This window comes from Pseudomonas sp. JV241A (assembly GCF_900275665.1).
Lineage (GTDB): Bacteria > Pseudomonadota > Gammaproteobacteria > Pseudomonadales > Pseudomonadaceae > Aquipseudomonas > Aquipseudomonas wadenswilerensis.
Window position 1 is genome coordinate 1 of record NZ_OPYO01000010.1, and the last position, 166,163, is coordinate 166,163.

Annotated in this window: 143 protein-coding genes, 1 tRNA gene and 2 pseudogenes; 66 read left to right on the forward strand and 80 right to left on the reverse strand. The window is 62.5% G+C overall.

Annotated features, from left to right (window positions below; all coding sequences use genetic code 11):
• From JV241A_RS05120 to JV241A_RS05145, 6 genes are all read right to left on the reverse strand, one after another.
• On the reverse strand, positions 1–728 hold a 728-nt coding region (locus JV241A_RS05120), incomplete at its 3' end, for a transposase (protein ID WP_134061502.1).
• Between the two features lie 229 nt (positions 729–957).
• Entirely contained in the window at positions 958–1,851 is an 894-nt protein-coding gene (locus JV241A_RS05125) for a DMT family transporter (protein ID WP_134061503.1), read from the reverse strand.
• 95 nt (positions 1,852–1,946) lie between these two features.
• Positions 1,947–4,496, reverse strand: coding sequence for a TonB-dependent receptor (locus JV241A_RS05130; RefSeq protein WP_134061504.1), 2,550 nt, complete (start codon positions 4,494–4,496; stop codon positions 1,947–1,949).
• 117 nt (positions 4,497–4,613) lie between these two features.
• Positions 4,614–5,567, reverse strand: a complete 954-nt coding sequence (locus JV241A_RS05135; protein ID WP_115085537.1) for a FecR domain-containing protein — start codon at positions 5,565–5,567, stop codon at positions 4,614–4,616.
• Positions 5,564–6,103 carry a sigma-70 family RNA polymerase sigma factor gene (locus JV241A_RS05140; RefSeq protein ID WP_115085538.1) on the reverse strand — a complete coding sequence of 180 codons (540 nt, stop codon included), beginning with the start codon at positions 6,101–6,103 and terminating at the stop codon, positions 5,564–5,566. Before JV241A_RS05140 ends, JV241A_RS05135 begins: the two co-directional genes overlap by 4 nt.
• 86 nt (positions 6,104–6,189) lie before the next feature.
• Positions 6,190–7,212: a DUF4917 family protein gene (locus JV241A_RS05145; RefSeq protein WP_134061505.1), complete on the reverse strand. Its 1,023-nt coding sequence runs from the start codon at positions 7,210–7,212 to the stop codon at positions 6,190–6,192.
• A gap of 157 nt (positions 7,213–7,369) precedes the next feature.
• Here JV241A_RS05145 and JV241A_RS05150 point away from each other — a divergent pair, with 157 nt between their 5' ends.
• The 6 genes from JV241A_RS05150 to fes all read left to right on the forward strand — a co-directional run bounded on the left by JV241A_RS05150 (position 7,370) and on the right by fes (position 14,768).
• Positions 7,370–8,395: a glycerophosphodiester phosphodiesterase gene (locus JV241A_RS05150; RefSeq protein WP_233673948.1), complete on the forward strand. Its 1,026-nt coding sequence runs from the start codon at positions 7,370–7,372 to the stop codon at positions 8,393–8,395.
• A 69-nt stretch (positions 8,396–8,464) separates the two neighbouring features.
• Positions 8,465–9,103 carry a LysE family translocator gene (locus JV241A_RS05155; protein ID WP_134061507.1) on the forward strand — a complete coding sequence of 213 codons (639 nt, stop codon included), beginning with the start codon at positions 8,465–8,467 and terminating at the stop codon, positions 9,101–9,103.
• A gap of 77 nt (positions 9,104–9,180) precedes the next feature.
• On the forward strand, positions 9,181–9,720 hold the full coding sequence (locus JV241A_RS05160; RefSeq protein WP_134061508.1) for an RNA polymerase sigma factor: 540 nt from the start codon (positions 9,181–9,183) through the stop codon (positions 9,718–9,720).
• A complete protein-coding gene (locus JV241A_RS05165) occupies positions 9,713–10,681 on the forward strand; it encodes a FecR domain-containing protein (RefSeq protein WP_115085543.1) in 969 nt (322 codons plus the stop codon). Before JV241A_RS05160 ends, JV241A_RS05165 begins: the two co-directional genes overlap by 8 nt.
• Positions 10,682–10,750: 69 nt before the next feature.
• The gene (locus tag JV241A_RS05170) at positions 10,751–13,165 is read left to right on the forward strand and encodes a TonB-dependent receptor (RefSeq protein ID WP_134061509.1); all 2,415 of its coding nucleotides are present in this window, start codon (positions 10,751–10,753) and stop codon (positions 13,163–13,165) included.
• Between the two features lie 7 nt (positions 13,166–13,172).
• Positions 13,173–14,768, forward strand: a complete 1,596-nt coding sequence (gene fes / locus JV241A_RS05175) for an enterochelin esterase (RefSeq protein WP_240047838.1) — start codon at positions 13,173–13,175, stop codon at positions 14,766–14,768.
• Positions 14,769–14,795: 27 nt separating this feature from the next.
• Here the strand turns inward: fes and JV241A_RS05180 are convergent, their stop codons facing one another.
• Complete coding sequence (locus tag JV241A_RS05180; protein ID WP_115085545.1) at positions 14,796–16,538, reverse strand: SulP family inorganic anion transporter; 1,743 nt, start codon at positions 16,536–16,538, stop codon at positions 14,796–14,798.
• Between the two features lie 148 nt (positions 16,539–16,686).
• Here JV241A_RS05180 and JV241A_RS05185 point away from each other — a divergent pair, with 148 nt between their 5' ends.
• The gene (locus JV241A_RS05185) at positions 16,687–17,094 is read left to right on the forward strand and encodes a DUF2388 domain-containing protein (protein WP_233673913.1); all 408 of its coding nucleotides are present in this window, start codon (positions 16,687–16,689) and stop codon (positions 17,092–17,094) included.
• Positions 17,095–17,152: 58 nt separating this feature from the next.
• Here JV241A_RS05185 and JV241A_RS05190 read toward each other — a convergent pair.
• The 5 genes from JV241A_RS05190 to JV241A_RS05210 form a co-directional block, all read right to left on the reverse strand.
• Positions 17,153–17,226 (reverse strand) — tRNA-Gly (locus JV241A_RS05190).
• A 157-nt stretch (positions 17,227–17,383) separates the two neighbouring features.
• Positions 17,384–18,268 carry an alpha/beta hydrolase gene (locus tag JV241A_RS05195; RefSeq protein ID WP_115085546.1) on the reverse strand — a complete coding sequence of 295 codons (885 nt, stop codon included), beginning with the start codon at positions 18,266–18,268 and terminating at the stop codon, positions 17,384–17,386.
• Between the two features lie 319 nt (positions 18,269–18,587).
• Positions 18,588–19,280 carry a 16S rRNA pseudouridine(516) synthase gene (locus tag JV241A_RS05200; RefSeq protein WP_115085547.1) on the reverse strand — a complete coding sequence of 231 codons (693 nt, stop codon included), beginning with the start codon at positions 19,278–19,280 and terminating at the stop codon, positions 18,588–18,590.
• A gap of 27 nt (positions 19,281–19,307) precedes the next feature.
• On the reverse strand, positions 19,308–19,529 hold the full coding sequence (locus tag JV241A_RS05205; RefSeq protein ID WP_115085548.1) for a cysteine-rich CWC family protein: 222 nt from the start codon (positions 19,527–19,529) through the stop codon (positions 19,308–19,310).
• The gene (locus tag JV241A_RS05210; protein WP_115085702.1) at positions 19,526–21,016 is read right to left on the reverse strand and encodes a sensor domain-containing diguanylate cyclase; all 1,491 of its coding nucleotides are present in this window, start codon (positions 21,014–21,016) and stop codon (positions 19,526–19,528) included. Before JV241A_RS05210 ends, JV241A_RS05205 begins: the two co-directional genes overlap by 4 nt.
• Before the next feature lie 213 nt (positions 21,017–21,229).
• Between JV241A_RS05210 and JV241A_RS05215 the strand changes: the two genes are divergently transcribed.
• Positions 21,230–21,607: a hypothetical protein gene (locus JV241A_RS05215; protein WP_115085549.1), complete on the forward strand. Its 378-nt coding sequence runs from the start codon at positions 21,230–21,232 to the stop codon at positions 21,605–21,607.
• Between the two features lie 8 nt (positions 21,608–21,615).
• Here JV241A_RS05215 and JV241A_RS05220 read toward each other — a convergent pair whose 3' ends face one another.
• On the reverse strand, positions 21,616–22,725 hold the full coding sequence (locus JV241A_RS05220) for an enoyl-CoA hydratase/isomerase family protein (protein ID WP_134061510.1): 1,110 nt from the start codon (positions 22,723–22,725) through the stop codon (positions 21,616–21,618).
• A 126-nt stretch (positions 22,726–22,851) separates the two neighbouring features.
• Here JV241A_RS05220 and ung point away from each other — a divergent pair, with 126 nt between their 5' ends.
• The 4 genes from ung to JV241A_RS05240 all read left to right on the forward strand — a co-directional run bounded on the left by ung (position 22,852) and on the right by JV241A_RS05240 (position 30,176).
• A complete protein-coding gene (ung, locus tag JV241A_RS05225; protein ID WP_115085551.1) occupies positions 22,852–23,544 on the forward strand; it encodes a uracil-DNA glycosylase in 693 nt (230 codons plus the stop codon).
• Positions 23,545–23,672: 128 nt separating this feature from the next.
• Positions 23,673–25,607 (forward strand): hypothetical protein, encoded by a 1,935-nt coding sequence (locus JV241A_RS05230; protein WP_134061511.1) that lies wholly within the window; start codon positions 23,673–23,675, stop codon positions 25,605–25,607.
• A gap of 187 nt (positions 25,608–25,794) precedes the next feature.
• The gene (locus JV241A_RS05235; protein ID WP_134061512.1) at positions 25,795–27,690 is read left to right on the forward strand and encodes a hypothetical protein; all 1,896 of its coding nucleotides are present in this window, start codon (positions 25,795–25,797) and stop codon (positions 27,688–27,690) included.
• A gap of 221 nt (positions 27,691–27,911) precedes the next feature.
• Positions 27,912–30,176, forward strand: coding sequence for an autotransporter outer membrane beta-barrel domain-containing protein (locus JV241A_RS05240; RefSeq protein ID WP_134061513.1), 2,265 nt, complete (start codon positions 27,912–27,914; stop codon positions 30,174–30,176).
• A gap of 45 nt (positions 30,177–30,221) precedes the next feature.
• Here JV241A_RS05240 and JV241A_RS05245 read toward each other — a convergent pair whose 3' ends face one another.
• The 5 genes from JV241A_RS05245 to JV241A_RS05265 all read right to left on the reverse strand — a co-directional run bounded on the left by JV241A_RS05245 (position 30,222) and on the right by JV241A_RS05265 (position 35,595).
• Positions 30,222–31,253: an AbrB family transcriptional regulator gene (locus tag JV241A_RS05245; RefSeq protein ID WP_134061514.1), complete on the reverse strand. Its 1,032-nt coding sequence runs from the start codon at positions 31,251–31,253 to the stop codon at positions 30,222–30,224.
• Positions 31,246–32,760: a tripartite tricarboxylate transporter permease gene (locus tag JV241A_RS05250; RefSeq protein WP_115085556.1), complete on the reverse strand. Its 1,515-nt coding sequence runs from the start codon at positions 32,758–32,760 to the stop codon at positions 31,246–31,248. Before JV241A_RS05250 ends, JV241A_RS05245 begins: the two co-directional genes overlap by 8 nt.
• Position 32,761: 1 nt before the next feature.
• A complete protein-coding gene (locus JV241A_RS05255) occupies positions 32,762–33,220 on the reverse strand; it encodes a tripartite tricarboxylate transporter TctB family protein (RefSeq protein WP_115085557.1) in 459 nt (152 codons plus the stop codon).
• 70 nt (positions 33,221–33,290) lie between these two features.
• Positions 33,291–34,271 carry a tripartite tricarboxylate transporter substrate binding protein gene (locus JV241A_RS05260; protein WP_115085558.1) on the reverse strand — a complete coding sequence of 327 codons (981 nt, stop codon included), beginning with the start codon at positions 34,269–34,271 and terminating at the stop codon, positions 33,291–33,293.
• A 34-nt stretch (positions 34,272–34,305) separates the two neighbouring features.
• A complete protein-coding gene (locus JV241A_RS05265) occupies positions 34,306–35,595 on the reverse strand; it encodes an OprD family porin (protein ID WP_115085559.1) in 1,290 nt (429 codons plus the stop codon).
• Positions 35,596–35,796: 201 nt separating this feature from the next.
• Between JV241A_RS05265 and JV241A_RS05270 the strand changes: the two genes are divergently transcribed.
• Positions 35,797–36,468 carry a response regulator gene (locus JV241A_RS05270; RefSeq protein WP_115085560.1) on the forward strand — a complete coding sequence of 224 codons (672 nt, stop codon included), beginning with the start codon at positions 35,797–35,799 and terminating at the stop codon, positions 36,466–36,468.
• Positions 36,461–37,840 carry a sensor histidine kinase gene (locus JV241A_RS05275; RefSeq protein ID WP_134061515.1) on the forward strand — a complete coding sequence of 460 codons (1,380 nt, stop codon included), beginning with the start codon at positions 36,461–36,463 and terminating at the stop codon, positions 37,838–37,840. Before JV241A_RS05270 ends, JV241A_RS05275 begins: the two co-directional genes overlap by 8 nt.
• Here JV241A_RS05275 and JV241A_RS05280 read toward each other — a convergent pair.
• On the reverse strand, positions 37,837–38,643 hold the full coding sequence (locus tag JV241A_RS05280) for an HDOD domain-containing protein (RefSeq protein ID WP_115085562.1): 807 nt from the start codon (positions 38,641–38,643) through the stop codon (positions 37,837–37,839). The genes JV241A_RS05275 and JV241A_RS05280 overlap by 4 nt on opposite strands.
• A gap of 54 nt (positions 38,644–38,697) precedes the next feature.
• Positions 38,698–39,639 carry a folate-binding protein YgfZ gene (locus JV241A_RS05285; protein WP_134061516.1) on the reverse strand — a complete coding sequence of 314 codons (942 nt, stop codon included), beginning with the start codon at positions 39,637–39,639 and terminating at the stop codon, positions 38,698–38,700.
• A 165-nt stretch (positions 39,640–39,804) separates the two neighbouring features.
• Between JV241A_RS05285 and JV241A_RS05290 the strand changes: the two genes are divergently transcribed.
• Together JV241A_RS05290 and JV241A_RS05295 are read left to right on the forward strand one after the other, a co-directional pair.
• A complete protein-coding gene (locus tag JV241A_RS05290; RefSeq protein WP_115085564.1) occupies positions 39,805–40,059 on the forward strand; it encodes a succinate dehydrogenase assembly factor 2 in 255 nt (84 codons plus the stop codon).
• Positions 40,043–40,495 carry a protein YgfX gene (locus JV241A_RS05295; RefSeq protein WP_115085565.1) on the forward strand — a complete coding sequence of 151 codons (453 nt, stop codon included), beginning with the start codon at positions 40,043–40,045 and terminating at the stop codon, positions 40,493–40,495. Before JV241A_RS05290 ends, JV241A_RS05295 begins: the two co-directional genes overlap by 17 nt.
• Here JV241A_RS05295 and nadB read toward each other — a convergent pair.
• Positions 40,464–42,080: an L-aspartate oxidase gene (nadB, locus tag JV241A_RS05300; protein WP_115085566.1), complete on the reverse strand. Its 1,617-nt coding sequence runs from the start codon at positions 42,078–42,080 to the stop codon at positions 40,464–40,466. The genes JV241A_RS05295 and nadB overlap by 32 nt on opposite strands.
• Before the next feature lie 432 nt (positions 42,081–42,512).
• Between nadB and rpoE the strand changes: the two genes are divergently transcribed.
• From rpoE to pdxJ, 10 genes are all read left to right on the forward strand, one after another.
• A complete protein-coding gene (gene rpoE / locus JV241A_RS05305; RefSeq protein ID WP_010220971.1) occupies positions 42,513–43,094 on the forward strand; it encodes an RNA polymerase sigma factor RpoE in 582 nt (193 codons plus the stop codon).
• 31 nt (positions 43,095–43,125) lie between these two features.
• Positions 43,126–43,716 carry an RseA family anti-sigma factor gene (locus tag JV241A_RS05310; protein WP_115085567.1) on the forward strand — a complete coding sequence of 197 codons (591 nt, stop codon included), beginning with the start codon at positions 43,126–43,128 and terminating at the stop codon, positions 43,714–43,716.
• A gap of 12 nt (positions 43,717–43,728) precedes the next feature.
• Positions 43,729–44,694 carry a MucB/RseB C-terminal domain-containing protein gene (locus JV241A_RS05315; protein WP_134061517.1) on the forward strand — a complete coding sequence of 322 codons (966 nt, stop codon included), beginning with the start codon at positions 43,729–43,731 and terminating at the stop codon, positions 44,692–44,694.
• 204 nt (positions 44,695–44,898) lie between these two features.
• Entirely contained in the window at positions 44,899–46,296 is a 1,398-nt protein-coding gene (locus tag JV241A_RS05320) for a DegQ family serine endoprotease (RefSeq protein WP_166675652.1), read from the forward strand.
• Positions 46,297–46,521: 225 nt separating this feature from the next.
• A complete protein-coding gene (lepA, locus tag JV241A_RS05325; protein ID WP_115085570.1) occupies positions 46,522–48,321 on the forward strand; it encodes a translation elongation factor 4 in 1,800 nt (599 codons plus the stop codon).
• A 5-nt stretch (positions 48,322–48,326) separates the two neighbouring features.
• Positions 48,327–49,181, forward strand: a complete 855-nt coding sequence (gene lepB / locus JV241A_RS05330) for a signal peptidase I (RefSeq protein ID WP_115085571.1) — start codon at positions 48,327–48,329, stop codon at positions 49,179–49,181.
• A gap of 248 nt (positions 49,182–49,429) precedes the next feature.
• The gene (rnc, locus tag JV241A_RS05335) at positions 49,430–50,119 is read left to right on the forward strand and encodes a ribonuclease III (RefSeq protein WP_115085572.1); all 690 of its coding nucleotides are present in this window, start codon (positions 49,430–49,432) and stop codon (positions 50,117–50,119) included.
• On the forward strand, positions 50,112–51,014 hold the full coding sequence (gene era / locus JV241A_RS05340) for a GTPase Era (RefSeq protein WP_115085573.1): 903 nt from the start codon (positions 50,112–50,114) through the stop codon (positions 51,012–51,014). Before rnc ends, era begins: the two co-directional genes overlap by 8 nt.
• A gap of 57 nt (positions 51,015–51,071) precedes the next feature.
• Entirely contained in the window at positions 51,072–51,755 is a 684-nt protein-coding gene (recO, locus tag JV241A_RS05345) for a DNA repair protein RecO (protein WP_115085574.1), read from the forward strand.
• Between the two features lie 45 nt (positions 51,756–51,800).
• Complete coding sequence (gene pdxJ / locus JV241A_RS05350) at positions 51,801–52,544, forward strand: pyridoxine 5'-phosphate synthase (RefSeq protein WP_045197640.1); 744 nt, start codon at positions 51,801–51,803, stop codon at positions 52,542–52,544.
• Between the two features lie 139 nt (positions 52,545–52,683).
• On the opposite strand, the gene JV241A_RS05355 is transcribed toward pdxJ, so the two are convergent.
• Entirely contained in the window at positions 52,684–54,075 is a 1,392-nt protein-coding gene (locus tag JV241A_RS05355; RefSeq protein ID WP_134061518.1) for a heavy metal sensor histidine kinase, read from the reverse strand.
• Positions 54,072–54,746, reverse strand: coding sequence for a heavy metal response regulator transcription factor (locus tag JV241A_RS05360; RefSeq protein WP_045197646.1), 675 nt, complete (start codon positions 54,744–54,746; stop codon positions 54,072–54,074). The genes JV241A_RS05355 and JV241A_RS05360 overlap by 4 nt, the downstream gene beginning before the upstream one ends.
• A gap of 204 nt (positions 54,747–54,950) precedes the next feature.
• On the opposite strand from JV241A_RS05360, the gene JV241A_RS05365 reads away from it, so the two are divergent.
• The 5 genes from JV241A_RS05365 (at position 54,951) to JV241A_RS05385 (ending at position 62,365) form a co-directional block, all read left to right on the forward strand.
• Positions 54,951–56,204 carry a TolC family protein gene (locus JV241A_RS05365; RefSeq protein WP_134061519.1) on the forward strand — a complete coding sequence of 418 codons (1,254 nt, stop codon included), beginning with the start codon at positions 54,951–54,953 and terminating at the stop codon, positions 56,202–56,204.
• 37 nt (positions 56,205–56,241) lie between these two features.
• Positions 56,242–57,456 (forward strand): efflux RND transporter periplasmic adaptor subunit, encoded by a 1,215-nt coding sequence (locus tag JV241A_RS05370; protein WP_134061520.1) that lies wholly within the window; start codon positions 56,242–56,244, stop codon positions 57,454–57,456.
• 13 nt (positions 57,457–57,469) lie between these two features.
• The gene (locus tag JV241A_RS05375; RefSeq protein ID WP_134061521.1) at positions 57,470–60,631 is read left to right on the forward strand and encodes a CusA/CzcA family heavy metal efflux RND transporter; all 3,162 of its coding nucleotides are present in this window, start codon (positions 57,470–57,472) and stop codon (positions 60,629–60,631) included.
• A 100-nt stretch (positions 60,632–60,731) separates the two neighbouring features.
• Positions 60,732–62,060 (forward strand): OprD family porin, encoded by a 1,329-nt coding sequence (locus JV241A_RS05380; RefSeq protein WP_115085579.1) that lies wholly within the window; start codon positions 60,732–60,734, stop codon positions 62,058–62,060.
• Positions 62,061–62,158: 98 nt separating this feature from the next.
• On the forward strand, positions 62,159–62,365 hold the full coding sequence (locus tag JV241A_RS05385) for a hypothetical protein (protein ID WP_115085580.1): 207 nt from the start codon (positions 62,159–62,161) through the stop codon (positions 62,363–62,365).
• Between the two features lie 70 nt (positions 62,366–62,435).
• Here the strand turns inward: JV241A_RS05385 and cmoB are convergent, their stop codons facing one another.
• The 7 genes from cmoB to JV241A_RS05420 all read right to left on the reverse strand — a co-directional run bounded on the left by cmoB (position 62,436) and on the right by JV241A_RS05420 (position 73,535).
• Complete coding sequence (gene cmoB, locus JV241A_RS05390) at positions 62,436–63,392, reverse strand: tRNA 5-methoxyuridine(34)/uridine 5-oxyacetic acid(34) synthase CmoB (protein WP_115085581.1); 957 nt, start codon at positions 63,390–63,392, stop codon at positions 62,436–62,438.
• Positions 63,389–64,132 (reverse strand): carboxy-S-adenosyl-L-methionine synthase CmoA, encoded by a 744-nt coding sequence (cmoA, locus tag JV241A_RS05395; RefSeq protein WP_115085582.1) that lies wholly within the window; start codon positions 64,130–64,132, stop codon positions 63,389–63,391. The genes cmoB and cmoA overlap by 4 nt, the downstream gene beginning before the upstream one ends.
• Positions 64,133–64,217: 85 nt before the next feature.
• Complete coding sequence (locus tag JV241A_RS05400; RefSeq protein WP_115085583.1) at positions 64,218–64,610, reverse strand: protease inhibitor I42 family protein; 393 nt, start codon at positions 64,608–64,610, stop codon at positions 64,218–64,220.
• Positions 64,611–64,801: 191 nt separating this feature from the next.
• Complete coding sequence (lon, locus tag JV241A_RS05405; RefSeq protein ID WP_134061522.1) at positions 64,802–67,222, reverse strand: endopeptidase La; 2,421 nt, start codon at positions 67,220–67,222, stop codon at positions 64,802–64,804.
• A 135-nt stretch (positions 67,223–67,357) separates the two neighbouring features.
• Positions 67,358–69,766 carry a glucose/quinate/shikimate family membrane-bound PQQ-dependent dehydrogenase gene (locus JV241A_RS05410; protein ID WP_115085585.1) on the reverse strand — a complete coding sequence of 803 codons (2,409 nt, stop codon included), beginning with the start codon at positions 69,764–69,766 and terminating at the stop codon, positions 67,358–67,360.
• A gap of 30 nt (positions 69,767–69,796) precedes the next feature.
• The gene (locus JV241A_RS05415; protein ID WP_134061523.1) at positions 69,797–71,155 is read right to left on the reverse strand and encodes a carbohydrate porin; all 1,359 of its coding nucleotides are present in this window, start codon (positions 71,153–71,155) and stop codon (positions 69,797–69,799) included.
• Positions 71,156–71,474: 319 nt separating this feature from the next.
• A complete protein-coding gene (locus JV241A_RS05420; RefSeq protein WP_134061524.1) occupies positions 71,475–73,535 on the reverse strand; it encodes a TonB-dependent receptor in 2,061 nt (686 codons plus the stop codon).
• Between the two features lie 197 nt (positions 73,536–73,732).
• Between JV241A_RS05420 and JV241A_RS05425 the strand changes: the two genes are divergently transcribed.
• Entirely contained in the window at positions 73,733–73,954 is a 222-nt protein-coding gene (locus JV241A_RS05425) for a VF530 family protein (protein WP_045197670.1), read from the forward strand.
• 4 nt (positions 73,955–73,958) lie between these two features.
• Positions 73,959–74,612, forward strand: a complete 654-nt coding sequence (locus JV241A_RS05430; protein WP_115085588.1) for a Pr6Pr family membrane protein — start codon at positions 73,959–73,961, stop codon at positions 74,610–74,612.
• A 9-nt stretch (positions 74,613–74,621) separates the two neighbouring features.
• Here JV241A_RS05430 and JV241A_RS05435 read toward each other — a convergent pair whose 3' ends face one another.
• Together JV241A_RS05435 and JV241A_RS05440 are read right to left on the reverse strand one after the other, a co-directional pair.
• On the reverse strand, positions 74,622–75,389 hold the full coding sequence (locus tag JV241A_RS05435) for a siderophore-interacting protein (protein ID WP_134061525.1): 768 nt from the start codon (positions 75,387–75,389) through the stop codon (positions 74,622–74,624).
• Entirely contained in the window at positions 75,386–75,955 is a 570-nt protein-coding gene (locus tag JV241A_RS05440) for a PadR family transcriptional regulator (protein WP_134061526.1), read from the reverse strand. The genes JV241A_RS05435 and JV241A_RS05440 overlap by 4 nt, the downstream gene beginning before the upstream one ends.
• A 225-nt stretch (positions 75,956–76,180) precedes the next feature.
• Between JV241A_RS05440 and JV241A_RS05445 the strand changes: the two genes are divergently transcribed.
• A complete protein-coding gene (locus JV241A_RS05445; protein ID WP_115085591.1) occupies positions 76,181–76,675 on the forward strand; it encodes a C40 family peptidase in 495 nt (164 codons plus the stop codon).
• Here the strand turns inward: JV241A_RS05445 and JV241A_RS05450 are convergent.
• Entirely contained in the window at positions 76,672–79,797 is a 3,126-nt protein-coding gene (locus JV241A_RS05450) for a transglycosylase domain-containing protein (protein ID WP_134061527.1), read from the reverse strand. The two genes, JV241A_RS05445 and JV241A_RS05450, sit on opposite strands and share 4 nt — an antisense overlap.
• 437 nt (positions 79,798–80,234) lie before the next feature.
• Here JV241A_RS05450 and JV241A_RS05455 point away from each other — a divergent pair, with 437 nt between their 5' ends.
• Entirely contained in the window at positions 80,235–81,656 is a 1,422-nt protein-coding gene (locus tag JV241A_RS05455; protein WP_115085593.1) for an amino acid permease, read from the forward strand.
• 243 nt (positions 81,657–81,899) lie between these two features.
• Positions 81,900–82,490 (forward strand): hypothetical protein, encoded by a 591-nt coding sequence (locus JV241A_RS05460; RefSeq protein ID WP_134061528.1) that lies wholly within the window; start codon positions 81,900–81,902, stop codon positions 82,488–82,490.
• A 143-nt stretch (positions 82,491–82,633) separates the two neighbouring features.
• On the opposite strand, the gene JV241A_RS05465 is transcribed toward JV241A_RS05460, so the two are convergent.
• The gene (locus JV241A_RS05465; RefSeq protein WP_134061529.1) at positions 82,634–83,758 is read right to left on the reverse strand and encodes an OpgC domain-containing protein; all 1,125 of its coding nucleotides are present in this window, start codon (positions 83,756–83,758) and stop codon (positions 82,634–82,636) included.
• 263 nt (positions 83,759–84,021) lie between these two features.
• On the opposite strand from JV241A_RS05465, the gene JV241A_RS05470 reads away from it, so the two are divergent.
• Genes JV241A_RS05470 through JV241A_RS05480 form a run of 3 tightly spaced genes read left to right on the forward strand, consistent with a single transcriptional unit; the run spans position 84,022 to position 86,905 of the window.
• Positions 84,022–84,396, forward strand: a complete 375-nt coding sequence (locus tag JV241A_RS05470; protein WP_115085596.1) for a GtrA family protein — start codon at positions 84,022–84,024, stop codon at positions 84,394–84,396.
• Positions 84,393–85,358, forward strand: a complete 966-nt coding sequence (locus tag JV241A_RS05475; protein ID WP_134061530.1) for a glycosyltransferase family 2 protein — start codon at positions 84,393–84,395, stop codon at positions 85,356–85,358. Before JV241A_RS05470 ends, JV241A_RS05475 begins: the two co-directional genes overlap by 4 nt.
• Positions 85,355–86,905, forward strand: coding sequence for a glycosyltransferase family 39 protein (locus JV241A_RS05480; RefSeq protein WP_115085598.1), 1,551 nt, complete (start codon positions 85,355–85,357; stop codon positions 86,903–86,905). The genes JV241A_RS05475 and JV241A_RS05480 overlap by 4 nt, the downstream gene beginning before the upstream one ends.
• A gap of 5 nt (positions 86,906–86,910) precedes the next feature.
• Here the strand turns inward: JV241A_RS05480 and JV241A_RS05485 are convergent, their stop codons facing one another.
• Positions 86,911–88,521 carry an FMN-binding glutamate synthase family protein gene (locus JV241A_RS05485; RefSeq protein ID WP_115085599.1) on the reverse strand — a complete coding sequence of 537 codons (1,611 nt, stop codon included), beginning with the start codon at positions 88,519–88,521 and terminating at the stop codon, positions 86,911–86,913.
• A gap of 201 nt (positions 88,522–88,722) precedes the next feature.
• Here JV241A_RS05485 and JV241A_RS05490 point away from each other — a divergent pair, with 201 nt between their 5' ends.
• On the forward strand, positions 88,723–88,986 hold the full coding sequence (locus JV241A_RS05490) for a type B 50S ribosomal protein L31 (protein WP_115085600.1): 264 nt from the start codon (positions 88,723–88,725) through the stop codon (positions 88,984–88,986).
• Here the strand turns inward: JV241A_RS05490 and JV241A_RS05495 are convergent.
• A complete protein-coding gene (locus tag JV241A_RS05495; RefSeq protein WP_134061531.1) occupies positions 88,979–93,280 on the reverse strand; it encodes a DEAD/DEAH box helicase in 4,302 nt (1,433 codons plus the stop codon). The genes JV241A_RS05490 and JV241A_RS05495 overlap by 8 nt on opposite strands.
• A 184-nt stretch (positions 93,281–93,464) precedes the next feature.
• Between JV241A_RS05495 and JV241A_RS05500 the strand changes: the two genes are divergently transcribed.
• Both JV241A_RS05500 and JV241A_RS05505 read left to right on the forward strand, forming a co-directional pair.
• On the forward strand, positions 93,465–93,878 hold the full coding sequence (locus JV241A_RS05500; protein WP_115085602.1) for an NUDIX domain-containing protein: 414 nt from the start codon (positions 93,465–93,467) through the stop codon (positions 93,876–93,878).
• A gap of 22 nt (positions 93,879–93,900) precedes the next feature.
• Positions 93,901–94,539 (forward strand): LysE family translocator, encoded by a 639-nt coding sequence (locus JV241A_RS05505; protein ID WP_115085603.1) that lies wholly within the window; start codon positions 93,901–93,903, stop codon positions 94,537–94,539.
• Between the two features lie 3 nt (positions 94,540–94,542).
• On the opposite strand, the gene metR is transcribed toward JV241A_RS05505, so the two are convergent.
• Positions 94,543–95,460: a transcriptional regulator MetR gene (metR, locus tag JV241A_RS05510; protein WP_045197692.1), complete on the reverse strand. Its 918-nt coding sequence runs from the start codon at positions 95,458–95,460 to the stop codon at positions 94,543–94,545.
• Between the two features lie 110 nt (positions 95,461–95,570).
• Here metR and metE point away from each other — a divergent pair, with 110 nt between their 5' ends.
• On the forward strand, positions 95,571–97,880 hold the full coding sequence (gene metE / locus JV241A_RS05515; protein WP_115085604.1) for a 5-methyltetrahydropteroyltriglutamate--homocysteine S-methyltransferase: 2,310 nt from the start codon (positions 95,571–95,573) through the stop codon (positions 97,878–97,880).
• Positions 97,881–97,924: 44 nt separating this feature from the next.
• On the opposite strand, the gene JV241A_RS05520 is transcribed toward metE, so the two are convergent.
• Complete coding sequence (locus tag JV241A_RS05520; protein ID WP_134061532.1) at positions 97,925–103,528, reverse strand: DUF6543 domain-containing protein; 5,604 nt, start codon at positions 103,526–103,528, stop codon at positions 97,925–97,927.
• Positions 103,529–103,728: 200 nt separating this feature from the next.
• On the opposite strand from JV241A_RS05520, the gene JV241A_RS05525 reads away from it, so the two are divergent.
• Positions 103,729–104,721, forward strand: a complete 993-nt coding sequence (locus JV241A_RS05525; RefSeq protein WP_115085606.1) for an alpha/beta hydrolase — start codon at positions 103,729–103,731, stop codon at positions 104,719–104,721.
• A gap of 96 nt (positions 104,722–104,817) precedes the next feature.
• Here JV241A_RS05525 and JV241A_RS05530 read toward each other — a convergent pair whose 3' ends face one another.
• The 11 genes from JV241A_RS05530 to JV241A_RS05580 all read right to left on the reverse strand — a co-directional run bounded on the left by JV241A_RS05530 (position 104,818) and on the right by JV241A_RS05580 (position 116,983).
• Entirely contained in the window at positions 104,818–105,144 is a 327-nt protein-coding gene (locus JV241A_RS05530; protein WP_162195932.1) for a GlpM family protein, read from the reverse strand.
• Between the two features lie 33 nt (positions 105,145–105,177).
• A complete protein-coding gene (locus JV241A_RS05535; protein WP_115085607.1) occupies positions 105,178–106,503 on the reverse strand; it encodes a sigma-54 dependent transcriptional regulator in 1,326 nt (441 codons plus the stop codon).
• The gene (locus JV241A_RS05540) at positions 106,500–108,407 is read right to left on the reverse strand and encodes an ATP-binding protein (protein WP_115085608.1); all 1,908 of its coding nucleotides are present in this window, start codon (positions 108,405–108,407) and stop codon (positions 106,500–106,502) included. The genes JV241A_RS05535 and JV241A_RS05540 overlap by 4 nt, the downstream gene beginning before the upstream one ends.
• 65 nt (positions 108,408–108,472) lie before the next feature.
• Positions 108,473–109,207 (reverse strand): amino acid ABC transporter ATP-binding protein, encoded by a 735-nt coding sequence (locus tag JV241A_RS05545; protein ID WP_115085609.1) that lies wholly within the window; start codon positions 109,205–109,207, stop codon positions 108,473–108,475.
• Positions 109,204–109,872: an ABC transporter permease subunit gene (locus tag JV241A_RS05550; protein ID WP_166675653.1), complete on the reverse strand. Its 669-nt coding sequence runs from the start codon at positions 109,870–109,872 to the stop codon at positions 109,204–109,206. Before JV241A_RS05550 ends, JV241A_RS05545 begins: the two co-directional genes overlap by 4 nt.
• On the reverse strand, positions 109,869–110,615 hold the full coding sequence (locus tag JV241A_RS05555) for an amino acid ABC transporter permease (RefSeq protein ID WP_115085611.1): 747 nt from the start codon (positions 110,613–110,615) through the stop codon (positions 109,869–109,871). Before JV241A_RS05555 ends, JV241A_RS05550 begins: the two co-directional genes overlap by 4 nt.
• Positions 110,616–110,714: 99 nt before the next feature.
• Positions 110,715–111,647: a glutamate/aspartate ABC transporter substrate-binding protein gene (locus tag JV241A_RS05560; RefSeq protein WP_115085612.1), complete on the reverse strand. Its 933-nt coding sequence runs from the start codon at positions 111,645–111,647 to the stop codon at positions 110,715–110,717.
• A 313-nt stretch (positions 111,648–111,960) separates the two neighbouring features.
• On the reverse strand, positions 111,961–113,499 hold the full coding sequence (glpD, locus tag JV241A_RS05565; RefSeq protein ID WP_134061534.1) for a glycerol-3-phosphate dehydrogenase: 1,539 nt from the start codon (positions 113,497–113,499) through the stop codon (positions 111,961–111,963).
• Positions 113,500–113,682: 183 nt separating this feature from the next.
• On the reverse strand, positions 113,683–114,438 hold the full coding sequence (locus JV241A_RS05570) for a DeoR/GlpR family transcriptional regulator (RefSeq protein WP_045197716.1): 756 nt from the start codon (positions 114,436–114,438) through the stop codon (positions 113,683–113,685).
• Positions 114,439–114,564: 126 nt separating this feature from the next.
• Positions 114,565–116,064, reverse strand: a complete 1,500-nt coding sequence (glpK, locus tag JV241A_RS05575) for a glycerol kinase GlpK (protein ID WP_115085614.1) — start codon at positions 116,062–116,064, stop codon at positions 114,565–114,567.
• Positions 116,065–116,131: 67 nt separating this feature from the next.
• Positions 116,132–116,983 carry an MIP/aquaporin family protein gene (locus JV241A_RS05580; protein WP_115085615.1) on the reverse strand — a complete coding sequence of 284 codons (852 nt, stop codon included), beginning with the start codon at positions 116,981–116,983 and terminating at the stop codon, positions 116,132–116,134.
• Positions 116,984–117,266: 283 nt separating this feature from the next.
• Between JV241A_RS05580 and ybaK the strand changes: the two genes are divergently transcribed.
• Together ybaK and JV241A_RS05590 are read left to right on the forward strand one after the other, a co-directional pair.
• On the forward strand, positions 117,267–117,737 hold the full coding sequence (gene ybaK / locus JV241A_RS05585; protein WP_115085616.1) for a Cys-tRNA(Pro) deacylase: 471 nt from the start codon (positions 117,267–117,269) through the stop codon (positions 117,735–117,737).
• 94 nt (positions 117,738–117,831) lie between these two features.
• The gene (locus tag JV241A_RS05590) at positions 117,832–118,611 is read left to right on the forward strand and encodes a PhzF family phenazine biosynthesis protein (RefSeq protein WP_134061535.1); all 780 of its coding nucleotides are present in this window, start codon (positions 117,832–117,834) and stop codon (positions 118,609–118,611) included.
• A gap of 50 nt (positions 118,612–118,661) precedes the next feature.
• Here the strand turns inward: JV241A_RS05590 and JV241A_RS05595 are convergent, their stop codons facing one another.
• Positions 118,662–119,771 (reverse strand): ABC transporter ATP-binding protein, encoded by a 1,110-nt coding sequence (locus tag JV241A_RS05595; RefSeq protein WP_134061536.1) that lies wholly within the window; start codon positions 119,769–119,771, stop codon positions 118,662–118,664.
• Positions 119,768–120,688, reverse strand: a complete 921-nt coding sequence (gene argF / locus JV241A_RS05600; RefSeq protein WP_115085619.1) for an ornithine carbamoyltransferase — start codon at positions 120,686–120,688, stop codon at positions 119,768–119,770. Before argF ends, JV241A_RS05595 begins: the two co-directional genes overlap by 4 nt.
• Before the next feature lie 377 nt (positions 120,689–121,065).
• On the opposite strand from argF, the gene JV241A_RS05605 reads away from it, so the two are divergent.
• Positions 121,066–123,174 (forward strand): molybdopterin oxidoreductase family protein, encoded by a 2,109-nt coding sequence (locus tag JV241A_RS05605; RefSeq protein WP_134061537.1) that lies wholly within the window; start codon positions 121,066–121,068, stop codon positions 123,172–123,174.
• Between the two features lie 92 nt (positions 123,175–123,266).
• A complete protein-coding gene (gene grxD, locus JV241A_RS05610; RefSeq protein ID WP_028943477.1) occupies positions 123,267–123,602 on the forward strand; it encodes a Grx4 family monothiol glutaredoxin in 336 nt (111 codons plus the stop codon).
• A 70-nt stretch (positions 123,603–123,672) separates the two neighbouring features.
• Here the strand turns inward: grxD and bfr are convergent, their stop codons facing one another.
• The 3 genes from bfr to JV241A_RS27405 form a co-directional block, all read right to left on the reverse strand.
• Positions 123,673–124,143 carry a bacterioferritin gene (bfr, locus tag JV241A_RS05615; protein WP_115085621.1) on the reverse strand — a complete coding sequence of 157 codons (471 nt, stop codon included), beginning with the start codon at positions 124,141–124,143 and terminating at the stop codon, positions 123,673–123,675.
• 198 nt (positions 124,144–124,341) lie between these two features.
• Complete coding sequence (locus tag JV241A_RS05620) at positions 124,342–124,560, reverse strand: bacterioferritin-associated ferredoxin (protein WP_115085622.1); 219 nt, start codon at positions 124,558–124,560, stop codon at positions 124,342–124,344.
• Positions 124,561–124,622: 62 nt separating this feature from the next.
• Positions 124,623–124,796, reverse strand: a complete 174-nt coding sequence (locus tag JV241A_RS27405) for a hypothetical protein (RefSeq protein WP_166675650.1) — start codon at positions 124,794–124,796, stop codon at positions 124,623–124,625.
• Here JV241A_RS27405 and JV241A_RS05625 point away from each other — a divergent pair.
• Complete coding sequence (locus tag JV241A_RS05625) at positions 124,795–125,397, forward strand: peroxiredoxin (RefSeq protein WP_010221038.1); 603 nt, start codon at positions 124,795–124,797, stop codon at positions 125,395–125,397. The two genes, JV241A_RS27405 and JV241A_RS05625, sit on opposite strands and share 2 nt — an antisense overlap.
• 119 nt (positions 125,398–125,516) lie before the next feature.
• On the opposite strand, the gene rnt is transcribed toward JV241A_RS05625, so the two are convergent.
• Both rnt and pyrC read right to left on the reverse strand, forming a co-directional pair.
• A complete protein-coding gene (gene rnt, locus JV241A_RS05630) occupies positions 125,517–126,188 on the reverse strand; it encodes a ribonuclease T (protein ID WP_115085623.1) in 672 nt (223 codons plus the stop codon).
• On the reverse strand, positions 126,185–127,231 hold the full coding sequence (gene pyrC / locus JV241A_RS05635) for a dihydroorotase (protein WP_115085624.1): 1,047 nt from the start codon (positions 127,229–127,231) through the stop codon (positions 126,185–126,187). Before pyrC ends, rnt begins: the two co-directional genes overlap by 4 nt.
• Positions 127,232–127,361: 130 nt before the next feature.
• On the opposite strand from pyrC, the gene JV241A_RS05640 reads away from it, so the two are divergent.
• Positions 127,362–128,315 carry an OmpA family protein gene (locus JV241A_RS05640; RefSeq protein WP_115085625.1) on the forward strand — a complete coding sequence of 318 codons (954 nt, stop codon included), beginning with the start codon at positions 127,362–127,364 and terminating at the stop codon, positions 128,313–128,315.
• 129 nt (positions 128,316–128,444) lie between these two features.
• The gene (locus tag JV241A_RS05645; RefSeq protein WP_115085626.1) at positions 128,445–129,662 is read left to right on the forward strand and encodes an argininosuccinate synthase; all 1,218 of its coding nucleotides are present in this window, start codon (positions 128,445–128,447) and stop codon (positions 129,660–129,662) included.
• A gap of 408 nt (positions 129,663–130,070) precedes the next feature.
• Here the strand turns inward: JV241A_RS05645 and JV241A_RS05650 are convergent.
• Positions 130,071–130,274, reverse strand: a pseudogene (locus JV241A_RS05650) (hypothetical protein); the annotation flags it as partial.
• A gap of 439 nt (positions 130,275–130,713) precedes the next feature.
• Between JV241A_RS05650 and JV241A_RS05655 the strand changes: the two are divergent.
• On the forward strand, positions 130,714–131,340 hold the full coding sequence (locus JV241A_RS05655; protein ID WP_115085627.1) for a response regulator transcription factor: 627 nt from the start codon (positions 130,714–130,716) through the stop codon (positions 131,338–131,340).
• Between the two features lie 61 nt (positions 131,341–131,401).
• Here JV241A_RS05655 and JV241A_RS05660 read toward each other — a convergent pair whose 3' ends face one another.
• The 8 genes and pseudogenes from JV241A_RS05660 to metG form a co-directional block, all read right to left on the reverse strand.
• A complete protein-coding gene (locus JV241A_RS05660; protein ID WP_115085628.1) occupies positions 131,402–131,584 on the reverse strand; it encodes a hypothetical protein in 183 nt (60 codons plus the stop codon).
• A 105-nt stretch (positions 131,585–131,689) separates the two neighbouring features.
• Positions 131,690–132,328: an endonuclease III gene (nth, locus tag JV241A_RS05665; protein WP_115085629.1), complete on the reverse strand. Its 639-nt coding sequence runs from the start codon at positions 132,326–132,328 to the stop codon at positions 131,690–131,692.
• A 4-nt stretch (positions 132,329–132,332) separates the two neighbouring features.
• Positions 132,333–132,857 (reverse strand): Rnf-Nqr domain containing protein, encoded by a 525-nt coding sequence (locus JV241A_RS05670; RefSeq protein ID WP_115085630.1) that lies wholly within the window; start codon positions 132,855–132,857, stop codon positions 132,333–132,335.
• Positions 132,850–133,467 carry an RnfABCDGE type electron transport complex subunit G gene (locus JV241A_RS05675; protein WP_134061538.1) on the reverse strand — a complete coding sequence of 206 codons (618 nt, stop codon included), beginning with the start codon at positions 133,465–133,467 and terminating at the stop codon, positions 132,850–132,852. Before JV241A_RS05675 ends, JV241A_RS05670 begins: the two co-directional genes overlap by 8 nt.
• Positions 133,464–134,444 (reverse strand): RnfABCDGE type electron transport complex subunit D, encoded by a 981-nt coding sequence (locus JV241A_RS05680; RefSeq protein ID WP_134061539.1) that lies wholly within the window; start codon positions 134,442–134,444, stop codon positions 133,464–133,466. Before JV241A_RS05680 ends, JV241A_RS05675 begins: the two co-directional genes overlap by 4 nt.
• A 4-nt stretch (positions 134,445–134,448) precedes the next feature.
• Positions 134,449–135,285: pseudogene (gene rsxB / locus JV241A_RS05685) on the reverse strand (electron transport complex subunit RsxB); the annotation flags it as partial.
• Positions 135,282–135,863: an Rnf-Nqr domain containing protein gene (locus tag JV241A_RS05690; RefSeq protein ID WP_134061541.1), complete on the reverse strand. Its 582-nt coding sequence runs from the start codon at positions 135,861–135,863 to the stop codon at positions 135,282–135,284. The pseudogene rsxB and the gene JV241A_RS05690, both read right to left, overlap by 4 nt.
• A gap of 90 nt (positions 135,864–135,953) precedes the next feature.
• Positions 135,954–137,993, reverse strand: coding sequence for a methionine--tRNA ligase (gene metG / locus JV241A_RS05695; RefSeq protein WP_115085635.1), 2,040 nt, complete (start codon positions 137,991–137,993; stop codon positions 135,954–135,956).
• Positions 137,994–138,149: 156 nt separating this feature from the next.
• Between metG and apbC the strand changes: the two genes are divergently transcribed.
• A complete protein-coding gene (gene apbC / locus JV241A_RS05700) occupies positions 138,150–139,244 on the forward strand; it encodes an iron-sulfur cluster carrier protein ApbC (protein ID WP_134061542.1) in 1,095 nt (364 codons plus the stop codon).
• A 162-nt stretch (positions 139,245–139,406) separates the two neighbouring features.
• On the opposite strand, the gene JV241A_RS05705 is transcribed toward apbC, so the two are convergent.
• The gene (locus tag JV241A_RS05705) at positions 139,407–139,616 is read right to left on the reverse strand and encodes a cold-shock protein (RefSeq protein WP_010221054.1); all 210 of its coding nucleotides are present in this window, start codon (positions 139,614–139,616) and stop codon (positions 139,407–139,409) included.
• Positions 139,617–139,968: 352 nt separating this feature from the next.
• On the opposite strand from JV241A_RS05705, the gene dcd reads away from it, so the two are divergent.
• Entirely contained in the window at positions 139,969–140,535 is a 567-nt protein-coding gene (dcd, locus tag JV241A_RS05710) for a dCTP deaminase (RefSeq protein ID WP_115085637.1), read from the forward strand.
• 99 nt (positions 140,536–140,634) lie between these two features.
• Complete coding sequence (locus tag JV241A_RS05715) at positions 140,635–140,868, forward strand: hypothetical protein (RefSeq protein ID WP_134061543.1); 234 nt, start codon at positions 140,635–140,637, stop codon at positions 140,866–140,868.
• A gap of 3 nt (positions 140,869–140,871) precedes the next feature.
• Here JV241A_RS05715 and JV241A_RS05720 read toward each other — a convergent pair whose 3' ends face one another.
• The 11 genes from JV241A_RS05720 to JV241A_RS05770 all read right to left on the reverse strand — a co-directional run bounded on the left by JV241A_RS05720 (position 140,872) and on the right by JV241A_RS05770 (position 151,742).
• Entirely contained in the window at positions 140,872–141,636 is a 765-nt protein-coding gene (locus tag JV241A_RS05720) for an ATP-binding cassette domain-containing protein (protein WP_134061544.1), read from the reverse strand.
• A 22-nt stretch (positions 141,637–141,658) separates the two neighbouring features.
• Positions 141,659–142,774: a succinylglutamate desuccinylase/aspartoacylase family protein gene (locus JV241A_RS05725; protein WP_115085640.1), complete on the reverse strand. Its 1,116-nt coding sequence runs from the start codon at positions 142,772–142,774 to the stop codon at positions 141,659–141,661.
• A 7-nt stretch (positions 142,775–142,781) separates the two neighbouring features.
• A complete protein-coding gene (locus JV241A_RS05730; RefSeq protein WP_115085641.1) occupies positions 142,782–143,492 on the reverse strand; it encodes an ABC transporter permease in 711 nt (236 codons plus the stop codon).
• Positions 143,489–144,217 carry an ABC transporter permease gene (locus JV241A_RS05735; protein WP_115085642.1) on the reverse strand — a complete coding sequence of 243 codons (729 nt, stop codon included), beginning with the start codon at positions 144,215–144,217 and terminating at the stop codon, positions 143,489–143,491. Before JV241A_RS05735 ends, JV241A_RS05730 begins: the two co-directional genes overlap by 4 nt.
• Before the next feature lie 63 nt (positions 144,218–144,280).
• Positions 144,281–145,063, reverse strand: a complete 783-nt coding sequence (locus tag JV241A_RS05740) for a transporter substrate-binding domain-containing protein (RefSeq protein ID WP_115085643.1) — start codon at positions 145,061–145,063, stop codon at positions 144,281–144,283.
• A gap of 165 nt (positions 145,064–145,228) precedes the next feature.
• Complete coding sequence (locus JV241A_RS05745) at positions 145,229–147,268, reverse strand: c-type cytochrome (RefSeq protein WP_115085644.1); 2,040 nt, start codon at positions 147,266–147,268, stop codon at positions 145,229–145,231.
• A 194-nt stretch (positions 147,269–147,462) separates the two neighbouring features.
• Entirely contained in the window at positions 147,463–149,904 is a 2,442-nt protein-coding gene (locus JV241A_RS05750) for a penicillin acylase family protein (protein WP_134061545.1), read from the reverse strand.
• Between the two features lie 179 nt (positions 149,905–150,083).
• Positions 150,084–150,284 (reverse strand): SEC-C metal-binding domain-containing protein, encoded by a 201-nt coding sequence (locus JV241A_RS05755; protein WP_010221064.1) that lies wholly within the window; start codon positions 150,282–150,284, stop codon positions 150,084–150,086.
• Between the two features lie 6 nt (positions 150,285–150,290).
• Entirely contained in the window at positions 150,291–150,761 is a 471-nt protein-coding gene (locus JV241A_RS05760; RefSeq protein WP_134061546.1) for an LEA type 2 family protein, read from the reverse strand.
• Between the two features lie 5 nt (positions 150,762–150,766).
• A complete protein-coding gene (locus JV241A_RS05765; protein WP_115085647.1) occupies positions 150,767–151,243 on the reverse strand; it encodes a YchJ family protein in 477 nt (158 codons plus the stop codon).
• 4 nt (positions 151,244–151,247) lie between these two features.
• Positions 151,248–151,742, reverse strand: coding sequence for a DUF6231 family protein (locus tag JV241A_RS05770; RefSeq protein ID WP_134061547.1), 495 nt, complete (start codon positions 151,740–151,742; stop codon positions 151,248–151,250).
• Between the two features lie 160 nt (positions 151,743–151,902).
• Here JV241A_RS05770 and JV241A_RS05775 point away from each other — a divergent pair, with 160 nt between their 5' ends.
• From JV241A_RS05775 to JV241A_RS05790, 4 genes are all read left to right on the forward strand, one after another.
• Complete coding sequence (locus JV241A_RS05775) at positions 151,903–152,595, forward strand: OmpA family protein (protein WP_134061548.1); 693 nt, start codon at positions 151,903–151,905, stop codon at positions 152,593–152,595.
• A 90-nt stretch (positions 152,596–152,685) separates the two neighbouring features.
• Positions 152,686–153,405 (forward strand): OmpA family protein, encoded by a 720-nt coding sequence (locus JV241A_RS05780; protein WP_115085650.1) that lies wholly within the window; start codon positions 152,686–152,688, stop codon positions 153,403–153,405.
• A 97-nt stretch (positions 153,406–153,502) separates the two neighbouring features.
• Positions 153,503–153,778 carry a DUF1145 domain-containing protein gene (locus tag JV241A_RS05785; protein ID WP_038999146.1) on the forward strand — a complete coding sequence of 92 codons (276 nt, stop codon included), beginning with the start codon at positions 153,503–153,505 and terminating at the stop codon, positions 153,776–153,778.
• A complete protein-coding gene (locus tag JV241A_RS05790) occupies positions 153,771–154,529 on the forward strand; it encodes a collagen-like protein (protein ID WP_134061549.1) in 759 nt (252 codons plus the stop codon). The genes JV241A_RS05785 and JV241A_RS05790 overlap by 8 nt, the downstream gene beginning before the upstream one ends.
• Positions 154,530–154,599: 70 nt before the next feature.
• On the opposite strand, the gene JV241A_RS05795 is transcribed toward JV241A_RS05790, so the two are convergent.
• Complete coding sequence (locus JV241A_RS05795; protein ID WP_115085652.1) at positions 154,600–155,058, reverse strand: CopD family protein; 459 nt, start codon at positions 155,056–155,058, stop codon at positions 154,600–154,602.
• A 97-nt stretch (positions 155,059–155,155) separates the two neighbouring features.
• Between JV241A_RS05795 and dinG the strand changes: the two genes are divergently transcribed.
• The 5 genes from dinG (at position 155,156) to pdxH (ending at position 162,638) form a co-directional block, all read left to right on the forward strand.
• Entirely contained in the window at positions 155,156–157,300 is a 2,145-nt protein-coding gene (gene dinG / locus JV241A_RS05800; RefSeq protein ID WP_115085653.1) for an ATP-dependent DNA helicase DinG, read from the forward strand.
• Positions 157,301–157,379: 79 nt separating this feature from the next.
• Positions 157,380–159,638 (forward strand): beta-galactosidase, encoded by a 2,259-nt coding sequence (locus JV241A_RS05805; RefSeq protein WP_134061550.1) that lies wholly within the window; start codon positions 157,380–157,382, stop codon positions 159,636–159,638.
• Between the two features lie 108 nt (positions 159,639–159,746).
• Positions 159,747–160,892, forward strand: a complete 1,146-nt coding sequence (locus JV241A_RS05810) for a serine hydrolase domain-containing protein (protein WP_134061551.1) — start codon at positions 159,747–159,749, stop codon at positions 160,890–160,892.
• A gap of 99 nt (positions 160,893–160,991) precedes the next feature.
• Positions 160,992–161,972, forward strand: a complete 981-nt coding sequence (locus tag JV241A_RS05815; RefSeq protein WP_115085656.1) for an OmpA family protein — start codon at positions 160,992–160,994, stop codon at positions 161,970–161,972.
• 18 nt (positions 161,973–161,990) lie between these two features.
• Complete coding sequence (gene pdxH / locus JV241A_RS05820; protein WP_115085657.1) at positions 161,991–162,638, forward strand: pyridoxamine 5'-phosphate oxidase; 648 nt, start codon at positions 161,991–161,993, stop codon at positions 162,636–162,638.
• Here the strand turns inward: pdxH and JV241A_RS05825 are convergent.
• Entirely contained in the window at positions 162,635–162,871 is a 237-nt protein-coding gene (locus tag JV241A_RS05825; protein ID WP_038999159.1) for a hypothetical protein, read from the reverse strand. The genes pdxH and JV241A_RS05825 overlap by 4 nt on opposite strands.
• Before the next feature lie 147 nt (positions 162,872–163,018).
• On the opposite strand from JV241A_RS05825, the gene JV241A_RS05830 reads away from it, so the two are divergent.
• Positions 163,019–163,483, forward strand: a complete 465-nt coding sequence (locus JV241A_RS05830; protein WP_010221079.1) for a glycine zipper 2TM domain-containing protein — start codon at positions 163,019–163,021, stop codon at positions 163,481–163,483.
• A 66-nt stretch (positions 163,484–163,549) separates the two neighbouring features.
• Here JV241A_RS05830 and nhaA read toward each other — a convergent pair whose 3' ends face one another.
• On the reverse strand, positions 163,550–164,731 hold the full coding sequence (gene nhaA, locus JV241A_RS05835; protein WP_115085658.1) for a Na+/H+ antiporter NhaA: 1,182 nt from the start codon (positions 164,729–164,731) through the stop codon (positions 163,550–163,552).
• A 223-nt stretch (positions 164,732–164,954) separates the two neighbouring features.
• Between nhaA and JV241A_RS05840 the strand changes: the two genes are divergently transcribed.
• Positions 164,955–166,049, forward strand: a complete 1,095-nt coding sequence (locus JV241A_RS05840; RefSeq protein WP_115085659.1) for a PLP-dependent cysteine synthase family protein — start codon at positions 164,955–164,957, stop codon at positions 166,047–166,049.
• Positions 166,050–166,163: the final 114 nt, after the last annotated feature.

Consider the following 166,163-nt stretch of genomic DNA (forward strand, 5'->3'; position numbering starts at 1 on the left):
CCACCCCATATCTGGCGGTGCCCTCGATGGCTACCACTATCGTTGTTGTAAGGCGCTACGCCCACCAGAGCGGCGATCTGACGGCGGTCCAACTGCCCCAGTTCAGGCAGTGAGGCGAGCAGATTTGCGGCGGTTACTCGACCGATTCCGGTCACTGCCAATAACTGACGCGCCCTGGTATCGTCCAGTTGCACCATCGCCTGGTCAATTTCTTCGTCGAGGCGTTTGATCAGCACTTTCAGCTGCTCTATATGCTCATCGAAGTGGGCCATCACTGTTGCCGAGCGACATTGCTGGCGACGCCGCTTGTCGTCATCACGGCTCTGCACAAATTGGGCGCGCTGCTTCACCAGCTCTCGCAGCTCTTCGCGTTCAGGGCTGACCGGTTGGCCTTGAGGGGCGCTGAGGTGTGCAGCGAAGTCCGCAAGGACTTCGGCGTCGATCTTGTCGGTTTTGGCTTTTTTACCCATGGCATCGGCGAATTTTCGGGCACGGGCTGGGTTGATGCAGATGGTTTCCAGTCCTGCTGAGGCCAGGGCGATCAACACATCTTTCTCGTAGCCGCCTGTCGCTTCGATCAGCACTCGACTGATATTGAAGTCCTTCAGACGCTCAAGCAACACCTCGAAGCCTGCGGAGTTGTTGGCCACTTCGAAGCGGATTTTCTGAGGCTTGATGCAGATTTCCAAAGTGGCTTTGGCAGTGTCGATTCCAACAGAAGACAACATGGCTGAACCCTCTTACACTCAGTTGTGAGAGCGCTCTGGCTTGGCCCACGCTTGTGATTCGAGAGGCGCTCAATCAACTGTTCGGGCTCGGGCCAGAGTGGAGAGGTGAATGGCAGCTTTGCTCCCACACGTGCTTTAAGCACTACCGGCGTACAGCTTGCCATTCACCGCTCTCACTTCTGATTCTATTCCTACCTCAAGACACAAGCCGGCGTTGCCGGCGATAGTGTCAGCCCAGGCCCCGCACCGGCGCAGGATGCACCCGCGTCTTGCGCCCCAGCACCACTGTCGCAATCACCCCGGCGGCAAACACCCAGGTAATCGGCTCGACCTGTTCGCCAAAGAACAGCGCCGAAAAGGCGATGGTGAAGAAAATCTGCAGCAACTGAATCTGGCTTACCCGGGCAATGCCACCCAGGGCCAGCCCGGCGTACCAGGCAAAGAAGCCGATGAACTGCGAGAACAACGACACATAGCCAAAGGCCCACCAGGCTTTTGCACTCACCGGTCCCTGATGCTGCAAAGCCAGGTACACCACCGGCCCGAGCAACAGCGGCGCCGACAGCACCAGCGCCCAGCAGATCACCTGCCAGCCGCCCATTTCCCGCGCCAGCCGGCCACCTTCGGCATAGCCCAGGCCGCCCACGGCAATCGCCGCCAGCATCAGCAGGTCGCCGGCCTGGATCTGCCCGGCGCCCATGATCATCGCGTAGGCCAGCACCAGCGCGCTGCCCAGGGCGGCGCAGGCCCAGAAGGCTTTCGACGGTCGCTCGTGGGACAGCCAGGCGGCGTACACCGCCACGCATAACGGCTGCAGGCCATTGACCAACGCACCGTGGGACGCCGGCACGCTTTGCATGGCCCAGGCCGAGAACACCGGAAACCCCAGGATCACCCCCAGCGCCACCAGGCTCAGGCCTTTGATCTGCGTCCAGGTCGGCCATTTTTCCCGGCGCCAGAGCAGCAGCGCCGCCGCCGGAATCGCCGCCAGCAACGCACGGCCCAGGCCGTTGAGCAAAGGGTGCAGTTCCTGCACGACGATGCGGGTCATGGGCAGGGTCAGGCTGAAAATAATCACACCGAGAAGGCCAAGGGCCATCCCGGTGTTTTCGCGGCTGGACATACAGAGCGCCTGTGGCAGAGAAGTGCCTTCATTGAGCCACAGGCGGGACGGATGATCTTGTTACAGTTGCTAACAAGTTCATCCGTACAGTTGCCTCAGAAGAAGCGGGTGATGCTGACCTTGGCGTTCCGGCCCTGGCTGTAGGCGTATTCGCCGCTGAGCTCGGAGCGGTAGTCCTTGTTGAACAGGTTATCCACCGTCAGGTTCACCTCGGTGCCTTTGAGGTAAGGCTGCTGCGGCTTCCAGTTGGCGAACAGGCCGTGCAGCTGATAGTCGTCGTTGGCATAGTGGTCGTAGTAGCGGTCACCCAGGGCACTGGCCGGGCCTTCGCGGTACTTGTCGCTCGGCAGGCGGTCGGTCTTGCGCACGAACTGCGCCTGCCAGCCGACCTTGGCGTCCCAGCTGGGGATCTTAACTCCCAGGGTGGTGATCCACTTCGGTGCCGGAATGTCCTTGGCCCAGACGTCCGGCCCCCAGGGGTTGGTGTAGGCACCTTCATGGCGGCCGGTCATCCACGAGTAGGACACCGAACCGAACAGGTAGGTCGAGTCGTAGAAGCTTTCGACCTCGAAGCCCTTGATGGTCACGCCCTTGAGGTTACGGTAATTGGACATCAAGCCTTTACCGCAGGCATCGGAGATGCTTTCGCCCTTGGCCAGCTGAGCTTCGCAGCCGATGCCGGTGGCCTTGAAGATCTCGTCCTTGATTTCATTGCGAAACAGCGTGGTGCGGATCTGCATGCTGTCGTCGGCAGTGAAGACGTTGGCAAAGTCGGTAACGTTACCGGCGCGCAGGGCGGTGATGCGTTCCGGGTCGAGGTTGCGGCTGCTGGCGGTGCGGCTGCCGATCCCCTGGACTTCGTACTGTTCATCCAGCACCGGCGCGCGCCAGGTCTTGCTGTAGTCGGCAAAGAAGGCGGTGTTGGCGGTGGCTTTCCAGAACAGCGACAGGCGCGGCGACCAGCCGGTGTAGGTCTTCTCGCTGTAGTCGTGGCCGTTTTCGGCAACGGTGTAGTACGGCGCCTGGTTCGGCTTGCCCTTGTTGGCGACGTGGTCGTAGCGCAGCGACGGGGTGATGGTCACGTCGCCGAGGGTGATGGCGTCCTGGATGAAATAGCCCTGGCTGTCGACGGTGCCGCTGGGCATGAAGTACGGCTGGTAATGGCCGTTGTTGTATTTGGGAATCTCGTAGCTTTTGCCGGGCATCCACATCTGTGTGTCACGGTCGTGGTGACGGATCTGCAAGCCGCTGGTGAAGGCGTGCTCCAGCGGGCCGGTGGCGAACAGGCTGGTGTTGCGCACGTCGAGCATCTGGTCCTGGTACTCGGTGTCCATCTTGCGCCCGCCGGTGGACGGCTGGAAGAACGCCGTGGCATCACGCTCGTCGGTCTGCTTGGTGTCGGACTCGGAGTACTTGACCTGCAGGTCGATCAGCGGATTGTTCACCGGCTGGTACTTGTAAGTGGTCGACCAGGTGGTGTCGGTGGTCGTGCGGTTGGCCAGGAAGCGTTTGAGGGCATCCTTGTAGCCGAACCGGTTGATGTCCGACTGGGTCGGCGGCGTCGGGTAGGCGGTGGAGGAGAACGGTGCCCAGCGTTCACTTTCCGAGCGCGACCAGGAGAACCCGAGGCTGTGTTCGTCGTTGAAGTGCAGGTTGGCCTTGAGCAGCGCGCCCTCCAGGTCCAGGGCACTGTTGGGCAGGCGCTGGGGGTTGACCGGGTAACGGCCTTCCGGGTCGGGCAGGGTGCCGGCCAGCTTCATGTCGTCGCCGTCGCGCTTGGTCAGGTACACCAGGGCGTCCATGCGGCCATCGTCGGTGCGGCCGAACAGCGCCGAGCTGTAGACCTGCTGGTGGTCGTTGCTGGCGTAACCATACTTGAGCATGGCGCCGCTGTTGCGCCCCTCCTGGAGCAGGTCGGGGGCGTCCTTGGTGGTCATGTTGACGCTGCCGCCGAAGCCGCCGTTGCCGGTGTAGATCGAGTGCGGGCCCTTTTCCACCTCGATGTTCTTGATCAGTTCCGGCTCGATGAAGATGGTGCCTTGCTGGTAGCGCTCGAAGCCGCTCTTGGTCGCGCCATCGACGGTCATCGGCACGTCTTCGGCGTCGCCCAGGCCCCAGATGTTGATGGTCTGGCCGCCAGGCTTGGCCGAGCCGCCCATGTTCACCCCGGGCAGGGTCGCCAGCACGCTGGGGATGTTGCTCGGCTGGTAGCGGTCGATGTCTTCCTGGGTCAGGGTCGAGCGGCCGACGGTGCTCGGGTCGACCTGCTGACCGTCACCTACCACGCTCACCGCGCCGAGCTGGATGCTGTTGTCAGCGGTGGCGTCGTCTTCGCGCAGGCGCACCACATAGGTATTGCCGACCTTGACCAGGGCAAAGCGGCTGTTGTGCAGCAACTGGCTGATCGCCTCGAGCGGTTCGTAAGCACCTTGCAAGGCTGGGGCCTGGACGCTGTTGAGCAAGGATTCGTCAAACAGCAACTGCAGCTTGGCCTGCTGCGCCAGCTGGCTCAGCGACGCCGCCAGCGGCTGCGCCGGCAGGTTCAGTTGCAGCGGCGCGGCCTGGGCCTGCAGGCTCAGGGCCAGGCACGCGGCCAGCAGTGAAGGACGAACAGACAACGGCTTGAAAGGAGCAAACGCACGCAAGATGAAACCCCCCAATACGGCAACAAAGGCCAGAAAAGGCCTGCAGTGATTACGCAGACGGGAGGAAGACGCAGGGCTGCGGAAAACCCTCACATGCGAATGAAAAATATTCTCAATTTACGGTTTGCGTTCAATCCGCACTCGGCCGTCGGCGAGGTTCACAGCCTTGATCGGCAGCAGCGCCGGCAGGGCATTGAGCAAGGCATCGGGGTCGTTGACGTCGAGGTTGCCGGAGACCTTGTAGCGGCCCAAAGCTGGATCAGCGAGCAGCACCGGTGCCGAGCGGTACAGTGCCAGTTCGTCGATCAGGCTGGCCAGTTCGCGGTTGCGAAAACTCACATGACCACTGCGCCAGTCGGCCACCTCCCGAGCGCTCAGGTTCTGCACGTTGAGGCTGCCGCGGGCCAGGTCATAGACGGCGCGCTGGCCGGCGCTCAACAGCACCGGCGGGCGATTCTCGCCCGGGGTTTCCAGGGCCACCTGACCGTGGGCGACGCTGACCACCAGCTCCTGCTGGCCGCGGCGCAGGTCAAAGCCGGTGCCGACCACCCGTACCCGGGCATTGCCGGCATCGACGAACAGCGGGCGTTCCTTGTCGGCAGCCACTTCGATGTACAGCTGGCCCTGGTCGAGGCGAATCAGCCGGCGCTCGTTGTCGAAGTTCAGGCTCAGGCGGGTGCGGGCGTTGACATCCAGCTGGCTGCCATCGGGCAGGGCCAGGTGCTGTGGGTGTTCGCTCTGTACGGCCAGCTGTTGCTGATGATGGCGGCTCGGCAGGCCGAGGTTGGCGGCCAGTACGGCGCAGACCAGCCCGGCGGCCACGGCCAGTGCCGGGCGCCAGCGCAGCGGTTTGCGGCTGGGCAGGACGACCGGTTTGTTCAGGCTCTTGAGCGCGGCCAGGTCGTCCCAGAGTTGTTCGAACTGGGCATAGGCGCGGGCGTGCTCGGGGTGCTGCAGCCACTGGGCGAAGGCTTTGCGCGATTCACGCGAGCTGTCGTTGCGGTTACGGGTAAACCAGCTGGCCGCCTGGGCATCGATGCTGCGCTTATCGATTTCAGGAGTGGGGGTCATTCTGGCTGCTCCATGCCGTTGTCACTGTCCAGGCGTTGCTTGCAATGCAGCAGGGCCGCGGCGATGTGCTTTTCCACCATGCTCACGGAAATGCCCATGCGCGCGCTGATCTGCGCCTGCGTCAAACCTTCGAAGCGGTGCAGCATAAGGGCTTCGCGGCGGCGCGGCGAGAGTTCAGCGAGGACAAGTTTCAATTGTTCCAGGCGTTGTTGCTGCTGGGCATGCTTCAGCGGGTCGCTGGCGGTGCCGGCCGGTGTCTGTTCGCTGGCCTGGGCGTCTTCGTCGAGCACGCTGTGGCGCACCTTCTGCCGGCGCCAGTGGTCACTGAGCAGGTTGCGCGCCATCTGGAACAGGAACGCCCGCGGTTGCTCGACCCGCGCCCGGTCGCGATAGCCCAGCCACTGGGTGAACACGTCCTGGGTCATGTCTGCCGCATCGTTGGCATTGTCCATGCGCTTACGCAGAAAATGCAGGATATCGGCATAGAACCCGCGACAGGTTTCGTGGGCAAAAGGGTCGGGTTTGGGGCGCGGCATGCAAGCTTTCCAGGACGGACCGGAGAGAAAGGTTGCGAATGGTATCGAGAATTATTGTTATTTACCATGCCTGTTTTTGTCGCCCATTAACGCCGCTTGCGGATCGGTACCGGCACCGGGATCTCCAGCCCAGGCGTTCCCAGCGGGTGGCTGTAAGCGTCGAAAAAGTACAGTGGCAGGTCAGGCATATCGGCAAAGCGCTGCACATAGTGCTGCTTCTGGCTGATGATCGAGGCGTCGCTCAAGGGCCGGATGGCGATGGCCAGGTGCGCCGGGCGCGCCAGCTTGATTGCCTCCAGCAAATGCCGGTCGGTGCCATCCAGGTGTTGGCCGAAAATGCACAAGCCATCCCGATGGCCGGCCAGTTCGCCGAGGGCCCAGCTGAGGTAGTCGGAACTGCGGATGGCCTTGAGCTTGTCGGCGCTGCTGCTTTCGTTGACGAACAGCGGCACGTCGCCCGGTGTGTTGACGGCAAAGCCATCGAGCAGCTGGCTGTCGGTGGCACTGCGCTGGCGGGTGCTGCCGTCCTGCTGCTTGAGCAGGTGCAGGCCGCCGTGCAGGTACAGCAAGCGCGTGCCCGGGCTGCGGGTGCGGCGGATATCGAAGTCGCCGTCTTCATCGAACAACTGCTGGAAGCCTTCCGGAGCCTGGCTGGCGGCCCAGTGGCAGATCAGGTCGTAGTTGCTGGAATAGACGCTCTGGTAGGTGCCCAGCTCGCGGTTGAGTAGCTGCAAGGTCTGGCTCGGCAGCATGCGCCAGGGGACGTGCACGCTGCGGATGGCGTGGATCAGCGCTTCCTTGATCGCGTAGTAGCGGTTCAGCGGTGCCGACGCGCTGATCGCCAGCGCGGCGTTGATCCGCACCGTGGTGTTCAGGGCACTGAGCACCGGCTCGAACAGCTCGCTGCCCAGCGACTTGAACAGCGCCTGGTCGGTCAGGTTCAGGGGTTTGTGCCGCACCCGCTGGGCCTCTTCGAACAGCGAGAAATAGCTGAACGGCCGCCACAGCGCCCGGCTGGCGCCATTGCCCAGCAGCAGGCCGCTGCACGGGTGACTGGCGTTCAGGTCTGGCCAGTGGTTGAGGCTGGCGTCGAGGTTGGCGTGAGGCATCGGGCATCTCTGTGGCAGGGCAGGCAATCGCCGGCGACTTTAGCATGCAACCGGTCTGTCATCAGCGTTGGCGACTATGCTGGATTCGCTGTGAACCAAAGGAAGGCTGAAAATGTTCAACGCTATTGGACGTGTGTGTTGCCTGGCGCTGTTGCCGATGGCGGGGCTTGCCGAGGCCGGGCAGGGCGCTGAGCTGGCCAGGGCCCAGGGGATTGCTTACCCGGCGGTGATCGCCCACCGCGGTGCTTCTTATGATGCGCCGGAGTCCACGGCACCGGCCTACCTGTTGGCGCGTGAGTTGGGCGCAGATTACCTGGAGCTGGACTTGCAGCGCTCCAGCGACGGCATACTGGTTGCCGTGCATGACGACAACCTGTTGCGTACCAGCGATGTTGCCGAGCGTTTTCCCGAACGCCAGAGCAGCCCGGTCAGCGCCTTCACCCTGGCCGAACTGAAATCGCTGGATGTCGGCAGCTGGTTCAACAAGGCCTATCCCGAGCGCGCCCGGGCAAGCTTCAAGGGCCTGAAGATCCAGACCCTCGATGAAGTCATGGACATCGCCGCGGCGAACCCGCAGCGCCAGCCTGGCTTGTACATCGAAACCAAGGTGCCAGGCCTGTTTCCCGGCATCGAAGCTGATCTGGGGAAAGGCCTGCAGGCCCGTGGCTGGCTCGACCAGCCGGGCCGGGTGGTGCTGCAGAGTTTCGACCGCAACAGCCTGGCGCTGCTGCACCAGCAAATGCCCCAGGTGCCCAAGATTCTGTTGTTGTGGATCGGCAAAGGCAGTATCGAACCGGCCGCGCAGCAAACCTTCGCCGAGTCGGGCGAGAGCGACAAGGCAGCCTTCTATGCCCGCCAGCAACCCAAGGACAAGGCCGAATTCGAGCGCTGGCTGGATTACGCCAAGGCTGCAGGCGCCATTGGCACCGGGCCGTCGGCGGCACTTGCCGAGGGGGGCGCGCAGAGTTACGCCGACCTGGTGCAGCCCTGGATGAATCAGCTCAGCCACGACAAAGGCCTGCTGGTGCATGTGTACACGGTTGATGAGGCGGTAGATTTTCGCAAGGTGATGGCCGCTGGCGTCGACGGTATCTTCACCAATCGCAGCGGCCAGCTGCTGCGCTATTTCGCCCGGCCAAGCGCCCACAGCGAGGCACAGATCCTGCGCGCTCACGGCTACTGAGAGACTGGCTGAGGCCAGGCGGCTGCCGTAGACTTCGCGCCTTGCACTGACTTTCAGGACACTGCCCCGATGACCTTTTCGCTGCTGCTCGCCGTACTCGCTTCCGGTTTTATCTACGGTATTACCCCGGGGCCCGGCGTGCTGGCGGTGCTCGGCATTGGTGCCACCCGCGGGCGCCGTGCCGGTGCGGGGTTTCTTTGCGGGCACTTGCTCGGCGATGTGCTGTGGTGCAGTACCGCGCTGGTGGCGATCGTCGGTGCCCGGCAAATCGGCAGTTCGGTGTTCGACATCCTCGGTGTGATCAGCGGCCTGTACCTGTTCTGGCTGGGCATGCGGGCCTTGCGCAGCCGCCCGGGCAACGGTGACGGCGAGCAGGGGCCGGTGCGCAAGCCGTTCTGGCACGGCGTGGTGTTTGGCCTGACCAACCCCAAGGCCTACCCGGTGGCGGTGGCGACGTTCACTGCCTTGCTTTCGAGTCGCGCCGAAGCGCTCGACTGGTCGATGCTGCCGGCGCTGATCGCCCTGAGTTTTGTCGGCGGCTTGCTGGCCTACGTCATCCTGATCGGCGTGGTCGGCGCCCGCCACGTGCGCACTGTCTACACCCGCTACGAGCTGTGGATCACCCGCGCTTGCGGGCTGATGTTCATCGGCTTTGCCGTCAATGCCCTGGCGCACGCCTTGCCAGGCCTGTTGCCGCGCAACAGCTGAGGGCTGGCAGAAGGCTACACAGGTATGTGAGAATGATATGAATTCCTATTCATGTCCTTCTCGCACGCCGGACCTTCATGACTTCGCTCTCTACGCCCTGGACCGCGGCTGCCCCGGCCTTGCAGTCGGTCGCCGACGATCTGCTGGCCAACTACAGCGACTTGCGCCGCTACCTCTGTGGACGCCTGCGCAATCCGGATGATGCGGCCGACATTGCCCAGTCGAGCTTTGCCCAGGCCTATGCCCACGCCTTGAATGCCCCAGTGGTCAACGCCCGGGCCTTGCTGTTCCAGGCCGCGCGCAACCTGTGCATCGATCAATACCGACGGCGCAGCAACGAATTGGCGGCGCTGGAAGACTGGCTGACCCGGGCTGATGTGCTGAGCCCGAGCGTTGAAGAGATCATCATCGCCCGCGAGCAGTTGCAGCAGTTGATCGAGCGTATCGAGCGCATGCCGCGCCTGCGCCGCGAGGTGTTCGTTCGTGTGCGCCTGCACGGCCAGCCCCATCGCCAGGTGTGTGCCGAGCTTGAACTGTCGGCCAAGGCTGTGGAGCTGCACATCGCCCGTGCGGTGTTCGATTTGTCCGAGCTGAGCCTGGCGGCGCGGCATGCCTGAGTCTTCGCCGGTCTCCACGCGCAAGGTGCAGCAGGCCCTGACCTACCTCGCCGCGCTGAACAGCGACGACCCCGAACGGGTGCAGCAGGCGCGCGGTCAGCTGGAACGCTGGCGCGGCAAAAGCAGCGAGCACGAACGGGCCTGGCAAGAGGCTGAACAACGCTGGCAACTGGTGCATCGACTGACCCCGCAACTGCGTACGGCAGTGGCCCCGGAACCGCTCAATATCAGCCGTCGGCGTCTGCTGCGCCAGGGCGGTGGCTTGCTGGTGGCGGTGGCGGGGGCCAGTTGGCTGGGCTGGCTGTGGCGGCGTACGCCGCAGTTCGATCGCCTGCTGCAAACCGTGCATGCCGAACCGCCACGCCGCGAGATCTTGCCCGATGGCAGCCAGTTGCTGCTGGCCGCCGAATCCAGCCTGCGCATCGAGTACAGCAACGGCGTGCGCCAGGTGCGCTTGCTGCATGGCAATGTCTATTTCGATGTGGCGCGCGAGCGCTTGCGGCCGTTTCTGATCAGCACCCGGCTGGGCGAGGTTCAGGTGCTGGGCACGGCGTTCAGTGTCAGCGACCGCGGCGGTGAGATTCAGATTGCCGTGGCCCGTGGACGGGTCGAGGTGCGAGGCCTGCGTGAAGGTTCGCAGGTACTGCAGGCCGGTGAGCGCATCAGCCTCGATGCGCAAGGCCGTTTGCTGCCGCTCAGGGCTGATCCGCATGCCACGGCGAGTCTGCAGCATTGGCAGCGTGGCTGGTGGTCGTTCACCGATGCGCCGCTGGTCGAGGTGATCGCCGAGCTCAACGCCTATGCCCTGCAACCGGTGACGCTGGCCGCTGATGCCGCCCAACTGCACCTGACCGGCAGCTTCCCTAGCGACCAACCGGAAATGCTCCTGCAGACGCTACCGAAAATCCTCCCGGTGAGCCTGGTTCAGCATGGACAGCAACGCACCCTGCAACGGCGCTGAAAAAGTTTTGAGGGGTAATGGCGAGGTGGCCCGTCTTCATCGCTGAACCCACCTCTGCAAGGACAGATCATGTCGCTTCCCCATGCCCGCCCGGCACACCCTGTGGCTTTCCCCGGTACCCTGCGTCGGCTGGCGCTGGCCTGTGCCCTGGGTAGCGCCAGCCTGTTGCCGTTGAGCGCGGTCAACGCCGCCGCCCTGGCCGCCGATGCTCAGGCCTTGAGCCTGAACCTGCCGGGCCAGTCCCTGGAAGCCGCGGTGCATGCCCTGGCCCGCGAAGCCGGGGTCGCCATCGCCGCCGACAGCCAGTTGCTGGCCGGCCGCAGCGCCCCGGCATTGCAGGGCCGGTTCACCTTGCAGCAGGCCTTGCAGCGCTTGCTGGCCAACAGCGGCCTGGTGGCCAGCGAAGAGAACGGGGTGATCATCCTGCGCAGCCTGAACAGCGACGGCGCCCTGACCCTGGGCGAGCTGAACATCAACGCCAACAGCAACCCCAGCGGCGTACCCGAGGCCTACAGCGGTGGCCAGGTTGCTCGCGGCGCACGGCTGGGCATGCTGGGTAATCGCGATGTGATGGAGACGCCCTTCAACGTTACGTCCTACACCGCCCAGCACATGGAAAACCAGCAAAGCGGCACGGTTGGCGCGGTGCTGCGCAACGATCCGTCGATCCGCTTCAGCACGGGCGAAGGCCACGCCTACGAAAACTTCATGATCCGTGGCTACTCCCTCGACTCCACCGAGCTTGCGCTAAATGGCCTGTACGGCCTGGCCCCGGATGGCCACGTGCCGACCGAGTTCCTTGAGCGGGTTGAAGTGCTCAAGGGGCCCGGTGCCTTGCTCAACGGCATGGCGCCCAACGGCGGTGTCGGCGGGGTGATCAACCTGGTGCCCAAGCGCGCCGGCGAAGCGCCGCTGACCCGTTTGACCAGCAGCTACGTGTCTGACGGTTATGTTGCTGAACACATCGATCTGAGCCGTCGCCTGGGTGACGAGCAGCGCTTCGGCATTCGCTTCAACGGTGTCTATGGCAGCGGCGAAACCGGTGTCGACCAGCAGTCCAAGGACCGCACCCTGGCATCGCTGGGCATGGACTACCGTGGCGATGGCTGGAAGCTCGAACTGGATGCCTACGAGAGCCACGAAAAACTTGAGGACGGCAGCCCGATGATGGCCGGCTTCAGCAAACTGGGCTACGTCACCAAGGCGCCGAAACCGGATACCAACATCCTCGACGGCATCTCGGCCAAGCAGATCAGCAAGGCCGTGGTGCTGCGCGGCGAATACGACCTCAACGATGACTGGAGCGCCTACGCCAGCGTCGGCAGCGCCCGCACCCGCTACAAAGGCTTTCTCAATGGCACCCGGGTGATCGTCACCGGCGCCAACGGCGATGCCAGCGGCGAGACCTACAACCAGGCCGGCTACACCCATAGCCTGTCCACCGAGGCCGGGGTGCGCGGCAACTTCGTCACCGGCCCGGTCAACCACCAGGTGGTATTGAGCACCACCTTGCTGCACCAGGACATCGGCCGCGCCGCCACCGTGACCAGCAAGAAGTACCTGACCAACATCTACCATCCGGGCAAGCCGATCATTGCCGGCGACATCGGTTCCAGCGACAAGACTGGCGACAACACCCTGTCCAGCTTCGCCGTCGCCGATACCCTGGGCTTTATCGACGACAGAGTGCTGCTGACCCTCGGCGTGCGCTCGCAACGGGTGCGGCAGAAGATGAGCAAGCCGGCCTACGACGAGCGCGCCCTGACCCCGGCCCTGGGCCTGGTGCTCAAGCCCTGGGACGCGCCGGTGTCGCTGTACGCCAACTACATCGAAGGCTTGACCCAGGGCGGCATGGTCACAGACTTGGCCGCCGCCAACTACGGCGAGCAGTTCGCCCCGTACAAGGCCAAGCAGATGGAAGCCGGGGTCAAGTGGGACCTGGGCGACTTCACCCACACCCTCAGCGTGTTCCAGATCGAGAAGCCGAGCATGCTCCTCGACCGCGCCAGCAATCGCTATACCGACGATGGCGAGCAGCGTAACCGTGGCGTCGAATGGAACCTGTTCGGCTCGCTGACCCCGAGCGTGCGCCTGCTCGGCGGTGTCACTTACACCCGTGCCGAACTGACCCGCACCGCTGGCGGCACTTTCGATGGCAACACCGCCCGTGGTGTGCCGGCCTGGTCGGCCAACCTCGGCGCCGAGTGGGACACCCCCTGGGTCGAGGGCCTGACCCTGACCGCGCTGGGCATCCACAGCAGCTCGCAGTACCTCGATAGCGCCAACGACCTGAAAATCCCGCAGTGGACCCGCTACGACCTCGGCGGCCGCTACAGCACGCGCATCCTCAGCAAGGACGTGGTACTGCGCGCCAGCCTGGAGAACGTCGAGAACCGCGCCTACTGGGCCGGGGTGTTCAACGACGGCTATGCCACGGTCAGCGAGCCACGCACGCTGAAACTCTCCGCCAGCATCGACTTCTGAGGTGAACATGCAGACGTTCAATCAATGGAGCTGCGCCCTGGCGCTGGCCCTGTGCGTGAGTGGCAACGCGATGGCGGAAACCGACAATATCCTGCACCCGGGGCAAACTGTCAGCGCCAGCTTTGCCCAGGCGCAACAACCAATCTGGACCGTGCAGCTCAAGACCGGCGATCTGGTCCAGGGGCGGCTGCAGGGCGATGTCAGCCTGCGTTTGCTCGATGCCCAGGGCCAACCTGTGCGGCTGCTGATCGATGGCCGGGACCAGCCGCGCGAGTTCATCTTCATCGCCGATCGCGATGGCGCCTACGGCCTGCGTGCCGAGGCGCTGGCCACCCGGCCGCAAGCCACCTACGCGTTAAGCCTCAAGCCGGTGATTTCAGCCAGCGCGCAGAAGCGCACGGCTGCCCCGTTGCAGAGCCCGACCCTGCGGGCGTTGCAGCAACAGCTGGCCCAGGGGGCGAGCACCGAAACCTTCTGGAAGGATCGTCAGCAACAGGGCGCGCCGATGGTCGAAGCGGTGGAGGACAAGCCTGGCTTGTCCCTGGTGACCTTCCTCTGGCGCGGTGCGCGGAACAACGTGCGGGTGTTCGGCGCGCCCTCGGGTAATCACGATGAGCTGCAACGTCTTGGCGACAGTGACGTGTGGTTTCGCAGCTATCTGCTGCCTGCGTCTGCACGCCTGAGCTACCAGATGGCCCCGGACGTCCCGGCGTCCGATGATCGTCGAATGATCCTCGCCAGCACCCAGCGTGATCCGCTCAACCCGAACCGCTTTGCTGATGGCAGCGGTGATCCGTTCCTGTCGCGCTCGCGCCTGGAACTGCCTGCAGCGCCCGCGCAGCCCTGGGTCGCCGAACGCCCGGGCATTGCCCGTGGCACCCTGGAGCGCAAGGTGCTGAGCAGCAAACTGCTGGGCAACGAGCGTGACGTGTACCTGTACCGGCCGGCGCAGTGGCAGGCTGGCGCGAAGGGGCAGGGCTTGCTGGTGTTGTTCGATGCCCATGCCTATACCCGCCAGGTGCCGACGCCGACGATTCTCGACAACCTGATCGCCGAGGGTCTGATCCCACCCACCGCGGCGTTGATCATCGCCAACCCCAGCGACCTCAGCCGCCAGCAGGAGTTGCCGCCCAACCCGCAGTTCGCCCGCTTCATGGCGGAAGAGCTGATGCCCTGGGCGCGCCAGCAAGGCCTGGCGGCGTCGGCAGCGCGCACCGTGGTCGCCGGTTCCAGCTACGGCGGCCTGGCTTCGGCCTATATGGGACTGAAGCACCCGGAACTGTTCGGCAATGTGTTGAGCATGTCCGGTTCCTACTGGTGGGGGCATGAGGGCGAGGAGCCGGGCTGGCTCACCCGCGAATACGTCAAGTCGCCTAAGCAACCGCTGCGCTTCTACCTGCAGTCGGGCCTGTTCGAAGGACCGAAAATCCTCGACACCAACCGCCATCTGCGTGATGTGCTGTTGGCCAAAGGCTATGCAGTGGAGCAGGTCGAGTACCCGGCCGGGCATGATTATTTGCAGTGGCGGGGCAGCCTGCCGTGTGGCTTGATCAGCTTGATCGGCAAGGCTGCGCAAGCGCCCGAGGCCTGTCAGCTCCGGTAATGGCTCGATCGCGGGGCAAGCCCGCTCCTACCCATCTGTAGGAGCGGGCTTGCCCCGCGATGCCGTTTCCATCCCCGGCACCGTTGCCCTGCGACTGCGGTTACGCCATAACCGATACGCCCTGATCCCCGAGCGCACCGAGCCAAACAGCAAGCCGTTCTCCATCTCCCGCGCGATCCCCGAGCGCACCAGCATGCGCAAGAAGCGCCCGCGCGCCCGGGCGATGCCGAAGTAGATGCCGCGGGCTTTCAAGGTATCGCGCACCTCGCGCAGGGCAGCGATGCCGCTGACATCGATCGAGCTGACCGCCTCGGCATCGAACAGCACCGCGCGCGGCTGCTCTTCGCGCTGCACCGCCTCAAGCAAACGCATCTTGAAGTAGTCGGCATTGAAGAACAGGATCGCATCGTCAAAGCGATACACCACCAGCCCCTGCACCGTGCGCGCATCCTGGTGGCGGCGGATGTCGACCTGGCCTTCGATGCCCGGTACCCAGCCGAGCACTGCATCGGTGGGCTGATAGATGCTGTAGAGCAGGCGCAGGATCGCCAGGGTCACGGCGATGATGATGCCCGGCAGTACGCCGACCCCGAGCACGCCGACGGTGGTCAGCACGCACAACCAGAATTCGAAGCGGCTGAGGCTGTAGATTTTCTTCAGCGACTGCACATCGATCAGGCCCCAGCCGGCCATCAGCAGCACCGCGCCGAGGGCGGCCTGGGGAATCCAGGCCATGGGCGTGGTGAAGGCGAGCAGGATCAGGGCGATGACCAGGGCGGCGATAATCCCCACCAGCTGGCTTTTACCACCGACCATGTCGTTGACCGCGGTGCGTGAGTCGGCACCGCTGATGGCAAAGCCCTGGGAAACCCCGGCGGCAATGTTGGTTACCCCGAGCGCCAGGAATTCATGGTTGGCGTTGATCGCATATCCATGGCGGGCAGCAAAGCTGCGGGCAGTGAGCATGGCGCTGCAAAAGCTCACGGTGGCGATACCCAGGGCATCGCGCAGCAGGCTTTTCATCTCTTCCAGATTGGTTTGCGGCCAGGCCAGTTCCGGCATGCCGGCCGGCACCGGGCCGAGAATCGCCACGCCGAAGCGGTCGAGGCCAAACAGCCCGACCACCAGGGTTGCCACTGCCACGGTCACCAGCGCCGCCGGCAGGCGCGGGTAGCGGCGCGGCAGCCAGATCAGCAAACCCAGCCCGGCGACGCCGATCACCAGGGTCAGCCAGTGGATTTCTTCCAGGCGCTGCAGCAGGTTGATCAGGCTGAGGATGAAGCCGTTGCCTTCGATCTGGAATCCCACCACCTTGCCCAGTTGCCCGGCCAGCAGGCTCAGGCCAATACCGTTGAGGTAGCCGATGAGAATGGGCCGCGAGAAAAAACTGGCAATAAACCCGGCCCGCGCCAGCCCGGCACCGATCAGCATCAAACCGACCAGGATGGTGACAATCACCGACAACTGCGCCAGCCGCGCCGGGTCGCCCATGGCCAACGGTGCAATGGCCCCGGCGACCATGGCGCAGGTGGCGGCATCCGGGCCGACCATCAACTGCCGCGAACTGCCGATCAGGGCATAGACCATCATCGGCAGGATGCACGCATACAAGCCGTACTGCGGCGGCAGCCCGACGATCTGCGCATAGGCAATGGCGATAGGAATCTGGATCGCCGCCACCGACAAACCGGCCTGCAGGTCATGGCGAAACCATTCGCGGCGGTATTGCAACAGATTGGCCAGGCCTGGCAGCCAGCGGGAGAGAAACATGCACGGATCCTTTCGAGTGTTTCGCGGTGGGCTATTAAAGCGCAGTGCGTAGTGCCTGGGCAGGGCGTCAAATCAAAAACACCGCTGTTAAGTCTGGTTCAAGCCGTGGAGAATGCCGGCCGATTACAGGGACATTGAATGGAAGCCGATGGAACGCACGATCAATAGCTGGAAAAAGCCCGCAATCCTGCTGAGCCTGGCCTGGTGCTGCACCGCCCAGGGCATGGGCGACATCTTTGGCGATGGCACTGGCAATGTCGATGGCATGCTGACCCTGGGGGCCACGGTGTACGTGCCCTTCATGCTCACCGGGGCAACCACCTTCGGGCCCACCATGGCCTCCGAGGGGACTTCCGGCAGCGATGGCAAGCGGGTGCTTGCACAAGCCCGTGACGATGCTGCGGCGTTCATTGCCAGTGACGGGGCTTACCGGGGTGTCTATCTGCAATCGGCGCTGAATTGGTTGCGCAGCGAGGGGCGTGGAGCAGGCGCAACGGACCGCGAGCTGGCCCAGGGAATACTGGTGCTGGCAGCAGTTGAGGCGAAGGGGATTTAGCGAAACAGCCACCAGGGCGGTGGCCAAGGCCTCAGCTGCGCTGAAACTTGAAAGAAACTGGAGCGGGTGAAGGGAATCGAACCCTCGTTATCAGCTTGGGAAGCTGGAGTAATGCCATTATACGACACCCGCTTTCAGGGCTGACTTTGTACCAGAACTTCGCCGCGATTTGAAGCTCTTTGTTGCTGCAGAGCCATCGGCCGGTGGCCGCTAGTGCAAGGTCGTGCATCTTCTTTCTGGCCTTTGGGGCCGTTGATGCAGGAGGCTGCGCTAGCGGTCACCGTGTCGCTCAGATAGCCAGTGCATGGTGCTCCTGGGTGTAGCTGTAACGGGGACGCGATTCTTTCAGCGCAGGCTTGAGGAAACCCAGCAGCACTTCACGGGTGTCGCGGCAGGCGGCCTTGTGTTCCATGTCGAGGAAATGGCCGGTGGCGCGGATCTCGCGAAAGTGGCTGTTGCGCACATGCTGACCGAACTGGCGGGCATCCTCGGTGGTGGTGTATTCGTCCCACTCGCCATTCATGAACAGCACCGGAATGTCGATCACCCGCGCCGCCCGCAGAGCGTTGCCCAGGTCGTGGTCGAGCACCTGGTTGATGTGAAAGTGCATCTGCGCGTATTCGTGGTTGTCCAGGCTGCTGACGTGCCGGTAGTTGAAGCGCTTGAACAGCGACGGCAGGTGCTTGCCGATAGTGTCATTGACCAGGTTGCCGACCCGGTAGCGATCGCAGGCGCTCAGGTACTGGCAACCGCGTTCGAGGTAGTCGCGCATCGGTTCGTTGATCACCGGCGAGAACGAACTGACCACGGCCTTTTCGATGCGCCGTGGCTTGTGCGCCAAGGCCAGCAGGGTGCAGGCGCCGCCCCAGGAGAAGGACATGACGTGATCGGCGCCAAAATGGTCGATCAGCTCCAGGAGGATCTGCCCTTCGGTTTCCTTGGTCAGCAGATGTTCGTTGCGGTTGTGTGGCTTGGACTTGCCGGCGTAGGGCTGGTCATAGAGCACCACGTTGAATTGCGGGTGCAGGTTGCGCACCGTCTGGGCAAAGGAGGCCGTAGTGGCCAGCGAGCCATTGATCAGGATGATCGTCTTCTCAGCGGCGTCTGCGCGATAGAACTCCGTGTAAACCCGATACTGACCTTGTATATCAAGCACAGCGATTTCTGGCCTCATGTCGTCGACTCCTGGCGCAAAAAGGGTGTTCGCACATGCAAGGATGCGCGTTCTTTATGACAGGTAGGCATACGCCTTGAAGTAGCTGAGGGCCCTGGTCGATCCGTTGGCACGCTGGTCGACCGGTATTGTTCTAGGAGGGCAATCTGCCGGACGCCGATGCTTCGAGGCACGGGTCGCCAGCAAAAAGGCGTCTTGGACTACGACTGTGACCGGTGAGTCACATGCAGACTGACGATTGGATTCAAGCAGGCACCTGGGCAACCCGCAAGTGCCTTTCGGGCAATTGGTGAAATTTTTCCGCCAGGCGGTCGCAGGCTCAGATCGCCTGGATTTCTTCCGGATAGAGCGCCCGGTACTGGCCCGGTTGCAGGTTCGGGTCCAGCTGCAATGGGCCCATGCGTTCGCGGTGCAGGCGCAGGACCTTGTTGTCGAAGTAGCCGAACATGCGCTTGACCTGGTGATAGCGCCCTTCAACGATGCTCAGGCGGGCGCTGCGCGGGCCCAGCAGGGTCAGTTCGGCGGGCTGGGTGGTGAGGTCTTCGAAGGCGAAGTAGAAGCCCTGCCGGAACTTGTCGATGTAGTGTTCGCCAATCTCCTGCTCGGTCTCGACGTAGTAGACCTTGGGCAGTTTGGTCTGCGGCTGGGTCAGGCGCCGCGACCACAGGCCGTCGTTGGTCAGCAACATCAGCCCGGTGGTGTTGAAGTCCAGGCGCCCGGCGATATGCAGGTCCTGGGTATCGGGCTGGTCGATCAGCTCGATCACTGTGGGGTGCTGCGGGTCCTGGGTGGCACTGACGCAACCCTGGGGCTTGTGCAGCATCAGGTAGCGCAGCGGGCGCCCGGCCTGCAGCAGTTGCTCGTCGACTTCGATGCGGCTGAACTCGCGCACCTCGACGCGCGGATCGCTGACGCACTGGCCATCCACGCGCACGCGCCGCTCGACCAGCAGCAGGCGGACTTGCTGACGGCTGAAGCAGGGCAGGTTGCTGAGGAATCGATCGAGACGCATACAAAGCCAGGCGCAGGGCGCGACAGTTTAACCTTCGGGCGAGGCCTTGGCTGCCTGCAATTGCGCCTCGACCTCGGCGCAGCGCGGGCACAGGCAGGCCTTGTCGCGCAGTTCGGGCGGCAGGGCCTCCAGGACCTTGGGGTCGATGCTCACGCCATAGCACCAGCAGGCCTGGGCGGCCGTGCGCGGGTCGGCCAGGCTGCAACGGTTGCTGGCGCCACAGGCGGGGCAAAGGCGGCTGTCATTCATGATCGAGGCTGTTCATGGTCGGATCGGGGCATCTCGGCGCAAACGCGGTTGCGTCCACTCTGTTTGGCCCGGTAAAGGGCGTGATCGGCACGGGCAATCAGGCTGTGCAGGGTGTCGTCGGCCTGCAGGTTGCTCAAGCCGATGCTGGCGGTCAGGTGGATCGGTTGCTCAGCATAGGTAAAAGCCAGTGCTTCGGTCTTGCTGCGAATCTTCTCGGCCACCGCCAGTGCACTGTGGCTGTCGGTGTCCTTGAGCAGCACGATGAATTCCTCACCACCCCAGCGGCAGATGATATCAGCATGACGCAGGCACTCTTCCAGCACCTGGGCGAACTGGCGCAGCACTTCGTCGCCGGCCAGGTGGCCGTGAGTGTCGTTGAGCGCCTTGAAGTGGTCGAGGTCGATCAGCAGGGCGATCAGCGGTTTGGGTTCGCGCTGGGCTTCTTGCAGGGCTTGCGCGGCCAGCAGGTCGAAACCGCGGCGGTTGGGCAGGCCGGTGAGGCTGTCGAGGGTGGCCAGGGCCTCGATGTTGTCCTGATGGCGCTTGACCATGGCATTGAGCAGCGACAGCACCACCAGGGTGATCATCGCGCAGATTGCCAGGTTCAGGTACAGCGACTGGCGAATGGCGTCCATGGCGCCGTCTTCGCGCTTGTCGACGAACAGGTACCAGTTCAGCTCCGGCACCAGGCGCACGTTGAGGAAATGGCTGTGGCCGTCGCTGCTGCGGTACTCGTGGCTGCCGCTGACCGGTTGGGGCATTTGCCCGAACCCGTCCAGTTCGACCAGCGACTGCCCGGTCCTGGCACCGTGGGGCCCGCCGTTCGAGCCGGTCAGCACGATGAGCCCCTGCTGGTCGACGAAGAACACCTGGCGCTGGTAGCGCTGCTGATAGTCATCGATCAGGCGGATCACCGCTTCGACGGTCAGGCCGATACCGGCAACGCCGATGAACTTGCCGTCGTAATCGAACACCCGGTAGTTGATGAATACCGTGAGGCGGTCCTGATTGGCCATGTCGAGGTCGACGTTGATCTCGTAGGGCGTGTTCATTTTCAGCACCCGCTGGTACCAGGCATCCCGCGGTTCTTGTGGGTCGATCTTCTTCAGTACGCCTTTGGCCTGGTAGTAGACACCCGTGTTGCTGGAGACGAAGAACGCCGTGTAGGCCTGGTACTGGCGCATGATTTCGCCCAGGTAGCGGGTGACCTGAGCGGTGTCGCGCTCGCCGCCCAGGGCCCAGTCGCGCAGGAAGGTGTCGTGGGCCATCATCGACGAGATCAGGATCGGCCGCACGAGGTCCTTCTGGATTTCCGAATAGACCGTATCGGAGGTCAGCGGCAGCTCGGTGTTGATGATGCTGTCGCGGATCGAGCTGCGTGAGGCGAAGTAGCTGAGCAAGGAGGTCGACAGGAAGCCGCAGGCGAGCAACAGCAGTAATGTCAGGATCAGCGAGCGCTGCGAAAACAGGGCGGAACGAGGCGGCATGACATTCCCGGTCTGTGGGCCATTGGCCTTCATTCTAGTGGTCTGGCGGAAAAATAACTTTACGATTTTTAAGGGTATCGGCCTTGTTTCAATTTATTGCAGCAATGGCACCGGACCTGGTTTTGGCAGTCTTATTCAATGTCGATGAACGCTTGCCGATCGACGCCGACCAGCGCCGCTGGGATGGGCAGTTTCGCGGTCCAGGAGGCCGCCATGTATCGCCGACTTTTGCTGATTGTAGTGCTGGGTTTGCTGACAACCGCTTGTGTCCCCTACGGAGGTAACGGTTACTACCGCACTGAAATCTACACCGCCGACCGCTACGGTTATCCGGGTTACTATCGACCGTCCTACCCCTACAGCCGCGGCTATTACGTAGCGCCGCAACCGCGCTACTACGTGGCGCCACCCCCGCGTTATTACGCGCCGCCACCGCACTACTATCGTCCGGCGCCCCACGGCTACTACCGTGAAACGCCGCATAACTACTACAAGCCTTACCCGGGCCGCGGCCATGACCGCTATCGTCAGGGCTCGTCACGTCACGATCGCAACCGTGACGGCTGGCCGGATCGCAACTGGCGCCGCTGAGGCGCCATTTAGGCGAGGTCCGCCAAGGGGTGACGACCTTCCCAAGCCTTGCTGAAATGCGCCTGGACCACCGCCGTTGGCACCTGGGCAATGTCCGCCCAGTGCCAACGCGGTTTCTGGTCCTTGTCGATCAGCCGTGCGCGTACCCCTTCGCTGAACTCCGGATGCTGGCAACAATTGAGGCTCATGGTGTATTCCATCTGGAACACCTGCGCCAGTGACAGATGGCGGGCGCGCTGGATCTGCTGCCAGACCAGATGAGCGGTCAGCGGGCTGCCTTCGAGCATGGTTTGTGCGGCCTTGGCCAGCAGTGGATCGGTGTGGTTGCGCAACTGGGCGATGGCGCGCCAGGCGCACACCGGGTCGGCGACATCGAGCAGGGCGTCGATCTGTTGGCGCCTGGGCAGCCACTGGGCTTCGGGGCGTTCAGCCTGGGCGCCATGCTGCTGGGCCTTGAGCAGGCTGTTGAGCTGCAGGGCGGTTTGCTCCTGCCAGTTCAACTGCAGCAGGTCATCGAGCAGTTCTTCCTGCTGGCTTTCGCCGAGCAGACGGTCCGCCAGGCCCAGGTCGAGGGCATCGGTGGCATTGATCGGCGCGCCGGTCAGGCCGAGGAACAAGCCCAGCTTGCCGGGCAGGCGCGACAAAAACCAGCTGCCGCCGACATCCGGGTACAGGCCGATACTGATTTCCGGCATGGCCAGGCGGCTGCTTGGGGTTACCACGCGCACATTGGCGCCCTGCAACAGGCCCATGCCGCCGCCCAGCACATGGCCATGGCCCCAGCAGATCAGCGGTTTTGGGTAGGTATGCAAGCGGTAGTCGAAGCGGTACTCGGCGGCAAAGAACTGCGCCGCCAGGGGCGGCACCCGGCCGGGATGGTCACGGCAGGCCTGGGCCAGGCTGCGCACCTCGCCACCGGCGCAAAAAGCCTTGGCGCCTTCGCCGCGCAGCAGCACGCAGACGATGTCCGGGTCATCGGCCCAGGCCTTGAGCTGTTCGTCGAGCACCTCGATCATCGGCAGCGACAAGGCATTGAGGGTTTGTGGCGCATTGAGTGTGGCGACGCCGATGCGCGCGCCGTCGACGCCGGTGAGTTCTTCGCACTGTACTGCAGCCATGGGCGACCTCTCGAGTGATCCGCACAAGTATGGCCGCTGCTGGCGATTTCGGCGGTCGCCGGTCGGATCGATTGACAAGCGCGGGCAGCTTTCCTAGTGTCGCGCCATTGTTTTACGGACCCGACCATGACTGACGACGACCGCATCAAACTTGAACCGAGCTGGAAAGAGGCCCTGCGCGCCGAATTCGACCAGCCCTACATGCACCAGCTGCGCGAATTCCTGCGTGAGGAACACGCCGCCGGCAAAGAGATCTACCCGCCGGGCCCGCTGATTTTCAACGCCCTCAACTCCACCCCGCTGGACCAGGTCAAGGTGGTGATCCTCGGCCAGGACCCGTACCACGGCCCGGGCCAGGCCCATGGCCTGTGCTTCTCGGTGCAACCGGGGGTGGCGCCGCCGCCGTCGCTGGTGAACATCTACAAAGAGTTGCAGCGTGACCTGAACATCGAGATCCCCAAGCACGGCTGCCTGCAGTCCTGGGCCGAGCAGGGCGTATTGCTGCTCAACACCACCATGACCGTCGAGCGTGCCAATGCCGCGTCCCACGCCAACCGGGGCTGGCAGTTCTTCACCGACCGCATCATTGAAGTGGTCAGCGAACACCAGCCCAACAGCGTGTTCCTGCTCTGGGGCGCCCATGCCCAGAGCAAGCAGAAGCTGATCGATGCCACCAAGCACCTGGTGCTCAAGTCGGTGCATCCGTCGCCGCTGTCGGCTTACCGGGGCTTTCTCGGTTGCGGGCATTTCAGCCAGGCCAACCGCTTCCTCGAGCAGCGCGGGTTGAGCCCGATCGACTGGCGTTTGCCGCCGGTTTGAGGCTGGGTACCTAGCATTTTTGTCAGTTTCGGCCGATTTGAAATAGGCATCTAATACTTCCAAGTTTTCCACGGCAGTCATCTACAGGCTGGCTGCCACGGTCCTCTTCGCTGGAAGGAACTGTCGCCATGGGCTCGGATGATTCTGGTACTGCTGATGATCCGGTAAAACCCCGGGAGCGTTACGCCGCACCGGTCGTTCCGGCCGCCATGGAACTGACGGACGATGACGTACTGGGGCATTTGGTGCGCAAGGAAGACCAGTTACGTCCACTGGAGATCAGGATCGAGGAGATCTGGGCGGACTACGATACTGCGCCTCCGGACTTTGACACCAAGGTCGAGTTTCTCTGGCGAGGGGATGTGGTTGAAACATTCACCTTCCCGCAACCGGTCATCCCGGCTGATGTTATTCCAGTGGTCTGCACGATGCCGTCGGACTACATGGCGGCACCGGGCCATGCGCGGGTCGAATACCGCGTTACGGTAACGGTGAACCCGTCCACTTCGCACGCAACGCACTTGTTTATCGACAAGCAGGCGCCAAATGGCGACGAGGAAGGTAAGCCCCTGCAATTTGATCAGGAAGTCCTGATCAGCGGCGTCACCGAGGATTACCTCAGCCGGCACGACTCGGTCGATGCCCGGGTCGAGCCTTGGCCAGATATCAGGGTGGGCGACCTGCTGATGTATTACTGGGAAAAGTTGCCCGCCATTGAAACGGATGAGCAATCCCTCGAACTGCCCTACGCTGGTGAGTTGCGCATTACCGATGTCAACGCTCCGATCATTGTGCAATACGATGCGATGCTGGTCCGTGAGAGCGGTTCAGGCCCACATGAAGCCTACTATCGCCTGGAAGATCGAACCGGTAACCGCGGGCCAAAGTCCGAGGTCCAGCGGCTTGAGGTGGTGCTGGATGAGTTGCCGGGAGCCTTGCCTGATCCTCGGGTGCCCAGGTTCGATGCTGATGGGCTGATCGACCTGGAAGACGCCCAGACAGGCGTCGAAGTTCATATTGACGCCATCACCGACGCACAGGCTGGCGATCAGGTTCAGGCCTACTGGCGTGGGCTGCCGCTTCGCTTGATAACCCTGTCAGACAATCAGCAATGGCCTTTGAGGGCCCCGGTCAGTTGGGCAATCCTCGCGGCAGGAGGCTTTGCTGCACCTTTTGTCGATCGGGTGCACTACACCTGGCGACGCGGTGGGGCTTTGCTCACTTCCGCGACCTTATGGGTAGACGTCGACCTGACGGTGGCCGGTCCGCCTCCCGGTCCGGATCCGGTCAACCCCTTGTTGCTACCGGCTGTAGTCAAGGGCATGACCGCCGACGATGTACTGACAGGCGCCGATGCCGGGCAGGACGCGCGCGTCGAGATCCGTCTGTACGACAACCCGCAAGCCGGTCAGGTGCTGGAGTTGTTCTGGGGGAACCACCCGCAGGCGGTGGATAGCTACAGGGTGAGGGCTGAGGATGTCGGCGGGCAATTGATTGTGCTGAACGTTCCTTGGGCGATTATCCATGGGGTCGGCAATTCACCAGCACTCCCCATGCAGTACACCACCTTCAACGGGGTTAACCGGCAACGGTCGCCCGTAACACCCGTGCGTGTCGAGGTGCGAGTCATCGAAGGCCTGGCGCCCGCCACTTTCCCAGACGCCGATCGAAACCAGTGGATCAACTGCAGCAACCAGCCGTGGCTGGGCGTGCGGGTTGAAATTCCCAAAGACCCACAGTTCCAGGTAGATGACAAAATTACCCTGCACTGGGAAGGCGACTACGGCCAGATAGGCAATAACCCTATTCCCGGGACCCAGGCGAGTTTCGAACATGTGCTGACCCGGGAGGATCTTGAATCCGAGCAGGGTTACATCTTTACCGTGCTGCCCTACGACCCGTTGATCAAGTTGGCAGCACGGGAGGACGGGCGTGGCGGCGGGAATGTCCGTTACCGACTTGATAAGGCTGACGGAAGCGGTGCGGGCAACTCTGGATTAGCGCGCGCGCGACTCTCGGTTCTCGATCTGAGCACGGGTTTGTACTGTGATCCGGAAACTTGAACAGTGTCGTGCATGAGGTTTTGCTCTGCACGGTGAAGTGCTGAGCACCCGTACTTAGGGTGACGTTCTGCGTTGAACAATGTTTGGCTTTGTTACCACTTGGCTGTTGGACGGCAGGGTGGCGGCTGGGCCGACGGTGTGGTGCTGATGGTGTTCCAAATCTATTTATATTTCAGGAGATACCAAGATGACCAAGTTTGAAAAGACAACCGGCGTGCTGGTCGCAACAGCCAAGACGCGAGCGCCGCAGCCTAGACGTTTTCGGAATTTATTCAATCCGCCTGTTCCCACTAACACAGAGCAAAATATTGAAGGGGGACAGATTAATTTGCTGCGTACACCGAAAATCCCCGAAGGGCTCAAGGTGGAAATTCCGGCTTTCACTACAGTCGGTCCGCCCAGTACGATCGATACGGTGACCGTTTACATTAACGAGAGGCCCGTTCACAGTTTTGAGTTGCCGGTGCCCCATGTGGTCTCGTTTCCCATTCCCGTGACGCTACAGGACCCGGTGCTTGAGTCTCACGGTGAGAAAATCGTCTACTTTGATGTAGTCAACTCCATAAATCCCAATGATGGGGTTTCGCAAAATCTTACGGTAACAGTAGACAGGCTAGATCCGAATCTTGGCGCTTTTCCAGCGGCAATCATTCTTCCGGCGGATCTGCCGGAGGCCACGGTGACGCCTGAGTATCTGGAAGCGCACGACAATCAGTTAGTGTTGCAGATTCCAGACTACCTTGATCCGCAAGTGGGTGACTATTGGGCAATCCTCTTTGGCGATGAGCAGTCCCAACCCAATAAGGGCGGGCTGGTCAGTGAAAGGCCCATCAATGTAGTGCTGACAACAGAAGAGTTGCTCCTTGCTGGGCCGGGTACCAAGCAGGTGACCTATATACTGGAAGACCGGGCCGGCAATCCGAGCAAGCTGGCACACCGTCAGCAAGTATTCGTAATCCTCGAGCCAACGCCAATCGACCTGCTACCACCCAGGGTGGATGCAGCGCCCATTGATATTGTCGAGGCACGTGAAGGCGTGCTGATCGAGGTGGATGAATATACCAATGCCCTGGCGGGCGATGAAGTACGTGTGTACTGGAATGATATTTATGTGAATCGAGCCATCCTGCCACCAACGCCTAACTGGCCTTTGCCGTTTACTGCATCGTGGGCGACTATTTCCAACGGGGTCGAGGGGACCGCGCATACGGCCAAAGTGCGCTATGAAGTCATCCGCAGCAAAACCTACCTTTCTCCTGTCCTGGACGTGGAAGTTGACCTGGAGTTAATTGGGCCGCCTAACCCGGGCGAGCCCGACCCGGTCAATCCGGAGCTGGATGTTCCGCTCCTGACCTCGTCGACGGGTGAACTGAATCTTCTGCGCCCAGAGGATGCAGGCCAGCCTGCCGACGTCAGTTTTGCCCTTTATGATCCTGCGCAAACGGGGGAGGTTATTCGGCTTTATTACGGCCCGGAAAACCTGTTGGTGGCCACATACACAGTGCTGAGTACAGACAATCCCGGTGACTCGATCCCGTTGCAAATCAGCTGGGACGATATTGTCAGGGTCGGCAATGGAACGGACACCCCGCTGTTCTATAAGATTTTTGCCAATGCGACCACTACCAACTTCCAGTCGTCGGGCAGTCAATTGGTGGATGTCAGTGCCATTCCATTGGCAGAGGTCAACGAGCCCGAGTTGAATTTGCTTGGTAACCAAGTGGGTATCAGTTGTTCCGATTCTCCATGGCGAGGTGTTAATGCCAGGATTCTTGATGCTCAAAATCTTCAAGTGGGCGACACCGTTACTTTGCACTGGCTGGGCCTGGAAGGTTTTACCGGTTCGGTGCCTGTCGAAGAAACGCGTTCATCTTTTCCACGGGATGTGCTCACTCAAAACGAAGTTGACACTGGGGTAAATCTCATGATTCCGTGGGCTCCCTGCATGGAGCCGCTGCGCAGCGGTTTTGTCGAGCTGTATTGGATTCAGGAACGTGGTGGCCAGGCAATTGGCCGTTCTCCAGTGGAGTCTTACTACTACTTTGGCGAACAGGGGACCGGGCTTTGCCCTGGAAGGCCATAAGCTGAGTGTTTGATAATGAATGAAGCCGAGCAATGCTCGGCTTCATTTTTTCTATATGGGCGCGACACTGCCTGTTGATTGCGCCTACTTCTTATGAGGAATATTCCTACATAAGATTCTGTCAGAAGTTTCTATTCTGCGCTCCGAACAAACGGGGCTTGAACTAGTTGGCTCTGTTTAATCCGGAACTGAATAGTATCAATGCTGCGGAGTAGATTTTCATGACCAAGCCAAGCATCTTCAAACCCTCGGCGCTTTCTTGCGCCTTGCAGGCAGCCTTTGTCGCCCCCTTGGTGATGGTATCGGCTCAGGCCCTGGCTATCACCAAGGTTGTCGAAAGCAACCAGACTTTTACGGCTACCTCGGGGACGCCGTCCTACAACTATCGCGTAATGGAAAATGCCACCCTGAATGTCCAGGGTTCCCGTACCGAGCACATTCAAGTGCGCAAGGGGCTGTTGAACATCGACGGTGGCACGGTCACTGCCGGGGGCTCGAACAACGCTGTTGCCTTGGTCAGTGGTACCGCCCGCATCGCCAACGCTCGTATCGACAGCGCTCAAGGCAGCGGCCTGACGATTGGCCGATTACTGGATGGTTCGGCAACCGGTTCTGAGGTTCAGGTCCAGAGCAGCGAAATCACCGGTGGCCGATTCGGTGCAACGCTCAGCGCCTATAGCAGCCTGTCGCTCAAAGACTCGAGCCTGAGCGGCGCTACGGCTGATGGTCTGCTGATGATCGGCGGCCAGGCGCAGGCGTACAACAGCGTGATAGAAGGCGCCGAGAGCGGCGTGCGCTTGTCCCATGAATACTACGGCTCTGAAGCCAACGACCAGGCCCCGACGTTGCTCCTGGACAATAGCAAAGTGATCGGGGGGACTGGAGCGGCCCTGGTGGTGGACTCTGCAACCACCGCCCGTATCGACGTACTCAATGGTTCGAGCCTGGAAGGCGCCAACGGCAACTTGCTTGAGCTCAAGAACGCCGGCTCGGCGGATATGCAGGTCAGCCGCAGCACCCTGGCCGGTAACATCCTGGTCGGTGAAGGCAGCACTGCAAATCTGGACTTGAGCAACGCCAGCCTGGAAGGTGATGTGATCGTCGCCGCGGGCGGCGCGGCGCAACTGAGCCTGAACGATCAATCGCTGTTCAAGGGGCGCCTGGAAAACGTCGACGCATTGGCACTCAATGGCGACAGCACCTGGGCGCTGATTGGCGACAGCCAGGTTGAGCAGTTGAGCCTGCAGGGCGGTCATGTGCAATTCGGCGAGCCAGGCCAGTTTTATCGCCTGGACCTGGGCGAGTTGTCTGGCAACGGCACCTTTCATATGTCGGCTGACTTCGCCACTGGCGAAGCTGACCTGCTCAATGTCAGCGGTCAGGCCGATGGTCAGCATACCCTCGCCATCAGTGCCAGTGGTCATGACCCGGCCGCCGTTGAGCGGATCACCGTGGTCACTACCGGTGGCGGCGATGCCGAGTTCAGCCTGTTGAACGGTCCTGTAGACCTGGGTGCGTTTTCCTACGGTCTGACCAAGGAAGGCAACGACTGGCACCTGGACACCGAGAAAAAGGTCATCAGCCCCGGTACCCGTTCGGTGCTGGCGCTGTTCAACACCGCCCCGACCATCTGGTACGGCGAGCTGTCGTCGCTGCGCACCCGCATGGGCGAGCTGCGCTACAACGAAGGTAAAAGCGGCGCCTGGGGCCGTGCCTATGGCAGCAAGTACAACGTTGCCGAGTCGTCTGGCACCGCCTACAAGCAGACCCAGCAAGGCTTCACCCTGGGTGCCGACGCGCAGTTGGGCGACAGCCAGTGGCTGGTCGGCGTACTGGCCGGTCATAGCAAGTCGGATCTGGACCTGAGCCGCGGTACCAGCGGTACGGTCGACAGCTACTACGCCGGTGCCTACACCACCTGGCTGGATCAGGACAGCGGTTACTACTTCGACGCTGTGGCCAAGGTCAACCGCTTCGACAACAAGTCCAAGGTAGCCATGAGCGACGGTAGCCAGGCCAAGGGCAACTACAAGACCAACGGTGTGGGTGCATCGGCTGAGTTTGGCCGTCACATCAAGCTCGATGACGGCTACTTCGTTGAACCCTTCGCCCAGGTGTCGGCGGTGAGCATCCAGGGCGCGTCCTATGACCTGGACAGCGGCCTGAAGGCAGAAGGCGACCGGACCACCTCGGTGCTTGGTAAGGCCGGTGCCACGGTGGGTCGCAACTTTGATCTGGGTGAGGGCCGCTTTGCCCAGCCATACCTGCGCGCTGCGGCGGTGCATGAGTTCGCCAAGAACAACCAGGTCAAGGTCAACGACAACGTGTTCAACAATGACCTGTCAGGCTCGCGTGCCGAGGTCGGTGCCGGTATCGCCGTGTCGCTGTCCGAGCGCCTGCAGCTGCATGCCGATATCGACTACAGCAACGGCGACAAGATCGAGAAGCCGTTCGGTGCCAACGTCGGCGTGCGCTTCACCTGGTAAGCGCGCAATGAAACAGAGGAAGCCCTGGCTTCCTCTTTTTTTGCTTCAGTCGCAGCGTTTGTCCCAATGCCTGAACAATGGCTCGGCCAGAAACAGCACGAACAGCAAGCGCATCACCTGCAGCGCCGTTACCAGTGGCACCGACAGTTGCAGGGTTTCGGCGGTCAGGCTCATTTCGGCGATGCCACCGGGCATCATGCCCAGGGTCAGCGAGCGCAGGTCGAGGTTGGTCATGACGCTGAGCACGCACGCGGCGAGGCCGGCGATCAGCATGGTCAAGGCCGTGGCAATCAAGGTGCGCCCGAGAAACGACGGCGCCCGGCGAAAGAACGCGCGGTTGAAGTGACAGCCCAGGCCACTGCCGATCAGCCACTGGCCGATCTGGCTGGCGCCATCGGGCAGGGCAACCTGCAGGTTGGCACTGACACTGGCCACCGCCGCCACCAGCAACGGCCCGAACAGCCAGGGATTGGGTTGCTTGAGGCGTTGCCAGCCCAGGGCCAGCAACACGCCCAGTGGGCAGATCAACAACAGCCAGCCCCAGTTGACGCTGCCGGTATGGGTCAGCGGCACGCCATTGCCGAGCAGGAACTTGAACAGCGCCGGCACGCACAGCACCACCGCCAGCACCCGCAGGCTTTGCGCCGCCGCCACCTGGCTGAGTACCGCGCCATTACGGGCACCGAGGTTGACCATCTCCCCGGAGCCACCGGGCATGCTGGAAAAGAACGCCGTGGCGCGGTCTTCCCCGGTGCGCCTGAGCAACCACACCCCGACCACACTGGAGACACTGGTGATCAGTGCCCCGCAGAAAATCAAACCGAAGTTGCTCGCCACCTGCTCGACCACCGCCGGGGTGAAGTGCAGGCCGATACCGATGCCGATGATCCACTGCCCGCACTTGCGCCCGCCGGGGATCTCAGTCAGTTGCCAGGGCGTCAGGCAACGCACCAGGATGATCGCCAACAACGAACCGACCATCCACGGCAGCGGCCAGCCGACCCTGCTTGCGAGGTAACCGCCGGCTAGGCCGACCAGGCCGGTGGCCCAGTACAGTTTCAGTCGCCCATCAGACATCGGCCAGGGCACGGCGCTGGAGGCTGCGCTTGCGCCAGATGCGCAGCAGCGGCAGGAGCATCATGGCGATGGTCAGGGCCCAGACGCTGATGCTGATCGGGCTCGACCAGAGGATATCCAGAGCGCCGTTGGAGATCGACAGCGCGCGGCGCAGGTTCTGCTCCATCAGCCCGCCGAGGATGAACCCGAGGAGGATCGGCGACAGTGGGAAGTCCAGCTTGCGCAGGATGTAGCCGAAGATGCCGATGCCGATCATCAGGAACAGGTCGAAGGTGGTGGCATGCACCGCGTACACACCGATCGCGGTGATGATCGCGATCACCGGCACCAGCGCCCAGTTCGGCACGGCAAGGATGCGGGTGAAGATGCGGATCATCGGGATGTTGAGGATCACCAGCATGATGTTGGCGATGAACAACGAGGCGATCAGGCCCCAGACGATGTCCGGTTGCTGGGCGAACAGCATCGGGCCCGGCGTGATGTTGTACAGGGTCAGGGCGCCGATCATCACCGCCGTGGTGCCCGAGCCGGGTACGCCAAGGGTCAGCATCGGCACCAGGGCGCCGCAGCAGGAAGCACCGATGGCGGTTTCCGGCGCCGCCAGGCCGCGCTTGTCACCTTTGCCGAAAGTGCCGCTGGCACCGGCGATGCGTTTCTCGGTCATGTAGGCCACGGCACTGGCCAGGGTCGCGCCGGCGCCGGGTAGCACGCCCATGATGAAACCGAGCAGGCCGCAGCGAATGTTCACCACGAACACTGACGCCGCTTCCTTGAAGTTGAACAGCATGCGCCCGGTGGCCTTGACTGCTTCGTGGCCATGATGGGTTTTTTCCAGCAGCAGGAGGATCTCGCTGATGGAGAACAGGCCGAGCACCAGCACCACGAACTGAATGCCGTCGGCCAGGTGCACGCTGTCGCCGGTAAAACGGTAGACGCCGCTGTTGGCATCGATGCCGACACTGGAGAGGAACAGGCCGATCAGTGCAGCAATGAACGTCTTCAGTGGCCGGTCACCGGCCATGCCGCCGAGACAGACAATGGCAAACACCATCAGTACGAAGTATTCCGCCGGTCCGAAGGCGATCGCCCATTTCGCCAGCAGCGGCGCGAACAGCACCATGCCGCAGGTCGCGATAAAGGCGCCGATGAACGAGCTCCAGGCCGACAGCGACAGCGCCACCCCGGCCAAGCCCTGGCGGGCCATGGGGTAGCCGTCGAGGGTGGTCATGACCGTCGAGGCTTCACCGGGGATGTTGAGCAGGATCGAGCTGATCCGCCCGCCGTATTCGCAGCCCAGGTACACCGCCGCCAACAGGATCAGCGCCGACTCCGGCGGCAGGCCCAGGGCAAAGGCAATCGGGATCAACAGCGCTACGCCGTTGATCGGGCCCAGGCCCGGCAGCAGGCCGACTACGGTGCCGATCAGCGTGCCGGCAAGGGCGGTAACCAGGTTGTAAGGGCTCAGGGCGACGCCGAAGCCCTGGCCGAGATAGCCAAGCGTATCCATGTCAGTTCTCCAGAACGTCGAGCAGGCCGAGGGGCAGGGGCACATCCATCACGCGGTCGAACAGCCAGTACAGGGCGATGCTCATCAGGCCGATGATCACCACGCTGGGCAGCCAGCGCCCGCCATACAGGCGCGCCATCGGCACGCCGATGAGGATGCTGCTGACAATGAAGCCCAGCGGCTCGAAGGTGGCGGCGAAGACCAGTAGCAAGGCGACGCAGAGGCCGATCTTGTTCAGGGTTTCGCGGTCCAGTTGCGGTTCGTCGTCCTTGTGCACGATGGGCGTGGGGCGAAAGGCCAGGTACAGCAAGCCTGCGGCCATCAGGCCCAGCATCAGCAAGGGGTAGGCGCGAGGGCCGACCGGTTCGTAGGAAAAGGCTGCCTGGTAGGGCCAGGCCATTACGGCCAGGGCGGTGCACACCGCCAGCAAAAACAGGGCGAACAGGCGTTGCAGGATCATTGCGGAATCCTCTATTCGCGGGGCAAGTGGGAGCGGGCTTGCCCCGCGATGCGTTCGAAAAGGGAGAGGCTTACTGAATCAAGCCGAATTCCTTGGCCAGGGCCTTGTAGTCAGCCACCTGCTTCTTCACGTAGGTGTCCAGCTCGGCACCGGTCATGGCGAAGGGGAACAGCTCGCGCTGGTCGCGCAGCTTGGCGAACTCTTCCGAGGCCAACAGCTTGTCGAACGAGGCCTTCCACCAGTCGTACTCTTCATCGGTCACTTTCGGCCCGAGGTAGAAACCGCGCACCACCGGCCAGACGATGTCATAGCCTTGTTCCTTGGCCGTGGGGATGTTCTTCATTTCCGGCTCGTCCAGGCGGGTTTCGGCAAACACCGCGAGCAGGCGCATATCACCGCTCTGGATGTGCGGCATGGAGTCGGAGATGTCGGTACTGCCGACCTGGATATGCCCGCCGAGCAGTGCCGTGGCGATTTCGCCGCCGCCTTCCAGGGCGACGTAGCGCAGGTCGCGCGGGTTGATCCCGGCGGCCTTGGCGATCAGCGCGGTTTGCATCCAGTCCTGGCTGCCAACGGTACCGCCGGAGCCGATCACCACCTTGCTCGGATCTTTCTTCAATGCCGCGACCAGATCGTCGAGGGTCTTGTAGGGCGAATCGTTTTTCACCGCAATGGCACCGTAGCTGGTACCCACCGCCGCCAGCCAGCGCACGGCATTCTCGTCGAAACGGCCGAACTTGCCCTGGGCCAGGTTCAGCAGCGAGCCGCTGGACCAGGCTACCAGGGTGCCAGCATCGGCCGGGCGCTGGGCGACCACGGCGTTGTAGGCCACCGCGCCGACACCGCCAGGCATGTAGGTGACGCGCATCGGCTTGCTGAGGATCTTCTCGTTGACCAGGGCGCTTTGCACCAGCTTGCAGGTCAGGTCGAAGCCACCGCCGGGCGAGGCCGGGGCGATGCATTCGGGGCGTTTCGGTTCCGCGGCCAGGACGTTACCGGCAAGCAGCAGGCAACCGGTGGCGAGGGCAATACGGCGCAGTGAAAAAGTCATCGTCTATCTCCGTGAGCATTATTGTTGTCAGGGATTACCACAGCGCAAGGCTGTAACTCACCAGCAGTCGCACTTCGTCGGCATCGCGGGCGAAGTTGGAACGGAAGGTGGCATTGCGCAGGCGCACGGCGACGTTTTTCAGGGCGCCACTTTGCACCACATACTTGAACTCGGTGTTGCGTTCCCACTCTTTGCCCTCACCGCCATCGGCCAGGCTGACATTATCGCCGCTGATGTAGCGGGTCATGAAAGTCAGGCCGGGGATGCCAAGCTTGGCGAAGTCATAGTCGTAACGGGCTTGCCAGGAACGCTCGTCGGCGCCGGCGAAGTCGTTGATCTGCACGAAGTTGACCAGGTACGGGTCGGCGCCATCGACATAGGGGAAGGCGGTGTCGCCGGACAGGTGCTGGTAGCCGGCACTGAGCTTGTGGCCATTGAGGCCGTAGCTGAGCATGCCGTTGAGCGCGGTGTTGTCGATGTTGCCGCCGCGGGCCTGGCCCTGGTCGTCGCTGAAGGCCATGCGCAGGTCGGCGCCGAAGGTGCCCGGGCCCCAGGGCTGGGAGGCGATCATGCCGACGAAGTGCTGACGGTAGACGTCATCGAGCTGGGCCCAGTGGTAGCTGCCGGTGATCTTGTCAGTGAACTTGTAGTCCAGGCCGGCCATGTCGAAATGGTTGCCGGCGACGGTGCCGAGAAAGCGGCTGTTCTTGTTGTTGAGGGCGATATCCTCGTTGTTGGTACTGTCGCGGTCACGGGCTTTTTCCAGGCGCCCGCCGGTGAAGGTCAGGTTCTTGATTTCGCCCGAGGTCAGCAGGCCGCCCTCGAAGGTCTGCGGCAGGATGCGCCCGTCGTTGGGCTGCAAGGTCGGCAGTTCCGGGATCAGGGTACCGATCTTCAATTCGGTCTCGGAGAGTTTCACCTTGCCGGTCAGGCCGAGCTTGGAATACTCGTCGGCGGCGCGGCCATCGTCGTGGGTCGGCAGCAGGCCGGTGCCGGTGCGGTCGGGGCTGGAGTCGAGCTTGATACCGAGCATCCCCAGGGCATCGAGGCCAAAGCCTACGGTACCGTCGGTGTAGCCCGACTCGAAGTTGAGCATGAAGCCCTGGGCCCATTCGTCACGCTTGGATTGCTGGGCGCTGGTGCCGTCGCGAAAGTCGCGATTGAAGTACATGTTACGGGTTTCGAAGCTCGCCTTGCTGTCATCGAAGAAGGCGGCCTGGCTCAACGGGGCGACGCCGGCAAGGGCGAGGGCGCTGGCAACTGCGGTCTGGCGGGAGGGTAGACGTCGGGTAGGCGCGTACGCCTGCGGCTGCATGGACAGCATCGTGGAGTGACTCCGTTATTGTTCTTATTAGTTCGGACCTTGGGTCCGGTTTTACGGCAAGCAGAGTGAGCCGTGAGAGGATGCTAGGACGTGAACCTTTCGCTAACCTTTCAGCAGCTTTTGATTGCTGCGAAGGCTTCACAGGCTGGCTGTCGGCTGTACACTCCGCGCCATTGAACGCGACGCAAAGGGGAGAGATCGATGCGTGTGCTGCTCGTCGAAGACCATCTGCAACTGGCCGAAAGCGTGGCCCAGGCCCTGAAAAGCACCGGCCTGACCGTGGATGTGCTGCATGATGGCGTGGCCGCCGACCTGGCCCTGGCCAGCGAGGAATATGCCGTGGCGGTGCTCGATGTCGGCCTGCCGCGCATGGACGGCTTCGAGGTGCTGGCGCGCCTGCGTGCCCGCGGCAAGACCGTGCCGGTGCTGATGCTGACCGCGCGCAGCGACGTCAAGGACCGGGTCCATGGCCTGAATCTGGGCGCCGACGATTACCTGGCCAAACCCTTTGAGCTGACCGAGCTGGAAGCGCGGGTCAAGGCCCTGCTGCGCCGCAGCGTCCTCGGTGGCGAACGCCAACAGCGCTGCGGGCCGCTGGTCTATGACCTCGATACCCGGCGCTTCAGCCTCGGCGAAGAACTGCTGACCCTGACCTCCCGCGAACAGGCCGTGCTCGAAGCCCTGATCGCCCGGCCCGGGCGGGTGATGAGCAAGGAGCAACTGGCCGCCCAGGTGTTCGGCCTGGACGAGGAAGCCAGCGCCGACGCCATCGAAATCTACGTGCACCGCCTGCGCAAGAAGCTCGACGGCCATGCCGTGGCCATCGTCACCTTCAGGGGGCTCGGCTACCTGCTCGAGCATAAAGATGCGTGACAGCGGCAGCCTGCGTGGGCGACTGCTGTGGAACCTGGCGATCCTGCTGGTAGTGCTGATGCTGGCCAGCGGCCTGAGCGCCTACTGGAACGGCCGTGAAGCCGCCGACACCGCCTACGACCGTACCTTGCTGGCCTCGGCGCGGACCATTGCCGCCGGCCTGTCGCAGCGTGACGGTACCCTCAGCGCCGATGTGCCTTATGTGGCTCTGGACACCTTTGCCTACGACAGCGCCGGACGTATCTACTACCAGGTCAACGACATTCACCAGCGCTTGATCTCCGGCTACGAAAACCTGCCAGCACCGCCACCCAATACCCCGCGCACTGACGATTACCCGGCCCTCGCACGCTTCTACAACGCCCGCTACCTTGGCCAGGACGTGCGCGTGGTCAGCCTGCTCAAGGCGGTCAGCGAGCCGAACATGAACGGCATGGCCGAAATTCGCGTGGCCGAGACCGAAGAAGCCCGGGTGCGCATGGCCCGCAGCCTGATGGCCGATACCTTGCTGCGTTTGGGCATGCTCGCCCTCGGCGCCCTGATGCTGGTGTGGTTTGCCGTCAGTGCCGCCCTGCGTCCGCTGGAGCGTTTGCGCAGTGCCGTCGAAGAGCGTCAGCCGGATGACCTGCGGGCCTTGCCGGTGGTGCAGGTGCAGCGTGAGCTGAGCCCATTGGTACGCGCCCTGAATCACTTTACCGAACGCCTGCGCGGCCAGTTCGAGCGGCAGGCGCAGTTCATTGCCGAGGCCGCCCATGAACTGCGCACGCCCCTGGCGGCGCTCAAGGCGCGGGTCGAACTGGGGCTGCGCTCGAACGAGCCGCAGGTCTGGCGTGAAACCCTGGAGTCCGCCGCGCAAGGCACCGATCGCCTGACCCACCTGGCCAACCAGCTACTCTCGCTGGCGCGGGTCGAGAACGGCGCGCGGGCGATTGCCGAAGGTGGCGCGCAATTGCTCGACTTGAGCCAGTTGGCCCGTGAACTGGGCATGGCCATGGCGCCGCTGGCCCATGCTCGTGGCGTGGCCCTGGCGCTGGAGGCCGAGGTGCCGGTGTGGGTGCGCGGTGAGCCAACCCTGCTCAACGAACTGCTCAGCAACCTGGTGGACAACGCCCTGGCCCATACGCCCAAGGGCGGCAACGTGATCCTGCGGGTCAGCGAGCCGGGCGTTCTCGAAGTCGAGGACGATGGCCCCGGCATTCCTGAAAACGAGCGGGAAAAGGTCTTCGAGCGCTTCTACCGGCGCAGTGCGCAAGGCACGGGCCTGGGCCTGGCGATTGTCGGCGAGATCTGCCGGGCGCACCTGGCGCAGATCAGCCTGCATGATGGCGAGCGCGGCGGTTTGAAAGTGCGGGTCAGCTTCAGCACCGACTAGCGGAACATTGCCTTGGCATTGAGCAGGTCGCTGGCCTGCAGCTCGGTGCCGGTGGGCAGGCCGAGGTGGCGGTAGGCGGGCAGGGCGGCCAGCGGCCGTTCCTTGCTGTTGCTGCTGAGCACCTGGGCGATCTGCACGATATCGACGTAGTCGACCTTGTCGGTGCCGCGGTCCAGGTCCTGGATCAGTCCGGGCAGGTGCACCAGTTGCTCGGGAAACTCCCAGACACTGAGGATCTTGTCGCCCAGTGCCGGGTGAATCTGCTCGATCACATAGTTCAGGCTGACCGGGTCGGAAAGCAGCTCGTTGTGCTCTTCGGCATACAGCAGGATCGGCAGCACGCCAATCTGGTGGACCAGCCCGGCCAATGCTGCCTGGTCCGGCTTGAGCTGAGTGAAGCGCAAGCACAGTTCATAACTGATGCCGGCCACATCCAGGCTTTTCGCCCAGATTTCGCGCATTTTCTGTTCAACGACATCGGAGCGGGCGTGGAAGATCTGCTCGATCACCAGGCCGATCGCCAGGTTGCAGCTGTAGTTGATACCCAGGCGGGTGATGGCCGTGTGCAGGTCAGTGACCTCGGTGGCGGCGCGCAGCAGCGGGCTGTTGACCACCTTGATCAGGCGCGCTGACAGCGCCGCATCGCGGCCGATCACCTTGCTCAGGGTGCTGACGCTGATCTCGCTGTCTTCGGCGGCTTCGCGAATGCTCAAGGCCACTTCCGGCAGGGTCGGCAGCACCAGGTCATCGTTGTCGATGGCGCTCAGCAGGTGGGCCTGGATCATCTCGGCCATCTTGTTCATGGTGATTCTCTACCGCAATTCAGGAGTGCCCCGCCCCGGAGGGCGGGAGCAGGCTCAGCGCTGGATTTCGCGATCGCGATCCAGTTCGTAAGGAAGCGTCAGCAGCGCCAGGCGCGGGCCTTCGGGGCTTCCCAGGTGCAGGTTGTTGTCTTCCACGGCATCGGCGGTCAGTACGGCCAGCAGTTCGCAGCCCTGTTCGCTGCGGGCGGCCAGCACCACTTCACCGACGGAGGAGTTATGGGTTGGCGAGAACACTTCGGTACCGGGCTCCGGCAGGCTGCCTTCGGCCAGCGCCACGCGGTACTGGCGGCGCTTGAGCTTGCCCAGGTACTGCATGCGCGCGACGATTTCCTGGCCGGTGTAGCAGCCTTTCTTGAAGCTCACGCCACCCACGGCCTGCAGGTTGATCATCTGCGGGATGAACAGCTCGCGGGTTTGCAGCATGACCTGGCCGATACCGGCGCGGATCTGGCCGAGCAGCCAGTCGTTGAGATCAGCACTGGCCAGGTGTGCAGCCAGTTGGGCTTGCACCGCTTCGGCCTGTTCGACAGGTACCCACAACTCGACACGAGCGGTCGAGACCTCGATGGCAATCAGGCCGTTGTGACGGGTTACGGCGTCGGTCTGCGCCGGCACTTCCAGGCCCAGGGCCTGCAGGGCGGCTGCACCGTTGTGCAGGCCGAAACGCACCCAGGCGGCGCTGTCGTCGCTCAGCTTGGCCTTGGAGAACACCGCATATTTCTTCAGGTCCGCCAGTTGCGGTTCGAGCAGTTCGCGGGTCATCGCCAGCAAGTAGCCATCGCCCTCGGGGAGGATGCGAAAGCTCGACTGCATGCGGCCCTTGACCATGCAGCGGGCGCCGAGGCTGGCGGTATGGTCGTTGAGGTAACTGATGTTGCAGGTCAACTGGCCTTGCAGGAACTTGCCGGCGTCCGAACCGCGGACGGCGAGAACGCCTTCATGGGAAAGGGTGCAGAAAAAAGCGGAATCGGCCATGGTTTATCGCAAGGTGATAGGTCTGGGGGCCATGATAGAGCGCTGTTGGCAAAATAGGTAGTTGAGCGCGGCCCTCCGTCATTATTTGCTCACATGTCCGGACCAACGTCGCGTGTCCCTCGGCTGCTGGCTCTGTATACTGGCGGCCTATTTTTGGAGGGCTTCATGGTCGAACAAATTGAACTCAACAAGCTCTTTTGGCACAGCCGCCGCGGCATGCTCGAGCTGGACGTGTTGCTGGTTCCTTTCAGCCAGGACGTTTTTCCAACCCTGAGCCCGGAAGATCGACAGCTGTACTGGCGTTTGCTCGGCTGCGAAGACCAGGACATGTTCGGCTGGTTCATGGAACGCAACGAGTCCGAAGACCCGGAACTGCAACGCATGGTTCGCATCATCCTGGACCGTGTCCAGCCCAAGTGACCGCTTCGAATGTCGCTGGCAGGGCTCAAGGGCCCTGCTGGCGGCGTACCTCGTCAGCCTGCTGCTGGCCTTGTTGGCACTGAGCCTGCTACAGGTTCCCTTGTGGTTACGCCTGGCGGCCATCGCCTTGTGCCTGCTGCACGGCGCCTGGATCATCCCCCGGCGCATTTTGCTGACCGATCCCAACGCCATTACCGCACTGCGCCGCGATGCCCACGGCTGGCAGTTGTTCAGCCGCGCCCAGGGCTGGCAGGCGGTGCAGCTCAAGCCCGACAGCCTGGCCTTGCCCGGATGGGTGGTACTGCGCTTTCGCAGGGCCGGGCGGCGTTTCAGTGAGGGTCAGTGCATAGCGTTCGACGCGCTGGAGCCGGTGCAGCACCGGCGCCTGCGCTTGCGTCTGAAGTTCAGTCGGCGTAGGTGGGCGGCTGCAGGATAGTGTCGCGGGCCTCGCTGAGCATGCCCGGGTAATCCAGGGTGTAGTGCAGGCCGCGGCTTTCCTTGCGCTGCATGGCCGAGCGGATCATCAATTCGGCAACCTGGGCCAGATTGCGCAATTCGATCAGGTCGCGGCTGACCTTGTAGTTGCTGTAGAACTCGTCGATTTCGTCGAGCAGCAGGCGTACCCGATGCTCGGCACGCTGCAGGCGCTTGTTGGTGCGCACGATCCCCACGTAGTCCCACATGAAGCGCCGCAGTTCGTCCCAGTTGTGCGCGATGATCACGTCTTCGTCCGAATCGGTGACCTGGCTGGCATCCCAGCATGGCAGCGCCTGAGGCATTTCGACCTGATCCAGGCGGGCGACGATGTCGTTGGCGGCCGAACGCCCGTAAACGAAGCATTCGAGCAGCGAATTGCTGGCCATGCGATTGGCGCCGTGCAGGCCGGTGAAGCTGGTTTCGCCGATGGCGTACAGGCTCGGTACGTCGGTCAGGCCCTGTTCGTCGACCATCACCCCGCCGCAGGTGTAATGGGCGGCCGGCACGACCGGGATCGGCTGGCGGGTGATATCGATGCCAAAGGTCAGGCAGCGTTCATAAACGGTCGGGAAGTGACTTTTGACGAATTCGGCCGGCTTGTGGCTGATGTCCAGGTAGACGCAGTCCACCCCCAGGCGTTTCATTTCATGGTCGATGGCGCGGGCAACGATGTCGCGCGGGGCCAGTTCTTCACGCGGGTCGAAGCGCGGCATGAAACGCTCGCCATTGGGCAGCTTGAGCAAGCCACCCTCGCCACGCAGGGCTTCGGTAATCAAGAAGCTCTTGGCCTGCGGGTGGTACAGGCAGGTCGGGTGGAACTGGTTGAACTCAAGGTTGGCCACCCGGCAACCGGCACGCCAGGCCATGGCGATGCCATCGCCGCAGGCGCCGTCGGGGTTGCTGGTGTACAGGTAGACCTTGGCCGCGCCGCCGGTAGCCAGCACGGTGAAGCGGGCGCCGAAGGTGTCGACCTCTCCGGTATTGCGGTCCAGGACATAGGCCCCCAGGCAGCGATCGCCGTCCTGGCCCAGGCGCCGCTCGGTGATCAGGTCGACTGCCACCCGCTGCTCCAGCAGCTCGATGTTCGGGCGCAGGCGCGCTTGTGCCAGCAGGGTGGTGAAGATCGCCGCCCCCGTGGCATCGGCGGCGTGGATGATGCGCCGATGGCTGTGGCCGCCTTCACGGGTCAGGTGGAATTCAAAGCCGCTGTCTTCGTCGCCGGCGTGTTCGTCACGGGTAAACGGCACGCCCTGGTCGATCAGCCACTGAATCGCTTCGCGGCTATGCTCAACGGTGAAGCGCACGGCGTCTTCATGGCACAGGCCGCCGCCGGCATTGAGGGTGTCTTCGACGTGGGATTGCACCGTGTCGGTGTCGTCCAGCACTGCGGCCACGCCACCCTGGGCCCAGAAGGTCGAGCCATTGGCGAGGTCGCCCTTGCTGAGCACGGCGATGCGCAGGTGACCGGGGAGGGTCAGGGCCAGGCTGAGGCCGGCGGCGCCGCTGCCGATCACGAGAACATCATGTTGGAATTGTTGGCTCATGTCAGGACACTAGTATCTGAAGGGGGGGATCGGCACAATAGTCAGGCGCTTATGGCATTGTGAAACTATCGTGAATCTGGACCGGCTGCCTTTATAGCAGCCCCAAGGCCCTGATTTCCAATGGCGCTTGCGCAGTCCAGGCAGCCTTTTGTGGGAACTTTCCGTGGTGCACGGATATCCATAGAAGGATGCCCGCACGCCACAATGCCGCGGCGACGCACGGCAGGCGCCCCTTGAAGGCACTGTCTGCGTATTCGAGACCCGATTATCGACGCAGCCGGCCGTGACCGCGCTGCGTTTTTCGTGCGAGCCGACCAAGGGCCGCAGGAAACTTGCTTGGAGGGGAGAACTTTTGCGAAAAGCCCGAGTCTATGGTTGCAAGCCTGAACGATGGCTGTTGCAACGCTCCTTCGAGTTCACTGAGGAGTGTTCATGCTAACCCAGGAAGAGGATCAGCAGCTTGTCGAGCGCGTGCAGCGTGGCGACAGGCGAGCGTTCGATCTGTTGGTGCTGAAGTATCAGCACAAGATTCTCGGGTTGATCGTGCGTTTTGTACACGACACCCATGAAGCCCAGGATGTAGCGCAGGAAGCTTTCATCAAAGCTTACCGGGCGCTTGGTAATTTTCGTGGTGACAGCGCCTTTTATACCTGGCTGTACCGCATTGCCATCAACACGGCAAAAAACTATCTGGTGTCCCGCGGTCGGCGGCCACCGGACAGCGATGTAAGTTCCGAGGATGCGGAATTTTACGACGGCGATCATGGCCTCAAGGATCTGGAGTCCCCCGAGCGCGCGTTGTTGCGAGATGAGATCGAAGGCACCGTCCATCGGACCATTCAGCAACTGCCAGAAGATTTACGTACGGCGTTAACTTTACGTGAATTCGATGGTCTGAGTTACGAGGACATTGCAAGCGTCATGCAGTGTCCAGTGGGTACCGTGCGCTCTCGAATCTTCCGCGCTCGGGAGGCCATAGACAAAGCCCTGCAGCCGTTGTTGCAGGAAACCTGAGACAGCGGCGACAGCCAAGAGAGGAACCGCCATGAGTCGTGAAGCTTTGCAGGAATCGCTGTCCGCGGTGATGGATAACGAAGCGGACGAACTGGAATTGCGTCGGGTATTGAATGCCGTCGATGATCCCGAAACCCGTGCCACCTGGTCGCGTTACCAGGTTGCCCGTGCAGCCATGCACAAGGAGCTGGTACTGCCACGGCTGGATATCGCTTCGGCCGTATCCGCCGCGCTGGCCGATGAAGCCGCTCCCGCCAAGGCCTCTCGTGGCCCATGGCGCAGCCTGGGCCGCCTGGCCGTCGCCGCTTCGGTGACTGTCGCGGTACTGGCCGGTGTACGCCTGTACAACCAGGATGAAATCAGCGGTGCCCAGCTGGCGGCCCAGCAGCCGGCCCAGCAAGGCCTGAGCCTGCCACAAGCGCAAGGCCCGGCCGTACTGGCAGGCTATAGTGAAAGTGCAGATCAGCCAGGCCCGATGGCCAATGGCGTGCTGCAAGGGCAAACCGGCTGGCATGACCAGCGTCTGCCTGGCTACCTGCGTCAGCATGCTCAGGAAGCAGCCCTCAAGGGTACCGAGAGCGCTCTGCCGTACGCACGTGCAGCCAGCCTGGAAAATCGCTAAGTAAGGAGGATCATGCGCGCGCTACCTCTCATACCGCTGCTGCTTGGTGGCTGGTTGACGCTGCCGGCCCTTGCCGCCAACTCCTCTCCGGAGGCAGGTGACTGGCTCAAACGTCTGGCCCAGGCCGAGCAACAGCAGAGTTATCAGGGTACTTTCGTTTACGAGCGTAACGGTAGCTTCTCCACCCACGATATCTGGCATCGTGTCCAGGACGGCAAGGTCAGCGAGCGGCTGTTGCAGCTCGATGGCTCGGCCCAGGAAGTCGTGCGTGTCGATGGTCATACCCAGTGCGTAAGCGGGTCCCTGGTGGCAGGTGTGGCCAATACCCCGGAAGCGGCGGCGCGAGTGCTTGACCCCTTGAAGCTGATGAGCTGGTACGACCTCGGGGTCGCCGGCAAGTCCAGGGTGGCAGACCGTGAAGCGGTCATCGTCACCCTTACCCCGCGTGATCAACACCGTTATGCCTTCGAGCTGCACCTGGATCGCCAGACCGGGCTGCCGCTCAAGTCGTTGATGCTCGACGACGGAGGGCGGTTGCTGGAGCGCTTCCAGTTCACCCGCCTGGATACCCGTGACGCGCCAACAGACGATGAACTCAAGGCCAGCGGTATCTGCAAGCCGCTCGCTCAACTGAGTGCGCAAGCTGCCCAGCCTGTCACCGGCTGGCGTTCGGACTGGTTGCCTCCGGGCTTTGAACTGATCAACAGTTCGGTGCGCAAGGATCCGCAAAGCAAGAACGCGGTCAGCAGCCTGATGTACGACGACGGCCTGGCACGCTTCTCGGTATTCGTCGAAGCCCTGGATAAAGGCACTGCTGCCGATATCCGCACGCAACTGGGCCCGACCGTAGCGGTCTCCCGCCGGTTGACCACGCCCAAGGGTGAAATGATGGTCACCGTGGTTGGCGAGATCCCTATCGGTACTGCCGAACGCATCGCGCTGTCCATGCGCGTCCAGGATGCCCAGGTGAAAAAATGAGGCGCAGGCAATGAGGCTGACAGGTCGAGGATTGCTTGGCTGACATGATTGGCAAGCTTTGCAGTTTGCAAAAACTCCAGAATTTTTCTATAGGTCAGTCCTTTCGGGGGCTGGCCTTTCCTGCTTCTGCAGGTCCCTACTGCTAACCACGCTCGTTGTGACGGGAGCCGTATGTCAATACCACGCTTGAAAACCTACTTATCGATGGTCGCCGCCGTGTTCATGCTCGGCCAGGTGCTCACCGCCCAGGCCGAAGCCCTGCCGGACTTCACCACCCTGGTCGAGCAGGCATCGCCTGCGGTGGTCAACATCAGTACCAAGCAGAAACTGCCCGACCGCAAGTATGCGGCGGGGCAGGTGCCAGACCTCGAAGGCCTGCCGCCGATGTTCCGCGAGTTCTTCGAACGCAACATGCCACAGGCCCCGCGTTCGCCGCGCGGTGACCGTCAGCGTGAAGCGCAGTCGCTGGGTTCGGGCTTCATCATCTCCAGCGACGGTTATGTGCTGACCAACAACCACGTGGTCGCCGATGCCGACGAGATCATCGTCCGCCTGTCGGACCGCAGCGAGCTGCAGGCCAAGCTGGTCGGCACCGATCCGCGCACCGACGTGGCCCTGCTCAAGGTCGAAGGCAAGGACCTGCCGACCGTCAAGCTGGGTGACTCCGAGAAGCTCAAGGTCGGTGAGTGGGTGCTGGCCATCGGTTCGCCGTTCGGTTTCGACCATTCGGTGACCAAAGGCATCGTCAGTGCCAAGGGTCGCACCCTGCCCAACGACACCTACGTGCCGTTCATCCAGACCGACGTGGCGATCAACCCGGGTAACTCCGGTGGCCCGTTGTTCAACATGAACGGTGAAGTAGTGGGGATCAACTCGCAGATCTTCACCCGTTCCGGCGGCTTCATGGGCCTGTCGTTCGCCATCCCGATCGACGTGGCGCTGGATGTCTCCAACCAGCTGAAGAAAGACGGCAAGGTCAGCCGTGGCTGGCTGGGCGTGGTGATCCAGGAGGTCAACAAGGACCTGGCTGAATCCTTCGGTCTCGACAAGCCGGCCGGTGCCCTGGTCGCCCAGGTGCTGGAAGACGGCCCGGCGGCCAAGGGTGGCCTGCAGGTCGGTGACGTGATCCTGAGCATGAACGGTCAGCCGATCGTCATGTCTGCAGACCTGCCGCACCTGGTCGGTGGCCTCAAGGACGGCGCCAAGGCCAAGCTGGACATCATCCGCAATGGCAAGCGTCAATCGCTGGACATCACCATCGGCGCACTGCCGGATGACGACGCCGAGATCACCACCAACGCCAACGGCGGTGTCGAGCGCAGCAGCAACCGCCTGGGCGTTTCGGTGTCCGACCTGACCGCCGAGCAGAAAAAGGCCCTTGAGCTCAAGGGCGGCGTAGTCATCAAGGAAGTCCAGGAAGGTCCGGCCGCGCTGATCGGGCTGCGTCCGGGTGATGTCATCAGCCACCTGAACAACCAGGCGATCCTCTCGGCCAAGCAGTTCACCGAAATCGCCAAGGAGCTGCCGAAGAACCGTTCGGTGTCCATGCGCGTCCTGCGTCAGGGGCGCGCCAGCTTCATCACCTTCAAACTGGCGGAATAAGCCGGGTTGAGCAGAAAAGGGCAGCCTCGGCTGCCCTTTTTTCTGGGTGCTGCCCCAGGCCCTTGCAGGCAGGCTGTGGGAGCGGCGGGGCGGCGTCCCGACCTGGAAACATTTCCTGCGGTTCCCTTGCCCACAGTTCACGTGACGCCAACGTCAAGCTTCAGGTACAATTCCCGGCTATTTTTCGGTGGGCGTTCGGCCCGCAGCCTTTTTGAGTGTTGACCCGTGAGTGATTTGAGTCATATCCGCAATTTCTCCATCATCGCCCACATTGACCATGGCAAGTCGACCTTGGCCGACCGCTTCATTCAGATGTGCGGTGGCCTGACTGCGCGTGAAATGGAAGCCCAGGTACTCGATTCCATGGACCTGGAGCGTGAACGCGGTATCACCATCAAAGCCCACAGCGTCACCCTGTACTACACCGCGCAGGACGGCAAAACCTACCAGCTGAACTTCATCGACACCCCCGGCCACGTCGACTTCACCTACGAAGTCAGCCGCTCGCTGGCGGCCTGTGAAGGTGCCTTGCTGGTGGTCGATGCCGGCCAGGGCGTAGAAGCCCAGTCGGTTGCCAACTGCTACACCGCCATCGAGCAGGGCCTTGAGGTCATGCCGGTGCTGAACAAGATGGACCTGCCCCAGGCCGACCCGGACAAGGTCAAGGACGAGATCGAGAAGATCATCGGCATCGACGCCACCGACGCCGTGGCCTGCAGCGCCAAGAGCGGCATGGGCGTGGACGAGGTGCTCGAGCGCCTGGTGCAAACCATTCCTGCGCCTACCGGTGACATCGAGGCGCCCCTGCAGGCGCTGATCATCGACTCCTGGTTCGACAACTACCTGGGCGTCGTCTCCCTGGTGCGTGTACGTCACGGCCGGGTGAAGAAGGGCGACAAGATCCTGGTCAAGTCCACCGGCAAGATCCACCTGGTCGACAGCGTCGGTGTGTTCAACCCCAAGCACACCCAGACCGCTGACCTCAAAGCCGGTGAAGTAGGCTTCATCATCGCCAGCATCAAGGACATTCACGGTGCGCCAGTGGGCGATACCCTGACCCTGAGCACGACCCCCGAGGTCGAGGTGCTGCCAGGTTTCAAACGCATTCAGCCGCAGGTTTATGCCGGCCTGTTCCCTGTCAGTTCCGAAGATTTCGAAGATTTTCGTGACGCTCTGCAAAAACTGACCCTGAACGATTCGTCGCTGCAGTACCTGCCGGAAAGCTCCGACGCCCTGGGCTTCGGCTTCCGTTGCGGCTTCCTCGGCATGCTGCACATGGAGATCATCCAGGAGCGCCTCGAGCGCGAATACGACCTGGACCTGATCACCACCGCGCCAAGCGTAATCTTCGAGGTCAAGCTCAAGACCGGCGAAACCATCTACGTCGACAACCCGTCGAAGCTGCCGGATGTGTCCGCGGTCGAAGACTTCCGTGAGCCGATCGTTTCGGCCACCATCCTGGTGCCTCAGGAGCACCTGGGTAACGTCATTACCCTGTGCATCGAGAAGCGTGGCGTGCAGCGCGACATGCAGTTCCTCGGTTCGCAGGTGCAAGTACGCTACGATCTGCCGATGAACGAAGTGGTACTGGACTTCTTCGACCGCCTGAAGTCCACCAGCCGTGGCTACGCCTCGCTGGACTACCATTTCGACCGCTACCAGTCGGCTAACCTGGTCAAGCTTGACGTACTGATCAACGGTGACAAGGTCGATGCCCTGGCGCTGATCGTGCACCGCGACAATGCGCACTACAAGGGCCGCGCATTGACCGAGAAGATGAAGGAACTGATTCCTCGGCAGATGTTCGATGTGGCAATCCAGGCCGCCATTGGCGGGCAGATTGTTGCGCGTACCACTGTCAAGGCGCTCAGAAAGAACGTACTGGCCAAATGCTACGGTGGTGACGTTAGCCGTAAGCGCAAGCTGTTGGAGAAGCAGAAGGCCGGTAAGAAACGCATGAAACAGGTCGGCAACGTGGAAATCCCACAAGAAGCCTTCCTCGCCGTGCTCAGGTTGGATAGTTAGGTCCTATGTCGCTAAATTTCCCGCTGTTGCTTGTCATCGCCGTCGCCGTCTGCGGTCTGTTGGCCCTGGTCGATCTGCTGTTCCTGGCCCCGCGCCGGCGTTCGGCAATCGTCAACTATCAGGGCAGCGTCAGCCAGCCAGAGATGGCAGTGGTCGAGCGCCTGAACAAGGAACCGTTGCTGGTCGAGTACGGTAAATCGTTCTTCCCGGTGCTGTTCATTGTCCTGGTGCTGCGGTCGTTCCTGGTCGAGCCGTTCCAGATCCCTTCGGGGTCGATGAAGCCGACCCTGGAAGTGGGCGATTTCATCCTGGTGAACAAATTCTCCTACGGGATTCGTCTGCCGGTGATCGACAAGAAGGTCATCGAGGTCGGTGACCCGCAGCGTGGCGATGTCATGGTGTTCCGCTACCCGAGCGACCCGAACGTCAACTACATCAAGCGTGTGGTTGGCCTGCCGGGCGATCAGATTCGTTACACCAGCGACAAGAAGCTGACCGTCAACGGTCAGGCGATTGCCGAGCAATTGGTCGGTACCGAGCCGGGCACCCTGGGCAGCGCCGAGCTGTACAAGGAAAAACTGGGCGAAGCCGAGCACCTGATCCGCAAGGAAATGAGCCGTTACCGCATGCCGCCTGACCAGCAATGGACAGTCCCTGCCGGCCATTACTTCATGATGGGCGACAACCGCGACAACTCGAACGACAGCCGTTACTGGGATGATCCCAACATTCCCAAGGAACTGCACGGCATGGTTCCGGACAAGAACATCGTCGGCAAGGCCTTCGCGGTCTGGATGAGCTGGCCAGAGCCTAAACTGAGCCACTTCCCGAACCTGTCGCGGGTCGGGTTGATCAAGTAACACCACAACGGCGCTGTCCTGGGACAGCGCCGAATGCGTTTCTGGCATAGGCTGTGTTCAGGGATCCCTGGATTCAACCGATCACCCCGGCCAGCGAGCATGAGCCAAACAGTCTTTCAGGATGTTGATTTGAACAACGCGTTAAATCCGACGGTAGCCCCGATGGCGGCGTACCGAGTTGCAAAGTGTGAGCCTCGCGCCCAGGCGTGCGGGCTGAATTTCGACCACGAACTGCGCGTGGGTACACTGTGAGCGTTTCCTTGAGCCGCCTCGAGCGCCAGCTCGGTTATACCTTCAAGAACCAGGAGCTGATGCTGCTGGCCCTGACGCACCGCAGTTTTGCCGGGCGCAACAACGAACGCCTCGAGTTCCTCGGCGATGCGATCCTCAACTTCGTCGCCGGTGAAGCGCTGTTCGAGCGCTTCCCCCAGGCCCGCGAAGGCCAGCTGTCGCGCTTGCGCGCGCGGCTGGTCAAGGGCGAGACCCTGGCGGTACTGGCCCGAGGCTTTGACCTGGGCGAATACCTGCGCCTGGGCTCGGGCGAGCTGAAGAGCGGCGGTTTCCGCCGCGAGTCGATCCTTGCCGATGCCCTGGAGGCGCTGATTGGTGCCATCTACCTGGATTCGGACATGCAGACCGCCCGCGAGCGGGTGCTGGCATGGCTGGCGGGCGAATTCGAAAGCCTGACCCTGGTCGATACCAACAAGGACCCGAAAACCCGTCTGCAGGAATTTCTGCAGTCACGGGGCTGCGAACTGCCGCGCTACGAAGTGGTGGATATTCAAGGTGAACCCCATTGCCGGACGTTTTTCGTCGAATGCGAAGTGACCCTTTTGACTGAAAAAAGCCGAGGGCAAGGCGTCAGCCGGCGTATCGCCGAGCAAGTCGCGGCCGCCGCAGCACTGATCGCCCTGGGCGTGGAGAATGGCAATGACTGATACCAACACTACCCGCTGCGGCTATGTCGCCATTGTCGGCCGCCCGAACGTGGGCAAGTCGACCCTGCTCAACCATATCCTCGGGCAAAAGCTCGCGATCACCTCGCGCAAGCCGCAGACTACCCGCCACAACATGCTCGGGATCAAGACCGAGGGTGATGTCCAGGCGATCTACGTCGATACCCCGGGCATGCACAAGAGCAACGAAAAGGCGCTCAACCGCTACATGAACAAAACCGCCTCGGCCGCCCTCAAGGACGTCGATGTGGTGATCTTCGTCGTTGACCGCACCAAGTGGACCGACGAAGACCAGCTGGTGCTCGAGCGCGTGCAGTACGTGCAGGGCCCGGTGATCCTGGCGATCAACAAGACCGACCGGATCGAAGAGAAAGCCGACCTGATCCCGCACCTGCAGTGGCTGCAGGAGCAACTGCCTAACGCCGAAATCGTGCCGATCTCGGCCCAGCAGGGGCATAACCTGGAAGCGCTGGAAGGCCTGATCGCCAAGCACCTGCCGGAAAACGATCACTTCTTCCCGGAAGACCAGATCACCGACCGCAGCAGCCGCTTCCTGGCGGCAGAGCTGGTACGCGAGAAGATCATGCGTCAGCTCGGCGCGGAGCTGCCGTACCAGATCACCGTCGAGATCGAAGAGTTCAAGCAGCAGGGCAAGATCCTGCACATCCATGCGCTGATCCTGGTCGAACGTGACGGCCAGAAGAAGATCATCATTGGCGACAAGGGCGAGCGGATCAAACGCATCGGCTCCGAGGCGCGCAAGGACATGGAAGTACTGTTCGACGCCAAGGTCATGCTCAACCTCTGGGTCAAGGTCAAGGGTGGCTGGTCCGACGACGAACGCGCCCTGCGTTCGCTGGGCTACGGCGACCTCTGATTGCTCCAGGCCCGGTAGCGTCCGCTGCCGGGTCGAACCTCTTCTGAAGCGCCGCTCATGGAACTGCCAGTTGGCCAACCGGCCTACGTGCTGCACAGCCGGGCCTACCGTGAAACCAGCGCGCTGGTGGATTTCCTCACCCCGCAAGGGCGCCTGCGCGCGGTCATGCGCCGTGCCCGTGGCAAGGCCGGCAGCCAGGTGCGTCCCTTCGTACCCCTTGAAGTCGAATTTCGCGGCCGCGGCGAGCTGAAAAATGTCGGCCGTCTGGACAGCGTCGGCGTGGCGGCCTGGCTGCATGGCGATGCGCTGTTCAGCGGGCTGTACCTCAACGAGCTGCTGATTCGCCTGCTGCCCGCCGAGGATCCGCATCCGGTGGTGTTCGAGCACTATGCTGCGACCTTGCAGGCGCTGGCCGCCGGTCGTCCGCTGGAGCCGCTGCTAAGGGCGTTCGAGTGGCGCTTGCTGGACGAGCTGGGTTACGCCTTTGCCCTCGACCATGACGTCAACGGCGAACCACTGGCCGTCGATGGCCTGTACCGCTTGCAGGTCGATGCCGGGCTTGAGCGGGTCTACCTGTTGCAGCCGGGGCTGTTCAACGGTGCCGAGCTGTTGGCCATGGCCGATGCCGACTGGGAAATTCCCGGCGCCCTGAGCGCGGCCAAGCGCCTGATGCGCCAGGCCCTGGCCGTGCATCTGGGCGGTCGGCCGCTGGTCAGTCGCGAACTGTTTCGCAAGCGCTGAACAACGTCGTATGCTGTGGGGCTCAATCTTCAGGAGAGCCTCTTCGTGACTCAAAGCAACCGCATGCTGCTCGGCGTGAACATCGACCACGTGGCGACCCTGCGCCAGGCGCGTGGCACCCGCTACCCGGACCCGGTCAAAGCCGCGCTGGACGCCGAAGAGGCCGGTGCCGATGGCATTACTGTGCACCTGCGCGAAGACCGCCGGCACATTCAGGAGCGTGATGTGCTGCTGCTCAAGGACGTGCTGCAGACGCGCATGAACTTTGAAATGGGCGTCACCGAAGAAATGATGGTTTTCGCCGAACGAATTCGCCCGGCGCATATCTGCCTGGTCCCGGAAACCCGTCAGGAGCTGACCACCGAAGGCGGCCTGGATGTTGCCGGTCAGGAAGCGCGAATCAAGGCTGCGGTCGAGCGTCTGTCGCGCCTGGGCGCGGAAGTGTCGCTGTTCATCGATGCCGACGAGCGCCAGATCGAAGCGTCGCGCCGTGTCGGTGCACCGGCCATCGAGCTGCACACCGGCCGTTATGCCGATGCGCAGACCCCGAGTGAAGTGGCCGAAGAGCTCAAGCGTGTGGCCGATGGCGTGGCCTTCGGCCTGGGCCAGGGGTTGATCGTCAATGCCGGTCATGGCCTGCATTACCACAACGTTGAGGCAGTGGCGGCGATCAAGGGTATCAACGAGCTGAACATTGGCCATGCGCTGGTGGCCCATGCGCTGTTCGTCGGCTTCAAGTCGGCGGTGGCAGAGATGAAGGCGTTGATCCTGGCGGCCAGCCGGCACTAACAGATTCGACGCCAATCCTGTGGGAGCTGGCTTGCCAGCGATCGAGCGCGTAGCGGTCGCCTAATAGGCAGTGGATGTGCTGCCTGTACTGGCCTCATCGCTGGCAAGCCAGCTCCCACACGATTGGGTGTAGGTCCATTTATTCGGTAGTATCGGCAAACACCAGGCTGAACCGCGTCACCCCCTGCAGTTCGCTGTGCACCTCAACCCGCCCGCCATGCACCTGCATGATCGAGCGCACGATCGCCAGCCCCAGGCCCGTCCCGCCTTCCAGCCGCGAGCGCCCCGAACCCACGCGGTAAAAGCGTTCGAACAGGTGCGGCAAATGCGCCTGGGCAATACCCGGCCCGCGATTCTCCACCGACACCCACACCGAACCGTCCCTACGTTCAATCGCGATATCGATCGGCTGCCCCTCATACCCATGGCGGATCGCATTGCTGAGCAGGTTGGACAGCGCCCGCTGCACCATCAACCGCTCGCCCAGCACCGTGCCCCAGCCCTGTACGCGCAAGGCAATGCCTTTTTGCTCGGCATTGCATTCGAACAGTTCGCACACCCGCTGTACCTCGTCGGCCAGCACCACTGGCTTGAGCGGCACCTGCGTCTGTGGCTGGCTGACCTGGGCCAGAAACAGCATGTCGTTGATGATGCGGTTGAGTCGGGTCAGTTCTTCGATGCTGTTTTCCAGCGCTTCGCGGTACTCGTCGCTGGAGCGCTCGCGGGTGAGGGTGACCTGGGCCTTGCCCATCAGGTTGCCGATGGGCGTACGCAACTCATGGGCAAGGTCATCGGAAAATTGCGAAAGCCGCTGCACACCGTCGTCCAGGCGGTCGAGCATGATGTTGATACCACCTGCCAGGTCACCCAGCTCTTGCGGCAGGCCGGTTTCCGGCAGGCGGTGGCTGAGGGTTTGCGCCGAGACCTGTTCGGCAACCCGGCGGAAGCGGCGCAATGGCAGCAGCCCGCGCTGGACCAGCTTCCAGGCGCCCAGGCCGATCAGCACCAGCAGCAACGGCAAGGCCCACAGGGTCGAGCCCAGGTAGGCCTGGAGCAGGGCATGGTCGTCGGCACGGTTGACTGTCAGCAGCACGCGCACCAGGGTGCCGTCCTGCAGGCGCATCAGCCGCGAGGCGGTGAGCAGGTGCTCGCCTTCCTGATCGCGCCACGGGCTGAAGCTTAGCTGCGGGCCGCTCTCAATCTGCAGCAAGGCGCTGGCTTCCAGGGCCGGGCCCAGGGTCAGCAAGGCCGAATGGCGACCGGTCAGGGCGATGACACTCAGGCTCAGGTTGTCGTGGCCCATGACCACATCCAGCAGTGGATGTACCGGCGTGCGCAGGTCGGCGGCCTTGAGGTCGATGGTCAGGCTGTGCTCGATCTGCGCCATCTTGTTGGCCAGGTGCTTGCGTGCACGGCTGTCCAGCTCATGGTCGAGGGCAAACACCGCCAGACAGGCGAGCAGCAGCACCAGTGCCGCGCCCATCAGGCTGACGCTCAGGCCCAGGCGCAGTGACAGGCGCGCAGGTTTCATTCGCGGGCCTCGAGTACGTAGCCGACGCCGCGCAGGGTATGGATCAGCTTGTTGTCGAAGGGGTCGTCGATTTTCGCCCGCAGGCGGCGGATCGACACTTCCACGACGTTGGTGTCGCAGTCGAAGTTCATGTCCCAGACCAGCGAGATGATCTGCGTGCGCGACAGCACTTCACCGCTCTGGCGCATCAGCAGGTGCAGCAGGGCGAACTCCTTGGCGGTCAGGTCGATGCGCTGGCCGCTGCGGTAGGCGCGGTGACGGCTGGGGTCCAGCTCCAGGTCGGCGACCTTGAGGGTGTTCGGTTGCAGCGCCTGGTCGTTGCGTCGCAGCAGGCTGCGGATGCGCGCCAGCAGTTCAGGGAACTCGAAGGGTTTGAGCAGGTAGTCGTCGGCACCCAGGTCCAGGCCCTTGACCCGGTCGGCCAGCCGGCCGTGGGCCGTGAGCATCATGATCCGCGTGCTGGACTCGGCGCGCAGGCGCTGCAGCACGGTCCAGCCATCGAGCTCGGGCAGGTTGACGTCGAGAATGACCAGGTCATAGGCCTGCTGCCGAGCCAGGTGCAGGCCGTCGGCGCCGGTGTGGGCGCAATCGACGATGTAACCGTTTTCGCGCAGGCCCTGTTGCAGGTATTCGGCGGTGCGCAGTTCGTCCTCGACAATCAGTAGACGCATGAGATGACTCGTTGGCAGTGAAAGGCGCTGATTCTCAACCCTGTAGTTACTGCAAGGTCAAGCGGTGAAATGCATCGAGCGGCGGATACTAAGCCATCCGGGCGCGCGGTTTGCCTGGATTACAGATTTGTAATACTTGAGTCATCCTGGCGATAAACCTCGATTACTAGAGTGCGGGCTCCGATCAAGGCGCAGGAGTCTGCCATGTTTTGCACCCTGGACCGGCCAGGCACAGGCCCTGGCCGAATATTGCTGGCACTGCTGTTGCTAGTCTTGCCGGCGCTGGCCCTGGCGCAAGAGCGCGTATTGACCCTGGAGTCGGCGCTGCAGGCGGCCCGCGACAACAACCCCGAGCTTGCCGCAGCGCGTTGGGGCATCGACATTGCCGAAGGCGAACGGCGCCAGGCCGGTGTGCTGCCCAACCCGGAACTGAGCTGGGAAGTGGAAGACACCCGCAAGGGCTCGCAGACCACCACCGTCGGCGTCAGCCAGCTGTTCGAGCTGGGTGGCAAGCGCGGTGCACGTCTGGACGTCGCCGGACGCGATGCCGAGCTTGCGGCGCTGGAGCTGGAGCGTCAGCGCAATGTATTGCGTGCCGAAGTCATCGGTGCGTTCCAGGCCGCAGCCCAGGCTCAGGAAGGTTTGCAGCTGGCCGAACAGTCGTTGCGCCTGAGCGAGCGAGCCTTGCAGGTGGTGCAAGGCCGGGTCCGGGCCGGCAGCGCATCGCCGGTCGAGGCAACCCGCGCCCAGGTGCAGCTGTCCGAGGTGCGCCTGGAGCAGGGCCGTGCCGAGCAGGCACTGACCATCGCCTACCAGCAGCTGGCGGCCGTGACCGGCGCGCCGATGGTGCAATTCAGCCGGGTCGACGGCGGCCTGGTCACAGACAACAGCATTCCCAGCCGCACGCTGTTGCTCGATCGCCTGGAGCAGACCGCCGATCTGCGTCTGGCCCGCCTGCAGATCGACCAGCGTGAAGCGGCCCTGGGCCTGGCCCGCAGTCAGCGCATCCCCGACCTGACCGTCAGCGTCGGCAGCCAGTACAGCGAAACCGACCGTGAGCGCATCAATGTGGTCGGGCTGTCCGTGCCGATTCCCTTGTTCGACCGCAACCAGGGCAACGTCCTCGCCGCCGCCCGGCGCGCCGACCAGGCCCGCGATCAGCGCAATGGCGCCGAACTGCGCCTGCGCAGCGAAGTGATCCAGGCCTTGACCCAGTGGAGCACGGCGGTCCAGGAGGTGCAGACCTTCGACCGCGCGATCCTGCCCTCGGCGCAGCAGGCGCTGGATGCCGCCACCCGCGGCTTCGAGCGCGGCAAGTTCGCCTTCCTCGATGTGCTCGATGCCCAGCGCACGCTGGTGGCGGCACGCCTGCAATACCTGCAGGCGCAGGCCCAGGGCAGCGAGGCGCGGGTTCGCCTGGAACGGATCTTTGGCGACCTGAGCCTCGCCAGTCGCTGAACGCGACCTTCACCCGACTATTTGCTGAGGAACCTGCATGAACAAGAAGTCCACCACGCTGCTGGTCGCGGCCTTGCTGCTCGGCCTGGGCCTGGGCGTGCTGCTGGCGCGCCAGGGCGGCCCGGTTGCCGCCGCCCCTGCATCCGCTCACGCCCATGCCGAAGGCGATCACGAGGAAGAAGAACATGGCGAATCGGAAAAAGCCGAAGAAGGTCACGAAGAAGAGGGCGCACTGACCCTCAGCCAGGAGCAGATCGACCTGGCCGGTATCGAACTGGCCACCGTTGGCCCGCGCCAACTGCAGCGCAGCCTGTCCCTGCCCGGCGAGATCCGTTTCGACGAAGACCGCACCGCGCACCTGGTACCGCGTGCTGGCGGGGTGGTCGAGTCAGTCGCCGTGGTGCTTGGCCAGCAGGTCAAGGCCGGCGACTTGCTGGCGGTCATCGCCAGCCCGCAGATCTCCGAGCAGCGCAGTGAACTGGCCGCCAGCCAGCGCCGCCTGGAACTCGCCCGCAGCAGCTACCAGCGCGAGAAGGACCTGTGGCAGGAGGGTATCTCCGCCGAGCAGGATTACCAGCAGGCCCGTCAGGTCCTGCAGGAGGCGGAAATCGCCCAGGCCAACGCCCGGCAGAAGATCAGCGCCCTGAGCGGCAGCGTGGTCCTGGCCGGCGGCAACCGTTACGAGCTGCGCGCACCCTTTGCCGGGCAGATCGTCGAGAAGCACCTGGTTCCGGGCGAGGTGGTCAACGAAACCAGCGCCGCCTTCACCCTCTCGGACCTGTCGCGGGTCTGGGCGACCTTCGGTGTGGCGCCCCGTGACCTGCCTAAAGTACGCGCCGGCATGCCGGTGACCATCGTCGCCAGTGAGCTGGGCGAGCAGGTCAGCGGAACGGTCACCCATGTGGGCAGCCTGCTCGGCGAGCAGACCCGTACCGCCGCTGTGCGGGTCACCCTCGACAACCCACGAGGCGCCTGGCGCCCCGGCCTGTTCGTCGCCGTGCAGGTGCCCACCGAGCAGTATTCCGCCGCCCTGAGCGTACCGGACCAGGCCCTGCAGACCCTGGAAGAGCAACCCACGGTGTTCGTGCGCACCACCGAAGGCTTCATCGCCCAGGCGGTTGAACCAGGCGCCAGTGCCAACGGCTTCGTCGAGATCCGCAAGGGCCTGCAGGCCGGCCAGCAAGTGGCGGCGCAGGGCAGCTTCATCCTCAAATCGGAGCTGGGCAAGGCCAGCGCCGAACACGCCCACTGACCGGGAACCTCACATGTTCGAACGCCTCATACAATTTGCCATCGAGCAGCGCCTGATGGTGCTGCTGGCGGTGCTGCTGATGGCCGGTCTGGGGGTTGCCAGCTATCAGAAGCTGCCGATCGATGCCGTGCCGGACATCACCAACGTCCAGGTGCAGATCAACACCCAGGCCGCGGGCTTTTCGCCGCTGGAAACCGAGCAACGCATCACCTTCGCCATCGAAACCGCGATGGCCGGCCTGCCGGGGCTGGAACAGACCCGTTCGTTGTCGCGTTCGGGGCTGTCGCAGGTGACGGTGATCTTCGAGGAGGGCACCGACCTGTTCTTCGCCCGGCAACTGGTCAACGAGCGCCTGCAGCAGGCGCGTGAACAATTGCCGGAAGGCGTTGAAGCGGCCATGGGCCCGATCTCGACCGGCCTTGGCGAGATCTTCCTGTGGACCGTCGAAGCTGCCGACGATGCGCGCAAGGCCGATGGCAGCCCCTACACGCCGACCGACCTGCGCGAGATCCAGGACTGGATCATCAAGCCGCAACTGCGCAATGTGCGTGGGGTGGCGGAGATCAACACCATCGGTGGTTTCGCCAAGGAGTATCAGATTGCGCCAGACCCCAAACGGCTGGCGTCCTATAAGCTGACCCTGGGCGACCTGCTCACCGCTCTTGAGCGCAACAACGCCAACGTTGGTGCCGGCTACATCGAGCGTCGCGGCGAGCAGTTGTTAATTCGCGCACCGGGGCAACTGGCCGGCATCGATGACATCGCCAATATCGTCCTGGCCAACGTCGACGGCACGCCGATCCGTGTGCGCAACGTCGCCGAAGTCGGTATCGGGCGTGAACTGCGCAGCGGCGCGGCAACCGAGAACGGCCGCGAAGTGGTGCTGGGCACGGTGTTCATGCTGATCGGCGAAAACAGCCGCACGGTGTCCCAGGCGGTGGCGCAAAAGCTGGTGGAGATCAACCGCTCGCTGCCTGAAGGGGTGAGTGCGGTGACCGTCTACGACCGTACCAACCTGGTTGACAAGGCCATTGCCACGGTGAAGAAGAACCTGATCGAAGGCGCGATCCTGGTCATCGTCATTCTGTTCCTGTTCCTTGGCAACATTCGCGCAGCGCTGATCACCGCCATGGTCATTCCGCTGTCGATGCTGTTTACCTTCACCGGCATGTTCGGCAACAAGGTCAGTGCCAACCTGATGAGCCTGGGCGCGCTGGACTTCGGCATCATCGTCGATGGCGCGGTGGTGATTGTCGAAAATGCAATCAGGCGCCTAGCCCATGCCCAGCAGCATCACGGCCGCCTGTTGACTCGTTCCGAACGCCTGCACGAAGTGTTCAATGCCGCCCGCGAAGCACGCCGGCCGCTGATTTTCGGCCAGTTGATCATCATGGTGGTGTACCTGCCGATCTTTGCCCTGAGCGGGGTCGAGGGCAAGATGTTCCACCCGATGGCGTTTACCGTGGTGATCGCCTTGCTCGGTGCCATGCTGCTGTCGGTGACCTTCGTGCCAGCGGCCATTGCCCTGTTCGTGACCGGCAAGGTCAAGGAAGACGAGAACCTGTTGATGCGCAGCGCCAAGCGCGGCTATGCGCCGTTGCTCAAGTGGGTCATGGGCCATCGCCCGCTGGCGTTTTCCCTCGCCGCGCTCACCGTGTTGCTCTCGGGCGTGCTGGCCAGCCGCATGGGTAGCGAGTTCGTGCCGAGCCTCAGCGAAGGCGACTTTGCCCTGCAGGCCCTGCGCGTGCCCGGCACCAGCCTGAGCCAGTCGGTACAGTTGCAGCAGCGCCTGGAGCAGAGCGTGCTCAGTCAGGTGCCGGAAGTAGAGCGCGTATTCGCCCGCACCGGTACCGCGGAGATCGCCTCGGACCCGATGCCGCCGAACATTTCCGACAGCTATGTAATGCTCAAACCACAAGACCAGTGGCCCGACCCGAGCAAGAGTCGCGAACAGCTGATTGCCGACATCCAGCGCGCCAGCGCGCGGGTGCCGGGTAGTAACTATGAACTGTCGCAGCCGATCCAGTTGCGCTTCAACGAGCTGATCTCCGGGGTGCGCAGTGATGTCGCGGTGAAGGTTTTCGGTGATGACATGGCCGTGCTCAACAGCACCGCGGCGAAGATCGCCAGTACCTTGCAGGCGGTGCCGGGGGCGTCGGAGGTGAAGGTCGAGCAGACCTCGGGGTTGCCGGTGCTGACCATTGACGTCGACCGCGACAAAGCGGCGCGCTATGGCCTCAATGTCGGTGACGTGCAGGACACCATTGCCGTGGCCGTGGGTGGTCGTCAGGCCGGTACCCTGTATGAGGGGGATCGGCGCTTCGACATGGTGGTGCGCCTGTCCGACACCCTGCGCACCGATATCGACGGCCTGTCGCAGTTGCTGATACCGGTGCCGGCCAGCAGCGGCAGCGGTGGCCAGATCGGCTTTATCACCCTTGCGGATGTGGCCAGCCTGGACTTGGTGCAGGGCCCCAACCAGGTCAGCCGCGAGGACGGCAAGCGCCTGGTGGTGGTCAGCGCCAACGTGCGCGGCCGGGATATCGGCTCGTTCGTTGACGAGGCGGCGGCGCGCATCGATAGCCAGGTGAACATCCCGGCCGGTTACTGGACCCGCTGGGGCGGCCAGTTCGAGCAGTTGCAGTCGGCGGCGCAGCGTCTGCAGGTGGTGGTGCCGGTGGCCTTGCTGCTGGTCTTTGGCCTGTTGTTCATGATGTTCAACAACCTCAAGGACGGACTGCTGGTGTTCACCGGTATTCCCTTCGCCCTGACCGGCGGGGTGGTGGCGCTGTGGCTACGGGATATCCCTCTGTCGATCTCGGCAGGCGTGGGTTTTATTGCCTTGTCCGGGGTCGCGGTGCTCAACGGTCTGGTGATGATTGCCTTTATCCGCGGCCTGCGCGAGCAGGGTCGTTCGCTGAATCAGGCCATCGACGAAGGCGCACTGACGCGCTTGCGGCCCGTGCTGATGACCGCGCTGGTCGCCTCCCTGGGCTTTATCCCCATGGCCCTGGCCACCGGCACCGGCGCCGAAGTGCAGCGGCCGCTGGCCACCGTGGTGATTGGCGGCATTCTCTCGTCCACGGCGCTGACCCTGCTGGTATTGCCCGCGTTGTATTACTGGGCTCACCGCAAAGACGAGGAAGAGGTCGTATCCGAGGTGACGAAACTGTAATTCGCCGCTCATCTTCGGGTTATTCAGCCCTTGTCAGGATACCCATGGCGCCCGCATCGCGGGCGCCTTGCGTATCTCTGCCAATAATCAGGAGTTGAAGATGGGGAATAAAACCACAGCCTGTTTTACCGGGGCCCTGGCCCTGGCCAGTTGCGCTACCGCCAATGCCGTCAGCCAGCCCGAGGGTGGCGGCTTTGTCGAAGACAGCAGCCTGACGGTGCTCAGCCGTAACTTCTATTTCAACCGCGACTACCGTAAAGGCGAACAGTCGCCCACCGGCAAGGCCGGCTACGCCGAAGCCTGGGCCCAGGCCTTTATCGCCCGTTTCGAGTCGGGTTATACCGAGGGCACCGTGGGTTTTGGCCTGGATGCCCACGCCATGCTCGCCCTCAAGCTCGACAGCGGCGATGGCCGCAGCGGCGGGCGCAGTTCGTTCGACATGCTGCCGGTGGACCGCAATGGCAATACCGCCAGCAACTTCAGCAAGCTGGGCGGCGCGATCAAGGCGCGCCTGTTCGATACCGAGCTGAAGTTTGGTGACGTGTTCCCGACCACCCCGGTGGTGCACTTCGGCGACTCGCGCCTGTTGCCGGAAAGTTTCACTGGCTGGACCCTGGAGAACACCAGCCTGGCAGGCCTGAAAGTCCAGGGCGGGCGCTTGCACGCCATGAGCCAGCCGCTGTCGAGCAACAACCGCGACGGCTTCGTGACCTTTTACGGCGGCCCCGTCGATTCGCCCTGGCTGGGCTATTTTGGCGGCGATTACCAGGCCAGCGACAACCTCAGCCTGAGCCTCTACAGCAGCCGTCTGAAGGACGCCTGGGATCAGTACTACGCCGGTGTCAGCTACAAGTACCCGATCACCGACGAGCTGACCGGCTTCACCAGCTTCAACTACTACAAGGCCAAGGATGAGGGCCAGCAATTGCTGGGCAAATTCGACAATGACATCTGGAGCGCCCGCGTCGGCGTGAGTTATGGCGCCCATACCCTGGCCCTGTCGCACCAGCGCAACCAGGGCGACAACGACTTTGACTACGTGCGCCAGTCCGACTCGATCTACCTCGACAACTCGATCCAGTACAGCGACTTCAACTCGCCGAAAGAACGCTCGTGGATGCTGCGCTACGACCTCGACATGACCGCTTATGGTGTGCCGGGCCTGTCGTTCATGAGCCGCTACGGGCGTGGTAGCGGCATCGATTATTCCGATGCCAATGGCGTGTACATGCGCCGCGATGCCGACGGCAACCCGCTGACCGGGCAGAAGCGCTGGGAGCGCGATATCGAGGCGAAGTACGTGGTGCAGTCCGGCAGCCTCAAGGATTTGTCGCTGCGCGTGCGTCAGGCCACGACCCGGGCCACGGCTTTCGAATCGGACCTGGATGAGGTGCGCCTGATTGTCGAGTACCCGCTGACCCTGCTGTAGGGCGAATCTTGCAGCACTGTAATGTCCGCCTCACCTTGGCGTTAGCTTGCCCTCCGTAAGATTGAACTGTCCTGAAATTCAATCACGAGGTGAGCAACATGAGCCTGAACAAGTATGTGCTGATGGCTGTATTGGCCCTGGGCAGTAGCGCGGCACTGGCCGAAGGCGGGGCGGAGCGTTCGAAGCAGTTCTGGGAAAACTTCCGCCTCAGCCAGGAACAGATTCACGGCAAGAAGGACCAGGCAGTGGCCAAGTCCGACGCGCAAAAACCTGACACGGCGAGCAGGCAGGTCGCCAAGGAGTAGCTCCATTCACCTTCGAAGCTCCCGCTCCAACGGAAAAGGTGAACTTTGGCGCCCTACGCGGGCGCCTGTTTTACTTGCGCGCCACCAGCACGGCGCGCCGTGGTGCCGGCAGGCCTTCGATGGTGCGGCTGTGGTCGTCGGGGTCGAGGAAGTCGCTGAGCGACTGGTAGCGCATCCATTCGGTGCTGCGCTGTTCTTCGACGCTGGTGGTGCTGACGTCGACGCAACGCACATCGCTGAAACCGGCACGGCGCAACCAGCGCTCAAGGGCCGGCACCGACGGCAGGAACCAGACGTTACGCATTTGTGCGTAGCGATCTTCCGGCACCAGTACCTGATTTTCGTCGCCTTCGATCACCAGGGTTTCCAGCACCAGTTCACCGCCCTTGACCAGGCAGTCCTTGAGCGCCAGCAGGTGCTCGATGGGCGAGCGGCGATGGTAGAACACGCCCATGGAAAATACCGTGTCGAAGCCTTCGAGGTTGGCCGGCAGGTCTTCCAGGGCGAAGGGCAGGTGCCAGGCCGGTAGCTCCGGCAGGTAGCGCTGCACGGCCTGGAACTGGCAGAAGAACAGCCAGTTGGGGTCGACACCGATGACACTGTCGGCACCGGCACCAAGCATGCGCCACTGGTAGTAGCCGTTGCCGCAACCGACATCCAGTACCCGCTTGCCCTTGAGGTCCAGGTGCGGGGCAACCCGCGACCACTTCCAGTCCGAGCGCCACTCGGTATCGACATGCACGCCGAACAGATCGAACGGGCCCTTGCGCCACGGCGACAGGCCCATCAACGCCTGCTGCATGCGCGCACGGGAGTCGTCATCGCAGTCGCAATCCAGATTGAGGCCGTTTTGCAGGTCAATGCGCGTGGGCGTCAGCGCTGGCAGGGCATCCAGCGCAGCCTGCCAGCGTTCCAGGTCGCCATGACCCTTTTCCATCTTGGCGTCGAGTTGCGCTTGCAGGCCTTGTGCCCATTGCGCCAGGGGAGTGCCCGCCAAGCGGCGGACCAGGGGGGACAGATCAATCATGGCAGGGCAATCAACGAGGCAAAGTTAAGGCATTGGAACCAGGGCACGACTTTCGAGAATCCGGCCGCCAGCAGGCGTTCGCGGTGTTCTTCGAGGCTGTCGGGCTTCATCACGTTCTCGATGGCGCTGCGCTTCTGGGCGATTTCCAGTTCGCTGTAGCCATTGGCCCGCTTGAAGGCCACATGCAGGTCGGTGAGCAGCGCGTGTTCCTCATCGTCAACGAAACGCAGCTTCTCCGAGAGGATCAGCGCGCCGCCCGGCAGCAGCGACTGGCGGATGCGCGTGAGCAGTTCGAGGCGCTGTTCGGGGGCGATGAACTGCAGGGTGAAGTTCATCGCCACCACCGAGGCCGGCTGGAATTGCAGGGCGAGGATATCGCCTTCGATCACCTCGACCGGCAGCAGCTCCTGGCACATCGAGTCCTGGGCGTTGAGGTACTGCCGGCAGCGCTCGACCATGGCCGCCGAGTTGTCGATGGCAATCACCCGGCAACCCTCGCTGCGCACATGCCGGCGCAGGGCCTGGGTCACGGCACCGAGCGAGCTGCCCAGGTCGTACAGGGCCGTGTCGGGCTGGGCGAACTGGGCGGCAAGCACGCCGAGGTTCTCGACGATGGTCGGGTAACCGGGGACCGAACGCTTGATCATGTCCGGGAACACCCGCACCACGTCTTCGTTGAAGACGAAGTCGGGCACCTGGCCAAGGGGCTGGGCGAATAGGCGGTCGGGTTCTTTGCTCACGGGGGCAATCCAGGCGTTGGGCGGTAAAGGGCCGGCATTTTAGCCAAACTGGCGGCAGGATGCATGGCCCGCTGACCAGCGCGGCCTACTTCACCGTGATTGCGCAGTCGAAGGTCTGCACCGGACGCACTTCCGGGGCCCAGGGCTGCTGGTAGACCAGCAGCAGATGGCCTTCGCCAGCGGCCTGGGCCTGGAAGCGCCACACCGATTGCCCGGCGCTGCCGACCACGCCGGCGTCTTCCGGGTGGCTGTAGACCTCGGGGCCGAGACTGCGCAGGATGCCGGTGGCTGGGTTTTGTACTAGCCAGCGATAACCGGTGCTGGGGTTGCTGGGCAGTGTCAGCGTGAGGTTCTGGCCCGTTTGCAGTTGCAGCGGGCAGTCGGCCTGTTTGTCCAGTTCGACGTTATGCACCGGTTTTTGTGCGCAGGCGGCAAGCAGGGCGAGGCTCAGGGGAACGAGCAGGCGGGCAGCAGTCATGAAAGCTCCGGATAGGCGACGATAGCGCAGCATAACCGAAGATGATCGCAGGGCAAGGGCCTGCATTGTCTGTGGGAGCGGGCTTGACCCGCGATGAGGCCGGTACAGCCAGCACTCCAGGTGAAGCCTGAATTGCGCCCGCTGCGCGCCCGATCGCGGGGCAAACCCGCTCCCACATCTATGGTCCGGGGTTAGAACAGCACCTTCGCCACATCACTGAAGCGCTTGGCAAAGTGCACGCTCAAACCCTCCTTGAGGTAATCCGGCAACTCTTCGAAATCACCCCGGTTGGCTTCCGGCAGGATCAGCTCGAAGATCTTCTGCCGCCGCGCCGCAATGACCTTCTCGCGCACCCCGCCGATCGGCAGGACCTTGCCGGTCAGGGTCAGTTCGCCGGTCATGGCCACGCCTTTCTTCGGTGCCTGGTCACGGGCCAGCGACAGCAATGCACTGGCCATGGTCACCCCGGCGCTGGGGCCGTCCTTGGGCGTGGCACCTTCCGGTACGTGCAGGTGAATGAAGGCCTCATTGAAGAAGCTCGGATCACCGCCGTATTGCTTGAGGTTGGCACTGACATAGCTGTAGGCGATTTCGGCGGACTCTTTCATCACCTCACCCAGCTGACCGGTCAGTTTGAAGCCGCGATTGAGGGTGTGGATGCGTGTCGCCTCGATCGGCAGGGTGGCGCCGCCCATGCTGGTCCAGGCAAGGCCGGTGATCACGCCCTTGCCGGAGAGCACCTGTTCGCTGCGAAACACTGGCATGCCCAGCGATGCTTCAAGGTCCTTGGGGCCGATCTTGATCTTTTTCTCGGGATCTTCGAGCAGTTGCACGACCGCCTTGCGTACCAGCTTGCCCAGCTGCTTTTCCAGCTGGCGCACACCGGCTTCGCGGGCATAACCTTCGATCACCGTGCGCAGGGCGCTGTCGCTGATGCTCAGGCTGGTCTTGGCCACACCGGCTTTGTGCAATTGCTTGGGCCACAGGTGGCGCTTGGCGATGGCCAGTTTTTCTTCAGTGATGTAGCCGGACAGGCGAATCACTTCCATACGGTCGAGCAACGGCCCGGGGATCGAGTCGAGGGTGTTGGCGGTGCACACGAACAGCACCTTGGACAGGTCCAGGCGCAGGTCCAGGTAGTGGTCGAGGAAGTCGACGTTCTGCTCGGGGTCGAGGGTTTCCAGCAGCGCCGAGGCCGGGTCGCCCTGGTAGCTCTGGCCCATCTTGTCGATCTCGTCGAGCATGATCACCGGGTTCATCACCTCGACATCCTTGAGTGCCTGCACCAGCTTGCCCGGCTGGGCGCCGATGTAGGTGCGGCGGTGGCCCTTGATCTCGGCCTCGTCGCGCATGCCGCCGACGCTGAAGCGGTAGAACGGCCGGCCCAGGGATTCGGCGATGGACTTGCCGATGCTGGTCTTGCCGACGCCCGGCGGGCCTACCAGCAGCACGATGGAGCCGCTGATCTCGCCTTTGTAGGCACCCACGGCGAGGAATTCGAGGATGCGTTCCTTGATGTCATCGAGGCCGGCGTGATGCTGGTCGAGCACTTTGCGCGCGTGCTTGAGGTCGAGCTTGTCCTTGCCGTAGACACCCCAGGGCAGGGCGGTGGCCCAGTCCAGGTAGTTGCGTGTGACGGCGTATTCCGGCGAACCGGTTTCGAGGATCGACAGCTTGCCCAGCTCCTCGTCGATGCGCTTTTTCGCGGCGGCGGGCAGGGTCTTGCCTTGCAGGCGCTGCTCGAACTGTTCGATGTCCGCGCTGCGGTCGTCCTTGGTCAGGCCCAGCTCCTGCTGGATGACCTTGAGCTGCTCCTTGAGGAAGAACTCGCGCTGGTGCTCGCCGATCTGCCGGTTCACCTCGGCAGAGATCTCGTTCTGCAGGTGCGCGACTTCGACCTCCTTGCGCAGCATCGGCAGGACCTTTTCCATGCGCTTGAGCATGGGCACGCAGTCGAGCACTTCCTGCAACTGGTTGCCGGTGGCCGAGGTCAGCGCGGCGGCAAAGTCGGTCAGGGGCGACGGATCGTTGGGGCTGAAGCGGTTGAGGTAGTTCTTCAGCTCTTCGCTGTACAGCGGGTTGAGCGGCAGCAGCTCCTTGATCGCATTGATCAGGGCCATTCCGTAGGCCTTGACCTCGTCGGTCGGCTCGCTCGGTTGATGCGGGTATTCGACCTCGACCAGGTACGGCGGGCGATGGTGCTTGAGCCAGGTACGGATGCGCACCCGGGTCAGGCCCTGGGCGACGAACTGCAGTTTGCCGTTCTCGCGGCTGGCGTGGTGCACCTTGACCAGGGTGCCGTACAGCGGCAGGGCCGAGGTGTCGAAATGACGGTGGTCTTCTGGCGGCGTGTCCATGAAGAACAGGGCCAGGGAGTGATGTGGGGTCTTGGCTACCAGATCCAGGGTTTCGGCCCAGGGTTCTTCATTGACGATCACCGGCAATACTTGCGCGGGGAAGAACGGGCGGTTGTGGATCGGGATGATATAGACCTTGTCGGGTAACTGCTGGCCCGGCAAGGCGAGGTTATGGCCGCTGTGTTCGGAGGCTTCGAGATGTTCGACTTCGGCGTCTTCCTCGGGATGTTCCGGTAGATCCTGCTGATCGCTCATGGCGCACCTGCTCAATGACTATGGTGCTTAGATGGGGCGGGTGGAGGAAAGATTCAAGCTTCAAGCTTCAAGCTACAAGCCGCAAGTGGGGGGCGCGGTGCTTGCAGCTTGAAGCTTGCAGCTAGCAGCTAAGGTCTACTCAGCCAATTTGTAAGCGATTACGTAATCACCCATCTTGGTGCCCAGCGAGCCGTGACCACCGGCGGTGACCAGCACGTACTGCTTGCCGTCCTTGCCGGTGTAGGTCATCGGCGTGGCCTGGCCACCGGCCGGCAGGCGCGATTTCCACAGCTCCTTGCCGGTGTTGGTGTCATAGGCACGCAGGTACTGGTCCAGGGTGCCGCTGAGGAAGCCCAGGCCGCCAGCGGTGACGATCGAGCCGCCCATGCTTGGCACGCCAATCGGCAGGCCGATCGGGATTGGCGAGCTGTCGCGGCTGGTGCCGTTCTTGTGCTTCCACACCACCTGGTTGGTGGTCAGGTCGATACCGGCCACGTAGCCCCAGGCTGGCGCCTGGCACGGTACGCCCAGTGGCGACATGAACGGGTGCATGATCACCGCGTACGGTGCGCCGGTGTTGGGTTGCACACCGCTGGTTTCGCTCTCGCGCTTGCTACCGGCGGCGACTTCGGCGCGCGGCACCATCTTCGAGACGAAAGCCATGTAGTTCGGGGTGGTGAACAGCAGTTGGCGAACCGGGTCGACCGAGACGCTGCCCCAGTTGAACACGCCGACGTTACCCGGATAGACCAGGCTGCCCTGCACCGACGGCGGGGTGTACTGGCCTTCGTAGCGCAGTTCGCGGAACTGGATGCGGCAGAGCATCTGGTCGAACGGGCTGGCGCCCCACATGGCCTGTTCGGTCAGGTCCGGGCCGAGCAGGTTGAGGTCCGAGCGGGCCTGGGTCGGCGCAGTACGGTCGCCTTCGACTGCACCTTGCGGTACCGGGATCTCGCGGATCGGCACGATCGGCGTACCGTCGCGACGGTCGAGCACGTACAGGCTGCCCTGTTTGGTCGGGGCGATCAGCGCAGGTTTCACGCCGTCGGCGGTTTTCAGGTCCAGCAGGGTTGGCTGGCTGCCGACGTCCATGTCCCACAGGTCGTGGTGGGTGAACTGGTAGTTCCAGCGTACCTTGCCGTTGGCCAGGTCCAGGGCGACGATGCCGGCGCTGTACTTCTCGGCGCCCGGGGTGCGGTCAGCGCCCCACTGGTCCGGGGTCTGGTTGCCCAGCGGCAGGAAGACCATGCCCAGTTTCTCGTCGACACTGGCCAGCGACCACATGTTCGCCGAGTTGCGGCTGTAGGTCTTGCCGGGTGCCAGCGGTGCGGTGTCGTCCGGGTTGTTGCTGTCCCAGTTCCACACCAGACGGCCGTCGTGCACGTCGTAGGCGCGGATCACGCCGGACGGCTCGTTGGTCGACTCGTTGTCGGTGACATGGCCGCCGATGATTACCAGTTCGCGGGTGATCGCTGCAGGCGAGGTGGAGTAGTAACCGCCAGCCGTGAACGGGCCGATGCCGGTGGTGAGGTCGATCACACCCTGGTTGCCGAAACCTTCACAGACCTTGCCGGTGTCGGCGTTCAGGGCGATCAGGCGGGCGTCGGCGGTCGGCAGGTAAAGGCGACGCGGGCAAGCGATGGCAACGGCCTGGCCGGCGTCGCTGATTTTCGGCGCCGGGCTGCCGTCGGCATTGACGTAGTTGTTCTCGTCGTAATACGACACGCCACGGCAGGTCATGTGGGCGAAGCCCTTGAAGCCCACCGGGCTCTTGATCTGCGGGTCGAAACGCCAGATTTCGGCACCGGTGTCCGGGTCCAGGGCCAGCACTTTGCTGTGGGCGGTACAGGCATACAGCTTGCCGTTGGCCTTCAGCGGGGTGTTCTGGTTGGTCAGCTCGACCGGGTCGTTGTCGGTTGGCAGGTCACCCGTGCGGATGCGCCAGGCTTCCTGCAGCTTGTGCACGTTCTGCGGGGTGATCTGGCGCAGCGGCGAATAGCGGTCGCCGAATTCGGTGCGACCATAGGCCTGCCACTCGCCATCCGGCATCTGTGGTGCAGTGCTGCTCATCTCGGCGCTTTCGCGGCCCAGCTCGCCCTTGATTTCACCTGGGTGGGTGAACTGGCTGGCCACTGCAGTGGCGCCGGACAGCACCACGGCCAGGCTCAGCAGGCCGGTGTTGACCTTGGACGGGTTGCCCAGCAGCGGGCGGCGCGCCCACGGCAGCAGCAACACCGCACCCAGGGCGAACCACAGGGCCAGGCGCGGTACCAGTTGCCACCAGTCCAGGCCCACTTCCCACAATGCCCACAGGGTGCTGCCCAGCAGCACCAGGCCGTACAGGCCCAGGGCGTTGCGGCGCAGGGCCAGCAGCAGGATGCCGGACAGGGCGAAGCCGATGCCGGCGATCAGGTAATACAGCGAACCGCCCAGCTGGCTCAGTTTGATACCGCCAGCCAGCAGGGCCAGGCCCATCAGCAACAACAGCACACCGATCAGTCGCGGCAGCCAGCGGGTTCTACTCAAGGCACCATCAGTGCTCATCGTGTGTTCTCCGTTAGGTGAAAAGGGTGGTTAGAAACTGCTCTGGATCTTGATCCCGCCGATCAGTGCGTCATCGACCTGGCTCACGCCACCGGGATGGCGGATGTACTGCAGGTTCGGGCGCACGGTCAGCCAGTCGGCCAAGTGGATGCCGTAATACAGCTCGGCGCTGTACTCGGTGTCCTGGATCGGACGGAACAGGGGATCGTTGTAGTCGCTGACGCCGCGAGCCTGATTGATGGCCTGGGCGTTCTTGCGGTAGGCAGGGTTGACGTGCACGCGTGCCAGGGCGAAACCGATGTCGTCCTTGGCGCGGGCATCGAAGGGCCCCTTGTACACCACACCTGCCTGAACATAGTTGTCGATGGCATTGGTCTTCTTGTCGTGCAGCGTGGCGTTGGCGAATACGCTCAACCCTCGCGAGTGGTCTGATGCCAGCGACGTCACCTGTTGCTGGGCACCGAGCCAGAAGCCGTGCTTGCTCGAACTGCTGCGGTAAGCCTGGCCGCTCAATGCTGCCGGTTGTTCGTTGCTGTCCTTGTAGACATCGCTTGCCTTGGCATTACTGTAGTAGTAACCGGCGCGATATTCCCCTTTCAGGCCATTCACAGCCGGGCTCCAGACCAGTTCGACCGGAATCACCGCGCCCTGGGTACCGCTGCCGCTGAGCTTGAATCCGTTGCCGCGATCGAGGTTGGAGGGGTTCTGCTCATAGGCGCCGATTTGCGCGTACAGCTCTGGGGTCAGGTTGTACTTGACCCGCAGGGCCCACTGGCTGACCGGCCAGTTGTACCAGATGTCACCTACCCAGTTGCCCACCTGCGAGCCGCAGAACGCCAGGTTCTGGAAGTCGCAGGGGAAGCTGTTGAAGTCCTCGCCCTGACCGAAGCGGCCGAATTTCACATCCAGCGCGCCGTCGAAGTATTTCTGCTTGATCCACATCTGGGTCAGCCGCCAGGTCTGGCCGCGGCCCCAGACTTCCTGGGCCGAGGTAAAGCCACCGACGCGTGGGTCATTGATGCGGTCGTTACTGATGTTGTTGCCGTGCCGTTCGGTGACGGTCAGCTGGAACTCGGCATCGTGCCAGCCAAGGATCTTCTGCAGGTCCAGGTGGGTGCCGAGGGCGAACTGGTCGCTGTAGCGCGCGGTCTTGTCGTCGTCATAACCGCCATGCAGGTTGGCGCCCATCTCGCCGGTGTAACCGAGGGTGAAGTCGTAGCCGCGTTCAGCCAGCTCCGTGCGGGTACCGCCCCAATCGCCAAGCATCCATGGCGAGTCGCTGGCGAACATCGCCGCGGCCTGGGCGCAGGGCGCGAGGCTGGCGATGGCCAGACCCGAAAGCAGTGTCCGGGTGGCGGGGGAAAAGCGGAAACGATCAATCTGAGGCATGAGATAGCGCTATCTTTTGATTATTGAAAAAACGGCAAGGCCACCGAGTTCCGAGGATCATCGGCGATAAAGCTGCAGGGAAATAAACTGAAGCGGTTCAGCTTGCGGCGGGGAGGATATAGCTGAACTTGTAAGAAAAAAAGTCAATTCAACGAGAGGCACCGTTGCCGGATCGGTAACAGTCCGGCTGAGGCAGGTGACACTGATCCCTTGTGGGAGCCGGCTTTGCCGGCGATGAGGCCGGCACAATCAGCACATCAGGCGCAGACCAATGCGACCAATCGCCGGCAAGGCCGGCTCCCTCGGGATGGGTGTTGGCTTAGAAGGTGGTACGCAGGCCAACCTCGACACTGCGCCCCGGCGCCGGGGCGATGTCACGCAGGATCGAGCTTGAGTAACGTACCGTCTGGTCGGTCAGGTTCTCACCACGGACGAAGGCCAGCCACTGGCTCTGGCCAATGTCGAAGCGGTAACCAACGCTGGCGCCGAGGGTGGTGTAGCCGTCGGTGCTGGTCTCGTTGGCCGGCTTTTTGTGCTGGGCACTGGCGTGTTGCACATCCACCCGTGCCTGCCAGCGGTCCAGTTCCCACAGCAGACCACTGTTCAGACGCAGCGGGGCGATGCGCGGCAGGTCTTCGCCAGTGTCGAGGTTCTTGGCCCGGGTGTAGTCGCCGGACAGTTCCAGAGCAAAGCTGCCGTAGCGGTTTTGCGCCAATTGCCAGCGATCCTGGGCCTCGATGCCGTAGAAGCGCGCGCGAACCCCGTGGTAGAGGTATTCGGGCACATCGCCGCCGTGGTCATGATCATGGTCGTGATCGTGCTCTTCATCGCCGTGACCATGGTCGTGGTCATGGCCTTCGCGCAGGTTGCCGCTGGCCAGCAGGCCGATGTAGTTGCGGAAATGACTGTAGAACACGCCGACGCTACCCTTGTGCGTGCCATTGTCGAAGCGCAAGGCCAGGTCGCTGGAGATGGCTTTCTCCTTGCTCAGGTTCGGATCGCCGACCTCGTAGGTGCCGGTGGCGACGTGGGCGCCGTTGGCGTACAACTCATAGAAGGTCGGTGCGCGCTCGGTGTAGCCCAGGGTCGCGGCCAGGGACCAGACCGGGGTCAGCTCGTAGACCGCGCCGGACGACAGGCTGGCCGCGGTGAAGCTGCTCGAACGATCGGCCTCGGCAAAGCGCTCGCTGCCCTTGCTGTCGGGTTCGACCCGGGTGTGCTCCAGGCGCCCGCCCAGGCTCAGGTTCAGGCGTTCGGTGGCTTGCCACTGCTCGAGCATGAACAGCGCCAGGCTGTTGGTGTCGGTCTGCGGCACAAAGGCTTCTTCGCCGAGGGCGGAGAACTCGTTGCGGCTGACCTGGGCGCCAATCACCCCTTCGACCGGCCCCAGCGGCTGGTGCCGGGCTTCGACCCGCGCCTCGTAACCCTTGTTCTTGAAGGTGGTATGCACTTCGCCGCTTTCAACCTCGCGGTGCTGGTAGTCGGTGTAGCCAAGGTCGACCTTCACCGAGCTGAACGGGCCGTCGAGGTCGCGCAGTTCCGAGGCGAAGCCGTAATGATCCTGTTGCATGTCCAGGCGCACGCCCGGTTCGGCCACCGAGCCGTAGTTGGAGTCATAGCGGCTGTAGGAAAGGCCGGCATAGCCATGATCCCAATGGTAGGAACCACCCAGCGCGCCGCCATCCTGGCGACCGTCGCTGTTCTCCAGGCGGTGTTTGCTGCCCGGTTCGTCGGCGTCGCGCACTTTCGAGCTGCGGGCGTAGCCGGGAATGCGCAGGTCATTGAACTGGCGGCTGTTGGCGTCCAGGTGCAAGGCGAAGCGGCCGTCACCGGCCTCCAGCTTGCCGGCGCTGCTGCGGGTGGTGTCGGCACCGCCATAGCGCAGTTCGCCCGCCCCGTGAATGCCGTCGATGGGCGAGGTCGGGATGCGGTTGTCGAAGCTGTTGACCACCCCGCCGATGGCGTTGCCGCCGTAGAGCAAGGCGGCCGGGCCGCGGACGATTTCGATGCGCTCGACGGTGGCCGGGTCCAGTGGCACGGCGTGGTCATAAGACAGCGAAGAGGCATCCAGGGCGCCGACACCGTTGCGCAGGATACGGATACGGTCGCCGTCCAGACCGCGGATCACCGGGCGGCTGGCACCGGGGCCGAACCAGGTCGAGGCGACGCCGGGCTGGTTGTTCAGGGTCTGGCCGAGGCTGCCTTTTTGTTGCAGGGCCAGGTTGTCGCCGTCGAGTACGGTGCTGGGCGCGGCCAGTTCGCTGTTGCCCAGCGGGTTGGCGGTGATCACCTGGGGTTGCAGCTCGACAGCCTGACTCAAGGGCGAGGCGAGCCAGAGCGCAGCGGCGAGGGGGGAGAGGCGCAGGGGTAAGTGACGCATGGAGGGAAGGGGTCCTTGGCAGTGTTATAGTATTGATACAATATAACATTACCATGAAAGATAAAACGCCCATGCGCTGGCTAGAGCCTTTGCCCACACTAGAATGTCTGTAAGCAGCACCTTGGATGCGAAAAGTCTGAAGACTTGCAGCCGTGCCTCGGCTAAGGTGCGCACCTTTCGTTGGCTGGAGCACAGGCATGACCGCCGCAAATCAAAACCCGCTGCATGGCGTGACCCTGGAGCAGATCCTTACCGCGCTGGTCGCGAAATACCAATGGGATGGCCTGGCTGAGCGCATCGATATCCGCTGCTTCAAGAGCGACCCGAGCATCAAGTCGAGCCTGACCTTCTTGCGCAAGACGCCCTGGGCCCGGGAAAAGGTCGAGCGCCTGTACCTGAAAATGCAACGCGGCCGCTGAGCCGGTGAGCCGGCGCAGGCTGTTCATCGCCCTGGCCGCGTGCCTGGGCTGGAGCGCGCTGGCAATCCAGATGTACCTGCTGTTGTTGGCGCGCTGGCAGGAACAGGCCAGCCTGCTGGGTGGCCTGGTGAGCTTGTTCAGTTTCTTCACCGTGCTCAGCAACACTTTGGTCGCCGTAGTGCTCAGTCACGCGGCATTCGGCCGGGACTCGCCGCTGCGGCGCTTCTTTCTCGCGCCCTGGGTCAGTTCCGGGATTGCCGCGAGCATCATCCTCGTGGGCCTTGCCTACAGCTTGTTACTGCGTCACCTGTGGCACCCGCAAGGCTGGCAATGGCTGGCGGACGAGCTGCTGCACGATGTCATGCCGCTGCTGTTCGTGGCCTATTGGTGGTGCTGTGTAGAGAAGGGCAGCCTGCGCTTCAGGCATCTGCTGGCCTGGCTGCTGTATCCGGCGGGGTATTTTGCCTACGCGCTGTTGCGCGGGCATGTGCTGGGCGCCTATCCCTATCCGTTCATCGACGTGGCCGAACTGGGCTACGGCCAGGTGCTGCTCAATGCGCTGGCGATTCTCGGTGGATTCGTCGCTATCGGCCTGCTGTTGCTTGGCCTCGATCATTGGCAGGGCGGGCGCCTGGCCAAGGCCAGGACGCAACCCTGAGGTAGCCGTTTATTCGTCGTGTGAATCGAGGTGCCAGTAGGCGGCGGCCTTGATCAGGTCTTCCTTGACGCCCTTGTCATCAATCAGCAGGCGCTTGGTCTTACGCATCAGCGACTTTTCCAGGGCTACCCAGGTATACAGCTGACCGCTTGGCAGGGGCAGGTCCTTCACCACTTCCAGCAGATCCTGCTGCTGACGCTGTACCCAGATCACCTCGACCTGCGCAGCACTGGCCAGTGGCTGTTGTTCCTGGGCATCCTCGATCTCGATCACTGCCACCACCTTGCGGCCCGTCGGCAGTTCTTCCAGGCGCCGGGCGATGGCCGGGATCGCGGTTTCGTCACCGATCAGCAGGTAGCTGTCGAAGATGTCCGGCACCACCAGCGAGGCTCGCGGGCCGGCAATGTTGAGCACCTGGCCGACCTGCGCCTGGGCCGCCCATGTGGAGGCAGGGCCGTCGCCGTGCAGGACAAAGTCGATATCCATCTCGCCGCCCGCCAGGTCGATGCGCCGCGGGGTGTATTCGCGCATGGTCGGGCGCAGGCCGTCGCGGCTGAAATCGAGGTTGTCGAGCACCGCCTGTTCTTCTGCCGAGCAGGCGAACATCAGCTTGACGTGGTCGTCGCTGCCAACGCTGGCAAAGCCTTGCAGCTCTGGCCCGCCGAGGGTGATGCGGCGCATGCGTGGGGTCAGGTCGGTAACCCGCAGCACGTTCAGGCGGCGGTGTTTGATCTCGTGGTTGACGCGGTGAATGGTGGCGTTTTCGCTAACAGTCATTCGGGTTGCTCCGGTGAGGTCGCAGTGGGCCCTGCGACGATGGCTTTGGCGGTGTCATTGAGCAGGGTACGAACCCGCTCGATTTCCGCCGGGTTCCAGCGCCCGCTGTGCATCTGCAGGGCGTGGCGCAAGTTGTGTACGGCCTCGTGGATCTCTGCCGGGCGGTCGTGGCCGCGCAGCGAGCGCTTGCTGACTTCGATGCGCATGCGTACCCCGTCCAGGGCAATGGCCTGGTCGGCCAGGGACTTCTGCCCGGCCGGGGTAATGCCGTAGAGGCGCTTGCTGCCTTGGGTCTGGCCGCTGATCAGCTCGGCTTCTTCAAGGAAATTAAGGGTCGGGTAGATCACCCCGGGGCTGGGGCTGTAGCTGCCATCGAAGAGGCTTTCGATCTGGCGGATCAGGTCGTAGCCGTGGCAGGGCTGTTCGGCCAGCATCGACAACAGCAGCAGCTTCAGGTCGCCGGGGGCAAACACGCGGGGGCCGCGGTCGCCACGTTCACGGCCGTGACGGCGTTCGAAGCCGTCATGCCGGTCGCCATGTTCGCGGTGGGGATGATGGTCACGCATGGGGGAATCTCCGTTTGCGTTAGATGTATCTTCAGATATTACTCAAGATATATCTTAAATCAAGCGTGAGAATAGGAATATTTCTCATGATGATCGTAGGAAGCGCTGAATTTGTGTAGGAATGCTTCAGGGTTTTCCTACAGATGCCTCGGATTGCCTTGATCTACACACACGGAAATCGCTCCTAAGATTCGCCACGTTTTCTTCACCTGTGAGTATTTCTCCGTGGCGCGTTCAATTTTTTTCATCGGCCTGCTCTGGGGGCTGTCATTTTTTGCCCAGGCCAGTTTCTCCGTGACCCATATCGCTCGTGAGCACACTGTGCGGCACGAACTGGAAGCCAACCTCGATCGTCTGGTCGAGCGCGCACACGAGCTGATCGGCGTGCCCTATCGCTGGGGCGGCATGTCGGTAAAGGGCGGGTTTGATTGCAGTGGGCTGCTGGTCTACCTGTTTCGCCACGAGGCCGATATCAGGATTCCGCGCACCACCGCGGGCATGCTCAAGTCCGGCGCCCGGACCATCAAGCAGAGCCAGCTAAAACGCGGAGACGCAGTATTTTTCAATCGCAATGGCCAGGGCCGGATCGGTCACGTCGGCCTGTACATCGGCGAAGGGCGCTTCATCCACGCCCCCCGCACCGGCAAGAACATCCGTATCGATTCCCTGAGCAACAGCTACTGGGCCAAAAGCTATACGACTGCCAAGCGCTTCCACTAGCGCTGCACCATCCGCGGTGGCTTGCACAGGGTGTGACTGCCCGGCTCCAGGTACGGCATCAGGATTGGCGCCATGCCCTTGAGCACCTGCACCGGCAGCGCCGAGGTAAAGCGGAAGGACTCCGCGGCACGGCCGGGGACGAAGGCGGTGAGGGTGCCGAAGTGGTTTTCTCCGAGGTAGAACACAAAGGTGGCGGTACGGTTCAGCGAGCGTGAGCCGATCAGCCGCCCGCCGGCGCCGAAGCTTTCGATGCGGTTGTCGCCGGTACCGGTCTTGCCGCCCATCACCAGCGGGCTGCCGTCGGCCAGTTTGAAGCTGCCCGACACTCGCCGCGCGGTACCGGCATCCACCACTTGCGAGAGGGCGCCGCGCAGGGCCCGGGCGACTTCCACCGAGAGCACTCGCTGGCCCAGGTCGGGGTCGCTGGTCAGACGGGTTTCGTAGGGTGTGTCGGCAGCAAAGTGCAGGGTGTCGATGCGCAGCACCGGCAGGCGTACGCCGTCGTTCTGGATAATCCCGATCAGTTCAGCCAGGGCTGCCGGACGGTCGCCGGAGCTGCCGATGGCGGTGGCCAGCGACGGTACCAGGTGGTCGAAGGGGTAGCCGACGCGTTTCCAGCGTTGATGAATATCGAGGAAGGCTTCGATTTCCACCAGGGTGCGGATGCGGCTGTCGCGCGCGCCCTTGTGGCGGCTCTTGAACAGCCAGCCGTAGACTTCCTGGCGTTCAAAATGGCCGGCCTGCGCCGCCTCCTGGAAGGTGGCGCTGGGGTGTTGCAGCAGATAGCCAAGCAGCCACAAATCCAGCGGATGCACCTTGGCGATAAAGCCCTGGTCGGGCAGGTCATAGGCGCCTGGCCGGTAAGCTTCGTACAGCTCTTGCAGGCGTTTCTCGGTGACGGTGTTCTGCTTGGTGGCCGGGCGTTTGTTCTCGACCCGGTCCTTTTTCAGGTGAGCCTGGACGAACGCATTGAAGGTGGCCTGGTCGGCTTCCGGAAACAGGTAACGGTGCACCGCGGCCAGGCGGATCGGTGTGACCCGCAGGCTGTCGAGGAAGGTGTCCAGGCGCTGTTGCGAGGTCTTGCGCTGGTATTTTTTCCAGAACCTGCGCATGTAATCGGTGCCTTCCTTGTCGGCAAAACGTGCCAGGTATTCCTGGCGGCGCGGTTCGGCATCGTCCTTGAGCAGGCTGGCGCTATTGCCCGGCTGCTGGTAGGTGCTGTAGCGCACCAGATCGCGCATCAGGCGAATGAACGGCAGGTTGATCGACTCGCGCAGGGCGTCCTTGAGGGTGGGGATGCGGCCGTTGTCTTCCTTGCGAAAGTTGTTGAATACATGCAGGCCGCCGCCGGTGAAGAAGGCTTCGCCGGGGCTGGCGGAGTACTTGCGCTCCAGCGCGGCGTTGAGCATGGCGCTGAGGTCGCGGTCCTTGTTCTGGACCAGGTAGTCGATGGCCCAGCGGGTGATGAAGTCCAGCTCGGCCACCTGGACTTTTTTCAGCTCGGCGGCCGGGGTAGCGGCGTACTTGTCGTGCAGTTCGGCGATTATTTCCAGGTAGCTGGTCAGTACCCGCAGCTTGGCGGTGGAGCCCAGTTCCAGTTTGCTGCCTTCGTTGATGTCGAAGGGCTGGTCGGTGCTGTCGGTTTGTACCCGCACCCTCGAGCCATCGGCGGTACGCTCCAGCAGGGTGAAGCTGTAACGCACCTGGGTGGTGCTGGTCGGGGTCAGCAAGCGTTCGCCAAACAGGCCCATTTTTTCTGCAAAGGCCGGGTCGGCGAGATTCTTCAGGTATTGGCTGACCTGGCCCTGCAAATCCGACTGCAGGGTGCTGGTGGCCGACAGGTCGAGACGGTCGAGGTCATACAACGGCCGGCCCAGCGCCGAAGACAGGCGGCTGCGGGCGACGCTGATGCCTTTGTTGGTAACGATCGGCTGAATGGTCGGCTGGGCCACCCAGTCGCGGTAGATGGCCGTGCTGGAGAGGGCCGCATCCGCCAGCGGCTTGTCGATGATGTTGCTGGCCGAGAGGATGCGGATGTGGCTGTCGGTCAGCAGCGCCAGTTCCGCACGCCCCTTGGACAAAAAGTGCGAGGGGCGGCGCTGGGCGATCATCAGCGACAGCACCTGGCGCAAGGCCAGGCCACGGGTGGCGAGGCTCGCGGGGTCGTTGTCGGTGGACGACAGGGCCTGGTTGACCTGGGCAAAATCAGCGCCATACCAGACGCGCAAACCCTCGGCCATGCCATGCACTTCGCCATGCCCGGGCACCGCCGACAGCGGTACGCTGTTGAGGTAGTCGCGCACGATACGCTGGCGTGTTTCCAGGGTCTGCGGGCCACCTTTATACGCGCGCACGCTGGCGGAAATCATCTGGCGGATCTTCTCGCTGCCCGAGGCGGTCAGGCCGTCGGGGGAATGCCGGTATTTTTCCAGTTGGGTCGCCAGGGTACTGCCGCCCGCCGACTGGCCGGGCAGGGCCAGGTACTTCGCCACCTGGGTATAGGCGGCCTTGGCAAAGCGCGGCCAGTCCACGGCGGGGTTGTTCAGCGGGTCGTTGGGGTCGAGCAGGTCGCGGTTTTCGATGAACAGCAGGCTGTGGACAATGACCGGCGGGATCGAGGCGAAGTCGGGGTACAGGTGCTGCGGGTAATGAAACTGGTACAGCGCATCGCCCTTGCAGTCGGTGATCGACAAGCCGGCCTGAATCTTTTCGGCGTAAGGAACGAAAAAGCCGTGATCGACGTAGTCCATCAGCGCAGGCGAAAAGTGCGTCTGCTCGTTGATCACGTAGTCGCGCTTCAGTAGGCGCGGCAGGAATTCACCCAGAGAGCTGTAGCCCAGACGCTTGTCGAACGGACCTTCACCCGGGTAGCGAATGGCATCGCTGGGGCCGGGCTGCATGGAGTAGCTGAGGGTCGCGGCGAACCGGCTGAACTCCCGGGATTGCAGGCGCGAGGTGTGTATTTCGGTAGTGACGGCGTAACCCAGGGCGATCAGGGCGATCAGCAGCACCAACCAGAACAGCCGCCACCAGAGATGGCGCTGGCGTGGGCTTTTCGGCAATGGGAGTTGTTCAGGGGGAGCTTCCGTACTGTTCGGTTCCGATTGCCACAATGCGCCCATAGTCTTCAGCCCGGCTACGTATTTTCGTCTTGCTTGCCTGAAGCTTAGACGGTGGCCGGGTTTGGTGAAAATTTTGTAGTCAGTTGCCGGGCATTTCCTAAAAACGTGTCAGAAATGCTCCTTTGGTGGAGCTTGAATTGCCCCGTTTTGGTGCTATGTTAGCCGCCCTGTTTCCTGCAGAGGCTAAAGCACGGGGAATGCCCCTCCGTAGAAGCGGATTTTGCCGAGAGTTCTCGCCAAATATCGCGCTTTATACAGTGAAATGTCCTGCAGGGGCCTTTCTATACTGCTCGCCCCTTTCGCTCTGCCGGTTTTGCACTGACGGCAGACGGGCCCGCTCACAAGGCGGTGCCCGGCGAGGCAACGCATCAAGCCCACCGGCGATGCCAGGCCTGCACGAATGGTCATATCCAATAACAAAATGAGGTTGTATTTCTATGCCAGTCGGCAACCACCCTTCTCATGGTGAGACCGCCCAGGGCGGCCCACTCAAGCGAGAACTCGGCGAACGCCACATTCGCCTGATGGCGCTGGGCGCCTGTATCGGTGTCGGCCTGTTCCTGGGTTCGGCCAAGGCCATCGAAATGGCCGGACCAGCCATCATGCTGTCCTACATCATTGGTGGCCTGGCGATCCTGGTGATCATGCGCGCCCTCGGCGAAATGGCCGTGCACAACCCGGTAGCCGGCTCCTTCAGCCGCTACGCTCAAGACTACCTCGGCCCGTTGGCGGGCTTTCTCACCGGCTGGAACTACTGGTTCCTGTGGCTGGTGACCTGCGTGGCGGAAATCACCGCGGTGGCCATTTACATGGGCATCTGGTTCCCCGAAGTGCCGCGCTGGATCTGGGCCCTGGCGGCCCTGGGCAGCATGGGCGCGATCAACCTGATCGCCGTCAAGGCCTTTGGTGAGTTCGAGTTCTGGTTCGCCCTGATCAAGATCGTCACCATCATTGCCATGGTCCTGGGTGGTATTGGCGTCATCGCTTTCGGCTTCGGTAACGATGGCGTGGCCATGGGCATCTCCAACCTCTGGAGCAACGGCGGCTTCATGCCCAATGGCGTGACCGGCGTGCTGATGTCGCTGCAGATGGTGATGTTCGCCTATCTGGGCGTCGAGATGATCGGCCTGACTGCCGGTGAAGCACGCAACCCGCAAAAGACCATTCCCCAGGCCATCGGCTCGGTGTTCTGGCGCATCCTGCTGTTCTACGTCGGCGCACTGTTCGTGATCCTGTCGATCTACCCGTGGAACGAAATCGGCAGCCAGGGCAGCCCGTTCGTGATGACCTTCGAGCGTCTGGGCATCAAGACCGCTGCCGGTATCATCAACTTCGTGGTGATCACTGCTGCGCTGTCGTCGTGCAACGGCGGTATCTTCAGCACCGGACGCATGCTCTACAGCCTGGCGCAGAACGGTCAGGCCCCGGCCACCTTCGCCCGCACCTCGAGCAACGGCGTGCCGCGTAATGCCCTGTTGCTGTCGATCGCAGCCTTGCTGCTGGGCGTGCTGGCCAACTACCTGGTACCGGAAAAAGTCTTCGTCTGGGTAACCGCCATCGCCACCTTCGGCGCGATCTGGACCTGGGTGATGATCCTCCTGGCCCAGCTGAAATTCCGCGCGGGCTTGAGCAACGCCGAGCGTGCCGCACTGAAATACCGCATGTGGCTGTGGCCGCTGAGCTCCTATCTGGCGCTGGCGTTCCTTATCCTGGTGGTCGGCCTGATGGCCTACTTCGAGGAAACCCGCGTGGCCCTGTACATCGGCCCGGCGTTCCTGGTGATGCTGACCGTGCTCTACTACGTGCTCAAGCTGTCGCCAAGCACCGTGGAGCAGCGCGCTGCAAGTTCAGTGTCCTGACCCTCTGGTTGTCATGAAAAAGCCCGTATCGATGGATACGGGCTTTTTTTTGGGGGTTCTTCACGGATTGCCGGGAAAGTCGTTGGCAGCCAACAGATCTTGCAGATGTATCTGCTGCACTGCGCGCTTGAGATTCTCTGGGGGATCTGGTGAAGAACAATTAAGTACCGCACCGGCGCAGTTGCAATCCCGAGAATCGCTGCGAAGGCAGTTACGCCTTCATGGACTCAGGAGAGCCGCAGCATGACCACCCATCGACAACGTTCGTTCATCGCCACACTCTCAACCCCCTCGGGCCGCTTTGGCTTTCTCGACCAGTTGCATTCGGTCTTCTACGCCGATCCGCAACGTACCTTCACCTGGACTGGCATCAGCATCCCCAGCGCCGGGCACATGCTCGGTCACGTGAACGAGAAGCTGACGTCGGAGCCCTTGAAGCTCTACGTGCGCTTCACTGAGGGCGGCTACATCTTGTACGTCAGGAGCAAGGCCCATTTCGGTAAATGCATTGGCTACAAAAATGGTTACTTCGGTGCATTCGACCCGAAAGAGCAATCGCCAGCCAAATTCGGCCTGGAAGCCGTGGGTGTTGCTGACGGCGCCAGCGGCCAAGAGATTCAACTGGACGGTGGCGCGATTCTCAGCCGTCTGATTTCCCTGGACACAGGCAAGCCCCTCGCTCTGCGCGAGCAAATGCTCAGCTATTACCGCAATAAAGCCTGGAGGAGCAGGCCGGTCACCTGTATTGCCGCCCATGGCGCCCAGGCAATGGACTTTCACGTCAACGTCCTGGAAACCAATAGCGCCTACCTGAGTCATCCGGACGAGATCTGAACAGGTGCGATTGATCTGCAATCCCGTCGAATACGCCTATCCTGCAAACTCGATCTCTTGACCCGGCCGCGCTGGTGGCGCAACAGTCGCTTGGAACTCAGGAACGGCCTGAGCAAGGCCGGTCCCTATGTCGATTGCGTTTTTCAGGTGGCAACCGCACGCATCGGCTGGTTCAGGCGTTTGTTGAAATCCAGCCAGGCGCCGAGCAGGGCCATGACGGCGACACCCACCAGCGCGGTGAAGATCTGCATGGCAAAGGCATCGCCGGCCATGGCATTGATCATGTCCGCCAAGGGCGCAAGCAGTACCCCCAGGCAGAACACCTCAAGCGAGTAGCGGCCCATGCGGCAGGTTTGCTGCGCCAGCCAGTTCTGCGTCCAGCCGCTGCCCGGCAGCAGCTTGGCCGTGACGTAGGTCAGGGCCAGGAAGTGCAACAGGCGCACCGGCGACAGGTCGGTCTTGCTGATCGGGTACAGCAGATTGTTGATACTGGCCGGCATTAGTGCATCGTGAAGCTCTGGCCAGCGCCAGGACAAGGTAATGATGCCTGCCGCCAGCGAGTAGGCGGCTGCCGCCAGAAACAGCGGTTGGCGCCGCAACGGCCGGGTTTGTGGCGGCCGTGCCTGTTGCCCGTAAAGCGCCGCTGCGCCACCGAGGATGAACAGGAACTGCCAGGTGACCGGGTTGAAATACCACACGCCATCAGAGAAGTTCGCCAGGTTCCAGCCGAACCCCGGGGCCATCAGATACACCGCCATCGATACCCCCACTATCGCCCAGGGCATGCGCATCAGCAACGGCAGCACCAGGGGCAAACCGGCCAGCAGCACAATGTACAGCGGCAGCGGGTCCATCAGGTTGGGCTTGAAGCGCAGCAACAACTCGTCCGTCAGGGCTTGCTGAGGGTTGGTGATGAAGTGGGTAAGGCCCATCTCCTGCACCAGGTCGCGGGTCTGCACATGGCTGTTGGCGTAGAACACGATGCCCATCAACATCGCCAGCAGGAAGATATGCACGACATACAGCACCCAGGTACGGCGCAGGATCTTCACGCAGGCGATCAGGTAGCCGTCGCGTTGCAGGACTTTGCCGTAAGCCAGTACCGCGGCGTAGCCAGCGAGGAAGACGAAAATCTCCGCAGCATCGCTGAAACCGATGTTACGCAGGGTGATCTGGCCTAAAGGGTTGTGGGGGACGTGATCCCAGAAAATGAAGATCAACGCCAGGCCTCGAAAAAAATCTATGCGCGGGTCGCGTCCGTTAAGCATGGCAGCGGGCTCTTGAACAGTTGGTTAAGTAGTGACAGGCGCACGGCGGCATTCTCTCGCGCCGCACGTCGGGCGGGGGGCAGGGTGGCGGTATTCGAGGGTAATTGCAAAGGGGGCTTATTACTGAATGTCTCTATTCGCCCCTTGCGCCGTAGACCGTTGATCGCAAATCACCCGTACCTGTCAGATTTGCTAGTAGACGAACCACGGGTTACGTGGCCTGCTTGAGTTCAGCCGCAACAGCCATCGAGGCGTGACGCGCAATGGCCAACGTATGGAAAGGGTTTTCCACCTATGCCGTGATCGGTATTGCCAATACCCTGGTCCATTGGCAGCTCTTTTTCGTGCTCAGGGAAGTGTTCGCTTTAACTCAGGCCCTCAGTAATCTGCTGGCGTTTTGCGTTGCAGCAAGTCTTTCCTTTTATGTAAATGCCCTCTACACCTTCGCCGTGTCGCCTTCGTTCGGCCGCTACCTGCTGTTCATGCTGTGCCTGGGCGGGGTCAGCCTGGCAGTGGGCTGGATGGGCGACCACTGGCGGCTGCACGGGATGATCACGGTGGTGACGTTTTCCCTGATCAGTCTGACGTGTGGCTTCCTGTTGTCCAGGTGGTTGGTGTTTCGCAGGGCCGAGCCATGAAAGTCTCGCTGATCGTGCCGGTGTTCAACGAAGAGCAGGCCGTCAGGGGGTTTTACCAGGCGGTGAGGCAGGAACCCGCGCTGCAGGCCCACCTCATCGAAATCGTGTTCATCAACGATGGCAGCAGTGATCGCACGGCCGAGATCGCCCGTTCCATCGCCCTGACCGACAGCGACGTGGTGTTGATCAACTTCTCGCGTAACTTTGGCAAGGAGCCGGCCTTGTTCGCCGGCCTGGAGTACGCCAGCGGTGACGCCGTGGTGCCCATGGACGTTGACCTGCAGGACCCGGTGGCGGTGGTTGCGCAGTTGATTGATGAATGGCAGAACGGCGCCGACGTGGTTCTGGCCAAACGCCGGGACCGCTCCAGTGATGGCTACCTCAAGCGCCGCAGCGCCTCGCTGTTCTATCGCCTGCTCAATCGCATCGCCTATACCCATATTGAAGAAAACGTCGGCGATTTCCGCTTGATGGACCGCAAGGTGGTGGACGTGATCAAGACCCTGCCCGAACAGCAGTTGTTCATGAAAGGCGTGCTGTCGTGGGCGGGGTTCAATGTTGCCATTGTTGAATACGACCGCGCGGCGCGGGCGGTGGGCCGCAGCAAGTTCAACGCCTGGCGCCTGTGGAACCTGGCGCTGGACGGCATCACCTCGTTCAGCACCTTGCCCTTGCGCCTGTGGAGTTACCTCGGCGCGTGCATTTCTTTATTGGCATTGCTGTACGCCGGTTACCTGGTAGTAGACAAGATCCTGTTCGGCAACGATGTGCCCGGATATCCGTCGTTGATGACAGCGATTTTGTTCCTCGGAGGGGTACAGTTGATCGGCATCGGCATATTGGGGGAATACATCGGCCGTATTTACATGGAGGCCAAGCATCGTCCTCGCTACGTTATAAAAAGTATTGTCGGAAAACCCGAGCAGCACACCCATAGGCCTTTGCTCAAGGAGAGCAGATGAGCCTGACGCTGCGCCTGCGGACTCAGGTTGCATGGCCGCTGGCTTGCTTGGCCATATTGCTGCTGAGCAGCGCTGTGCGTCTTTACCAGGTAACACAACCGGTGCTCTGGTACGACGAAGCTTTTTCCGTGGCTCTGAGTGCCTTGTCACCGTCGCAGATCCTGTTCCACACCGCTCGCGACGTTCATCCGCCGTTGTACTACCTGCTATTGCATTATTGGATGCACTGGCTGGGCAGCGACGTGTTGGCCCTTCGTGGCCTTAGTGTGTTCACGGGCGTGCTGACGGTGGCTCTGGGCATGTGGCTAACGCGCAGACTGGCCTCCCTGCGAGCAGCCTTGATCGCCGGGTCATTGCTGGCGCTGCTGCCCATCGCGGTGCGTTACAGCCAGGAAGTACGGATGTATTCGTTGCTGGGCATGTTGTTACTGGCAGCAACCTTTGTGCTTTTGCTCTGGGTGAGCAGACCGGCACAAAAGCCTCTCCTGATGCTTTATGCAATGCTGATGGTGGCCGGGCTGTATACCCACTATTTCACCGTACTCTGCGCCGCGGCGCATTGGTTGTATCTGTTATGTGTGAAGGATACACGGCGTCTTGTTCGAGCCTGGCCGTGGTGGCTGTGCAATGTGGCAATCGCGCTCGCCTATCTGCCTTGGCTGCCCTCGCTGGTGGGGCAGTTGGGACATACTTCGGCAGTCTCCTGGATTCCTCGGGTGACACTTGAAACGCTTCCTGCTGCCGTGTGGCAGTTTTTCACCCTCGATAACGGTAGTGCTTATCCTCGGCCGATATTCCTGGTGATGCCAATGGTGTTGCTCGTTGCCTCGGTTTTTATTCTGCGCAGGGATAGGCAGGCCTTGCGCCCGAACGCTCTGATCGTAGCGTCCAGTTATGTTCCACTTGTGCTGGTGTGGTGCATTTCATTCGCGATGCCGCTGTTCGTCGAACGCTATCTGTTGTTCGCGGCTGTCGGTTTGCCGATTGTGCTGGCATTGGCGCTGGATCGCCTTGCAGCCAGTCATCGTGGCTTGGCCTGGCTGTTGGCCGCCGCTTGCCTGACGCTGGAAGTGACCGGCATTGCGCGTATCTACAGCCAGCAGCACAGCTTGAATGATGCCGTAGGCTGGTATGTCAATCGCCTGGATGTTGTGGTCGATGGGGTCAACGCACAGTGGCAGCAGGGAGACTTGATAGTTGTCGATGGCCTGTATTGGTACTTCAGTGTGGCGTACTACAACAGGACCGGTAGCATACCGTTGATCTATGAAAATGGTGCGAAGGGCGATAGTACCGGCACCTCGAGCTCCAGCTATGGTGGTGCGACATTGCTCTTTTCCCGGGCGGAGCACTTGTACGTACAGATGCCTCAAGCGTTAGCGCCGAAATCCGGCAGGGTATGGTGGGTAGGTGGCGTTCCGGGCCCTGGTAAGGAGCGTCACTTGCCCGGTAACTGGACCAAGCTGGCGGAAATCAGGGCGGGAGAGACCCGGGCAATGCTGTTCGCAGTGCCCGAGCGATCAGAGTCGCAGACGACTGGCCATTGAACCTGTCAGGCGGCCAGCGGTTCGAAACTGTCGGCCCGCGCCATCTGCCACATCCGCGAGTAGAACTCGCCATTGACCTCGTCATTGAGCAATTCACCCGGCTTGAGGAATACATGCATCTGCGAGAACAGCTTGATCTCGGTGGCCGAGATGCGCCGCACCAGGTGCCTGGCTTCCAGCTGCGAGGGGTGATCGAGGCCGGCGGCGGCAAGCATCTCGGCCAGGGCCTTGAGGGTGTTGTGGTGGAAGTTGAATACTCGCTCGGCCTTGTCGGGCACCACCAGGGCGCGCTGGCGCAGCGGGTCCTGAGTGGCGACGCCGGTCGGGCATTTGTTGGTGTGGCAGCTTTGCGACTGGATGCAGCCGATGGCAAACATGAAGCCGCGCGCCGAGTTGGCCCAGTCGGCGCCGATGGCCAGCACGCTGGCAATGTCGAAGGCGCTGACGATCTTGCCGCTGGCGCCGAGCTTGATCTTGTCGCGCAGGTTCAGGCCCACCAGGGTGTTGTGCACGAACAGCAGGCCTTCGCGCAGCGGCACGCCGATATGGTCGGTGAATTCCACGGGCGCAGCGCCGGTGCCACCTTCCTTGCCGTCGACGACAATGAAGTCGGGCAGGATGCCGGTTTCCAGCATGGCCTTGGCAATGCCCATGAACTCCCACGGGTGACCGAGGCAGAACTTGAATCCTACCGGCTTGCCGCCAGACAGCTCACGCAACTGGGCGATGAACTGCATCATCTCGATCGGGGTGGAGAAGGCGCTGTGACGTGACGGCGAGATGCAGTCTTCACCCATCAGGATACCGCGGGTCTCGGCAATCTCGCGGGTGACCTTGTGCTTGGGCAGGATGCCGCCGTGGCCGGGTTTGGCACCCTGGCTCATCTTGATCTCGATCATCCGCACCTGCGGGTTGCGCGCCTGTTCGGCGAAACGCTCGGGGTCGAAGCGCCCGTCCGAGGTGCGGCAGCCGAAGTAGCCGCTGCCCAGCTCCCAGGTCAGGTCGCCACCGTGCTCGCGGTGATAAGGGCTGATGCTGCCTTCACCGGTGTCGTGAGCGAAGTTGCCGAGCTTGGCGCCCTGGTTCAGGGCGCGGATGGCGTTGGCGCTGAGCGAACCGAAACTCATGGCCGAGATGTTGAATACCGAAGCCGAGTACGGCTGTTTGCACTGCGGGCCACCGACGATTACCCGAAAGTTCGACGGGTCGCTCAGCGGCGCCGGGCGCATGGAGTGGCCGATGAACTCGAAACCGGACTGGTACACGTCGATCAGGGTGCCGAAGGGTTTGTCCGATGCTTCGTTCTTGGCCCGCGCATACACCAGCGAGCGCTGCGCCCGGGAAAACGGCAGGGCATCGCTGTCAGCCTCCAGCAGGTACTGGCGGATTTCCGGGCGAATGCCTTCGACCAGATAGCGGATGTTGCCGAGGATCGGGTAGTTGCGGCGCACCGCGTGACGGCTTTGCAGCAGGTCGCCGAGGCCGATCAGGCTGAGCACGGCGGTCACCAGGGTGAACGGCCACAGCCATTCGTGGTGGAGAAAGGGCAGGCTGGCCAGGGTGAACAACACACAGGCAGCGAAGAAGGCGTAGCGGCTGAGAAGTGACAGGCTCATACGGTTTCCTTGCGATGGCGCGGTCAGGCTCAGGGCCTGGTCAAACCCCGACCTTATCCCGGTTGGGGATTAAAGCGCCAGCCCGCAGCGCGCAAGGGCTGCAAGCTTCATCTTGGAATCGAAAATCATTTGTATTTGCGATTTATTGATATGTTATATAGTATCAATTCGTCTTCGTTCATTTTCCCGAGAGGCTTGGCCATGAAACCCGGCATTCACCCCGACTACCGTCCTGTGTTGTTCCACGACACCGCTGCAGATGTGTATTTCCTGATCGGCTCGACCGTCGACACTGACCGCAGCCATACCCATAGTGACGGCAAGATCTACCCCTATGTGGCTCTGGATGTGTCCAGTGCTTCGCATCCGATCTATACCGGCCAGCAGCGCAAGGCTACGGTCGAAGGCCGGGTGGCTGGCTTCAACAAGCGTTTCGCCGGGTTCGCTGCGCCGCAGGTCAAGTGACCAGGGCAGGATCGCGGATCAAACGACCGCGCCACTCGCCCTGCGCCGCCAATTCATCGTCACCACTGAACTGGACCTTGCCGGCAATCAGCGTCGCCACCGGCGCACCATCCAGATAGAGCAGGCGGTTGCCGCTGACCGCCGGGACCTTGTTGCCTGGCAGCAGGGTGCCGACCAGGTTCAGCGGGTCGCTGGCGCTGATTGCTACCAGGATGCCATCGAGCGGGCGCCGGCGCACTTCACGTAGCAGCGCCACGGCCTCGGGCAGGGCAAACTGCTCGCCGGCCAGGCCGCTGATAAAGCGTCCGCCACGGATTTCGCCACGGGCTTCCAGGCGGTGGTAGCAGCGCAGCAGTTCGCGCCAGTTGGGCAGCCAGTCGGCTTCGCGTTCAAGCAAGCGCCAGCAGATCACGCCATAGCGGCGCAGCAAGGTGCGGGCGATGTGTTCGAGGTCTTCGTCGCGCTTGGCACTGGGCTTGCGCAGCAGGGCCCAGCGCCCGGCGTCTTGCATGCCGCCGAACAACGGCCCGCGATCGCGGCGCTGGCTACGGCCCTGGCGTTTGCTGGCCGGGGTGATCAGGGCGCGCAGGCCGGCAAAGCTGTCGGCGCTGATCAAGCCGGCGGCCACCAGCTCCTGCAGGGCGTTCTCCAGTTCGCTGGGCAGCAGGTGGGCGTCTTGCACCAGCTCTTCGAAGAACAAGGCGCCGTGCTCGCTCAAGACGGTGTGCACGCGCTGGGCACGCAGGCTCAGTTCACTGCTGTCCAGCGCCGGGCTCAGGGCCCGCCACAAACCCAGGCGAGCCCGTGGCAGCAGCACCAGTGGCGTGCTGCGCAGGGTACTGGCTGCGGCACTCGGGGCCAGACGCGCCCAGGCGTATTTGCCGGCGCGGCAGGCTTCGTCGAGCCAGCGCGGGCTGTAGTCCTTGAGCCGGGTGGGCAGCAGGTCGCTTTCCCAGGCTGCTGCAGCTGCCGGGTAACCTTCGAACTGATCGAGCACGGCACTCAGCGCTGCCTGCCCTTGCAGGCGCGAGGCGGGCGACAGGTGCTGCCAGTCGAACAGAAAACGCATGAAGTCCTGCAGGCTGACCGGTTCGATTTCCCGGCGCAGGCGCTTGATGGTGTAACGATGAATGCGCGCCAGCAGGTGGCGTTCGCACCATTGCAGTGCCTGCTGGCCCGGCTGCTGGCTCGGCTGGAAGTACCCGCGCAGCACGTAACCTTCGCCTTCCAGGCGGGCCAGGGCCTGCTCGATGGCGCTGATCGACAGTTGCAGCGGTGCGGCAATCTGCTCGCTGGTCAGCGGGCCGAAACCGCTCAGGCGCGCGCGCAGCAGCTCGACCAGCGCCGCATCGGCGTCCATGGCTTGAGCAAAGCCGGGCAGGGCGGCGACCTCAGGCGTGACGACAGCCTGCGGATAAAGGGTGCGCAGCAGCACCAGGCGTTCGCGGGCCAGCCACAACGCTTGCCCCCCAGCCAGTTGCAGACGGCAGGCGCGGCCTTCCTTGCCCAGCGCCGCCAGCCAGTCCTGCCAGCCGTCATTGGCCTCGGCTTCGGCCTGGCTGATACCGGCCAGGCTCATCAAGGCTTCATGCATTTCGTCGCTACGGGTTGGCATTGGCCAGGCTTCGGCTTGTACGGCGGCGATTGCCTCCGGATCCAGCGCGCCCAGGTCATCGCTGCTCTGCGCTTGATTCCAGCGGCGGTTGAGTACGGCCTGGGTACGCCGTTCTTCCAGCGGTGCGTCATCCAGGAAGGTATAGGGCCGTGCGTTGAGAATGGCCGAGGCCAGCGGCGAAGGTGCCGGCAGGTCACGGGCAACCAGCTTGATCCGGCCTTGCTCGATACGCCGCAGCAGCGCCAGCCAGCCTTCGCTGTCCATGGCCTCGTGCAGGCAGTCGTCGAGGGTTTGCTCGACCAGCGGGTGGTCGGGTATCTGCCGCTCGCCGGCAAGGTTTTCCAGGCAGGCGATCTGGTCGGGGAACACCGCGGCAATCAGGTCTTCGCTTTTCATCCGCTGGATCTGCGGCGCCACCTTGCGCCCGCCGACAAAACGCGGCAGCGCCAGTGCGGTACCGGCATTCCAGCGCCAGCGCACACCGAACAGCGGCGCATCGAGCAGGGCCTGAACCAGGATCGACTCGGCGCTGTTGCTGTGCAGGTAACGCCAGACCTCTTCCAGGGCAAAACTGTGGCTGGCCGACAGCGACAGGACAATCGCGTCTTCGCTGGCCGCAGCCTGCAGTTCGAAGTTGAAGATGCGGCAAAAACGCTTGCGCAGGGCCAGGCCCCAGGCGCGGTTGATGCGGCTGCCGAACGGCGAATGGATGATCAGTTGGGTGCCGCCGGACTCGTCGAAAAAACGCTCCATCACCAGGGTTTGCTGCGAGGGCAGGGCGCCGAGCACCTGGCGGGTGTGGGCCAGGTACTCAAGCAATGGTTCGGCGCAGCCCAGGCTCAGGCCCAGTTCGGCCGTGAGCCAGTCGAGCAGCGGTTGCAGCTGGCCATCGCTATCGCTCAGGCGCTGGTCGATCTCGCCTTGCAGGCGCGCGACGCCTGCTGACAGCTCATCACTGCGCCCCGGCGCTTCGCCGAGCCAGAACGGGATGCTCGGCGGCAGGCCCTTGGCGTCCTCGACCCGCACCCGGCCGCTTTCCACGCGCAAGATGCGGTAGGAGGCGTTGCCCAGCTGGAAGATATCGCCGGCGATGCTTTCGACCGCGAAGTCTTCATTGACGGTGCCGATGTTCAGGCTCTGGGGTTCGAGCACCACGGTGTAGTCGGCGTTATCAGGGATGGTGCCGCCGCTGGTCAAGGCCGTCAGCTGGCTGCCACGCCGCCCGCGCAGGGTGGCGTTGACTGCATCACGGTGCAGGTAGGCGCTGCGGATGCCCAGGCGGCCATTGAAGCCTTCGCCAAGCATGCGCAACAGCGCCTGGTAATGGTCTTGATCCAGCTCGGCGTAGGGCATGGCCCGGCGCAGGCAGTCGAACAGCGCCTGCTCGTGCCACTCCTGGTTGCTGACCTCGGCGACGATCTGTTGCGCCAATACGTCCAGCGGAGCTTGCGGTACCTGCAAGCGGTCCAGCTCGCCGCGGCGTACGCAATCGAGCAGTGCCGCGCATTCGATCAGGTCGTCGCGCGACAGCGGGAACAGCCGGCCTTTGGGCGTGCCCTCGACCTGGTGCCCGGAGCGCCCGACCCTTTGCAAAAACGCGGCAATCGAACCGGGCGAGCCGATCTGGCACACCAGCTCGACTTCACCGATATCGATGCCCAGCTCCAGCGAGGCGGTGGCCACCAGCACCTGCAGCTCACCGCGCTTGAGCCGTTGCTCGGCGTCCAGGCGGTATTCCTTGGCCATGCTGCCGTGGTGCGCAGCCACGGCATCGCGGCCCAGGCGCTCGCTCAAATGGCGGGTCAGGCGTTCGGCCAGGCGCCGGGTGTTGACGAACACCAGGGTGGTGCGATGCTCGCGGGCCAGGGCCGCCAGACGGTCGTAAACCAGGCCCCAGACATCAGTAGCCATCACCGCCCCGAGTGGCACCGGCGGTACTTCCAGGCCCAGGTCACGGGGACGGGCATGGCCGATATCGACGATGGCGCACTCGCGCGCCTTGCCTGCCAGAAATTGCGCCACCCGCTCGACCGGTCGTTGCGTGGCCGACAGGCCGATGCGCCGCAATGTCCGGCCACACAGCGCTTCAAGGCGCTCCAGGCTCAGGGCCAGATGACTGCCGCGCTTGTTGCCGGCCAGGGCGTGGATCTCATCGACAATCACCGTGTGTACGCTGGTCAGGCCCTGGCGCCCGGAGGCCGAGCCGAGCAACACATACAGCGATTCGGGGGTGGTGACCAGGATATGCGGCGCCTGGCGGCGCATGGCCGTGCGTTCCTTTTGCGGGGTGTCGCCACTGCGTACCGCCGTACGGATTTCCAGCGGCTCCAGGCCTTGTTCGGCCAGCACCGCGTTGATCCCGGCCAGCGGCGCCTGCAGGTTGATCTGGATATCGTTGGACAGTGCCTTGAGTGGCGAGACGTAGAGCACCTGGGTCTGGTCCGGCAGGTTTGCGCTGGCCAGGCCCTGTTCGAACAGCTCGTCGAGGATCGCCAGGAAGGCGGTCAGGGTTTTGCCTGAACCGGTGGGTGCGGCGACCAGCAAGGATTGCCCGCTGCGAATCAACGGCCAGGCCCGGGCCTGGGCGGCGGTTACCGTTGGGAACTGGCGCTGGAACCAGGTGCGGACCGCGGGGTGGAAAGCGTCCAGTTCCGGGTGCTTGAGGGCGGGGAGGTTCATGGGCTGTTTATGCGGCCAATGGTGCGGGGTTGCAAGGGGCGTTCGTCAGACCGGCGTGTGGGAGCGGGCTTGCCCCGCGATGCAATCGCACAGGCCAGCCTGATCGCGGGGCAAGCCCGCTCCACCATTGAAAGGCCCCCGCCAACATGTGATCCTTGCGCGCTTTCCCGTTCACGAGCGTCCCATGAGCAAAACCATCCGCATCGCCGCTGCCCTCCTGCTTGACCCGCAAGGCCGTACCCTGCTGGTGCGCAAGCGCGGTACCCAGGCGTTCATGCAGCCTGGCGGCAAGATCGAGGCCGACGAGCAGCCGGTCAATGCCCTGGCCCGCGAGCTGTTCGAAGAACTGGGCCTGGCGATCGAGCCGCACGACGCCGAGTATCTGGGCCAGTTCAGTGCCCCGGCCGCCAACGAGCCGGGTTTTGTAGTCCAGGCCGAGATTTTCAAGGTGCACACCGCCATGCCGGTCGAGCCCGCCGCAGAAATCGAAGAAGTGGTGTGGATCTCGGCACGCAAGCAACTGACCCTTGAGCTGGCTCCGCTCACACGGGACTTGATTCTGCCCCTGTACCGGCAGTTAACTACAACCCCTGCCTGATCTCACTTGCAAAGGAATGCCGATGATCCCCACCCATGAATGGCTGCTGTTTATCGGCGCCGCGCTGCTGATGGTCCTGACCCCGGGGCCGAACATGATTTATTTGATTTCCCGTTCGATCTGCCAGGGCCGCACGGCCGGGGTAACCTCGTTGCTCGGCGTGGTGGGCGGCTTTCTGGTGCACATGAGCGCCGCAGCCATTGGCCTGACCGCCTTGTTCATGGCCGTGCCGCTGGCCTACGACCTGCTCAAGTGGGCCGGTGCCGGCTACTTGATGTGGCTGGCCTGGCAGGCAGTCAAGCCCGGTGCCCGCTCGCCGTTCGAGCCCCGTGAACTGGCCCCGGATTCCCCGCGCAAGCTGGTGCTGATGGGCTTTCTGACCAGCGTGCTGAACCCCAAGGTGGCGGTGTTCTACCTTTCGGTGCTGCCACAGTTCATCTCGCCGGAAAACGGTTCGGTGCTGGCGCAGAGCCTGGCCCTGGGCCTGACCCAGATCGCCGTGAGCTTCTCGGTCAACCTGCTGATTGCCCTGTTCGCCGCCGGCATTGCCGGTTGGTTCGTGCGTTACCCGCTGTGGCTGATGCTGCAGCGCTACGTGATGGGCTTCGTCCTGGCCGGCCTGGCGCTGCGCCTGGTGCAGGAGCAGCGCCGGACCGTATAAGGCTCAACGTACCGCGCTGACGCCGTCGAGGGTGGAGAAGGACGTATCCTTGGCGGTCAGCAGGAAGTCGCGCATGTATGGCGCATCGAGCATGTCGCTGCGCACCGCCGCGTACAGCGTGGCAAACAGGCCTTTCTCACCCAGGCGCTTGGCCTTCACGTAACCGCGCGAGCTGTACTCGTGCAGGGCCCAGTGCGGCATGCCGCAGACCCCGCGGCCGCTGGCCACCAGTTGCATCATCATCACTGTCAGCTCGGCTGTGCGCACCTGCGCCGGCTCGACGTCGGCCGGCTCCAGGAAGCGGGTGAAGATGTCCAGGCGGTCGCGCTCCACCGGGTAGGTGATCAGGGTTTCCGTGGCCAGGTCTTCCGGCACCATGTACGGCTTGTGCGCCAGCGGGTGCTGGTTGGCCACGGCGAGCATGGCTTCGTAGGTGAACAGCGGCACGTAGGTAATGCCGCTGAGCTCCAGCGGGTCGGAGGTCACCACCAGGTCCAGATCGCCACGGGCCAGGGCTGGCAGCGGGGCGAAGGCAAAACCCGAGGCCAGGTCCAGCTCGACCTCCGGCCAGGCATCGCGGAACTGGTCGATGGTCGGCATCAGCCACTGGAAGCAGCTGTGGCATTCAATGGCCATGTGCAGGCGCCCGGCGGTGCCACCGGCCAGGCGGGCGATGTCGCGCTCGGCGCCGCGCAGCAGCGGCAGGGTGGCATCGGCCAGCTGCAGCAGGCGCAGGCCGGCGCTGGTGAAGCGCAGCGGCTTGGTCTTGCGCATGAACAGCGGCATGCCCAGGCGCTCTTCCAGCTCCTTGAACTGATGGGACAGCGCCGACTGGGTCAGGTGCAGGCGTTCGGCGGCCTCGACCAGGCTGTCGGCTTCGCGCAGGGCGTGCAGGGTTTTCAGGTGACGAATTTCCAGCACCGAGGGGCTCCATGAGTAAACTTTGAGATGAACACGAATTTATTGAGTTTGTCTCATGTTGGTCTGGCTGTCGACAATAGCGTCATCTTTTACAGGGAGGACGTTTTCTCATGGCATTGGCCCACAACCTTGGTTTCCCGCGCATCGGCGCTGACCGCGAACTGAAAAAAGCGCAAGAAGCCTACTGGAAAGGCGATCTCGATCAGGCAGGTCTCGAGGCTGTTGGCCGCGAACTGCGCGCCCGCCACTGGCAGCTGCAGAAAGACGCCGGTATCGAACTGCTGCCGGTCGGCGATTTTGCCTGGTACGACCAGGTCCTGACCCACTCGCTGACCTTCGGGGCGATCCCCGAGCGCTTCGCCCAGGTCAGGGGCGACAATGGCCTGCCGACCCTCGACACCCTGTTCGCCATGGCTCGTGGCGCCAGCACCTGCTGCGGCGGTAGCCACGGCCAGACGCAATATGCGCAAGAGCTGACCAAGTGGTTCGACACCAACTATCACTACCTGGTCCCGGAATTCAGCGCCGACCAGCGCTTTTTGCTCAGTTGGGAACAGCTGTTCGATGAAGTGGCCGAAGCCCAGGCCCTCGGCCACGCGGTCAAGCCGGTGCTGATCGGCCCGCTGACCTACCTGTGGCTGGGCAAGGCCAAGGGCGGCGAGTTCGACAAGCTCGACCTGCTTGAGCGGCTGCTGCCGGTGTACGGCGAAATCCTCAGCCGCCTGTCGCGCCAGGGCGTGGAGTGGGTGCAGATCGACGAGCCGATCCTCGGCCTTGACCTGCCGCAGGAATGGAAGAACGCCTTCGAACGTGCTTACCACATCCTGCAGTACTCGCCCCTGAAGAAGCTGGTCGCCACCTACTTCAGCGGCCTGGAGGACAACCTCGGCCTGGCCGTCGGCCTGCCGGTGGATGGCCTGCATATTGACCTGGTGCGCGCACCGGAACAACTGCCGGCGGTACTCGATCGCCTGCCTACCTATAAAGTGCTGTCCTTGGGTGTGGTCAACGGCCGCAACGTCTGGCGCTGTGACCTGGACAAGGCGCTGGAGCAGCTGCAACAAGCCCAGCAACGCTTTGGTGCCAACCTCTGGGTGGCCGGCTCCTGTTCGCTGCTGCACAGCCCGGTGGACCTCGGCCGGGAAGACAAGCTCGATGCCGAACTGAAAAGCTGGCTGGCCTTTGCCGTGCAGAAGTGCGAGGAAATCGCCGTGCTGGCCAAGGCCCTGGACAATCCGCACTTGCCTGCCGTGCAGAACGCCCTGAGCAACAGCCGCGCCGTACAGAAGCGCCGTGCCGAATCACCACGCATTCACAAGCCGCAGGTTCAGGCCCGCCTGGCCGCCGTGACCGCTGCCGACAGCCAGCGCCAGTCGGCCTTCGCCCAGCGTATCGAAGCCCAGCGTCAGCGCCTGCAACTGCCGGCGTTCCCGACCACCACCATCGGTTCTTTCCCACAGACCTCGGCGATCCGCCTGGCGCGTCAAGCCTACAAGCAGGGCAAACTCTCGGCCAACGACTACACCGACGCCATGCACAGCGAGATCCGCCATGCCGTGCAGGTGCAGGAGCGCCTGGGCCTGGATGTGCTGGTGCACGGTGAAGCCGAGCGCAACGACATGGTCGAGTACTTTGCCGAGCAACTGGACGGTTATGCCTTCACCCGTTACGGCTGGGTCCAGAGCTACGGTTCGCGTTGCGTGAAACCGGCGATCATCTATGGCGACCTCAACCGCCCGCAGGCCATGACCGTGGCCTGGATCGAATACGCCCAGCGCCTGACCAGCAAGGTCATGAAAGGCATGCTGACCGGCCCGGTCACCATGCTGATGTGGTCGTTCCCGCGTGAAGACGTGTCGCGCAAGGTTCAGGCCGAGCAACTGGCCCTGGCCATCCGTGACGAAGTGCAGGACCTGGAAGCCGCTGGCATCAAGATCGTGCAGATCGACGAAGCCGCATTCCGTGAAGGCCTGCCGCTGCGCCGTGCGCAGTGGCAGGCGTACCTGGACTGGGCGGTGGAAGCGTTCCGCCTGTGCTCCAGCGGTGTGCGCGATGAAACCCAGATCCACACCCACATGTGCTACAGCGAGTTCAACGATGTGATCGAAGCGATCGCCGCCATGGACGCCGACGTCATCACCATCGAGACCTCGCGCTCGGACATGGAACTGCTGGAAGCCTTTGAAGCCTTCGACTACCCCAACGACATTGGCCCGGGCGTCTATGACATCCACTCGCCACGGGTGCCGGACACTGCCGAGATGGTCCAGCTGATGAGCAAGGCGGTCAAGCGTATCCCGGCCGAACGCTTGTGGGTCAACCCGGACTGCGGCCTGAAGACCCGCGCCTGGCCGGAGACGGAAGCGGCGCTGGTGAACATGGTAGCGGCGGCGCGGCAATTGCGCAGCGAGCTGGCGTGAGACAGGCACCGGCGAGCCTTGTGGCTCGCCGGTGCATTCAGGGGTTAAAGGGCGGCGAAATAGCGGGTTGCTGTTTCTTGACGAATCGCGCCGCGCCAGATCTCTTCCAGCGTGCTCCCGGCGCTAGCCTGGGACTGTTGCCACTCGGGCCCCTTCTTGCGGTCCACGGCCCGTTTGAGATGGGCGGCACTGAAGTTCTCGAACGGAGTATCCAGGCCACGGTAGTGGAAGTGGGCATACCACAGGACTGGCTCGCCGGCTGACTGCAGGTCCCGAATCTCGTACTCCAGCAGGTAGTCGCGGGCTTTGAGCATCTGGCGTTCACCCAGTCTGCGAATGCTGATCTGTTGCTGATCATCGAGGTAAGCAAGATGGCCTTCATTGGGGCGGGGGCTGACCTTTATCTGCTCGATGCGCAACTGGATGCCATCCTGGCGCAATCGTGCCGCCTGGGTGCGCAGCCCGGTCGTATCCGCCGCGTTGCCGCCTATTGCTTCGATTCGGGTTGCGCAGCTTTCCAGCTCGACGGCCTTGGTGATCATCATGTCTTCAAGGTCCGCCGGCAGGGTGTCGGGTCTGATGTATCCGCGCACCCGCCGACGGAAGCTGTCCAGCTCCTGAATCAACTGGGCGGCTGTCTGCCTGAGGTCACGCAGTTCATGCGGTCGTGACTGCGTTGCCAGCGGCTGTGGCCGCCAGCGCTCACCCACAGGTTCAAAACGCCTGATGATACTGCCTTCAGCGTTATGGACGGTGATCAGCTCTGGAGCATTGCCTCTGGCAGGGGTGTAATCGCCGATGTAAAAACGATCGTCCTCTACCTGGAACAGGCGCGGACCACTGTCTTGTCCACGATCAGGGCGTAGGCCGGGCAAGCGCTGGATCGCCTTGTCGGTCTGCAGGATCAACTTGTCGAGATTTTCGTACAGCATCTCCAAGTAGTGTTCGTCAAACAGCTCGGGGAAGCTGGCGCGGGTGCTTTGCAGTTCAAGCTTGTACTGGCGGTAGATGCGTTGGGCTTCGGTCTGGATCGCTCGACGTTGAACCGCGCTGTTGGGTACTTCATTCAGTTCCGACAAGGTCCCCTGTATCAAGTGCACTTCGCCTTCGATGGTTAGTAATCGCCCTGAGTAGAAATCTGCGATGACAGAGGTATTGGCGTACTTTTGTGCCAGGATCATCAAGTGTGGGGTGTTGTAGAAGGTGAAGAACGAGTCATTGAAGTGTTTCTCCAGCCGCCGGTATGAGTTTCTGAGGAACTCGTGACTTGCGACCTCTCCCAGGTACTGTGCAGTGCCTTCAAAGCGTGCCGCCAGACTTGAGAGCTTTTCCGCGAATTGGCTATTGGCTTCATTCAATTGTGTGTTGAACTCGTTGGGGTCGCGCTCTTGACGTTCAATGGTCATGATGCGGTCGGAAAACTCGGCCTTGATGGCGGCCAGTTGCCTCTTGAACTCTGCCGCGCGGTTTCTTACTTGAGGTTGAGCTGGAGCCGTTGCCAACGGGAACCAGGTGTCCAGCTCCTGCTTATGCTCAAGCATCCGTTGTTTGGCCTCCACAAGCTTCAGCGATTTGCTGCGCAGTTGTCGCAACCAGGGCGCCTGATCGACCAGATCGTCCAGCTCCGCCAGCCGGGCGCGAATCGCCAGCGCTTCATAGAAGCTGTGCAGCGTCTGTTGTTTGGACAGGGCGATCAAGTTCAGCAATCGATCACACACAACTCTGGCTGAGCGCGCCTTTTGTGTCATGCACGTTTGTTTTACCGCCCTGAGACTGATTTTTTGCAACTCATCCCAGGTGTCATAGGCTTTGTTCGCCGCAGCTATATCGGCCTGGCAGTTTGCTTTCATTGTTTCGAGCGAAGCCTGCTGAGCTTGTGGCGTGGCATTCTCGAACGCCTCGAAACTGGTGTTGGTGCGTTGTAAAGCAGCTTGAAGCCGAGCTTCATTCTCCAGGCTTTCAGTATTCAGCTGCAGTTGGCGCCGGTAGTGTCGGTCTACCCAGACACGCGGCAGCCGCTCGCGGATGGCTACCGGCCAATGGGGCTCCAGCTGATCGGCCAGTCGGCCAAGAATCTGCCCGCCGCCAGCACCACCGCCGCGCAGGTGAACGCCGTACAAGGCGAAATGGGTATCCCATCGGCCGTTTTCATTCAGCGCGATGTTCTTCCGCCAGGTCTTGAACTGCGTGCCGCGAAGACGCCAGGTGTGTTCCGTCTCCAGCCATTCCACTTGGCAGGGACGGTCGCCGACCAGGATGAAATCGCCTTCGGCGTGCTGGTAGATGCCTTTGTACTTGCCGCTGCGGCCCGGCTCGATTCCGCTCAATGACAGAGGCGCCTGATACTCATAACCTTCAAAGCGCGACAGGCGTCGGCTGGTGCTGACGGTAGCGGGCGCAAAGCCCGCCGCCGGGCCTGCCTGCAGCACCTGCAACTGGCGCTGGCGGGTCAGCTGGCGGGCGCTCAAGGCTTTGAGGGGCAGGCCTGGCAGCAGGTCGATGGCGGCATCGACGAAGGCCAGCAGCACCTGTTCCAGGGCCTCCAGTGCCTTGTACACCTCATTCTGCTGCAACGCCCGGACCAGACGGGCACTGGCTTCGAAGAAGTCGTAGACGCTGACGACGGTCCCGATTACCGGAATGAAACCCAGCGCCATCTTGATGTAGTTGAAGATCATGCCGCTCTGGTAGGCAAAGTTCTCCAGCCACAGGTCGCTGTTCGAGCGTGAGGTTGCGCGATGGGCTTCCAGTATCCGGCCGCCTTGAGCGTCGAGCAGGTGCTGGGCCAGGGAGGTGGTCGAGGGCCATGCCGAGCCCAGGCCGATAATGCCTTCGAAATGATGCTCGATGGCCTGGCGCATCCGCAAGCGGTGTGCCAGCGGATTGCCGAGCAAGGCGCGACCGGCAAGGTAGTCGATTTCGCCGCTTTGTTTGCTCAGGTCATACAGGCCGGCGCGGGCTTCTTCCAGGCTGCGGTACTGGCGCACCAGGCGGCTCGGATGCTCGGGGCGGTAAAGAATGGTGATGCCGCTTGTCTGGTCGTTGACGAAGGTCACCCCGGACAGCGTGGTGCCGTAGCTGTCGGTATCCTCGCCCCCTGCGGTCAGCCGGGCGGGGATCAGGCGAATGTCGTGACCGTCGGCCAGGTAGGCCGCGGCGCTGTCGGCATCGATGGCGATGTCGAAGATCGTTTGGCCCTGGTCATCCAGCTCGCCCTTGGCCCTGGCCTGGATACTGTGCATCTTGAGCATCTGACGGAAAGGCTCGCCCAGGCATTGGCGGCGATAGGCCCGGGGGAAAGCGCTTTCGTGAGTCCCCCGATAAACCTCGGTGATCCTGTCCTCGTATTTCCGGGCCAGGTCGAGGTCGCGGGCCAGGTCGATCAGGTAGGTTTTGTCGATGCCGTCCTTGAGCTGTTGTGCAAGGTGCTGGTCGGCTGTCTGCAGTTGCAGCCTGAGAAAACTCAGCCGATCTTTCACCGCGTCATCGACGTTCTCCAGCAACAGCTCCTCCAGGGTCAGGGTTACCCGTTGGCTGCTGGGCCTGAGTTCAGGCTTTACCCCGATGCCCTGGGGGCTTGTACTGTTGACGGGCACGCGGACCCGGGAGGCGCTTTGCGGTAAGTCCAGGGTGATCGGGCTGTCATCGTAGGCAGGGAAGTCGCGCTTCAGGCGCTGGCTGACGTGCTGGCGGCAGAACAGCGCGCGATTGGGCAGGTCGCGGGCGACCAGGGCCTGGGCGCGGTGCATGGCGGCAACGAAATCGAGGGTGCTTGTCTTCAGTGCCTGGCGATCGTTGATGGACAGGTCTGCCAGCCAGTCGAAGGACAGGCCGCTCAAGGTAGCGCTGGTTTCCTGTTCGAGAATCAGGTTGAAGGCAAGTTCGCGCGCGCTGTGACGAGGGACCTTCAGGTGTTGCGCCAGCGCTTCGTTCACCTGCGAGGGTGATTGCGCGGTGGCCAGCGCCGCCTTGGCATGGGCGAGATGATGGGCGAGGACCTGGGCCAGGACATCACCGGTCACCGGGCACAGGCTAAGCGACTGGTGATCCTCAGCGCTGGCCGCAAAGCAGCGTGCCAGCTCGTCGAGGCTGGCGCAGCGCAGCAATCCGCCGGCTTCGCCTGGCCAGTACAGTAGCAGGCTGTGCTGTTCATCCTCGCTCTGCAGGGTCACCACCAGGCAGTCGCGCAGGGTGGTGGCGGTTTCGGCGCCATCGTCCATCGGCGTCGAGCTGAGCACCGGATGCGCGGCGATGATGCTGGAGCCCTGGCGCGGAAAGGTTTCGGGCTGATCGAGAAGGCTTTCGAGCCACCTCAATTCTTCGTTATCGATTTGTCCCAGCAGGTTCTGAAAACGGGCATGGGCGCGCAAGCCCAGGTGATGGGCCTGGAGCAACGCATCACTGGCCGCTGGGGATGCGTCTTTGTACCAGGCCCTGGTTTGCAGTTGTTGCTCAGCGGCCTGTTCTGCTTGTTGGCAGGCATCGCTCAGGGCTTGCTGATGAAGCTTGAGCGTTTGTAGATCGTTTTCGGCAAGGTTGGCCATCAGCGTCTGCTGGGCTTTGATCTGTTGCAGGCGCACGGGGTAGGGGATGTCGATGCTCAAGTTGCCAAAATCGTAGAAGGAGCGCGCCAGGGTCTCTTCGCTGTCTGTCAATTCAATGGCCGGCGGCCAGCTCAGTACGGCTGAGTCGCGCTGTTGGGTATCGACCCAGTGAACCATCGACAGCGCAAGCTCGCCAAATACTCGGATATCTGCCCCGGGCTTGAAGTCCAGCGCGTTCAAGCGTTCATTGAGAAGGTTGTTGAACAGCGGGGTGAAGCCGGCCGAGAGGCTGTCGTTGCTTTCATGGCTGATGCTGGAGGTGGTGGTGCCGAGGGTTGCTTCCAGATCCGCCGGCGATGCGTGGCTAGTGAAGCCGCTGTGGGGGCGATACAGCGTCAGTTGCGGTTCGTCTTCGATGTTGAACAGCAGCGCCCCCGGCATTACCTGCCCGTCAATCGAGAGTGTCTGGATATCGATACGTTTGCCTTCCTGGCGAAGCCATTCAGGGTTCTCGAGCACGCCATTGACCGCGCGCTGCTGTTGAGTATCGAATTGGCCGGTTGCCCGCGCCACATCCCAACAGGCCCTGAACACCTCCAGGTACTGGTTCAGGGCATGGGTGCGGCGGCTGACGGCGGTGTCCGAGGCCCGCGCTTGCCAGTAATGATCCCACGCTCGTCGGACCGCTGCGGGAAGGTCCAGTTGAGCAAGCCTGGCGAGCAGTTGCGTGGGTGTCAGGCGCAAGGTCGGATGGTCGGGGGCCAGGCCTGTGACCTGGGCGTGTTGGTCGAGGTCGGCGGGCGGCTGGGGATACTGGCGCGTGTGTAGTGCAAGGGCGACCAGGCTGACGTCGCTGTCGAGCGTCGCAGAAACGCGAAATCGCAGGGCTGTGCCCAGCGGATCGACACCAAGCTGTTCGCGCACCAGGTCCTGGAGTGTCTGGTGAACGCCGGGTGCTTGTGCAACCAGGGCTGTGAAGGTATCGCGATGGTCTTTCCAGCGCTTGCTGGCATCGAGCAGCAAGGAGCTGTCGTGGTGGTTGGCTGAAATGAAATCCACCGGGGAAAAGGACAGGGGGGCGAGGGTTTCAGGCAAGTCGCTCATGGCGGTATCCCAAACGTGAAGTTATGCCGGGAGTGGCGTTCACATTGGGCGTGGGGTTGAACCGGTGGGTGCGGTACATAAATACGGCGGGTTGCCGTTGGGCACCATTCATCAAACTGTCACGCAACTGTGGCAGCGCGCTTGAACGAAGTTCATCAGACTCGCGCTCTACTGGGGATTTGCATTCTGGTGTTTCGCTCATGCGGGCTTTTGCTTTTTTTCTGGCGCTGATGTGCGCCGTTCCTTCTTTTGCGGCGTCGCGTTGCGACGTCAGCGTGCCGACCGAACGGGTCGAGCTTTCGCAGGTCAGCCTGGCGTATCAGAGTATCGGCCGCGATTCGGACCCGGCTTTGCTGCTGGTCATGGGCCTGGGCGGGCAACTGATCCACTGGCCCGATGAAGTGGTGGTCGCCCTCTGTCAGCAGGGCTTTCGGGTGATCCGCTACGACAATCGCGATGTCGGCCTGTCCAGCTGGAACCAGGCCCCCAACGGCGCCAACCTGACCTTCGAGCTGCTGCGCTACAAGCTCGGCCTGCCGGTGGCCGCGCCTTACACCCTGAGCGATATGGCCGAAGACGGCCTGGGGCTGATGGATGCCCTGCAGGTGCGGCGCTTTCATGTCATGGGCGTGAGCATGGGCGGGATGATCGCCCAGCACCTGGCGGCGCAGGCGCCGGAGCGGGTCGAGAGCCTGACCCTGATCATGTCGAGTTCCGGTGCCCAGGGCTTGCCGGCACCGAACCCGGCGCTGGTGCAGTTGCTGGCCCGGCGTGGCGCGCCGAATCGCGAGGTGGCGCTTGAGCAGCAGGCCGACCTGCTGGCGGCCCTGGGTAGCCCCGAGGTCGAGGATGACCGCCAGGCGCTGCTCGAGCAGGCGGCGCTTGCCTATGACCGCGCCTTCAATCCCGAAGGGGTCAAGCGCCAGATCATGGCGATCCTGGCCGAACAGAGCCGGGTCGAGATGCTCAACACCCTGCGCCTGCCGACCCTGGTCGTGCACGGCACCGCCGACCCGCTGCTGCCGGTGATGCACGGTGTGCACCTGGCTGCGCACATCAAGGGCAGCCAGTTACGGCTGATTCCGGGCCTGGCCCATCGTTTTCAGGAGCAGTTCAAGGGGCCGTTGCTGGGTGCGGTGCTGCCCTATCTGAAGACGCAACGGCTGGCCGATACCCATCTGGCGGTGTACTGATCGCGGGGCAAGCCCGCTCCTACAGGATCTGCATGCACCGGATTTTGTGGGAGCCGGTCTTGCCGGCGATGGGCTACGAAGTAGCCCCCAAGAGCTTTAATGCAGCCTGACCCAGACACTCACCAGCACCGTCGCCGCCACCAGCCAGGCCACCGCCGCCAGGGCCAGCGAAGCCTCCAGGCGCAGGCGATCGACCAGCAGGTACAGCGCCGCCAGGTAGACGAAGTAGGGGATGATCGACCACATGCCGAACAGGATGGTGGTCTTCAGGTCATCCAGCGAGCGGCCCTTGCCGACGATGTAGTGGGCGATCAGGGCGAAGGTCGGGAACAGCGGCACCAGGCCGGCAATATAGTAGTTGCGGGTCTTCGCCAGGGCGGCAAGGATCACCACCACGGCAGCGCCCAGGCAGGCTTTGAGTATCAGGTCCACGTCTTGTCCCGTTTCACCGGCCGGTTAGCCCAGGCCATATTTTTTCACTTTGTCGAACAGCGTGGTCTTGGCCATGCCCAGCTCCTGGCTCGCCTGGCTGAGGTTGCCGCCGGTGCGCTGCAAGGCATCGCTGAGCAGATTGCGCTCGAAGGCCTCGACCGCCTCGGCAAAGCCCAGGCCCTGGTTGGCACTGGCCCCGGCCTTCTTGAATGCGGGCAGGCCCAGGGCGTAGCGCTCGGCGACGTTACGCAGTTCGCGCACGTTGCCCGGCCAGTCGTGGGCCATCAGCCGCGACAGGGTCTGGCTGTCCAGTTGCGGGGTTTCCCGGTCAAAGCGCAGGGACGACTGCTGCAGGAAGTGTTCGAACAGTTGCAGGATGTCTTCACGGCGCTCGCGCAGTGGCGGCAGCTCCAGGGTCACCACGTTCAGCCGGTAGTACAGGTCGCTACGGAACTGCCCGCTCTGGCCCAGGGCGTCGAGATCGGACTTGGTCGCGGCGATCACCCGGCAATCGACGGCAATGCTCTGGTTCGAGCCCAGGCGCTCCAGGGTGCGCTCCTGCAATACACGCAACAGCTTGATTTGCAGGTTGAGTGGCATGCTTTCGACTTCGTCGAGGAACAACGTGCCGCCGTTGGCGTGCTCGATCTTGCCGATCCGCCGTTTACCGGCGCCGGTAAAGGCGTTGGCCTCGTGGCCGAAGATTTCGCTCTCGAACAGGTTCTCCGGCAGGCCGCCGCAGTTGAGCGCCACGAACGGCGCGCCCTGGCGGCGGCTGAAATCGTGCAGGCAGCGGGCGACCAGTTCCTTGCCGGTGCCGGTCTCGCCTTCGATCAGCACGTTAGCCGAGGTATCGGCGACGTTGGCGATCAGTTCGCGCAGGTTCTGCATGGCCGGCGAACGGCCGATGATGCGCCCTTCAAGGGTGCTTTGCCCGGCCAGTTGGCGGCGCAGGGCGAACACTTCGCGGGACAGGCCGCGTTGTTCCAGGGCACGACGCACCACTTCGACCAGGCGTTCCGGGGCGAAGGGTTTTTCCATGAAGTCGTAAGCGCCGTTACGCATGGCACCGACCGCCATGTCGATGTCGCCGTGGCCGGTGATCAGCACCACCGGCAGGCTGCGGTCGCGGGCTTTCAAGCGGCTGAGCAGTTCCAGGCCATCGATGCCGGGCAGGCGGATATCGCTGACAACGATGCCGGCAAAGTCATCGCCGATGCGCTGCAGGGCTTCTTCGGCGCTGCCGACGCCTTCGCAGGCGATGTCTTCCAGCGCCAGCGCCTGCTGGCAGCCGAGCAGCACATGCGGGTCGTCTTCGACGATCAGGACGGTAAGGGGCGCTTGGTTCATAGGGACTCGGCTGATTCTGTGGGGGCATTGACCAGCGGCAGGCTAAGCACGAACGCGGTACCGCCAGTGGCGGGATGTTCGACGCTGAGGCTGCCCTTGGCGGCGGCGGCGAGGCTGGCAGACAGGGTCAGGCCCAGGCCCAGGCCGTGCTCTCCCGGTTTGGTGGTGAAAAACGGTTCGAACAGGTGCTTGCGCGTTTCGTCATCGATGCCGTGACCGTTGTCGCGCACCCGCAGGCGGTATTTGTCGCCCAGCAGCTCGCCTTCCAGCCACAGTTGCGGCATGGGTTGTGCGGCCATGGCATCGAGGGCGTTGCCGATCAGGTTGACCAGGATTTGCTCCAGGCGGGTCTGGTCGATAGCCAGCTTCTGGTCTTCGTAGTTGCTGTGCAGCTGCAAATGGCAGCCGGCGATGCGGTTGCCCAGCACCTGCAGGCTGGCCTCGACGGCCTTGCTCAGCGAGGCCTTGCCGCTGTCTTCACCGCGGCGGGCGAAGGAGCGCAGGCTGGCAGTGATACGGCCCATGCGGTCGATCAGGTCGTTCATGGTGCGCAGGTTGGTGCTGACGGTTTCCAGCGCGCCGCGTTCGAGGAAGCGCACGCTGTTGCCTGACAAGGTGCGCAGGGCGGCCAGCGGCTGGTTCAGTTCATGGGCGATGCTGGTCGACATCTGGCCGATGGCTGCCAACTTGCCGGCCTGGACCAGTTCATCCTGGGCGTGGCGCAAAGTCTGTTCGGCATGCCGGCGTTCGCGGATCTGGCCCTTGAGGCGTTCGTTGCTGGCGCGCAGGTCGGCAGTGCGTTCGGCGATCTTGCGTTCCAGTTGACTGTTGGCTTCTTCCAGCGCTTCACGAGCGGCCAGGCGGGTGGCAATCACCTTGCGCCGTTCGTTCCAGGCAATCAGCAGGATGGCCAGCAAGGCAAAGGCGACGCCGACCAGGATGCCCTGGACCATGGATTCGCGGCGCAGGTCCTGCAAGGGCGTGAGCAGGGTGAAGTGCCAGGGCGTATCGCTCAGGCGCCGGGTTTGCGCGAGATAAGCCACTTCGCGGCGGCCGTCGCCGAGTTCGGCATTGGCCGGGAAGCTCAGCTTCTCGACACCGTCGGCGATTTTCTCTCGCGACAGCGGTTCCAGTTCATTCAGCGGCCACCAGTAATACTGCAGGCTGCGCGCCAGGCGCTCCTTGATTTCCGGGGTCAGCGGGCGCACCGACTTGAGCCGCCGCGCCGGGTCGCTGGAGAGGATGATGATGCCGTTCTCGTCGCTGACAAAAGCTTCAAGGCGTGCCCGTTGCCAGCGTTCTTCCATGGCCTCCAGGCGCACCTTGATCACCGCTACACCAATGATCTTGCCGTGTTCTTCGAGGCCGTGGGCAAGGAAATAACCCGGCTCGCCGGTGGTGCTGCCGATGCCGTAGAAGCGCCCTGGCTGGCCACGCACGGCGTCCTGGAAATAGGCGCGGAACGACAGGTCTTCACCGAGGAAACTGTCGACATCGCGCCAGTTGCTGGTGGCCTGGACCCGGCCGGTGGTGTCGAGGACGAAGATCGCCCGGCTACGGCTGCGGCGGTTCAGGCCTTCAAGGTATTCGTTGACCGCCTGGCGGTGTTCGCCATCGGCTTCGGTGAGCAGGTTGGAAACGTTGTTTTCAAGCTCCAGCAGGCTCGGCAGGTAGGTGTACTTGCTGATCTCGCTCTCGACCGCGCGCGCGTGCAGCTCGAGCTGGCGCTCGCCGTTTTCGCTCAAGGTGCGGATGCCGTTGTGTTCGCTGATCATGAAACCGGCCACGCCCAGACCGATCATCAGCAGGATGATCAGTGGCGGTAACAGCAGTTGGCGGATCAGACGGGGTTTCACGGCAAGGGCAGGCTTGGCAGGGCGAAAGAGCGTAGGGTCGCATTTCATCACAGTAGCCCGGTAACTAACAGCGCTGCCTGCCCGGCGTACACCGGACAAGCAGCGTTGTGACCTCAGTGTTGCAGGATCTTGCTGAGGAAGTGCTGGGTACGCTGGTCGCGTACGCTCTGGTCACCAAAGAATTCTTCCTTGGTGCAGTCTTCGATGATGTTGCCCTTGTCCATGAAGATCACCCGGTTGGCGACCTTGCGGGCGAAGCCCATTTCGTGGGTCACGCACATCATGGTCATGCCTTCATGGGCCAGCTCGACCATTACGTCCAGTACTTCGCTGACCATTTCCGGGTCCAGTGCCGAGGTCGGTTCGTCGAACAGCATGACGATCGGGTCCATCGACAGGGCGCGGGCAATGGCCACACGTTGCTGCTGGCCACCGGACAGTTGCCCCGGGTGCTTCTTGGCGTGGGCGCTGAGGCCGACGCGCTCGAGCAGGGCCAGGCCCTTCTTGGTCGCTTCGGCTTCGCTGCGGCCCAACACCTTGCGCTGGGCAATGGTCAGGTTTTCGGTGATGGTCAGGTGCGGGAACAGCTCGAAATGCTGGAACACCATGCCGACCCGCGAGCGCAGCTTGGGCAGGTTGGTCTTGGGGTCTGCAATCGAGGTGCCGTCGACGATGATGTCACCCTTCTGGAAGGGTTCCAGGGCGTTGACGCACTTGATCAGGGTCGACTTGCCCGAGCCCGACGGGCCGCAGACCACGACCACTTCGCCTTTCTTGACCTCGGTGTTGCAGTCGGTCAGAACCTGGAAGTCCCCGTACCACTTGTTGACGTTCTTGATGGAGATCATACGGTTATCCTTTTCTGCAGACGCTTGACCAGGAAGGAAGCGGAGAAGCTGATGACGAAGTACACGGCGCCGGCAAACACCAGGAACTCATTGGAGCGCCCGATGATGTCGCCACTGGCCCGTGCCGAGTTGAGGAAGTCGACCAGGCCGACGGTGTACACCAGCGAGGTATCCTGAAACAGGATGATGCTCTGCTGCAGCAGCAGCGGGGTCATCTTGCGAAACGCCTGGGGCAGGATGATCAGGCGCATGGTCTGGCCGTAGGTCATGCCCAGGGCCTGGGCGGCGCCCATCTGGCCCTTGGAGATCGACTGCACGCCGGCACGGACGATTTCACAGAAATACGCCGCCTCGAACATCATGAACGCCACGACGCAAGAGGTGAAGGCCCCGACCGGGGTGTCTTCGCCGGTGATCCAGCGCAGCACGAACGGCACCGCCAGGTAGAACCAGGTGATGACCAGCAGCAGCGGGATGGAGCGGAAGTAGTTGACGTAGGCGCCGGCAAAATTCGACAGCAGCTTGCTCGACGACAGGCGCATCAGGGCCAGGATGGTGCCGAGCACGATACCGCCGACAATGCCCATGACCATCAGTTGCAGGGTCATGACCATGCCGTTCCACAGGCCCGGCAGGGCAGGGATGATTCCACTGAAGTCCATTATTTGCCCCCCACGGAGATCAGTCCGGGTACCGCGACTTTTTTCTCGACCATGCGCATCAGCAGCATCAGGCCCATGTTCAGGGTGAAGTAAATCAGGGTGGCCAGGGTGAAGGCTTCAAACAGGTTGGCCGAGAACTCGGCGGTCTGCTTGGTTTGCGCCAGCAGCTCCATCAGGCCGATCAGCGAGGCCACCGAGGAGTTCTTGAACACGTTCAAAAATTCCGAGGTCAGTGGCGGAATGATGATCCGGTAGGCTTGCGGCAGCAGCACGTTCCAGTACACCTGCGGCAGGCTGAAGCCCATGGCGCGGGCGGCGGCTTCCTGGCCGCGGGGCAACGCCTGGATACCGGTACGCACTTGTTCGCAAACCCGCGCAGCGGTGAACAGGCCCAGGCAGACGACCACACTGATCAGTGCCGAGGTGGTCGGGTTGAGGTCTTGCTTGTACCACTCCTGCAGGTTCTCCGGCAGCAGGTCGGGCACCAGGAAGTACCAGATGAACAGCTGCACCAGCAGCGGTACGTTACGAAAGAGTTCCACGTAGGCGGTGGCAATGCCCGATACCAGACGGTTCGGCACAGTACGCATGACGCCGAGTACCGAACCCAGCAGCAATGCGATGATCCAGGCGGCAATGGCAATGGCGATGGTCCAGCCCAGGCCGGTGATATACCAGTCCAGATAGGTTTCGCTGCCGACGCCAGTGGACTTGAAGAATACGCCCCAGTCCCAGTTGTAATTCATCGGGATCTCCCCTCAGATCAGTTGTTTCACGGGCACCTTCGAGCATCCGGGGGCGCAAGGCGCCCTCGGATGAAAGGTTAGACACTAACTAGCTGGGGATCAGGACTTCTTTTCGTCTGCAGCTTTGTCGGTAGGATTGGCGATCAGCGCCTTGAGCTCGTCGCTCATCGGGAACTGCAGGTTCAGGCCTTTAGGTGGGACTGGCTGGTTGAACCACTTGTCGTAGATCTTGTTGATCTCGCCCGACTTGTAGAGCTCGACGATGGCCTTGTCGACGGCAGCCTTGAACGCCGGGTCGTCCTTGCGGACCATGCAGCCGTAGATTTCATAGGACTGCGGCGTACCGACGATTGCCCAGCCTTTCGGGTTCTTGGCCTTGGCCATTTCACCGGCGAGCAGCGCGTCGTCCATCATGAAGGCCACGGCGCGGCCGGACTCGAGCATCTGGAACGACTCGCCGTGGTCCTTGGCCGAGATGACGTTCATCTTCATCTGCTTGTCGGCGTTCATGGCCTTGAGGATGCGCTCGGAAGTGGTACCGGCGGTGGTGACCACGTTCTTGCCGGCCAGGTCCGGGAAGTCCTTGTACTTGGCGTTTTCCGGCTTGCCGTCTTCTGCCTTGGTCAGCAGGCGGGTACCGACTTCGAAGATACCGACCGAGAAGGCGACCTGCTGCTGGCGCTCGACGTTGTTGGTGGTCGAACCACATTCGACGTCAACGGTGCCGTTCTGTACCAGCGGGATACGGGTCTGGGAGGTGACGAGGTTGTATTTGACCTTCAGGTCCGGCTTGTTCAGGTCCTTTTTCAGGGCCTCGACGATTGCCAGCTGGATGTCATGGGAGTAACCGACGGGTTTGCCCGAAGCGTCGGCGATGTAGGAGAACGGAATGGAAGCGTCGCGGTGCCCCAGGGTAATGGTGCCCGACTCGTTGATCTTTTTCAGGGTGCCGGTCAGTTCGGCAGCGAAGGCTGGCGCACTGATCAAAGCGGCCGCAACAGCGGCGCCCAACAGATGGGGAACGATACGCATCAAAATTTCCTCGACGTTGTTTTTTTTATGGAGCCGTTGGCCGGCTCTTTCGTTCAGCGAACACTGCAGTGAAGCGGTTTGCGCATTCGGGTACTGAGTGTAGAGCATGACTCGTGCCAAGCCCTGATTTCGATCATAACGCCATGAAAAATCGGGGGATTAATCTTTTTTGACGGTTTGCGGGAGGTAGGATTCGTCCGGATGGCCGAATGCGGCGGGGTTTGGTGTTCGGAAATCCGAATGATGGGCCGCGTCCGAGGGCAAGCCCGCTCCCAGTGTAGGAGCGGGCTTGCCCCGCGATGTTGGTCAGCGACTAGGCAGCTTGAACCCGCGCGCGATTCAGCTCCAGGCGCTGAAGATAGTCCTGCAAAGCCTGTTGTTCAGCTGCGGTAGTGAACAGCCCCAGCTTGCTCCGGCGCCAGAGGATGTCATCGGCATTCACCGCCCATTCCTCACTGCACAGGTAATCCACCTCACGGGTGAACAAGCCGCCGCCAATCGCCTCACCCAGGTCTTCCGGGCCTTGTACGCCTTCCAGCAGGCGCCACACGCGGCTGCCATAGGTACGTGCCCAGCGCTTGGCGATTTCGGCGGGCAACCAGCCGTAGCGGGCCAGGATGGCATCGACCAGCGCTTGCGGGGTGCTCATGTCTTCGCCGCCCGGCAGAGGGGCGGTAGCCGTCCAGCTACCGCGCATCTGGGTGAAGAACGGGGCCAGCTCGGCCATCGCCGACTCGGCCAGTTTGCGGTAGGTGGTCAGTTTGCCACCGAATACCGACAACAGCGGTGCTTCGCCAGTGCTGGCCGACAGCGCCAGGGTGTAGTCGCGGGTAACGGCCGACGGGTTGTCGGACTCGTCGTTGCACAACGGACGAACTCCGGCATAGGTGTGGAGGATATCGGCGCGGCTGAGCTGGTGATTGAAGTGCTCGTTGACCACTTTCAGCAGGTAATCGGTCTCGCCCTCGGTGATTGCCACTTTCGCCGGGTCGCCAGTGTATTCGCGGTCGGTGGTGCCGATCAGGGTGAAGCGTTCCAGGTACGGAATGGCGAAGACGATGCGCTGGTCTTCGTTCTGCAGGATGTAGGCATGTTCGCCGTCGTACAGCTTCGGCACGATCAGGTGACTGCCCTGGATCAGGCGGATGCCATATGGCGCGTCGAGCTTGAGGTCGTCCTGGATGAACTTGGCCACCCACGGGCCGGCCGCATTGACCAGGGCACGGGCCTGGATCGACTGCTGGCTGCCGTCGGCGTTTTCCAGCTGCACGTTCCACACACCATCGACCCGGCGGGCGCTGGTGCAGCGGGTGCGAGTACGAATATCGGCGCCTTTTTCACGGGCGGCCATGGCGTTGAGCACTACCAGGCGGGCGTCGTCTACGGCGCAGTCGGCATATTCGAAACCACGGGTGATCGCCGGTTTGAGCGGATTGCCCGGGCCGAAGCGCAGGCTGCGCGAAGCGCCGAGCTGCTTGCGCTTGCCCAGGTGATCGTAGAGGAACAGGCCGGCGCGGATCATCCATGCCGGGCGCAGGTGCGGGCGGTGCGGCAGGACGAAGCGCATCGGCTTGACGATATGCGGCGCCTTGGCCAGCAGCACTTCGCGCTCGGCCAGGGCTTCACGCACCAGGCGGAATTCGTAATGTTCGAGGTAGCGCAGGCCGCCGTGGATCAGCTTGCTGCTGGCCGAGGAGGTATGGCTGGCCAGGTCGTCCTTTTCACAAAGGAACACGGAAAGACCGCGTCCGGCTGCATCGGCGGCAATCCCCACACCATTGATGCCACCGCCGATTACGGCGAGGTCATAGATTTCGGCAAGGGCGGGCGATGACACGCTGGATTGGGACACGGGTGGCCTCCTGAAGGTCTTTCCGACATCGAATCTGAACATTAATGTTCACTTTCGAAAATACTAGCGCAACAGAATGCTGCTCGCCAGTCACTTCCCATAGAAAATACTGATCAGATGACAAATAAATGAAAAATAACGAACATTCGAGCTGCCATCGTTGCGATGGCAGCTTGCGGCGGCTCAGACCACTTCGAGGCGGATCTTGTACTGGTTGAGCAGTTGGCTGAGGGCGGGCACTGGTGCCTGGTCGGTCACCAGGCAGTCGATCAGGCTGATCGAACCCAGGCGCACCATGGCATTACGGCCGAACTTGCTCGAGTCGGCGGCGAGGATCACCTGGCGGGCATTGGCGATTATTGCCTGGGATACCCGCACTTCCTGATAGTCGAAATCCAGCAGGCTGCCGTCTTCATCGATGCCGCTAATGCCGACCAGGGCGAAGTCGACCTTGAACTGGTTGATGAAGTCGACACTGGCTTGGCCGACCACGCCGCCGTCGCGACGTACATTGCCGCCGGCCAGCAGCACTTCGAAATCATCCTTGGCACTGAGGATCGAAGCCACGTGCAGGTTGTTGGTGATGATTTTCAGGTGGTTGTGGTTGAGCAGGGCGCGGGCGATGGATTCGGTGGTCGTGCCGATGTTGATGAATAGCGAGGCGTGGTCGGGGATCTGCGCAGCAATGGCTTCGGCGATACGCTGTTTTTCATCGCGCATCTGGTCGGCGCGCATGGCGTAGGCGGTGTTTTCGATGCTGGAGTCGTAGGCTGCGCCACCGTGGTAACGGCGCAGCAGATTGACCTCCGCCAGTTGGTTGATATCACGGCGGATGGTTTGCGGGGTGACGACGAACAGCTGCGCCATTTCTTCGATACTGACATAGCCGCGTTCGCGGACCAGTTCGAGGATTTGTTGTTGGCGAGGGGGCAGATTCATGGGCGGTCCTTTGGGGCAGCCGGGCAAATTGCGCCATGAAAACAGCTCAAGCTGCAAGCTGCAAGCCACAAGATGATTCGTGGCCTACACGCTTGCAGCTTGTAGCTTACAGCTTGTTTCTACTGCTCACTCCTCGTGCGGTTCCCAATCGCGCGTGCGATCCACGGCCTTCAGCCAGCCGGCGTACAGCTTCTCTTTCTGCACTTCGTCCAGTTGCGGGGTGAACTCGCGCTCGATGATTGCCTTGCCGCGCAGTTCATCCAGGCTGCCCCAGAAACCGCAGGCCAGGCCCGCCAGGTAGGCCGCGCCGAGGGCAGTGGTTTCACGCATTTGCGGGCGCTCGACGCAGGTGCCGAGGATGTCGGCCTGGAACTGCATGAGGAAATTGTTGGCTACAGCACCACCATCGACCCGCAGCTCGCTCAGGCGCTGGCCGCAGTCCTGCTGCATGGCGTCGAGTACGTCGCGGGTCTGGTAGGCGATCGACTCCAGCGCCGCGCGGATGATGTGATCGACCTTGACCCCGCGGGTCAGGCCAAACAGCGCGCCACGGGCGTAGGGGTCCCAGTACGGTGCGCCCAGGCCGGTGAAGGCCGGTACCAGGTACACGCCGTTGCTGTCTTTGACCTTGCTGGCGAAGTATTCGGTGTCGTGGGCGTCGTTGACGATCTTCAGCTCGTCACGCAGCCACTGCACGGTGGAACCGCCGTTGAAAACGGCGCCTTCCAGGGCGTAGGCCACTTCGCCGCGAGGGCCGCAGGCGATGGTGGTGAGCAGGCCGTGGGAAGATTTGACCGCCTTGTCGCCGGTGTTCATCAGCAGGAAGCAGCCGGTGCCGTAGGTGTTCTTGGCCTGGCCGGGCTCCACGCACATCTGGCCGAACAGCGCGGCCTGCTGGTCGCCAGCGATACCGGCAATGGCGATACCGCTCTTGGTGCGGCCGTAGACTTCCGAGGAGCTGCGCACTTCGGGCAGCATCTGCCGAGGGATGTTCAGCACCTCGAGCATCTTCTCGTCCCACTGAAGGGTGTGGATGTTGAAGAGCATGGTGCGCGAGGCGTTGGTGTAGTCGGTGACGTGGACCTTGCCGCCGGAGAATTTCCAGATCAGCCAGCTGTCGACAGTGCCGAACAGCAGGTCGCCACGCTCGGCGCGCTCGCGGGCGCCTTCGACGTTGTCGAGGATCCACTTGAGCTTGGTGCCGGAGAAGTACGGGTCGGTGACCAGGCCGGTGGTTTCGCGGATGTAGTCCTGCAGGCCGTCACGCTTGAGCTGTTCGCAGATCTCGGTGCTGCGCCGGCATTGCCAGACGATGGCGTTGTACACCGGACGACCGGTTTCCTTGTCCCACACCACGGTGGTTTCACGCTGGTTGGTGATACCGATGGCGGCTACCTGGTCGTGGCTCAGGCCTGCCTGGGCCAGGGCTTCGACCATGGTCGCGCTCTGGGTGGCGAAGATTTCCATCGGGTCGTGCTCGACCCAGCCGGCTTGTGGGTAGTGCTGTGCGAATTCGCGCTGCGAGGTGCCAACCACGTTGGCATCACGGTCGAAAATGATGGCCCGCGAACTGGTCGTACCCTGGTCCAGGGCAATGATGTAGTTCTTGTTCTGGGTGTCTGTCATGTCGTTGGCCTTGCACTAAATAGGGTGGAGATCAGGGCGGGGCGAGCCTGGCTCGCCACTGCAGGCATCAGGATGCCTGGGTCTTGCCCTGAGGGTTGGCGTCGGTCTGGGCGCTTTCGCTCTCGGCAACCGGCAGGTTGCGGGCGATCACACTGCGGTACAGGGCAGCCCCAAGGCTTGCCCCTATGATCGGCGCAAAAATCGGAATCAGGAAATAGGGAATATCACGACCGCCAGTAAAGGCGACTTCGCCCCAGCCGGCGAGGAAGGTCATCAGCTTGGGCCCGAAATCCCGCGCCGGGTTCATCGCGAAGCCGGTCAGCGGGCCCATGGCGCTGCCGATCACTGCAATCAGCAGGCCGATCAGCAGGGGCGCCATGGCGCCGCGCGGCAAGCCGTTGTTGTCATCGGTCAGGGCCATGATCACCGCCATCAGTACGGCGGTGATGATCACTTCGACCAGGAAGGCCTGGCCGGTGGACAGCGCCGGGTGCGGGTAGGTGGAGAACACCGAGGCCAACTCGAGGCTGGCCTGGCTGCCACGGATCATTTCATGGGCTTGTTCGAAATCGAAGAACAGGTTGCTGTACAGCGTGTAAACCAACGCTGCGCCACAGAAGGCGCCGGCGATCTGGGCGACGACGTAGAACGGCAGTTTGTGCTTCTCGAAACCGGCGAACAGGCACAGGGCGATGCTTACCGCCGGGTTCAGGTGCGCGCCGGAAACCCCGGCGGTCAGGTAGATCGCCATGCTCACGCCGACGCCCCAGATGATGCTGATTTCCCACAGGCCAAAGCTGGCACCCGCCACCTTGAGCGCAGCGACGCAACCGGTGCCGAAAAAGATCAGCAGTGCGGTGCCGAGAAATTCGGCCATGCACTGGCTTGAAAGTGTTGGTTGTCGCAGAGCAGTCGTCATTCGTTACCTCGGTTCTTGTTGTTGTGAGGCGCAGTGAGCGCTCGACAAAAACCCGACAGAAATCCCCATTTCGGTCGGGCGGCGGCAGGAAATGCACCTTAACGGGGCATAGCTATATTCAGAATCGAAAAAATATAGACAAGAAACGCTTATGTCAAAGGTCGAAAGTGAACCACCATTCACAATCTGACTATTGGAGGCGGTGATGGGCGTTGGTTGCGGTTGGGGTTTTGCCCTAAAGTAGCCAGCGAAATGGCATTCACCCTACTGTTTGGAGTCCTGCATGACGCCCGCCCTGGATCTGCTGAAAAAGGTTCGCGCCGAACACCATATCCACAGTTACGAACATGACCCCAAAGCTGCGTCCTACGGCCTGGAAGCGGCGGAGAAGCTCAATCTTGAGCCGGCGCAGGTGTTCAAGACCTTGTTGGCCAGTAGCGAAAAGGGCGAGTTGCTGGTGGCGGTGGTGCCGGTGGTCGGTAGCCTGGATCTGAAGGGCCTGGCCCATGCTGCCGGGGTAAAGAAGTGCGAGATGGCCGATCCGGCGGCGGCCCAGCGTTCGACCGGTTACCTGCTGGGCGGGATCAGCCCGTTGGGCCAGAAGAAGCGCCTGCGTACCTTTATTGACGAAACCGCTCAATCCTTTGAAACAATTTTCGTCAGTGCCGGCCGCCGGGGTCTGGAAGTCGAACTGGCCGCTGCGGTGCTGGCCGAGCACACCCAGGGCAAATTCGCCGCCATTGGTCGTGACTGACATCTGTATGCTCAAAATCGCTTGATTCTGTCTCTGTCGGTCGTCAGTGCTTGGCGGGCATGCTCTGTGGCCCGCCACTGAGAGAAATCGTCCCATGCAGCTTGAATTCCATCAGGTCGATGCCTTCAGCGACCGTCCCTTTGCCGGCAACCCGGCCATGGTCTATCGCCTCGGCAGCTGGCTCGCCGATGAGCTGATGCAGCAGATTGCCGCCGAACACAACCTGGCCGAGACCGCGTTCGTCGTCCCCCATACCGAAGGCTGGCAGATTCGCTGGTTCACCCCGACCACTGAAGTACCGCTGTGTGGCCACGCGACCCTGGCCAGTGCTCATGTGTTGCTGGAGGTCTATAACGTGCCGGGCGAGCGGCTGCTGTTCCAGAGTAAATCCGGCCCGCTGAGCGTAAGCCGCGAGGGCGGGCGCTTGCAGCTGGATTTTCCGCGTGTCGATCCGCAACTGCTGGATGAAGCGCTGCCGGTGGCCGAAGCCCTGGGCTGCCCGGTGCTGGAAGTATGGAAAACCAGCGAACTGTTGGTGCGGGTCGAATCCGAGCAGGTGTTGCGCGCTTGTACGCCGGACATGACAGCGCTGGCGCAATTACCGGGGCTGGGAGTGATCGTCACGGCGCCAGGTATCGAGCACGACTTTGTTTCGCGCTACTTTGCGCCGGGGATAGGCATACCGGAAGATCCGGTGACAGGTTCCACCCACTGCAGCCTGATCCCGTACTGGGCGCAGCGCCTGGGCAAGAGCGAGCTGCGCGCGTTCCAGTGTTCGAGTCGCGGCGGTGAGTTGTTCTGCCGGCTGGAGGGGGAGCGGGTGAAGATTGCCGGGAATGCCAGGCTGGTGGCCAGTGGGGTTTTGATGATTTAGAAGCATCGCGGGGCAAGCACGCTCCCACATGCCCCGCGATTGGCCTTACATCAGACCGCCGAGCTGTACCGGCGAACGCCGTTCTCCGGCACCGGCAACTGCGCCGCCACGCTGCCCGGAACGGCAAACACCACCAGGTGATCCGCCGCCACTTCAATCCCTACTTCGGCACCGACCTGATGGTCGTTGTGGCTCGGGAAGATCGCTTCCAGCTGGCTGCCGGTCGGCAGTTGCAGGCGATACAGGGTCGAGGCGCCAAGGAAGCTCTTGCCCACGATCAGCGCCTTCAGCTCGCTGTGCGGCGCATGGATGATGTCGTCCGGGCGCAGCAGCACATCCACGGCGCTACCAGGTGTCAGGGTATAGGCACGGTTGCCGCGCAGTTCACCGAGCTCGGTGCGTACCGATTCCGGGCTGGTCAGCTGGCCGCGAATGAAATAGCCCTGGCCAATGAAGCTGGCCACAAACGGCGTCAGCGGTTCGTGGTAGAGGTTGTAGGGGGTATCCCATTGCTCCAGGCGACCTTCCTTGAACACACCGACGTGATCGCTGACGGCGAAGGCTTCTTCCTGATCGTGAGTGACCAGGATCGCGCTGGTGCCACGGCTTTTGAGGATGTCGCGCACTTCGTGGCTCAGGCGCCGGCGCAGCTCTACGTCGAGGTTGGAGAACGGCTCGTCGAGCAGCAGCAGTTGCGGTTCGGGCGCCAGCGCGCGGGCCAGGGCCACACGTTGCTGCTGGCCGCCGGAAAGCTCGTGGGGGTAGCGTTTGCCCAGGCCGCCGAGCTTGACCAGCTCGAGCATCTCTTCGACCACCTGGCGCTGTTGCGGGTGCTTGCCGATACCGAAGGCAATGTTCTCGGCCACGGTCAGGTGCGGGAAGAGCGCGTAGTCCTGGAACACCATGCCGATCCGGCGTTTCTCCGGTGCCAGGGTGAATCCGGCCTTGGAGATGACCTCGCCGCCCAGCTGGATCTCGCCTTCGTGCACCGGCTCGAAGCCGGCGATGGCGCGCAGGGTGGTGGTCTTGCCGCAGCCTGAGGAGCCCAGCAGGCAACCGATGTCGCCGGCGTTCAGGTGCAGGTTGAGGTTCTGGACGATGCGCTGCTCGCCATAGCCACAGGCGAGCTCGCGCAGGTTAAGCAGTAAAGGTTGACTCATGCGTGGTGATAGGCCGGTTCAACAAGAAATTCGAGAAGCGCCTTCTGTGCATGCAAGCGGTTTTCGGCCTGGTCCCAGGCGACCGAACGGGGGTCGTCGAGCAGGTCCAGGCTGATTTCCTCGCCGCGGTGAGCGGGCAGGCAGTGCATGAACAGGGCATCGGGTGCTGCCAGGTCGAGCAGTTCGCGGGTTACCTGGTAAGGCGCGAACAAGGCCAGACGCCGTGCAGTTTCCTCTTCCTGACCCATGGAAGTCCAGACATCGGTGCTCACCAGGTGGGCACCCTGCACCGCATCCTTGGGTTCACGGAAGATCTGCACGCGATCACCGGCCTGGGCCAGGAACTGCGGATTGGGCTCGAATTCGGCCGGGCAGGCGATGCGCAGCTGGAAGTCGAACTGGATCGCCGCTTCTATATAGCTGTTGCACATGTTGTTGCCGTCGCCGATCCAGGCCACGGTCTTGCCCTGGATGGCGCCGCGGTGCTCGAGGAAGGTCTGCATGTCGGCCAGCAGCTGGCACGGGTGCAGGTCGTCGGACAGGCCGTTGATCACCGGCACCCGCGAGTTGGCGGCGAATTCGGTCAGGGTGCTGTGGGCAAAGGTACGGATCATCACCGCATCGAGCATGCGCGACATGACGATGGCGCAGTCGCCAATCGGCTCGCCACGGCCCAGCTGGGTGTCCCGTGGCGAGAGGAAGATGGCCTGGCCGCCAAGCTGGATCATGCCGGCTTCGAACGACAGGCGGGTGCGGGTCGAGGACTTTTCGAAGATCATCCCCAGCACGCGGTTTTTCAGCGGTTCGAACAGTACGCCGCGGTTACGCAGGTCCTTCAGCTCGATACCTCGACGGATCACACTGAGCAGTTCGTCGGGTGTGAAATCCATCAGGGAGAGAAAGTGCCTAGCGCTCATTTTTGACTACCTTTTTGCAACAGACCGCAGATCAGCCATACCGGTTTTTCAAAACAACGGAAGTGACCTGCGGCGAAAGCCGCACGGGGCGACGAATTAGGGGAAGACGCAATACTATAATTAAATGTCGCGTCATACCAAGAGGGGGTTTCGTCGCCGATGTTTCAGGCAGTGTCGTAACCCATTGGTCAGAAGCTTTTTTTATACGTTACACAAGGGTTTTACACTGCCTGCCAGCGCCTTGGCAAACCCGGCAGCGGCCCCACGGCGAATCGCTGCGCCTGATGCCTGAAGATTCACGCGACAAACCTCACTGGTCGCCAGGCCGGGTCAGGCTCATAGTCGGTTGATCCCAGACACCCGAGCAAGAGGTGGCCATGAACAAGACCCAGCATCACCGTGCCTGTCATCTATGTGAAGCCATCTGCGGCTTGACCCTGGAGATCACCCACGAACCCGATGCCGCCCCGCGCATCACTTCGATCAAGGGCGACCCCGAGGACAGCTTCAGCCGCGGCCATATCTGCCCCAAGGCGGTGGCCTTGCAGGATATCCAGAACGATCCGGATCGCTTGCGTGCGCCACACAAGCGCGTCGCTGACAGCTGGCAGGCGATCAGTTGGGAGGAAGCCTTCGAACTGGCCGCGCAAAAGCTCTGGGCCATCCAGCAGGCCCATGGGCAGAACGCCGTGGCCGTCTATCAAGGCAACCCGAGTGTGCACAACTACGGGCTGATGACCCACAGTAACTACTTCCTCGGCCTGCTCAAGACCCGTAACCGCTTCTCTGCCACCTCGGTGGACCAGCTTCCGCATCACCTGACCAGCTACCTGATGTACGGCCATGGCCTGCTGCTGCCGATCCCGGATATCGACAACACCGAGTTCATGTTGATCCTTGGCGGCAACCCACTGGCCTCCAACGGCAGCATCATGACCGTGCCGGACGTCGAGAAGCGCCTCAAGGCAATCCAGGCCCGCGGCGGCAAACTGGTGGTGGTCGACCCGCGCCGTAGCGAGACGGCGGCCATGGCCGACCAGCATGTGTTCATCCGTCCTGGCGGTGATGCGGCGCTGCTCTGCGGCCTGCTCAACACTTTGTTTGCCGAGGGCCTTACCCGCCAATCGACATTGCCGGTCGATGGTCTGGACGAGGTGCAAGCGGCGATCGCGCCGTTCACCGCCGAGACCATGAGCCCGCTGTGCGGCGTCGATGCCCAGGTAATTCGCCAATTGGCCCGGGACTTTGCCGCCGCCGACAAGGCGGTCTGTTACGGGCGCATGGGCGTCTCGACCCAGGCCTTTGGCACCTTGTGCCACTGGCTGGTGCAGTTGATCAACCTGGTCAGCGGCAACCTCGACCGCGTGGGTGGCGCCCTGTGTACCGAGCCTGCGGTGGATCTGGTGGCCAGTACGTCGGGTGGGCATTTCAATGTCTGGCAGAGCCGGGTCTCCGGGCTTCCCGAGTACGGCGGCGAATTGCCGGTGGCGGCCCTGGCCGAAGAGATGCTGGTCGAAGGGGAAGGGCAGGTTCGCGCGCTGGTGACGGTCGCGGGTAACCCGGTGCTGTCCACGCCCAATGGCCGGCAGCTGGAGCGGGCCCTGGACGGCCTTGAGTTCATGCTCAGCATCGACCTGTACATCAACGAAACTACCCGTTACGCCGACCTGATCCTGCCGTCCACCTCGGCACTGGAGAACGATCACTACGACACCACCTTCAACCTGTTCGCGGTACGCAATGTCAGTCGCTTCAATCGGGCCATGCTGCCCAAACCCGAAGGCGCCTTGCATGACTGGGAGATCTTCGTCGGCCTGGCCAAGGCCTTTGCCGCTCTCAGCGAGAAGCCGTTGAAGCCGACCTTGCCGCCGGCGCAAATGATCGATATCGGCTTGCGCCAGGGCCGATATGGGGATGCTTCGGCGTTCAAACTGTCGCTTGAGACCCTCGATCAGTACCCGCATGGCATCGACCTGGGCCCGCTGCAGCCGAACCTGGCTGCGCGTTTGAAGACGGCTAACCAACGGGTTCAAGCCGCACCGCCGGAAATTCTCGGCGACCTGCAGCGCTTTGCCGGGCAACAGCCGCTGGCGGCGGATCAACTGCTGCTGATCGGTCGTCGCCATGTGCGCAGCAATAATTCCTGGATGCACAACTACCATCGCCTGGTGAAAGGCAAGCCGCGTCACCAGCTGTTGATGCATCCGGATGACCTGGCCGGCCGCCAGTTGCAGGATGGCCAGCGGGTGCGGGTCAGCTCGCGGGTCGGGGAAATCGAGGTCGAGGTGCAGTCCAGCAGCGACATGATGCCGGGGGTGGTCAGCTTGCCCCATGGCTTTGGCCATGCCCGTGCCGGGGTGCGCATGGAGATCGCCCAGGGCCAGCCCGGCGCCAGCGCCAACGACCTTACCGATGAGCGCCAGCTGGATGCGGTGTCGGGCAATGCGGCGCTCAACGGCGTGCCGGTGCAGGTGGTTGCGGCCTGATATCGGCAAGGCCGAGCGTCCTGCTCGGCTTTCCGATACAATGCGTCACCGTGCCGACAACCAGGTCGGAAAGTTCAGCCGCGAGGTGCTTCATGGATATCATTGAAACAATCAAAGAGCAGATTGCCAACAACACCATTCTGCTTTACATGAAAGGCTCGCCGAATGCCCCGCAGTGCGGTTTTTCGGCCAAGGCGGCGCAAGCCGTGATGGGTTGTGGCGAAAAATTCGCTTACGTGGATATCCTGCAGAATCCGGAAATCCGCGCCAACCTGCCAAAGTACGCCAACTGGCCAACCTTCCCGCAACTGTGGGTTGCCGGTGAGCTGGTCGGCGGTTCCGACATCATGGCCGAAATGTTTGCCAACGGCGAACTGCAGACCCTGATCAAGGAAGCTGCAGCCAAGGCTGAGGCAGCCAAGGCCTGATTCCAGGTTTGGTCAAAAAAAAGCCCCGCAGTGCGGGGCTTTTTTGTGCCTGTAGGGCAGGGCGGTGAACTTACTCGCCCATTTGCGACTGCAGGTAGTTCTCCAGCGTGACCTTGTCGATCAGGCTCAATTGGGTTTCCAGCCAGTCGATGTGCTCTTCCTCGGCTTCGAGAATGTCTTCGAGCAGCTCACGGCTGCCGAAGTCGCCGACGGTCTCGCAGTGGGCGATGGCGGCCTTGAGGTCGACCAGGCCTTTTTGCTCGATCTTCAGGTCGCACTCAAGCATTTCCTTGGTGTGCTCGCCAATCAGCAACTTGCCCAGGTCCTGGACGTTGGGGATGCCTTCGAGGAACAGAATACGCTTGATCAGTTTGTCAGCGTGTTTCATCTCTTCGATGGATTCTTTGTACTCGTGCTTGCCGAGCTTCTCCAGACCCCAGTCCTCGTACATGCGTGCATGCAGGAAGTATTGGTTGATTGCGACCAGCTCGTTTCCGAGGATCTTGTTGAGATGCTGGATGACGCTAACGTCGCCTTTCATGATGGGGTCCTGCCCTGTAAGTGTGTCTATAAAGGCAAGTCTGAGCCTCGCAACTTCTACTGTCAAACCTAAGTTATTGAATAATAAATGAAAATTAATCGGAATAAGAATGTTTGTGTTCCGCGTTAAACCTCTAACTACTTGAATTACAGGCATAAAAAAACCGGACACTGGGTCCGGTTCTTGGAATTCGCTGAATTATGCTGCAGTAAATTCTACAGGATAGGGCAGGGCAGCCTGGCTGACCTGAAGCTCGGTGAGGGTTTCGCGCACTACCTGCTTGGCCAGGCAGGCACATTTGCCACACTGGCTCGCCACGTTGGTGGCGGTTCTGACTTCCTTGTAGCTGCAGCATCCTTCATAGATCGCATCGCGGATCTGTCCGTCGGTCACACCAACACAAAGACACACATACATAGGGCTGACCATCGCTGGTTAAGGCTCAATGCGAAGAAGCTTAATGTTAATGAGAATGCTTGTCAAAACTCTTTCTGCAAGGTGCGGACTAGAGCGACCAACGGCAGATTGTCGAGCATTCGGACTGAAATTCGGCGAGTCGCGCCGGGCGGTGTATGATGGTCGGCCATTTCGATGCCGGGCCGCTGCATGCTGGCCTGTGCAAGATGATTCCACCCCATCAGGAGATATCGCATGAGCGTACTCGTTGGCAAAAATGCCCCGGACTTCACCGTTCCAGCTGTTCTGGGCAACGGCGAAATCGTCGACAGCTTCAACCTGGCTTCGGCCATCAAGGGCAAGTACGGCCTGGTGTTCTTCTACCCGCTGGACTTCACCTTCGTCTGCCCGTCCGAGCTGATCGCCCTGGACCACCGCATGGCCGAATTCAAGGCGCGCAACGTTGAAGTGATCGCCGTGTCGATCGACTCGCACTTCACCCACAACGCCTGGCGCAACACCCCGATCAATGCCGGCGGCATCGGTCAGGTCCAGTACATCATGGCTGCCGACATGAAGCACGACATCGCCAAGGCCTACGACGTAGAGTCCGAAGGCGGCGTAGCTTTCCGTGGTGCTTTCCTGATCGACGACAAGGGCGTTGTTCGCTCGCAGATCGTCAACGACCTGCCGCTGGGCCGCAACATGGACGAGCTGCTGCGTCTGGTCGACGCCCTGCAATTCCACGAAGAGCACGGCGAAGTCTGCCCTGCCAACTGGAAAAAAGGCGACAAGGGCATGACCGCTTCGCCAGAAGGCGTTGCTGCTTACCTGAGCGAGAACGCTGGCAAGCTGTAATTGCCAGGCATAAAAAAACCGGCCTTGATGGCCGGTTTTTTTATGCCTGAAGGAGCGGGCTTGCCCCGCGATAGCATTCTGCATGCTATATCGCATCGCGAGGCAAGCCCGCTCCAACATCAGTCGTTGAAGTCCTGCCAGCCGCCCATTTCTTTCCAGCGGTTGACGATGCCGCAGAACAGCTCGGCGGTCTTCTCGGTGTCGTAACGCGCCGAGTGCGCCTCACGGCCATCGAAGTCGATGTCGGCGCTCTGGCAGGCCCGCGCCAGTACGGTCTGGCCATAGGCAAGGCCGGCCAGGGTGGCGGTGTCGAAGCTCGAGAACGGATGAAACGGGTTGCGCTTCATGTCGTGGCGGGCCACGGCGGCATTGAGGAAGCCCAGGTCGAAGCTGCTGTTGTGGCCGACCAGGATCGCCCGTTTGCAGCCATTGGCCTTCAGCGCCTTGCGCACGCCACGGAAGATGTCGGTCAAGGCCGACTCCTCGCTGACCGCCATGCGCAGCGGGTGGTCGAGCTTGATCCCGGTGAACTCCAGGGCAGCCTGTTCGATGTTGGCGCCTTCGAACGGCTCGACGCGGAAGAAATAGGTGTGTTCCGGGAACAGGAAGCCTTTTTCGTCCATGCCGATGGTGACCGCGGCGATCTCCAGCAGGGCGTCGGTTGCGCTGTTGAAACCGCCGGTCTCAACGTCGACAACTACTGGCAGGTAACCGCGAAAGCGTTCAGCCATTGGGTGGCGCGAACCGCCGCCATGACCTTCCTGGTCGTCTTCGTACTGATCTTCGCTCACGCAGTTTCCTCCAGCAGGCGCCAGCGCAGTTGCTCACCGGCGCGCAGCGGGATAACGGTCTGCTCGCCGAACGGCAAGCTGCTTGGGGCGGTCCAGCTGTCGCGGACCAGGGTAATGCTATCGGTGTTTACCGGCAGGCCGTAGAAGGCCGGGCCGTGCAGGCTGGCGAAGCCTTCGAGCTTGTCCAGCGCATTGCGTTGTTCGAACGCTTCGGCGTACATCTCGATCGCGGCATAGGCGGTGTAGCAACCGGCACAGCCACAGGCGGCTTCCTTGGCGTGCTGGGCGTGCGGAGCCGAGTCGGTGCCGAGAAAGAACTTGCTGCTACCGCTGGTGGCGGCGTCCAGCAAGGCCACCTGGTGGGTGTTGCGCTTGAGGATCGGCAGGCAATAGAAGTGCGGACGAATTCCGCCCACCAGCATGTGGTTGCGGTTGTACAGCAGGTGCTGGGCAGTGATGGTCGCGCCAACGTTGGCCGGGGCCTCGTTGACGAACTGCACGGCGTCGCTGGTGGTGATGTGTTCGAACACTACCTTGAGGGTCGGAAAGCGCTCGACCACACGGCGCAGGTGTTCGTCGATGAACAGCTTTTCGCGGTCGAACACGTCGATTTCGCTGCGGGTCACTTCACCGTGCACCAGCAGTGGCATGCCGACCTCGGCCATGGCTTCGAGCACCGGGAAGATCTTGTCGACGCTGGTTACACCGGAGTCAGAGTTGGTCGTCGCGCCAGCCGGATAGAGCTTGGCGGCGTGGACGAAGCCGGTGGCCTTGGCCGCGCGGATTTCCTCGGGCTGGGTGCGGTCGGTGAGGTACAGCACCATCAGCGGCTCGAAACGGCTGCCGGCAGGGCGTGCGGCGAGGATGCGCTCGCGGTAGGCACCGGCTTCGGCGGCGTTGCGCACCGGTGGTACCAGGTTGGGCATGATGATTGCGCGGGCAAAGGTGCGCGCAACGTCGCCGACGGTATGCGGCAATACAGCGCCATCACGAAGATGGATGTGCCAGTCGTCGGGACGCAGGAGGGTCAGGCGGTCGGACATTGGGGATTCCAGGCGGGTCGAACTCAAGGTGAATGCTACCGGAAAAGCCGGTTACGAGCACTCGCTATCAAGTTTTGCCGCGACCGACCGATAGCGTGCAGGTATACCGTGAAAATCTGTGGAGCCGCCCGTGCGCCAGCGTTATCTAGCCCTGCTCAGTGTGTTTGCCAGCATGCCCGCCATGGCACTCACCTTCCAGACCCGTCTGGAGAACATCGAGTGGAAGGTCGAAGGCGATCAGTTCGAATGTCGGCTGGTTCAACCCATTGCCGATTTCGGTAGCGGCGAGTTTGTCCGCCGTGCCGGTGAACAGCCGACTTTCCAGCTGCGTTCAAGCAGCAATGTACTGGGTGCCGGCTCCGCCACTCTGCTGGCGGCGGCTGCGCCGTGGCAGCCCGGGCGGGGCGATATCAACCTGGGCGCGGTGCGCATGGCCCGCAGCGGTGTGCTTTTTACCAGCTCCCAGGGCCAGGCCAGCCGCCTTATCAACGGTTTGCTCGATGGACGCAGCACCGTGGTGCGCAACGCTGCCGGTGAAGCCGGGCGGACCATGGAAGTGCGGGTGTTGCCGGTCAAGTTCAACAAGGCCTACGGAGATTATCAGGCCTGCGCGGCGAAACTCCTGCCGATGAACTATGACCAGGTGCGCCAGGCGCGGGTCGGCTTTCCGGGCGGTGGTATTGACCTGGATGCCGATGCCCGGGCACGCCTGGACGTGATCCTCGACTTCCTCAAGGCCGACCCGACGGTCAACCACGTCGAGCTCGACGGCCACTCCGACAACAGCGGCAACCGCCTGACCAACCGCGATCTGTCGCGGCGCCGGGCGCTGGCGGTGATGGAGTACCTCAAGGCCCACGGCGTTCCCGAAGAGCAGATCACCGTGCGCTTTCATGGTGAGCGCTATCCGCTGGCGCGCAACAACACCGCGGCCAACCGCGCGCGCAACCGACGGGTGAACATTCAGCTCGATCGGGTGACGCCTGTCGAAAAAACGGTAGCAAAACCCGTTGAGCCGGCAGCCAAACCGCCGGCCACGCCTGCTGCCGCAGCCGATACTGTCAAGCCCGCAAGCAAGTCCTGAGCTGCGACCGTCCGTCGCGCTCTCGACAGTTCCTGTCGCTTTGTCGTCACAAGCTGTCGCCCCACTGTAAATTTTGTCGCAAGGCCGGTAGAATCGACGGCTTTCCGTACAACCCCGTGGAGTGATGGCATGGCGGACGTAAAAAAGGTCGTACTGGCGTATTCCGGCGGCCTTGATACTTCGGTGATTCTCAAGTGGCTGCAGGATACCTACAACTGTGAAGTGGTGACCTTCACCGCTGACCTGGGACAGGGCGAAGAGGTCGAGCCGGCCCGCGCCAAGGCTCAGGCCATGGGCGTCAAGGAAATCTACATCGATGACCTGCGCGAGGAATTCGTACGCGACTTCGTGTTCCCGATGTTCCGCGCCAACACCGTCTACGAAGGCGAGTACCTGCTGGGTACTTCCATCGCTCGTCCGCTGATCGCCAAGCGCCTGATCGAAATCGCCAACGAGACCGGCGCCGATGCCATCTCCCATGGTGCGACCGGCAAGGGCAACGACCAGGTACGTTTCGAGCTGGGTGCCTACGCGCTCAAGCCAGGCGTCAAGGTCATTGCGCCATGGCGTGAGTGGGACCTGCTGTCCCGTGAAAAACTGATGGACTACGCCGAGAAGCACGGTATCCCGATCGAGCGTCACGGCAAGAAGAAGTCGCCGTACTCGATGGACGCCAACCTGCTGCACATCTCCTACGAGGGTGGTGTACTGGAGGATACCTGGACCGAGCACGAAGAAGACATGTGGCGCTGGACCAAGTCGCCAGAAAACGCCCCGGACGTTCCGACCTACCTGGAACTGACCTACCGCAACGGCGACATCGTTGCCCTGGACGGCGTTGAAATGTCGCCAGCCACCGTACTGGCCACCCTCAACCGCATCGGCGGCGAGAACGGCATCGGTCGCCTGGACATCGTCGAGAACCGTTACGTCGGCATGAAGTCGCGCGGCTGCTACGAAACCCCAGGCGGCACCATCATGCTGCGCGCCCACCGGGCGATCGAGTCGATCACCCTGGACCGCGAAGTCGCTCACCTGAAGGATGAGCTGATGGTCAAGTACGCCAGCTTGATCTACACCGGTTACTGGTGGAGCCCGGAGCGTCTGATGCTGCAACAGATGATCGATGCTTCGCAGGTCAACGTGAACGGTGTGGTACGCCTGAAGCTGTACAAGGGCAATGTCATCGTTACCGGCCGCAAGTCTGACGACTCGCTGTTCGACGCCAACATCGCCACCTTCGAAGAAGATGGCGGCGCGTACAATCAGGCAGACGCAGCGGGCTTCATCAAGCTCAACGCCCTGCGCATGCGCATTGCGGCCAACAAGGGTCGGACCCTGATCTGATCATTGCTGCCTGTGAAAGAACCCCGGCTTGCCGGGGTTTTTTTTAGCTGCAGGTTGCACTCAAGGCTGGGTTTCGCTCGATGATTGAGTCTGTAGAGTGGTTTGCGCCCCGGTGTCGAGGTTGTACAGAATCCATTTATTACACGGCAGCCGCGAGGGTTGGAGTGCCTGTAGGGCGAAGTATTTCATCAGGTGAGTTGCTGCAGGCCCGCGCAGGGTGATGATCACTGTACTTTGTTCGGAAATATCCGGAAGCATATGCGTTGCGTTAATTGTTTCAGCTTGTATGCTCGCTGAACTTGCGCGGAGATCCTCGGTTGCGGATGTTTCAGGCAAGGCGGGTATATACATGGGCCTGACCACCGGAGCAGGGCCGGTGATTGTGCCGGGCGCCGGCTCGCTAATGTCGGGTGAGTAAAGGGATTTATAGTTGAAGTTCAAGGTAAGAAAGAACAACACCGTGAGGAAGAACGGGAATCCCACCAGGAACCAAGTGTAGGTACTCTGGCTATCCTCGCCCAGAAATGGCAAAGAGGCCAGTGCCGACGCTTCGATGATGCCCGCGAAAATGGCAATGATCGTCAGTGGGCTTTTCGGCTCGGCTTTACTCATACAGCTCCCCTTGCGTTCAGCGATTGCACTGCGGTGTGAGAGCAGGGTTTAGCATCTCCGACGGTATTCGGACAGCGTGGCGCATTTCACGGCTTGGCAATATATCCCGGGTTACGTAGGGCGGTATTTCGTTGCTGGGGGATTTTGTTTTTATCAAACAAGCCTATAGGACATTTCCTTCAGGTAATTAAGCTAAGTTTCATAGGTGGTTTCTATATCTGGTGCTACCTTTATCCAATAAGTGTTGGAGGCTTTGTGCGTGTGCTCCAATGCTATTTTGCAAAGTATCGTTATTTAGGTGCTTTGTAGGATAATTCTTTTAAGGCTGTAGGCAGTGTCCTTGTATGCAATTGCTGGTTAATGGCGCAATACAATATGTCATGTAACTAGGCTATTGTGCGGACTCAAAAAATAGAACAGCGAACAATTGGATTTGCCCATGAATAAAGTCCTGATCGTGGATGATCATCCGGTCATTCGCCTGGCTGTACGCATGTTGATGGAGCGGCATGGTTATGAAGTCATTGCGGAGACGGATAACGGCGTGGACGCGTTGCAGCTGGCGCGGGAGCATGGCCCGGACATCGTCATTCTGGATATCGGCATCCCCAAGCTTGATGGCCTGGAGGTCATCGCCAGGTTGACCGCCAATAATGCCGGTATCAAGGTACTGGTGCTGACGTCCCAGGCACCCGGGCATTTTTCCATGCGCTGCATGCAGGCAGGGGCAGCCGGGTATGTCTGTAAGCAACAGGATCTCACCGAGTTGCTCAGTGCCATAAAGGCGGTGCTTTCCGGCTACAGCTATTTCCCGAACCAGGCGCTGCATTCGGTACGGTCGAACCTCGGTGGCTCAAGCGAGGCTGATATGGTCGAGCGCTTGTCGGGGCGGGAAATGATGGTCCTGCAGCAACTGGCGCGGGGCAAGACCAACAAGGAGATCGCCGATGGCATGTTTCTCAGCAACAAGACGGTCAGCACTTACAAGACGCGTTTGCTGCTCAAGCTCAATGCACGCTCGCTGGTTGACCTGATCGAACTGGCCCAGCGCAACGGTCTGGTTTGATACACCCAGAAACAACAAAGCCTCCAGCAAGGAGGCTTTTTGATTAATAGACGTCGATCCGTCAGAGGTCGAAGTCGTAATCGGCCAATTGCTTCTGCAAGCGCCGCTCTTCCAGCAGGTTATCGATGGTGCGGCGTTTGCTCAGGTTGGTTTTCGCCACTTCAACCTGGGGCTCGTCATCTGCATCTTCAGTGCCGATGTCGTCTACTACCTCTACATCCAGGTCTTCTTTATCGGTGCTCATAAGTCACTCCAAGCCAAGAGGGCCATTGGCGCACCTTATAGCGAGAATTTCTGAGCGGGTAAAAAAGATTTTTTCAATCGACTGGGCAGTGTTTTCACTATCCGCTCAATCGTCCGAGGTTTTCTGCTTGTACTCGCACAAATCTTCGATGCGGCAACTTCCACAGCGGGGCTTGCGTGCCTGGCACACATAGCGGCCATGCAGGATCAGCCAGTGGTGAGCGTCCAGCAGGTAAGCCTTGGGCACGAACTTCATCAAAGCCTTTTCGACCTCCAGAACAGTCTTGCCCGGGGCTATGCCGGTGCGGTTGCTGACCCGGAAGATATGCGTGTCGACGGCCATGGCCATTTGCCGAAACGCAGTGTTCAGCACCACGTTGGCGGTCTTGCGGCCAACTCCGGGCAGGGCTTCCAGCGCTTCACGGGTTTCCGGCACCTGGCTGCCATGCTGCTCGACCAGCAGGCGACAGGTTTCGATGACGTTTTTCGCCTTGCTGTTGTACAGGCCGATGGTCTTGATGTATTCGGACAGGCCTTCAACGCCCAGGGCGTAGATCGCTTCCGGGGTATTGGCGACCGGATACAGTTTGGCCGTGGCCTTGTTCACGCTGACATCGGTGGCCTGGGCCGAGAGGATTACCGCAATCAGCAGTTCGAAAGGATTGGTGTAGGCCAGCTCGGTTTTCGGCTCGGGGTTGTCTTCGTGCAGCCTGCGAAAGATTTCCAGGCGTTTGGCGGCATTCATGGGGTCAAAGCTTTCCTTGACGACGTGAAGGGGCCCGCCTCTGGCGAACCCGGTTATACAAGGCCAGTAACAGGCCCAGAAGCATTAGCGCACCCGGCAACAGGCTGGCCAGGCGCAGATTGGCAAATTCGCCCAGCAACTGTCGCGTGAGCCCCATGGCAATGCACAGCGAGGCGAATCCTGCCAACGTCATCGCAGCAGTACGCCAGCGGGCATTGTTACCCAGGGCAAACTCGAACAGCAGGCATTGTACGGCGATCAATGCCGGATAGGGGGCCAGTGCCAGCGACAGCGGCAGGGCCCAGGCGCGCAGGCCCAGTTCCAGACAGGTGACCAGCAAGGCTGCCAGCAGCACGCTGGCGAACAGCTTGGCGCTACCGTCCAGCACCTTGCGCAGCGGTGTCATGCACAGCCGGTGCAGGCCGATGACCAGCAGGCTGCACAGCGCAATGGCACTGGCCTGCAGCAACGTCTGGGTAGCTCCCAGCAAGGGTGCCAGGCTTACGGCGGCGAGCCATGGTCTATTCATCGGCGGCTCCAGCGAGAAGCTGCTGACGGTGCTCGTCGAAATAGCGCAGGGCATCGTGGGTAGCCTGAATGACTGCGCGTGAGGTGACGGTAGCGCCGGCCAGTTGATCGAACTGGCCGCTATCTCGCTTGAGCGCCCAGGCTGTATCGGCAGTGCTTTGCCGGCTGCTGCCGACAAAACCCTGCAGCCAGGTGTTGCCGGGCTCAACCAGCTTGCCGCCCAGGCCTGGGGTTTCCTGTTGCTGCAACACCTTGACGCCGATCAGGCGACCGCCCTCGTCAATGGCAATCAGCAGGTCGAGCGGGCCGCCGTAGCCCTGGGTTTGACTATGCAGCACGACCGCGCGGGGCTGGCCCTTCAGGGTCGCCAGATAGCCTGCGAGCAGGCGGCTGTGATCCAGGGTGGCGGCCCCCAGGCGCAGGGGGTGTTGCAGCGGCTGGTTGTCGTAATGCTGTTCTGGCAGCACGCTCAGCCAGCGCTGGGCTTTGAGCTGTTGCTCGGCTTCAGTGATGCGCGGGGCGGTGAACTGCTGCCAGAGTACCGTGCCGCCTACGGCCAGCACGATAAGCGTCAATAACAGCAGCGCGGTGCGTATCGATGAGGTGTTCATTGCGTCTGCCCACGCTCTGCCCAGCGCTCCAGCGTCGGAACGCATAGATTCATCAACAATACCGCGAACGCGGCGCCGTCGGGATAGCTGCCCCAGGTCCGGATCAGGTAGATGAGCAAGCCCGCGCCGATGCCAAACAGCAGCTTGGCCCTTGGGCTTTTCGGCCCTGATATCGGCTCGGTGACGATGAAAAACGCAGCCAGCATGGTAGAGCCGGACAGCAGATGCAGCAGCGGCGAGCCGTTGGAGTCCGAGCCCGAGCCGTTCCAGCACACCAGGCTGATCAGCATCAGGCTGGCCAGCAGGCCGACCGGGGCGTGCCAGCTGATGACCTTGCGCTGCAACAGCAGCAGGCCGCCGAGCAAAAAGGCCAGGTTGACCGCTTCGCTGCCCCGGCCACCCAAGCGCCCGAAGCCCGGATGACTGGCGAACAGCTCATCCATGGTCAGGCTGCGGTTGTTGCGCAGGCCGTCCAGTACCGTGGCTTGCGCCCAGGCATCCGGCTGGCTGCCGGAACCAAGGCCGAATACCTGCTGCAGCGTGTCTGTCAGTCCAAGCACCTGAGTGACCGGCCACTGGGTCATATGCTGTGGAAACGCCAACAACACCAGCGCATAGCCAACCATTGCCGGGTTGAACAGATTCTTGCCGACACCGCCGTAGAGTTGTTTGCCCAGGGCAATGGCGCTGCTGGCGGCAATCATTGGCAGCCACCAGGGGACGTAGGCGGGCAGTGCTGCCGTCAGCAGGACGGCAGTGACCAGGGCGCTGCCGTCGTTCAGTGCGGGCAGGCTCGGCCGTTGTTGCAGTTTCAGTAGCATCGCTTCGCTTGCCAACGCGGCACTGGCGCACAGCAGCAGATTCAGCAGCAGCCCCCAGCCGTGCAGCCACAATAAGGTCAGCAACCCTGGCGCACAGGCCAGCAGCACCAGGGCCATGGTGCTGCGCAGGCGCTCGCGGTTATCAGCCGCGGCCATCGCCGGCTGCCGGTTGTAGCGCTTGCAGGCGTGTCTGGGCCAGTTGCGCTTCGCTCTCAAGTTCAGCCAGTTGTGCTTGCTGGGCCTCGCTAGGTACATCGCCAAAGGCAGCCCTGGCCTTGTTCAGTTGCGCCCGGCTCATGGCAGCGGCGATTTTCGCCTGCTTGAGGGCGGCATCGGCGGCAGCGGCCTTTTGCACCTTGACGCGTTCGATGGCGGCCTTGATCGGGTCGTCGACAACCGCGCTCGAGGTGGCGACGGTGGCGTTGGCCGCACGCTGGCTGCGAGCCAGGCGTTCGGCCTGCTTGCGTGCTTCTTCGCGCTGCAGGCGCTGGTTGCGCTGCTCAAAGCGCCGCCGGGCATGGTTGCGCTTGTGGCCGCGGGCTGCAAGCGCTTCGGCGTCCCGGGCCAGGCCGCCGACAATTGGCACGACGTTGCTGCTGGCGGTGAGCGGCAGCAGGTCAATGCAGTCAACCGGGCAGGGCGCCACGCACAGGTCGCAGCCCGTGCATTCGGCGCTGATCACGGTGTGCATCAGCTTGGCCGCGCCGATGATGGCGTCCACCGGGCAGGCCTGGATGCATTTGGTGCAGCCAATGCATTCGGCTTCGCGAATATAGGCGACCTGCGCCGGTGCATGGCCGCGCTCGTGATCAAGTTCGATCACCGGCACATCCAGTAGCCGGGCCAGGGCGGTGATGGTTTCGCGGCCCCCAGGCGGGCATTTGTTGATCGCTTCGCCCGCCGCGAGGCCTTCGGCGTAAGGCCGGCAACCCGGGTGGCCACATTTGCCGCATTGGGTCTGCGGCAGCAGGGCGTCGATGCGTTGAATCAGGCTCATGGGTTGAATAATCCGTTGAAACCGAGAAACGCCATGGCCATTACGCCGGCGCCGATCAGCTCGATCGGCAGGCCGCGAAAAGCCATGGGGATATCGTCGTTGTCGCTGCGCTGGCGCAGGTCGGCGAATAGGCTCAGGGCCAGCCAGAAACCCAGGCCGCCCCCCAGGCTCCAGCCCAGGGTTTGCGCGATGCCATAGCCGCCTTCACTGACCTGCAGGCTCAAGCCTAGCAGTGCCATGTTGGCCAGCAGCAGTGGCAGCAGGTCATCGAACGGCAGGGCCGGTAGCAGGTGTGTCAGCAGTTTGAGCAGTGGCGAGATCAGCAGCACGCTCAGCGCCAGGAACACGAACAGGCGCAGGTACTCAAGCGCCAGGGGCAACAACGCCAAGCGATAAATCAGTTGCCCGATCCCGACGGTCAAAACCAGCAACAGCAAAGTCGCCAGCCCCAGCGCATGCACCTGACGCCGATACTGATCGGTACTGCTGCGTGGCAGTGGGTCGATGGCCAGCCCCTGGTGCAGGACCAGGTTGTTGATCAGCGCGGCGCTGACCAGGGCCAGGAAGAATTCGCTCATGAGGGGGCCGAATGCTGAGGCTGTCCGCCATTATCCGGCAATGACGCGAGGATGAGAACGCCCCGGCCGCAATCAGTCGGGGCGAGAGCCTTACTTGATGCGTTGGCCCGGCTTGGCGCCGCTGTCAGGGCTGAGCAGGTAGATCTCTTCGCCGCCAGGGCCGGCGGCCATGACCATGCCTTCGGAGACGCCGAAACGCATTTTGCGTGGCTTGAGGTTGGCGATCATCATGGTCAGGCGACCTTCGAGCTTGGCCGGGTCCGGGTAGGCCGACTTGATGCCGGAGAACACGTTGCGCTGCTCGTCGCCGATATCCAGGGTCAGGCGCAAGAGCTTGTCGGCGCCTTCCACGGCTTCGGCCTTGAGGATCAGGGCAACCCGCAGGTCGACGGCGGCGAAGGTGTCGAAGTCGATCTCGGCCGACAGCGGGTCCTTGGTCAGTTCACCATTGCCGGTGACAACGCTGGTCTGGCTGGCCGCCAGGTCTTCCTTGGAGGCAGCGGTCATGGCTTCGACCTTGGCCGGGTCGATACGGCTCATCAGCGCCTTGAACGGGTTGAGCTGGTGGTTGCTCAGGCGGGTCTGATGGTCGGCCCAGGTCAGCGGGGCGACGTTGAGGAACGCCTCGGCGTCGGTGGCCAGCACTGGCAGCACCGGCTTGAGGAAGATCACCAGCTGGCGGAACAGGTTGATGCCCTGGGCGCAGATCGCCTGGACTTCGTCCTGCTTGCCTTCCTGCTTGGCCAGCGACCATGGCGCCTTGTCGGCAATCCAGGCGTTGGCGCGGTCGGCCAGGCCCATGATTTCGCGCATGGCCCGGGCGAAGTCGCGGCCTTCGTAGGCTTCCGCAATGCCCGGCGCGGCGGCGAGGAAAGCTTCGGTCAGCTCAGGCGCGGCGTCGCCGTCAACCATTACGCCGTCGTTGCCCTTGTGGATGAAGCCGGCGCAACGGCTGGCAATGTTGACCACCTTGCCAACCAGGTCGGAGTTGACCTTCTGGATAAAGTCTTCCAGGTTCAGGTCGAGGTCGTCGACGCCGCGGCCCAGCTTGGAGGCGTAGTAGTAGCGCAGGTATTCCGGCGCCAGGTGATCCAGGTAGGTGCGGGCCTTGATGAAGGTGCCGCGCGACTTGGACATCTTCGAGCCGTTGACGGTCAGGTAGCCGTGCACGTTGATGCCGGTCGGCTTGCGGTAGCCGGCGCCTTCGAGCATGGCTGGCCAGAACAGGGCGTGGAAGTTGACGATGTCCTTGCCGATGAAGTGGTACAGCTCGGCTTTCGAGTCCTTGTTCCAGAACGCATCGAAGTCCAGCTCCGGGCGGCGTGCGCAGAGGTTCTTGAAGCTGGCCATGTAGCCGATCGGTGCGTCCAGCCAGACGTAGAAGTACTTGCCCGGCTCGTCGGGGATCTCGAAGCCGAAGTACGGCGCGTCACGGGAGATATCCCATTCCTGCAGGCCGGCATCCAGCCATTCGGCGATCTTGTTGGCAACCGCGTCCTGCAGTGTGCCGCTGCGGGTCCACTGCTGGAGCATGGCCTGGAAGTCGGGCAGCTTGAAGAAGAAGTGCTGCGAGTCCTTGAGCACCGGGGTGGCGCCGGAGATCGCCGACTTGGGGTTCTTCAGCTCGGTCGGCGCATAGGTGGCGCCGCATTTTTCGCAATTGTCGCCGTACTGGTCTTCAGCGGCGCACTTGGGGCAGGTGCCCTTGATGAAGCGGTCGGCCAGGAACATTTTCTTGTCCGGGTCGAAGTACTGGGTGATCGAACGGGTGGCAATGTGCCCGGCGTCACGCAGCTTGAGATAGATTTGGCTCGACAGCTCGCGGTTTTCTTCGGCGTGGGTCGAGTGGAAGTTGTCGAAATCGACCAGGAAATCGGCGAAATCCCCGCTGTGCTCGGCCTGGACGGCGGCAATCAGCTGTTCAGGAGTGATGCCTTCCTTCTCGGCGCGCAGCATGATGGCCGAACCGTGGGCGTCGTCAGCGCAGACATAAATGCACTGGTTGCCGCGAAGCTTCTGGAAGCGCACCCACATGTCTGTCTGGATGTACTCGAGCATATGGCCAAGGTGAATGGAACCATTGGCATAGGGCAGGGCGCTGGTGACGAGAATCTGACGTGGCTCGGACATGGGGGCTCGGCTACTTTTTTCGGCTACTTGAGATGAAACGGTGATCGGCCACTATAAAACGCCGGGAAATATATTTCACCCCATGGACGTATCTGAGGATGTATGGCGGGTTAGCATAGTGGTCTGTTTTGCTCAGTCTTTATCACGGGAGTCTCCATGAGTGCCGTCACTCGCGCAGCCGTCGAAGCCGTTCTTCGCCAGTACACCGACCCTTACCTGAACCAGGACCCGGTCAGCGCCGACTGTGTCCAGGCCATCGATATCCAGGGCGATCGCGTCAGCGTGCAACTGCAACTGGGCTATGCCGCCGACCTGTTCAAGAACGGTTGGGCGCAAGTTCTGCAAACGGCCGTCGAAGGTATCGACGGGGTTGCCTCGGCGCGGGTCGAGATCAACTGCGTCATCGCCGCGCACAAGGCCCAGGCGCAGATTCCGGGCCTGGCCAACGTCAAGAACATCATCGCCGTAGCCTCGGGCAAGGGCGGTGTCGGCAAGTCGACCACCGCCGCCAACCTGGCCCTGGCCCTGGCCCGTGAAGGTGCGCGGGTGGGGATTCTCGATGCCGACATCTATGGCCCGAGCCAGGGCGTGATGTTCGGTATCGCCGAAGGTACACGGCCGCAGATCCGCGAGCAGAAGTGGTTCGTGCCGCTCAAGGCCCATGGTGTCGAGGTCATGTCCATGGCGTTTCTGACCGACGACAACACGCCGATGGTCTGGCGCGGGCCGATGGTCTCCGGGGCACTGCTGCAGCTGGTAACCCAGACCGCCTGGGACGACCTCGACTACCTGGTGATCGACATGCCGCCGGGCACTGGCGACATCCAGCTGACCCTGGCGCAGAAAGTCCCGGTGGCCGGTTCGGTCATCGTCACCACGCCGCAGGACCTGGCGTTGCTCGATGCCAAGAAGGGCGTGGAGATGTTCCGCAAGGTCAACATTCCGGTGCTGGGTGTGGTCGAGAACATGGCCGTGCACATCTGCTCGAACTGCGGCCATGCCGAGCATCTGTTCGGCGAAGGCGGTGGCGAGAAGCTGGCGGCCCAGTACGGTGTCGAGCTGTTGGCATCGTTGCCTTTGTCGATGCTGATCCGTGAGCAGGCCGACAGCGGCAAGCCGACGGCGATTGCCGAGCCGGAAAGCCAGATTGCCATGGTTTACCAGGAGCTGGCCCGCCAGGTGGGGGCGCGGATCGTGTTGCAGGAAGCGGCGGCACCGGCGATGCCGAATATCACTATCAGCGAAGATTGAGGTGATGCTATCGCTGGCAAGCCAGCTCCCACAGGTTCTGCATGCACTGGACCTTGTGGGAGCTGGCTTGCCAGCGATGGGCCACCAGGCAGCCTAAAATCAGGGCATAAAAAAAGCCCCACCTGTTAAGGGCGGGGCTTTCTTCAAGCTGTAAAGCGGAAGTTAGATAACTTCTACTTCTTCAGCCTGCATGCCTTTCTGACCGCGGGTAGCGATGAAAGAGACCGCTTGGCCTTCTTTCAGGCTCTTGAAGCCGTCAGCCTTGATGGCTTTGAAGTGTACGAACAGGTCGTCACCGGATTGTGGGGTGATGAAGCCGAAGCCTTTTTCATCGTTGAACCACTTAACGGTACCGGTTTGGCGATTGGACATGGTCTGTCTCCTTGGACAAAGTTAACTACGACTCAGGAAACGCCCTGGCCGAGACTGAGTGCAAAGAGGCAGAAAATTCATGAAGATGGGTTGATCGAAATCTTGCATCAGGTAGATATTCTCAGTGACACGTGCAGCACAGTGGCGTCACCTTAACCCTTTTTCCAGAACGTGCCAATGGTCTTGTGATGCTTTCTCATAATTCATGACTGACGGTGCCTGGGGCCCCCGTGCAGGCCCCGTCATACGTGGATCCGACGGTTGATGCAGCATGGAACTTTGAACCCGGCGCCGGGCCCGGTAAGATGCCGCACAGAATTTTTTCACCACGCAATTTCAGGACACCCCCGCCATGAGCATCAAATCGGACAAGTGGATTCGCCGCATGGCGCAGGAGCACGGCATGATCGAGCCGTTCGTCGAGCGCCAGATGCGCGGTGAGAGCGATAATCGGCTGATCTCCTTCGGCGTCTCCAGCTACGGCTACGACGTGCGCTGCGCCGACGAGTTCAAGGTGTTCACCAACATCAACTCGGCGACCGTCGATCCGAAGAATTTCGACGCCGGCAGCTTCGTCGACGTCAAGAGCGACGTCTGCATCATCCCGCCGAACTCGTTCGCCCTGGCCCGTACCGTCGAATACTTCCGTATCCCGCGTAACGTGCTGACCATCTGCCTGGGCAAGAGCACCTATGCCCGTTGCGGCATCATCGTCAACGTCACCCCGCTCGAGCCTGAGTGGGAAGGTCACGTGACCCTGGAGTTCTCCAACACCACCACACTGCCGGCAAAGATCTACGCCAACGAAGGCGTGGCGCAGATGCTCTTCCTCGAATCCGATGAAGAATGCGAAGTGTCCTATAAGGACCGTGGCGGCAAGTACCAGGGCCAGCGCGGCGTCACCCTGCCACGCACCTGAGGCGACAAAACGAGGGAATTCCTCGCCGCCGGCAGACTCCAAAGAGTTGAACCGTTCCGTCCGGCACCACGCCAGGCGGACGTCAACCAGGAGCAGCCCATGAAACTCGACCCGACCATCAGTGCCAAGCTGGCCGTGCTGCAACCCAACAGCGTTGGGGTGTTGGCCTGGTCGTTGCTGGCTCATCCGCACCCGCACATCGTGCAGGCAGGTGGCGTGCCCGGTCAGCCTGATCCAGACACTCCGGACTCGCCGCAACCAGGCGATAATCCGCCGATGGAACCCGGTGAGCCGACCTTGCCGGACGAGCCACCGCCGGCACCCGTCGCCTGAGCCCTACTTGAGGTTGCCGCTCAAGAACTGACGCAGGCGTTCGCTCTTCGGATTGCCCAGCACCTCTTCCGGCGGCCCTTGTTCCTCCACCAGGCCCTGGTGGAGGAACATCACCTGGCTCGCCACTTTGCGAGCGAAGGCCATTTCGTGGGTAACCATGATCATGGTCCGGCCTTCTTCGGCCAGCCCCTGAATCACCCGCAGCACTTCGCCGACCAGCTCCGGGTCGAGGGCCGAGGTCGGCTCATCGAACAGCATGACTTCAGGTTCCATCGCCAGTGCCCGGGCGATCGCCACCCGTTGTTGCTGGCCGCCGGAGAGGAATGCCGGGTACTGATCCGCCACCCGTGGCGCCAGGCCGACCTTGTCCAGGTAGCGCCGGGCGCGTTCTTCGGCTTCGTGCTTGCTCACCCCCAACACCCGCCGCGGCGCCATGGCAATGTTGTCCAGCACGCTCAGGTGGCTCCACAGGTTGAAGTGCTGGAACACCATGGCCAGGCGTGTGCGCAGGCGCTGCAGTTCGTCCGGGTCGGTGACATGCAGGCCATGATGGTCCTGGGTCATGTGCACCGGCTTGCCGTCGAGGGTCATGCTGCCTTCGTTGGGTTGCTCGAGGAAGTTGATGCAACGCAGGAAGGTACTCTTGCCCGAGCCGCTGGCGCCGATCAGGCAGATCACGTCGCCGGTCTTCGCTATGAGCGAAACGCCCTTGAGCACATGGTGCTCGCCGTAGCGTTTGTGCAGGTCTTCGATGGTCAGTTTGTACATGCGCAGGCTCTAAAGGTGAGATTCAAGGCGACAACAGGTAGCCGCTGCGGTAGGCCTGGTTACCGGCCACGTGAGCGATGACCATGCCGGCGGTGGCCATGCGCCGCAGCGAGCGGGCATAGAGCAGGCCGGGCTGGGTGTTGCGCACCGGGGTTACCCGGTCGGTCAACGGGTCGATGACTTCGGCGATCAGTTCATTGGCCTGCAGGTACTGGCCCGGTTTGACGTGGAATACCAGCAAGCCGCCCAGCGCAGTTGCCACCGGCTCCACACCGGCCAACGGCGTTGCCGGGTAGCTCAGGGCGGGCAGGGCGGCCGGTTCGCCGTCGATGGCGCCGTAACGGGTCAGGTAATCGAGGATTGCCGCACAGTCCTGTTCGGCCAGCGGATGGCTGACATCGCCCTGGCCACGCAACTCGACGGTCACCGAGAAGCTGCCCTGGGGGATCGGGAACTGCTTGCCGAAGCGCTGCTGCAATTGCCACCAGACCAGGGTGAAGCACTCATCGAAGGACTGGCCACCCGAATCGGTGGCCAGCAGGCTGGCCTGGGCCCCGAGGTAGCGTGACAGCGGCTCGACCTGGGGCCAGGCTTCCGGGGTGGTGTACAGGTGCGCTACGGCTTCGAAGTCGCAGTGCAGGTCGAGCACCATCTCGGCATCGCAGGCCAGGCGCTGCAGGGTCAGACGCTGGGATTGCAGGGGGGTGTGGGCGGCATGGGCATCCAGGGCGCGGCGCAGGCTTTCGCGGATCAGGGCGATGTTGTGCTGCGGGTCCTGGTTCAGGTGATCGGCGATCTGGTCGCCGATCTGGTCGCTCAGGTCGACGAAGTGGCGGTTGAAGTTCTCGCCGCTTTGCAGTTCGTAACGGCCCAGCGGCACATCCATCAGCACCTGCTCCAGGCCCACCGGATTGGCGATCGGCACCAGCACGATCTCGCGGCGCAACCGGCCCTGGGCCTCCAGTTCACCCAGGCGTTGCTTGAGGTGCCAGGCCACCAGCATGCCGGGCAGTTCGTCGGCATGCAGCGAAGCCTGGATGTAGATTTTGCCGGCGTCACGCGGGCCGAAGTGGAAGCTGTGGATCTGGCGGGCAATGCCGGGCACCGGTGCCAGAATGTCGTGAGTCGAGTGATGCATATCAGTCCTAGTGAGTCGGTCCTAGAAAAGCCAGCCAGCGACGTTCGGCGAGGCGGAACAGCCCTACCAGGGCAAAAGTCACGCACAGGTAGATCACGGCGGCAATGCCAAACGACTGGAATGTCAGAAACGTGGCCGAGTTGGCGTCGCGGGCGACCTTGAGGATGTCCGGCACGGTGGCGGTGAAGGCCACCGTGGTGGAATGCAGCATCAGGATCACCTCGTTGCTGTAGTACGGCAGCGAACGGCGCAGCGCCGACGGCATGATGATATAAGCATAAAGTTTCCAGCCGCGCAGGCCGTAGGCCTTGGCGGCCTCGACTTCACCGTGGTTCATGCTGCGGATCGCCCCGGCGAAAATCTCCGTGGTGTAGGCGCAGGTGTTGAGGGCGAAGGCGAGGATGGTGCAATTCATCGCATCGCGAAAAAAGCTGTCGAGCATTGGCTGGGCGCGTACCGCTTCCAGGCTGTAGATCCCGGTGTAGCAGATCAGCAACTGGATATACAACGGCGTGCCGCGGAACAGGTAGGTGTAGAACTGCACCGGCCAGCGAATCCAGAAGCGCGGCGAAACCCTCGCAATCGACAGCGGGATCGAGACCACGAAGCCGATGGCCAGCGACGCGGTCAGCAGCCACATGGTCATGGCCAGGCCGGTGATGTGGGTGCCGTCGGTGTAGAGGAAGTCGCGCCAGTATTCCTGCAGGAGTTCGATCATCGGATGGCCTCCCGGGTACCGACGTTATAGCGCCGTTCCAGCCAGCGCAGGCCCACGTTCGAGGCACTGGTGATCAACAGGTAGATGAAGGCCGCGACCACCAGGAAGTAGAACAGCTGGTAGCTGCTTTTGCCGGCATCCTGGGCGGCCTTGACCAGGTCGGCCAGGCCGATGATCGACACCAGGGCGGTGGCCTTGAGCATCACCATCCAGTTGTTGCCGATGCCCGGCAGGGCGAAGCGCATCATTTGCGGGAAGACCACGAAGCGAAAGCGTTGCAGGCGCTTGAGGCCGTAGGCGGTTGCTGCTTCGACCTGGCCACGGGGCACGGCGAGGATGGCGCCGCGGAAGGTTTCGGTGAAATAGGCGCCGTAGATGAAACCGAGGGTGATGACCCCGGCGGCAAACGGGTCGATTTCGATGTATTCCCATTCCATGGTATCGGTCAGGGTCGTCAGCCAGGTTTGCAGGCTGTAGAAAATCAGCAGCATCAGTACCAGGTCCGGCACCCCGCGAATCAGCGTGGTGTAGGCCTGGGCGATCAGGCGCAGCGGGCGCACCGGCGAGAGCTTGGCGCTGGCGCCGAGCAGGCCCAGGCCAACGCTGACCAGCAGCGACATGATGGATAATTTGATGGTCATCCAGGTGCCCTGCAGCAGCAAGGGGCCAAAGCCCTTCAAGCTGAATGCCGAGAGCCCCAGGAACTGCAGCAGGTCTTCGAACATGAAACGAACCTATGCCAGTAGACACGATCATGGGGGAACCGGCGTTACCGGTTCCCCCAATGGTTATTTGCCGCTGTAGAGGTTCAGGTCACCGAAGTGTTTTTTCTGGATCGTGGCGTAGGTGCCATCGTCGTGTAACGCTTTGATACCTTTATCCAGGAGCGCCTTGAGCTCAGTGTTACCTTTTTTGATACCGATGGCGGTCTTGGACGGCAGCAATTCGCTTTCGACCGGCTGGCTGACTTCGTAGTCGACGCCTTTTGGCGATTTGAGGAAGCCCAGTTCAGCCTGGAGCATGTCCTGGATCGAGGCATCCAGGCGTCCGGAGGTCAGGTCGGCGTAGACCTGGTCCTGGTTCTGGTAGGCCTGGGTCTTGACTCCGGCTTTATCCAGCACTGCCTTGGCATAGGCTTCCTGGATGGTGCCTTGCTCATAGCCGACGGTCTTGCCTTTGAGCGAGGCCGGGTCGGCAGTCAGGCCCGAGCCTTTCTTGAATACCAGGGCGGTGGGGCCGGAGAACAGTTCATTGGAGAAGTCGATGACTTTCTCGCGCGCCGGGGTAACGGTCATCGACGAGATCACACCATCGAACTTATTGGCCTTGAGCCCCGGAATCATGCCGTCGAAGTCGCTTTCCACCCACTTGCACTTGACCTTGAGCTCAGCGCAGATGGCATTGCCCAGGTCGATATCGAAGCCCACCAGAGTACCGTCGGCGGCTTTCGATTCGAACGGTGCATAAGACGGATCGACGCCAAAGCGCAGCTCCTTGTATTCCTTGGCCAGGGTATTCCCCGCAGCCAGACACAACGCGAGTGCGGAAAGCGTCAGCCATGCTTTTTTCATTGTGTGTCCTTGGATTCGCAAAGTGTTGGGGTGGCACAAAGCCGTTACCGGTCGATGCCAGACAACACAGTGATAGCAAGTTTCACACCATATTCCAGGCCAGCGCCCACATTCTGTGGGAGCTGGCCTTGCCAGCGATGGACCGCAGCGCGGCCCTGAATAGCCTCAGTAGCGCGCATCCACCGGCTTGCCACCGTTAGGCCAATCCTTGACCTTGTCCGGGAAGTCCGGCCGTGGCTGCTGCGAGAACCAGGCTGCGACATCCACCGCTTCCTGATCACTCAAGCCACCCTGGCCCAGCGGGAACTTCTCGTGGAAGCCGATCGGCATGTTGCGTTTGACGAACGCTGCGGCGGTATAGGTGCGGGCCATACCGGCGCCGATGTTGAACGACTGATCGCCCCACAGCGGCGGGTACACCAGGCTGCCGTCTTCACGGGCCAGGCCCTCGCCATTGCTGCCATGGCACACCGCACATTGTTCGGCATACACCTGCTTGCCGTTGTCCAGGTCCGGCTTGATCGCGGTATCGATCTTGCCGACCCCGCGCCCGGCCACTTTGTCGCCCGGCTGGGTGTTCATTTTCATCCAGTCGAAATAGGCCACCATCGCCTGCATGTCCGCTGATTGCGGCGGCAGCGGCTTGCCGTTCATCGAACGACGGAAGCAGCCATTGATGCGCTCTTCAAGGGTGACTTCCTTGCCCGCCCGGGGTGCGTAGCTGGGGAAGAACGCCGAAACGCCGACAAACGGCGAGCCGTCGGCCACGGTACCGGCGTTGAGGTGGCAACTGGTGCAGTTCAGCGCGTTGCCAACGTTGTCCGGCAGCAACTCGCGGGTCTGCAAGTGCAGGCGCATGCCGCGGATCACCTGGTCGGCGTTGGCTGCGGCGAGCAGGTTGGCCAGGCGCGGGGTTTCAAACGCCGTTGAGTCGGTGGTCTGCGGGTTGAGCTGGCCACGCAGGGTTTTCACCTGTTTGGCGGTGATCGGCGAGCTGTCGTTGCCCCAGCGGCTACGCACGAAACTCAGGATTTCGGCGATTTCTTCATCGGCCAGGCGGGCGAAGCCCGGCATGGTGTAGATCCGCGAATGGGTGGCGGTTTGCGCGGTCTCCCAGCCGGTGAGGGTGATGTGCAGCAAGGAGGTCGGGTTGGCCGAGGCGATGCTCGGGTTGCCGGCCAACGGCGGGAACAGGCCCGGGACCCCACGCCCGTCCGGGCGGTGGCAATCGCTGCAGAACTGGGTGTAGCCCAGGCCGCCGCGGCTGCTGAACAGGTCATCCGGGGCGACGGCTGCGGCCAGCGGAATATCCGGCATCGGCAGGTCATCCTTGCCCGGCGGCAGCGATTTCAGGTAGCTGGCGATGGCCACCAGGTCGCCGTCGCTGAAGTGCTGGGTACTGTGATGAATGACGTCGGCCATGTTGCCCGACACCGTGGCAAAGCGGTTCTGCCCGGTCTTGAGCAATTGCACGGTGTCTTGCACCGTCCACAGGTTGCGCAGGCTCAGGGCCTGCCAATGCTCCACGGTTTCACCGGCGAGGAAGTGCTTGCCGCTGCGGCCGGCGTCGCTCATGGCCTTTTCCTGGAAGGCGATGCCGCGCGGGGTATGGCAGGCACCACAATGGCCCAGGCCCTGCACCAGGTAGGCACCCCGATTGAGCACTTCGTCCTTGGCGGGATCGGGCTCGAAGGGCTCGCTGTCGACGAAGGCGAAGTTCCACAGCGACAGGCCCCAGCGCATGTTGAACGGCCAGCTCATGTCCGCTTCCTGGTTGGACTGGCTGATCGGCGTCACGCCCTGCATCAGATAGGCGTACAGGGCGCGCATGTCCGCTTCGCTCATTTTCGCGTAGGACGGGTAGGGCATTGCCGGGTAGAGGTTGGTGCCGTCCGGAGTCACGCCTTCGCGCATGGCCTTGTCGAACTGCTCGAAGCTGTAGCGGCCGATGCCGGTGTCCGGGTCGGGGGTGATGTTGCTGGAGTAGATGGTACCCATCGGCGTTTTCAGTTGCAGGCCACCGGCCATTTCCGGTGCTTGCGGGGCGGTGTGGCAGGCAATGCAGTCGCCGAGCTGGGCGATGTATTTGCCTCGGGCAAGCAGTTCGCTGTCGGCCGCCGCTGCCGGGGACGGCTCGCTGGCGAGGACGGAGAACGAGAACACGGTCGTGGCCACCAGGGCCAGACGGGAGAAGGCAGATGCCATTGCATTATTCCTTTAGTCACCTGGCCTGAGGTGGTCCCCTGGGCGCAGGGCTGCAATCGTTTTTATGGTTCATCAGGCAGAGGCGGGTAACGAAACTTGCCTCAGTTTCGTTGTAAGGGATTTGCCGGCGGGGGCTGTTGATATGGATCAGCGCAGCCGGCATTGCACCTGCTGCGCATGCGGATTGCGCGGTTTTACCTGCCCGGCACCAGGGTCAGGCGCTTGTTGCCGTAGGCGCGGTCGAAGTTTTGTGGTTGCAGCGGCAGGCTCATGTAGCGGCCCTTGAACCAGGCATCCAGAGCATCGGCAAAGTGCGGGCTGGCCGGGTTGCCGGACTGGCCGCTGCTGCTTTGCAGTTGCAGCGGTTCAATCTGGCCGAAGTCCACCACCATGCGCAGTGACGGTGCCAATTGCGCGTTGAAGTCCTTGCCCCAGGCATAGGGCGCAAGGTTCAAGGTGCTGTGGTCGCCGCCCGTGGCCAGCGGGCCGCGACTGACCGCGTCACCCAGTCCATGGAAAGTCGGCGCCGGCCAGCGGTACTGGTGCAGCTTGCCCCATTGCCAGGCGCGCTGATTATTGCCCAGTTGCGCTTCGCCGGCAGTGATTGCTGCTGCCAGGCTGCGGGCGAGAATGGCCGGCTTGTCTTCTTTTTGCGCGGTTTTCTGATCGTCCCAGAACGGGCTGTCTTCGCGACCGAGCAAGTGGTCGGCCTGGGCCGAGTACGACAGCCGGGCGTTGCCGACGAAGGCCTGCCAGCTCGGGCTGGATTCAGGGCCGAGCTCGTCGAGGAAGGTCAGCTTGGCGCTTTCCTGCAGGAACAGTTGGTACAGGGCGGCATCTGCCGAAGTGGTACTCAGCCGACCATCGAAGGCCATCAAGCGGGTGTAGGCCTCGCGGGCCTTGGTCCGTTGCTCGGCAGGCAGGGCGTCGATCGCCTGTTTCAGCGGTTGGGCCATGCCGGGGGCTTGGAACATCTTTTTCAGCTTGTCGGCAAACAGCGTGGTCTGGTCGTTTTGCATCAGCATCAGGCTGCGGCTGTCGTGCTTGCCGTTGCCGGCCAGTTGCGCCAGGCGCTCGGCGCGCTCGGGGTAGTACCAGCTGTTGGACAGCTGCATACCATAGCCCTTGGGCACGCTGCGCTGGTTGGCATTGCCGATCCAGCCCTGGGGCGGGTCCTGGTCATAGGGGTGGAGCATCGGGTCGGCGTAACCGTCCCAGTCGTAGCGTCCGTCCCAGCCCGGCGACGGCAGCAGGCCCTGGCCTTCGCGGCGGTTGGGGAAGCGCCCGCTGACCTGCCAGCCGATATTGCTGGCGTCGGCAAACACGAAGTTCAGCGCCGCAGCGCCAATCTCGCGGGTGTTGTCGAAGGCGCGCTCGACATTCTGCGCCCGCGACAGGTTGAAGAAGGCGTCCAGGCTCTGGTCGCCCTTGAGCTCAGGCATGCGCAGGGCCAGGCCCAGGCTGGCATTCTGCGGTTGGCCGAGCAGGGTGCCGTGGCGGGTGTCGTACAGGGTTTCACGCAGCGGGCGCTGGCCCTTGATGAAGAAGGTCTCGTTGCGTGCCTGGGCCGGCAGCCATTTGCCGTCGGCCTGGTACATCAGGCGGCTGCCTTCCTTGCGCAGTTTTTCCAGGAACAGGTCCTGGTTGTCGGCCATCACCGCACTGGCGCTCCAGGCCAGCTTGCCGTTGTAGCCGGAGAGCACCAGCGGCAGGCCGGCAATCGACACGCCCGCGGCCTGGTACTTGGGCGAACGGATCTGCACCGGGCTCATGGCCCAGGCGCCGAGGTTGTCGCTGGCCATCAGGCTCTTGCCGCTGCGGCTGCGCTGCGGGGCAATCGCCCAGTTGCTGGAGCCGGCCGTGCCGAGCAGGTTGAGCGCGGCCAATTGTTCGCTGACCGCCGTCAGTGGCGCCAGGCCCGCCAGCTGGGTGTTCAGGTTCAGGCCTTTGAGCTTGTCGGTTTCGGCCAGGGCCAGGGGCTCGTCAGGGTAGCTTGGCAACAGCCAGGCCAGCTTGTCGGTGCCGACTTTTTGCGCCAGGCCCAGGGCGGCGAGTTCTTCCTGCAGGTTGACCGACTGGCTGAAGTTGTACAGGCAGAAGATCAGCGCCGAGTCCTCGGGCTTCCAGTATTCCGGGCGGTAGCCACTCTGCGCCAGTGGCGCCGGCAGCTTGTCGCGGTAGCGGAACATATAAGCGTTGACCCCGCGGGCATACACCTCGAAGAAACGCTTGAGGCGTGGCGAGGCATCGGCGTACAGCTGGTTGGCGCTGGCCTTGAGGTTGGCCGCGCGCATCAGGCGGTCGACTTCCAGCACATCGGCGCCGGCCATTTCCGCCAGGCGACCTTGAGCCAGCAGGCGCATGCCGACCATCTGGCCGATACGGTCACCGGCGTGGACGTAACCCAGGGCGAACAGTGCGTCGTGGAAGTTGCTCGATTCGATCAGCGGCATGCCCATGGCGTTGCGGCGTACCGAAACATTCTGCGCCAGGCCCTTGAGCGGCTGCACGCCGGTACTGGGCAGCACGCTGTCACGCTGGCCGGCCATCTGGCAGCCACCCAGGCTGAGCAGCCCGAGCAACGCAGCGGCTACGCCGAACCGGGGGGTAAAAGGGGGAAGGGCTGGCGCGGCCATGTTCAGGCTCCTGCAGGGCGTGGCGGTAAAAGGCGCTACGTTAGTGAGCGCGATCACGCCATGCAAGCGGGGCGCAGCCTTTATTTTCAGTAGCTGACGTGACGTCAAGCCTGAAAGGGTGGGGCTAGCGGTCGCGCCTGCGCAGGACACAAGCGGCGACCACTGCTATGGGGCCGCGATCAGGCCCCGTGGCACTTCTTGAACTTCTTGCTGCTGCCGCATGGGCACGGATCGTTGCGGCCAACGTCCTTCAGGGCGTTGCGCACCGGCTCCTGGTGGCCGTGGTTGCAGTGCGGGCCGTGTACATGGCCATGGTCATGGTCGTGGTGATCATGATCGTGGTTGCAGTCAGGGCCATGGACATGGGGTTGCTGGGTCATCTTGGGTTACTCCGGAATAAGATCGCCGGGAATTATCTCACCACTGCGCGACAAGTGCAGGTCGCGAGCGAAGAATAATCCGCTGCTGAGCTCACCTTCCAGGCGATAGCGCAATGGACCCTCGGCGCCCTTGAGCAGTTTTGCCAGGGGTTTGACCTGCTGCCAGAGGTTGGTGCGCACCGCAATCTTGAAGGTGCGCCGCGCGTGAGGGCCGACGCTGCGCCACAGGCTGGCTTCGCCTTCGGTCAGCGGCAGGTCGTTGATCAGCACCTTGTAGCCCAGGTAACGGATGAACAGACGGCTGTCATTGGGGTTGTCGACCTGCACATGGAGCACGAACTCCTGTTGCAGCAGGCGCATCTTCAGCGGTTCGACCTTGAGCAGATGGACCTGCGGGTCCTGATAGTCAGCGTCCAGCCAGCTGGCGCAACCCGCCAGTTGCAGTAGCAAAACGCCGATCAGCAACAGGCGGGCCATCAGGCTCAGCTACCCAGGTAACTGGAGCAGCACTTCTTGAATTTCTGTCCGCTGTTGCACGGGCAGGGATCGTTGCGCGTGGCCTTGAGGCCAACCGTGGGGTCGATGAAGTACCAGCAGCCCTGGTTCTGCACGAAAGCCGAGCGTTCGCGGTGGCAATGCTCGCCGTCGTTGTCGTGCCAGCGGGCGGTGAAGGTCACGAACGCATGTTCAGGCTTGCCACCGAACACCTCGGCGCTTTCCACCTCAAGGCCCAGCCAGGTGCTTTGCTGGCTCCAGGCCTTGATCGCCTCGCGATCGAGCCCTGCCTGCTGCACCGGCAGGGTGGTGGTCACCAGGTAGTCGACCAGCCCCAGCACGTAGGCGCTGTAGCGCGAACGCATCAGGGTCTGTGCGTCGGGGGCGGGAAGCCCTGCGTGATAATGCCCGCAACAGGTATCAAGCAGATCGCCGCTACCGCAGGGACAAACCGAGATACTCATTGCTTCACCACCAGTACTTGCCAAAATTTTCCGGGTTGGCCCAGAACTTGGCGTTGAGCCAGTCCGGGACCTGTTTGTATTCACGTAGATCATAGGTGAACAGGTTCAGAACCTGCGCATCCCGCTTGAATTTTTCGCTGGCCTGCAACGCCAGGGCAAAGAAGTCGGTCTCCTGCCAGCCGCAGGCGCTCAAGTCGGCCAGCACCGCCACGCGGCTGGTATTGAGGTTGCGGATGCCGCCGAGCAACTGCAGGCCATCGCGTTTGGGCAGGTGCTCCAGGCAATCGACCAGCAGCGCCAGGTCGAAGCGTTGCGCTGCCAGCTCCACAGGTAGCGGGCCGGGGCTGGCGACGTCGATGTGCACCTCGGGATGGGCCAGGGCGAAAGCCTCCAGGGCCGGAAATCGCTCACCTATCAATAGCAGGCGTTGCGGTACGTGGCGATCGAGCAGGGCGGCGAGGGCCTGTTGCGGAGTGCGTTGGGAAAAGCCGTCCATCATCGGGAATCCTCGGTCAGATGCGTCAAGATTAACGGTCTGGCGTCACTTGGCATAGTGCTGCGCCGTCGCATCATGGCCTATTGCTGGCGGATATCAATGAGGCGGTCTTTACTCCCAGAGCATCGGTTTTGCACCGATTCCCCCTAGGAGATGCATCAAAATGAGCATAGTACGCACAGCATTACCTCTGGTTCTGCTAACCAGCGTGTTGACTGGTTGTGCAGGTTTGCAAAAAACCGACTGGCCGAAGTGTGCTGCCGTCGGGGGCGTAGGCGGCGCAGCCTTGGGCGCCATCGAAAGTTCCAGCTGGGCAGGCTGGGGCGCGTTGCTGGGCGGTGGCCTGGCGGCGGGCTACTGCTGGGCCCATGGTGATGGCGACGAAGATGGCGATGGCGTGCCAGACAGCCGCGACAAGTGCCCGGGCACACCGCGTGGCGTGCAGGTCGATGCCAACGGCTGTCCACCAGAGCCGGTGGCCGTGGTTGAAGAAGTGGCCGTGGTCAAGGAAGAGGTCATTGTCATCCGTGATGTTCACTTCGAATTCGATTCGGCCAAGCTGACCGCGGCCGACAAGGAACGCCTCAATACCATTGCCACGCGCCTGAAAAACGAAGCGGCGAGCGCGCGCTTGAGCGTCACCGGCCATACCGACAGCAAAGGCTCCGATGCCTACAACCAGAAACTCTCGGAACGCCGCGCCCGTTCGGTCACCGAGTACCTGATCGAGAGCGGTGTGCCACGCGCCAGCTTTGTCTCGGTACAGGGCGCGGGTGAAACCCAGCCGGTGGCCGACAATGCCACTGCCGATGGCCGGGCGCAGAACCGTCGTACGGAAATTCGCATCGAGCGCTGAAGCGCCAGCGGCCTGCGGCTTGAGAAGTACCGCAGGCCGGTCTTTACTCCTGTGTGACCGGTAGAGGCCGGTGACACAGGAGCAATTCTCATGAGTGTTCTCTCCAAGGCCGCGCTGCCGGTCCTTATGGCCGCAAGCCTGCTCTCCGGTTGCGCGACCCACAGCGATGGCAGTGCCCCACTCAATCAAAGGACCTGGCCTATCTGCAGTCTGCTGGGCGGCCTGGTCGGTGGTGGCCTGGGCGCCATCGAAAGCTCCGCCTGGGCAGCCGGCGCCGGTGCCGCCGGTGCAATTGCCGGCGGCCTGATCTGTTATGCCCAGGACGGTGACAAAGATGAAGACGGCGTGTTCGACCGTCGCGACCGTTGCCCCGATACACCGGCCAACACTCCGGTCAGCCACACCGGTTGCCCGCTGCCGCAGTACCCGACCAGTCAGAAAGCGGCGGAACCTGCGGCTACTTCAGAAGTGATCACCCTCAACGATCAGGGCGCCGTGATGTTCGCCTACGACTCAGCGGAACTGACCAGCGCGGCCCATCAACAGCTGCAGGCGCTGACCGGCAAGCTCAATGGCGCCAACGTCGTCAGCGTCAAGGTCATCGGCCATACCGACAGTCAGGGTTCCGATGCCTACAACCAGGCACTCTCCGAGCGGCGTGCGAGTAGCGTTGCCGAGTATCTGATCAGTCAGGGCCTGGCGCCGTCGAAAGTCACCAGCCAGGGCCGTGGCGAAAGCCAGCCGATCGCCGACAACTCGACCGATGCCGGCCGCGCGCAGAACCGCAGGGTGGAGCTGCACCTTAATTGATCGAAGCGCTGGCACAAGGGCCGTGTCAGCCGTTACTGTTGCAGGCGATGCCAGCATACCTGGCATCGCCTGTGAAAAATAACAACAGGGGGCGCCTATGCAAGGCTTACTGGGGTTGGCCAAGGCCCTTACCGTGGTGTTCTGGTGGGTGGTACTGGTGAATCTGCTGATCCCGCTGGAGCACCCCTTCCACCTGCTGATCAATGCCGCCGGTGCTGCCCTGCTTGGCCTGCACCTGCTGGAAGTGTTGATGTTCAATGGTTGCTTGCGCGAGCGCAGCCACCGTTGGTTCGATCGCTTGCAGATCCTGCTGGTCGGTATTTTTCATGTTCTTTCAATTCCGGCACCCCGCAAGGAAGCTGCTCATGCGTAAATTGATCATTCTGGCCGCGTTGTTCAGCCCCCTGGCCCTGGCCGATGCCATCAGCGTGGCCGCCCACTCGGTGCTGCGCTTGCCAAACAAGTCCAGCGTCGTGCACTTGCAGCGCCTGGACGTTGCTGATTCCGCCACCCTGTTGTTGCCCGCCAGCCTGGTCGATCTCAAGGTCGATGAGTTGCACCTGGGCCAAGAGGCGCGGATTGCCATCGTGCCGGCAGAGACCACCCTGCAGATCGAAGTGAGCCGGGCCAGTTTGGGCGAGGGCAGCCAGATTGTCGCCCATGGTGCGCCGGGTACGTATGAAAAGGCGGCAAAGGCCGGACGCAACCTGGAGTTGCAGTTGCATGAGCTGCAGGCGTCGACTTTGGCAATTGATGCCCGTGGCGGAGCCGGTGCTCCGGGGTACGTCGGCCTCGATGGCGCCAACGGCAAGCCCGGTGGCTGTACCTGGGGCCAGGCCAGCCGCGGGGCTAATGGCGACAACGGTGGCAATGGCCATGATGGCGCGCCTGGTGGCCGGGTACGGCTGGCGCTACCGGCAGGTTTCCCCGCCGAGCGCATAGTGGTGCAGCTAGAGGGTGGTGCGCCAGGCGTCGCAGGGGCAGCGGGCAAGCCGGGTGCTGGTGGCGCGAGCAAGGGTTGTCTGGTTTACAGCACGGCGGGCGGCGCTGCGGGTAAGCCTGGGGCAGCGGGTCAGCCGGGCTCGGTCGGGGCGGCAGGGGAGTTGATTTTGCAGCGCCTGTAAAAAATACGCCGACCCTGTGGGAGCCGGCCTTGCCGGCGATGGGCTGCGTAGCAGCCCCCCGGCCTTCAATTCACCACAACACCCCACCCGACAGCACCACCGCAATCCCCAGCATCAGGTTGATCCCGACCATCCGCCGAATCTTCGCCATTGCCGCCGCGCCCGCAGGCCAGTCTTCGGCCTGCACCGCCTTGCGCAACTCCGGGTACAGCAACGACTGGATACGAAAGAACAGGGCGAACATCGCGATGCCGCCGCCGATCATCACCTGGACATGGCGCGGTGTCGTTTCGAAGCTGGCAAAACGCGTGTTGATCATGAGCATTCCGCTGATCGCCAACAGCGCAATTGCCATCCACACCCACACGAAAAAACGCTGAAACACTTCCACCCAAAGGCGCAGACGAGCGGGACCGTCCAGGGCTGCAACCGCCGCCGGGCGCAGGACCAGCCAGGCGAAGAACATCCCGCCTACCCACACCAGGGCGGCCAGAACATGCAGGCTATAAGACAGGGCAAAGACGGGCATCGGGATCTCCATTCGGCGCAAAGGGCAATAGCGGGGTATGATAGCGACCCAATCGAAACACTGAAAATTTATCCAGCCCTTCGGGCGCCCCGAAACCATGATCAGCAACGAACTCAAAACCACGATTCAGGGCGCCTATTCGCGTTTTCTCGAAGCCAAGAGCCTCAAGCCCCGCTATGGCCAGCGCCTGATGATTGCCGAAGTGGCCAAGGTGCTTGGCGATATCGACTGCGACGACGAAGGTCGGCGCGTCGGTGAGCCGGCCGTGGTCGCAGTCGAGGCCGGTACCGGTACCGGCAAGACGGTTGCCTACAGCCTGGCCTCGATCCCGGCGGCCAAGGCGGCCGGCAAGCGCCTGGTGATCGCCACCGCCACGGTTGCCCTGCAGGAGCAGATCGTCTTCAAGGACCTGCCCGACCTGATGCGCAACAGTGGCCTGAACTTCAGCTTCGCCCTGGCCAAGGGTCGGGGCCGCTACCTGTGCCTGTCGAAACTCGACGTGCTGTTGCAGGAAGGCCAGGCACAATCGGCTACCGCTCAGCTGTTCGAAGAAGAAGGCTTCAGGATCGAGGTCGATGAGGCCAGCCAGAAGCTGTTCACCAGCATGATCGAGAAACTTGCCGGCAACCGCTGGGATGGCGACCGGGACAGCTGGCCCCAGGCCCTGGAAGACCAGGACTGGGCGCGCCTGACCACCGACCACAGCCAGTGCACCGGGCGCCATTGTCCGAACTTCGGCCAATGCACCTTCTACAAGGCCCGTGAAGGCATGGGCAAGGTCGACGTGATCGTTACCAACCATGACATGGTCCTGGCCGACCTGGCCCTGGGTGGTGGCGCCGTGCTGCCGGACCCGCGCGACACCATTTATGTGTTCGACGAAGGCCACCACCTGCCCGACAAGGCCATCGGCCACTTCGCCCATTACACCCGGCTGCGCTCGACCGCCGACTGGCTCGAGCAGACCGCCAAGAACCTGACCAAACTACTCGCCCAGCACCCGCTGCCGGGTGACCTGGGCAAGCTGATCGAGCAGGTGCCGGAACTGGCTCGGGAGATCAAGGCCCAGCAGCAGTTCATGTTCAGCGCCTGTGAACAGGTCGCCGATTTCCGCCCAGGCGAAGACACGGAAGGCCGCGAGCGGCCCCGCCATCGCTTCGAAGGCGGCGTGGTGCCCGAGCACATGCGGGAGATGGGCATCGAGCTGAAGAAGGGCTTCTCGCGACTGAACGACTTGTTCACCCGTCTGACCGAGCTGCTCAAGGAAGGCATGGATGGCGAGGTCAACATCGGTATTGCCAGCCATCAGGCCGAAGAATGGTACCCGCTGTTCGGCAGCCTGTTGATGCGCGCCCAGGGCAACTGGGAGCTGTGGACCGCTTTCACTGCCGAAGACCCGGAAGACAGCCCGCCCATGGCCCGCTGGCTGACCCTGGCCGAAAGCGGCGCCTTGTTCGATATCGAGGTCAATGCCAGCCCGATCCTCGCCGCCGAAATGCTCCGGCGCAACTTGTGGAACGTCGCCCACGGCGCCCTGGTGACTTCGGCCACCCTGACTGCGCTGGGCAAGTTCGATCGCTTCCGCATGCGTGCCGGGCTACCAAAAACTGCGGTCACCAGCGTCGTGCCGAGCCCGTTCCATCACGTCGATGCCGGTGTGTTGCGAGTGCCGGACCTGCGCGCAGACCCGCGTGATGCCGCCGCCCACACGGCGGCGATCATCCGCGACCTGCCGGAGCTGGTGGAAGGTTCGCGCGGTTCGCTGGTGCTGTTTTCCTCGCGCAAGCAGATGCAGGACGTGTTCGACGGCCTGGATCGCGACTGGCGCAAGCAGGTGTTCATCCAGGGCAACCTGTCCAAGCAGGAAACCCTCAACAAGCACAAGGCGCGGGTCGATGGCGGTGATTCCAGCGTGCTGTTCGGCCTGGCCAGTTTCGCCGAAGGCGTCGACCTGCCGGGTGCCTATTGCGAGCACGTGGTAATTGCCAAGATCCCATTCGCCGTGCCGGATGATCCGGTCGAGGCCGCCCTGGCCGAATGGATCGAGGCCCGAGGCGGCAATCCGTTCATGGAGATTGCCGTGCCGGATGCCTCGCTGCGGCTGATCCAGGCCTGCGGGCGCCTGCTGCGCACCGAAGAGGATCGCGGCACCATCACCCTGCTTGATCGGCGCGTGGTCACCCAGCGCTACGGCAAGGCTATTCTCAATGCGTTGCCACCGTTTCGCAGAGAAATTTCCTGAAACCCGGAGCGCAATGCTCCGGGCGTTGTCTATCACTCAGTTCAAGGCCCCATGGGCCCTCAAGGAGAGCTCCAGCCCTATGATTCGCCGTACCTTGCCTGCCGTATTCGCACTGTTGTTCAGCACGCCGCTGCTGGCCGGGCAACAGACGCTGTTCAGCTTCGTTCGCCCGGCCGCCGTGGTCAATGTGGTGACCGAAGATGCCAGCCTGCCGCAGTACAACGCAGAGCAGACGGCCGAGGGCGAGGTGCTGCGCCGGGTGGTGTTCAACCCGGTGCAGCAGCCAAAACTACGCCTGAGCCCGCAAGCCGGGGCCTGGGACTGGTCCAGCGCCACGGCCCTGACCCTGCGCCTGCAAAGCGCCATGGACTGGGCGCTGACCGTCGATGTGACGGTGCAAAGCAGCGACGGCAAGACCCTCACCAGCCGCATCGACCTGCCGGCGGGCCCGGCGCAAACCGTTTACGTGCCGCTCAAGGCCAGTTCGCCGTTAAGCCAGGGCATGCGTGCCGGGCCGCCGATGCCGTGGGTGCATGAAGGCCAGCGGGTGCTGCTGACCAGCAGTGCCGGCGAGGTTGATCTCAAGCAGGTGGTGTCGGTGACCTTGTCGATGAACAAACCCAACGTCGCCCAGAGTATCCTCATCGAGCGCGTCGGCACCCAGGATGACGACCAACTGCAGAAGGCCGTGTACACCGGTTTGATCGACGGCTATGGCCAGTCCACCCGCGGCCGCTGGCCGGAAAAGATCGTCAGCGACGATCAGCTCAAGGCCGCTGCCAGCCGTGAACAGCAGCAGCTCAAGGGCTGGCTGGGCGAGCGCAGCAAGCTCAAGCTGGACAAGTTCGGCGGCATCAGCGATGGCCCGGCGTTCGAGGCCAAGGGCTTCTTTCGCACTGAAAAACGCGATGGCCGCTGGTACCTGGTGACCCCGGAAGGGCACCCGTTCTATTCCCTGGGCGTCAACACCGTGGCCGCCGACGGTGGCCGCACCTATGTGGCCGGGCGCGAAACCATGTTCAGTGCGCTACCTCAAGCCGGCGAAGCGCTGGCGCAGTTCTACGGTGAAGGCAACAACAACGACGGCAATGGCTCGGCCCGTGGCCGCAACTTCAACCAGGGGCGCTGGTTCGACTTTTATGCCGCCAATATCGAGCGCAGCCATGGCACGCCGTGCACGCCGATCGCGGCCAGCGAAAAGGCTCCGGCGGTCGAGTGCCCGGCAGCCAGCTTCGACAAGCAACGCTGGCAGGGTCATAGCCTCGACCGCCTGCAGGCCTGGGGCTTCAATACCCTGGGCAACTGGAGCGAGCCGTCGCTGGGCCAGGCCAGCCGCATGCCCTATACCTTGCCGCTGTCGATCGTCGGCGATTACACCAGCATCAGCACCGGCATGGACTGGTGGGGCGGCATGCCCGACCCGTTCGACCCGCGCTTTGCCATGGCCACCGAGCGTGCGGTGGCGATTGCCGCCCGCGACCACCGCGACGATCCCTGGCTGATCGGTTACTTTGCCGACAACGAACTGGCCTGGGCTGCCCCCGGTGATGACCCCAAAGCGCGCTACGCCCTGGCTTACGGCACCTTGCGCCTGACCACCGACGTGCCGGCCAAGCGTGCCTTCCTCAAGCAATTGCGCGACAAGTACCGCAACCAGGCTGGCCTGTCCAAGGCCTGGGGCATCGACCTGCCAGCCTGGGAGCTGATGGAAGACCCGGGTTTCGAGCCGCCGCTGCCAAGCCCGGAACACCCAGAGATCGAAGCCGACTTCAAGTACTTCCAGAAGGTCTTCGCCGAAACCTATTTCAAGACCATTGCCGACTCACTGAAATGGCATGCGCCCAACCACCTGCTGCTGGGTGGCCGTTATGCCGTGAGTACTCCGGAAGCAGTCGCCGCCTGTGCCGAGTACTGCGACGTCATCAGCTTTAACTTCTACACGCCCAAGCCTCAGGACGGTTACGACTTCAACCAGCTCAAGGCGCTGGACAAACCGGTGCTGGTCTCCGAGTTCCAGTTCGGCTCCCGTGACCGTGGCCCGTTCTGGCCGGGGCCGATGGAAGTGGCCAAGGAAGAGGGCAGGGCGCCGGCCTATGCCAGCTTCGTCAAGGCGGCGCTGGATGAGCCGTCGATTGTCGGCGTGCACTGGTTCCAGTACCTCGATCAGCCGGCCAGCGGGCGTCTGATCGATGGCGAGAACGGCCACTTCGGCCTGGTCGGTATTACCGATGTGCCATTCCAGGGCTTTGTCGACGGTGTGCGCAAGAGCAACCTGCAGACTCAGGAACAGTTCGGCAAAACGCTTAGTGTCACAGAAAAAGCGCCCACGACCCCCTGACCCCAGCCGCCTGGCATGGACCGCCCGGCTTCTGTCTGTTCCCAAATCGTGCGCAGGCTGAAACAATGCACGCCATTTTGAGAAGCCGGTTTCGCGGGGAGTTGCTGGGTGCAGATTCAGGGTCATTACGAGCTAAAGTTCGAAGCGGTGCGTGAAGCCTTTGCGGCGCTGTTCGACGATCCTCAGGAGCGTGGCGCGGCATTGTGCATCCAGGTCGGCGGCGAAACCGTCATCGACCTCTGGGCCGGCAGCGCCGATAAAGACGGGGCCGAGGCCTGGCACAGCGACACCATTGCCAACCTGTTTTCCTGCACCAAGATGTTCACCGCCGTGACCGCCCTGCAACTGGTGGGCGAGGGCAAGTTGGCCCTGGATGTGCCGGTGGCGCGCTACTGGCCGGAATTCGCCCAGGCCGACAAACAGTCGGTTACCCTGCGCCAGTTGCTCAGCCATCGCGCCGGTGTCCCGGCCTTGCGCGAGATGATGCCGGCCGAAGCCCTCTACGACTGGCAAACCATGGTCCAGGCGCTGGCTGGCGAATCGCCCTGGTGGACGCCGGGTACCGCCCACGGTTACGCCGCCATCACCTTTGGCTGGCTGATCGGCGAGTTGATCCGCCGTGCCGATGGCCGTGAACCTGGCGAGTCGATCGTTGCACGCACGGCCAGGCCGCTGGGCCTGGACTTTCATATAGGCCTGGCCGAAGCAGAGTTCCACCGCGTCGCGCATATCGCCCGCGGCAAAGGCAACATGGGTGACGAGGCGGCTAAGCGCCTGCTGCAGGTGACCCTGCGCGAGCCACAGGCCTTGTCGACCCGCGCCTTCACCAACCCGCCAGGGATGCTCACCAGTGTCAACAAACCGGAGTGGCGGCGCATGCAGCAACCGGCGGCCAATGGCCACGGCAACGCCCGCAGCCTCGCCGGTTTCTATGCCGGCCTGCTCGATGGCAGCCTGCTGGAGTCGGAACTGCTGGATGAGCTGACCCGGGAACACAGCTTCGGTCAGGATCAGACCTTGCTGACCCAGACTCGTTTTGGTCTGGGCTGCATGCTCGACCAGCCAAGCGTTGCCAACGCTACCTTTGGTCTGGGCGCGCGCGCCTTCGGTCATCCGGGGGCGGGCGGCTCGGTAGGTTTTGCCGATCCGGAACATGATGTTTCCTTTGGCTTTGTTACCAATACCCTGGGCCCTTATGTGCTCATGGATCCCCGGGCGCAGAAGCTGGTACGGGTATTGGCCCGCTGCCTTTGATCGGTTAACCCCGATGCTGCCTGAACCCTTTGACTATTCTGAATTCCAAAGCCCTGCATTGCTGGGCCAAATTTCTTTCATTTTCATGGTGTATCGCTGATGTCTTCGCATAAATCCTTAGCTCTCGCCCTGTGCCTGGCCGTCACCGGCTGCGCGCAGCATCCTCAGAAGGACGGGGCCGCTGATGCCGGCTTCAACTGGTGGCCGTTTGGCTCGGACCAGGTCGTCGACAAGGAAGTTAAGGAAGTGGTAACCGAAAAAGTCGCCAAGGCCGACGCCAAGTCGGAAAGCGCCAGCCGCTGGTGGTGGCCGTTTGGCGAGGGTGACAAGGGCAAGGTCGCTGCCGTGCCGAAAATCGACCACAAAGCCACCCAGGCCTGGCTGGACAGCTATGAGCCGAAGCTGCGCGAAGCCATCAAGGACAGCAAGTTCGAAGTCGAGCGCCGTGAAGACGTGCTGGTAGTTACCGTACCGGTAGACAGCTCCTACAACCCGGATCGTCCGGCCATGCTTCTGCCGGTCACCCTCGGCCCGATCACCCGTGTGGCCAAGGCCGTCGAGACCGACAAGCAGACCGCGGTACTGGTGCTTGGCCATGCCGACACCAGTGGTGTCGCCGCAGCCAACACCAAGCTCAGCCAGGAGCGCGCCCAGTCGGTAGCCGCCATCTTCCGCCTCAGCGGCCTGGAGCGCGATCGCCTGATGCTGCGCGGCATGGGCTCGGAAATGCCGCGTGCAGCCAACGACAGCCTTGAAGGCCGTTCGCTGAACCGCCGCGTCGAACTGGTGCTGACGCCGCAAAACACCATGGTCGCCTTGCTGGCCAAATACAAGCAGCCAACCCCGAGCCCGGCCGAACTGGTTGCCGTGCAGGATGCCAAGGCTCCGGCCAAGGCCGCAGCGAAACCGGCTGCCAAGCCTGCGGCCAAGGCCCCGGCGAAAAAGGCCACTGCAGCCAAGAAGGCCGCACCGGCCAAGGCTGCTGCCAAGAAGCCTGCGGCCAAGCCCGCAGCGAAAAAGGCTGCGGCACCGGCGGCGAAAAAAGTTGCTGCCAACACCAGCCCTGCGAAGACCAACTGATCGTCAAGGAACGCAGTAATGACCCAGTCCCTGGCCGATATGCGCCGCGATTATACCCGTGACGGCCTGACTGAAGCCCAGGCCCCGGAGCAACCGTTCGGGTTGTTTCGTCAATGGTTCAATGATGCCCTGAAAACCGAGCAGCCACCGGTGGAAGCCAATGCCATGACCCTGGCCACGGTGGACGCCGACGGCCGTCCGCATTGCCGCATCGTCCTGCTCAAGGGCTTGGACGAGCAGGGCTTCACCTTCTTCACCAACTACGAAAGCGCCAAAGGCCAGCAATTGCTGGCCAACCCCTTCGCGGCCATGACCTTCTTCTGGCCGGCACTGGAACGCCAGGTACGTATCGAAGGCAAGGTGGTCAAGGTCACCTCGCAGGAATCGGACGAGTATTACCAGGTGCGCCCGCTGGGCAGCCGCCTGGGGGCCTGGGCTTCGCCACAAAGCCAGGTGATCGCCGATCGCGCGGAGCTCGAAGGGCTGGTCAAGTCCACCCAGCAGCGCTTCAGCGAAAGTCAGCCACACTGCCCGGAGCACTGGGGCGGCTATCGCCTGCTGCCCGAGCGCATCGAGTTCTGGCAGGGCCGCGCCAGCCGCCTGCACGATCGTCTCAACTACCGCTTGCAGCAGGGCAACTGGCTGCGTGAGCGCCTCGCGCCTTAATCGGCCTGGTAACCGGCGGCCTCGCGTTCCAGCCAGGCCGCCAGTTCACTGCGTTTGACCTTTTGCGCCTTGGCGCTGTCCAGACGTTGTAGCATGAAGGCCTTCTTGCCTTCGTCCTGGCCGGCCAGCGACAAGGCCAGGTCACGGTCCATCCAGCGCTTGATGCGAACGTAGATCCACCAGTGGAAGTACAGGCCTGCCACGGTGGTGATGACGACGATGAAGTAATCCATGTCTATCCTTGCGCTAGAAGTTTCTACAGGCTGCCCCGATAGCACAGGCTGTACGGAAGCTGAATGGAAGCAATTTTACCCCGCATGTGTCGTGACAGTCGTCAATGCGCGGAGTCTAATGAGCATCTGTCTTACGGAGATCATCCAATGCGTAAATCTGTTCTGCTGGTGGCAAGCTTCACCACAATGTCGCTGCTGCTTGGTGGTTGTGCCTCGAGCCTGACCGGCGATTCGTACTCCCGTGATGAAGCGCGTCGTGTGCAGACCGTGCGCATGGGCACCATCGAGTCGCTGCGTCCGGTGAAAATCGAAGGTACCAAAACCCCGATCGGCGGTGGCGCTGGTGCAATCGTCGGTGGCGTCGCCGGTAGCGCGGTGGGTGGTGGTCGCGGCAGTATCGTTGCCGCCGTGATCGGTGCCGTGGCCGGTGGCCTGGCAGGCTCCGCGGCTGAAGAAGGCCTGACCCGCACCCAGGGCGTGGAAATCACCGTGCGTGAAGACGACGGCAGCATGCGTGCCTACGTGCAGGCAGTGCAGCAGAACGAGATTTTCCGCGTAGGCGAGCGTGTGCGGATCATGACGGTCGACGGCACCAGCCGCGTCACTCACTGAGTTTTGCCCCCCCATTAAAAACCCCGACTCGGCAATGCCGGTCGGGGTTTTTTATTGCCTTGAGGCTCAGGCCGTGACGGGCTTGCGACTCGACAGCGCGGTGATGCCATAGCCAATCAGCGCGGCGAGGATGGAGCCGGTAAGAATACCCATGCGGTCCATGCCGGCGTACTCGCTGCTGCCCGGTACGAAGGCCAGGGAGCCGACGAACAGGCTCATGGTAAAGCCGATGCCGCAGAGAATTGCCACCCCCAGTACCTGGCCCCAGTTGGCACCCGCGGGCAAGGCGGCCATGCCGGCCTTGATCATCACCCAGGCGAAGCCGAACACCCCGAGGGTTTTACCCAGCAGCAGGCCCACGGCGATGCCCATCGGCACGTGATGGGTGAAGCTTTCGAGGCTGACGCCGGACAGCGACACACCGGCGTTGGCAAAGGCGAACAACGGCAGGATGCCATACGCGACCCAGGGGTGCAGGGCATGCTCCAGGCTCAGCAGCGGCGAGGGCTCGGCGTTTTTCGTCCGCAGCGGGATGCACAGTGCCAGGGTGACCCCGGCCAGCGTGGCGTGCACGCCACTCTTGAGTACGCAGACCCAGAGAATCAGGCCAACCACCATGTACGGACCAAGCTTGACCACGCCCATGCGGTTCATCGCGATCAGCACCAGCAGGCAGGCTGCCGCCAGGCCAAGCGAGAGACTCGACAGCGTGCCGGAGTAGAACAGGGCAATGACGATGATCGCACCCAGGTCGTCGATGATCGCCAGGGTCATCAAAAACAGCTTGAGCGAAACCGGTACGCGTTTGCCCAGCAGGGCCAGCACGCCGAGGGCGAAGGCGATGTCGGTGGCCATGGGGATGGCCCAACCCGCAACGGCGGCCGGGTTGTCCTTGTTGAGGAACCAGTAGATCAGCGCCGGCACCACCATGCCGCCGATGGCGGCAGCACCGGGCAGGACGATTTGCGAGGGCTTGGACAAGTGCCCGTCGACCACTTCGCGCTTGACCTCAAGGCCGATCAGCAGGAAGAACAGGGCCATCAGCCCGTCGTTGATCCACAAAAGCAAGGGTTTGGCGATTTTCAGCGCGCCAATCTGGGCGACCACGGGAACATCCAGCAGGCCGTTGTACAGGTACGACAGCGGCGAGTTGTTGATGATCAGGGCCAGGGCAGCTGCAGCAATCAGTAATAGACCGCTGGCAGCTTCCAACTGAAAGAAACGTGTGAAAGTGCTACGCAGGGGCAAGGGCGCTCTCCATCCTGAAGGTTCTGATAGGGGCACACCCTACCCTGTGGTGATATTCTTTAAAACAAAAACTATATTCTTTTTTGTTATAAGCTGTAACCAACTCACGCCCTGCAGCCTAGCAGTTGTAGTCGATAATTCACCGTGGCTGTATCTGTAGGAATTATCAGAATTTTCCTAACATGTTCTGCAGAACTTCGACCTTTTTGCCCGAGAATCGACCATGAACGATCACCGCCAGTGGGCTCGTGAAGCCATCCGTATTATCGAAGCGGACTTCCAGCGTAGCGCCGACACTCACCTGATCCCGCTGCCGCTGCCAGGCTTTCCCGAGGTCGAGCTGTATTTCAAGGATGAGTCGAGCCACCCCACCGGCAGTCTCAAGCACCGGCTGGCGCGGTCGTTGTTTCTTTATGCCCTGTGTAATGGCTGGTTGCGCCCGGGCGCGCCAGTGATCGAGGCGTCCAGTGGCTCGACAGCCATCTCCGAAGCTTACTTTGCGCGCTTGCTCGGGCTGCCTTTCATTGCCGTGGTACCTGCCAGCACATCGCAGGAGAAGATCGCCCAGATTGCCTTCTACGGTGGCCAGAGCCATCTGGTGCAGGACCCGACGCAGATCTACGCAGAGTCCGAGCGTCTGGCCCGGGAAAGTGGCGGGCACTTCATGGACCAGTTCACCTATGCCGAACGCGCTACCGATTGGCGGGCGAACAACAACATCGCCGAGTCGATCTTTGCCCAGATGCGCTTCGAGCAGTTCCCGGAGCCGAGCTGGCTGATTTCCAGCCCGGGCACGGGCGGTACCACCGCTACGTTAGGCCGCTATGTGCGCTATCGCCAGCACGTCACTCGGGTGCTGTGCGCCGATGCCGAGCGCTCGGTGTTTTTCGACTGCTACAAGACGGGTGACCGTTCCCTGCGCCTGGACTGCGGTTCGCGCATTGAAGGCATCGGCCGGCCACGAGTGGAGGCTTCGTTCCTGCCGCAGGTGATCGATGCCATGGTCAAGGTGCCGGACGCCCTGTCCCTGGCGGCCATGCATTACCTGGCCCAGCGCCTGGGACGGCGTGTTGGCGGTTCCAGCGGCACCAACCTGATTGGCGCCCTGGCAGCGGCGCAGCAAATGCGCGCGGCGGGGGAGGCCGGGTCGATCGTGGCAATACTGTGTGATGGCGGCGATCGCTATGCGACCACGTACTATGACCAGGACTGGTTGAGCGGGCAGGGGTATCAGCTGGAGGGGATGATTGCGGCGGTGGCTGCTTGTGTCGAGCGCGGTGAGGCGTTGCCGGCGTCGGTATTGCGCGAGGGTGTTTGAAGGCGGGCTGCCTTGCAGCCCATCGCCGGCAACGCCGGCTCCCACAAATCAGGCCCTTGTGGGAGCCGGCGTTGCCGGCGATTACTGTGTTGCGGTATGAATCAGGCCTGCAGA

What these genes read in the sequence shown, in the direction of transcription:
- JV241A_RS05125 (WP_134061503.1), bottom strand. Translation starts at nt 1,851, where the DNA reads ATGTCCAGCCGCGAAAACACCGGGATGGCCCTTGGCCTTCTCGGTGTG.
- JV241A_RS05135 (WP_115085537.1), bottom strand. Translation starts at nt 5,567, where the DNA reads ATGACCCCCACTCCTGAAATCGATAAGCGCAGCATCGATGCCCAGGCG.
- JV241A_RS05140 (WP_115085538.1), bottom strand. Translation starts at nt 6,103, where the DNA reads ATGCCGCGCCCCAAACCCGACCCTTTTGCCCACGAAACCTGTCGCGGG.
- JV241A_RS05145 (WP_134061505.1), bottom strand. Translation starts at nt 7,212, where the DNA reads ATGCCTCACGCCAACCTCGACGCCAGCCTCAACCACTGGCCAGACCTG.
- JV241A_RS05150 (WP_233673948.1), top strand. Translation starts at nt 7,370, where the DNA reads ATGGCGGGGCTTGCCGAGGCCGGGCAGGGCGCTGAGCTGGCCAGGGCC.
- JV241A_RS05155 (WP_134061507.1), top strand. Translation starts at nt 8,465, where the DNA reads ATGACCTTTTCGCTGCTGCTCGCCGTACTCGCTTCCGGTTTTATCTAC.
- JV241A_RS05160 (WP_134061508.1), top strand. Translation starts at nt 9,181, where the DNA reads ATGACTTCGCTCTCTACGCCCTGGACCGCGGCTGCCCCGGCCTTGCAG.
- JV241A_RS05165 (WP_115085543.1), top strand. Translation starts at nt 9,713, where the DNA reads ATGCCTGAGTCTTCGCCGGTCTCCACGCGCAAGGTGCAGCAGGCCCTG.
- JV241A_RS05170 (WP_134061509.1), top strand. Translation starts at nt 10,751, where the DNA reads ATGTCGCTTCCCCATGCCCGCCCGGCACACCCTGTGGCTTTCCCCGGT.
- fes (WP_240047838.1), top strand. Translation starts at nt 13,173, where the DNA reads ATGCAGACGTTCAATCAATGGAGCTGCGCCCTGGCGCTGGCCCTGTGC.
- JV241A_RS05180 (WP_115085545.1), bottom strand. Translation starts at nt 16,538, where the DNA reads ATGTTTCTCTCCCGCTGGCTGCCAGGCCTGGCCAATCTGTTGCAATAC.
- JV241A_RS05185 (WP_233673913.1), top strand. Translation starts at nt 16,687, where the DNA reads ATGGAACGCACGATCAATAGCTGGAAAAAGCCCGCAATCCTGCTGAGC.
- JV241A_RS05195 (WP_115085546.1), bottom strand. Translation starts at nt 18,268, where the DNA reads ATGAGGCCAGAAATCGCTGTGCTTGATATACAAGGTCAGTATCGGGTT.
- JV241A_RS05200 (WP_115085547.1), bottom strand. Translation starts at nt 19,280, where the DNA reads ATGCGTCTCGATCGATTCCTCAGCAACCTGCCCTGCTTCAGCCGTCAG.
- JV241A_RS05205 (WP_115085548.1), bottom strand. Translation starts at nt 19,529, where the DNA reads ATGAATGACAGCCGCCTTTGCCCCGCCTGTGGCGCCAGCAACCGTTGC.
- JV241A_RS05210 (WP_115085702.1), bottom strand. Translation starts at nt 21,016, where the DNA reads ATGCCGCCTCGTTCCGCCCTGTTTTCGCAGCGCTCGCTGATCCTGACA.
- JV241A_RS05215 (WP_115085549.1), top strand. Translation starts at nt 21,230, where the DNA reads ATGTATCGCCGACTTTTGCTGATTGTAGTGCTGGGTTTGCTGACAACC.
- JV241A_RS05220 (WP_134061510.1), bottom strand. Translation starts at nt 22,725, where the DNA reads ATGGCTGCAGTACAGTGCGAAGAACTCACCGGCGTCGACGGCGCGCGC.
- ung (WP_115085551.1), top strand. Translation starts at nt 22,852, where the DNA reads ATGACTGACGACGACCGCATCAAACTTGAACCGAGCTGGAAAGAGGCC.
- JV241A_RS05230 (WP_134061511.1), top strand. Translation starts at nt 23,673, where the DNA reads ATGGGCTCGGATGATTCTGGTACTGCTGATGATCCGGTAAAACCCCGG.
- JV241A_RS05235 (WP_134061512.1), top strand. Translation starts at nt 25,795, where the DNA reads ATGACCAAGTTTGAAAAGACAACCGGCGTGCTGGTCGCAACAGCCAAG.
- JV241A_RS05240 (WP_134061513.1), top strand. Translation starts at nt 27,912, where the DNA reads ATGACCAAGCCAAGCATCTTCAAACCCTCGGCGCTTTCTTGCGCCTTG.
- JV241A_RS05245 (WP_134061514.1), bottom strand. Translation starts at nt 31,253, where the DNA reads ATGTCTGATGGGCGACTGAAACTGTACTGGGCCACCGGCCTGGTCGGC.
- JV241A_RS05250 (WP_115085556.1), bottom strand. Translation starts at nt 32,760, where the DNA reads ATGGATACGCTTGGCTATCTCGGCCAGGGCTTCGGCGTCGCCCTGAGC.
- JV241A_RS05255 (WP_115085557.1), bottom strand. Translation starts at nt 33,220, where the DNA reads ATGATCCTGCAACGCCTGTTCGCCCTGTTTTTGCTGGCGGTGTGCACC.
- JV241A_RS05260 (WP_115085558.1), bottom strand. Translation starts at nt 34,271, where the DNA reads ATGACTTTTTCACTGCGCCGTATTGCCCTCGCCACCGGTTGCCTGCTG.
- JV241A_RS05265 (WP_115085559.1), bottom strand. Translation starts at nt 35,595, where the DNA reads ATGCTGTCCATGCAGCCGCAGGCGTACGCGCCTACCCGACGTCTACCC.
- JV241A_RS05270 (WP_115085560.1), top strand. Translation starts at nt 35,797, where the DNA reads ATGCGTGTGCTGCTCGTCGAAGACCATCTGCAACTGGCCGAAAGCGTG.
- JV241A_RS05275 (WP_134061515.1), top strand. Translation starts at nt 36,461, where the DNA reads ATGCGTGACAGCGGCAGCCTGCGTGGGCGACTGCTGTGGAACCTGGCG.
- JV241A_RS05280 (WP_115085562.1), bottom strand. Translation starts at nt 38,643, where the DNA reads ATGAACAAGATGGCCGAGATGATCCAGGCCCACCTGCTGAGCGCCATC.
- JV241A_RS05285 (WP_134061516.1), bottom strand. Translation starts at nt 39,639, where the DNA reads ATGGCCGATTCCGCTTTTTTCTGCACCCTTTCCCATGAAGGCGTTCTC.
- JV241A_RS05290 (WP_115085564.1), top strand. Translation starts at nt 39,805, where the DNA reads ATGGTCGAACAAATTGAACTCAACAAGCTCTTTTGGCACAGCCGCCGC.
- nadB (WP_115085566.1), bottom strand. Translation starts at nt 42,080, where the DNA reads ATGAGCCAACAATTCCAACATGATGTTCTCGTGATCGGCAGCGGCGCC.
- rpoE (WP_010220971.1), top strand. Translation starts at nt 42,513, where the DNA reads ATGCTAACCCAGGAAGAGGATCAGCAGCTTGTCGAGCGCGTGCAGCGT.
- JV241A_RS05310 (WP_115085567.1), top strand. Translation starts at nt 43,126, where the DNA reads ATGAGTCGTGAAGCTTTGCAGGAATCGCTGTCCGCGGTGATGGATAAC.
- JV241A_RS05315 (WP_134061517.1), top strand. Translation starts at nt 43,729, where the DNA reads ATGCGCGCGCTACCTCTCATACCGCTGCTGCTTGGTGGCTGGTTGACG.
- JV241A_RS05320 (WP_166675652.1), top strand. Translation starts at nt 44,899, where the DNA reads ATGGTCGCCGCCGTGTTCATGCTCGGCCAGGTGCTCACCGCCCAGGCC.
- lepB (WP_115085571.1), top strand. Translation starts at nt 48,327, where the DNA reads ATGTCGCTAAATTTCCCGCTGTTGCTTGTCATCGCCGTCGCCGTCTGC.
- era (WP_115085573.1), top strand. Translation starts at nt 50,112, where the DNA reads ATGACTGATACCAACACTACCCGCTGCGGCTATGTCGCCATTGTCGGC.
- recO (WP_115085574.1), top strand. Translation starts at nt 51,072, where the DNA reads ATGGAACTGCCAGTTGGCCAACCGGCCTACGTGCTGCACAGCCGGGCC.
- JV241A_RS05355 (WP_134061518.1), bottom strand. Translation starts at nt 54,075, where the DNA reads ATGAAACCTGCGCGCCTGTCACTGCGCCTGGGCCTGAGCGTCAGCCTG.
- JV241A_RS05360 (WP_045197646.1), bottom strand. Translation starts at nt 54,746, where the DNA reads ATGCGTCTACTGATTGTCGAGGACGAACTGCGCACCGCCGAATACCTG.
- JV241A_RS05365 (WP_134061519.1), top strand. Translation starts at nt 54,951, where the DNA reads ATGTTTTGCACCCTGGACCGGCCAGGCACAGGCCCTGGCCGAATATTG.
- JV241A_RS05370 (WP_134061520.1), top strand. Translation starts at nt 56,242, where the DNA reads ATGAACAAGAAGTCCACCACGCTGCTGGTCGCGGCCTTGCTGCTCGGC.
- JV241A_RS05375 (WP_134061521.1), top strand. Translation starts at nt 57,470, where the DNA reads ATGTTCGAACGCCTCATACAATTTGCCATCGAGCAGCGCCTGATGGTG.
- JV241A_RS05380 (WP_115085579.1), top strand. Translation starts at nt 60,732, where the DNA reads ATGGGGAATAAAACCACAGCCTGTTTTACCGGGGCCCTGGCCCTGGCC.
- JV241A_RS05385 (WP_115085580.1), top strand. Translation starts at nt 62,159, where the DNA reads ATGAGCCTGAACAAGTATGTGCTGATGGCTGTATTGGCCCTGGGCAGT.
- cmoB (WP_115085581.1), bottom strand. Translation starts at nt 63,392, where the DNA reads ATGATTGATCTGTCCCCCCTGGTCCGCCGCTTGGCGGGCACTCCCCTG.
- JV241A_RS05400 (WP_115085583.1), bottom strand. Translation starts at nt 64,610, where the DNA reads ATGACTGCTGCCCGCCTGCTCGTTCCCCTGAGCCTCGCCCTGCTTGCC.
- lon (WP_134061522.1), bottom strand. Translation starts at nt 67,222, where the DNA reads ATGAGCGATCAGCAGGATCTACCGGAACATCCCGAGGAAGACGCCGAA.
- JV241A_RS05410 (WP_115085585.1), bottom strand. Translation starts at nt 69,766, where the DNA reads ATGAGCACTGATGGTGCCTTGAGTAGAACCCGCTGGCTGCCGCGACTG.
- JV241A_RS05415 (WP_134061523.1), bottom strand. Translation starts at nt 71,155, where the DNA reads ATGCCTCAGATTGATCGTTTCCGCTTTTCCCCCGCCACCCGGACACTG.
- JV241A_RS05420 (WP_134061524.1), bottom strand. Translation starts at nt 73,535, where the DNA reads ATGCGTCACTTACCCCTGCGCCTCTCCCCCCTCGCCGCTGCGCTCTGG.
- JV241A_RS05425 (WP_045197670.1), top strand. Translation starts at nt 73,733, where the DNA reads ATGACCGCCGCAAATCAAAACCCGCTGCATGGCGTGACCCTGGAGCAG.
- JV241A_RS05435 (WP_134061525.1), bottom strand. Translation starts at nt 75,389, where the DNA reads ATGACTGTTAGCGAAAACGCCACCATTCACCGCGTCAACCACGAGATC.
- JV241A_RS05440 (WP_134061526.1), bottom strand. Translation starts at nt 75,955, where the DNA reads ATGCGTGACCATCATCCCCACCGCGAACATGGCGACCGGCATGACGGC.
- JV241A_RS05450 (WP_134061527.1), bottom strand. Translation starts at nt 79,797, where the DNA reads ATGGGCGCATTGTGGCAATCGGAACCGAACAGTACGGAAGCTCCCCCT.
- JV241A_RS05455 (WP_115085593.1), top strand. Translation starts at nt 80,235, where the DNA reads ATGCCAGTCGGCAACCACCCTTCTCATGGTGAGACCGCCCAGGGCGGC.
- JV241A_RS05460 (WP_134061528.1), top strand. Translation starts at nt 81,900, where the DNA reads ATGACCACCCATCGACAACGTTCGTTCATCGCCACACTCTCAACCCCC.
- JV241A_RS05465 (WP_134061529.1), bottom strand. Translation starts at nt 83,758, where the DNA reads ATGCTTAACGGACGCGACCCGCGCATAGATTTTTTTCGAGGCCTGGCG.
- JV241A_RS05470 (WP_115085596.1), top strand. Translation starts at nt 84,022, where the DNA reads ATGGCCAACGTATGGAAAGGGTTTTCCACCTATGCCGTGATCGGTATT.
- JV241A_RS05475 (WP_134061530.1), top strand. Translation starts at nt 84,393, where the DNA reads ATGAAAGTCTCGCTGATCGTGCCGGTGTTCAACGAAGAGCAGGCCGTC.
- JV241A_RS05480 (WP_115085598.1), top strand. Translation starts at nt 85,355, where the DNA reads ATGAGCCTGACGCTGCGCCTGCGGACTCAGGTTGCATGGCCGCTGGCT.
- JV241A_RS05485 (WP_115085599.1), bottom strand. Translation starts at nt 88,521, where the DNA reads ATGAGCCTGTCACTTCTCAGCCGCTACGCCTTCTTCGCTGCCTGTGTG.
- JV241A_RS05490 (WP_115085600.1), top strand. Translation starts at nt 88,723, where the DNA reads ATGAAACCCGGCATTCACCCCGACTACCGTCCTGTGTTGTTCCACGAC.
- JV241A_RS05495 (WP_134061531.1), bottom strand. Translation starts at nt 93,280, where the DNA reads ATGAACCTCCCCGCCCTCAAGCACCCGGAACTGGACGCTTTCCACCCC.
- JV241A_RS05500 (WP_115085602.1), top strand. Translation starts at nt 93,465, where the DNA reads ATGAGCAAAACCATCCGCATCGCCGCTGCCCTCCTGCTTGACCCGCAA.
- JV241A_RS05505 (WP_115085603.1), top strand. Translation starts at nt 93,901, where the DNA reads ATGATCCCCACCCATGAATGGCTGCTGTTTATCGGCGCCGCGCTGCTG.
- metE (WP_115085604.1), top strand. Translation starts at nt 95,571, where the DNA reads ATGGCATTGGCCCACAACCTTGGTTTCCCGCGCATCGGCGCTGACCGC.
- JV241A_RS05520 (WP_134061532.1), bottom strand. Translation starts at nt 103,528, where the DNA reads ATGAGCGACTTGCCTGAAACCCTCGCCCCCCTGTCCTTTTCCCCGGTG.
- JV241A_RS05525 (WP_115085606.1), top strand. Translation starts at nt 103,729, where the DNA reads ATGCGGGCTTTTGCTTTTTTTCTGGCGCTGATGTGCGCCGTTCCTTCT.
- JV241A_RS05535 (WP_115085607.1), bottom strand. Translation starts at nt 106,503, where the DNA reads ATGAACCAAGCGCCCCTTACCGTCCTGATCGTCGAAGACGACCCGCAT.
- JV241A_RS05540 (WP_115085608.1), bottom strand. Translation starts at nt 108,407, where the DNA reads ATGAAATGCGACCCTACGCTCTTTCGCCCTGCCAAGCCTGCCCTTGCC.
- JV241A_RS05545 (WP_115085609.1), bottom strand. Translation starts at nt 109,207, where the DNA reads ATGATCTCCATCAAGAACGTCAACAAGTGGTACGGGGACTTCCAGGTT.
- JV241A_RS05555 (WP_115085611.1), bottom strand. Translation starts at nt 110,615, where the DNA reads ATGAATTACAACTGGGACTGGGGCGTATTCTTCAAGTCCACTGGCGTC.
- JV241A_RS05560 (WP_115085612.1), bottom strand. Translation starts at nt 111,647, where the DNA reads ATGCGTATCGTTCCCCATCTGTTGGGCGCCGCTGTTGCGGCCGCTTTG.
- JV241A_RS05570 (WP_045197716.1), bottom strand. Translation starts at nt 114,438, where the DNA reads ATGAATCTGCCCCCTCGCCAACAACAAATCCTCGAACTGGTCCGCGAA.
- glpK (WP_115085614.1), bottom strand. Translation starts at nt 116,064, where the DNA reads ATGACAGACACCCAGAACAAGAACTACATCATTGCCCTGGACCAGGGT.
- JV241A_RS05580 (WP_115085615.1), bottom strand. Translation starts at nt 116,983, where the DNA reads ATGACGACTGCTCTGCGACAACCAACACTTTCAAGCCAGTGCATGGCC.
- ybaK (WP_115085616.1), top strand. Translation starts at nt 117,267, where the DNA reads ATGACGCCCGCCCTGGATCTGCTGAAAAAGGTTCGCGCCGAACACCAT.
- JV241A_RS05590 (WP_134061535.1), top strand. Translation starts at nt 117,832, where the DNA reads ATGCAGCTTGAATTCCATCAGGTCGATGCCTTCAGCGACCGTCCCTTT.
- JV241A_RS05595 (WP_134061536.1), bottom strand. Translation starts at nt 119,771, where the DNA reads ATGAGTCAACCTTTACTGCTTAACCTGCGCGAGCTCGCCTGTGGCTAT.
- argF (WP_115085619.1), bottom strand. Translation starts at nt 120,688, where the DNA reads ATGAGCGCTAGGCACTTTCTCTCCCTGATGGATTTCACACCCGACGAA.
- JV241A_RS05605 (WP_134061537.1), top strand. Translation starts at nt 121,066, where the DNA reads ATGAACAAGACCCAGCATCACCGTGCCTGTCATCTATGTGAAGCCATC.
- grxD (WP_028943477.1), top strand. Translation starts at nt 123,267, where the DNA reads ATGGATATCATTGAAACAATCAAAGAGCAGATTGCCAACAACACCATT.
- bfr (WP_115085621.1), bottom strand. Translation starts at nt 124,143, where the DNA reads ATGAAAGGCGACGTTAGCGTCATCCAGCATCTCAACAAGATCCTCGGA.
- JV241A_RS05620 (WP_115085622.1), bottom strand. Translation starts at nt 124,560, where the DNA reads ATGTATGTGTGTCTTTGTGTTGGTGTGACCGACGGACAGATCCGCGAT.
- JV241A_RS05625 (WP_010221038.1), top strand. Translation starts at nt 124,795, where the DNA reads ATGAGCGTACTCGTTGGCAAAAATGCCCCGGACTTCACCGTTCCAGCT.
- JV241A_RS27405 (WP_166675650.1), bottom strand. Translation starts at nt 124,796, where the DNA reads ATGCGATATCTCCTGATGGGGTGGAATCATCTTGCACAGGCCAGCATG.
- pyrC (WP_115085624.1), bottom strand. Translation starts at nt 127,231, where the DNA reads ATGTCCGACCGCCTGACCCTCCTGCGTCCCGACGACTGGCACATCCAT.
- JV241A_RS05645 (WP_115085626.1), top strand. Translation starts at nt 128,445, where the DNA reads ATGGCGGACGTAAAAAAGGTCGTACTGGCGTATTCCGGCGGCCTTGAT.
- JV241A_RS05655 (WP_115085627.1), top strand. Translation starts at nt 130,714, where the DNA reads ATGAATAAAGTCCTGATCGTGGATGATCATCCGGTCATTCGCCTGGCT.
- JV241A_RS05660 (WP_115085628.1), bottom strand. Translation starts at nt 131,584, where the DNA reads ATGAGCACCGATAAAGAAGACCTGGATGTAGAGGTAGTAGACGACATC.
- nth (WP_115085629.1), bottom strand. Translation starts at nt 132,328, where the DNA reads ATGAATGCCGCCAAACGCCTGGAAATCTTTCGCAGGCTGCACGAAGAC.
- JV241A_RS05670 (WP_115085630.1), bottom strand. Translation starts at nt 132,857, where the DNA reads ATGAATAGACCATGGCTCGCCGCCGTAAGCCTGGCACCCTTGCTGGGA.
- JV241A_RS05675 (WP_134061538.1), bottom strand. Translation starts at nt 133,467, where the DNA reads ATGAACACCTCATCGATACGCACCGCGCTGCTGTTATTGACGCTTATC.
- JV241A_RS05680 (WP_134061539.1), bottom strand. Translation starts at nt 134,444, where the DNA reads ATGGCCGCGGCTGATAACCGCGAGCGCCTGCGCAGCACCATGGCCCTG.
- JV241A_RS05690 (WP_134061541.1), bottom strand. Translation starts at nt 135,863, where the DNA reads ATGAGCGAATTCTTCCTGGCCCTGGTCAGCGCCGCGCTGATCAACAAC.
- metG (WP_115085635.1), bottom strand. Translation starts at nt 137,993, where the DNA reads ATGTCCGAGCCACGTCAGATTCTCGTCACCAGCGCCCTGCCCTATGCC.
- apbC (WP_134061542.1), top strand. Translation starts at nt 138,150, where the DNA reads ATGAGTGCCGTCACTCGCGCAGCCGTCGAAGCCGTTCTTCGCCAGTAC.
- JV241A_RS05705 (WP_010221054.1), bottom strand. Translation starts at nt 139,616, where the DNA reads ATGTCCAATCGCCAAACCGGTACCGTTAAGTGGTTCAACGATGAAAAA.
- dcd (WP_115085637.1), top strand. Translation starts at nt 139,969, where the DNA reads ATGAGCATCAAATCGGACAAGTGGATTCGCCGCATGGCGCAGGAGCAC.
- JV241A_RS05715 (WP_134061543.1), top strand. Translation starts at nt 140,635, where the DNA reads ATGAAACTCGACCCGACCATCAGTGCCAAGCTGGCCGTGCTGCAACCC.
- JV241A_RS05720 (WP_134061544.1), bottom strand. Translation starts at nt 141,636, where the DNA reads ATGTACAAACTGACCATCGAAGACCTGCACAAACGCTACGGCGAGCAC.
- JV241A_RS05725 (WP_115085640.1), bottom strand. Translation starts at nt 142,774, where the DNA reads ATGCATCACTCGACTCACGACATTCTGGCACCGGTGCCCGGCATTGCC.
- JV241A_RS05730 (WP_115085641.1), bottom strand. Translation starts at nt 143,492, where the DNA reads ATGATCGAACTCCTGCAGGAATACTGGCGCGACTTCCTCTACACCGAC.
- JV241A_RS05735 (WP_115085642.1), bottom strand. Translation starts at nt 144,217, where the DNA reads ATGTTCGAAGACCTGCTGCAGTTCCTGGGGCTCTCGGCATTCAGCTTG.
- JV241A_RS05740 (WP_115085643.1), bottom strand. Translation starts at nt 145,063, where the DNA reads ATGAAAAAAGCATGGCTGACGCTTTCCGCACTCGCGTTGTGTCTGGCT.
- JV241A_RS05745 (WP_115085644.1), bottom strand. Translation starts at nt 147,268, where the DNA reads ATGGCATCTGCCTTCTCCCGTCTGGCCCTGGTGGCCACGACCGTGTTC.
- JV241A_RS05750 (WP_134061545.1), bottom strand. Translation starts at nt 149,904, where the DNA reads ATGGCCGCGCCAGCCCTTCCCCCTTTTACCCCCCGGTTCGGCGTAGCC.
- JV241A_RS05755 (WP_010221064.1), bottom strand. Translation starts at nt 150,284, where the DNA reads ATGACCCAGCAACCCCATGTCCATGGCCCTGACTGCAACCACGATCAT.
- JV241A_RS05760 (WP_134061546.1), bottom strand. Translation starts at nt 150,761, where the DNA reads ATGGCCCGCCTGTTGCTGATCGGCGTTTTGCTACTGCAACTGGCGGGT.
- JV241A_RS05765 (WP_115085647.1), bottom strand. Translation starts at nt 151,243, where the DNA reads ATGAGTATCTCGGTTTGTCCCTGCGGTAGCGGCGATCTGCTTGATACC.
- JV241A_RS05770 (WP_134061547.1), bottom strand. Translation starts at nt 151,742, where the DNA reads ATGATGGACGGCTTTTCCCAACGCACTCCGCAACAGGCCCTCGCCGCC.
- JV241A_RS05775 (WP_134061548.1), top strand. Translation starts at nt 151,903, where the DNA reads ATGAGCATAGTACGCACAGCATTACCTCTGGTTCTGCTAACCAGCGTG.
- JV241A_RS05780 (WP_115085650.1), top strand. Translation starts at nt 152,686, where the DNA reads ATGAGTGTTCTCTCCAAGGCCGCGCTGCCGGTCCTTATGGCCGCAAGC.
- JV241A_RS05785 (WP_038999146.1), top strand. Translation starts at nt 153,503, where the DNA reads ATGCAAGGCTTACTGGGGTTGGCCAAGGCCCTTACCGTGGTGTTCTGG.
- JV241A_RS05790 (WP_134061549.1), top strand. Translation starts at nt 153,771, where the DNA reads ATGCGTAAATTGATCATTCTGGCCGCGTTGTTCAGCCCCCTGGCCCTG.
- JV241A_RS05795 (WP_115085652.1), bottom strand. Translation starts at nt 155,058, where the DNA reads ATGCCCGTCTTTGCCCTGTCTTATAGCCTGCATGTTCTGGCCGCCCTG.
- dinG (WP_115085653.1), top strand. Translation starts at nt 155,156, where the DNA reads ATGATCAGCAACGAACTCAAAACCACGATTCAGGGCGCCTATTCGCGT.
- JV241A_RS05805 (WP_134061550.1), top strand. Translation starts at nt 157,380, where the DNA reads ATGATTCGCCGTACCTTGCCTGCCGTATTCGCACTGTTGTTCAGCACG.
- JV241A_RS05815 (WP_115085656.1), top strand. Translation starts at nt 160,992, where the DNA reads ATGTCTTCGCATAAATCCTTAGCTCTCGCCCTGTGCCTGGCCGTCACC.
- pdxH (WP_115085657.1), top strand. Translation starts at nt 161,991, where the DNA reads ATGACCCAGTCCCTGGCCGATATGCGCCGCGATTATACCCGTGACGGC.
- JV241A_RS05825 (WP_038999159.1), bottom strand. Translation starts at nt 162,871, where the DNA reads ATGGATTACTTCATCGTCGTCATCACCACCGTGGCAGGCCTGTACTTC.
- JV241A_RS05830 (WP_010221079.1), top strand. Translation starts at nt 163,019, where the DNA reads ATGCGTAAATCTGTTCTGCTGGTGGCAAGCTTCACCACAATGTCGCTG.
- JV241A_RS05840 (WP_115085659.1), top strand. Translation starts at nt 164,955, where the DNA reads ATGAACGATCACCGCCAGTGGGCTCGTGAAGCCATCCGTATTATCGAA.